Annotated in this window: 215 protein-coding genes, 1 tRNA gene and 2 pseudogenes (2 of these 218 running past the window's edge); 112 read left to right on the top strand and 106 right to left on the bottom strand. The window is 61.7% G+C overall.

Annotated elements, in window-relative coordinates:
- Together uvrB and AC3EMP_RS28685 are read right to left on the bottom strand one after the other, a co-directional pair.
- Positions 1-1638, bottom strand: partial view of an excinuclease ABC subunit UvrB gene (gene uvrB / locus AC3EMP_RS28690; RefSeq protein ID WP_352712028.1) — the 5' portion only. The gene continues 1533 nt to the left of window position 1, outside the view; only the first 1638 of its 3171 coding nucleotides appear in the window; it begins with the start codon at positions 1636-1638; its stop codon lies beyond the left edge, outside the window.
- Between the two features lie 119 nt (positions 1639-1757).
- Positions 1758-3023 (bottom strand): hypothetical protein, encoded by a 1266-nt coding sequence (locus tag AC3EMP_RS28685; protein ID WP_352712030.1) that lies wholly within the window; start codon positions 3021-3023, stop codon positions 1758-1760.
- A 146-nt stretch (positions 3024-3169) separates the two neighbouring features.
- Between AC3EMP_RS28685 and AC3EMP_RS28680 the strand changes: the two genes are divergently transcribed.
- Together AC3EMP_RS28680 and AC3EMP_RS28675 are read left to right on the top strand one after the other, a co-directional pair.
- A complete protein-coding gene (locus AC3EMP_RS28680) occupies positions 3170-4216 on the top strand; it encodes a CapA family protein (protein ID WP_023751231.1) in 1047 nt (348 codons plus the stop codon).
- A 46-nt stretch (positions 4217-4262) separates the two neighbouring features.
- On the top strand, positions 4263-5240 hold the full coding sequence (locus AC3EMP_RS28675) for a DUF3137 domain-containing protein (protein ID WP_023751230.1): 978 nt from the start codon (positions 4263-4265) through the stop codon (positions 5238-5240).
- A gap of 28 nt (positions 5241-5268) precedes the next feature.
- Here AC3EMP_RS28675 and AC3EMP_RS28670 read toward each other — a convergent pair whose 3' ends face one another.
- The 3 genes from AC3EMP_RS28670 to AC3EMP_RS28660 form a co-directional block, all read right to left on the bottom strand.
- Positions 5269-6270, bottom strand: a complete 1002-nt coding sequence (locus AC3EMP_RS28670) for a serine hydrolase domain-containing protein (RefSeq protein WP_023691556.1) — start codon at positions 6268-6270, stop codon at positions 5269-5271.
- An 11-nt stretch (positions 6271-6281) separates the two neighbouring features.
- The gene (locus AC3EMP_RS28665) at positions 6282-6776 is read right to left on the bottom strand and encodes a YegJ family protein (protein ID WP_023683736.1); all 495 of its coding nucleotides are present in this window, start codon (positions 6774-6776) and stop codon (positions 6282-6284) included.
- A gap of 100 nt (positions 6777-6876) precedes the next feature.
- Complete coding sequence (locus AC3EMP_RS28660; protein ID WP_023695777.1) at positions 6877-7392, bottom strand: hypothetical protein; 516 nt, start codon at positions 7390-7392, stop codon at positions 6877-6879.
- 284 nt (positions 7393-7676) lie between these two features.
- Between AC3EMP_RS28660 and AC3EMP_RS28655 the strand changes: the two genes are divergently transcribed.
- Positions 7677-8309, top strand: coding sequence for a hypothetical protein (locus tag AC3EMP_RS28655; RefSeq protein WP_023733334.1), 633 nt, complete (start codon positions 7677-7679; stop codon positions 8307-8309).
- Between the two features lie 118 nt (positions 8310-8427).
- Here AC3EMP_RS28655 and AC3EMP_RS28650 read toward each other — a convergent pair whose 3' ends face one another.
- Complete coding sequence (locus AC3EMP_RS28650) at positions 8428-8664, bottom strand: hypothetical protein (protein WP_023683739.1); 237 nt, start codon at positions 8662-8664, stop codon at positions 8428-8430.
- Between the two features lie 659 nt (positions 8665-9323).
- Between AC3EMP_RS28650 and AC3EMP_RS28645 the strand changes: the two genes are divergently transcribed.
- The gene (locus tag AC3EMP_RS28645; protein WP_023689702.1) at positions 9324-10262 is read left to right on the top strand and encodes a diacylglycerol/lipid kinase family protein; all 939 of its coding nucleotides are present in this window, start codon (positions 9324-9326) and stop codon (positions 10260-10262) included.
- A 92-nt stretch (positions 10263-10354) separates the two neighbouring features.
- Here AC3EMP_RS28645 and AC3EMP_RS28640 read toward each other — a convergent pair whose 3' ends face one another.
- Genes AC3EMP_RS28640 through AC3EMP_RS28630 form a run of 3 tightly spaced genes read right to left on the bottom strand, consistent with a single transcriptional unit; the run spans position 10355 to position 14096 of the window.
- Positions 10355-11272 carry an NAD(P)-dependent oxidoreductase gene (locus AC3EMP_RS28640; RefSeq protein WP_023683741.1) on the bottom strand — a complete coding sequence of 306 codons (918 nt, stop codon included), beginning with the start codon at positions 11270-11272 and terminating at the stop codon, positions 10355-10357.
- Complete coding sequence (locus AC3EMP_RS28635; protein ID WP_352712033.1) at positions 11269-12483, bottom strand: mandelate racemase/muconate lactonizing enzyme family protein; 1215 nt, start codon at positions 12481-12483, stop codon at positions 11269-11271. The genes AC3EMP_RS28640 and AC3EMP_RS28635 overlap by 4 nt, the downstream gene beginning before the upstream one ends.
- A complete protein-coding gene (locus AC3EMP_RS28630; protein ID WP_352712035.1) occupies positions 12480-14096 on the bottom strand; it encodes a GMC family oxidoreductase in 1617 nt (538 codons plus the stop codon). Before AC3EMP_RS28630 ends, AC3EMP_RS28635 begins: the two co-directional genes overlap by 4 nt.
- Before the next feature lie 223 nt (positions 14097-14319).
- Here AC3EMP_RS28630 and AC3EMP_RS28625 point away from each other — a divergent pair, with 223 nt between their 5' ends.
- Positions 14320-14715, top strand: a complete 396-nt coding sequence (locus tag AC3EMP_RS28625) for an acyl-CoA thioesterase (protein WP_023671995.1) — start codon at positions 14320-14322, stop codon at positions 14713-14715.
- Between the two features lie 500 nt (positions 14716-15215).
- Here AC3EMP_RS28625 and AC3EMP_RS28620 read toward each other — a convergent pair whose 3' ends face one another.
- Positions 15216-15584, bottom strand: a complete 369-nt coding sequence (locus AC3EMP_RS28620) for a winged helix-turn-helix transcriptional regulator (protein ID WP_023683744.1) — start codon at positions 15582-15584, stop codon at positions 15216-15218.
- Between the two features lie 89 nt (positions 15585-15673).
- Between AC3EMP_RS28620 and AC3EMP_RS28615 the strand changes: the two genes are divergently transcribed.
- Positions 15674-16279 (top strand): NADPH-dependent FMN reductase, encoded by a 606-nt coding sequence (locus AC3EMP_RS28615; protein ID WP_023671992.1) that lies wholly within the window; start codon positions 15674-15676, stop codon positions 16277-16279.
- A 165-nt stretch (positions 16280-16444) separates the two neighbouring features.
- Here AC3EMP_RS28615 and AC3EMP_RS28610 read toward each other — a convergent pair whose 3' ends face one another.
- Entirely contained in the window at positions 16445-17740 is a 1296-nt protein-coding gene (locus AC3EMP_RS28610) for a glucoamylase family protein (RefSeq protein ID WP_023683745.1), read from the bottom strand.
- A gap of 258 nt (positions 17741-17998) precedes the next feature.
- On the opposite strand from AC3EMP_RS28610, the gene AC3EMP_RS28605 reads away from it, so the two are divergent.
- Entirely contained in the window at positions 17999-18877 is an 879-nt protein-coding gene (locus tag AC3EMP_RS28605) for a DMT family transporter (RefSeq protein WP_050587011.1), read from the top strand.
- A 28-nt stretch (positions 18878-18905) separates the two neighbouring features.
- Here AC3EMP_RS28605 and AC3EMP_RS28600 read toward each other — a convergent pair whose 3' ends face one another.
- On the bottom strand, positions 18906-20216 hold the full coding sequence (locus AC3EMP_RS28600; protein ID WP_023724931.1) for a hemolysin family protein: 1311 nt from the start codon (positions 20214-20216) through the stop codon (positions 18906-18908).
- A 70-nt stretch (positions 20217-20286) separates the two neighbouring features.
- Positions 20287-20994 (bottom strand): LssY C-terminal domain-containing protein, encoded by a 708-nt coding sequence (locus AC3EMP_RS28595; protein WP_023724930.1) that lies wholly within the window; start codon positions 20992-20994, stop codon positions 20287-20289.
- A 112-nt stretch (positions 20995-21106) separates the two neighbouring features.
- Between AC3EMP_RS28595 and AC3EMP_RS28590 the strand changes: the two genes are divergently transcribed.
- The gene (locus tag AC3EMP_RS28590) at positions 21107-21826 is read left to right on the top strand and encodes a gamma-glutamylcyclotransferase (protein WP_023671986.1); all 720 of its coding nucleotides are present in this window, start codon (positions 21107-21109) and stop codon (positions 21824-21826) included.
- A gap of 20 nt (positions 21827-21846) precedes the next feature.
- Here the strand turns inward: AC3EMP_RS28590 and AC3EMP_RS28585 are convergent, their stop codons facing one another.
- The 3 genes from AC3EMP_RS28585 to AC3EMP_RS28575 all read right to left on the bottom strand — a co-directional run bounded on the left by AC3EMP_RS28585 (position 21847) and on the right by AC3EMP_RS28575 (position 24474).
- Positions 21847-22641 carry an extensin-like domain-containing protein gene (locus AC3EMP_RS28585; RefSeq protein WP_352712037.1) on the bottom strand — a complete coding sequence of 265 codons (795 nt, stop codon included), beginning with the start codon at positions 22639-22641 and terminating at the stop codon, positions 21847-21849.
- A gap of 132 nt (positions 22642-22773) precedes the next feature.
- Positions 22774-23850 (bottom strand): extensin-like domain-containing protein, encoded by a 1077-nt coding sequence (locus AC3EMP_RS28580; RefSeq protein ID WP_023748179.1) that lies wholly within the window; start codon positions 23848-23850, stop codon positions 22774-22776.
- Positions 23851-24048: 198 nt separating this feature from the next.
- Positions 24049-24474 (bottom strand): DUF3775 domain-containing protein, encoded by a 426-nt coding sequence (locus AC3EMP_RS28575; RefSeq protein ID WP_023683751.1) that lies wholly within the window; start codon positions 24472-24474, stop codon positions 24049-24051.
- 227 nt (positions 24475-24701) lie between these two features.
- Between AC3EMP_RS28575 and AC3EMP_RS28570 the strand changes: the two genes are divergently transcribed.
- Both AC3EMP_RS28570 and greA read left to right on the top strand, forming a co-directional pair.
- The gene (locus AC3EMP_RS28570; protein ID WP_352843006.1) at positions 24702-25238 is read left to right on the top strand and encodes a tetratricopeptide repeat protein; all 537 of its coding nucleotides are present in this window, start codon (positions 24702-24704) and stop codon (positions 25236-25238) included.
- Between the two features lie 288 nt (positions 25239-25526).
- Entirely contained in the window at positions 25527-26000 is a 474-nt protein-coding gene (gene greA / locus AC3EMP_RS28565) for a transcription elongation factor GreA (RefSeq protein WP_023671981.1), read from the top strand.
- Positions 26001-26024: 24 nt separating this feature from the next.
- Here the strand turns inward: greA and waaC are convergent, their stop codons facing one another.
- Genes waaC through rfaD form a run of 3 tightly spaced genes read right to left on the bottom strand, consistent with a single transcriptional unit; the run spans position 26025 to position 28926 of the window.
- Complete coding sequence (gene waaC, locus AC3EMP_RS28560; RefSeq protein WP_023671980.1) at positions 26025-26999, bottom strand: lipopolysaccharide heptosyltransferase I; 975 nt, start codon at positions 26997-26999, stop codon at positions 26025-26027.
- Entirely contained in the window at positions 26996-28003 is a 1008-nt protein-coding gene (gene waaF, locus AC3EMP_RS28555; RefSeq protein WP_031215287.1) for a lipopolysaccharide heptosyltransferase II, read from the bottom strand. Before waaF ends, waaC begins: the two co-directional genes overlap by 4 nt.
- The gene (gene rfaD / locus AC3EMP_RS28550; RefSeq protein ID WP_023671978.1) at positions 27976-28926 is read right to left on the bottom strand and encodes an ADP-glyceromanno-heptose 6-epimerase; all 951 of its coding nucleotides are present in this window, start codon (positions 28924-28926) and stop codon (positions 27976-27978) included. Before rfaD ends, waaF begins: the two co-directional genes overlap by 28 nt.
- A gap of 133 nt (positions 28927-29059) precedes the next feature.
- Here rfaD and AC3EMP_RS28545 point away from each other — a divergent pair, with 133 nt between their 5' ends.
- The 6 genes from AC3EMP_RS28545 to AC3EMP_RS28520 all read left to right on the top strand — a co-directional run bounded on the left by AC3EMP_RS28545 (position 29060) and on the right by AC3EMP_RS28520 (position 34157).
- Complete coding sequence (locus AC3EMP_RS28545; protein WP_023689716.1) at positions 29060-29692, top strand: LysE family translocator; 633 nt, start codon at positions 29060-29062, stop codon at positions 29690-29692.
- 124 nt (positions 29693-29816) lie between these two features.
- Complete coding sequence (gene rfaE1, locus AC3EMP_RS28540; RefSeq protein ID WP_023671976.1) at positions 29817-31310, top strand: D-glycero-beta-D-manno-heptose-7-phosphate kinase; 1494 nt, start codon at positions 29817-29819, stop codon at positions 31308-31310.
- A gap of 8 nt (positions 31311-31318) precedes the next feature.
- Complete coding sequence (locus tag AC3EMP_RS28535) at positions 31319-31891, top strand: D-sedoheptulose-7-phosphate isomerase (RefSeq protein ID WP_023671975.1); 573 nt, start codon at positions 31319-31321, stop codon at positions 31889-31891.
- Positions 31884-32537: a D-glycero-alpha-D-manno-heptose-1,7-bisphosphate 7-phosphatase gene (locus AC3EMP_RS28530; protein WP_023728202.1), complete on the top strand. Its 654-nt coding sequence runs from the start codon at positions 31884-31886 to the stop codon at positions 32535-32537. Before AC3EMP_RS28535 ends, AC3EMP_RS28530 begins: the two co-directional genes overlap by 8 nt.
- A 205-nt stretch (positions 32538-32742) precedes the next feature.
- Positions 32743-33723 carry a phosphodiester glycosidase family protein gene (locus tag AC3EMP_RS28525; protein WP_352712040.1) on the top strand — a complete coding sequence of 327 codons (981 nt, stop codon included), beginning with the start codon at positions 32743-32745 and terminating at the stop codon, positions 33721-33723.
- A gap of 83 nt (positions 33724-33806) precedes the next feature.
- Entirely contained in the window at positions 33807-34157 is a 351-nt protein-coding gene (locus tag AC3EMP_RS28520) for a hypothetical protein (protein WP_352712042.1), read from the top strand.
- Here AC3EMP_RS28520 and AC3EMP_RS28515 read toward each other — a convergent pair.
- Positions 34147-34623, bottom strand: a complete 477-nt coding sequence (locus AC3EMP_RS28515; protein ID WP_023689719.1) for an Lrp/AsnC family transcriptional regulator — start codon at positions 34621-34623, stop codon at positions 34147-34149. The two genes, AC3EMP_RS28520 and AC3EMP_RS28515, sit on opposite strands and share 11 nt — an antisense overlap.
- 255 nt (positions 34624-34878) lie before the next feature.
- Here AC3EMP_RS28515 and trxB point away from each other — a divergent pair, with 255 nt between their 5' ends.
- Together trxB and AC3EMP_RS28505 are read left to right on the top strand one after the other, a co-directional pair.
- Positions 34879-35853, top strand: a complete 975-nt coding sequence (gene trxB / locus AC3EMP_RS28510; protein WP_352712044.1) for a thioredoxin-disulfide reductase — start codon at positions 34879-34881, stop codon at positions 35851-35853.
- Positions 35854-35933: 80 nt separating this feature from the next.
- A complete protein-coding gene (locus AC3EMP_RS28505; RefSeq protein ID WP_023671970.1) occupies positions 35934-36830 on the top strand; it encodes a LysR family transcriptional regulator in 897 nt (298 codons plus the stop codon).
- Here AC3EMP_RS28505 and AC3EMP_RS28500 read toward each other — a convergent pair.
- From AC3EMP_RS28500 to AC3EMP_RS28490, 3 genes are all read right to left on the bottom strand, one after another.
- Positions 36827-37351 (bottom strand): methyltransferase family protein, encoded by a 525-nt coding sequence (locus tag AC3EMP_RS28500; RefSeq protein ID WP_352712045.1) that lies wholly within the window; start codon positions 37349-37351, stop codon positions 36827-36829. The genes AC3EMP_RS28505 and AC3EMP_RS28500 overlap by 4 nt on opposite strands.
- A gap of 725 nt (positions 37352-38076) precedes the next feature.
- A complete protein-coding gene (locus AC3EMP_RS28495; protein WP_023744324.1) occupies positions 38077-40128 on the bottom strand; it encodes an elongation factor G in 2052 nt (683 codons plus the stop codon).
- Between the two features lie 247 nt (positions 40129-40375).
- The gene (locus AC3EMP_RS28490) at positions 40376-41236 is read right to left on the bottom strand and encodes an alpha/beta fold hydrolase (RefSeq protein WP_023671967.1); all 861 of its coding nucleotides are present in this window, start codon (positions 41234-41236) and stop codon (positions 40376-40378) included.
- A 147-nt stretch (positions 41237-41383) separates the two neighbouring features.
- On the opposite strand from AC3EMP_RS28490, the gene AC3EMP_RS28485 reads away from it, so the two are divergent.
- Positions 41384-41935, top strand: coding sequence for a methyltransferase family protein (locus AC3EMP_RS28485; RefSeq protein WP_023833501.1), 552 nt, complete (start codon positions 41384-41386; stop codon positions 41933-41935).
- A gap of 48 nt (positions 41936-41983) precedes the next feature.
- The gene (locus tag AC3EMP_RS28480) at positions 41984-42379 is read left to right on the top strand and encodes a (R)-mandelonitrile lyase (protein WP_023833500.1); all 396 of its coding nucleotides are present in this window, start codon (positions 41984-41986) and stop codon (positions 42377-42379) included.
- A 60-nt stretch (positions 42380-42439) separates the two neighbouring features.
- Here AC3EMP_RS28480 and AC3EMP_RS28475 read toward each other — a convergent pair whose 3' ends face one another.
- Positions 42440-43642, bottom strand: coding sequence for a pyridoxal phosphate-dependent aminotransferase (locus tag AC3EMP_RS28475; protein ID WP_023671964.1), 1203 nt, complete (start codon positions 43640-43642; stop codon positions 42440-42442).
- 274 nt (positions 43643-43916) lie between these two features.
- Here AC3EMP_RS28475 and AC3EMP_RS28470 point away from each other — a divergent pair, with 274 nt between their 5' ends.
- Together AC3EMP_RS28470 and AC3EMP_RS28465 are read left to right on the top strand one after the other, a co-directional pair.
- Entirely contained in the window at positions 43917-44816 is a 900-nt protein-coding gene (locus AC3EMP_RS28470; RefSeq protein ID WP_352443333.1) for an EAL domain-containing protein, read from the top strand.
- Entirely contained in the window at positions 44813-45673 is an 861-nt protein-coding gene (locus AC3EMP_RS28465) for an EAL domain-containing protein (protein WP_352712048.1), read from the top strand. The genes AC3EMP_RS28470 and AC3EMP_RS28465 overlap by 4 nt, the downstream gene beginning before the upstream one ends.
- Positions 45674-45773: 100 nt before the next feature.
- Here the strand turns inward: AC3EMP_RS28465 and AC3EMP_RS28460 are convergent, their stop codons facing one another.
- The gene (locus AC3EMP_RS28460) at positions 45774-45974 is read right to left on the bottom strand and encodes a hypothetical protein (RefSeq protein ID WP_352712050.1); all 201 of its coding nucleotides are present in this window, start codon (positions 45972-45974) and stop codon (positions 45774-45776) included.
- Between the two features lie 230 nt (positions 45975-46204).
- Complete coding sequence (locus AC3EMP_RS28455) at positions 46205-46417, bottom strand: cold-shock protein (protein WP_015316174.1); 213 nt, start codon at positions 46415-46417, stop codon at positions 46205-46207.
- 298 nt (positions 46418-46715) lie between these two features.
- Between AC3EMP_RS28455 and AC3EMP_RS28450 the strand changes: the two genes are divergently transcribed.
- The gene (locus AC3EMP_RS28450) at positions 46716-47042 is read left to right on the top strand and encodes a hypothetical protein (RefSeq protein WP_352626150.1); all 327 of its coding nucleotides are present in this window, start codon (positions 46716-46718) and stop codon (positions 47040-47042) included.
- A 19-nt stretch (positions 47043-47061) separates the two neighbouring features.
- Here the strand turns inward: AC3EMP_RS28450 and AC3EMP_RS28445 are convergent, their stop codons facing one another.
- Positions 47062-47643, bottom strand: a complete 582-nt coding sequence (locus AC3EMP_RS28445) for a methylated-DNA--[protein]-cysteine S-methyltransferase (RefSeq protein WP_023671959.1) — start codon at positions 47641-47643, stop codon at positions 47062-47064.
- A 177-nt stretch (positions 47644-47820) separates the two neighbouring features.
- Between AC3EMP_RS28445 and AC3EMP_RS28440 the strand changes: the two genes are divergently transcribed.
- Both AC3EMP_RS28440 and AC3EMP_RS28435 read left to right on the top strand, forming a co-directional pair.
- The gene (locus tag AC3EMP_RS28440; RefSeq protein WP_352712052.1) at positions 47821-48750 is read left to right on the top strand and encodes a transglycosylase SLT domain-containing protein; all 930 of its coding nucleotides are present in this window, start codon (positions 47821-47823) and stop codon (positions 48748-48750) included.
- Positions 48751-48755: 5 nt separating this feature from the next.
- Positions 48756-49244 (top strand): GNAT family N-acetyltransferase, encoded by a 489-nt coding sequence (locus AC3EMP_RS28435; RefSeq protein WP_352712053.1) that lies wholly within the window; start codon positions 48756-48758, stop codon positions 49242-49244.
- A 287-nt stretch (positions 49245-49531) separates the two neighbouring features.
- On the opposite strand, the gene AC3EMP_RS28430 is transcribed toward AC3EMP_RS28435, so the two are convergent.
- On the bottom strand, positions 49532-49870 hold the full coding sequence (locus AC3EMP_RS28430) for a hypothetical protein (protein WP_023697061.1): 339 nt from the start codon (positions 49868-49870) through the stop codon (positions 49532-49534).
- Between the two features lie 325 nt (positions 49871-50195).
- On the opposite strand from AC3EMP_RS28430, the gene AC3EMP_RS28425 reads away from it, so the two are divergent.
- The 3 genes from AC3EMP_RS28425 to AC3EMP_RS28415 all read left to right on the top strand — a co-directional run bounded on the left by AC3EMP_RS28425 (position 50196) and on the right by AC3EMP_RS28415 (position 52144).
- Positions 50196-50747: a DUF4142 domain-containing protein gene (locus AC3EMP_RS28425; RefSeq protein ID WP_352712055.1), complete on the top strand. Its 552-nt coding sequence runs from the start codon at positions 50196-50198 to the stop codon at positions 50745-50747.
- A gap of 301 nt (positions 50748-51048) precedes the next feature.
- Complete coding sequence (locus AC3EMP_RS28420; protein ID WP_023823444.1) at positions 51049-51513, top strand: cupin domain-containing protein; 465 nt, start codon at positions 51049-51051, stop codon at positions 51511-51513.
- Positions 51514-51751: 238 nt separating this feature from the next.
- Positions 51752-52144: a Rid family hydrolase gene (locus AC3EMP_RS28415; protein WP_352712057.1), complete on the top strand. Its 393-nt coding sequence runs from the start codon at positions 51752-51754 to the stop codon at positions 52142-52144.
- A 51-nt stretch (positions 52145-52195) separates the two neighbouring features.
- Here AC3EMP_RS28415 and AC3EMP_RS28410 read toward each other — a convergent pair whose 3' ends face one another.
- The 4 genes from AC3EMP_RS28410 to AC3EMP_RS28395 form a co-directional block, all read right to left on the bottom strand.
- Positions 52196-53605 carry a hypothetical protein gene (locus tag AC3EMP_RS28410; RefSeq protein WP_023691530.1) on the bottom strand — a complete coding sequence of 470 codons (1410 nt, stop codon included), beginning with the start codon at positions 53603-53605 and terminating at the stop codon, positions 52196-52198.
- Positions 53606-53805: 200 nt separating this feature from the next.
- Positions 53806-57309, bottom strand: a complete 3504-nt coding sequence (gene carB, locus AC3EMP_RS28405) for a carbamoyl-phosphate synthase large subunit (protein WP_352712059.1) — start codon at positions 57307-57309, stop codon at positions 53806-53808.
- 235 nt (positions 57310-57544) lie between these two features.
- Complete coding sequence (locus tag AC3EMP_RS28400) at positions 57545-58597, bottom strand: SH3 domain-containing protein (protein ID WP_352712060.1); 1053 nt, start codon at positions 58595-58597, stop codon at positions 57545-57547.
- Between the two features lie 248 nt (positions 58598-58845).
- A complete protein-coding gene (locus AC3EMP_RS28395; RefSeq protein WP_352667246.1) occupies positions 58846-59622 on the bottom strand; it encodes a metallophosphoesterase family protein in 777 nt (258 codons plus the stop codon).
- A gap of 179 nt (positions 59623-59801) precedes the next feature.
- On the opposite strand from AC3EMP_RS28395, the gene AC3EMP_RS28390 reads away from it, so the two are divergent.
- Positions 59802-60272: a nucleoside deaminase gene (locus AC3EMP_RS28390; RefSeq protein ID WP_023672423.1), complete on the top strand. Its 471-nt coding sequence runs from the start codon at positions 59802-59804 to the stop codon at positions 60270-60272.
- 20 nt (positions 60273-60292) lie between these two features.
- Here the strand turns inward: AC3EMP_RS28390 and AC3EMP_RS28385 are convergent, their stop codons facing one another.
- The gene (locus AC3EMP_RS28385) at positions 60293-60649 is read right to left on the bottom strand and encodes an ArsR/SmtB family transcription factor (protein WP_023683780.1); all 357 of its coding nucleotides are present in this window, start codon (positions 60647-60649) and stop codon (positions 60293-60295) included.
- A gap of 199 nt (positions 60650-60848) precedes the next feature.
- Between AC3EMP_RS28385 and AC3EMP_RS28380 the strand changes: the two genes are divergently transcribed.
- On the top strand, positions 60849-62027 hold the full coding sequence (locus AC3EMP_RS28380) for an MFS transporter (RefSeq protein WP_023683782.1): 1179 nt from the start codon (positions 60849-60851) through the stop codon (positions 62025-62027).
- Between the two features lie 29 nt (positions 62028-62056).
- Here AC3EMP_RS28380 and AC3EMP_RS28375 read toward each other — a convergent pair whose 3' ends face one another.
- Positions 62057-62521 carry a MarR family winged helix-turn-helix transcriptional regulator gene (locus tag AC3EMP_RS28375; protein ID WP_023689742.1) on the bottom strand — a complete coding sequence of 155 codons (465 nt, stop codon included), beginning with the start codon at positions 62519-62521 and terminating at the stop codon, positions 62057-62059.
- A 181-nt stretch (positions 62522-62702) separates the two neighbouring features.
- Between AC3EMP_RS28375 and AC3EMP_RS28370 the strand changes: the two genes are divergently transcribed.
- A complete protein-coding gene (locus AC3EMP_RS28370) occupies positions 62703-63497 on the top strand; it encodes an SDR family NAD(P)-dependent oxidoreductase (RefSeq protein ID WP_023689743.1) in 795 nt (264 codons plus the stop codon).
- Positions 63498-63659: 162 nt separating this feature from the next.
- On the opposite strand, the gene AC3EMP_RS28365 is transcribed toward AC3EMP_RS28370, so the two are convergent.
- Positions 63660-64259, bottom strand: coding sequence for a LysE family translocator (locus AC3EMP_RS28365; protein ID WP_023689744.1), 600 nt, complete (start codon positions 64257-64259; stop codon positions 63660-63662).
- Positions 64260-64346: 87 nt separating this feature from the next.
- Between AC3EMP_RS28365 and AC3EMP_RS28360 the strand changes: the two genes are divergently transcribed.
- The gene (locus tag AC3EMP_RS28360) at positions 64347-65225 is read left to right on the top strand and encodes a LysR family transcriptional regulator (protein ID WP_444848984.1); all 879 of its coding nucleotides are present in this window, start codon (positions 64347-64349) and stop codon (positions 65223-65225) included.
- Between the two features lie 63 nt (positions 65226-65288).
- Here AC3EMP_RS28360 and AC3EMP_RS28355 read toward each other — a convergent pair whose 3' ends face one another.
- The 3 genes from AC3EMP_RS28355 to AC3EMP_RS28345 form a co-directional block, all read right to left on the bottom strand.
- Positions 65289-65939, bottom strand: a complete 651-nt coding sequence (locus tag AC3EMP_RS28355; RefSeq protein WP_023683787.1) for a dihydrofolate reductase family protein — start codon at positions 65937-65939, stop codon at positions 65289-65291.
- 117 nt (positions 65940-66056) lie between these two features.
- The gene (locus AC3EMP_RS28350) at positions 66057-66914 is read right to left on the bottom strand and encodes a protein-L-isoaspartate O-methyltransferase family protein (protein WP_023683788.1); all 858 of its coding nucleotides are present in this window, start codon (positions 66912-66914) and stop codon (positions 66057-66059) included.
- A gap of 153 nt (positions 66915-67067) precedes the next feature.
- Positions 67068-68426 (bottom strand): Nramp family divalent metal transporter, encoded by a 1359-nt coding sequence (locus AC3EMP_RS28345; protein ID WP_023672432.1) that lies wholly within the window; start codon positions 68424-68426, stop codon positions 67068-67070.
- A 257-nt stretch (positions 68427-68683) separates the two neighbouring features.
- Here AC3EMP_RS28345 and mntR point away from each other — a divergent pair, with 257 nt between their 5' ends.
- On the top strand, positions 68684-69139 hold the full coding sequence (gene mntR / locus AC3EMP_RS28340; protein WP_023683789.1) for a manganese-binding transcriptional regulator MntR: 456 nt from the start codon (positions 68684-68686) through the stop codon (positions 69137-69139).
- A gap of 91 nt (positions 69140-69230) precedes the next feature.
- The gene (locus tag AC3EMP_RS28335) at positions 69231-69419 is read left to right on the top strand and encodes a hypothetical protein (protein ID WP_023672434.1); all 189 of its coding nucleotides are present in this window, start codon (positions 69231-69233) and stop codon (positions 69417-69419) included.
- A gap of 28 nt (positions 69420-69447) precedes the next feature.
- On the opposite strand, the gene AC3EMP_RS28330 is transcribed toward AC3EMP_RS28335, so the two are convergent.
- Positions 69448-71514 (bottom strand): hypothetical protein, encoded by a 2067-nt coding sequence (locus tag AC3EMP_RS28330; RefSeq protein WP_488494702.1) that lies wholly within the window; start codon positions 71512-71514, stop codon positions 69448-69450.
- A 186-nt stretch (positions 71515-71700) separates the two neighbouring features.
- On the opposite strand from AC3EMP_RS28330, the gene ypfJ reads away from it, so the two are divergent.
- The 3 genes from ypfJ to AC3EMP_RS28315 all read left to right on the top strand — a co-directional run bounded on the left by ypfJ (position 71701) and on the right by AC3EMP_RS28315 (position 74995).
- On the top strand, positions 71701-72636 hold the full coding sequence (gene ypfJ, locus AC3EMP_RS28325; RefSeq protein ID WP_023672436.1) for a KPN_02809 family neutral zinc metallopeptidase: 936 nt from the start codon (positions 71701-71703) through the stop codon (positions 72634-72636).
- A gap of 176 nt (positions 72637-72812) precedes the next feature.
- On the top strand, positions 72813-74078 hold the full coding sequence (locus tag AC3EMP_RS28320) for a TCR/Tet family MFS transporter (RefSeq protein WP_352446378.1): 1266 nt from the start codon (positions 72813-72815) through the stop codon (positions 74076-74078).
- On the top strand, positions 74075-74995 hold the full coding sequence (locus AC3EMP_RS28315; protein ID WP_352446380.1) for an aldo/keto reductase: 921 nt from the start codon (positions 74075-74077) through the stop codon (positions 74993-74995). Before AC3EMP_RS28320 ends, AC3EMP_RS28315 begins: the two co-directional genes overlap by 4 nt.
- A 9-nt stretch (positions 74996-75004) precedes the next feature.
- Here AC3EMP_RS28315 and AC3EMP_RS28310 read toward each other — a convergent pair whose 3' ends face one another.
- The 3 genes from AC3EMP_RS28310 to carA form a co-directional block, all read right to left on the bottom strand.
- Positions 75005-75124 carry a helix-turn-helix domain-containing protein gene (locus AC3EMP_RS28310; protein WP_245260145.1) on the bottom strand — a complete coding sequence of 40 codons (120 nt, stop codon included), beginning with the start codon at positions 75122-75124 and terminating at the stop codon, positions 75005-75007.
- 4 nt (positions 75125-75128) lie between these two features.
- Positions 75129-75389: a hypothetical protein gene (locus AC3EMP_RS28305; protein ID WP_245260143.1), complete on the bottom strand. Its 261-nt coding sequence runs from the start codon at positions 75387-75389 to the stop codon at positions 75129-75131.
- A 325-nt stretch (positions 75390-75714) separates the two neighbouring features.
- Positions 75715-76932, bottom strand: coding sequence for a glutamine-hydrolyzing carbamoyl-phosphate synthase small subunit (gene carA / locus AC3EMP_RS28300; protein WP_352446382.1), 1218 nt, complete (start codon positions 76930-76932; stop codon positions 75715-75717).
- A gap of 260 nt (positions 76933-77192) precedes the next feature.
- Between carA and AC3EMP_RS28295 the strand changes: the two genes are divergently transcribed.
- Positions 77193-77642 carry a GatB/YqeY domain-containing protein gene (locus AC3EMP_RS28295; protein WP_031197556.1) on the top strand — a complete coding sequence of 150 codons (450 nt, stop codon included), beginning with the start codon at positions 77193-77195 and terminating at the stop codon, positions 77640-77642.
- A gap of 109 nt (positions 77643-77751) precedes the next feature.
- Positions 77752-78309 (top strand): GNAT family N-acetyltransferase, encoded by a 558-nt coding sequence (locus AC3EMP_RS28290; RefSeq protein WP_023672441.1) that lies wholly within the window; start codon positions 77752-77754, stop codon positions 78307-78309.
- A gap of 7 nt (positions 78310-78316) precedes the next feature.
- Here the strand turns inward: AC3EMP_RS28290 and AC3EMP_RS28285 are convergent, their stop codons facing one another.
- Positions 78317-79498: an MFS transporter gene (locus AC3EMP_RS28285; RefSeq protein ID WP_023751200.1), complete on the bottom strand. Its 1182-nt coding sequence runs from the start codon at positions 79496-79498 to the stop codon at positions 78317-78319.
- 95 nt (positions 79499-79593) lie between these two features.
- A complete protein-coding gene (locus AC3EMP_RS28280; RefSeq protein ID WP_027049950.1) occupies positions 79594-81258 on the bottom strand; it encodes a Na/Pi cotransporter family protein in 1665 nt (554 codons plus the stop codon).
- Positions 81259-81647: 389 nt separating this feature from the next.
- On the opposite strand from AC3EMP_RS28280, the gene AC3EMP_RS28275 reads away from it, so the two are divergent.
- The 5 genes from AC3EMP_RS28275 (at position 81648) to AC3EMP_RS28255 (ending at position 87499) form a co-directional block, all read left to right on the top strand.
- Positions 81648-82016 (top strand): RcnB family protein, encoded by a 369-nt coding sequence (locus AC3EMP_RS28275; protein ID WP_023683794.1) that lies wholly within the window; start codon positions 81648-81650, stop codon positions 82014-82016.
- Between the two features lie 171 nt (positions 82017-82187).
- Positions 82188-84128 carry a DNA primase gene (gene dnaG, locus AC3EMP_RS28270; RefSeq protein WP_352712068.1) on the top strand — a complete coding sequence of 647 codons (1941 nt, stop codon included), beginning with the start codon at positions 82188-82190 and terminating at the stop codon, positions 84126-84128.
- Between the two features lie 412 nt (positions 84129-84540).
- Positions 84541-86565 carry an RNA polymerase sigma factor RpoD gene (gene rpoD / locus AC3EMP_RS28265; RefSeq protein ID WP_023672446.1) on the top strand — a complete coding sequence of 675 codons (2025 nt, stop codon included), beginning with the start codon at positions 84541-84543 and terminating at the stop codon, positions 86563-86565.
- 190 nt (positions 86566-86755) lie between these two features.
- Positions 86756-87049, top strand: coding sequence for a GYD domain-containing protein (locus AC3EMP_RS28260; protein WP_023733294.1), 294 nt, complete (start codon positions 86756-86758; stop codon positions 87047-87049).
- A 69-nt stretch (positions 87050-87118) separates the two neighbouring features.
- Complete coding sequence (locus tag AC3EMP_RS28255; protein WP_023733293.1) at positions 87119-87499, top strand: thiol-disulfide oxidoreductase DCC family protein; 381 nt, start codon at positions 87119-87121, stop codon at positions 87497-87499.
- A gap of 44 nt (positions 87500-87543) precedes the next feature.
- On the opposite strand, the gene AC3EMP_RS28250 is transcribed toward AC3EMP_RS28255, so the two are convergent.
- Positions 87544-87801: a DUF2798 domain-containing protein gene (locus AC3EMP_RS28250; RefSeq protein WP_023683797.1), complete on the bottom strand. Its 258-nt coding sequence runs from the start codon at positions 87799-87801 to the stop codon at positions 87544-87546.
- A gap of 272 nt (positions 87802-88073) precedes the next feature.
- Here AC3EMP_RS28250 and AC3EMP_RS28245 point away from each other — a divergent pair, with 272 nt between their 5' ends.
- Together AC3EMP_RS28245 and AC3EMP_RS28240 are read left to right on the top strand one after the other, a co-directional pair.
- Positions 88074-88751 carry a PadR family transcriptional regulator gene (locus AC3EMP_RS28245; protein ID WP_023734953.1) on the top strand — a complete coding sequence of 226 codons (678 nt, stop codon included), beginning with the start codon at positions 88074-88076 and terminating at the stop codon, positions 88749-88751.
- A 101-nt stretch (positions 88752-88852) separates the two neighbouring features.
- Positions 88853-89146 carry an HlyU family transcriptional regulator gene (locus AC3EMP_RS28240; protein ID WP_023672451.1) on the top strand — a complete coding sequence of 98 codons (294 nt, stop codon included), beginning with the start codon at positions 88853-88855 and terminating at the stop codon, positions 89144-89146.
- A 1-nt stretch (position 89147) separates the two neighbouring features.
- On the opposite strand, the gene AC3EMP_RS28235 is transcribed toward AC3EMP_RS28240, so the two are convergent.
- The 3 genes from AC3EMP_RS28235 to AC3EMP_RS28225 all read right to left on the bottom strand — a co-directional run bounded on the left by AC3EMP_RS28235 (position 89148) and on the right by AC3EMP_RS28225 (position 93900).
- On the bottom strand, positions 89148-91724 hold the full coding sequence (locus tag AC3EMP_RS28235) for a polynucleotide kinase-phosphatase (RefSeq protein ID WP_023825078.1): 2577 nt from the start codon (positions 91722-91724) through the stop codon (positions 89148-89150).
- The gene (locus tag AC3EMP_RS28230) at positions 91721-93154 is read right to left on the bottom strand and encodes a 3' terminal RNA ribose 2'-O-methyltransferase Hen1 (protein ID WP_352712070.1); all 1434 of its coding nucleotides are present in this window, start codon (positions 93152-93154) and stop codon (positions 91721-91723) included. Before AC3EMP_RS28230 ends, AC3EMP_RS28235 begins: the two co-directional genes overlap by 4 nt.
- A 110-nt stretch (positions 93155-93264) precedes the next feature.
- The gene (locus AC3EMP_RS28225; protein WP_023672454.1) at positions 93265-93900 is read right to left on the bottom strand and encodes an FMN-dependent NADH-azoreductase; all 636 of its coding nucleotides are present in this window, start codon (positions 93898-93900) and stop codon (positions 93265-93267) included.
- Between the two features lie 109 nt (positions 93901-94009).
- Here AC3EMP_RS28225 and AC3EMP_RS28220 point away from each other — a divergent pair, with 109 nt between their 5' ends.
- Positions 94010-94966 (top strand): LysR family transcriptional regulator, encoded by a 957-nt coding sequence (locus AC3EMP_RS28220; RefSeq protein WP_023734949.1) that lies wholly within the window; start codon positions 94010-94012, stop codon positions 94964-94966.
- Here AC3EMP_RS28220 and AC3EMP_RS28215 read toward each other — a convergent pair.
- Entirely contained in the window at positions 94899-95525 is a 627-nt protein-coding gene (locus tag AC3EMP_RS28215; RefSeq protein WP_023691512.1) for a TetR/AcrR family transcriptional regulator, read from the bottom strand. The genes AC3EMP_RS28220 and AC3EMP_RS28215 overlap by 68 nt on opposite strands.
- A gap of 66 nt (positions 95526-95591) precedes the next feature.
- Between AC3EMP_RS28215 and AC3EMP_RS28210 the strand changes: the two are divergent.
- Both AC3EMP_RS28210 and AC3EMP_RS28205 read left to right on the top strand, forming a co-directional pair.
- Positions 95592-96016 (top strand): annotated as a pseudogene (locus tag AC3EMP_RS28210) (VOC family protein).
- Between the two features lie 94 nt (positions 96017-96110).
- The gene (locus AC3EMP_RS28205) at positions 96111-97022 is read left to right on the top strand and encodes an arginase family protein (protein WP_023744353.1); all 912 of its coding nucleotides are present in this window, start codon (positions 96111-96113) and stop codon (positions 97020-97022) included.
- 4 nt (positions 97023-97026) lie between these two features.
- On the opposite strand, the gene AC3EMP_RS28200 is transcribed toward AC3EMP_RS28205, so the two are convergent.
- Positions 97027-97977: a S1C family serine protease gene (locus AC3EMP_RS28200; RefSeq protein WP_023744354.1), complete on the bottom strand. Its 951-nt coding sequence runs from the start codon at positions 97975-97977 to the stop codon at positions 97027-97029.
- A gap of 169 nt (positions 97978-98146) precedes the next feature.
- Between AC3EMP_RS28200 and AC3EMP_RS28195 the strand changes: the two genes are divergently transcribed.
- From AC3EMP_RS28195 to AC3EMP_RS28185, 3 genes are all read left to right on the top strand, one after another.
- Complete coding sequence (locus AC3EMP_RS28195; RefSeq protein ID WP_023805955.1) at positions 98147-99019, top strand: S1C family serine protease; 873 nt, start codon at positions 98147-98149, stop codon at positions 99017-99019.
- Positions 99020-99027: 8 nt separating this feature from the next.
- Positions 99028-99738, top strand: a complete 711-nt coding sequence (locus AC3EMP_RS28190; RefSeq protein ID WP_196813812.1) for a helix-turn-helix transcriptional regulator — start codon at positions 99028-99030, stop codon at positions 99736-99738.
- Between the two features lie 118 nt (positions 99739-99856).
- On the top strand, positions 99857-100723 hold the full coding sequence (locus AC3EMP_RS28185) for an SDR family oxidoreductase (RefSeq protein WP_023744356.1): 867 nt from the start codon (positions 99857-99859) through the stop codon (positions 100721-100723).
- Between the two features lie 129 nt (positions 100724-100852).
- Here AC3EMP_RS28185 and AC3EMP_RS28180 read toward each other — a convergent pair whose 3' ends face one another.
- Together AC3EMP_RS28180 and AC3EMP_RS28175 are read right to left on the bottom strand one after the other, a co-directional pair.
- A complete protein-coding gene (locus AC3EMP_RS28180) occupies positions 100853-101368 on the bottom strand; it encodes a TIGR00645 family protein (protein ID WP_023672463.1) in 516 nt (171 codons plus the stop codon).
- Between the two features lie 327 nt (positions 101369-101695).
- On the bottom strand, positions 101696-103876 hold the full coding sequence (locus tag AC3EMP_RS28175) for an OmpA family protein (RefSeq protein ID WP_488494701.1): 2181 nt from the start codon (positions 103874-103876) through the stop codon (positions 101696-101698).
- A 202-nt stretch (positions 103877-104078) separates the two neighbouring features.
- Between AC3EMP_RS28175 and AC3EMP_RS28170 the strand changes: the two genes are divergently transcribed.
- Positions 104079-104525 (top strand): YcgN family cysteine cluster protein, encoded by a 447-nt coding sequence (locus AC3EMP_RS28170; RefSeq protein ID WP_352712074.1) that lies wholly within the window; start codon positions 104079-104081, stop codon positions 104523-104525.
- 220 nt (positions 104526-104745) lie between these two features.
- Positions 104746-105090 carry a hypothetical protein gene (locus AC3EMP_RS28165; RefSeq protein ID WP_023672466.1) on the top strand — a complete coding sequence of 115 codons (345 nt, stop codon included), beginning with the start codon at positions 104746-104748 and terminating at the stop codon, positions 105088-105090.
- A 267-nt stretch (positions 105091-105357) separates the two neighbouring features.
- Here the strand turns inward: AC3EMP_RS28165 and AC3EMP_RS28160 are convergent, their stop codons facing one another.
- Complete coding sequence (locus AC3EMP_RS28160) at positions 105358-106068, bottom strand: SIMPL domain-containing protein (protein ID WP_023672467.1); 711 nt, start codon at positions 106066-106068, stop codon at positions 105358-105360.
- A gap of 134 nt (positions 106069-106202) precedes the next feature.
- On the opposite strand from AC3EMP_RS28160, the gene AC3EMP_RS28155 reads away from it, so the two are divergent.
- A tRNA-Ile gene (locus AC3EMP_RS28155) sits at positions 106203-106278 on the top strand.
- Between the two features lie 214 nt (positions 106279-106492).
- Here AC3EMP_RS28155 and AC3EMP_RS28150 read toward each other — a convergent pair.
- From AC3EMP_RS28150 to AC3EMP_RS28140, 3 genes are read right to left on the bottom strand one after another with little or no spacing between them, the layout of a single operon-like run.
- A complete protein-coding gene (locus tag AC3EMP_RS28150) occupies positions 106493-108181 on the bottom strand; it encodes a recombinase family protein (protein ID WP_352712076.1) in 1689 nt (562 codons plus the stop codon).
- Complete coding sequence (locus tag AC3EMP_RS28145; protein WP_352712170.1) at positions 108178-108684, bottom strand: DUF2924 domain-containing protein; 507 nt, start codon at positions 108682-108684, stop codon at positions 108178-108180. The genes AC3EMP_RS28150 and AC3EMP_RS28145 overlap by 4 nt, the downstream gene beginning before the upstream one ends.
- A gap of 5 nt (positions 108685-108689) precedes the next feature.
- Positions 108690-109064, bottom strand: coding sequence for a DUF3489 domain-containing protein (locus AC3EMP_RS28140; protein ID WP_352712078.1), 375 nt, complete (start codon positions 109062-109064; stop codon positions 108690-108692).
- A gap of 365 nt (positions 109065-109429) precedes the next feature.
- Between AC3EMP_RS28140 and AC3EMP_RS28135 the strand changes: the two genes are divergently transcribed.
- Complete coding sequence (locus tag AC3EMP_RS28135) at positions 109430-110416, top strand: 5'-nucleotidase (RefSeq protein ID WP_081734773.1); 987 nt, start codon at positions 109430-109432, stop codon at positions 110414-110416.
- Between the two features lie 152 nt (positions 110417-110568).
- A pseudogene (locus tag AC3EMP_RS28130) lies at positions 110569-111728 on the top strand (IS30 family transposase).
- 265 nt (positions 111729-111993) lie between these two features.
- Here AC3EMP_RS28130 and AC3EMP_RS28125 read toward each other — a convergent pair.
- The 4 genes from AC3EMP_RS28125 to AC3EMP_RS28110 form a co-directional block, all read right to left on the bottom strand.
- A complete protein-coding gene (locus tag AC3EMP_RS28125) occupies positions 111994-112659 on the bottom strand; it encodes a hypothetical protein (RefSeq protein WP_352712079.1) in 666 nt (221 codons plus the stop codon).
- Positions 112660-112883: 224 nt separating this feature from the next.
- Positions 112884-113150, bottom strand: a complete 267-nt coding sequence (locus AC3EMP_RS28120) for a ubiquitination-like system serine protease family protein (protein WP_488494742.1) — start codon at positions 113148-113150, stop codon at positions 112884-112886.
- Between the two features lie 62 nt (positions 113151-113212).
- On the bottom strand, positions 113213-114610 hold the full coding sequence (locus tag AC3EMP_RS28115) for a ThiF family adenylyltransferase (protein ID WP_352712081.1): 1398 nt from the start codon (positions 114608-114610) through the stop codon (positions 113213-113215).
- Positions 114607-115716, bottom strand: coding sequence for a multiubiquitin domain-containing protein (locus tag AC3EMP_RS28110; RefSeq protein WP_352712083.1), 1110 nt, complete (start codon positions 115714-115716; stop codon positions 114607-114609). The genes AC3EMP_RS28115 and AC3EMP_RS28110 overlap by 4 nt, the downstream gene beginning before the upstream one ends.
- A 199-nt stretch (positions 115717-115915) precedes the next feature.
- On the opposite strand from AC3EMP_RS28110, the gene AC3EMP_RS28105 reads away from it, so the two are divergent.
- The 7 genes from AC3EMP_RS28105 (at position 115916) to AC3EMP_RS28075 (ending at position 125949) form a co-directional block, all read left to right on the top strand.
- Positions 115916-116518: a transposase gene (locus AC3EMP_RS28105; RefSeq protein ID WP_352712084.1), complete on the top strand. Its 603-nt coding sequence runs from the start codon at positions 115916-115918 to the stop codon at positions 116516-116518.
- Positions 116511-116879, top strand: coding sequence for a hypothetical protein (locus tag AC3EMP_RS28100; protein ID WP_352712086.1), 369 nt, complete (start codon positions 116511-116513; stop codon positions 116877-116879). The genes AC3EMP_RS28105 and AC3EMP_RS28100 overlap by 8 nt, the downstream gene beginning before the upstream one ends.
- On the top strand, positions 116866-117657 hold the full coding sequence (locus AC3EMP_RS28095) for an ImmA/IrrE family metallo-endopeptidase (protein WP_352712088.1): 792 nt from the start codon (positions 116866-116868) through the stop codon (positions 117655-117657). Before AC3EMP_RS28100 ends, AC3EMP_RS28095 begins: the two co-directional genes overlap by 14 nt.
- A gap of 786 nt (positions 117658-118443) precedes the next feature.
- Positions 118444-119817 carry a hypothetical protein gene (locus AC3EMP_RS28090; RefSeq protein WP_352712090.1) on the top strand — a complete coding sequence of 458 codons (1374 nt, stop codon included), beginning with the start codon at positions 118444-118446 and terminating at the stop codon, positions 119815-119817.
- Positions 119814-121811, top strand: a complete 1998-nt coding sequence (locus AC3EMP_RS28085) for a phospholipase D-like domain-containing protein (RefSeq protein ID WP_352712092.1) — start codon at positions 119814-119816, stop codon at positions 121809-121811. The genes AC3EMP_RS28090 and AC3EMP_RS28085 overlap by 4 nt, the downstream gene beginning before the upstream one ends.
- A 70-nt stretch (positions 121812-121881) precedes the next feature.
- The gene (locus AC3EMP_RS28080) at positions 121882-124422 is read left to right on the top strand and encodes a helicase-related protein (protein WP_352712093.1); all 2541 of its coding nucleotides are present in this window, start codon (positions 121882-121884) and stop codon (positions 124420-124422) included.
- A gap of 330 nt (positions 124423-124752) precedes the next feature.
- A complete protein-coding gene (locus AC3EMP_RS28075) occupies positions 124753-125949 on the top strand; it encodes a uracil-DNA glycosylase family protein (RefSeq protein WP_352712095.1) in 1197 nt (398 codons plus the stop codon).
- On the opposite strand, the gene terL is transcribed toward AC3EMP_RS28075, so the two are convergent.
- From terL to AC3EMP_RS28060, 3 genes are read right to left on the bottom strand one after another with little or no spacing between them, the layout of a single operon-like run.
- Entirely contained in the window at positions 125931-127385 is a 1455-nt protein-coding gene (gene terL / locus AC3EMP_RS28070) for a phage terminase large subunit (protein ID WP_352712097.1), read from the bottom strand. The genes AC3EMP_RS28075 and terL overlap by 19 nt on opposite strands.
- Positions 127382-127831, bottom strand: a complete 450-nt coding sequence (locus AC3EMP_RS28065; protein ID WP_352712098.1) for a DUF5681 domain-containing protein — start codon at positions 127829-127831, stop codon at positions 127382-127384. Before AC3EMP_RS28065 ends, terL begins: the two co-directional genes overlap by 4 nt.
- Positions 127828-129207 (bottom strand): site-specific DNA-methyltransferase, encoded by a 1380-nt coding sequence (locus AC3EMP_RS28060; protein WP_352712099.1) that lies wholly within the window; start codon positions 129205-129207, stop codon positions 127828-127830. The genes AC3EMP_RS28065 and AC3EMP_RS28060 overlap by 4 nt, the downstream gene beginning before the upstream one ends.
- 448 nt (positions 129208-129655) lie before the next feature.
- Between AC3EMP_RS28060 and AC3EMP_RS28055 the strand changes: the two genes are divergently transcribed.
- Complete coding sequence (locus AC3EMP_RS28055; RefSeq protein ID WP_352712101.1) at positions 129656-129829, top strand: hypothetical protein; 174 nt, start codon at positions 129656-129658, stop codon at positions 129827-129829.
- Here the strand turns inward: AC3EMP_RS28055 and AC3EMP_RS28050 are convergent.
- The 11 genes from AC3EMP_RS28050 to AC3EMP_RS28000 all read right to left on the bottom strand — a co-directional run bounded on the left by AC3EMP_RS28050 (position 129822) and on the right by AC3EMP_RS28000 (position 140472).
- Positions 129822-130199, bottom strand: coding sequence for a hypothetical protein (locus AC3EMP_RS28050; protein WP_352712103.1), 378 nt, complete (start codon positions 130197-130199; stop codon positions 129822-129824). The two genes, AC3EMP_RS28055 and AC3EMP_RS28050, sit on opposite strands and share 8 nt — an antisense overlap.
- Positions 130196-131473, bottom strand: coding sequence for a hypothetical protein (locus AC3EMP_RS28045; protein ID WP_352712105.1), 1278 nt, complete (start codon positions 131471-131473; stop codon positions 130196-130198). The genes AC3EMP_RS28050 and AC3EMP_RS28045 overlap by 4 nt, the downstream gene beginning before the upstream one ends.
- Before the next feature lie 1080 nt (positions 131474-132553).
- Positions 132554-134257, bottom strand: coding sequence for an adenylate/guanylate cyclase domain-containing protein (locus AC3EMP_RS28040; RefSeq protein WP_352712107.1), 1704 nt, complete (start codon positions 134255-134257; stop codon positions 132554-132556).
- A 458-nt stretch (positions 134258-134715) separates the two neighbouring features.
- Complete coding sequence (locus AC3EMP_RS28035) at positions 134716-135219, bottom strand: DoxX family protein (RefSeq protein ID WP_352712109.1); 504 nt, start codon at positions 135217-135219, stop codon at positions 134716-134718.
- Positions 135220-135273: 54 nt separating this feature from the next.
- Positions 135274-135753 carry a tetratricopeptide repeat protein gene (locus tag AC3EMP_RS28030; protein ID WP_352712111.1) on the bottom strand — a complete coding sequence of 160 codons (480 nt, stop codon included), beginning with the start codon at positions 135751-135753 and terminating at the stop codon, positions 135274-135276.
- Between the two features lie 30 nt (positions 135754-135783).
- Positions 135784-136755: an MBL fold metallo-hydrolase gene (locus AC3EMP_RS28025; protein ID WP_352712112.1), complete on the bottom strand. Its 972-nt coding sequence runs from the start codon at positions 136753-136755 to the stop codon at positions 135784-135786.
- 93 nt (positions 136756-136848) lie between these two features.
- A complete protein-coding gene (locus AC3EMP_RS28020; protein WP_352712114.1) occupies positions 136849-137076 on the bottom strand; it encodes a DUF680 domain-containing protein in 228 nt (75 codons plus the stop codon).
- A gap of 59 nt (positions 137077-137135) precedes the next feature.
- Positions 137136-137381: a DUF680 domain-containing protein gene (locus AC3EMP_RS28015; protein WP_352712115.1), complete on the bottom strand. Its 246-nt coding sequence runs from the start codon at positions 137379-137381 to the stop codon at positions 137136-137138.
- A gap of 289 nt (positions 137382-137670) precedes the next feature.
- Complete coding sequence (locus AC3EMP_RS28010) at positions 137671-138501, bottom strand: anti-sigma factor family protein (RefSeq protein WP_352712117.1); 831 nt, start codon at positions 138499-138501, stop codon at positions 137671-137673.
- Positions 138498-139040 (bottom strand): sigma-70 family RNA polymerase sigma factor, encoded by a 543-nt coding sequence (locus AC3EMP_RS28005; protein WP_352537393.1) that lies wholly within the window; start codon positions 139038-139040, stop codon positions 138498-138500. The genes AC3EMP_RS28010 and AC3EMP_RS28005 overlap by 4 nt, the downstream gene beginning before the upstream one ends.
- A gap of 511 nt (positions 139041-139551) precedes the next feature.
- The gene (locus tag AC3EMP_RS28000; RefSeq protein WP_352712119.1) at positions 139552-140472 is read right to left on the bottom strand and encodes a LysR family transcriptional regulator; all 921 of its coding nucleotides are present in this window, start codon (positions 140470-140472) and stop codon (positions 139552-139554) included.
- 108 nt (positions 140473-140580) lie between these two features.
- On the opposite strand from AC3EMP_RS28000, the gene AC3EMP_RS27995 reads away from it, so the two are divergent.
- Together AC3EMP_RS27995 and AC3EMP_RS27990 are read left to right on the top strand one after the other, a co-directional pair.
- Positions 140581-141384, top strand: coding sequence for an alpha/beta fold hydrolase (locus tag AC3EMP_RS27995; RefSeq protein ID WP_352712121.1), 804 nt, complete (start codon positions 140581-140583; stop codon positions 141382-141384).
- A gap of 82 nt (positions 141385-141466) precedes the next feature.
- Positions 141467-142024, top strand: coding sequence for a carboxymuconolactone decarboxylase family protein (locus AC3EMP_RS27990; protein WP_352712122.1), 558 nt, complete (start codon positions 141467-141469; stop codon positions 142022-142024).
- Between the two features lie 397 nt (positions 142025-142421).
- Here the strand turns inward: AC3EMP_RS27990 and AC3EMP_RS27985 are convergent, their stop codons facing one another.
- Entirely contained in the window at positions 142422-143345 is a 924-nt protein-coding gene (locus tag AC3EMP_RS27985) for a LysR family transcriptional regulator (RefSeq protein WP_352446757.1), read from the bottom strand.
- 107 nt (positions 143346-143452) lie between these two features.
- Here AC3EMP_RS27985 and AC3EMP_RS27980 point away from each other — a divergent pair, with 107 nt between their 5' ends.
- Positions 143453-144271 (top strand): alpha/beta fold hydrolase, encoded by an 819-nt coding sequence (locus AC3EMP_RS27980; protein WP_352712172.1) that lies wholly within the window; start codon positions 143453-143455, stop codon positions 144269-144271.
- Positions 144272-144551: 280 nt separating this feature from the next.
- Here the strand turns inward: AC3EMP_RS27980 and AC3EMP_RS27975 are convergent, their stop codons facing one another.
- The gene (locus tag AC3EMP_RS27975; protein WP_352712124.1) at positions 144552-144968 is read right to left on the bottom strand and encodes an NAD(P)/FAD-dependent oxidoreductase; all 417 of its coding nucleotides are present in this window, start codon (positions 144966-144968) and stop codon (positions 144552-144554) included.
- A 374-nt stretch (positions 144969-145342) separates the two neighbouring features.
- Here AC3EMP_RS27975 and AC3EMP_RS27970 point away from each other — a divergent pair, with 374 nt between their 5' ends.
- The 3 genes from AC3EMP_RS27970 to AC3EMP_RS27960 all read left to right on the top strand — a co-directional run bounded on the left by AC3EMP_RS27970 (position 145343) and on the right by AC3EMP_RS27960 (position 146709).
- Positions 145343-145855 (top strand): hypothetical protein, encoded by a 513-nt coding sequence (locus AC3EMP_RS27970; protein ID WP_352712125.1) that lies wholly within the window; start codon positions 145343-145345, stop codon positions 145853-145855.
- A 225-nt stretch (positions 145856-146080) separates the two neighbouring features.
- Positions 146081-146299: a hypothetical protein gene (locus tag AC3EMP_RS27965; protein WP_352446760.1), complete on the top strand. Its 219-nt coding sequence runs from the start codon at positions 146081-146083 to the stop codon at positions 146297-146299.
- Positions 146300-146424: 125 nt separating this feature from the next.
- Entirely contained in the window at positions 146425-146709 is a 285-nt protein-coding gene (locus AC3EMP_RS27960; protein WP_352712127.1) for a hypothetical protein, read from the top strand.
- Between the two features lie 222 nt (positions 146710-146931).
- On the opposite strand, the gene AC3EMP_RS27955 is transcribed toward AC3EMP_RS27960, so the two are convergent.
- Positions 146932-147159 carry a KTSC domain-containing protein gene (locus tag AC3EMP_RS27955; RefSeq protein ID WP_352446762.1) on the bottom strand — a complete coding sequence of 76 codons (228 nt, stop codon included), beginning with the start codon at positions 147157-147159 and terminating at the stop codon, positions 146932-146934.
- A 428-nt stretch (positions 147160-147587) separates the two neighbouring features.
- Entirely contained in the window at positions 147588-147773 is a 186-nt protein-coding gene (locus tag AC3EMP_RS27950) for a DUF3606 domain-containing protein (protein ID WP_352712129.1), read from the bottom strand.
- A 124-nt stretch (positions 147774-147897) separates the two neighbouring features.
- Here AC3EMP_RS27950 and AC3EMP_RS27945 point away from each other — a divergent pair, with 124 nt between their 5' ends.
- Entirely contained in the window at positions 147898-148710 is an 813-nt protein-coding gene (locus tag AC3EMP_RS27945; protein WP_488494700.1) for an ATP-dependent DNA ligase, read from the top strand.
- Positions 148711-149028: 318 nt separating this feature from the next.
- On the opposite strand, the gene AC3EMP_RS27940 is transcribed toward AC3EMP_RS27945, so the two are convergent.
- Positions 149029-149427 carry a response regulator gene (locus AC3EMP_RS27940; protein WP_352712133.1) on the bottom strand — a complete coding sequence of 133 codons (399 nt, stop codon included), beginning with the start codon at positions 149425-149427 and terminating at the stop codon, positions 149029-149031.
- A 475-nt stretch (positions 149428-149902) separates the two neighbouring features.
- Here AC3EMP_RS27940 and AC3EMP_RS27935 point away from each other — a divergent pair, with 475 nt between their 5' ends.
- Positions 149903-150622, top strand: coding sequence for a Crp/Fnr family transcriptional regulator (locus tag AC3EMP_RS27935; RefSeq protein ID WP_352712135.1), 720 nt, complete (start codon positions 149903-149905; stop codon positions 150620-150622).
- Positions 150623-151021: 399 nt separating this feature from the next.
- Here the strand turns inward: AC3EMP_RS27935 and AC3EMP_RS27930 are convergent, their stop codons facing one another.
- From AC3EMP_RS27930 to AC3EMP_RS27915, 4 genes are all read right to left on the bottom strand, one after another.
- The gene (locus AC3EMP_RS27930; RefSeq protein WP_023716427.1) at positions 151022-151306 is read right to left on the bottom strand and encodes a PilZ domain-containing protein; all 285 of its coding nucleotides are present in this window, start codon (positions 151304-151306) and stop codon (positions 151022-151024) included.
- 189 nt (positions 151307-151495) lie between these two features.
- A complete protein-coding gene (locus tag AC3EMP_RS27925) occupies positions 151496-151738 on the bottom strand; it encodes a DUF982 domain-containing protein (RefSeq protein WP_352712136.1) in 243 nt (80 codons plus the stop codon).
- Positions 151738-151968, bottom strand: coding sequence for a hypothetical protein (locus AC3EMP_RS27920; protein ID WP_352712138.1), 231 nt, complete (start codon positions 151966-151968; stop codon positions 151738-151740). Before AC3EMP_RS27920 ends, AC3EMP_RS27925 begins: the two co-directional genes overlap by 1 nt.
- A gap of 200 nt (positions 151969-152168) precedes the next feature.
- A complete protein-coding gene (locus AC3EMP_RS27915; protein WP_352544961.1) occupies positions 152169-153086 on the bottom strand; it encodes an NADP-dependent oxidoreductase in 918 nt (305 codons plus the stop codon).
- Positions 153087-153289: 203 nt separating this feature from the next.
- Here AC3EMP_RS27915 and AC3EMP_RS27910 point away from each other — a divergent pair, with 203 nt between their 5' ends.
- Complete coding sequence (locus AC3EMP_RS27910) at positions 153290-153499, top strand: DUF3072 domain-containing protein (RefSeq protein WP_023712903.1); 210 nt, start codon at positions 153290-153292, stop codon at positions 153497-153499.
- A gap of 16 nt (positions 153500-153515) precedes the next feature.
- Here the strand turns inward: AC3EMP_RS27910 and AC3EMP_RS27905 are convergent, their stop codons facing one another.
- Positions 153516-153821, bottom strand: a complete 306-nt coding sequence (locus AC3EMP_RS27905) for a nuclear transport factor 2 family protein (RefSeq protein WP_352843016.1) — start codon at positions 153819-153821, stop codon at positions 153516-153518.
- A gap of 935 nt (positions 153822-154756) precedes the next feature.
- On the opposite strand from AC3EMP_RS27905, the gene AC3EMP_RS27900 reads away from it, so the two are divergent.
- Positions 154757-155002 carry a hypothetical protein gene (locus AC3EMP_RS27900; protein ID WP_023737208.1) on the top strand — a complete coding sequence of 82 codons (246 nt, stop codon included), beginning with the start codon at positions 154757-154759 and terminating at the stop codon, positions 155000-155002.
- 663 nt (positions 155003-155665) lie between these two features.
- Positions 155666-156040, top strand: a complete 375-nt coding sequence (locus AC3EMP_RS27895; protein WP_352712143.1) for a VanZ family protein — start codon at positions 155666-155668, stop codon at positions 156038-156040.
- A 668-nt stretch (positions 156041-156708) separates the two neighbouring features.
- Here the strand turns inward: AC3EMP_RS27895 and AC3EMP_RS27890 are convergent.
- Positions 156709-156981 (bottom strand): hypothetical protein, encoded by a 273-nt coding sequence (locus AC3EMP_RS27890; protein WP_023708226.1) that lies wholly within the window; start codon positions 156979-156981, stop codon positions 156709-156711.
- Between AC3EMP_RS27890 and AC3EMP_RS27885 the strand changes: the two genes are divergently transcribed.
- Positions 156924-157175, top strand: coding sequence for a glycosyl hydrolase 108 family protein (locus tag AC3EMP_RS27885; protein WP_352842982.1), 252 nt, complete (start codon positions 156924-156926; stop codon positions 157173-157175). The genes AC3EMP_RS27890 and AC3EMP_RS27885 overlap by 58 nt on opposite strands.
- A gap of 764 nt (positions 157176-157939) precedes the next feature.
- Complete coding sequence (locus AC3EMP_RS27880) at positions 157940-158695, top strand: Crp/Fnr family transcriptional regulator (protein ID WP_352712145.1); 756 nt, start codon at positions 157940-157942, stop codon at positions 158693-158695.
- A gap of 1083 nt (positions 158696-159778) precedes the next feature.
- On the opposite strand, the gene AC3EMP_RS27875 is transcribed toward AC3EMP_RS27880, so the two are convergent.
- Positions 159779-160150 carry a hypothetical protein gene (locus AC3EMP_RS27875; RefSeq protein WP_488494699.1) on the bottom strand — a complete coding sequence of 124 codons (372 nt, stop codon included), beginning with the start codon at positions 160148-160150 and terminating at the stop codon, positions 159779-159781.
- Positions 160151-160239: 89 nt separating this feature from the next.
- Here AC3EMP_RS27875 and AC3EMP_RS27870 point away from each other — a divergent pair, with 89 nt between their 5' ends.
- The 4 genes from AC3EMP_RS27870 (at position 160240) to AC3EMP_RS27855 (ending at position 163275) form a co-directional block, all read left to right on the top strand.
- Complete coding sequence (locus AC3EMP_RS27870; RefSeq protein WP_352712146.1) at positions 160240-160449, top strand: hypothetical protein; 210 nt, start codon at positions 160240-160242, stop codon at positions 160447-160449.
- 132 nt (positions 160450-160581) lie between these two features.
- A complete protein-coding gene (locus tag AC3EMP_RS27865) occupies positions 160582-160773 on the top strand; it encodes a hypothetical protein (protein ID WP_352544966.1) in 192 nt (63 codons plus the stop codon).
- A 367-nt stretch (positions 160774-161140) separates the two neighbouring features.
- On the top strand, positions 161141-161362 hold the full coding sequence (locus AC3EMP_RS27860; RefSeq protein WP_352544967.1) for a DUF768 domain-containing protein: 222 nt from the start codon (positions 161141-161143) through the stop codon (positions 161360-161362).
- Between the two features lie 1181 nt (positions 161363-162543).
- The gene (locus tag AC3EMP_RS27855) at positions 162544-163275 is read left to right on the top strand and encodes a hypothetical protein (protein ID WP_352712147.1); all 732 of its coding nucleotides are present in this window, start codon (positions 162544-162546) and stop codon (positions 163273-163275) included.
- Between the two features lie 461 nt (positions 163276-163736).
- Here AC3EMP_RS27855 and AC3EMP_RS27850 read toward each other — a convergent pair whose 3' ends face one another.
- On the bottom strand, positions 163737-164174 hold the full coding sequence (locus AC3EMP_RS27850; protein WP_352712149.1) for a Ros/MucR family transcriptional regulator: 438 nt from the start codon (positions 164172-164174) through the stop codon (positions 163737-163739).
- A gap of 95 nt (positions 164175-164269) precedes the next feature.
- Positions 164270-164530 carry a hypothetical protein gene (locus AC3EMP_RS27845; RefSeq protein ID WP_352712176.1) on the bottom strand — a complete coding sequence of 87 codons (261 nt, stop codon included), beginning with the start codon at positions 164528-164530 and terminating at the stop codon, positions 164270-164272.
- On the opposite strand from AC3EMP_RS27845, the gene AC3EMP_RS27840 reads away from it, so the two are divergent.
- A complete protein-coding gene (locus AC3EMP_RS27840) occupies positions 164447-164830 on the top strand; it encodes a lysozyme inhibitor LprI family protein (RefSeq protein WP_352842978.1) in 384 nt (127 codons plus the stop codon). The genes AC3EMP_RS27845 and AC3EMP_RS27840 overlap by 84 nt on opposite strands.
- 264 nt (positions 164831-165094) lie before the next feature.
- On the top strand, positions 165095-165754 hold the full coding sequence (locus AC3EMP_RS27835; protein ID WP_352712151.1) for an outer membrane protein: 660 nt from the start codon (positions 165095-165097) through the stop codon (positions 165752-165754).
- Here AC3EMP_RS27835 and AC3EMP_RS27830 read toward each other — a convergent pair.
- Both AC3EMP_RS27830 and AC3EMP_RS27825 read right to left on the bottom strand, forming a co-directional pair.
- The gene (locus AC3EMP_RS27830; protein ID WP_352712153.1) at positions 165751-166452 is read right to left on the bottom strand and encodes a GNAT family N-acetyltransferase; all 702 of its coding nucleotides are present in this window, start codon (positions 166450-166452) and stop codon (positions 165751-165753) included. The genes AC3EMP_RS27835 and AC3EMP_RS27830 overlap by 4 nt on opposite strands.
- Positions 166453-167057: 605 nt before the next feature.
- On the bottom strand, positions 167058-167372 hold the full coding sequence (locus tag AC3EMP_RS27825; protein ID WP_031251556.1) for a hypothetical protein: 315 nt from the start codon (positions 167370-167372) through the stop codon (positions 167058-167060).
- A 309-nt stretch (positions 167373-167681) separates the two neighbouring features.
- On the opposite strand from AC3EMP_RS27825, the gene AC3EMP_RS27820 reads away from it, so the two are divergent.
- The 8 genes from AC3EMP_RS27820 to AC3EMP_RS27785 all read left to right on the top strand — a co-directional run bounded on the left by AC3EMP_RS27820 (position 167682) and on the right by AC3EMP_RS27785 (position 176658).
- Positions 167682-169121 (top strand): NAD(P)-binding domain-containing protein, encoded by a 1440-nt coding sequence (locus tag AC3EMP_RS27820; RefSeq protein WP_352497537.1) that lies wholly within the window; start codon positions 167682-167684, stop codon positions 169119-169121.
- 21 nt (positions 169122-169142) lie between these two features.
- On the top strand, positions 169143-170318 hold the full coding sequence (locus AC3EMP_RS27815; protein WP_023670851.1) for an acyl-CoA dehydrogenase family protein: 1176 nt from the start codon (positions 169143-169145) through the stop codon (positions 170316-170318).
- Positions 170319-170331: 13 nt separating this feature from the next.
- Positions 170332-171687, top strand: a complete 1356-nt coding sequence (locus tag AC3EMP_RS27810) for an LLM class flavin-dependent oxidoreductase (RefSeq protein WP_352594870.1) — start codon at positions 170332-170334, stop codon at positions 171685-171687.
- A gap of 10 nt (positions 171688-171697) precedes the next feature.
- Positions 171698-172039 carry a DUF3088 domain-containing protein gene (locus tag AC3EMP_RS27805; RefSeq protein ID WP_023670853.1) on the top strand — a complete coding sequence of 114 codons (342 nt, stop codon included), beginning with the start codon at positions 171698-171700 and terminating at the stop codon, positions 172037-172039.
- 4 nt (positions 172040-172043) lie between these two features.
- Positions 172044-173225 carry an acyl-CoA dehydrogenase family protein gene (locus AC3EMP_RS27800; RefSeq protein ID WP_352712155.1) on the top strand — a complete coding sequence of 394 codons (1182 nt, stop codon included), beginning with the start codon at positions 172044-172046 and terminating at the stop codon, positions 173223-173225.
- Positions 173222-174577 (top strand): LLM class flavin-dependent oxidoreductase, encoded by a 1356-nt coding sequence (locus AC3EMP_RS27795; protein ID WP_023830925.1) that lies wholly within the window; start codon positions 173222-173224, stop codon positions 174575-174577. Before AC3EMP_RS27800 ends, AC3EMP_RS27795 begins: the two co-directional genes overlap by 4 nt.
- A 74-nt stretch (positions 174578-174651) precedes the next feature.
- Positions 174652-175746, top strand: coding sequence for an LLM class flavin-dependent oxidoreductase (locus AC3EMP_RS27790; protein WP_023727407.1), 1095 nt, complete (start codon positions 174652-174654; stop codon positions 175744-175746).
- 51 nt (positions 175747-175797) lie between these two features.
- Entirely contained in the window at positions 175798-176658 is an 861-nt protein-coding gene (locus AC3EMP_RS27785) for an NADPH-dependent oxidoreductase (protein ID WP_023727406.1), read from the top strand.
- 6 nt (positions 176659-176664) lie between these two features.
- Here AC3EMP_RS27785 and gcvA read toward each other — a convergent pair whose 3' ends face one another.
- Positions 176665-177675 carry a transcriptional regulator GcvA gene (gcvA, locus tag AC3EMP_RS27780; RefSeq protein WP_352594876.1) on the bottom strand — a complete coding sequence of 337 codons (1011 nt, stop codon included), beginning with the start codon at positions 177673-177675 and terminating at the stop codon, positions 176665-176667.
- A 336-nt stretch (positions 177676-178011) separates the two neighbouring features.
- Here gcvA and AC3EMP_RS27775 point away from each other — a divergent pair, with 336 nt between their 5' ends.
- On the top strand, positions 178012-179607 hold the full coding sequence (locus AC3EMP_RS27775; protein ID WP_023824720.1) for an ABC transporter substrate-binding protein: 1596 nt from the start codon (positions 178012-178014) through the stop codon (positions 179605-179607).
- 94 nt (positions 179608-179701) lie between these two features.
- A complete protein-coding gene (locus tag AC3EMP_RS27770) occupies positions 179702-181297 on the top strand; it encodes an ABC transporter substrate-binding protein (protein WP_023727404.1) in 1596 nt (531 codons plus the stop codon).
- 80 nt (positions 181298-181377) lie between these two features.
- On the opposite strand, the gene AC3EMP_RS27765 is transcribed toward AC3EMP_RS27770, so the two are convergent.
- Positions 181378-182832, bottom strand: a complete 1455-nt coding sequence (locus tag AC3EMP_RS27765; protein WP_352594878.1) for an FAD/NAD(P)-binding protein — start codon at positions 182830-182832, stop codon at positions 181378-181380.
- A 197-nt stretch (positions 182833-183029) separates the two neighbouring features.
- Between AC3EMP_RS27765 and AC3EMP_RS27760 the strand changes: the two genes are divergently transcribed.
- Positions 183030-184388 carry an LLM class flavin-dependent oxidoreductase gene (locus AC3EMP_RS27760; protein WP_023727402.1) on the top strand — a complete coding sequence of 453 codons (1359 nt, stop codon included), beginning with the start codon at positions 183030-183032 and terminating at the stop codon, positions 184386-184388.
- Positions 184385-185476: a rhodanese-like domain-containing protein gene (locus tag AC3EMP_RS27755; RefSeq protein ID WP_023727401.1), complete on the top strand. Its 1092-nt coding sequence runs from the start codon at positions 184385-184387 to the stop codon at positions 185474-185476. Before AC3EMP_RS27760 ends, AC3EMP_RS27755 begins: the two co-directional genes overlap by 4 nt.
- Positions 185477-185509: 33 nt before the next feature.
- On the opposite strand, the gene AC3EMP_RS27750 is transcribed toward AC3EMP_RS27755, so the two are convergent.
- From AC3EMP_RS27750 to AC3EMP_RS27730, 5 genes are all read right to left on the bottom strand, one after another.
- Positions 185510-186772 carry an FAD-dependent oxidoreductase gene (locus AC3EMP_RS27750; protein ID WP_023727400.1) on the bottom strand — a complete coding sequence of 421 codons (1263 nt, stop codon included), beginning with the start codon at positions 186770-186772 and terminating at the stop codon, positions 185510-185512.
- Between the two features lie 8 nt (positions 186773-186780).
- On the bottom strand, positions 186781-187998 hold the full coding sequence (locus AC3EMP_RS27745; protein WP_023670868.1) for an acyl-CoA dehydrogenase family protein: 1218 nt from the start codon (positions 187996-187998) through the stop codon (positions 186781-186783).
- Positions 187999-188013: 15 nt separating this feature from the next.
- Positions 188014-189051 (bottom strand): ABC transporter substrate-binding protein, encoded by a 1038-nt coding sequence (locus tag AC3EMP_RS27740; RefSeq protein WP_352712158.1) that lies wholly within the window; start codon positions 189049-189051, stop codon positions 188014-188016.
- A 9-nt stretch (positions 189052-189060) separates the two neighbouring features.
- A complete protein-coding gene (locus tag AC3EMP_RS27735) occupies positions 189061-190245 on the bottom strand; it encodes an LLM class flavin-dependent oxidoreductase (RefSeq protein ID WP_023670870.1) in 1185 nt (394 codons plus the stop codon).
- 63 nt (positions 190246-190308) lie between these two features.
- Positions 190309-191919 (bottom strand): ABC transporter substrate-binding protein, encoded by a 1611-nt coding sequence (locus AC3EMP_RS27730; protein WP_352712160.1) that lies wholly within the window; start codon positions 191917-191919, stop codon positions 190309-190311.
- 313 nt (positions 191920-192232) lie between these two features.
- Between AC3EMP_RS27730 and AC3EMP_RS27725 the strand changes: the two genes are divergently transcribed.
- From AC3EMP_RS27725 to AC3EMP_RS27690, 8 genes are all read left to right on the top strand, one after another.
- Positions 192233-193219: an ABC transporter permease gene (locus AC3EMP_RS27725; RefSeq protein ID WP_023670872.1), complete on the top strand. Its 987-nt coding sequence runs from the start codon at positions 192233-192235 to the stop codon at positions 193217-193219.
- Complete coding sequence (locus AC3EMP_RS27720) at positions 193220-194218, top strand: ABC transporter permease (protein ID WP_352712162.1); 999 nt, start codon at positions 193220-193222, stop codon at positions 194216-194218.
- Positions 194219-194220: 2 nt separating this feature from the next.
- Positions 194221-195219, top strand: coding sequence for an ABC transporter ATP-binding protein (locus tag AC3EMP_RS27715; protein ID WP_023670874.1), 999 nt, complete (start codon positions 194221-194223; stop codon positions 195217-195219).
- On the top strand, positions 195197-196144 hold the full coding sequence (locus tag AC3EMP_RS27710; protein ID WP_352712164.1) for an ABC transporter ATP-binding protein: 948 nt from the start codon (positions 195197-195199) through the stop codon (positions 196142-196144). The genes AC3EMP_RS27715 and AC3EMP_RS27710 overlap by 23 nt, the downstream gene beginning before the upstream one ends.
- A 20-nt stretch (positions 196145-196164) precedes the next feature.
- Positions 196165-197220, top strand: a complete 1056-nt coding sequence (locus tag AC3EMP_RS27705; protein ID WP_023670876.1) for an aldo/keto reductase — start codon at positions 196165-196167, stop codon at positions 197218-197220.
- 61 nt (positions 197221-197281) lie between these two features.
- Entirely contained in the window at positions 197282-197920 is a 639-nt protein-coding gene (locus tag AC3EMP_RS27700) for an NAD(P)H-dependent oxidoreductase (protein ID WP_023670877.1), read from the top strand.
- A 407-nt stretch (positions 197921-198327) separates the two neighbouring features.
- Positions 198328-198519 (top strand): hypothetical protein, encoded by a 192-nt coding sequence (locus tag AC3EMP_RS27695; RefSeq protein ID WP_023670878.1) that lies wholly within the window; start codon positions 198328-198330, stop codon positions 198517-198519.
- A 638-nt stretch (positions 198520-199157) separates the two neighbouring features.
- Positions 199158-199343 carry a hypothetical protein gene (locus AC3EMP_RS27690; RefSeq protein ID WP_023681021.1) on the top strand — a complete coding sequence of 62 codons (186 nt, stop codon included), beginning with the start codon at positions 199158-199160 and terminating at the stop codon, positions 199341-199343.
- A gap of 749 nt (positions 199344-200092) precedes the next feature.
- Here AC3EMP_RS27690 and AC3EMP_RS27685 read toward each other — a convergent pair.
- Positions 200093-200530, bottom strand: coding sequence for a response regulator (locus tag AC3EMP_RS27685; RefSeq protein ID WP_352842968.1), 438 nt, complete (start codon positions 200528-200530; stop codon positions 200093-200095).
- 422 nt (positions 200531-200952) lie between these two features.
- On the opposite strand from AC3EMP_RS27685, the gene AC3EMP_RS27680 reads away from it, so the two are divergent.
- Positions 200953-201645 (top strand): N5-glutamine methyltransferase family protein, encoded by a 693-nt coding sequence (locus AC3EMP_RS27680; protein WP_023681023.1) that lies wholly within the window; start codon positions 200953-200955, stop codon positions 201643-201645.
- 54 nt (positions 201646-201699) lie between these two features.
- Here the strand turns inward: AC3EMP_RS27680 and AC3EMP_RS27675 are convergent, their stop codons facing one another.
- Genes AC3EMP_RS27675 through AC3EMP_RS27655 form a run of 5 tightly spaced genes read right to left on the bottom strand, consistent with a single transcriptional unit; the run spans position 201700 to position 209329 of the window.
- Complete coding sequence (locus tag AC3EMP_RS27675; protein ID WP_023670883.1) at positions 201700-201966, bottom strand: acyl carrier protein; 267 nt, start codon at positions 201964-201966, stop codon at positions 201700-201702.
- Between the two features lie 55 nt (positions 201967-202021).
- Positions 202022-203578, bottom strand: coding sequence for a class I adenylate-forming enzyme family protein (locus AC3EMP_RS27670; RefSeq protein WP_023753026.1), 1557 nt, complete (start codon positions 203576-203578; stop codon positions 202022-202024).
- Positions 203568-205595, bottom strand: a complete 2028-nt coding sequence (gene asnB / locus AC3EMP_RS27665; RefSeq protein ID WP_023733262.1) for an asparagine synthase (glutamine-hydrolyzing) — start codon at positions 205593-205595, stop codon at positions 203568-203570. Before asnB (AC3EMP_RS27665) ends, AC3EMP_RS27670 begins: the two co-directional genes overlap by 11 nt.
- Positions 205596-205601: 6 nt before the next feature.
- Positions 205602-206582 (bottom strand): NAD(+) synthase, encoded by a 981-nt coding sequence (nadE, locus tag AC3EMP_RS27660; protein WP_280790677.1) that lies wholly within the window; start codon positions 206580-206582, stop codon positions 205602-205604.
- Positions 206579-209329: an AMP-binding protein gene (locus AC3EMP_RS27655; RefSeq protein WP_031215078.1), complete on the bottom strand. Its 2751-nt coding sequence runs from the start codon at positions 209327-209329 to the stop codon at positions 206579-206581. The genes nadE and AC3EMP_RS27655 overlap by 4 nt, the downstream gene beginning before the upstream one ends.
- A 342-nt stretch (positions 209330-209671) precedes the next feature.
- Between AC3EMP_RS27655 and AC3EMP_RS27650 the strand changes: the two genes are divergently transcribed.
- Positions 209672-210397: an AAA family ATPase gene (locus tag AC3EMP_RS27650; protein WP_023670888.1), complete on the top strand. Its 726-nt coding sequence runs from the start codon at positions 209672-209674 to the stop codon at positions 210395-210397.
- Positions 210398-210476: 79 nt separating this feature from the next.
- Here the strand turns inward: AC3EMP_RS27650 and AC3EMP_RS27645 are convergent, their stop codons facing one another.
- On the bottom strand, positions 210477-210689 hold the full coding sequence (locus AC3EMP_RS27645) for a DUF768 domain-containing protein (RefSeq protein ID WP_023670889.1): 213 nt from the start codon (positions 210687-210689) through the stop codon (positions 210477-210479).
- An 87-nt stretch (positions 210690-210776) separates the two neighbouring features.
- The gene (locus tag AC3EMP_RS27640; RefSeq protein ID WP_023681029.1) at positions 210777-212255 is read right to left on the bottom strand and encodes a M10 family metallopeptidase C-terminal domain-containing protein; all 1479 of its coding nucleotides are present in this window, start codon (positions 212253-212255) and stop codon (positions 210777-210779) included.
- 992 nt (positions 212256-213247) lie between these two features.
- Between AC3EMP_RS27640 and AC3EMP_RS27635 the strand changes: the two genes are divergently transcribed.
- The 6 genes from AC3EMP_RS27635 (at position 213248) to AC3EMP_RS27610 (ending at position 223596) form a co-directional block, all read left to right on the top strand.
- A complete protein-coding gene (locus AC3EMP_RS27635; protein ID WP_023681030.1) occupies positions 213248-214474 on the top strand; it encodes a glycosyltransferase family 4 protein in 1227 nt (408 codons plus the stop codon).
- The gene (locus tag AC3EMP_RS27630) at positions 214471-215730 is read left to right on the top strand and encodes an O-antigen ligase family protein (protein WP_023681031.1); all 1260 of its coding nucleotides are present in this window, start codon (positions 214471-214473) and stop codon (positions 215728-215730) included. The genes AC3EMP_RS27635 and AC3EMP_RS27630 overlap by 4 nt, the downstream gene beginning before the upstream one ends.
- A gap of 1 nt (position 215731) precedes the next feature.
- Positions 215732-217729 carry an asparagine synthase (glutamine-hydrolyzing) gene (gene asnB, locus AC3EMP_RS27625; protein WP_488376971.1) on the top strand — a complete coding sequence of 666 codons (1998 nt, stop codon included), beginning with the start codon at positions 215732-215734 and terminating at the stop codon, positions 217727-217729.
- Between the two features lies 1 nt (position 217730).
- Positions 217731-219932, top strand: coding sequence for a GumC family protein (locus AC3EMP_RS27620; RefSeq protein ID WP_352594895.1), 2202 nt, complete (start codon positions 217731-217733; stop codon positions 219930-219932).
- Between the two features lie 69 nt (positions 219933-220001).
- Entirely contained in the window at positions 220002-222170 is a 2169-nt protein-coding gene (locus AC3EMP_RS27615) for a polysaccharide biosynthesis C-terminal domain-containing protein (protein WP_352500538.1), read from the top strand.
- A gap of 220 nt (positions 222171-222390) precedes the next feature.
- A complete protein-coding gene (locus AC3EMP_RS27610) occupies positions 222391-223596 on the top strand; it encodes an acyltransferase family protein (RefSeq protein WP_352594897.1) in 1206 nt (401 codons plus the stop codon).
- Positions 223597-223645: 49 nt separating this feature from the next.
- Here AC3EMP_RS27610 and AC3EMP_RS27605 read toward each other — a convergent pair whose 3' ends face one another.
- Positions 223646-224265: the 3' portion of an NAD-dependent epimerase/dehydratase family protein gene (locus tag AC3EMP_RS27605; RefSeq protein WP_352594900.1), read on the bottom strand. The gene runs 517 nt beyond the window's last position; 620 of the gene's 1137 nt are visible here — the last part of the coding sequence; its start codon lies off the right edge, out of view; the stop codon is at positions 223646-223648.

The following is a 224265-nucleotide window of genomic DNA, read 5'->3' as shown; positions in this document are numbered from 1 at the left end:
GGAGGGCAGGCGAAAACCATACTCCGCCAGTGTCGCCTTGCGCCGAAAGTCGCCACGATACATGCCGCCGATCTGCGGCACGGTGACGTGGCTTTCGTCGATGAAGACCAGCGCATCGTCAGGGATATATTCGAACAGGGTCGGCGGCGGATCGCCCGGCTGGCGTCCCGTGAGATAGCGCGAATAGTTCTCGATGCCGGCGCAGGAGCCGGTGGCTTCCAGCATCTCCAGATCGAAGCGGCAGCGCTGTTCGAGCCGCTGTGCCTCCAGCAGGCGGCCGGCGCGCTCGAGCTCGACCAGCCGGTGCTTGAGCTCCTCCTTGATCGACTTGATCGCCTGGTTCAGGGTCGGACGCGGCGTCACATAGTGCGAATTGGCGTAGATCTTGACGCTCTTCAGCTCGCCGGTCTTCTGGCCTGTGAGCGGATCGAATTCGGTGATCGCCTCGATCTCGTCGCCGAACATCGAGATGCGCCAGGCGCGGTCTTCAAGGTGAGCCGGGAAGATTTCGATCGTGTCGCCGCGCACGCGGAACGAGCCGCGCACGAAATTGATGTCCTGGCGCTTGTACTGCTGGGCGACGAGATCCGCGAGCAGAGCCCGCTGGTCGAGCCGGTCGCCGATCTGCATCTGGAAGGTCATCGCCGTGTAGGTCTCGACCGAGCCGATACCGTAGATGCAGGACACCGAGGCGACGATGATGACGTCGTCGCGCTCGAGCAGCGAACGCGTGGCCGAATGGCGCATCCGGTCGATCTGCTCGTTGATCGAGGATTCCTTCTCGATGAAGGTGTCGGTGCGCGGAACGTAGGCTTCCGGCTGGTAGTAGTCGTAGTAGGAGACGAAATACTCGACCGCATTGTCGGGGAAGAATTTCTTGAACTCGGAATAGAGCTGCGCGGCCAGCGTTTTGTTGGGCGCCAGGATCAAAGCAGGGCGCTGCGTCTGCTCGATCACCTTGGCCATGGTGAAGGTTTTGCCGGAGCCGGTGACGCCGAGCAGCACCTGAGTGCGATCATTGTTGTCGACGCCCTCGACAAGATCCTTGATGGCGGTCGGCTGGTCGCCGGCCGGCTCGAAATCCGACACCATCTTAATGGCGATGCCGCCTTCGGATTTTTCCGGGCGGGCAGGGCGGTGCGGCGTCCACAGCACGCCGTCCTTGTGCAGCGGGTTGCCGGATTCGATCAGCGCCGACAGCGCCGCGACCGTCGCGGTGACGCTGCCCGAGGCCATCGTCTCGGCGTCTTCCAGCGAGATGTCGAGACCGGCGACCGGGTTGAGGCCGGCGGCGGTGCGCTCGCGGGCCGTGGCCGCGCCGCCCATCGAGGTGCCGCGCGAACTGCGGCCGGGGGAGGTTGAGCGTTCCGGAATCTTCTTCGCCACCTTCGGCGGCTTGGCGCCGCCGGAACTACGCCCTTCCTTCTCGGCCTCCTGCTCTATCTGCTCGGCCCAATCCGCTATCGAGCCGCTCAGCGGCGTGCCGGTGAAGTCGGCCTGCGGCGCCTCTGCGAAGCCACCCTTGTGCAGAGGCTCCGAAGCATCGAGGAAATCGGTCAGCGGGCTGCGTCGCTTGGGCGGCGAAGCGCTGTTGTCACCCACCGTCGAGGGCGTCTTTTTATCAGAGAGTTTGGCCATGCCCTGAATATGGGCAGAGTCCGGCAAAATGGAAAGAGTGCAGTGGCACGGGGCCTGGAGGGAGCCGAAGCTCCTGACACAAGGGTGTCAGGAGCGCTGGCGCGCCGAACCGCTTCTCCTCAGTTAAACCATAGCGCGAAGGTCAAGAACCCACCGCCGCCGAACTGGCGCTGGATCTGGTCGAACTCGCCGCTGGTCACGATCTCACCGCTCTCGAGGTAGGGCGCGATGGCCGGGCCGGTAATCGACAGCACGAGGTCGAAAGGCTTCGGTTCTTCGAAGAAACGCTTCATGTTGATGCCCTGGCCGGTGCTGGCCGTGATGCGGAAATGCGGCAGCAGCTTGCGGCCTTCCAAAAGGTCTTCGGCCATGGTCAGAGTGGCGAGCCAGGCCTCGACCTGCTCCTCGCCGACTTCGAGCCCGGTGAGCGGGTTCTCGCCCTTCTGCTGCGGTCCCGGCAGCCATTCGCGGTCATTGTCGGTCTCGGCGCGGATCGCCTTCCAGTCCTGGCGCGACAGCCGGATCATTTCGAGCAGATGGCGGCGCGCCGCTTGACGTCGCTCGGGCTCGACCACCGGCCAATTGACGAGGTGAACCATGGAGATGAAATCGGCAATGCGCCATTCCGATGAGAAGATGCTGCTGCCCATGTCGCCGGCGGGAGGCACCAGAACGTCCTGCAGCGGCAGTTTGGCGCGCGGGAACAGCATGTGGAACGAGCCGTCGAACATGGTCCTGAAATCATGCGCCAGCCAGAAATCGGCCTGCGCCATCAGGAATTCGGCATAGCCCTGCAGCCAGAAACCGTCGGCCCGGTCGAAGCGGAATGTGAGCGAGGGAGCGGCGGCGTCCGACGAGATGCCGCCGCGCGACAGCGAGGCCATGATCGCGGCCATGCTTTCATCCGGCGCGATGGCACCGTCTTCGTTGAGATCGATGCCAGCATGGGTGAGGTCGACGACCATGCCGATATCGGCATCGGCGGGTACCGAGCCCAGAGTGGCCGCGGATGTCTCCAGCCGGTCGCGGAAGGCGACCAGAATGGCGCGGAACTGCTCATAGGTCAGCGGTTCGGGATCGGGATTGTCCGGAATTGGCAGCCGCATCAGCGGCAGCATGAAGGATTGCGGGCTTTCGAACCCGTGGCGGTGCAGACCGCCGGCGAGGATTTCCAGCGCGGTGAAGAATTCGCCGGCGCCGGCGGCATAGGCTGACGCCGGATCGCCTTTCGCTGCAGACTCAAGCGTTGTGAGCGCACGGTTGCGCTCGGTCACCGTTTTGGCCTCGAACAAAGCGGTTGCCGCTTCGGGCGCGGCGGCGCGGGCCGAAGATAGCGGCAGCAACAGGAGGAAGGCGGACGCCAGCAGGCCTGCAAAACGTGTCATCTCATCCCTCCACTATGCGATGCGCAGACATTACACGCATTTGGCGCCGTGTCTGCCGGCGGCAGTGTTTCAAGGACTGACGGTCGACACTTCCCGAGCAGACCGTCTACACAAGCTAACCGATTGGGCAAACGATTGGGCGTCGCGTGTCGAATTATCCGCTTTCCTACAAACTGTCATGGCTGCCGCGCTTCCTGAAACCGTCTCTCGGCGGCGATGTCAGGGATTTTGCACCGAGGGCGGCGACGACGATCATCGATCCGCCGCCGGGGCGGAAGGTGCGGCTGGCCTTTGTCGGCGATATTTCGGCGGTGGCCAACCGTAGTGCGCCGGAGTGCGATCCGGAAATCGCAAAGCTCTTGGGCTCAGCCGATCTGGTGATCGGCAATTGCGAAAGTCCGGTCGTCGAGCGGCCGAGCGTGGCGTTTGGCACGCGGCTTGGCACGCACCATGCGATGAGCGAGCGGTTTCTTGCCGCGGCGCTTGCCGCCGTAGGCATCGCGCGTGAAAAGCTCGTGCTGTCGCTGGCCAACAACCATGTGCTCGACCAGGGCGTCGCCGGTTTCGACGAGACCGTTGCGGCGTTGAAGCGGCTTGGAATCCGCACCATCGGCACCGCGAAAAAAGGACCGGTCGAGCAGGTCAAGGCCGGGCCGCTGACGATCGGCTTTGCCGCCTTCACACTGTGGCGCAATGGTGACGCCGGGCCATTCACCGAGCTTGTCTCGATGCAAGGCGATCCGGCGGCATGGCCGAGAGGCGCGGCCGACAAGAACATCGATCTCACCTGTGCGGTGCCGCACTGGGACTGGGAGTTCCGGCATTTTCCGCAGCCGCAAACGCAAACGCTGGCGAGGTTGCTGGCCGGTCACGGCGTCGGGCTGATTGCCGGGCACCACGCCCATGTCGTGCAGCCGGTGCAATGGGTCGGCAAGACGCTCGTGGCTTACGGGCTTGGCGACTTCCTCGGCACGGCGCTGGCGCGGCAGCCCTGGCCCGGCCGCATCGCCGGCATTTTCGTCGTCGATGTCAGCGCCGATCTCGGCATGCGCGGTGCGATCGCCGGGTACCGGATGCATCCCTTCATGCGGCTGCGCGCAGGCGGGCATGAGCGGCTGGTTCCGGTCGAGGCGCTGACTGGCCGGGTGAAGGGCAAGGTCCAGGCCAGGCTGAAGGCGATCTTTGGCGACTGACAACTTTCCCGTTATCATAGGTATAATAGGAATTTGCGAGGGGGCGATGGAAGCAGCTGAGTTCATGCCTGATGAAGCGGTGGTCGCCGGCATCAGGAAGAATATCGAGATCTATGAGGCTGGACGGGCTTCGGCCTGCCGCCAGGTGCGCTGGCGGGTGCCGGTGTTTCTGGGGCTGCTGCTGGTTTTTGTCGTGCTGGTGGCCTGGCTGTTCAACAAGGTCGCCGACTTGAACGAGCAATGGTTCTCGACGCCGCATGTGTTCCTCTATGCCGGCGGTTTCTTCGCGGCGCTGCTGCTGTACTTCCTGGCGATCAGGCCGGCGACGCGGCTGCAGCAATCGTTCCGTGACACGCTGCTGCCGATCATCTTCGGCTTCATCAGGGATGTGCGCTATCAGCACAGCGTGACGCCGAATTCCTTCGACCGGCTGCCGCGCGCCGTGGTCGGCGCCTTCAACCGGCAGAGCTTCGACGACATCGTATCAGGCCGCTACGAGGATTTTCCGTTCGAGCTCTACGAGGCGGAGTTGCGCCAAGGGTCGGGCAAAGGCTCGTCGACGGTCTTCAAGGGCGTCATCGTTGCGTTCGAGACGATCGCGCCGTTCCCCGGCATATTGGTCGCGACGCGCCGCAGCAACGCGGTGGTCGGTTTCTTCCGCGGCATCTTCGCCGGCAAGATGCAGGAACTGTCCAGCGGCGATCCGCTGCTCGACGGCGACTACGAATTTCGCACCGACAATGTCGCCGCCGCGCAGCCGCTGGTGAGCGGCCGGTTGGCGCAGGCGCTGAAATGGCTGCACGAGACATGGCGCGATGATCCGGCGCGGGTGGCACTTAAAGGCAGCGATGGTTTCCTGCTCTTGCCGCAGCCGAAGAATTTCTTCGAACTGCCCGCCATTTCCGTGCCACTCGATTACACCAAGCACATCGCCCCGATGATCGCCGATATGGGCGCGATCCTGGCGACCGCGGCGCTGGTGCGCAAGATCGGCGCGACGGATGGCGAGGCGGCCGCAAGCTAGGCAGTTCCCGATTGCAACAAGCCGCCATTCATCCGGGTGCGGCTCTCGCGACAAGGCGGACAATATCGCCGAGCCTGCGCTGCTCCTCGGCGGATCTGGAGCGGCTGACCGCGAGATTGACGACTACCAGTTCGGCTGCCGGCAAGACGCCGATCATCTGACCGAAACCGCCATGGGCGAAATAGCGAACCCTGGGCAAATCCGCATTGCGAAGAACGGTGGCTTCGGACTGGGCTTCGCCATCACGGCCGGTCGTCCACCACATGTAACCATAGCCGCTTCCGTCTGGAGTGATCGAATAAGCCTTTGTGCTGTCTTCGATCCACGCCCGCGGCACGATCTCCGTGCCGCGCCAGCTGCCTTTGCGCAGGTACAGAAGGCCGAATCGGGCAAGATCGCGCGCGGTCATGCGAAAATGATAGGCGGGGTGCTCCGATTCGGGGCCGCGCAAATACGCGCCGTCGTCAGGGTGAAAATCCTGCATGCCGAGCGGGACGGCGATGTCGGCATGGAAGCCGTCAAAAACGGAGCGGCCGGTTGCCCTCTCATAGATGGTGCCAAGGGCGTTGAAGTCCCAATTGTTGTAATACCAGTGGCTGTCCCTGGGGTGGCTGCCGCGGACGGGCCGGTCGGCTTTCATCTGTTCGGATTCGGCGAGCGCCGGGTGGTAAATCCCGGACCGAGCCTTGATGAGATCGCCGACTGTTGCCTGCTTTTCGGCTTCGCTCAACGACGGCGCGACATCATCGATGCCGAGCTCGCCCAGCGTGTTGTCCAGACGAATGCGTCCGCGCTTGACCTCGATGCCGATTAGAGCGCTCAGCAGGCTTTTGCGGACCGAGCGGATGACGACTTTTTTCGAGGCCGAACCGCTGGATGCGACGACAGATCCGCGATGGATGGCCACAGACGCTATCGAACCAAATTGCCGTGCCGCTGCTTTCGCCTCGGCGAGGAGATCGACGTTCCATCCGGCATCGGCCGCCGATACGACGTTCCATTTTTCGCCGGGATATTCAGCCCCTTTCATGTCGCCGCGCCTCAGCAGTCGAAGCCGTAGTTCTGGCGATAATATTCGACGTCTTCTTGCGCCATCGTCTTGAACATCACGCAGACGGTGAAGCTGCCGACCTGGCGACCGTTTCTGGTGTAGCCCCAGTCGGAAATATCGTCCCGGTTAAATTCGAGTTCCTGGCCGGCCACGACATTGTGCACCGCTTGCGGCTCATTGGCCAATGTTCCTGCAAAGCCGGTCGCGGTCTTGTGGAAGGGGATGATCCAGAAATGCTCCGAGGCGTCTCCGTCCCTGACCTCGACTTTCAATTTGTAGCTGGTTGTCCCGGCTGGCGGCGCATCCGACAAGGACAGGAATTCATCGAGGCTGGCGCGCGCCTGCGCAATGGCCGCCGCCATGTCCGGATCGTCCCTGGCGACGCCTACAACCTTGTCGCCGCCCTGGCCGGAATCCTGCGCACCGGCCGGAATCGGCGCCAACGCCAGCACCAGGGACAGCATGGTTCGAACTGCATGCTTCATGAAATGGCGCTCCTGCGTGTCGATGCTGACACCATCATGCATCTATCTGGAGTTTTCCACGGCAGTGCGACAGCGTGGTACGGTCCGACCGGCAGGCCGCTCACAACCCGCTCGGCACCAGGCCTGCCAGCCAGTTCGCGGACCGCTTGGCCATGCCGACCGTTGCCGACGCGACGCGGCCGAGATCTGTCTTCACCACGGCGTAGCCGTTCCTGGTGCGGTAGAGCACGCCTGTTCCGCCATCGACCACTTGCTCGTAGGCGACCGGCCGTGCCGCTGCTGCCTCCATGGCCGTCGTCGGGGAGCCGACGGAAACGCTCGACCGATGGCTCAGTTCCGGCGGCAACGGGGTTTGGACATTCCGGCTGGCCGGCTTCAGTTCCGGGCGGGATGCGGCCGCCGCCAGTTGCGAAGAAGACGCCGACCCCTTGCTGCGGCATATGCCGGAGACCAGCGGATAGTCGAAGTTCTTCTGGTGCAGCATCTGGCTTTTCATCGCCGCTTCGCAGTCGGCGATGGTCGCCCACTTCGCCGGCGTCTCGCCGATATATTCGCAAAGCTTGGCGTCGCAGTCGCAGCCGACAATGGTCATGGCGACAAGGGCGGTCTTGAGCACGGTCTTGTCCTTCGGATTGCCCCCCGGCAGCCAGTCCTTCCATCGCGCGCGAACAAGGCGGGATTTTGGCCGCGATCACGCGATGAGCCGGGGGATGCGTTTTTGGGTACCGCTCACTACAGGTGGATTTCGAGACACCCGGTAGCAATAGGGCGGGGGCGTGATGCATTTGCAGTAAGAAGCCTGAATAAATCTTGTCGGCTATGGCCGCGACAACTGTTTCTTGGCCCGGTTTTCTACTACGATACTCACGGGGCGATACAACAATATAGGAGGGGTTTGTCATGGGAAGAATTGTCCGGTCCGCCGAGCCTGTGCCGAAAAGGGAATCAACGCTCGAGGGTATTCCAGGCGATGCTCCGCTCGGCGTCGACGATGACAAGCAAGAAGATCAAGGATCGAAAGGCGGCGATGGCTATCTCGACCGGGTGGCGAAGTACGTGCCTGCCGAAGTCGTGGCATTTTTCATCTTCGTCAACTCCATCCTGGTCAATGCCACTGAGCAGCCGGTTGCCAAGGCGTTGACCGATGCGGTGGCGGAAGAGACCAAAGGCAATCCGGGGGACATTCCGGGTAAGGTGCAGGCAGCCATCTATAAGATTGAAATGGCCGGTATCAGCGTCTGGACCATTTCATGGATCATGTTGATCGTCGCGCTGGCGATGACGCCGGTGTATCTGAAATCGGTCAGCGATTCAGCCGACAATGCGGAGGCTCCGGGAGCCAACATCGTCATGTCGATGCTCGCCTTCCCATTCTGGGCCTATGCCGTAAACGCGCTGGCCCTCAGGCCATGGCATGACGGTGCGCTGGCCAGCATCATGCTCGCCACCTTCACGCTCATCAGCGGCGCCATACGGCCGGAATATATAAACGCTGGCCTCAATTTGATCCCGGGCATCGGCCCGAAGAAGTAGCTTGGCCCGCCGGGCAGGCCGCGGTGCAGGGCGCGGCTTCAGTTGTAGACGCGCTCCAGCCTCGCGCCTGCTTCGAACAGCGCCGGCAGCACGATGTGCAGCTTGCGCACGGCGACGATCAGCCCGGTGCGACGGGTGGCCGGATCGATCGGAACGGTTGGCTGAACAGCGCCCGGGCGCCTTCGGGCGGAGCGAAGTCTGCCGCCGAAAGCACGGTGAGCATGATCGCGTCGTTGCCACCGATCTCGACGAAGGACACGCCTCTGTCGATCAGGCGCGGGATCATGTCGGTGAATTGCTGACCGCGCCTGGTGATGAAGATGGTGCCGTCAGCGCCGAAATCGCGTTCCAGCAAAGTATCGGCTTCTTACGCGTCGCTTCGCCGACCGGACCCTTGGCCCAAAGACAGTCGGCGCCGGGATTTCTCCCAGCGCCTCCCTGTCAGATCAGGACACGGTCGCGGCAGCAACTTCCGCAAAGTCGTCGCGCCATGCCGGCCTTGATTTTGACGGTCCTGCCAGTCACCGCCCGAGGGCAGTGCCCGTTCCAGACCACGCCGTTCTCCACCCTTGCGAGCTTCGTTCGGCGCGCCATCGAAGGTTTTCGCCGTCCTTCATGGCAGCATCGGTCCGCCGTTGGCGTTCGCACGCTTTCCGCGGCCCCGTAGGTCTCGGCATCCGTCCCTCGAACAGGCAAGCCTGCTCTCGCTTCGGGCCGTACGGGCCTCAGGAAATCCGCCTTTTCGCTTTGCCTTTCGGCGTGGCGATCGGTAGCCGCCTGAGATGGGCTAAACTTACGCCGGGTAAGGGTTTTGGGGAATGGGCGTGAGCCTGTGGATAACGGGATTATCGGGGATCGTTTGCCACAAAGCTCGGAATTTCGACTCCAGCTGCATTAGACAGCCCGCCCGCTTTTTGGCGCCTGATCGGCTGTGCCCCTTGCTCCGCCGGCTGGCGCGGGCTTCAATGCCGGCAAAGCATCGAGCCTATCGGCTCGGTGCGGGGAGGGTACGCATTGAAAGTCGGGGTGGTGCTCAATCCGATTGCCGGCGGCGGCCGGCTGAAACGGCATTGGCCGGAGGTGGCTGCGTCGCTGAAAAAGCATTTCGGCGAATTCGAGCTGCGCGAGACGCAGGCCGAGGGCGACGCCGAAAGGCTGGCGCTCGACCTCGCGGCAAGCGGCTTCGAGCTGGTGATCGCGGCCGGCGGCGACGGCACCGCCAGCGAGGTGGCCGACGGATTGCTGCAGGCATTCGATGAGAGCGGCCGGACAACCGAACTTGGCTTGCTGCCTTGCGGCACCGGCATCGATTTCGCGCGCGGGCTCGGGCTGCCGAAAGAGGTGGATGCGGTGCTGAAGCGGATCGCCGAAGCCAAGGCGCGCAAGGTCGATGCCGGGCGCATCTGCTACATCGACGACCATGGCGCGCTGGCCAGCCGGCACTTCATCAATATCGCCAGCCTCGGCCTGTCCGGCGCCACGGACCGTGCGGTCAATGCCGACAAGCGCAAGGGCAGGATGTCGGCCAAGGCGCTGTTTTTCTGGCGCACCGTGGTCGAGTTCATCCGCTACCGCTTCCAGGATGTCCGGATCACCGTCGACGATGGCACCCCGGTCGAGGCGCGCATGGCGCTGGTGGCGGTCGCCAACGGAAAGTTCTTCGGCGGCGGCATGATGATCGCCCCGGACGCCGAACTCGCCGACGGCCAGTTCGACATCGTCATCCTGCGCGCGGCTGGCAAGCTGAAGCTGATCTGGGATATTCGGCTGCTCTATGGCGGCCGGCACCGCAACCATCCGGCCATCACCATATTGCGTGGCCGGAAAGTGGTGGTCGAACCTATCGGCGATGTCGAGAAGAACGGCGCGCTGGTCGACATAGATGGCGAGTCGCCGGGGCGTATACCCGCGACGTTTGAGATCCTGCCCGGAGCGCTGACGCTGAGATATTGAATCAAGGCGTTGAGGGATTGATTCAGGTGGTTTGAGCGGCGATTCCGGCGAACCGGCCAAGAGCCTGAAATCGCAGGACATATTTACCCGGCTTAGCTTTCCAGCTTGGCTGGGAAACCGGGCGCGCGCAGATCCATGTCGACGGCATCCTCGAGCAGTTTGACGATCTGGGTCGACCAGGCGCCGCCGCCATATTCCTGTTTGCCCATCAGGAAAATCTCACTCACAAGCGGCGCCAGTTGGAGTGGCAGTCTGAACTCCCTGCCCATCGCAAGCGCAAAGCCGAGGTCCTTCAGTGCCAGGTCCATGGTGAAGCCAATGTCGTAGGAGCCGTTGAGGATGAGCTGGCTTTCGGTCTCATGGACGAAGCTGTTGCCGGAGGAGGCGACGATGGCGTGGTAGGATTGCGCGAGGTCGAGGCCGCCTTGCTTGGCCAACATCAGCGCCTCGCCGGCGGCGACGAGATGGATGAAGGCCAGCATGTTGGTGATCACCTTGATCACCGCCGCGGAGCCGACCGGACCCATCAGGAACGACTTTGCGCACATCGCTTCGATGGCCGGACGATGGCGCTCGTAAAGCGCAGCATCGCCGCCGACAAGCGCGGTGATCTTTCCGACCGCGGCCAGATGCACGCCGCCGGTGACCGGGCACTCCAGCGTCTCGATGCCTTTGGCCGCGGCGAGGGCGGCGAGGCGCAGGATCTCGTCGCGGCCGTTGGTCGACATCTCGATCCAGGAGCCGCCCCTGGGCAGACCCTCGAGCAGGCCGCCGGCATTCGCCAGCACCGCTTCGCTGACCTTGGGCGAGGGCAGGCAAGTAATGGCATTGCCGGCCTGTGCCGCCGCTTCGGCCGGGCTGGTCGCGGCCGTGGCGCCGAGCGCCACGAGGCGCTCGACGGCGGCGGGGTCGCGGTCGAAGACGATGACGACAAAACCGTTGCGCAACAGGCTGGCGGCAAGGTTGCCGCCGAGATGGCCAAGGCCGATGAAGGCGTAGCGTTCGCTCACGGCATCAGCGGCGTTTGCATCATCTGCAAATGCAGGTCCTTGCCGGTGTAGGGATGCGCCTCGCAGACCGCTTCGTCCAGCTCGACGCCGAGGCCCGGCTCCTTCGATGGAATGACATTGCCGTCCTGCCATTCGATCTTCTTCTTGAGCAGTGTCGCGTGGAAGCCGTCCCACTGCTTCAGCGATTCCAGGATGAGGAAATTGGGCAGCGTCACCGCCAGCTGGATGTTGGCGGCGCCAACGATCGGCCCACAATAGCAGTGCGGCGCGATTTGGATGTGGTATGCCTCGGCCATGGCGGCGATCTTCTTGGTTTCGAGAATGCCGCCGGAACGGCCAAGGTCCGGTTGCAGGATGGTGGCGGCGCGGTTCTCGATGATTCGGGCGAATTCGAACTTGGTCGTCAACCGCTCGCCGGTGGCGATCGGGATCGACGTGCCTCGCGCCACCTGAGCCATCACTTCGGGCATGTCCGGCGGCACCGGCTCTTCGAACCACAAGGGATCGTAGGGCTCGATGGCGCGTGCCATGCGCAGCGCACCCGACGCGGTGAACTGGCCATGCGTGCCGAACAGAATATCGGCGCGGGTGCCGACGGCTTCGCGGATCGCCTTGACCATGCGGGTGGAGACATCGATGTCGATCAGGCGCGGCTGGTGGCCGTCGAAGGCGGTGTAGGGGCCTGCCGGGTCGAGCTTGACGGCGTTGAACCCCTGCTCGACATATTCGAGCGCGCAGGCGGCCGCCAATTCGGGGTCATTGTAGACGTTCCGGCCGTCCGGCGCGTCCTCCGAATGGACGCTGCCGGTGTGCGGATAGAGATAGGTGTAGGAGCGCAGCGTCTCGTGCACCTGGCCGCCGAGCAGTTTGTAGACCGGCTTGTCGGCTTCCTTGCCGACAATGTCCCAGCAGGCCATTTCCAGCGCCGAGAAACAGCCCATGCCGGTAACGTCGGGGCGCTGGGTAAATCCTGAGGAATAGGCGCGGCGGAAGAAGGTCTCGATGTCATGCGGATCGTGGCCGATCAGGTAACGCTCGGCCATGTCCTCGACCAGCTTCGCTGTTATGTGAGCCGAGAAGGTGGCGTTGTAGGCCTCGCCGTAACCGACGACGCCGCCATCGGTGGTCAGCTTGACGAAGATGAAATACTTGCCGCCGATGCCCGGCGGCGGATTGCCGACTACCCAGGTCTTGACGTCGGTGATCTTCATTTTTGGTCCTCCAGAACCAGTTCGGCGCCCTTCCATCCGGTCATGACCGAGGCGGCGTTGGTGTTGCCGGTGATGTTGGCGGGAAATATCGAGGCGTCTATGACGCGCAGACCTTCGAGCCCGTGCACTTTCAGGCGCGGGTCGACGACGGCGGCCCCGGCGTCCGGCCCCATGCGGCAGGTCGAGACCGGGTGATAGACGGTGCCTGAGCGCTTCCTGAAATCCTGGATCAGGTCAGCATCCGACTGGATCGATGGGCCCGGCAAAACCTCCTCAGTGATGATCTCGGCCATGGCGGGCATCGAGGCTATCTTGCGCACGAACTTCACCGCCGCCAGCATCTCGTCGACATCGGCGTTGGTGGAATAGGCGTTGGCGAAGATCCTGGGATAATCACGCGGATTGCTGGAGCGGATCATGATCTCGCCGCGGCTGGACGGGCGGCAGTTGGAGAGGCCGATGGAAAAGCCCGGCCACGGATCTGGCGTCAGGATCGGGCGCTCGCCGCTCTTCGGGATGACGGTCGAGAAAGCCTGGAAATAAAGCTGCATGTTGGGGCGCGAAAACGCCGGGTCGGTGCGGAAGAAACCGCCGCCATGGTTCATCGACAGCGACAGCGGGCCGGAACGGGTCAGGATATACTGCATGCCGACCAGCAGCTTGCCCCACCAGGGCCGCAGGATTTGGTTGAGCGTCGGCACGTTTCCCTTGAAGGCATAGTTGATGCCGACATGGTCCTGCAGATGCGCGCCGACATTTTCGTTGGCGTGGACGACCGGGATGCCAAGCCCCTTGAGCAGTGACGAGGGGCCGACGCCGGACAGTTGCAAGAGCTGCGGCGAGTTGATCGAGCCGGCGGACAGGATGACTTCGCGGCCGGCCCGCGCCGTCTTGGTCTCGCCGTTCTGCAGATATTCGATGCCGACAGCTCGCTTGCCCTCGAACAGGATTCTGCTCGCCAGCGCATTGGCTTCGACGCGCACATTCGCGCGCTTCATCGCCGGGCGCAGGAAGGCGCGCGCGGCCGACATGCGGCGGCCATTCCTGGTCGAGATCTGGTAGACGCCGACGCCTTCCTGGGCGGCGCCGTTGAAGTCAGGGTTGAGCGGCAGCCCAGCCTGCTGGCCGGCTGCGAGGTAGCGCCTGGTCAGCGGATGGACGGCGTTCGTCGTGTCGGTGATATGCAGCGGCCCGCCGGTGCCGCGCCATCTGTCGGCGCCGGCCTCATTGTCCTCAAGCGCCTTGAAGCCCGGCAACAGATCGTCATAGCCCCAACCGGGATTTCCGGCATCGCGCCAGTCGTCAAAGTCCTCGCGCGCGCCACGGATCCAGACCATGGCGTTGATCGAGCTGGAGCCGCCAAGCAGCTTGCCGCGCGGCCAATGGTCGACATTGCCGGCAAGGCCGGGGTCCGGCTCGGGCTTGTAGTTCCAGTTGACCGCGGGGTCGAAGAAAGTCTTGCCGTAGCCAAGCGGCATCTGGACATAGAAGCGGCGGTCGCTGCCGCCGGCTTCCAGCACCAGCACGGAGTAACGGCCGGAAGCCGACAGCCTGTCGGCGAGAACCGAGCCGGCTGAGCCGGAGCCGACGATGATGAAGTCATAAGTCTGCATGATTGGTGTTGGCGGCTCCGCAAAACTGAGCGCAGCCTATCCGCGACGGCTTGGCCGCGCCCCTGCGGCTTCCGGCATGGCTTGTGAAAAAAGCGACCGTGAGACGCCTGGTCGGAAAAGCCACCATGGAACCGACATTGCGCCGGGAGCCTCGCCCGTCGCGTTGACCTCTTGGGTCCATGACGCTACGGGATCAAGGGCTATCGCTTCAGGGGAATCTCGGATGGTGCATTACGCGGACGGACGGCCGATCGGCGATCTGACCTTGCGTACGCTCGCCATGCCGGCCGATGCAAATGCGGCCGGCGACATCTTTGGCGGCTGGGTGATGGCGCAGATGGATCTTGCCTGCGGCATCCGTGCGGCCGAGCGGGCCAAGGGTCGCGTGGTGACGGCGGCTGTCAAGGAAATGTCCTTCGCCAAGGCGATGAAGATCGGCGACACGCTGTGCATCTACACCCATGTCGAGCGCGTCGGCCGCACCTCCATGACGCTCAAGGTCGAGGCCTGGGCGCAACGCTACCTCTCCGACCTGATGGAGAAGGTCACCCACGCCGATTTCGTCATGGTGGCGCTGGATAGCGACGGCAAGCCGAAGCCGATTCCAACCGAAAGTTGACATCGTCGATTCTGCCAAGCTTGCGCTTATGTAACATCCCCCGCGCGGGCGATGCGCTGCGCGACATCCAATGGTTGCCTTCACATCCGATTCTGCGGGCGGCGGAGGGAAGACAATGCGTCAACACATGCTGAACGGCTGGCTCGTGGCGGCCCTCGTCGCGGTGATCTGCCTGCTTGGCACGACCGCTTATACCGAGATCAGGAAAGAGCTTCCAAGCGTTGCCTGCACGCACGACCGGACCGTTGGCAACGAGCGGACCGCCCAGCGGTCTGCAAGGGTAGAGACGTGCGGCGCAGTGTGTTGCAGCAACCCTGCGTCAAAGGCCTGAGGGCCCGTCAGCGGAAGACCTCGTCAGCCTCAAAATGATGATGCGCCGGCGAACGAAACGCTGCAGCTATGTCGCGATGGCGTGACCAACGATGCAAGGGCGGATCCAGTTAAACCCGGGTACGCGTCGTCGACGGCAAAATCCGTAAACTATTGCTGGGCAACGGTTTTCAGGCGTGCACGCCATCGAATCTTTCACGCGCCGCCTGGACCCGCGAGGTGTTCTTCCGCGCCCATTCGCCGAGCGCGCCGACCGGCACCAGCAGCTCATGGCCGAGCTCCGTCAGCTCATAGTCGACGCGTGGCGGGATGGTCGGGAACACGGTTCGGGTGACGAAGCCGTCGCGCTCAAGACCGCGCAAGGTGGTGGTCAGCATCTTCTGCGAAATGCCGCCGACAGCGGCGCGCAACTCATTGAAACGCAGCGGTCCGCCGCCCAGCTTGCCGACGACCAGAACGGTCCATTTGTCGCCGACGCGCTGCAGGATTTCCGAGACGGCGCGGCAGTCTTCGGTGTTGTGCGGGTGCCTCAGTAACATAACGGTGCCTCCTTGCGCTGCCATTTGTCAGTATCTCATATAGCGCCGGTATCCAAACGATACCAGCTTTTGCATATATGGAGAGCCCCATGTCCAAGCCCAAAATCGCCATCGTCGTCGGTTCGACACGCGCCGCGCGTTTCGCCGATGTGCCCGCCCAGTGGATCGCCAAGATCGCGAAATCTCATGCCGACATCGACGTCGAGACCGTCGACCTGCGCGACTGGCCGCTGCCCTTCTTCGACGAGGTCGCCTCGTCCGCCTGGGCGCCGTCGCAGAACGAAGTTGCCCAGCGCTGGCAAAAGAAGGTCGCCGAGTTCGACGGCTTCATCTTCACCGCCGCCGAATACAATCATGGCCCGACGGCCGTGCTGAAGAACGCCATCGATTACGCCGCCAATGAATGGAACAAGAAGCCGGCCGGTTTCGTCGGCTATGGCAGCGTCGGCGGCTCGCGCGCTGTCGAACATTTGCGTCTTGCCGCGGTCGAATTGCAGATGGCGCCGGTCAAATCCGCCGTTCACATTGCCTGGAGCGATTTCCTGGCGGTGCGCCAGGGCGAGAAGAAGCTCGAGGAGATCGAGCATCTGAACCAGGCTGCCACGGCGCTGGTCAACGACGTTGCCTGGTGGGCCCGCGTGCTCAAGGCAGCGCGTCAGGCCGACGCGATTGCCGGCGAAGCCCAGGCGGCCTGAGCCTTATCCTCCCAAGGATCGATGATTTTTCCAAAGGGCGGCGTTTGCGCCGCCCTTTTTCATTCACGTGAAGAGGCGCTCTCGGCTCCCTTGGCCGGATGGTGGAGTCGGACCGGCAAGGTCGCGCTGATGCCTTGACGATCCCGCGCGAAGGATCGCCGCCTGTCACAGCCACCCGCTGGAAAACCCGGCCCGGCGCAGTCCTGTGGTGATGGCCGGCACGCGGCGCATCAATCGCCACAGGAAGTCGGACCGGTAGTTCTCGATCATCAGGGCGATCGGCCCCTGGTTGATGCCGACATGGTCCGGCGATACCCAACCGCAGGCGCGGCCGTCGTCGGCAGCGATCGTCGGGTTGAAGCTCGCGGTGAAGCCGTAAGGGTTGCCGTCGCGCAGGTCCATCTCGTGGAAATGGCGCAGCGCCGGCAGCACGATTTCCGGCGCAAAAGGCAAGGAGGCGATTGCCGCCCATGGCGACAGCGTGCCGTCATCGGGGCCAAACGGTGCGCCGCGGGCGAGATAACCGAAGAAGCGGCGTCCATCGGCTCGCCGCGCGATCGGACCTGGGCCGTCGCTGGCGGTGACGCCCCAGCAATTCTCGCCATAGCCCGCGAACCCCCTCGGATTGCGGATTGCGTAATCGCGCTGCAGATACGTCGCCTGGCGGCTGTTTTCGAAATAGTCGCTGTCGTGACCCTGCATGAAAGCATCGCGGATGTCGCGAAAATCGATCCAGATATGCGAGAACTGGTGGATGAAAAGCGGGCCGGCATAGACCATCTCGCGGCCGTAGATTGTCTTCCACTTATAGGTGGACAGCCAGGCCGCGTAGCTCTCGGGCGGCAGCGAGTGGGTCGGCGAACCGAGACCCAGAACGTACAGGATCAGCGCCTCGTCAAATCCTTCCCAGCGGTAGCGCAGAAAGCCTTTTCCAGGCCGCCAGCCATGGGTGACGGTGGCGCCGCCGTTCTGCGCCCAGCGCCAGTCGGCACGGCGGTAGAGCGCATCGGCAAGCTTGCGGATTTCCAGTTCGAGCTCATCGTCCTCGTCGAAATAAGCGCCGGCAGCCAGAACACCGGCAAGCAGAAGTGCGGTATCGATCGTGGACAGTTCGCAATTCCAGACGCGGCGGCCGGTCTTCATGTCGAGGAAATGATAGTAGAAACCCTTGTAGCCGGTGGCATCGGGCTCCGGCCCGTGCGGGGCGTTCCAGAAGAAGCGAAGCGTGGCGAGCGTCCGCTCGATTGCGGCATCGCGCGTCATGAAACCGCGCTCGACACCGACGGGATAGGACGACAAAGCGAGCCCGACAGCGGCTATGCTGGCAGGCGACGTTGGCGTGTTGCGGTCGGCGACCAGGCCGTTGGCAGGGTTGGCCTCGTTGAGAAAATACTCGAAGGACAGGCGCTGGATATCTTGGAGAAGCTCGTCGTTTAGCGCGTGTTCGTTCGATGCATCCATGACAATCGATATAGAGGCTTTGGCTGCTTTTGCCATTCTTCCAGCGGATCAATCATGGGTGAGGGCAGGCTGGGGCCGATAGCGAAAGGCGCTGCCAACGCACCGAATTCAAATCGAGGGGCTGCGAAGATCGGTTGGACCGCCATATGCACGGCCCTGCCATCTGGCCTGTCCGTCCTCCCCTGATATATCCGGCTGCGATCCATCACATGAGCATGCCCCGTGAAGTCACCCAGCCTGTCAGGCGTCGTTTCCCCCATGACCCCGGTGCTGGTCTGTGCACTTGCGATCTTCCTTCTGTCCGCCATGGATGCGGCGATGAAAATCCTGGTCATCGCCGTCGGTGTCTACAACACGGTGCTGTGGCGAAGCATGCTTGCGAGCGTGGTCGCGGGCACGGCCTGGGCGGCGGGGCCGCGTTCCCTTCCCACGCCTTCCGTGCTGCGGCTACACGCGCTGCGCGCCGTGATCGTGGGCATCGTTCTGCTGTCGTTCTTCTGGGGCCTTGCCAGATTGCCGCTAGCGGATGGGATCGGGCTTAGTTTCGTCGCGCCGCTGTTCGCTCTCCTGCTGGCGGCGCTGCTTTTGGGCGAACGCATACAGCGCCAGGCGATCTGGGCGTCGCTGGCGGGCATCGCCGGCGTCGTCATCATCATGGCCGGACAGTTCGGGCAAGGGAACTATACCGGGGATGCCCTGCTTGGCACGGTGGCGGTGCTCGCATCGACGGTGTTCTACGCCTACAATCTGATCCTCTCGCGGCGGCAGGCGCTGGTGGCCAAACCAGTCGAGATCATGCTGTTCCAGAACCTGTGCGTTGCCGCCGTCCTTCTCCCCGCCGCTCCCTGGCTCGCGGTTGCCCTGCCGGGCAATCTCTTGCTTCCACTGGCCGGGGTGACGGCGCTGTCGCTCTCCGGCCAGTTCCTGATGAGCTGGTCCTACGCGCGGGCCGAAGCGCAATATCTAATCCCGACGGAGTATTCCGCCTTCATCTGGGCGATCGTGTTTGGCTGGCTGTTCTTCGACGAGGCGGCGACCTGGACCACGCTGGCTGGAGCGGCCCTGATCGTGGCCAGTTGCCTGATCGCCTCGCGCTCCAATCCGAAGCTTGCCGAACCGATCGAAGCCGCGGTCTGAGGGCGCTATTCGCTTTGACGGCAGAGCGTCAACGCACCACTTCGCGATGGCCGCTGGGCAGCCGGGTGGCGATCAGCTTGTCGATGCGGCGGCCGTCGAGGTCGACGACCTCGAAACGCCAGCCTTGCGCGTCGACGCATTCGCCGGTCGCCGGCAGATGGTGCATGTGCGACAGCACATAACCGGCGACGGTCTCGTAATCGCGATTTTCCGGCAGGTCGATACCGAGAACGTCAGCCATCTCGTCGGCTTGCATGTATCCCGCGAGCAGCCATGAGCCGTCCTCGCGCTTGACGGCGTTTTCCTCGTCGCCGGCGTCGGTATCGGCCCGGAAGACGCCGGTGATGGCCTCGAGAATGTCGGCAGGCGTGACGATCCCTTCGAAATGGCCGTATTCGTCATGCACCAGCGCCATCGGCACGTCGGATTCCTTCAGCTTCTGCAGCACATCCAGCGCGTCGGCCTGATCGTAGACGATGGGGGCGGCGCGCACATGCTTGCGCGGATCGAGTGCGCGGCCGGCAAGCAGGGCGGCCAGCACGTCGCGCGTCTGAACAACGCCAACCATGACGTCGACGCCGCCATCGCCGGCCGGCAGGCGCGAATGCTGGGTCTCCATCAAGAGCTTGCGGATGGCACCCTCATCGGACTGCAAATTGATCCAGTCGACCTCGGTGCGCGGCGTCATCACGGCGCGCACGGCGCGATCGCCGAGCCGCATGACGCCGGCGATCATGCGCCGCTCGTCAGATTCGATGGTGCCGTGGTGCTCGGCCTCGGCGACCAGCATCTTGATCTCTTCGTCGGTGACCTTCTCCTCGCTCTCGCCGCGCTGGCCAAGCAGCCACAATATGGCGCGGCCGGAAATGTCGAGCAGGAACACCAGCGGCGCGGAGACGGTGGCTAGGATGGTCATCGCAGGCGCCGCGCGGGCGGCAACACGCTCGGGATCGCGCAGCGCGATCTGCTTGGGCACCAGCTCGCCGACGATCAGCGAGAAATAGGTGATGATGGCGACGACGATCCCGACGCCGAGCGGGTCGGCGATGTTTTCGCGCATGCCGGTCGTGGCCAGGTACACCGAAAGCCTGTCGCCCAGCGTGGCGCCGGAGAAGGCGCCCGACAGCACGCCGACCAGAGTGATGCCGATCTGCACCGACGACAGGAATTTGCCGGGATTGGAGCCGAGCGTCAGCGCACGCCCGGCGCCATTGACGCCGCGGTCGATCATCGCCTTGAGCCGCGCCGGGCGCGACGACACGATGGCGAGCTCGGACATCGACAGAAGGCCGTTCACACAGATGAGGACGACCACGGTGGCGATTTCGACGTATAGCATCAGGGCTCAATAGCATTGCGGCGGGCCGCAGGAAAATAGTCCGCGATGATTTTTGGAAAATGACAGTGGTTCAGGGGAATTGCCTGAGCACCCCGACAACAGCCTTGCCGTCGGTGAAATAGGGATCGCCGCCGCCGTTGCGTCCGGTCCTGGTGGCGCCGATGCCCGGGATGTCGCTCACCGAGATCACCATGCCGGCCGCCGACAGGTCGTGGATCACGAGATCGCGCTCGGCGTCGATGTCAGGGGCGATATGGTGGGTGATGGCGCCGGTATCGTGGCTGAGACCAACGCCGCGGTCGAAGCTGGCCGAGCCCATCCAGAGCGTTCGGCCGTCGTCGCCGGTCGCATCGCTGCGCCAGAAGCGGACATGATGGCGCCGGTCGGCGCTGCCGCCGACCGGCTTTTCGAAGGCGAGATCCTGGGCGCGGCCTTCGAACAGCAGCCGGCTGACCGGGGCGTCAGGATAGGGATGATCGAACAGCACGCTCTCACCGATTTCGATCGCGGTCTTTAGCGTCACGCCATCGGCCGTATCCCATCCGGCCATGGCGAAGGCATGGATCATCTCTTTTTCGGTACCGACAAGGCCGATATTGATCGGGTCGCCCGGAATGCCTTGCGGCGTGTGTGTCACCATCTCGAAAGTCTGCGTGCGAAAGCCGCGGTCGCGAACCGTCCAGAATTCCGGCGCAGCGACATAGGCGAGGGCCAGCCAGACCGCCAGAAGAGCGGCGAGCCAGGTCAATGCGCGTCGTTGCAGGCTTCGTCGGCTCATGAAAGCGGCTCGATCCGTGCGGTATCTGTGCCTGACGGACCCCGGAAATCAATGGCCAGCGGCGAGCAGCCGTTCTATCGTCGGCCATCGTTTTTGCGGGGGGTGAGCAGGAATGGATAAGAAGCCGGTGGGTCGCAGCTCGATGGCATTGACCGCGGACCTTGTCGCAAGGGTCGAGCGTGTCGAACCGGATGCGGGTCCCGAGCCCGGAACAACCGAGCATACAGACGCGGAGTTCGATAGTCTTGTCGAGCAACTTCTGTCGGAGCATCGGCCTGAAGCGCTATGGGTCTTTGCCTACGGGTCGCTGATCTGGAACCCCGAATTTGCCCATGTCGAGCAGCGCCCGGCCACGGCGCCAGGATGGCACCGCTCGTTCTGCCTGACGCTGACCCGTTGGCGCGGAACCCGTGATTTGCCGGCGCTGATGCTGGCGCTCGATCGAGGCGGCAGCTGCAACGGCATCGTCTATCGGCTGCCCGCGGAAGACCATTTCGGGCAACTTGGCCAGTTGATGCGCCGCGAGATCGATGCCAACCCGCCGACTAACGTGCCATGCTGGATCAAGGTCAAGACCAAGGATGGGCCGTTGCGGGCCTTGGCTTTCGTCGCCGCGCCAGACGGCAGGGCCTATGCCGGCCGGCTGCCATTGGAGCAGGTTGCCGACACGCTGGCGCGGGCTGCCGGGCATTGGGGCTCGTCGGCTCAATACCTGTTCCGAACCGTCAGCAAGTTGGAAGAGAGCGGTATCCGCGACAGGAACCTTTGGCGCATCCAGGATCTGGTGGCCCAGCAAATCATCGCTTCCACCAGGAACGCCAATCCCGACTGATTTCTGAACGGTGAAACGCTTTAGCGGCAGGCGCGGTAGCCGCTTTTGCGGTTCTTGATGTCGAAATGGAAATGGTTGCGGTGATCGTAATTGTAGCCGGGACCGAGCACGGTGGCGAAATACTGGCAGCCGTCGGCACGCACATTGTTGAGGAAGCCGCGGGTGCGGAAGGCAAACAGGCCGGGCTTGCGCACGTCGATGTCGTCGCCGTTGTTGAGCTCGATGCTCATGACGTCGAGGGCGTTGCCCTTGCCGTGCTCGGACAGGACACCTTCGCCGGCGATGTTGCGGCAGGAATAGCTCGAGCCCTGGTGGATGGTCTTGACGCCCGAGAAATAGCGCCAGCGGGCGGAGGGAACCAGTTCGTTGCTGGTCCAGGCGGCGAAACTTGCGGCCATGTCGCAGGTCAATGTTGCGGCGGGCTTCATCTGGATGCCGCCGATGGCGGAGACCTTGACCGGCCAGTCTATGCCGCACTGTCCCTCGTGGATCGGCTGGACATCGGTGTAGACGACGCGAAGGCGCTTCAGCTCGCCACGGCAATCGGTTTCGCTGGCCGGCATCTGCTGCGGCTCCGACTCCGACATCGGCTCGTCGATGCGCGGATAGGCGGCAGTCATATAGGGATTGGACGGGACGAGCTTCTGCATGCCTTCATATTGCGGCACGGCCGCGGTCTGCGAGCCAACATCGACGGCCGGCTGCAGCGACAGCACGCTGCCCGTGTTGCAAGCTGAAACGGCGGCCAGCGCAAGACCGGCGGCCAGTATCGCTGTGCTTTTTGCCTTCGCGGCGGCGCGAAATATTGCGGCCATGGGCGGAATCCTGTCCTTGATCGGTGGGATTTTAACGATCAAGGGTAAAGGAAAACTCAGCGTCCGCGTTCATGCCTGCGGCCGAAATGCGGCAGCCAGACCATCACCGGCATGACGATCACTGGAGGGCCATCACTGGCAGAAAGTGCCACCATTCCGGCGCGGTTCGAGATCGAGATGGAAATGCAGGGAATGGTCCGGGTCCGCGCCCGGTCCAAGCACGGTCTTGAACGGTCCGCAGGCGGCCTTGCGCACCGCATTGAGGAATTTGCCGTCCTTCTCGGGCGGCGTTGGACCGACTTCGACCTTTCTGCCATCCGACAACGTGAAGCTGGCAATATCGAGCGCGTTGCCGAAGGCATGTTCCGACAGATGGCGCGTGCCGTTGCGCGGCCGGCAGACAAAGGCCGATGCCTGGTTGATCGATTTCAGGTCGGCGCCGAATTCGGCTTTCGCCGCAGGCTGGATGATTTCGGCGGCAAAGCGGGCTGCCGCCTCGGCCATCGGGCAGTTGAGTTCGGTCGCGGGGCCGATGGCGATGGATTTTCCGAGCGACTTCAGCACCAGGGGATAGGGGATCGAGCAGCCGATGTCGGGATTGCTTTCCGCCTTATGCTCCTCGAATTCGACACCAAGGGCCGTCAGCCGCTCGCGACAGGCGACTTCCGCCGCCGGCATTTTTGCATCGGGCACATCGGCCGAGCGCGCATCGGGCAGCATCTTCTTGTCGCCGGCATCGGGTTTTTCAGGTGGTTGCGGAGCAACGGCCAGCGGCTGAGCTTCAGGTTCCGAAGTGTCTGGCTTTTGTGTCGGAATCGGCACCGCGGCCGGCGGCTCGGGCTCGCTTTGCTTATCGGTCGACGGCTTCGGGGCTGACGGTCCGGGCCGCGCCTGCTTTTTAAAACGGGACTTTTCTTCGTTGAATCGATCGTCATTGGACCGGTTGGGCGCGCCAAGGGGGTTCGGACCTTCGGCCTTTTGCTTTTCGATCGGTGCCGCGCCGGTCTTCGGCGCCTCTGAAGGACGCGCCTCGGGCAGCGGGACAACGCGCGAGGGCTGCACCGGAACATCGGCGGGCGAGGGCTCTTTATCCGGGGTCTTTTGTTCCACCTGCTTTGGCGTGATGTGCCGCTGTGGCCTGGGCTTCTGGCGGTGTTTGCTGCGCGGCTTAGGATGCGAGTCGACCCGCGGTGAAAACAACTGCTCCAACCGCTGTGACAGCGGCGTGTAATGCTTCTTGCGCTGTTTGGCGTCGGCTTGCGTCAGCAGGGGCGTCAGCAGCAGAGCCGTGACGACCATGACTAGTGCAACCCTGCATGTTCGGGAAAGTACAACAGACCCCATCGTCCTCAACGGCGCGAACGCCCGGAGGTTGCCTGCGGCCCATCACGAACGGTAACGACGTCGTTACGCGCCAATCGCTTCCAGCCCTTCTTCCAGCCAGTCGGCCAAAAGCGGCATGCCGAGCAGGTATTTCGCCGTGCGCTTGTTGGCGCGGTCGCGCGCGGCGGCAACCGCATCGGACCATTCCGCTGCGTCATAGTCGCCGCGGCCGACCCAGGCCAGCGCGATCAACTCGGCCGCTTCGTCGACGTTGAGGTCGTTGATCAGCTCGCGCAGCTCTTCCTCGGTGAGGTCTTCCGCGCTTTCCTCCGCCAGACCGTCATGGTGGTGATTGGCATGTGATTCACCATCGAGCTCGACCTCATGCTCGGCACCGTCGGCATAGTCTTCGTTGACGGCAGCACTCAGTCCCTTTGCCTTGAGAATGAACAGGCGCACGGTGTCCGGGCCGATAGATAGCTCCCATTCCCGCTCACGGCGCTGTTGCACTCTCGGGGTACCCCCGCTGATCTTCCCGAATGATAGCTGATTTGCAGCGCGCGTCACGTCATGTTCTGATCCCTGGCTCCCGCCTTGACGGAATTCAGGTTAGGCACGGCCGCACAAATAGTTTCGGCGGCTGCGGGTTTCCGGGATGAAAAGTCTGCATCCCGGCGTTAGCTTTTCATTATCGTCATTTTCCCTCAAGATCGTCATTATCCCTCAAGGAGGCTTCGATGCATAAAAGAGTGTTGATCCAGGCGGCTGCGGCGGTTGTCGCGCTGCAGTTCTTTGCGGTTCCGGTGTTTGCGGCCGGCGGCGGTGGCGGTGGTACCGAGACCACCACCCAGTGCAAGAAGGGGCAGGTCTGGGACAAGAAAAAGCAGAAATGCGTCGCGCCGAAGTACGGCATGCTGGACGACGACAACATCTATGATGCTGGTCACGACATGGCCATGGCCGGGCGTTATGATGAGGCAATCGCCGTGCTCAGCCTTGCCGCCAACAAGCAGGATCCGCGCATCCTCAACTATCTCGGCTATTCGCATCGCCATTCCGGCCGTGTCACCGTCGGCCTCGGCTATTACGAGGAAGCGCTGCGCATCAACCCGGATTACACGCTGGTGCGCGAATATCTCGGCGAGGCCCATCTGCAGATCGGCGACCTGGCCGGCGCCCAGGAGCAGCTGGCCGAGATCGAGAAGCGGACCGGCAAAGGTTCCCGCGAATACGGCATGCTGGCCGAACAGATCTACCATTTCATGAGAAGCTGACCCCACCCCAACGGCTTCTCTGGGCCGGCTGCGAGCAATCGCAGCCGGTTTTTGTTGTCGCAACTGCAACACGCTGCACATGCCGTGACGGCAATTGCGCAAGTCGGCTCATGATTTTTCAAAGAGCCTGCTTTTTCAGCGTGAAAAACGCGCGAGGATCGCTATATTGGGGAAAATTGCGGTGAAACGGTTCCGTTAGCCCGAGGCTGCCGGACCCGTTTTCTTTTTATACCCATCGACAAGGCTTTCCCCGAAATGCGGGGGTGGCGGCAGGAAAGGTCAGGCATCATGAACAAGGTCCCGATGACAGGCGAGGGGTTCGCGTCATTGAAGGAAGAGCTGCGTTGGCGCCAGCAGGAGGAGCGGCCACGCATCATCGAGGCGATCTCCGAAGCGCGCTCGCATGGCGACCTGTCCGAAAATGCCGAATATCATGCCGCCAAAGAGGCGCAGAGCCTCAATGAGGGCCGTGTCAACGAACTGGAAGACTATATTGCTCGGGCCGAGGTGATCGACGTCACCAAGCTTAGCGGCGACAAGGTCAAGTTCGGCGCCACGGTGGTGCTGGTCGACGAGGACACCGAGGAAAAGAAGACCTACCAGATTGTCGGCGACCAGGAAGCGGACGTGAAATCGGGCCGTATCTCGATCTCATCGCCGATCGCGCGCGCGCTGATCGGCAAGGAAGTCGGCGACGCCATCGAGGTCAACGCGCCTGGCGGCGCCAGGGGTTATGAGATCGTCCAGGTGCAATTTATCTAGCACCTCAGATACTTCTGAAAGGCTCTAGGCTGGTGCTCGTGATTTGAGCGCCAGTTGCTTCTTAGCTTCCGCCACCACCTTCGCCGGCGTTAGGCGCTCCCCCGATGCGGCCAGCAACGTTGAGGCATATTGCCCGCGCGGGCCGGTCAAACCCGGCTCGGTCGCCAGGAACACCGCGACCGTCGGCAGGCCGAAGGCGCTGGCGAGGTGGGTCAGACCGGTGTCGGCGCCGATAACCAGCGTCGAGCGGCCAAGGATCGCGGCAATGTCTGCCAGCGGCGATCTCGGCACCACGATCGTTGACGGCACGGCTTTCGAGATCGCCTTGGCCACCGCCTTCTCACGCTCGTTCGACCAGGTGGTGACCGGCGTCATTCCGCTACCAACCAGCAGGCGAGCCGTTTCGATCCAGTCTTCGGCGGGCCATTTCTTGTCCTCGCGGCTGGTGCCGTGCAGCAGGAAGGCCGTCTTGCCGTCGATGCCGGCCAGGCCGCCGGGAGGCGGCACAATCCCGGATGCGAGCGCCGAAAGATCGGGCTCGTAGCCGAGCGCCAGCCCGAACAGCCGGCGCGTGCGTTCGATGGCGTGCAGGTTGCGCGGCACGGCGTATTTGCGCTGGTAAAACAACGTTGCCGAGGGCTCCCGCGCGCTTGCGCGGTCGAAACCTGCGATTGGTGCCGCTGCCTGTTTCGCAACCAGGGCCGATTTCAGCAGCCCCTGCGCATCGATGACGAGGTCGTACTCGCCTGCTTGCAGAGCGCGGCGCAAGCTTGTCGCCTCCCGCCATGTGCCGGCGTTGAACAGATGCTTGCGCCAGCGCCGGATGGCGACGGTATGGATCTTTGCTATCGCCGGATGCAGCGCGACGATGCCGGCAAAGGCCTCTTCGACGCACCAGTCGAAGGCGATATCGGGGCGCTTGCGGCGTGCATCTTCGACGGCGGGGAAGGTGTGGATGACGTCGCCCATCGAGGAGGTCTTGACGATCAACACCTTCATGCGGCGGCCGGGAGTTCCAGCAACCTGTCCGCCGCCGCTGCCACTCGGGCAACGTCCAGCGTCTTCAGGCAGTTGAGGTGGCCGAGCGGACAGACCTTCCGGTGGCAGGGCGAACAGGACAGATGCAACCAGATCAGTTCGCGCTGTTCAGCCAACGGCGGCGTGTTTTCCGGCGAGGTCGAACCGTAGACGGCAACGACCGGCGTGCCGACGGCGGCCGCGACATGCATCAGCCCGCTGTCGTTGGACACCGCCAGCCTGGCCGCGGCGATCAGGTCGATGGCGTCCTCCAGCCGTGTCTTTCCTGCCAGATCGACGACACCGGGCGCGAGTGCTGCGATCTCGGCGGTGACGTCGCGATCGTTCTTCGAGCCGAACAACGCGACCTTGAATCCTTTCGCCATCATCTCTCCGGCGAGGCCGGCATAGCTTTCGCTAGGCCAGCGTTTGGCCGGACCGAATTCGGCGCCGGGCATCATGGCGACGAATTTTCCCGGCTGCACTGTGAAGCGAGCGAGCAGTTCTTTCTGATTGCCGGCGTCGACGGTGAGCCGCGGCGGCCGGAAATGTCCGCCTTGGGCGAGGCCAAAATAGGCCTGCGCGGTGCGCCGTTTGACGGCATCGGGCAGCGGCACGATGTCGGTCAGCAGGCCGTAGCGCATTTCCCGGAGATTGCCGAAGCGGCGGGGGATGCGGGCAAAGAACGGGATCAGCGCCGATTTCCAGCTGCCCGGCAGGACGTAGGCCATGTCGTAGCGGCCGCGCAGCAGGCGGCCGAAGCGGCGGCGAATGGTGAATTCGAGCGCGCCCGGTTGCAGCGGGAAATCGATCTGCTGGCGAATCTCGGGCATGCGCTTGACCAGCGGGGCCGCCCAGGCCGGGGCCAGCACGTCGATGGCGGCGTTGGGATGGACGTCCTTCAGCGCTGAAAACAGGCACTGCGCCATGACCATATCGCCCACCCAGCGTGGGCCGATCACGAGGATCGTTGGGCTTTCAGCCATTCGACATAGTCTCTGACGCCGGTTTCCACTGTGCGGAATTGCCCATTATAGCCGGCTGCACGCAAACGGGACATATCAGCCTGGGTAAAACTCTGGTAGCTGCCCTTGAGGTGATCGGGGAATTCAATGAACTCGATCTCGCCCTTGCCCAGCGTATCGATCACGGTCTCGGCAATGGCGCGGAACGGCTGGGCGCGGCCGGTGCCGCAGTTGAAGATGCCGCTCGAGCCGCGCTTCCACAGCCACAGATTGACGTCGGCGACATCGCCGACGTGAATGAAGTCGCGGCTTTGTTCGCCGGGGCCGAAGCCGTCATGGGCGCCGAACAGCTTTGGGTTTTCGCCGCGCCCGACCTGATTGAACAGATGGAAGGCGACCGAGGCCATGGCGCCCTTGTGCGCCTCGCGCGGGCCATAGACGTTGAAGTAGCGCAGGCCGGCGACCTGCGAATGATCGGTGTCGAACACAGTGCGCCTGACATAGTCGTCGAATAGTTTCTTCGAATAGGCGTAGACGTTGAGCGGCCGCTCAAGTGCGGGGTCCTCGCGAAACTCCGAACCGCCGCCGTAGACGGAAGCCGAGGAGGCATAGAGGAACGGTATGCGCAGCGAAAGACAGCCATGCAGCAAGCGCTTTGAGAAGGCGTAGTTCACGTCCATCATGAACTTGCCGTTCCATTCCGTGGTGGTCGAGCAGGCGCCCTGGTGGAAGACGGCCTCGACGCGGCCTAGGTCGCCGGCTTCCAAGGTGGCCAAGAATTCGTCCTTGTCGAGATAGTCGGCTATCTGCAAATCGGCCAGGTTGGCGATCTTGTGGCCGTCGGTGAGGTCGTCGACGACGAGGATGTCATCATGGCCTTCGGCATTGAGTGCGGCGACGATGTTGGAGCCGATCATGCCGGCCCCGCCCGTGACGATGATCATGAAGGCCTCTGGTTGCTTGCGATTCCGGTCCTTATAAGGGAGGGCAGCCGGGCTGTCGATGAAGCACCACGACGCCATAGTGAGACCGCGAAGCGCCCGCTTTATTCGAGGCCCGCAAGCTAGGGGACAAAAAATGCCGTCGACCGAACTGCTCATTGCGTTTTTCGCCACCACGGCGATCTTTGCCTATATTCCAGGACCGGCCATGCTCTATGCCGCCGCGCAGACCATGGCGCGCGGGCGCTGGTCGGGGCTGACGGCGGCACTTGGCATCCATCTTGGCGGTTATTTCCATGTCTTTGCGGCTGCCGCCGGGCTGTCGGTGCTCTTCCATGCGGTGCCGCCGCTCTACATGGCGGTCAAGCTCATCGGCGCGCTCTATCTGATCTGGCTTGGCGTGTCCTTGTTCCGCAAGCGCGGGGACGGTGACAGGGCGCTGCCGGCGATCGAGCGCAAATCGGCGCGCCGCGCATTTTTCGAGAGCATCACCGTCGAAGTGCTCAATCCGAAGACGGCGATCTTCTTCATGGCGTTCCTGCCACAGTTCATCGATGCCTCGGCGGGGTTCCCGGTGTGGCTGCAATTCGTCGTGCTGGGCACCATCGTCAATTTAATGTTCTCTTCGGCAGATATTGTCTGCGTGTTGCTGGCAGGCATGGTGATCGCCCGGCTGAAGCGCTCCAGCCGTGCGCAGCGGATCATGCAGCGGGCGGGCGGGGCGGTGCTGGTCGGACTGGGCGTCCACGTCGCGCTGCAGAAGAGCTGACGGCCGCCCTGACGTTGCGCTGCGCGGATTTGCGGTATATCGGCTTCGCCATGAACGATCCGGCCCGTAAATTGACAATTTTCAGCGTGATTGAGGTCGGCCTTTCCCTCGCATTGCCAGTGACATGATCAAGCACAATCCGCCTTCGCCCGAACCTTTGCACCGCGCCATTGCCCGCTTTGGCGACGTTGCCGTGCTGGTGGTCGGCGACTTCATCCTCGACCGTTTCGTCAACGGCGTCATCGAGCGCATCTCGCCGGAAGCGCCGATCCCGGTGCTGCACGGGCGCGGCGAGACCTCGACGATGGGCGGCGCAGGCAACGTTGTCGCCAACATCGTCTCGCTGGGTGCCAGCGCTATTCCCATATCGGTGATCGGCACCGATGTGGCCGGCGACAATCTGGTGCGCATGCTGCGCGAACTCGGCGCCGATACGGCTGATATGGCGCAGGAGCGCGGTCGCATGACGTCGTCGAAGAGCCGCTTCAGCGCGCTCAATCAGCAGGTGCTGCGCTTCGATGAGGAAGAGATCAAGCCGCTCGACGACAAGGAACGGGCGGACCTGGTCCGGCATTTTCGCGCCGCACTCACGCGCGCCGACATCGTCATTCTGTCCGACTATGGCAAGGGCATCTTGCTCGACGGCGTCGCCGCCGACCTGATCGCCATCTGCCGCGAGGCGGGAAAACCGGTGCTGGTCGATCCCAAGGGCCGCGACTATGCGCGCTATGCCGGCGCGACCGCCATCACGCCCAACCGCAAGGAGCTTGGCGAAGCTGTCGGTCGCCCGGTTTTCGCCGACGACGAGATCGTCGCGGCGGCACGCCAGCTGATTTCGGCACATGGCTTCGACTTCGTCGTCGCCACCCGCAGCGAAAAGGGCATGAGCGTCGTCGGCGCGGATGAGGCGCGCCACATCGCCACCCAGGCGCGCGAAGTGTTCGACGTTTCGGGCGCCGGCGATACGGTCATCGCGAGCTTCGCGCTGGCTCTGGCCGCGGGCGCCGATCGCGTCATGGCCGCCTCCATCGCCAATGCCGCTGGCGGTGTGGTGGTGGGCAAACGCGGCACCGCGCGGCTGACCGTGGAGGAACTAACCGGCGCGCTGTTCCGCTCGCACGGCCCCACCGCCCACAAGGACGCCATCCTAGATGCCGCATCGGCCGCGCGCATGGTGGCGGCGTGGAAGGACGAGGGCCTGAGCGTCGGCTTCACCAATGGCTGCTTCGACATATTGCATGCCGGCCATGTCAGTCTTCTCCACGCGGCGCGCAGCCAGTGCGACCGGCTGGTGCTCGGCCTCAACAGCGATGCCTCGGTGCGTCGGCTGAAAGGCGCCGGGCGCCCGGTCAACGATCAGCATGATCGTGCCTGCGTGCTCGCCGCCCTGGCCTCGGTCGATGCGGTCGTGGTGTTCGAAGAGGATACGCCGCTGGCGCTGATCGAGGCGCTTCTGCCCGACATTCTGGTCAAGGGCGCCGACTACACGGTCGAAACCGTTGTCGGCGCCGATGTGGTGCAGAAGGCGGGCGGGCGCGTCGTCCTGGTCGACCTTGTCGCCGGCAAGAGCACCACCGGCACGATCGGCAAATTGCGCGCCGGCGGCGGTACCAACTGAGGGATTTCATGTCCGGACTGAATGACTATCTGGTCCGCTCGGCGGCCGCGATCACCGCGACAGTCGAGCGTGACCTGACCGCCGAGATGGAACGTGCTGTGAGTGCGGTCGTCGCCGCGCTTTCCTCGGGCAAGGCGCTGCTGGTCTGCGGCAATGGCGGCTCGGCCAGCGACGCCATCCACATTGCCACCGAACTGGTCGGCCGCTTCCTTAAGGAGCGCAAGGCCTACAATGTGATTGCGCTGCCGGCCAACGCGGGCATGCTGACCGCCTGGGGCAATGACTATGGCTTCGACACCGTGTTTTCGCGCCAGGTCGAGGCGCATGGCGCGCCCGGCGGCGTGCTGCTTGCCATCTCGACCAGCGGCAATTCGCCGAGCATTCTGGCTGCCGCCGAACAGGCTCGGATGATGGGCATGACGGTGGTCAGCCTCACCGGCGACAGCGGTGGCAAACTCAAGCCGCTCACCGACATACTGCTCAACGTGCCCTCGACCTCGACGCCGATCATCCAGCAGGGACATCTCTGCCTCTACCACTATCTCTGCGAGGTGGTGGAAGACCGTCTGTCGAATGGCTGACACCGGGGCCTACGGTCCATACCCGCTGGCTGAGCCCGGCCTGTGGGTTGAGCGGGTGGGTTCGCGGGTGTTTCCAGCCAACGCGCCGGCGCTGTTCCTCGACCGCGACGGCACCATCAATGTCGACACCGGCTATCCCGACGATCCAGCCAAAATGGCGCTGCGCGACAGCATCGTGCCGGTCATCGCCGCCGCCAACCGGGGCAACATCCCGGTGGTCATCGTCACCAACCAGTCAGGCGTCGCGCGCGGCTATTTCGGCTGGAAGGAATTTGCCGCGGTCAACGGCCGGGTTCTCAAGCTGCTTGCCGCCGGCGATGCCTTCGTCGACATGGTTCTGGCCTGCGCGTACCACGAGGCGGGCAGCGGTCCGCTGGCGGTCGCCGACCATCCGATGCGCAAGCCCAATCCGGGCATGCTGCTACAGTCCCGGCAGCGCCTCGGCCTCGATCTCAAACGCTCGCTGATCGTCGGCGACAATCCCGCGGATATGCAGGCCGGACAACGTGCCGGCCTGCCGCGCGGCTGGCTGGTGGATGGCGAGGGAAGTAATGAGCCGGGCTTCGAGGTTCTGCCGCTGCGCAACCCCGATGATCTGGAAGGGCTTTTGAGGGCTGTCGAGTCGCTCGGATCGAGACTGATTTAGCTTTCCGGATCTGTTGCGACGCAATCTCAATGGGTTAGCTTGAGCGTTTCACCGTTTCGCAGAAACGGCGAGCCGATCCATTTCTTTGCTTTGGCGCTATTCCCCAGGAAAGCACCACGCTGTTTTGCGGAAAAACTGCAGAGATCAGACATCATTCAAGCAAGAAATTTGCAGATGTCATTCCATCGAAGACGAGGGGAATTCATTGAAGAAAGCAATCTCTGTTGCCGTTGTCTTGTTGATATTGGCTGTGCTTTCAGCCGTGGGGTATGTCTGGCAAAAACACGGCGTGTATGGGCTCAATGCACTTCTTCGCCGCGGCGGAAGCTACTGGATCGCCGTTGCACCCGACTATGCGCGTCTCTCGCCTGCCATGCAGCTTGCGTTGAAATCGGAAATTCCTGATGTGACCGCTGGAGCCAGCTCATGGAATGAAACCGAGCCTGGATTCCAGGTCAGAGAAATCCCCGTCATGGCGGGCGACCGTGAAATTGACCGGCTCTATCTCAACCGTTTCGATCCAGCCAAATTCCGTTTCGTTGCCCGTAACGAGCCCAGTGGTGCCAAGGACATCGACCAGTGGGAAGCGGCACTCAATCCACAAGGCACAGGCGGCACCGTTCTGATCGTCAATGGCAGTTATTTCGGACTGAAGGGCGAAGCCGATACGCCCTTTGTCAGCATGGGTACGAGACTCGGGCCGGATGAATACGATGCCAAGGCCGGCGCCTGGGTCGTGAATGCCTCCGGCACGCATGTGGTCGATCTCAATTCACGTGACTGGCGCGCAATCACGGAGAATGCCGAAAACGCTATGGTTTCCTATCCATTGCTTGTCGGTGAGGACGGCCGCAACAATGTACGCGCCAAGAGCAACTGGTTGGCCAACCGCACCTTTATCGCGGAAGATCGTCAGGGCTGGATCATCGTCGGTTCGACCAAGGACGCTTTCTTCTCGCTGGACCGGCTAGCAAACTTCCTGTTGCAGACCGACCTCGATCTCAAGACGGCGCTAAACCTCGATGGCGGGCCTGTTGCCTGCCTCAGCGTCCGCTCCGGGAACTACCGGTTGAAACACTATGCCAAGTGGGAAGCCCAGGTCGCGGATGGCGACGTCTCACTGCTTCAAGCACCGCTAGATGTGCCCTGGGGATTGCCTGTTGTTCTCACGGTGGAGCGCAGGTAGCAGATCCTGCCCTTGGCAGGGTGGGTCAAAGTACTCCCGATTCCGTAGCTGAAACCGGATGGCATATTCAACCTTGGCCGCTCATGTTCACGCAATCTGACCCGGAATACCCTACGATTTCGGCGCCAGAATTCGCTTTCTGGCTCATATTCGTCGTCAACATAATTGTGATCGGCGCGGCGTTTCTCGCGTCAAAAAACATTTTCCGTCTCAAATGGTTGCCGCATATCATCACATTCGTCTGGCTTGCTTGCTCACCTATTTTGCTAGCCTTTTTTGCTTTGCCGGAGATGTCCCCTTGTGAGAGCCCCGGCCATGGCGACGGCTTCATTCTTTTGCCAGTTGTCGGAGAGGTAGCAGTGTGTCTGTTGGGGTATGTCTTGGTCGGCGTCGCACATGCTTTTTCGAAGTTAATCTCGCTTATCAGGCGCTGAACGCCACCAGCCCTTCGTCCTTGACGCGGCGGATGGTCAGCGCGGTGCGCACCGTGTCGACATTGGGGGCCGAGGCCAGTTCTTCAATGACGAAGGTCTGGAATGTGCCGAGATCGCTCGCCACGCAATGCAGCAGGAAGTCGGATTCGCCCGAGACCATCCAGGCGTCGCGCACGATCGGCCAGCCGCGAGTGCGCTCGGCGAAAGCTTTGAGCTCCGCGTCGGCTTGGTGATGCAGGCCGATCAGGCAGAAGGCGACGACATCCATGCCGAGCGCCGGCGCGTTGAGCAAGGCGCGATAGCCTCTGATGATGCCGGTTTCCTCCAGCCGCCGGACACGGCGCAGGCAGGGCGGGGCGGAAATGCCGACACGGCTCGACAGTTCGACATTGGTCATGCGCCCGTCGGCCTGAAGCTCGCGCAGAATCTTCCAGTCGATGGCGTCGAGGTCGGCTTTCAGGGGCATGGCGGTCTCGGCTTAGCGCAAGAATCTTTCGCGCTCTCGTCCTTAAACGACTTTTGTGTCGATGCCAGCCCTTTGGTCGGGCGATTTCGCAACCGTAACGAAAGCGGCCATTGCGCGAATAAGGCTGTAGGCCGAAGCTTTCCGGGGACGACGGCCTGATCGTCTTGCTGGTGTGGTTGGCAACCCTTACATTGCCAGCAACATTTCACGTCGTTTCCAAGGCACACTCGATTGTCTGCCCCGCAGAGGCTTTAGATGACCACCAAGCACGCGCCTGTCCTTATCATCGGTTCCGGCCCGGCCGGCTATACCGCCGCAGTCTACGCCGCGCGCGCCATGCTCAAGCCGATGCTCGTAGCAGGCTTGCAGCAGGGCGGGCAGCTGATGATCACCACCGATGTCGAAAACTATCCGGGCTTCGCCGATCCGATCCAGGGCCCGTGGCTGATGGAGCAGATGCTGAAGCAGGCCGAGCATGTCGGCACCGATATCATCAACGACATCATCACCGAGGTTGAGCTCAATGTGCGGCCGTTCCGCGCCACGGGCGATTCCGGCACCACCTACACGGCCGACGCGCTGATCATTGCCACCGGCGCGCAGGCGAAATGGCTGGGCATCCCCACCGAACAGACCTTCATGGGCTTCGGCGTGTCGGCCTGCGCCACCTGCGATGGTTTTTTCTATCGCGGCAAGGATGTCGCTGTCATCGGCGGCGGCAATTCGGCGGTGGAGGAGGCGCTCTATCTTTCCAATCTGGCGAAGAGCGTGACCGTCATCCACCGGCGCAACGATTTCCGCGCCGAGCGCATCCTGCGTGAGCGGCTGTTGAAAAAGGACAATGTCCGAGTCATCTGGGACACGATCGTCGACGAGATCACCGGCCGGCCCGGCAAGACGCCGCTGCCGCCTTCGGTCGAAGGGCTGAAGCTCAGAAATGCGGTGACCGGCGAGGTCAGCCATCTCCAGGTGGACGGCGTGTTCGTGGCGATCGGCCATGCGCCGGCGGTGGAATTGTTTGTCGGCAAGCTGAAGCAGAAGCCGAACGGCTATCTGTGGACGGCGCCGAATTCGACCCGCACGGACGTTCCCGGCGTGTTCGCCGCCGGTGACGTGACCGACGATATCTACCGTCAGGCGGTGACCGCCGCCGGGCTCGGCTGCATGGCCGCGCTCGAGGCGGAAAAATACCTGGCCGGCATCGAGGTGCACCGCGAAGCGGCGGAATAAAATCTATCAAGACGGCGTCGCAAGCCGTTCAAAAGCCTGATTTTTCATTCAGACGCCAAAAACAGAACGAGGGGAACTCAATGGCGTTGGACTGGGACAAGCTTCGCGTGTTTCACGCAGCGGCGGAGGCTGGGTCGTTTACCCATGCCGCCGAGACTTTGCACCTGTCGCAATCGGCGATTTCACGCCAGGTCAGCGCGCTCGAACATGATGTCGGGGTGCCGCTGTTCAATCGCCATGCCCGCGGCCTGGTGCTGACCGAGCAGGGCGAAATGCTGTTCCGCACGGCGCATGACGTGCTGATGAAGCTCGAGACCATCAAGTCGAAGCTGACCGAGGCCAAGGACCGTCCCTCAGGCGTGCTGAGGGTAACGACCACGGTCGGGCTCGGCGCCGGCTGGCTGACCGAGCGGGTGCAGGAATTCATCGAGCTCTATCCGGAAATCAGCCTGCAGCTGATCCTGGCCAATGAGGAACTCGACCTCACCATGCGCCAGGCCGACTGCGCGATACGGCTGCGCCAGCCGCAGCAGCCCGACCTTATCCAGCGCCGCCTGTTCACCGTGCATTTCCACCTCTATGCCTCGCCGTCCTATGTCGGCAAGCACGGCAAGCCGACCTCGGTCGCCGATCTGAAGAACCATCGCATCGTCACTTTCGGTGTGCCGGTGCCGTCGCATCTGTCGGAGCTGAACTGGCTGGAAACGATCGGCGATTTCGACGGTGGGCAAAGGGTGCCGACGCTGCAGATCAACGACATCTTGTCGATCAAGCGCGCCGTGCAGGGCGGCGCCGGCATCGCCATGCTGCCCGACTACGTGATCTCCAAGGAATCGGATCTGGTGCAGCTTTTGCCGGAGACCGAGGTGCCGTCCTTCGACACCTATTTCGCCTATCCCGATGCAATGAAGAACCAGGCCAAGCTGCACGTCTTCCGCGACTTCATCATCGCCAAAGCGCGCAGCTGGTCATTTTAAACATGGCCTTGGGAGGTGCTGGTCACCCCCCGCCACGGCGTCAGCCGTGGCAGCCAGCCGGGAACATTGCGGCGGTAGGTCTCGTATTCGCCACCGTAGCGGCGGGCGAGAGTCGGCTCCTCATAGAACCTGACGAAAGAGCCCATGACGATCGCGCCGATGGCGGCATAGGCAGCGACGCTCCAGCTTGAAAACAGCAACGCCTGGCCCAGGATGATCGACAGTACTGCGACATACATCGGGTTGCGGACATGGCGGTACACGCCGCCGATCACCAGTCTCTCGGTGGGCGCGACAGGCGCCGGCGTGCCGAGGCCTTCGAGCGCGAAGCGGGCAAAGGAATGGACGAGCAGGGCGATGGCCGCGACAATCAGGATGGAGCCGGCCGGCACGAAGCCGGGCACCGTCGACAGCGGCAGACGGTAGCGGTCCGTGAGCAGCCAGGGCACCAGCCCGGCGACGACACAAGGTGCGGCGATGAAGAAGACCGCGCTGCCGGCGATCGCCTGGGGTGTCCGCATGTCAGGTCTCCCTTCTTCCGGCCGACCCTTCCCATCCCGCTGCCGCAAAAATAAACGCCTGTTGCCCGATTCAACGTCATTCGGCTTTTTGCCCGCGAGCGCGAGAATCAGCCCGACTTGCGGTTCTGCGAAGGCAACAGCACGGTCGCGCCATTCATTTGGCAACTTTTCGTGGTCTTATGGCCCCTAGACATGGGTTAGTCCACAGCCTGTACCTTTTTGCATGCGTGTGTTGCAAAATAGATGCTTGTTTCTTGGGCATGAACAGCACATATATAGATCATCTCCTGGGCGCGTTCTCCTCCCATTAGCGCCCTCGAGTGTTCCCCTCTGGAGGTTAGCCTTAACAGGCACTTCCAATCAAACTCAGCCGGATCTTCATTGATCCGGCTTTTTTGTTTCCGGGCCTGCCGTAGCCAGCGAAAAATCGAGCAAAATCGCCGCGTAACAGTGACATGTAACCTCAGGTAACATGCCGCAGGCGCGATTCATCGTTTAAGCAGATCATAGGACGCGGTGTGGTTCGACCGGGAGATGGGGGCATCACTCGGAAGATCCGGGCTCAGGCAGCTACCGCGTCCGAACCTATTCGTCTGTCAGTGCCGTATGGCGCGGCGGATACGTGCGGCGGACCTGCCGTTTTCCTCCCAAGAAGACGGTCCGCAATAAGAGCGGCGTCCGGGTCATCCGGGCGCCGTTTTTTGTGCGGATCATCCTTCGGCCTGTCAGGCAGCCTTGCCGTTGGCGTTCATCGCCTCGTCGGCCAACCGTCCGGTCAGCTCGGCCATGTGATCGAAGGCGCAACGATAGCTGGCGACGCCGGAGGTCGCCGAGCGCAGTTCGATGATCAGGTCGCCGATCTCGGCCTGCGGCATGGTCGCCTCCACGACATCCCATCCCGGCCAGTCAGGCCGCGCGTCGTAGCCAAGGATCTGCCCGCGCCGTTGCGGGATCAGCGCGATGATCTTCGAAGTGGCTTCGGACGGCGTGACGATCTCGACTTTCATGACCGGCTCGAGCAGCACCGGCGAGCAGGCCGCCATGCCTTCCTTCATGGCCAGCTTGGCCGCCATCTGGAAAGCCATGTCGGAGGAATCGACGGCGTGGTAGGAGCCGTCGGAGAGGTTGACGGCGACATCGACGACAGGGAAGCCGAGCGGGCCGGATTTCAGATAATCGCGCACGCCGGTTTCGACCGACTGGATGTAGGTCTTGGGCACGACGCCACCGGTGATGGTGTCCGAGAACTGAAAGCCGGAGCCGCGCGGCAGCGGCTTGATCTCGATCACCACATCGCCGAACTGGCCATGGCCGCCGGACTGCTTCTTGTGGCGGCCGCGCTGCTGCACCGTCTTTCGGATCGTCTCGCGATAGGGGACGGCAGGCGCATGGCCTTCGACCGGAATCTGATTCTTGCCTTCCAGCCGCTCGCGCACGACCCGCAGATGCATCTCGCCATGGCCGGACAGCACGGTCTCGGCCGAGTCCTGGTTGTGGCGCAAGGTGAGCGAGGGATCTTCCTCGGCCAGGCGCTGGATGGCCGCCGACATCTTGACCTCGTCCTTGCGCTCCTTCGGCCGCAGCGCAAAGGCAAAGACCGGCTGCGGCGGCGTCAGCGTGACCAGCGGCTTGATACCGCCCTTCCTGGAGCTCAACGTCTGGCCGGTCTTGACCTCGTCCAGCTTGCCCAACGCCACCGTGTCGCCGCCCTTGGCAGCGGTGAGCTTGGACTGGTCCTTTCCGAGCATCTTGTAGATGCCGGAGACCTTCGCCGTCTCGCCATTCGACAAATAGAGTTCGGCTGCATCGGCGATCTGGCCAGAGAGTACGCGCGACACGGACAGCTTGCCGCCATGCGCGGTGTGGATGGTCTTCATCACCTGGACCACGGTGTGATTGCCGTCGGGGACGCCGAGCCGTTTGCGCGTCGCCTCGACATCCGGTGCATCATGGCGGATCGCCTTCAAAAGGCGCAGCACGCCGTTGCCTTTTTCGGCGGTGCCGATCAGCACCGGCGTTATGGCGCCGGCGCGCAGGTCGGCGGACAGATCGTCGAAGACCGCGTCTTTCGGCGGCTCGATCTCCTCCAGTAACTGCTCCATCAACTGGTCGTCATGGTCGGCAAGCGTCTCCAGCATGGAGAAGCGAGCCTCCAGTTCGCGCGCCTTGTCGTCAGTTGGAATTTCGGCAACCTGGCTTTCGGCATATTCGCGGTAGATGTAGGCGCGCTCCAGCGCCAAGTCGATCGAACCGATCACCACATTGTCCTTGCGCAGCGGGATCTGGCGCAGCAACAGCGGCGCCGCGCTCGTCGGCTGCAGCATCTTCAGCGTATCGCGTACGCCGGCAATTGCCTTGTCGACCTTGTTGAGGAACAGGATGCGCGGCACGCCGAGATCGTCGAGCTTGCGCATGATGAGCTGCAAGGCTGGGATCTTCTTCTCGTCGGCCTCGGCGACGACCACCGCGAGATCGCAGGCTGCCAGCACCGGCTCGGCCTCGAAGGAGAATTCGATCGATCCGGGACAGTCGACGAAGGTGATCTGCTCGCCCATGAATTCGGTGGTGGCAAAGGTCGCCTCGACGCTCATGGCGTGCGCCCGCGCCTCGGGCGAATGATCGGAAACGGTGCTTCCCGATGAAACGGGATTTTGGCGGGGGATGGCGCCCGTACGGGCGAGGATGGCTTCGAGAAGTGTCGTCTTACCGCTTGCAAAGGGACCGACTATGGCAATGCATTTCGGTCCCGTGCGTCGTCCTCCGGCGCGAGTACCCATGGCTGACCTCCACTCAGGCTTGGCCCTTGGAGTGCGATCAGCAAAAGTGGAAACGGTTTTGCGCCGATCGCACCCTGTCGTGAGCGGCGGCCGGCCTGTTCGACCGTCGCGGGGCGGGGTTGTTTCTCTTAGCCACCTGCCCAAGCCCATCGTCCCACGGGTTAGCCGGCAGGGCAAGGAAAATAGGAATCCGGTGCGCCGTCAGGCGGCCGAGGCAAGACCCCGGGATCAGAACCGTCCGGCGATTTCAGCTTGCCTGGGTGCGGCGCGTGGGCGTGGCGGCTGCACTCTGCTTCACCACCATCTCGGCGTAGCGCGACAGCAACGGGTTGAACAGGTCTGGGCGTTCCCAGAACGGTGCATGGCCGGCGCCTGATATGACATGGCATTGTTCCCACAGCAAGCCATAGGCCACCGTCTCGAAGTAACTCAGCCGCACCAGCGGATCATGCTCTCCATTGATCACCGCAACCGGGAACGGGGCGTGCTCGACCACCTGTTTCTGGTCGGCGCCCTTGCCGGCAAACATGCTGCGCGCCACGCCGGCGCGAAGCCTGCCGTCGGTGCGCCTTATGGCTTCGCGGAAAGACGGACTGGCGGTATCGCCGAAGCAAAGCGCCTCGAAGCGCTCGATGTCGCGTTCGGAGTAGACCTTCTTGGAGGCCAGCAGCATGTCCCAGTTGGCGTGAAAGCCGCGCAGCATGCCAAGCGGCCCCCGCGACACCGGCGGCGCTCCGGTCAGCACCAGGCCGCTGACCGCATGGTGAAAGCTGGCCAGTTCGACCGCCACATGGCCGCCGAGCGACCAGCCGAAGATGATGGCGTGGCCGATGCCCAAAGCGTCGAGAAGCCGGGCTGTGGTCTGGGCAAGGCCGGTAATCGTATAGGCGGTCGCCGGGTCGCGGGCATCGGAGGACTCGCCGTGGCCGGGAAGGTCGAAGGCGATCAGCCGATGGCCGTCGGCAAGCGGGCTATCGAACTGACGGGCAAACACGGCGCGCGAACTGCCCGACCCATGGATCATGACGATGGGCATGCCGGACCCAGACGACTGGCTGAGGCGCAAGTCGGCCTGCGGCGTGCGGATGGTGCGGTGAGTGATGCTCATGCTGGATTAGACCTTGAGATTTGCCTGACCGCCAACATCGCATCGCTGGCTCTATATGTTCTTTAAACATGTGGTTAAGAAAGGATTTCTAAAGAGATAGCCGGCACGATCGCTGGCTCCATGGCAATCACGCGCGGAATCCCGACAATGGAACCAGTCCTTGATCTTCTTGTCTCGATCTGCAGCATCGCGACGCTTGGCCAATATGTCTGGTCGATGCGGGCGCATTTCCAATCGCAGGCGATGTCTCCAGGCGCCATGGTGATTTCGGCGGCGGTCATCGCCACGGCGCTGTTCCTTCTCGCCATCCTTTGGATCCAATCGCAGCCGGGTTCGGCAAAGCTCACCGGACTTGCCGTCGAACTGGCGAGCTCTGCCCTGTTCTGGTGGGCGATTGTCACGTCGCGCAAGGCGCGATTGCGCTTCGCCTTCGCACCCGACGATCCACACAGCCTGCTGACCGACGGCCCCTACGGCCATGTCCGCCACCCCTTCTATACGTCCTACATCGTCTTCTGGATCGGGTGGGGGATCGCGACCTGGTCGATCTGGGCGGTGGTGCCGATCGCCGGAATCGCTATCCTCTATGTGTTTGCGGCGCTGGACGAAGAGAAGAAATTTTCGCGCACGCCGCTGGCCGGAGCCTACGCGGACTATCGCGTACGTGCCGGCCTGTTCTGGCCCCGGCTGGGGTGGTAGCCGGCACCGGGGCAGGGTAGGTTCTGCCAAACTTAGGGATCACCAGAGATGAAGATCATTGCCTGCGGCAGCGTGCCGACCATCATCGCGCCGGACCAGTATTTCACCGGCCGCGTGCTGCAGACGCCCATCATCGAGAAGGAAGCGCCGGCCCGGCTCAGAGCCACGCTGGTCAGCTTCGAGCCCGGTGCGCGTACCCACTGGCACACGCATCCGCTCGGCCAGACGCTTTATGTCACTGCGGGGGCCGGCCTTGCGCAGACATGGGGCGGGCCGATCCAGCAGATCAAGGCGGGCGACGTGATCTCGTTCGAGCCCGGCGAGAAGCACTGGCACGGCGCGGGTCCAAAGACGACAATGACCCACGTCGCCATGCAGGAAGCGCTGGACGGCGTCCATGCCGATTGGATGGAAGCGGTCACCAGCGAGCAGTGTGGCGGCTGAGGTCTGCTCCTGACAAAAAACCCGGCTCGAAGCCGGGTTTCACGTCTCGGTGCCGCCAGTTCAGGTCAGCGATGCCGTGAACCGCTGGATGCGGGCGCAGGCTTCCTCCAGCAGCGTCTCCGACGTGGCGTAGGAGATGCGGAAGTTGGGGCCGAGGCCGAAGGCCGAGCCGAACACCACTGCGACACCCTCGCCTTCGAGCAATTCGGAGCAGAAAGTCTCGTCGGTGTCGATTATCTTGCCGGCTTTGGTCTTCTTGCCAATCAGCTGGGCGCAGGACGGGTAGACATAGAAGGCGCCTTCCGGCGACGGGCAGGTTATGCCGCGCGCCTGGTTGAGCATCGACACGACGAGGTCGCGACGGCCCTGAAAGATCGCCTTGTTCCTGGCGACGAAATCCTGCGGGCCGTTGAGCGCCTCGACCGAGGCCCATTGCGCGATGGTGCAGGCGCCCGAGGTCTGCTGGCCCTGGATCATGTCCATCGCCTTGATCAGCTGGACGGGACCCGCGGCATAGCCGATGCGCCAGCCGGTCATGGCGTAGGCTTTCGAGACGCCGTTCATGGTCAGCGTGCGCTCGTAGAGTTTCGGCTCGACCTCGGCGATCGTCCTGAAGACGAAGTCGCCATAGGTCAGGTGTTCGTACATGTCGTCGGTCAGTGTCCAGACATGCGGATGCTTCAAGAGCACGTCGGCCAGCGCGCGCAGCTCGGCTTCCGTGTATGCGGCGCCGGACGGGTTCGACGGCGAGTTCATCAGCAGCCATTTTGTCTTCGGCGTGATCGCCTTTTCCAGCGCGGCGGGAGTGAGCTTGAAACCATTGTCGATCGAGGTGTCGGCGAACACCGAGGTGCCGCCGCAGATCGCCACCATTTCGGGATAGCTCACCCAATAGGGGCGGGGGATGATGACCTCATCGCCTGGGTTCAGCGTCGCCATGAAGGCGTTGAACAGGATCTGCTTGCCGCCGGTGCCGACAATGGTCTGCTCGGGCTTGTAGTCGAGATTGTTCTCGCGCTTGAATTTTTTCGCGATCGCCTCGCGCAGCGGCGCGATGCCCGAAACCGGCGGGTATTTGGTCTCGCCGCGGCGGATCGCCTCGATCGCCGCATTCTTGATGTTGTCGGGCGTGTCGAAATCCGGTTCGCCAGCGCCGAGGCCGATAATGTCGCGGCCGGCATTTTTCAGCTCGCGGGCTTTCTGCGTCACCGCGATGGTGGCGGAAGGCTTTACGCGGGCAAGGGCGTCGGCAAGAAAGGCCATGACCAGATATCTCCAGAGGGGTCGGCGCAACCGCAAACAGCTGCGGCGCTTCTCATGTCGCATCGACCCGGCAAGTGCAAGCATTGTCGGATGAGCCAGGGCTCAAGGACCTGTGAAGATGCCTTTTTGGAGCGCGTGCATGACGGTTTCACTCTGCGTTGCGGGCTCTGCAATCGACGCCTATCCCCAGCAAGACTAAATTCATCAACGGCCGCTAAAACCTTTGACGGCAGGATCGCCAGCCATTTCGCCTGTCTCGCGGAGCGAGGGACCCTTGTCGCGCAGCACCGGGCTTGCCCACATCATCCGTCACGATGACGGCACCGTTTCAGGTGTCTGGGGTCCCTACACGCTGCAGAGCGCCTTTCAGCCGATCTTCGCCTTCAAGGAGAGCAAGCTCTCGATCGCAGCGTTCGAGGGGCTGATCCGGCCGTTTCGTGACGGCGAGCCGCAATCGCCAATGAACTTCTTCCGCACCTGTCCGGCCGGCGACCGCCTGCACATCGAGGCGCTGACGCGCACGCTGCATTTGCTCAACGCCGGCGCCTGCCTGCCGCAAGAAGCTTCGATCTTCGTCAATTTCGATCCGTCGGTGTTTACCGAGCGCTCCATCGCCGATAACGCGCTGCGCGACATGCGGCTGGTGCTGCACGAAGCCGGGATCGATCCGCGCCGCATCGTGTGCGAGGTGACCGAGCAGAAGTCGGCGTCGCAGGAAACGCTCTACAGCTTTGTCGAGGCGCTGCGGGCCAATGGCTTTCGCATTGCCGTCGACGATTACGGCGCCGATGAATCCGACATCAACCGCATCAAGGAGCTCAAGCCCGACATCGTCAAATTCGATGCGCACTGGATCACGCAGCTCATGGAATCCGGCGCCGGCTTTGCCCTGCTGACTGCCATGGTGACGAACTTCGAACTACAGGGCATCCGCACCGTGTTCGAAGGCATCGAGGAAGGCTGGCAGCTTGAATTGGCCGAGAAATCCGGCGCATCGATGGTGCAGGGCTTCGTGCTGGCGAAGCCGGAACTGGCGCCGACCAGCTTTCGCGCTTTCGGCAGGGATGGGCAGCCGTCTGTCGCGGCGGCCGAGCCTGGCAAGACGCCTGCCGGCCCGACTGCAGCGCCTCCGGCGCGGCCGGGCAGGGTGTTCGGGCGCAGGACCGGGCCATGACCGGGCAGCGCGAGAGGCGTCGCGATATCGGCGAAGCGATCTTTGCCGACGAGGTCGGCATCGAATACGGCGTCTACGGCACGTTCCGGCTGAAGAGCGCCTACCAGCCGATCTTTGCGCCACGCGGCGGCGCGTTGGCCGCGGTTGCAGTCGAGGCGCTGATCGAACCGCAGCGCGCTTCCATGCCGGTTGCACCCGCCATGTTCTTCGACAGTGTTGCGCCGGGCGACCGCCTGTTTGTCGAGACGATGTGCCGGATGCTGCATCTGAAAAACTTCCGCAACATCGGCGTCGACGGGCTCGGCCTGTTCTTCAATTACAACCCGATGATCAACGATCATCTCGGGCGGGCGCTGGCCGAGATCCGGCTGATGACGCGGCATCTCGGCGATCTCGACCTGCATGCCGCCATGCTGGTCTGCGAGATCACCGAACAGGCGGCCGACGATAATGTGCTGGCCCCGCTGGCGCGCGAGATGCGGCGCCACGGCATCCGCATCGCCATCGACGATTTCGGCACCGGCCACTCGACCGCGGAGCGGATGAACCTGCTCCAGCCGGATATCGTGAAGATCGACGGCGGCTGGTTCGCCGAATTCTGCCGCCACGCTGCCGCCGAGCGCTTCTTCCGGCCGCTCGTCTCGTCGCTACACGATCGCGGCGCCAAGGTGCTGGTCGAAGGCATCGAGCAATCCGTGCATCTGCGCGTCGCGCTGGATGGCGGCGTCGACCTGCTACAGGGGTTCCATCTCGGCCGCCCGGCGCTGGCCGGCACGATCTTCAACCGGGAGCCGCTGTCGATCGAGGCGCTGCTTGGCGCCGACAACAAGGTGGTGCCGCTGCATCTGCGGCGCTGATTTGTGCTCGCGCTTGCCGCCGCTTCGCGGCTCGTTCCGGACCGGACGCCAACGGGCGCGATGCCCGGTTGGGCTTGCGGCCTTCGGCCGTAGCGCGCATTCAAAGAGGGCGAACTCGGCCCGCGTGAAGTTCAGCCAAAGCCTGCTCGGCAAACTTATCCAGCCGGCCAGCCTTGGCGTCCGCCTCGATCTGCACATCCCACACCTCTGCCTGATACGCTGCGAACCATTTGGTAAAGGCCTTTAGTTCTTTGGTCTTCAGGGCTGCGATGGATCTTTCAATCTGTTCGAGCTTGGTCATGGGGCGAAACTAGCATGGCCATCGTCCAATTCCAGACAAACAAAAAGGCGGGATAAATCCCGCCTTCCCATTTTCGGTAGCCTGATCGGAGCTTTAAGTCCGGGCCGGCAGCTATCTGCTGATCCAGCTTGTCGGGTCTTTCCGCTCCAGCGCGCTTCTCGCGCGACCGTCAGTACATCCGTGACTTGCCGCGCGCCCCGAACTCTCGTCCGGCGCGCGCTATCGCAAAATCAGGCTGCCTTGCTCAGAGAACCAGCGGACGACTTGCCTGTGCGGCGGTCCTGCTCGATCTCGAAGTTGATTTTCTGGCCTTCGACCAGGGTCGACAGTCCAGCGCGCTCGACAGCGGAGATGTGAACGAAAACGTCCGCACCGCCCGAATCAGGCTGAATGAAGCCGAAGCCCTTGGTGGCATTGAACCACTTGACCGTACCAGTTGCCATATGAATAGTCCTCGCATTTGCTTTGGTTTGACCGAACCGAGGTTCAGCCGGTTTGTATCGAGATTTTGGAGATAGACGTCAGCAAACGCGAAGATCGCGAGGCCCGGATCGATCGGCCGAAATATCAATGGAGCTGATATAGGCGGGTTTCGCACCAAAAACAAGATGGCTCGAAAAATGGCGTTGCGGTGGCGCCGCCCAAAGGCCGCCCCAATCGCATGAAAGCGTCGAGCAATCGGGAAGATCGGGACGCCCGACGGCGTTAGTCCGGTTTTGGGAGACTGTCATGAAAACGGTTGTGAAAACCATTCTGCTTGCCGCCTGCCTGACGCTGGCGGCCGCCGAGGCGCAGGCGATCTCGCGCTACGACCCCACTCGTATGAGCTGCGACAGGGTGCAAGGCACGATCGCCCGCCAGGGCGCGGTCATCCTGCGCTATCAGTCCAGGCGCGTGCCGGGGCTGCCGCTCTTCGACCGCTATGTGCAGAGCCAGCAATTCTGCAATGTCGGCGAGGTCAGGAAGCGCGCCTATGTACCGAGCGCCGATACCGAATCCTGCCCGGTCTATCTCTGCAAGCGGATCGAGAACGACCATTTTCACCGCCGCTTCCTGCGCCGTCGCTAGCCGCGCCGGTTTCTGATCTTCAGAACCCGAACGAGACCTGCGCCGCCGGCGGCGGGCCGACGCGCACGCCTTCCATGGCCAGCATCTTTTCCTTGGTGGCCGAGCCGCCGGGCGCCGAGAAGCCGCCGATCTTGCCGCCCGCGGCTAGTATCCGATGGCAGGGGATGACCAGCGGCACCGGGTTGGCGCCCAGCGCTGCCCCGGTTTCGCGCGGCAGGCCGGCTTGGCCGGCGCGCTTGGCCAGTTCGCCATAGGTGGTGGTTTCGCCGTAATGCAGTTTTCGCGCCGCGTCGTAGATGGCGAGACGGAAGTCGTCGACGCCGTCGAGATCGACCGGCACACCGGAGAAATCGACGTCCTCGCCTGAGGCATAGGCCTTGATCGAGGCGATGAGCTCGACCACCCATTGCGGCTGCCCAATGTTCGCAGTCGTATTGGCGGCAACACCGGCATGCCGCATCAGCCGGCGTTCCACCGCTTCGCGGCTCCTTTCGGGCAGGCAGAGCCGGATCAGGCCCTTTTCGCTCCAGGCGATGCCCATGAAGCCGATCACTGTTTCTAACACTGCGTGGCCGGCTGTGATCGAAGATGCCGTTTCCATGATGCGCTCCTTTCCGCAAAGTGGCGAAAACCGGGATGCCGACCGGTACATATGCAGAACAATATGGCATCTGAGCCCGGCTCTCGCCACCCGAAAACCACCAGATGGTCCCGATTGCCCACCAGGAATCGCTGGTGTAAGGACTTCTTAACAACCGACAAATCGGACCCGCGCGGCTTGCCAGCAAAATTCAACCTTTTCGCGATCTCTGTGATCGTCGGCGCAGCTGCCCTCAGCGGCTGCCAATCGACCTCGCAGATGAAGGCTACGCCTGCGCTGACCGAAACCGCGACCGCTGCCGGCAGCGATGCCGGCTTCACCGTGCCGCTGCCCGATACGGTTTCGGTGCTGCCGCAATCCTCGGGCATAACACCCGTCCAGGCGGCCGAAGCAACTCCCGCCACACCAGCACTTGCCGCCGCCCCGCAGCCGGCTGCCGCGACCGCGGCCTTTGCCGGCGCGACGCCCACGGCCCCGGCCCTGCCTGCGGTGATGGCCGCCAACGCTTGGCAGGCGCCTGCGCCTGCCAAGGCCGGACAGCCGGTCGCGGCGCAATATACGACCGCCAGCCTTGTCATGCCGGCGACCGCCAAGGGCGGCCAGAACGCCATGCCCGGCGTGCAGCAGGTAGCCTATGTCGTGCCGCAGAACCCTGCTTCCCTGGGCCAGTTCCCCGCCGCGCCCCTCGGTCTCCCGGAAGAAGAGCATGCGACCGGCATGCGCGGCGACGTCGACCGGCTGATCCAGAAATACGCTGCTCTCTACGAGGTGCCGGTCGATCTGGTGCGCCACGTCGTCAACCGCGAAAGCACCTACAATCCCAAGGCTTACAATAACGGCCATTGGGGGCTGATGCAGATCAAGCACGCGACGGCGCGCGGCATGGGCTATGACGGGCCGGCCAAGGGCCTGTTCGACGCCGAGACCAATCTGAAATACGCGGTCAAATATCTGCGTGGCGCCTGGCTGGTGGCGGGTGGCAACGCCAAGAAGGCCGATTGGCTCTACCAGACCGGCTATTATTTCGACGCCAAGCGCAAAGGCCTGCTCGAGGCCACCGGCCTCGGTGTCGACCGCAAGCGCCGCCGGCTGCAGCCCGACGCCTGAGCGCGATGCCTGAACCGCGCCCGCCGGCTCCAAACGACATCCGGCTGCGCAAGATCCTCGACGAGACGCTCGTTGCACCGCACTGGCCGGCCGGCTTTGCCATGCGCTGCTTCGAACATGGTGACGCGCAGCCCTTGCATGCGCTTTTGACCGAGGTGTTCGACGACGGCACCGACGGCCCGTTCGACGAATGGTGGCCGCGCATATCCAGCGATGCCGAATTCGACCCGGCGCTGTGTTTCCTGGTCATCGACGCCAAGGGACGGCTGGCGGCGGCAGCGCTGTGCTGGACGAGGGCCTTCGTCAAGGACCTCGCGGTCCATCCCGAAGCGCGCGGCAAAGGAATTGGCGAAGCGCTAATGTGGCAGGCTTTCAACGCCTTTCGCGATCGGGGCGCGGCCCATGTCGACCTCAAGACCAACACGGTCGAGAACGCCGCCGCGCTCAGGCTCTACGAGCGGTTGGGAATGATGCCTGTCGCCTGGGAAGGGTAAGGGCTTTTTTCTTGCCGCAATTCCCTGGGGAAAACGCTACCCGCTTTTCCCGGGAAAACCGGTTCCCACCTTTCCTGGAATTGCTCGAGCGCTGTTGAAAACCTCCGGATTGTGAACTGCTTCACATTGGCCGCCGCAACCGGATGCTACCTCACCATCCATGCCTTTCGACCGATGGCGGATCGACGACTGGCAGATGTGGAGGGGCTGCACCGGCATGTGTTCAGCCGCTCCTTGGCGGGTCCCAGGCGGGGGTTTGGGGCCCGCCAGTCGTTTTACGGCAGCCCTCAGATATCGGGCGCATTGCCGATCTTCTTTTTGAGCTCAAGCGCCCAGGCGCGGCCCTCGTCGCCGCCCCACAACAGCCAGGCGATATGGCCGGCCGATGGATTGTCTTCATTGCCGTAATTCTTGCCGCGCTTGTCGACCTCGTGGCGGGCGAAGTAGCTGACCATGCGGCGGATAGTGGATGGCGCCAGCTTTTCGCGGTTCTTGAGTTCCGTCGCCCGCGCCACGCCGATCTCGGTGCCGCCCCGGCCGAATTCTCTTCGCAGCCTCAACCCCTTGGCGGCATTGTCGGCCACCACTTGCGGGCAGCGCAGATCGATCTCTTCATCCTCTTGCATGTGTCTCCCCAGCTCCGGAAATCTAACCTGCAGACGCAATACAGGGAAGTGCAACCGGCTCCCAATGCAGCGCCGTCCATTAGGATCAGCGCGCCATCGGCATCTGCGAGATCCTGTGGAACCTTATGGATTTCACGCCTGAGGGTCGACCGAACTGGAACGAACAGCTGCAATATGGCGAGGCGTGCTGTCCTGAGGTTTGTCCGCCAGGGGCTCGGGACGGCTCTTCGGCAGATGGTCGCTGACGAATAGTTCTCCGGACGCAACCCTGCCGCCAATGCCGCGTTTGATTAGCCGAGGGAAATTTTCAAATCGGAGACCTCAGATGAAAACGCTTCTCACCATTGCCGCCGTCGCCTTGTTCGCCGGTGCCCCTGCCGCCTTTGCGGCCAACTCGACTGCGGTCGCGCCTGCCTTGGCCGCCAGCAAGGTCGATACCCCAACCTTCGTCAAGACCGTGCCTAGCTCCAACGAATTCGAAATCCAGTCGAGCAAGCTCGCGGAGGAGAAATCCAAGGCGGCTGACGTGAAGAAATTCGCCAAGCAGATGGTCAAGGACCACACCAAAGCCGGCAAGGAGTTCAAGGCGGCGCTGAGCCAGGGCCAGACCACCGGTTCGACCAAAGCCGCGGGACCGGCCCTGCAGCCGAAGGAGCAGGCAATGCTCGACGAGTTGAAGAGCGCAAGCGGCAAGGATTTTGACGCCAAGTACATCCAGATGCAGACGGACGCGCACAAGGAGGCCGTTGCCCTGTTCAGCACCTATGCCAACTCGGGCGACGACCCGGCGATGAAGGAATTCGCCAAGAAGACGCTGCCGACGCTGCAGATGCACGAGAAGCACGTGAAGGAACTCGCGGCCGCGCATCAGGGTTGAGGGTTGGTGACTGGCCAGCAATAGCATTCTACGGCGCCCCCTCTGTCCTGCCGGACATCTCCCCCACGAGTGGGGAGATCAGCAGCGTCGGCGCCGTGCTTTTCTACCGACGGTGAAAATTGGCGAAGGCTGAGGCGACAGCCAATCTCCCTGCTTGTGGGGGAAATGTCCGGCAGGACAGAGGGGGGCGCCGTAGAGTGCGACGGCCGATGCCTGCCGTTGGCAAGGCATTGCGGCAAAGTGGCTCTGTGGGTGCGCCGGCAGTGACATACACTGCCGCCACCAATTCAATGGAGCTCCCATGCCCAAGATCGACCTGTCCACCGTGCCTGTCCGCAAGGGCTCCGGCTACCCCGCACCCTTCGACGCCCCTTGCGCCGAGCGCACGCGCCGCCGCCTCGGCGATGCCGGCGGGCTCAGCGATTTCGGCGTCAATCTGATGACCCTCCCGCCCGGTGGCTGGTCGAGCCAGCGCCACTGGCACAGCCATGAGGATGAGCTCGTCTATGTGCTGGAAGGCGAACTGGTGCTGGTCGAGGATGGCGGCGAGACGGTGCTCAAAGCCGGCGACTGCGCGACGTTCGCCAAGAACAGCGGCAACGGCCATCACATGATCAACCGCTCGTCGGCAACGGCGCGCTATCTCGAAGTCGGCTCGCGCAATCCCGACGATGTCATCACCTGCTCCGACATCGATATGATGAGCCCGAGTTCAGATGGCCGGTTCCTGCACAAGGATGGGACGCTGTATCCGGGGCAGGGGTGAGGGCTGGACCATGCTTCGGCGCTGGTGTTCGCTGGGTGGGGGGATAAGTTCCTCACGATTAAAGGTGGCGCCGGCCCCCTCATCCGACCGCTTCGCGGCCACCTTCTCCCCGCTGGGGAGAAGAGGGAAGCGCTGGCGCTGACCGGCTCCTCTCCCCTCGGGGAGAGGTCAGCCGAGCGAAGCGGAGGCTGGGTGAGGGGGCCTTGGCGCCAGCTTGGCAAACAAAGGGAGCATCACCGTGAAAAAAGAAGTCATCGAAGTGCCCGTGATGTCGGCCAAGGTGCGGGCGCTCGGGCTGCCCTGCTCGACGGCGGTGAGGGCCAACGGCTTCGTGTTCATCTCGGCGACGCCGCCGGTGGACATGGTGACCGGCGAGATGGTGCGCGGCGACATCGAGGTGCAGACCGAGGCGTCGCTGAAGGCGCTGAAACACTGCCTGGAAGCGGCCGGCACCTCGCTGGAAAACGTGGTGATGGTGCGCATCTACGCCGTCAATTCCGGCTTCTACAACGCCATCAACCGGGTCTATGCCAGGTATTTCAGCGTCAACCCGCCGGCGCGCAGTTTTGTGCCGGTGGCATCATGGCCGATGGAGTTCGATATCGAGATCGAGTGCGTGGCGGTGGCGTGAGGAGCGGTGGCAGCCGCCGTCTCTGGCGTTCCAATCCGGCCGTGCTATTTTCTATGCGGCCGCCTTATCAGTCTCATCGTTGTCCGCCTTGCTACCCCGCCTAGCTAGCATCGATAGAAGTGTACTCGCGTAGCTTTTGCTTGGAGCATATAAATAATCCTCGCTCATATGATGCTTAAGATGCTCCTTTAACATCTCGATCTTAGTCTGTGTTCGGAGTTCATATCGCTCATCATTGGTTAATTCCATTTCGTCTTGGGAAGCGTAAGAGACGTCAGTGGCAATGATGCTTATTTTGTAGAGGTCCTGTCTCTTGCGGTTGATATTTATAATTTCCGATATTAGACGATATAGAATTGAATAGCACACAGCTAGGACTGATGCCGATATGATCACATACGGTGCTCGTGAGATCAGGAACTCGATGATTCCCATTTGATTATTCTGAAGGAAGAAATCCAATAGTCGCTCAGAGTTTAAAAATAATCTAGCTGTTACTAGTCCAATTATTAAAATTGGCACAGCGCAAATTCCAGTATATAGCTTAATGTTGTTTGTTCCTTGTTTGACATAACCGGCAATTTCGGTTGGAAATAAATTTATGTTATTCTTTAACTCCCTAAGTATCGCCTCTTTGCTGGATATTTCGGAGCTAAGTGCTTTCCTGTCGGCATTTAGCTTGTCAATGTTTAGTTCTATCGCCGTCACGCGCTCGTTGCGCTCGTTCTCAACCGAAACACCAATCGCAATTCGTCTTTCAACCTCGTCAGCTGTGTCGGCTAATTCCTGCACCTTCGCGTTGAGGTCTTTGATTTCGGATTCTCCTGCCTCAATCGCGTCATTTTGGTTGGAGATTTCTAAGCTGTTTTCTTCAATTTTGTTAAACGAGACTTTGGCTTCTTCAAGATAGGCCCTAAGAGAGTTTTCGATTTTTTCCCGCTCGCCTGCAATATCGTCAAAAAGTTTTACGATCGCGGAAAAGTATTTCTGCTCAACTCCCTTAATTTCGATTCTTGTTATGCTTGCCGATTTCCAGAATCGTTCACTCGGCCTAATTCCGAAGCCGTTTACAAATCTATTCGGCTCAAAATTAAAAGATGATCCGTCATATCGTTTCGACTCTTCGGTTCTGCCACCGTTCGACCCGTCTACGAAGCTAATCTCCATTTCATGGTGTTCTTCATAACCGGTCGCAAAAACTTTTATCGAAGTTATATATACGGTATCGACAAGGTCGAAACTGAGCCACTCTCTCTTTGCTTTGAGGAGATTTACTGTATTCTTGTTACCAACCAGCTGAGTGGATTTTCGCGATCGATGCGAAAAGAATGAAATGTCAATTTCCTTTGTAGGAGGAATAGTTGACGCGCTAGCTAGCTCTTGGATTCCAGATAAATCGAGCTGGGTCGGTGGCGCTGGGAGGTCCACTGCAGGCGTTATAGGGGCTTTGTCCGTGGCCATAGAATATCACTTTCGGAAAATCCAAAGTACCATTCTACATAAAGTTGAGTTTCTGAGAAGTTATTTCGCGACCCATTCACAGCAATTGCCGGAGCTATCATTTTGTGTTTTTCTGGTCAATTTCGGTTGTCCAAAATCCTTATAGAGAAAATGGAAACTGCTTGCCATCTCCGAAAGATGTGGTGAGAGCGCCAATTGCGTCAAGCAAAATACTCCTGCAGCGGCCGAACCTCCAGGCTCCCCGCCTTCAGCGCCGCAATCGCCTCGGCCACCGCCGCGGCGCCCGACAGCGTCGTGTAATACGGCACCTTCTGCATCAGCGTTGCGCGGCGCAGCGACTTGGAGTCCGACACCGCCTTCTGGCCGTCCGTCGTGTTGAAGACGATCTGGACCTGGCGGTTGCGGATGGCGTCTTCGATGTGGGGGCGGCCCTCCAGCACCTTGTTGATCTTCTGGGCGTCGACGCCGTTTTCGGCGAGGAAGCGGGCCGTGCCGGATGTCGCCAACACCTTGAAGCCCTGGCCGGCGAGGCGCTTGACCGCCGGCAGGATGCCGGCCTTGTCCTCGTCGCGCACCGAGACGAACAGCGTACCGGAGCGGGGGAGATCAACGCCGGCGCCGAGCTGGCTCTTGGCGAAGGCGAGCGCGAAGTCGCGGTCGAGGCCCATGACTTCGCCGGTCGAGCGCATTTCCGGGCCAAGCAATATGTCGACGCCGGGGAAGCGGGCGAAGGGGAAGACGGCTTCCTTGACCGCTATGTGGCCGGGGTTCCTGGGGTCGGGCATGGCGCCGTAATGGGCGAAGGCATCTTCAAGTGTCTCGCCGGCCATGATGCGGGCGGCGATCTTGGCGATGGGACGGCCGATGGTCTTGGCGACGAAGGGCACGGTGCGCGATGCCCGCGGATTGACCTCCAGCACATAGACCGTGCCGTCCTTGATCGCATACTGCACGTTCATCAGGCCGCCGACATTGAGCGCGCGGGCAAGGGCCGCCGTCTGGCGCTCCAGCTCGTCGACCAGCTCGGAAGGCAGCGAGTGAACGGGGAGCGAGCAGGCGCTGTCGCCGGAGTGGATGCCGGCCTCCTCGATGTGTTCCAGAATGCCTGAGACGAATGTCGACTTGCCGTCGCAGAGGCAGTCGACATCGACCTCGATGGCGCCGGAGAGATAGGTGTCGAACAGAAGCGGGTTCTTGCCCAGCAGCGTGTTGATCTGGCCTGTCTTGTCGTTGGGGTATTTCTGCTTGATGTCCTCCGGCACCAGGCCGGGCACGGTGTCGAGCAGGTAGCTCTGCAGCATGCCTTCGTCATGGATGATCTGCATGGCGCGGCCGCCGAGCACATAGGAGGGGCGCACCACCAGCGGGAAGCCGAGCTCGCCGGCGACTAGGCGCGCCTGCTCGACCGAATAGGCGATGCCGTTCTTCGGCTGGGTCAGGTTGAGCTTATGAAGCAGCTTCTGGAAGCGGTCGCGGTCTTCGGCGAGATCGATCATGTCGGGCGACGTACCGAGGATCGGGATGCCGGCCTTCTCCAGCGCATCGGCCAACTTCAGCGGCGTCTGGCCGCCGAACTGGACGATAACGCCGACCAGTTCGCCCGAGGCCTGTTCGGCGCGCAGGATCTCCAGCACGTCCTCCGCCGTCAGCGGTTCGAAGTAGAGCCGGTCGGAGGTGTCGTAGTCGGTCGAGACGGTCTCGGGGTTGCAGTTGATCATGATCGCTTCATAGCCGGCGTCGCGCAGCGCGAAGGCGGCATGGCAGCAGCAATAGTCGAACTCGATGCCCTGGCCGATGCGGTTCGGACCGCCGCCAAGGATGACGACTTTTTTCCGCGCTGACACTTGCGCTTCATTGGCCAGCGCGCCGGCGAAGGGCACTTCGTAGGTCGAGTACATGTAGGCGGTGGGCGAGGCGAACTCGGCCGCGCAAGTGTCGATGCGCTTATAAACCGGATGAACGTCGAGCTTTTCACGAATCTTCGCAATCACTTCGGCGTCGGTCTTCGTCAGCGAGGCGAGGCGGGCATCGGAGAAGCCCATCGCCTTCAGCATGCGCAGATTGACGGCGTCTTGCGGAATGCCGTGCTCGCGGATGCGGGCTTCCATGGAAACGATGCCGGCGATCTGTTCGAGGAACCACGGGTCGATCTTGCACATGGCGTGCACGTCTTCCAGCGAGGTGCCCATGCGGATCGCCTGCGCCACCATGCGCAGCCGGTCGGGCGTCGGCGTGCCGAGCGCGGCGCGGATGGCGTTGCGGTCGTCGGCGTGGTTGGCAGCCACGGCACCGTGGCCGAGGCCGGGGATCTCGATCTCGTCTAGGCCGGTGAGGCCGGTTTCCAATCCACGCAAAGCCTTCTGCAGGGACTCCTGGAAGGTGCGGCCGATGGCCATGACTTCGCCGACCGACTTCATGGCGGTGGTCAGCACCGGCTCGGCGCCGGGGAATTTCTCGAAGGCAAAGCGCGGGATTTTGGTGACGACGTAATCGATGCTCGGCTCGAAGGAGGCGGGCGTGGCGCCGCCGGTGATGTCGTTCTCCAGCTCGTCCAGCGTGTAGCCGACGGCGAGTTTTGCCGCGATCTTGGCGATGGGGAAGCCGGTCGCCTTCGAAGCCAAGGCGGAACTGCGCGAGACGCGCGGGTTCATCTCGATGACGACGAGGCGGCCATCGGCCGGGTTGACGGCGAACTGCACGTTGGAGCCGCCGGTCTCGACGCCGATCTCGCGCAGCACCGCGATCGAGGCGTTGCGCATCATCTGGTATTCCTTGTCGGTCAAGGTCAGCGCGGGCGCGACGGTGATCGAGTCACCGGTGTGTACGCCCATCGGGTCGATATTCTCGATCGAGCAGACGATGATGCAATTGTCCGCCTTGTCGCGGACGACCTCCATCTCATATTCCTTCCAGCCGAGCACGCTTTCCTCGATCAGCACTTCGGTGGTCGGCGAGGCGTCGAGGCCGGACTGGACAATGTCGTAGAATTCGGCGCGGTTGTAGGCGATGCCGCCGCCGGTGCCGCCCATGGTGAAAGACGGGCGGATGATGGCGGGCAGGCCGACATGGTCGAGCGCCTGGGCGGCAATCGCCATGCCATGGCTGATGTAGCGCTGCTTGCGGTCGCCTTCGCCGAGGTTCCAGCGGGTTTCCAGCGCGTCGAGCGCGGCATCGAGGTCGGCAGGCGCCTCGGCCTTTACGGCGGCGCGCTCGGCCTCGTGCGTCTTGCGGTCGGCGTTCTTGACATCGGTGGCATTGGCAAGCATCGACTTCGGCGTTTCCAGGCCGATCTTCTTCATCGCCTCGCGAAACAGCGCCCGGTCCTCGGCCTTGTCGATCGCCGTGGCGTCGGCGCCGATCATCTCGACATTGTAGCGTTCGAGCACGCCCATGCGGCGCAGCGACAGAGCAGTATTGAGCGCGGTCTGGCCGCCCATGGTCGGCAGCAGCGCGTCGGGCCGCTCCTTGGCGATGATCTTGGCGACGACTTCAGGCGTGATCGGCTCGATATAGGTGGCGTCGGCCAGTTCCGGGTCGGTCATTATGGTGGCCGGGTTGGAATTGACCAGGATGACGCGAAAGCCCTCTTCCTTCAGCGCCTTGCAGGCCTGTGTGCCGGAATAATCGAACTCACAGGCCTGGCCGATGACGATGGGGCCGGCCCCGATGATCAGGATCGACTTGATGTCGGTGCGTCTTGGCATCGTTGTGAGTTCCGTTCGGCGAGCGGCTTGCACGAAAAACCGGGACGGGAAGACCCGGCCGGTTGTGCTTGCGATTCTGGTATCAGGCTAGGAGGGCCTTATAGGGAAGAGTTTTGGGAGATGTAACCCCGAAAATGAGGCTAGGCAGTAGGGATTAGGCAGTAGGGATCAGGCAGTGGGGATTAGGCAGGAGCGAGGTTAAGGCGCCTATTGCCCATTCCCTACTGCCTGACACCTAATCCCCCAGCGCGAGCTGATCCGTAATCTCAAACCGCTCTGATACCCCGACGCGGATCATGTTGAGGCTGCCTTCCCTTGTGAAGCGGAAGTCGCTGGGCGAATCCGAGTTGGCCGGCATGCCGGCATAGAAGGAGATGACGCGGGTGCCGCCGTCGGGCCAGGTCACGGTGATGTCTGCCTTGTCGGCGCCATTGTGGACGATGTTGACGGCGCAGCGGGTCATCGGTTGGCCGACATAGCGGGCGCAGGGGATCTCGGCGGTGGCGCCGAGGGCGGGCGGGGGTTCCAGCCGTGCAACGGTTTGCGTAGCGGTCGCAGCTTTGGCCTGGTCTGGCCGTGGCGTCGGGGATGGTACCCCCGGCGCGGACGCCGTATCCGGCGCTGCTCCCGCAGACGCGGCGGAATCCTGTACCGGCGTCCCCGTGGCCTCCGTCGCCGGAGCCTCCGTGGCGGGGATCTCGCCCGTCCTCGGGCTTTCATTGGCTGCGAAGGCGAGGCCATAAGCATCCTGCATGGCGGTCCTGCCGATCTCGGCGGCGGACTTCGGCGCGCCCGGATCCGTGCTGCCAAGGCGCTCCGTCAGGTCGAGTGGAGCCGGCGCGGGTGCAGCCGGGGTGGGTGGAGCCTGAGTGGGTACAGGCGGAGCGGCAGAGGCGGCAGGTGCAGTTGCTGGGGGTGTTGCGGCCACGTTGGCCGGCTGCGTCGGCATGTCGGGCGCGAGCGCCGGGCCGCCGGCTTCAGCACTGGCGGTCACCTGGGGCGGCACGGCGTCAACTTCGACCACGGTCGGATTGTCGGGGATAAGATAGCGCGCGGGCGCCCAGCCTTTGACCAGTGGATTGTCGATCTCCTCGACCTTGCACCAGCGGTGGCCGTCCACTTCGTTGCAGCCGAAATTCCTGACGCTCGAGCCGATCGGCAGACGCGCCTGGGTTCTGCCGACCGGCGACGGCGTGGCGCGGATGTTGAGGAGATCGCCTGGGCCGAGCTCGGTCACTATGGAAACGATGTCGGCAGGCGCGTCCTCGGCATTGGCCGGCAAGCTCACCAACAACGGGCCCACCACCAACGGACCCGCCAACAACCGGGCTGCCCGCAGGAGCGGAGCGCCAGTCAGTCGATGCAAAATGGTTCGGATTGTGCGCCTCATCATTTGGCCGTGCGCCGATTACCCTTGCGGCAGCAGTCCTGCCGTATGCCGAGGCGGTTTTATAAGGGACGATACGCGGCCATGTAAGTCTGAAAATGCGTCCGATGTTTGGTGCCGCGAGGCGGAAGCAGGGCGCAGCCGTGCGGTCAAGCGGAGCCTTGCCAAGAGGGTTTGGGCATGAAGCCGGTCCTCAGCGCATGCGCCCATTCCGGTCGGCCCGCCTGTGCGGCCTGTCTCGCCGCCGCTTCGTGGTCGTAGTCGACGGCGATGGTCTCGAAACGGTCGGGTCCTTCGCCATCCAAGGTGAGGATGCCGTAGCGCGCATGCGGGCTGCCTTGCTCCGAAACATGCGCCGGGGGCGTGTCATCTTCATAGGCGGAGGCGCCGACGCTGCCGGGATTGAAGAGCAAGGGGCCGCCGGGGATACGGACCAGTTCCGCGCGGTGGCTGTGGCCGCACAGCACGATGCGGCAGGCCGGGTCCAGCGCCTGCAACCGCCGCTGAATAGCGGCAAGCGGCGCGCGCACCAGTTGGCCATCGACGATCGCGTCGAGCAGGTATTTCTCGTCATGGTCGGGCCGCGCATGGAAAGCGACCACGCCGGGAACAATCTCCAGCGTGAAGGGCAGGGCGAGCAGGGCTTCGCGCTGCGCTGATGTCAGCCGTTCCTGCGCATAGCGGTCTGAAGCCCACATCACATCGTCGGCCGGATCGACCGCGACCCGGCGGTCATGGTTGCCGCGCACCGTCGGCAGGTCGAGCGCTTCGAGCCGCTCGAACGTCTCGCGCGGCCAGAGCGGGCCGGAGACACAGTCGCCAAGGTTGACGGTGAGATCGGCGCCGCCGCGCCGCGCCAGATCGGCGAGCACGGCATCCAGCGCCAGCACATTGCCATGGATGTCGGCGAGAACGGCAATGCGCATGCGGCGGGCTCCTTGGTGCAGCCCGTTGAGGCTTGCGGCCGGTCTTCGTTATCAAGCCCCTGCCTTCATTATCAAGCCCTTGAGATCGTTCGAGACAGCCGGGAGCCCCGCCTATCGCGGAAGCACTCCATCTGCTAGCGTCCACGCCGCTCCAGAGTTCATCCGGGGGAGGACAGGCGATGACCCGCGACCAGATGGTTGCCCACCTTCGCGCCGCCAATGACGTCGCGCGCGAGACTGCCGCGCACGGGCACCATCCTTTCGGCTGCGTGCTCGTCGGCCCCGACGATCGCATCCTGATGCGGCAAGGCAACATCAACACCGTGCGCCACGCCGAAACCGAGCTCTCCCGGCGTGCCGCCGACACCTATCCGCCGGATTTCCTCTGGTCCTGCACGCTGGTCACAACCGGCGAGCCCTGTGCGATGTGCACGGGAACGCTGTACTGGGCGAATATCGGCCGGCTGGTCTACGGCTTCGAGGAAACCAAGCTTCTCGCGCTGACCGGCAATCACGCAGAGAACCCGACGATGAACCTCTCGTCGCGCACAGTCCTCGGCTCCGGGCAGAAGCCGGTCGAGGTCCACGGCCCTTTCCCCGAGATGGACGAGGAACTCCTCGCCCCGCATATCGGTTTTTGGCAGCGCTAGGACCTTGACTTCTAAACCGGTTAGGCCGGCATTTCGATGTCGTGGCCACCGACGATGGGCAGAGCCGGATCATCTCCGGCCGCCGCAATCACGCTGTCGAGCAGGCCGGGGAAGCGGGCGTCGAGGTCGGCGCGGCGCAGCGTGATCATCCGGTTGGTGCCAGCCACTTCGGCGCGGGTGACGCCGGCCTCGCGCAGTTTGGCCAGGTGATAGCTGAGATTGGTCTTGGAGCCGAGGTCGAGGAACCGGCTGCAGTTCAGCGGCACGCCTTCCTTGCTGGCGAGATAGCGCACGATGGCGAGCCGGGTCGGGTCGCCAAGCACGCCGAGCACAACCGGCAGGCTGATCTGGTCTGTATTGGGGTGCGGCAAAGTCATGGCCCGAAACTAAGCACAGTCGGTGTCGATTTCAACGCGTCGATCTTTCGCGGGCATGCACAGTCCGTTTCGCGATTGGCCCAACGGCTGTCCTGACACAGGGATGTCAGCAGGCTTCAGCTATTTTCACCTGGCTTCATTGACATCATGTCCTGTTATGTCCAATTGTTCAATAAGTTTTGAACTAAGGACACGCCCTATGGACAAGCGCCTCTTTTGGCTTGCGCTCGGATCGTTCACGATCTCGACCGAAGGCTTCGTCATCTCCAGCCTGCTGCCTGACATCGCCACCGACGCCCGCATTTCCATTCCGCTCGCCGGCACGCTGATCACCGCCTTCGCGCTGGCTTACGCCATCGGCACGCCGATCCTGGCAACGCTGACCGGCGAATGGGACCGGCGCCGCGTCATCTTGTGGACGCTGGCGTTCTTCGTCATCGGCAATGTGGTGGCGGCGCTGAGCTCGTCCTTCGAGCTGCTGCTCATTGCCCGCATCATCATGGCGCTGTCGTCAGGCCTGTTTGCCGCTACCGCTCAAGGCACGGCGGTGGCGCTGGTCGATGACCACCACCGGGCGCGGGCCATTGCAGTCGTCGTCGGCGGAACCACGGTGGCGGTTGCGCTGGGTGCACCGCTCGGCGCGCTGGTTGCCACGATAGCCGGCTGGCGCGGGACCTTCTTTGCCATTGCCGGGCTCGGCGCGCTGGTCGGCGCCATCCTGTGGTACCGGCTGCCGCGCGGAATTGTCGGCACCAAGCTGCCGCTCAGGCGGCGCCTGGCTGCGGCGCTGCGCCCCGGCGTCATGCCGATCCTGCTGACCACCGCTCTTGCCCTGATCGGCGCCTTCTCGGTGTTTTCCTATATCGCGCCGCTGGCCATCCAGAGCGGCGGCCTCAGCCCGATTGCGCTGCCCGGCATGCTGCTCGCCTTCGGTGTCGGCGCCGTCATCGGCAACATAGCCGGCGGCCAGGCGGCCGACCGTTTTGGTGCGACGCGCACCGTCGGCTGGTCTCTGGCGCTGAGCGCCGTCATGCTGGTGATGCTCTCGGTCATCCCGACCTTCCTGCCGCAGCATCTCGCCGGGCCGGCATTGATGGCCATGATGGTGCCGTGGGGCATGGTCGGCTGGGCATTTCCGCCGGCGCAGGCCAGCCGCATCATCAAGCTGGCGCCCGACGCCGCCCCGATCGTGCTGTCGCTCAACGCTTCGGCCCTCTATCTCGGCGTGGCGCTGGGTGCTGTGGTCGGCGGCGCCGTGCTGCGCTACGGCGTGCCGGCCGATCTCGGCCTGGTCGCCGCCATCTTCCCGCTGATCGGGCTTGGCGTGGTGCTGGCCGGCCGCTGGGCGGCCCGGCCGGTCGCCATGCCGGCCGAATAGATCTTTGCAAAGGACCGGCGGCCGCTCTTTCAGCTTGAAGGGGCGGCCGCCGGCACGTCGTACTCCAGCGCCGCGACTTCATCCAGCATAGCGCGCAGATCTGCCGCTCGCTGCTGGCCGACCAGCGCCTCGAAGCGCTGCTGGGCAATGGTCCACAATTTCGTCGTCTCCTCGAGCTTGGCCTGGCCTTGCGGCGTCAGCCGCACCCGCTTGACGCGGCGGTCGTCCTTGTCGGCGAAGGTGTCGACATAGCCGTCGCGGATCAGCGGCTTCAGCGTATGGCCGAGCGCCGACAGGTCCATGACCATCGCTTCGGCTATCGTGCCCATCGCCGGCTCGTTGCTGACATGGATCTGGTAGAGCAGGCCGTACTGTGTGCCCTTCAGACCCGAAGGCGAGATTACATCGTCATAAAAGCGGCCGAGCTTGCGCGCGGCGCGCCGCAGCGTGGCGTTGTTGCAAAGGCTGAATCCCGGCAGCGCGGTCTTGCTCATCACGACTCCTTGCCGGCAAAACCGCTGCCGGCCTGTCGCAGAAATAGTTTCTGCCGCCTCCGTTGACAAGATGGTGGTATATGCCTACTTCCCGGAAAGTGGTATATGCCACTAATTGGAGATCAGGGCGGGACAAGGGTTCATCGACCTGTCTCGCCGGGCAGAAAAAAGGAACAGGACAATGAGTGGACAGGACAACAAGGGTACCGCAGTCGTCACCGGCGCATCGGCCGGCATCGGCGCGGTCTATGCCGACCGGCTGGCCGGGCAAGGCTACGATCTGGTGCTGGTAGCGCGGCGCGCCGACCGGCTGGAGGAACTGGCTGAAAAGCTGCGATATGCTTACAAGCGCAAGGTCAGCGTGATATCAGCCGATCTTGCCGACGACAATGATGTGCGCCGCGTCGAGCAGGCGATCGCAGCCGACGACAGCGTCACGCTGCTGGTCAACAATGCCGGCATTGGTGGCCAGGCCGTGGTGGCAACGGCCGACGCCGACGAGGCCGAGCGCATGATCAAGGTCAACGTCATCGCCTTGACCCGCCTGACCCGCGCCGTTCTGCCGGGGCTTCTTGCGCGCAACCGCGGCGCCATCGTCAACATCGCCTCTGTGCTCGCCTATGATACCTCGTTCGGCGGCATCTACAGCGGCACCAAGGCCTATGTCGTCAACTTCACCGAGGCCCTGCACCGCGAAGTCGCCGGCACCAATGTGAAGGTCCAGGCGGTGCTGCCGGGCGCGACCCGCACCGATTTCTGGGAGCTCGCCGGTGGCGATATCGACAATCTGCCGAAGGAGATCATCATGTCCGCCGACGATATGGTCGATGCCGCGCTTGTGGGCCTATCCAGGGGCGAAGCCGTCACCGTGCCGGCACTTGCCGATGCGACCAAGCTCGACGCCTTCCTCGGCGCAAGGCAAGTCTTCTACGGCAGCCTGCACGCCGACAAGCCTGCTGCCCGCTACGCGGTCTGAGGAGAGAGCTGGTTCGCTTCGCGAACCAGGACCCCCACCCCGCTCACTTCGTTCGCGGCCCTCCCCACAAGGGGGAGGGTAAAGTGCGCGCTCCCCTACCTCCCCTTTGTGGGGAGGTCGGACCGCAGGTCCGGGTGGGGGTACTGGCGCCGACCTCTGCGTTTACGCTCCCCGCCACATAGGTATGATCGATGCAGCCAGCACCAGCGCCAGCACGATGTTGAGCGCGCGCCATTGCCATTCGGTCTCGAGCAGCCGTGCCAGCACCATGCCCGCCACGCACCAGATCGACAGCGAGACGGCTGCAGTGAGGCCGAAGGTCGAGCCGAGCAGCAGCGCGAGTTGTCCCGGCCCGTCGGCAAGGGCCGCGAACGAGGCCGCCGCCCCCAGTCCCATCGCCCAGCCCTTCGGGTTCATCCATTGAATGCCGGCGCCGCCGAAGAAGCTGTTGGGTTTTGCCATCGCCACATCGAGATTGGGCGGCCCGGCGCGGCCGATCTTGATTGCCAGCCAGATGAGATAGAGCGAGCCGATGATTTTCATCGCCAGTTGCAGCGAAGGCATGGCCAGCAGCAGACCGGCGAGCCCGGCGGCGGCAGCAGCGGTCACGGTGGCGAGACCGGCGGCGCTGCCGACCAATAGGGGAACGGAACGGCGAAAACCGAACTGTGCACCTGAGGCAGTCGACAGGGTGGTGGCGATGCCGGGCGTGACGGTGGCCACGAAGGCAAACAGGATGAGCGGAAAGATGGGCTGCAACATGAGGCGTCCTTCATCAAAAGCCCAATGGTAGACTTCCGCATACTTCAGTAAATGCAATGTTTGCGATGGTTGGCATTAGCAGATATAATGCCATCCATGATCCGCAACCTCGACACAGCGCTGATCCGCACCTTCGTCACTGTCGCCGACAAGGCCAGCATGACGGCGGCGGCGAACGCGCTGCATCTGACGCAAGGCGCCGTAAGCCAGCAGATCAAGCGGCTGGAAGAAGCGCTCGGCTGCAGCCTGTTCGAGCGCGACCGGCGTGGCTTGCGGCTGACGCGGCCCGGCGAGCGGCTGTTCGGCAAGGGCAAACGGTTGCTTGGCCTCAATGACGAGATCTGGGCCGAGATGGCGGGCACCGAGGTCGCCGGCCAGGTGCGGCTCGGTGTTCCCTATGACCTTGTCGGCACTTTGCTGGCGCCGGTGCTGAAGGCCTATGCCGAGACCTATCCGCAGGTCGAGATTTCACTGCTCTGTGCGGCTTCGCCGGACCTTGCCGCGGCCCTCGCGGCCGGCACCATCGACCTTGCCGTCATCGAGGAACGGGTCGGCCCGTCGGCCGGTGAGTGCCTGGCCATTGACCGGCTGGTCTGGGTGGGGGCCAAGGGCGGCGTCGCCCGCGCCAAGCGGCCGCTGCCGGTGTCGATCGTCGCCGACACCTGCGCCTTCCGCCCGGTGGTGCTGTCGGCGCTGAACGAGCACGGGCTGGAATGGCGCACCGTGTTCGAGAACGGCAACATCGACGCGACGACCGCGACAGTGCGCTCCGACCTTGCCGTCACCGCCTGGCTGGCCTCCACCGTGCCTGCCGATCTTGACATCCTGGCTTTTGATGCCGGGCTGCCGCCGCTGCCGAATTTTTCCATCAATCTGCATTTGCCGAAGTACGGCACGGCGCCGGCAGCGCAGGAGTTCGCGCGGTATATCCGGGGTGGGTTGGCACGGCGGGCTGTGGCGGCTTGACAGAACTTGCATTTCCTCTCCCCCGTCGATCGGGGGAGAGGAAAGGTGCCAAGCCTGTCCCTGTTACTTCCAGTTCTTACGCCGCTCGAGCTCGGCCTCTGACGGCTTCTGCGTAGCGAACGACCCGACCTTGACCTCACCCCCGCGTTCGTAGGTCGCCATGATGACGCCTGTGGTAGTGGCCTGCGACTTGACCAGCTTGAAAGCGGCGGGCATCGCACCACCATCGAACAGCCGCTTGCCCTTGCCCAGCAGCAGCGGGAAGATCATCAACCGGATCTCGTCGATCAGCCCGTTGGCGAGCAAATTCTGGATCAGCTCGCTCGAACCCTGGATGAGCAGGTCAGGCCCATCTTCCTTCTTGAGGCGGCGCAACGCCGCGACGATATCTTCTCCAAGCCATTGCGTATTTTCCCAGGTGAGCGAATCCGGCCGATGCGTCGCCACATATTTAGTCGCAGGGTTGAAGGCATCTCCGATGGCATCTTTCTGATACGGCCAGTAAGCGGCGAAGATGTCGTAGGTTCTGCGGCCGAGCAGCAGGGCGAAGGGCTTAGAGAACAATTCCTCCATGGCCACGCCCGCCACCTCGTCGAAGTAGTGGAACGTCCAGCCGCCGAACTCGAAGCCGCCAACCGGGTCTTCTTCCGGGCCGCCCGGCGCCTGCATGACGCCGTCGAGGCTGACGAAGGTAGCGGCGATGATCTTTCGCATTGGATTTTCCTTTTCCAGGATCCGCGCCGTCAGGGCCGGATTTCGATCTAAGGACGGACAGGCCGGCGGCCGCCCGACAGGCGTTGGCAAAAAAACGCTGCCGGCCGACAAGGGTACCTACCGCCGTCGCCCGCCGCCAAGCGCCTGCGACGAAAACCAGAGGTCGCCGATGATGGCGGTGGCGGTCCGGTCCGGCGCCCTGTCTGATGTCAGCCAGATCGAAAGGCTGCGCGCCGCCTTCTGGAGGTCGGGGATTTTGGCCGCCGAACCGGCCGCCGAGGCGCCGACGCAGGGGATGAACCACGAGCGCATGAAGGGGTCGCAGGCAAAGCCCTTGTCGTTGCGGGTTACCATCACGGCCAGGCCGACGCCCTGGGACGGACGCCAGGGAAAGATCATGCGGCCGCCCGCTTTCAGCGCCCGAAGCCAAGGAGCCGGCGGTGCGACGACACCGGCATTGACATAGATGATGTCGGACGGCGGCAGATCGCCGGTGACGGCATCGCCGTGGACGACGCTTACATTGCCGTAGGTTTCGAGATTCTTTGTTGCTCTGGCAGCAAGATCTGCCTCTATTTCGAAGGCGGTCACCGGGCCGGGCGCAACCAGCCGCGCCAGCAAGGCGGTGTAGTAGCCTGTGCCGGCGCCGATATGGGTGACGGCCTCGTCCGGTCTGGGGGCGATCCTGCCGATCCACATCGCGTGCAAGGAGGGTTCTCCATTGTTGATGCCCTTGTCGGCATCGAGCGCCACCAGCACGTCCTGATAGATGTGAACAGGATCGGCGCTCGGCGTCATGATCTTGCCGTTGCCGGTGGTGAGCGCCCTGCCGGCGACTACCGCCCAGGGTCCGGGACCGAGAAAGGCCTCGCGCGGAACGGTGGCGAACGCCTCTTCGAGGCGCGGATCGGCCGAGCCGGCATTGGCCGCCATCAGCTGCGCGTAAAATTTCCTGGCGTCTTCGACACTTGTCATGATGGCCGGTAAGATAGCGCAAGCCGCCGGTTTGTCGCCGTCTTGAGCAATTCCAGGAAAGGTGTGAGGCGGCTTTCCGCCCGGAATTGCGTCAAAACAAGACATAGAGCAGTTCGCCGTTTCGGCGAAACGGCGAACTGCTCAAGATGAAACTCAGCCGACGCCGAAGACGGTGTCGTAGAGCAGCTTGAAGTTGAGCACCAGGATGACCGCCGCGACGACCCAGGCGAGGACCGCCACGCCGCGGGGAATGGCAAGGTTGCCCATCTTCTTCTTGTCGGAGACGAACTGCACCAGCGGGATAACTGCGAAGGGCAGCTGCATCGACAGTACCACCTGGCTGAAGACCAGCAACTGGCCGGTGCCCTTTTCGCCATAGAGCGCGGTGACGACCACCACCGGGACGATGGCGATGCCGCGCGTCAGCAGCCGGCGCGCCCATTGCGGAATGCGCAGGCGCAAAAAGCCTTCCATGACGATCTGGCCGGCAAGCGTTGCCGTAACCGTCGAGTTGAGGCCGGAGGCCAGCAGCGCCACCGCAAACAGGATGGAGGCGATGCCGAGGCCGAGCAGTGGCGACAAGAGCTCGAAGGCTTGGCCGATCTCGGCGACATCCTGATGGCCGGTGCCATGGAAGGCCACCGCCGAGACGATCAGGATCGAGGCGTTGACGAACAGCGCCAGGACGAGCGCGATGGTCGAGTCCGTCGTCGCCCATTTAATGGCGTCGCGCTTGCCTTTTTCGGTCCGTTCATAGGCGCGTGTCTGTACGATCGAGGAGTGCAGGTAGAGATTGTGCGGCATCACCGTGGCGCCGATGATGCCGATGGCGATGTATAGCATCGCCGGATTGGTGACGATCTCCGTCGACGGCACGAACATCGAATGCAGGATCGAGCCGACCGGAGGGGCAGCGGCAAAGATCTGGATGGCGAAACAGCCGAAGATGATGATCAGAAGCGCGATGACGAAGGCTTCGAGATAGCGGAAACCCTTGTTCATCAAGAGCAGCACGATGAAGGCGTCGAGCGCCGTCAGCAACGCGCCGCCGATCAGCGGAATGCCGAACAGAAGCTGCAGCGCGATCGCCGTGCCGATCACCTCGGCGAGGTCGCAGGCGATGATGGCGAGTTCGCAGGCGATCCACAGCACGAAACTGACGGGACGCGGATAATAGGCGCGGCAGGCCTGGGCGAGGTCGCGGCCGGTGGCGATGCCAAGCCGGGCGGCAAGCGCCTGCAGCAGGATCGCCATCAGGTTGGACAGCATGATGATGAACAATAGCGTGTAGCCGAACTGGGCGCCGCCGGCGAGGTCGGTGGCCCAGTTGCCCGGATCCATATAGCCGACCGAGACCATGTAGCCCGGTCCCATGAAGGCGAACAGGCGACGGAACCAGACGCCGGACTGTGGCACCGCGATCGTGGAGTTCACCTCGCGCAGGCTGGGAGGATTGTCCTCCGGCCTGTCAAATCGCCAGGATGATCCCAAGGTAGCGTCAGCTTCGGACATGGAGGGCTTTCCACTGGGTGGATCGGTTGACGTCATCCTATCTATGCCAGGGCTCAACATTATGCAATAGGCTATATTTCATTGTATGTGCTTCCTGTTGCGCCGACCGGCAGGCCGGCAGGGGATCGCAAACGCCGGTTGCGCCTGCCATGGAATGGAAATAAACGGCTGGAATAGTTAAGCCCGTGCTATGAATGGCAAAGGGCGATTGCTTTGCCCAAAGCCGATTCTTGTCAAAAGATAGGAAGGAGCGCGTGTTGGCGCTGAAGCACAGACGGGTTGGACGCGAGGAGCCGCTGCCGGACGCCGAGATTCATTCGAAAGGGTTCCGGCAGCAGCGCGAAGCGCGCCGCGGCGCGCTGGTCGAGGATTATGTCGAGCTGATCGCCGACCTGATCGAGGACGGCAATGAGGCGCGTCAGGTCGATATTGCTGCGCGGCTGGGTGTCGCCCAGCCGACGGTGGCCAAGATGCTGACCAGGCTGTGCGCCGACGGGCTCGTTTCCAGAAAACCCTATCGCGGTGTGTTCCTGACCGACGCCGGGCGCAAGGTGGCGGAAGAGAGCCGCATCCGCCACCAGACGGTAGAAGCGTTTTTGCGTTCGCTCGGTGTCAGCGCCGAGACGGCGCGCATCGATGCCGAGGGCATCGAGCATCATGTCAGCGCCGAGACGCTGGAAGCCTTTCGCAAGGCGATGATCGCGCCGCGCTGAGGGGTGCCGGTGCCGCACCACTGGAACCTCCGCACGTCAGGCTCGTTGCTCCTGACGTTGCGCGTGATTGTTGCGCGCCAAGGAGGAAAACATGGGCGTCGAACAGGCACCGACCGCGAAGGGCAAGCAGGCGGCCGAGGGTTTGAGGCAGGCAGCGGCAAAGGACGAACGCAAGACCGAGGTCGAAACCGGCCATGCGCTGAAAAAGGGCGCCGCGCGTTTCGAGGAACGCTCCAAAAGCTCGGACGGCAAAAGCGCCGGCACCAAGCAGAAGATCTGAGTTCTGTTCGCAAGCGGCAACCTGCCGCTCATTCCTCGGTGTCCTGCACCCAACTGCGCGGATGGCCGTCGACGCGGAACTGGAATATGAAATAGGGCGGAATGCAGGAGCCCTTCCCAGGCTTGGCTGCGGCCAGATCGTCGTAGCCGGCGGTGCAGATATAGTCCTCGCGGCAGGGATGCGCCTTGTCGCAGGCGCGCAGGCCGGCGGTCTTGGTGAATTCCTTGGTGCAGAATTTGTGGTCCTTGCCCGACGCGATGCAGTCGTTGAAACCGGTCTTGGCCAGGCGGCCGCAAGTCGCCTCGTCGGGAAGCTTGTCGCAGCTTGCCTTGCGCAGCATGCCCCCGGGAAAGCCACCGGTCTTCTGCTCGGGGTTGTCATAGCGTTGGCGCGCCGCGCCATAGCCGGCGAGCTTGATTACCGGTTTCTTGTCGCGCGCCGGATCGATGGCGCAGGCTTTTGCGGTGGCCGGCGACAGGCGGCAATATTTGTCGCTGCCCCAGCTCGACATCTTGATCTCGCCGAACTCGACGGGGTCGCCGACTGCGGTGGCCGCCTCGCTGACGCAGGTGCCGAAGCCCGGATGGATGTCGCTTTCATGGACGCCGGCGCAGCGCAGGCTTTCGCCGCAGTTCCAGTCCTTGAAGCTCGTATCCTCGCCACTGTAGCAGATCGACCCCCAGCCATTGTAGAGATCGGTGCCTTTCAGCGCTTCGGCGAGTTTGGCGACCGGACGGGCGGCGAAGCCGCGTGAGAAATCCGGATGGCCGCCGGCGGCGAAGTCCTCGACGATGGCGCGGCGGCGCGGCAGGTCGGCGAAGAACACCGCCGAGCCGGGGACGAAGACGGCGTTGCGGCGCGGCTCGCTGGCCGGATCGGCGCCGGTGTAATGGAAGCCGGCAATGCCGTGCGTCTGGTGGCAGCCGGTGCAGGTCATTTCGTTGAGACGCAGATTGAAGCCGGCCACCGATTTCACGCTGCGCAGCTCGTTGCCCTTGGCGACATAGTCCTGCAGTGCCTTGTCGATGTCGGCATCGTCGAGCAGCCCATAGGCGATATTGTTTTGCGACCTGGCCATGCCGCCGGGTGCGACCGAGACGGCGCTGGTCGCCAGGAATTTGTCGTCGATGACCAGCCGGCCGCGATCGAGGTCGTAGAGGTTGCGGTCGGTCAGCAGCCATTTGGCGAAGGCCGGCCGGTCGGCCAGAACCACTTTCCGGTCGATCTGGTTCTCCATCTTCAATTCCTGGAAGGTGGACGTCGTTGGGTCCCATTTGAAAATCTTGAGGAGATATTCGGCGTGGCCACCGAAGTCGCGGCGGCTCGAGGCCGACAGCCGGAGAACCTGCATGTTCAGCTCAAGCCGCATGATCTGCGACGAATTCAGCATGGCGTTGGAGAGCGGCCCTTCGTCGGAGCGCAGCCAGGCTGCCAGTTGCTCGGGCGCAAGGTTCTTCTGGCCGGCGGCGAGCCAGCGCTTGGCGATTTCGGCACAGGAAACGGCGGTGGCGCTTGGACGGTCTCTCGAAGCGCGGGCGTGAGCCTCACCGGGCCTGGCGTTGAAGACCAGGCTCATGGTCAGCGGCAGCCGCGACGAGATTCGTTGCGCTGTCTTTCCCTTCGTGGGCTTCTCCGCCACCGAATAATGGAAGCGGTAGATCAGCCTGATCTCGCCGCATTCGGTGTGGCCGAGATAGCCGCGGTCCATGCGGTTGACGACGCCGGTCAGGTCGAGCGTCGAGCCGTCATCGTCGATGTATTTCGGGTTGAATTTCTGGCTGGTGTCCTTCGACTTGGCCATGGCCGCGACGTAAGGATCGGGGCTATTGGCAGGCTCGTCGGCGATCTCCTGCTTTACGGCGTTGCGGATAGGGGTCAGCGCGCGCACCGAAAACAGGCCCCGATTGTCGACCTCGCGCGTGAGACCCAGCGCCGGGCCGAGCAGGCGGCTGATCGAGAGGCCGCCACGCTCAAGCGCCTGCAATGTCTCGGGATCGGTTACGGCGACGCTGGAATCGAGCGTCACGGCGCGCGCCGGCGACGGGCCGAGGCATAGCACCACCGCCAGCAGCAGAAATCGACCGATTGTCCGCAAGTCCCCGACACCCCCGTTCGAACCGGATGCTACAGCGCGCATGCCGCCTCGACCAGAGTGCGAACGCGATGCCGCTGCCACGAAAAATACTGTGACTTGGCGCAACCATTGCGATAATTGTCTGTTGGGTCGGAGTGGGCCACGACATCGGCCAAGCCAGCCGAAATTTGCATACGGGGAGTTGCCATGCTCTGGAAGGGCCGCCGTCAGAGTGACAATGTCGAGGACGAGCGCAGCGACAGCGGCGGCGGTGGTGGTTTCGGCGGCGGCAGCCCTGGCCAGTTCCGCATCCCGATCGGCGGCCGCACCGGCGGCGGCGGCAGCATATTGCTGGTCGTCCTCGTGGTGCTGGCCGGATGGTATTTCGGCTTCGACCCGTCGCAGATCCTGGGCAGCGGCGACGGCGGCGGCGTGCTGCCGGGTGGCGGTGGCCAGATTACCGACAACAGCGGCGGCCAGGACGACGGCGCCGGCACGCCTGCTTCCGACGAGATGAAGCAGTTCGTGGCGACCGTGCTGGCCGAGACCGAAGAGACCTGGACCGGCATCTTCCAGTCGCAGGGCCTGAAATACGAGGACCCGAAGCTTGTGCTGTTCAGCGGCCAGATCCGCTCGGCCTGCGGCTCCGCCTCGACGGCAGCCGGACCGTTCTATTGTCCCGGCGACCACAAGGTCTACCTCGACACCACCTTCTTCCAGCAGCTCGACCAGCAGTTCGGCGCCTCGGGGGATTTCGCCCAAGCCTATGTGATCGCTCATGAAGTCGGTCACCATGTGCAGAACCTCACCGGCATCCTGCCCAAGTTCAACCAGATGCGGCAGTCGATGGGTGAGGCGGAAGCCAACCAGATGTCGGTGCGCATCGAGCTGCAGGCCGACTGCTTCGCCGGCGTTTGGGCGCATTTCACCGCGCAGAAGGGCATTCTGGAACAGGGCGACATCGAAGAGGCGCTCAACGCCGCCAAGCAGATCGGCGACGATACGCTGCAGAAGAAGATGCAGGGCTATGTCGTGCCGGAAAGCTTCAACCACGGGACGTCGCAGCAGCGGCAGACCTGGCTGGCGCGCGGCTACAAGAGCGGCAAGCTGTCGGATTGCAACACGCTGACCGGTCCGGTTTGAGGCGCTCGCAAGTTCCAGCCGACCGCGGTCCAAAGCGCATCCGTCGGCGGGCCAATTCACCACCGGCAACAGATGTCAGGAGGAGAACGCCTGAGGCGTTCTCCTATTGTTCCAAAGTGGCGCCTCGCCTATAACGGGCGCCCGCCCAAGGGCGGTCTCAGGGAGCAGACGCCATCATGATCGACCCCAAAACCGCCAGGCGGGGCCTTGCGCTCGTCTTCACCACGCTGCTGCTCGACATTATCGGCTTCGGCATGATCATGCCGGTGTTGCCGGCCTTTCTCAGGGAGCTTTCCGGCGTCGGCATCAGCGAAGCGGCGATCGAAGGCGGCTGGCTGTTCTTCGTCTATGCGGCGATGCAGTTCTTCTTCGCGCCAATCATGGGTGGATTGAGCGACCGCTTCGGGCGGCGGCCGATCCTGCTTGCCTCGGTGCTTACATTCTCGATCGACAATCTGATCTGCGCCATCGCCTGGTCCTATCCGATGCTGTTCATCGGCCGCGTGCTGGCCGGCATTTCGGGCGCCAGCTATTCGACGACGTCGGCCTTCATTGCCGACATCTCGAACGATGACAACCGGGCGAAGAATTTCGGTCTGCTCGGCATCGCCTTCGGCGTCGGCTTCGTCATTGGGCCGGTGCTGGGCGGGCTGCTCGGCACGTTCGGGCCGCGAGTGCCGTTTTACTTTGCCGCCGGGCTTGCCTTCGTGAACTTCCTCATCGCCATGTTCTTCCTGCCTGAAACGCTCGATGAAAAGCACCGCCGCCGCTTCGAGTGGAAACGCGCCAACCCGGTCGGCACGCTGCTGCAGATGCGCCAATATCAGGGCATCGGCTGGATCGGGCTCGCCTTCTTCCTAATGACGCTCGGCCACATGATGTATCCGGCGGTGTGGTCGTTCGTGTCCAATTATCGTTATGGCTGGAGCGAGCAGCAGATCGGCTTCTCGCTCGGCGCCTTCGGCCTGTGTGGGGCGATCGTCATGGCGACGGTGCTGCCGCGCGTGATCCCCAAACTTGGCGAATGGAGGACGGCGGTCATCGGCCTGACATTCACGGCGGCCAGCGCCTTCGGCTACGCCTTCGCCTCGCAAGGCTGGATGATTTATGCGGTGATCGTCGTCGGCTGCCTGGAAGCACTGGCCGATCCGCCGCTGAGAAGCCTTGCCGCCGCCAAGGTGCCGCCGTCGGCGCAAGGCGAATTGCAGGGCGCGATGACGTCGATCTTCTCGATCACCTCGATCATCACGCCGCTGCTCTACACCGCGATCTTTTCCTGGTTCACCGGACCGAATGCGCCCGTGGTGTTCGGCGGCGCGCCCTATCTGGTTGGGGCATGCTTCCTGACACTTGCAGTCATCGTCTTCGTGACGAAAGTGGCGCGGCCGGCGGCGGTGAGAAGCGCCGCCACCGGCGTCGCTGAAGATGGAGCACAGCTATGAGCCATGACAGCCGCATAAAGCTGACCAAGGACGGCTTGTCGCTTTCGCGGCTGGTGTTCGGCGCCTGGCGCCTGCTCGACAGCGCCGCGCGCCCGGATGCCGATCAGGTCGCGCGGTTGATCGGCAGCGCGGTCGACCTTGGCCTGACCAGTTTCGACCATGCCGATATCTATGGCAATTACGAGGTCGAAGCGGCGTTCGGCGCTGGCTTGTCGCGCTGGAAGGGCAAGCGCGAGAGCATCGAATTGATCTCGAAATGCGACATCATGCTGGCATCGGCAACCCGGCCGCTGAACCGGCTGAAGCACTACGACACCAGTGCCGCCCATATCGTCGCCTCGGTCGACCGTTCGCTCGCCAATCTCGGCACCGACTATCTCGACCTGTTGTTGCTGCACCGGCCGGATCCGCTGATGGATGCCGACGAGACGGCGGCCGCCCTTGCCGGCCTGGTCAAATCAGGAAAGGTGCGGGCAGTCGGCGTTTCGAATTTCACGCCCTCGCAGTTCGACCTTCTGGCTTCGCGGCTGCCATTTGCCTTGGCCACCAATCAGATCGAGATGTCGGTGCTGAAAACCAATGCGCTGGTGGATGGCAGCCTCGATCACGCGCAACGCCTCGGCTATGCGCCGATGATCTGGTCGCCGCTCGGCGGCGGCTTGCTGTTCACCGGCAAGGAAGGGCGCGAGGCGCGGGTCAGGGCGGCAATCGCGGCGGTGGCTGCCGAGATCGGCGCCGGCGATCTCGCCGCCGTCGCCATCGCCTGGCTGCTGCGTCATCCGGCGCGGCTGGCGCCGGTGCTGGGCACGATGAAGCCCGAGCGGCTGGCAGCCATGGTCAAGGCGCTGGAGATCGACCTCGACCGCCAGCAATGGTTTGCCATACTGGAGGCCAGCGAAGGCCGGCCCGTGGCGTAAGGTTAGATACTAGGCTTCGATCCATTCGCTGGGCACGTCCAATGCCTTCGACAGCATGGTGCTGGTTTGCGCCGATGGCTTGCGGCGATTGGATTCAAGGTCCGACAGGAAGCCCTGGCTGACACCGATGGCATCAGCGAACTCGCCCTGCGTCAGCTTGCGCCAGTTGCGCAGCGCCTTGAGCCCGGCTGGAACCTCGCAAAATATCCATGGTCACCTCGGCGGGCAGAGGCTTTTCCGTTTTGAACTCGGCCTTCCGCTCATCGTAGATCGCCACATCCGCAGCGTCTTCTCTGGCTTCTTCGGCGGCATGCAGCAATGCCTCGTAGTCAGCCTTCGGGATGACGACCAGTTCTTCCCCGGTTGAAGTCCTTATGATTTGCGGAGCGTTCATGATGTGCTGTCCTATGGCCGGCTGTAGGTCGTCGTTTCGCGCTTGCCGATGTAGATCGCGAGGATTGTCGTGCGATCTTCATCAATATAACGCGGTAGCAACCGATCCGAAGTCTGTAACCGTCTCGGCCGGCAAGACGTTCTACATCCCCACGCCCGCTGATGGCATAAGTGTTCAAACCCTCAGAGACCTGCTCGCGGACATCGGCCGGCAGGTTGTCGAGATCGCGAGCTGCCGACACCGAGAGGATGATCGTCTTCACTCGCGCAATATCGCAGATTTATCGCTCGAGGCTAAGCGATATTATCGCTGCTACACAGAGGGCTCAGGCCCGTTCGGCCAGCAGTTCCTCGCCGCGCTTTTCGCGGATCAGGTTGACGAAGCGGCGGAACAGATAGTGCGAGTCCTGCGGGCCGGGCGAGGCCTCGGGGTGGTGCTGGACCGAGAACACCGGACGTCCGGTCAGCGCGATGCCGCAGTTCGAGCCATCGAACAGCGAGACATGGGTTTCCTCGACGCCCTCGGGCAAGGAGTCGGCATCGACGGCAAAGCCGTGGTTCATCGAGACGATCTCGACCTTGCCGGTGGTATGATCCTTGACGGGGTGGTTGGCGCCGTGATGGCCCTGGTGCATCTTGGCGGTCTTGCCGCCCAGCGCCAGGGCCAGCATCTGGTGGCCGAGGCAGATGCCGAACACCGGAATATCGGTCTTGAGCAGGTCCTGGATGACCGGCACCGCGTATTCGCCGGTGGCTTCCGGGTCGCCGGGGCCGTTGGAGAGGAAGATGCCGTCGGGCTGCATGGCCAGGATTTCTTCCGAACCGGTACCGGCCGGAACCACGGTGACCTTGGCGCCGAGGCCGGAAAGCAGGCGAAGGATGTTACGCTTGACGCCGTAGTCGATGGCGACGACGTGCATCGACGGCTCGGCCTGTTCGCCAAAGCCTTCGTTCCACACCCAGGGCGTTCCACGCCAGACCGAGGACTGGCCGGAGGTGACTTCCTTGGCGAGGTCAAGCCCGATCAGGCCCGACCAGGCGGCGGCCCGCCGCTTCAAATCGTCGAGGTCGAAGATGCCGTCGGGCGCGTGCGCAATGACGGCATTGGGCATGCCCTTTTCGCGGATCAGCGCGGTCAGCGCCCGGGTGTCGATGCCCGACAGCGCGACGATGCCGCGCTTCTTCAGCCACTGGTCCAGCCCGGTGCCGGCGCGGTAGTTGGACGGGTTGGTGACATCGGCCTTGAACACCGCGCCAACGGCGCCGGCACGGGCGACCGGGTTCAAGTCCTCGATGTCCTCGTCATTGGTGCCGATGTTGCCGATATGCGGGAAGGTGAAGGTGACGATCTGGCCGGCATAGGATGGGTCGGTGAGAATTTCCTGGTAGCCGGTGAGCGCGGTGTTGAAGCAGACTTCGGCAACGGCGGAACCGGTGGCGCCGAGGCCGCGACCCTCGATGACGGTGCCGTCGGCCAGCACCAGGACGGCGGTCGGCTTTTCGGTTGCCCAAGGCGGGGTCAGTTCGGGGGTCATCTCGGCCATGGCGACGCTCCTGTCACGCTGCGCGCTTCGATGGCGGGCCATCTGCGCAGCAAACGGCGCGGCCGATCTCTCGAGCCTGCGCGCATCAATTCTTTGTCTTGTGCAAGGCCGAGTACATAGGGGAAGGCGCCAGAGCGGTCAATGATGCCCGTGCCAAAAACGGCGAGCATTTGTTTCGCCGAACGATATCAGGGCTTTGGCGCGTTTGCTTTGCGGATGGGCCGCGGTTATTGTCCGCGCCGTTCGAAGGAGAAAGCATCATGCGCGCAAAAATCGCCGAATCCCTGAAGAGCGCGATGAAGGCGCAGGACAAGCACCGGCTGCCGACACTGCGGCTCATCCAGGCCGCCATTCACGACCGCGACATAGCCAATCGCGGCTCGGCCAAGGACCCCGCCAGCGACGAGGAGATCCTGCAGATCCTGGCCAAAATGGTGAAGCAGCGCGAGGAATCGGCCAAGGCGTTCGAGGACGGCAAGCGCCCGGAACTGGCGGCGCAGGAGCGTGGCGAGATGGAGATCATCCGCGGCTTCCTGCCGACGCAGTTGGACGAGGCGGCGGTGACTGCAGCGGCGCGCGAAGCGATCACTGCTACCGGTGCGACCAGCCAGAAGGACATGGGCAAGGTGATCGCTGTGCTGAAGCAGAAATATGCCGGCCAGATGGATTTCGGCAAGGCTAGCGGCATCGTCAAAGGCCTGCTGCAGTAGGAGCCGACACCACTTCAATGGCGAAGGAGAGCAGGGGCATTACCTCTGGGCAAGAAACGGTCCGCACCGGCTTAAGCGAGCAAGCCTTGACCTGCCGGAGAGACCCACCATGATCGAAATCGTCAAACCCACGCTCGAACATCTGCCCTCCTACAAGGCGGCGCTCGAGCGTGGCTGGTCGCCGGACAATGTCCGGCTGATGGAAGCGACGCGCGAGCAACTTGCGGCGATCGACGAGGATCCCGCGGCGTTCCTTGCCAGCCTCGACGATCCCGAGGCCAAAGGAGGCCCGATTACCTTGCCGGACGGCACGACCGTGCCGCGGCTGCCGGGCTTCCGGCGCTGGATCTGGGACGGCGAGGCCGCCGGCTCGATCGGCTTTCGCTGGCAGCCGGGTACGGCCGCACTGCCGTCGCATGTGCTCGGCCATATCGGCTATGCCGTGGTGCCGTGGAAGCGCGGACGAGGCTATGCGACCGAGGCGCTGCGGCTGATGCTGGACGAGGCGAGGGCTGTTGGTTTGCCATATGTCGAGCTCACCACCGACCTCGACAATCCGGCCTCGCAGAAGGTGGTGCTGGCCAATGGCGGCCGTGTGGTCGGTCCGTTCATCAAGGACGCCGCGTATGGCGGCGCCGAGAGTTTGTTGTTCCGGATCGATTTGTAGTCCGATGCTATTCGGCCGCTGCTGGCAGCGGCGGCGCTGCCCGGCTGCGCCCCTCCCAGATGTAGGAGGCAAGTGCCACCACCACCGCCACCAGCATGGCGGCAGCGCCCACAACCGGCAGGCTGCGATAGCCGTAGCCGGCGTTGAGCATGGCAGCGCCCAGCGACGCGGCGAGCGCGATGCCGACATTGAAGCCGGAGGGGATGAGCGAGGAGGCGAGGTTGGAGGCGTCCGCCGTCCAGGCCAGGATGCGGGTCTGGATCGGCGTGCCTATGGCGAAGTTGAGGCCACCCCAGATAACGATGGCGATGACCATCGGCACGGGGTAGGGGCTGACGGCATAGATCACGCCCAACATCACCGCTTGCAGCGCAAGCATTGTGATCAGCGACGGCATCAGCTTCCAGTCGGAAAGCTTGCCGCCGAGAAAGACGCCGACGGTGGCGCCGACGCCGTTGAGCAGCAGCACCCAGGGGATCAGGCCCTCGTCGAGATGGGTCACCTCAAGCAGGGTCGGGGTGATGTAGGTGAACAGGCCGAACTGGCCGATCATCAACATCAGCATCAGGATCAGCGAGGTCCAGACTTGCTGGCGCGCCAGCACGCGAACCTCGCTGCCAAGACTGGCGGATGGCCTTGATGCGCCTGTCGTGCGCGGCAAAAGCGCAGCCATGGCGGCAAAGGCTACGACGCCAAGCGCGCACATCACCCAGAAGGTGGCGCGCCAGCCCCAGAGATTGCCGATTGCGGTGCCGGCCGGGACGCCGATGACATTGGATACGGTGAGGCCGGAGAGGATCACAGCCACGGCCATGCCGCGCTTGTCCTCGGGCACGAGGCCGACAGCCACCACCATGGCGACGCCGAAATAGGCGCCGTGTGCGACGGCGACCGCAATGCGCAAGAGCAGCATCGAGGTAAAATCGGGCGCCAGCGCGCAAGCGGCCTGGCCGATGGTGAAGGCGACGGTCAGGCAAAGCAGCAGCGTCTTGCGGGGAATGCCCTTGGTGGCGAGCGCCAGCAATGGCCCGCCAACCGCGATGCCGCCGGCATAGCCTGAGACGAGATAGCCGGAGGTCGGGATCGAAACGCCAAGGCCGTCGGCCACTTGCGGCAGCACGCCAGCAATGACGAATTCGGTGGTGCCGAAAGCGAAGGCGGCGATGAACAGGGCAATGAGCGGAAGCATGGCGCGGAAGCGATCCTTGAACGAGTTGGCCTCAAATCATGGATGGCGCTTGCCGGCAATGCAGAAATTTTTGCGGCCGGTTTAGGTTTTCTTGATCAGCTCGCCTTCAACCTGGAGCCGCCGAGCAGGCCGCGCTCTTCCAGCACCGGGTAGGCCATCGACGCCAGCAGCGAGTTGATCTGCTTCAGGTCGCGGATGGTGTCGAGGTGGATGGAACTTGTCTCGACGCTCTTGGCGGTGCCGTCGCGCAGCCGCACGAAATGGCTGGCGCTGGTTTCCTTTTCGCGGTCGCGCAGCCGGTCCTTTTCCAGCACCAACTGGCGGGCAGTCTCAGGGTCGCGCGACACCAGCACGTTGAAAGCAAGCCTGGCATTGGCCAGCACCGAGGTGTGAAAGGCGAGCAGCTCGCTCCAGCCCTCGGGCGTGAACTCCAGCCCGCGCTCGAACTTCTTCTTCACATGCACCAGCATGTTGCGCACGATGATGTCGCCGACCTGCTCGAGCTTGACGCAGGCGCCTATCAGCTCCTGGCAGCGCAGCGCCTCGTCCTCTGTGAGCGAGTTCCTGGTCAATTTGGCCAGATAGAGCTTGATCGCCGCGTGCTTCCTGTCGACGCGGTCGTCAAGGGCGGCCAGCGCCTTGATCTTGTCGCCGTCGGCGCTTTCATACAGCTCGATGATGCGCTTGAGCATGATCTCGACCGTCTCGCAGACGCGCACCACCTCGCGGGTGGCGTTGGCCAGCGCCTGGCTCGGAACGTCGAGCGCGCCGTCGTTGAGGGCGGAGAGTTCGACCACATCGAGCTCTGTAGCCGGCGCTGGCTTGGTGCCCATTGCCACGATCTTCTCAGAGGCACGATAGATCAAGCTGGCAAGCGGCAGGCCGGCGAGCAGGATCAGCACATTGAACAGGATGTGGGCGTTGACGATCTGGTCGGGCACGGTGGCGCCGAGGAAGGCGACCGGCGGCTTCAGCGTCATGAGCAGGATAAGCATCACCAGCGAGCCCATGCCGCGCATCAACAGATTGCCGATCGGCACGACGCGCACGCCAGGTTCGGCACTTCGGGTGAGCAGCGGCGCGATGATCGACGAGCCGAGATTGACGCCGAGCACCAGCACGATGCCGAGTTCGGGCGGGATGAAGCCGCGGCCGGCCAGCGTGACCATCAAAAGCACGGCGGCGATCGAGGAGTGGAACAGCCAGGTGACGAGCGCGGCGAGCAGATAGGCGGTGACGTAGTCGCTGGAGAAATATTCGATGATGAGCGGCATCAGCGTGCTCTGGCGCAGCGGCTCCGAGGCTTGGCCGATCATCTCCAGCGACAGTACCAGAAGGCCGATGCCGACCAGGATGCGGCCGAACTGGCGCCAGTCGCGCCGCTCGGTGGCCATGAACATGACCGTGCCGGCGACGAGGCAGATCGGCACCAGCAGCGTCAGATCGAAGGTCAAGAGCTTGACCACCAGCGCCGAGCCGATCTCGGCGCCGCGCACAGCCAATTGGCCCGACATGCCCGAGACGATGCCGGCGCCGGCGAAGGAGCCGACGAGAAGCGTGACGGCGGTCGAGCTCTGCAGCGCGATGGACAGGCCGCAGCCGGCCAAAACCGCCATGATCGGATTGCGCATGGTGGAGCGCAGCCGGTGACGCAGCACGTCGCCATAGGCGCGCTCGACGCCTGTCTTGACCATGCGGGTGGCAAACAACATCAGCGCCACCGCGCCCGCCAGATGCAGCAGGACGACGGAGCCGCTCATTTCGAAACCCGCACGCAGACAGGGACCGCGACGCGGAGGGCGCGCAGTGCAGGGAGGAAAACGGGGCTGCGAATCATGGTCATGACAGTCTTGAACAATATCCCGGAATATTTTAGCCGGGTAATAAAATCTTGTCGATTTCAAGAGCCGTCGCGGCGCGACAGGGCGTGTCGGAAAATGGACGGATGCGAAAATGGTTGCATGGCGGATCCCTGGTGATGGCAGCGGATCGTCCCGGTTTGCCGGACTCCCGGCAATCGCCTTTGCGATGATGTTCAAATATCCAGGATAAGCACCGGATTTCATTACGCAAATGTAATGCTAGTGTTCAGTTTCGGTTCATCCTTCGGGCGCTATTCCCTAGGCATCGACAACCAAGGAGCCCCGCTATGAAACGTATTGTTCTTTCCGCCCTCGCTTTCTCGATGCTGGCCGCCACTTCGCTTACCGGCCAGGCCGCACCGGTGAACGCACCGGTCGCACCGCAGTCGAATTACACGCAGGTCGACTGGCAGAGGCCCGGCAAGCATGTCGATGTCAGGAAGCGCGTCGTGAAGAAGACGGTGGTCGTCAAGCGCAGCCATTGGCGCAATGGCCGGAAATATTCCAGCTGGAAGCGGCACCAGCCGATCCGCGATTATGGCCGCTATGGCCTGCATCGCCCCGGCCGCGGCCAGGAATGGATCCGCGTCGGCAACGACTATGTGCTGGTCAGCGTCCTGTCCGGCATCATCTTCGGCGCCATTGCCGCGCATTAAGCCCGGCCTCGCCGGCGCAATGCAGAGACTTGAAAGGAGGCGGCCCGAAACGGCCGCCTTTCTTTTGGCTGTAGAAACCGGGCTTTTTGGCTGTGGAAACCGGGTATGGTCCGCAATAAGGGTCGTCGGATTCCGCGCGCATGATTATATGAGGGACAAACGAGTTCCCCAATGCGCTTTCCGCCCGCCTTTCTCGATGAGATACGCGACCGTGTGCCGATTTCATCTGTCATCGGCCAGCGCGTCGCATGGGACAGGAAGAAGACCAACGCCTCGCGCGGCGACTATTGGGCCTGTTGTCCGTTCCATAGCGAAAAGAGCCCCTCCTTCCACTGCGAGGACAAGAAGGGCCGCTATCACTGTTTCGGCTGTTCGGTGTCGGGCGATCATTTCAAGTTCCTGACCGAACTCGACGGATTAAGCTTTCCCGAAGCGGTCGAGAAGATCGCCGACATGGCCGGCGTGCCGATGCCGGTGCGCGACGAGCGGGAGGAACAGCGTGAGAAGGAACGCGCCAGCCTGACCGATGTCATGGAGATGGCGACTGCCTTCTTCCAGGAGCGGCTGCAAGGACCGGAGGGTGCAAAAGCCCGCGCCTATCTCAGGGATCGCGGGCTGACGCCGGCGACGCAGCAATCGTTCCGGCTGGGCTTTGCGCCCGACAGCCGCAATGCGCTGAAGGAATATCTTGCCGCCAAGGGCGTGCCCAAGGCCGACATCGAGGCCTGCGGGCTGGTGCGTCATGGCGACGAAATCCCGGTCTCCTATGACTGGTTCCGCGATCGCATCATGTTCCCGATCCCGGATTCGCGCGGCAAGATCATCGCCTTTGGCGGCCGCGCACTGGCGCCCGATGCGCTGGCCAAATACATGAATTCGCCCGACACGGAGCTCTTCCACAAGGGCAACGTGCTCTACAATTTCGCCCGCGCCCGCAAAGCGCTGGCGAAAGGCGGCACGGTGATTGCCGTCGAAGGCTATATGGACGTGATTGCGCTGGCGCAGGCCGGCTTCGAGAATGCCGTGGCGCCGCTCGGCACCGCGCTCACCGAAAACCAGCTCGAACTTCTGTGGCGCATGGCGCCTGAGCCGATGCTGTGCTTCGACGGCGACCAGGCCGGGCTGAAGGCGGCGTGGCGGGCCGCGGATCTCGCGCTGCCGTCGGTGCAGGCCGGGCGGTCGGTGCGCTTTGCACTGTTGCCGGAGGGCAAGGATCCCGACGATCTGGTCAAGGCAGAAGGGCCGGACGCGTTTCGTGCCGTGCTGGCGGAAGCGCGGCCTCTCGCTGATTTGTTGTGGATGCGTGAGACATCCGGTGGCGTCTTCGACACGCCGGAGCGGCGGGCGGGGCTGACAAAGACGCTGCGCGAACTGACCAGCCGCATCCGCGATGAGAGCCAGCGCTACCACTACCAGCAGTGGATGCGCGAGCGGGAGCTGACCTTCTTCAGCGCCCAGCGCGAAGTGCGGCAAGGTCGCCAGGACTGGAAACCAGGGCAGGGCAAAACGCCCGCACCCGGCGGACAGTTCGCCAAAGGCAGCGGGGCAGGCGCGCGCGCCGCGATCACCGAAAGCCTCGGCCGCTCCGCCATGGTCAAACGCGGTGGCGAGATGATGTCGGTGCGCGAGGCGACGATCATCGTAGCCCTCGTCAACCATCCGGCGCTGATCGACGAGAACTTCGCCCATGTCGAGTTCCTCGATCTCGCCAACACCGATCTGCAGCGGCTGCACGCCGCCATCCTCGATGCGATGGCGCACGACATGGCCAATGACCGTAGCGCGGTGATCGCCACCATCGAACGTGCCGGCTGCAGCGATATCTGGGGGCGCGCCGTGGCGCTGATCCAACGGGCCAGGCAATGGCCCGCGCTGGAAACCGCAGCGCTTGACGATGCCCGCGACGCCTTCAACCAGGCGCTGCACTTGCAGCGCAGCGCGCGCACCTTACATAAGGAGCTGAAACAGGCGGAAGCAGCGCTCGCCAGCGATCCCACTGACGAAAACTACCGGCACCTCATCGAGATCCAGGCGCAATTCCGTGATGTACAAGCAACGGAAGCGCTGATCGAAGGCTTCGGTGTGTCCTCGGGCAGGGGTGGGCGCGTGTAGGTCGAAACCTGCGCAAGAATGGATGATGTACGTGCTGCGCGTCGAATCGACGCCTCTAAGTGGGGTAATTGATTCGCTTTTTTGATGCGAATCATGCGAGAGGCGCTTGACCTTCTGGCAGAATGACGGAATCAGGACGATTCGAAACCTTAACCCGTGCCGGCGTCGATGGAAATGCACTGACGCGAGGTGCTGATCACTGGACAGGCTGTCAGCCTGCCACAGATATCAGGGTTAATCTGGACTTAATGCATATCGCCCAAAAGTGAAAACCGGTTTTGGGGGCACGATATGAACAAACAAAAGAGTTGATTCGGTTACCGGCCCGGTTAAGCGCCACCAGCGCATGTAGTTTGACCGGTGCGGCAGCTACGCGGCTTCGATGCTCGGCCGCTAGGAGAAGATAAAGACTATGGCGACAAAGGAAAAGGAAGAGGTCGAGACCGAACGTGAAGGCGCCACCGATGGGCCTCTGCTCGACCTTTCCGATGATGCTGTCAAGAAGATGATCAAGGCCGCCAAGAAGCGCGGCTATGTGACTCTCGACGAACTGAACGCGGTGCTGCCGTCGGAAGAGACCGATCCGGATCGCATCGAAGACATCAATGCGATGCTGTCCGACATGGGCATCAACGTGGTCGAGGACGACGATCAGAGCGAGGAGCCCGAGGCCGCCGACAGCAATGCCGACGCCGAGGAAGACGCCAACGAACTGGCCGAGCAGACCGGCACCGCCGTCGCCGCCACGACCACCAAGAAAGAGCCGACCGACCGCACCGATGACCCGGTGCGCATGTATCTGCGCGAGATGGGCTCGGTCGAGCTCCTGTCGCGCGAGGGCGAAATCGCGATCGCCAAGCGCATCGAGGCCGGCCGCGAGACGATGATCGCGGGCCTCTGCGAAAGCCCGCTGACCTTCCAGGCCATCATCATCTGGCGTGACGAGCTCAACGAATCCAAGATCCTGCTGCGCGAGATCATCGACCTCGAAGCCACCTATGCGGGCCCCGAAGCCAAGCAGGCGCCGGTGGTCGAGCGCATCGAGGAGGCGCCCAAGGCCGAGGACAAGCCGAGGCGTGGACGCGACGAGGAAGACGACATCACCAATGTCGGCGCCGACACGCGCGGCCTAGTCGATGACGACGAGGAAGACGAGGACGAGGCGAGCCTGTCGCTGGCGGCGATGGAAGCGGAACTGCGCCCGCAGGTGATGGAGACGCTCGACGTCATCGCCGACACCTACAAGAAGCTGCGCAAGCTGCAGGACCAGCAGGTCGAGAACCGTCTGGCCGCGACCGGCACGCTGTCGCCAAGCCAGGACCGCCGCCTGAAGGAGCTGAAGGACCAGCTGATCAAGGCGGTGAAGTCGCTGTCGCTCAACACGGCGCGCATCGAGGCGCTGGTCGAGCAGCTTTACGACATCAACAAGAGGCTGGTGCAGAACGAAGGCAAGCTGCTGCGCCTGGCCGAAAGCTATGGCGTGCGCCGCGAGGAGTTCCTCAAGGAATATCAGGGTTCCGAGCTCGACCCGAACTGGACGCGCTCGATCGGCAACCTGACCTCGCGCGGCTGGAAGGAATTCACCAAGAACGAGAAGGACGCGATCAAGGATCTGCGTTCGGAAATCCAGAACCTCGCCACCGAGACGGCGATCTCGATCCTGGAATTCCGCAAGATCGTCAACCAGGTGCAGAAGGGCGAGCGCGAAGCCGCTATCGCCAAGAAGGAAATGGTCGAGGCCAATCTGCGCCTCGTCATCTCCATCGCCAAGAAATATACCAATCGCGGCCTGCAGTTCCTCGACCTGATCCAGGAAGGCAATATCGGCTTGATGAAGGCGGTCGACAAATTCGAATACCGCCGCGGCTACAAGTTCTCGACCTATGCGACATGGTGGATCCGGCAGGCGATCACGCGTTCGATTGCCGACCAGGCGCGCACCATCCGCATCCCGGTGCACATGATCGAAACGATCAACAAGATCGTGCGCACGTCGCGCCAGATGCTGCATGAAATCGGCCGCGAGCCGACGCCGGAGGAACTGGCAGAAAAGCTCGCAATGCCGCTCGAAAAAGTGCGCAAGGTGTTGAAGATCGCCAAGGAGCCGATCTCGCTCGAAACCCCTGTGGGTGACGAAGAGGATTCGCATCTGGGCGATTTCATCGAGGACAAGATGGCGATCCTGCCGATCGATGCGGCGATCCAGGCCAATCTGCGCGAGACCACCACGCGGGTGCTCGCCTCGCTGACGCCGCGCGAGGAGCGGGTGCTGCGCATGCGCTTCGGCATCGGCATGAACACCGACCACACGCTGGAAGAAGTCGGCCAGCAGTTCTCGGTGACGCGCGAGCGTATCCGCCAGATCGAAGCCAAGGCGCTGCGCAAGCTCAAGCACCCGAGCCGGAGCCGCAAGCTGAGGAGCTTCCTCGACAGCTGATACCGGCAACAGACCAGAATTCGAAAAGGGCGCCGATGGCGCCCTTTTTGTTGCCGGGTGAAGGCTCTTGTCGCCCATCTCCGTCGGGAGGATACTTGCCTGGTCGGATGCATGTTCTGGGCGAAAAACCGGATGTCCGCCCCGGCTGATGTCCTCAGCCGTGCTCCGTGGCCCCGGAGGGAGGTGTGTGATGACAACCTACATCCTGCTGATGAACTGGACGGAACAGGGCGCCAGAAATATCCGAGAGTCGCCGAAGCGGCTCGATGCCGCCAAGAAGCAACTGGCCGACATGGGCGGCTCGTTCAAGGCGTTTTACCTGACTATGGGCGAATATGACATGGTGGCGATTATCGAGGCGCCCGACGATGCTGTGCTTGCTCGTTTCGCCCTGATGCTGGCAACGGGTGGCAGCGTCAAGACGCGAACGCTCAAGGCTTTCCCGGAATTTGCCTATCGCGAGATCGTCGCCTCGCTTGGATAGCGCTGGGCGCGGGTCCGTGCGGCTCGGCGTCATATTGCGGGGCCGTGCCGTCAGGGTGATAGTCGCGCCATGTCCAAGCCTGCGCTGACCGTCTGGTACAACACACGCTGCCCGGTTTGCGATGGCGGCATCACCCGGCAGAAACGGCGGCTGATCGAGGCGATCAAGGCCGGGCGGATCGAATTCCGCGACATCAACCTCGAACCGGCGGCGCTCTCTGGCTACAGCGCCTCGCTGGAGGACATACGCCGCCGGCTGCATGCCACCGATGCCGAAGGCAGGCTGCTGGTCGGCGCCGATGTCGCGGTTGCCGTCTGGCGGGCGACGCCGGGCGACGGCTGGCTGGCGACGCTCTTCGGCAATCCGGTCGCGCTGCCGCTGACGCGCTTGGCCTATGATCGTTTCGCCGATCTTCTCTATGCCTGGAACCGGCGCAAGGGCCGCTGGTAGCGAGGCAAGGCCCGAAGAATCTGCGGGCCTTACCGTCATGGGCGTTACCGGGACGCCGGCTCGCAAAGCCAGCCGACAATGCGGCGCACCGCCGGCAGCACCATGAGCAACGTTGGGAACGCTACCAGCCAGGACAGGCCCCAGGCAGTGAGCCAGACAGCCGGCAAATCAGGTTGCAGTCCAAGGCTTTTCAGCGTCGATATGAACGAGACGATGAAGGTCATCAGCAGCGACAGCACCAGCGGGCTGACGATCGCGGCATAGCGCGCCGGCAGCTTGCCGCGCTTACGGTTCGTGGTCATTTTTGGATTTTCCTGAAACATCCGGTCCGTCGCATTTGGCATCCATTGCGCCGGGTTTCCGGCGGAACTGCCCGGAAAGACCGGGGTGGATGCGTTGCTTGACGTCAGACGCTTACGGAGAGGTTTTGGCCCTCACGCGCTTTCTAGCTGCCGGCGGCGGCGAAATCAACCTTCTGGCGCCGCCTTTAGATACATCGTAAGATATATCTTGACTCGTCGGCGGGGCAAGCCTAATTAAGATGTATCGTAAGATATAACTCAAGGAGCAATTCATGCATAGACATCATCCCTTTGGCGAGCGCGCCGAGCGCGCATTCCTGCACATGGCAGGCAAATTTGGTGGAAGAGGGGGCGGCGGCTTTGGTCCGTTCGGCCACGGCGGACGTGGCGGTGGACGCGGCGGCCCGGGCGACATGTTTCGCGCCGGGCGCATGCTGGCCGACGGCGATCTCAAGCTGATCACGCTGTCGCTGCTGGCCGAGGCGCCTCGCCACGGCTACGACATCATCAAGGCGCTGGAAGAGCGCACCAGCGGCATCTACAGCCCGAGCCCGGGCGTCGTCTATCCGACGCTGACCTTCCTGGAAGAGGCCGGCTATGCGGCTTCAGCCGCCGACGGCAACAAGAAGGTGTTTTCGATCACCGAGGCGGGCCAGGCGCATCTCGCCGAGAACCGCGAGATGATCGACGGCGTGCTGGAGCATCTCGAGCGCTTCGGCCGCAAGATGGCGAAAGCGCGGGACTGGTTCGGCTGGAACGACGACGGCGAGGAAGGCGGACGGCGTGGTGGACGGGGTCGCTCGGAAGCCCGCGAGGAGTTCCGCGCCGTGCGTCACCGGCTGCGTGCCGCGCTCGGCGATCTCGTCGACGCGTCGGCTGAAAAGCAGGCCGAGGCGATTGCAGTCCTGGAAGCCGCCGCTGAAGCCCTGGAAGCGCTATCGCGCGGTTGACCCCTGGCGAGAACGCTTGCCCGTTCGACTGAGGAACGGTACTGAAAATCATCCTGCACCGCGAGACGTGGTGCAGGATGATTGCCGTTGGAGGAAGCCCCATGTCTTTTCTGAAGCGTCTTTTCGGTGGTGGCGGTGAGGGGGGCGAGCCCAAGAGTGCAGCACCGGCAAAGCAGGTTGAGCACAAGGGATTTTTGATCAGCGCCACGCCCTACAAGGCGGAGGGGGGCCAATACCAGACCTGCGGCGTGGTTTCGAAGGAAGTCGACGGCGTGATGAAGGAACACAAATTCATCCGCGCCGATCGCTTTGCCGGACTGGACGACGCCGTCGACATCTCGATCAAGAAGGGCATGCAACTGGTCGACGAGCAAGGCGAGAGGATGTTCGGGTAGCCTACAGCCTCGGATCGATTGGCTCGCTCTCCAGCGCCAGCACGCCGAAAACACACTCGTGAACACGTCGCAGCGGTTCCTTGGCGACAAACCGCTTCAGTGCCTCGTGACCGAGCGCGAACTCTCTGAGCGCCAGGCTGCGCTTGCCACCCAAGCCTCGTTCGCGCAGGCGCACGAGATTGTCCCGTGCATCGTATTCGGGGCCATAGATGATGCGCAGATACTCCTGGCCGCGCACTTTCAGCGCCGGTTGCATGAGCCCCTTCTTGTTTCGGCTGACGAAGTCGTGCGGCTTCACTACCATCCCTTCGCCGCCTGAGTCGGTCAGCGTCTCCCACCAGGCGACGGCCTCCGCACAAGAACCGGCATCGGCCAGGTCAACCATCCGCCATTGCGTTCGCGTTACCACGCCGCCCCCGGCAGCCAGACGGTCCGCAAGCGTCATGTGCCAAACGTGGTTCTGGTCGAACCAGACGCATCCCTCACTTGCCAGCAGGTGGAACGGCGCGACTTTCAGGTCGTCGACGCCCGAGACCGGCCACACGTAAGGCGCCCAGGCAGTGGCGTATCTGGCGGCACGCGCGGCGCGGTCCTCAATACGAGCCTTGAGCGCAGCCGTATCCACGCCGCGTGCCATCGCACGGGCCAGCGCTTCGCGGCTGGCCTGGAGCCCAGCGGCCGCAGACGTTGCCACTGGGGCGTACTGGCTTTCAATCAGGCTGCTTGCCTTGGCCGACCATGGCATGATCTCGGTGTCCAGCAGCAACCAGTCGCTGTTCAATTCCTGCCATAGATCCGCAGCGTCGACGCTGGCGCGCAGGCGATTGAGCAGGCGCTCCGTCATGCCGCTGTCGCTGAAAAAGGAGCGTCCGGTCCGGGTCCAGATCGCGCCTGTCTCGTCGCCAGATACCCCGAACCGGTCGCGCGCCGTCTGCGCGTTTCGGCACAGAGCGATGACTGCCCGCGAACCCATGTGCTTCTCTTCGCACAGGATTTGGGTGACGCCACGCTCGCGGAAATGACTGAAGGCTTCCTCGGGGCGTTCCAGCCAGCCGGCTTGGCTGCTGGTCTTGGATGGCGACATTGTCGGCGGCAGATATACCAGCCACTGCGGCGACAGCGCGAAGCGGCTCATCACCTCAAGTGCCGCCGACGCGTTCTCCTCGGCCACGACAACCCTGCCTTTCAGTTCGGTCTCGATCCAGCGTCGCCCAGAGACATCCTGATAGTCGAGCACGCCGTCGGCATCGGCCTGTGCCGATTTGCCAAGGCCCGGTCCACCGAGGGGACGCACGGGTTCGGACCAGGTCTCGATTGCCGGCACGTCGACCAGTTCGCGTTCCGGCCAGCGCAAGGCAGTCAGCTTGCCGCCGAACACGCAGCCGGTGTCTATGCAAAGCGTGTTGTTGACCCACTCCGCCGACAGCACCGGCGTGTGCCCGTATACTACGCTGGTTTTGCCCCGATAGGCGGCTGCCCAGTCGGCACGGACGGGCAGGCCAAATTCGTCGATTTCGCCAGTGGTTTCGCCATAGAGGGCGAACTCGCGCACCGCGCCGGAACCGCGCCCGATCATCTCTTCCTTGAGTCCGGCATGTGCCACGGCGAGGCGTCCGCCGTCCAGCCAGACGTGGCTGCGCAGGCTGTCGAGGAAGGCCGGCAAAGCCTCTCGCAGGCCGCGATCCTGAGCGTCCAACTGGTCGATGGTTTGCTGCAGGCCGTGGGCGATCGTGACCTTGCGGCCTTCCAGCCAGCGGCTGAGTTTGCGTTCGTGATTGCCCTGGACACAGTAGGCGGTTCCCGCCGCGACCATGCTCATGGCGATGCGCAAGACGTCGGGCACGTTGGGACCACGATCGACGAGGTCGCCGACAAAGACGATCTTGCGGCCTTCTGGCGGCGTCACAGTGACGGTCCGATCGCCATGGCCATCGGACCAGGCGATGCTGTAACCGAGCTGACGGAACAAGGTCTGAAGTTCGTCGGCGCAACCATGGACATCACCTATGACGTCGAAAGGACCGCAATCGTCGCGCTTGTCGGTCCATAAAGGCTGACGCGAGACCTTGGCCGCGTCGATACTGGCCTCGCCGGTGAGCTTCCAGACCTGACGGAAACCTTCGCGTTGCAGGCCGCCGAGGCCCTTGCGAATTTCGGTCGTCATGCGCTGGGCAACGCCGGGGCCGAAGGGACGATCGGCTCGTAGGGCGTTGCGGGCGATGCAAACATCAACACCCGGATCGATGAACACGGCGACCGGCAAAGCGTGCCATTTGCGCGCCAGCTCGACCCACGCCTTGCGATCAGCGGGTCGCACATTGGTCGCGTCGATGACGGCCAGCTTTCGATGCTTGAGCCGTTTGCCGGCGATTTCGCGCACCAAATCAAAAGCGTCGGCCGAGACATCCTGATCAGTCTCGTTGTCGCTGACGAACGCGCGGCAGCGATCCGACGAGATGATTTCGGTCGGCAGGAAGTGCCTGGCGGCGAAGGTCGACTTGCCCGATCCCGTCGAGCCGATCAGCACGACGAGGGCGAAGTCAGGGATGGTGAGGTCGGTCTTGTCTGGCTCTCTCATCGGGTGAACACCGCCATCTGCGTCGGCGCGCCGAGCACGGGGTCCACGGCTCCGATGCCACTTAAGGCGGCGCTATAGCCATAGATCTCGCCGATCCTGGCCGCCCAGGCTTCAAACCGAACCCGGCCCCATTCGAAACGGTGATCCGGATGGCGAAAAGCGCCGGCGGCCAGACTGGGGAACAAGGGGTTGTAGTCAGCGTTCGGCGTAGTCACGATCACGAATTTTGGCGCTGTCTCGCCGAAGATAATACGCTCGATCATTGGCAGCCGGTCTTCGTCGAGATGTTCGATGACCTCGACCAGCACCGCGACGTCGGCTTCCGCCCATCGGCTGTCGCGATATGTCAGCGATCCGTGCAGCAGCGTGACCCGGTCTTCAGGCGGTCCCCCGAACTCGTTCAGTTTGAGACGCTTGGCCGCCCATTCCAGTTCACGAATAGCGGGGTCGAGCCCGAACAGCTTGTGGACCCATTTTTCGCGCACGAGCCGATAGAGCAGCTTGCCTTCGCCACACCCCAAATCTGCAACACTGGTCCCTCCGGTCGTCCGAATGGCTTGCACCACGGCGTCCATGCGCAGGTCGTTCAGCCGGATGGGCGCCTCCAGCGCTTGCTCAGGTGCAGCCCGGGCTTCGGGGGGTAGGACCTCATTGGCCGTCTCCGGAGCCAGCCGCTCCAGGGCGATGCGGGCCAACGCACCTCGGTTGCGCAGATAACGGCGCACGATCAGGTCTTTGGCTGGGTGGTTTTCCAGCCAGCCCTCGCCCTTGGACAGCAGCTTGTCAATCTCGGCCTCGCCAACCCAGTAGTGCTTGGTCTCGTCCATCACCGGGATCAGGACATAAAGGTGGTTGAGCAGGCTGCTTAGGCGGCCGGTGCCAGTCAGCCTCAGATGACCGTATCGTGGTCCACCCGCGCCAGATCCGACAGTTTCGACCGGCGCCAGGTTGACGGTCCATCCCAGCGGTTCGAATAGATCTCGAACCAGGGCCTCGCCGCCACGCATCGGCAGCGGGGTCACCACAGCTTCGAGCGGGAGGTCGCTATCGGCCAGTTGCTGGCGCTCCTTCGAGATGCCGGTCATCGCTGTCCGCAGTACCTTGTTCAAAGCCACAGACAGAAAAGACGATGCCGTATAAGGTCGGTCGTTTACATATTGATCCAGCAAGCCCTCTGCCTGGCCTTTGCCCCGAACGAGCCCTATCGGATCGACATCGAGCAGAAGCACAGCCTCACAACGCTCATCGGTCGCCTCCGGATAGAACAGCCAGGCCTTGCCGAAGGATAGGTCAGTCTCGTGCAGACGTTCGGGATGCTTGTGCAGCAAGAAGCCGAGATCTGTGGCTGGATGATGGGTTGTCGCGACGGAAAGGAACATCAGCGACCGATAACGCAGACAGGCCGAATAACCAATGGCGTTGCGCGGCAATCTAGTAACGCGATAGATCCGTTTTCGACACGCAACCTATCGCGCCGCCTGACAAGGAAAAAGGCAGGCACCGAAGCGCCTGCCTTTTCAATGCGAATGACGGGGTGTGCTTACGCGGCGATTTGCGCGCTCGCGGTCTTGGCCACCACGGCATCGACCTTGGCGGTCGCATTGGCGAGCGCGGCGGTCACGGCGTCGGGACCCATGCCGACGCCTTCGATCCGGATGACGTCGACGTCGGTCATGCCGAGAAAGCCGAGCACGCCGCGCAGATAGGGGATGGCGTGATCGAACTGCACGGCCGCACCTTCGGAATAGATGCCGCCCGAGGCGAGTACGATATAGACCTTCTTGCCGGTGACGAGGCCCTTGGGACCACCCTCGCCATAAGAGAAGCTCTTGCCGGAGCGGGAGATGTGATCGACCCAGGACTTCAGGGTCGAGGAGATGTTGAAGTTGATGAAGCCGGTGGCCAGGATCACGGTGTCGGCTGCGAACAGTTCGTCAAGCACGATGTCGGAGACGCCGACGACTTCGGCCTGGCGCGGCGTGCGGGCTTCAACGGGGGTGTAGATGCCGGTCGCATAATCGGTGTCGATATGCGGCAGCGGGTTGGCCACGAGGTCGCGTACGACGAGCGTATTCGACGGGTCGGCGGCGACGAGCTTTTCAGCGAATTCGGTAGCGATACGGGTCGAGTGCGAGGCAGCGCCGCGCGGGCTCGAGGTTACAAGCAGGATAGACATAGCGGTTCTCTCCAGTGGGAATTGATTTCTCCCGCCTGATATCGGCCTACCGACCCATTCAAAAAACTGGTATATTTTCTATACGATCCATCCATAAAGTAGGTATGCCGTGCAACCCAATCCGACGCTCGACCAATTGCAGATCCTGGTTGCGGTCGCCGACACCGGCAGCTTCTCAGCCGCCGGCCGCAAGCTTAACCGCGCGCAGTCCGTCATCAGCTACGGCATCGCCAATCTTGAAGCGCAGCTTGGCCTGAAACTGTTCGAGCGCGAGGGCACGCGCGAGCCGCAGCTGACCGAAATCGGCCGGGCGATGCTGGAGGACGCCCGGCGCATGGTCGGCGTGCTGCAGCGCATCCGTTCGCGTGCCGACGGTCACCATCAGGGGCTGGAGGCTGAAGTTGCGCTATCGGTTGACGCGGCGCTGCCCTCGCCGGTGCTGGTGCGGGTGCTGAAGGCGTTCGAGGCGCAGTTCCCGACCGTGATGATGCGACTGCATATCGGCACGCTCGGTCTGATCCCCGACCATGTCGTCAGCGGACAGTCGGATCTTGGCATCGGTGGCTTGCTGGGCGAGGTCGACGTGCATCTCGTGCGCATCGGCTTCATGTCGATCGTGCTGGCTGCCGCCCCCACCCACCCTCTGGCACTGCTGCCGAAACCGGTGGCGCTCGAGGATGCGCGAGAGCACACCCAGCTGGTTGTCAGCGACCAGTCGGAACGCACCAAGGGACGCGACTTCGGCGTCTTTGCCTATCGTACATGGCGGCTGACAGATGTGCGTATCAAGCATACGTTGATGCGCGAGGGGCTGGGCTGGGGCGGGTTGCCGCGCTGGCTGATCGCGGACGATTTGGCCAGCGGCAGGCTGGTGGAACTCGACCTTGAACCATTTAGCGAGGTGCGCTCATCGCTCTACGCCATGCACCGCGCCGACCGCAGCCCGAAACCGGCGGCGGCCTGGCTGATCGACCAGTTCAAACGCCAGCTCGGCTGCTTCAACGAGTTCGAACCGGACGACCTGCCTGAGGGCGAGCCGGAGACAGCCCATCGATCAGAGCCATGAGCACGGCGCGATAGTCTTCGGCCGAGGCGCCGGCCTCGACGGCAAGTGCTGCGCGGTCGAAGGCAGCGGCGAGCAAAGCGGTCAGCGCATCGGCCGGCAGTCTGGTCATCGACTGTTCGCGCATTGCCGCAACCAGGCCTTCGCGCAGCGACCGGTTGCCGTGGCGATTGTCGATCGCATCCATGGCGGCGCGGCCAAGCACGGCCGGCCCGTCGAGCAGCAAAAGCCGCGTGCGGCCGGGCGCGCGCATGGCGGCGAGATAGGCGTCCGAGCCGGCAATCAGCGCATTGCGGGCAAACAAAGAAGGCGGCGAGGCGCGCTCGATCTCTTGCGCCACCGCCGCCGCCTCCTGCTCGACCACGGCGGCAAACAGCGCCTGCTTGTCGGCAAAGTGGTGATAGAGCGCGCCGCGGGTGACGCCGGCGGCCGCAACGATCTCCGGCGTGCCGGTCTCGGCATAGGACTTTTCGATGAACAGTTTGCGCGCCGCAGCGATCAGGTCGGCGCGCGTCGCTTCGGTGCGGTCGCGGTTGGAGCGGCGCGGGGTTTCTCGTTGCATACATGCAGCCTGTATGTTATTTCGAATTACATGCAAACTGTATGTTGGCTGACGGGAGAAAGAAAGATGAAGACGACGAGCTATTATCCGGTGCTGATGACGGGCGACGTAGCCGGCACAAAAGCCTTCTATATCAATCACTTCCGCTTCAAGCCGCTGTTTGCGAGCGACTGGTATGTGCATCTGCAGTCTGCCGAGGATCGCCGGGTCAATCTCGGTATCGTCCAGGGCGACCACGAGACGATCCCCGAGGGGGGCGCGGCCGCACATCGGGGCTGCTGATCAATTTCGAGGTGAGGGATCCTGATGCTGTCTATGAACGGATCGTTGCGGCCGGCCTGCCGATCCTGTGCCCGCTGCGCGACGAACCCTTCGGCCAGCGCCATTTCATCACCAGGGATCCCAATGGCGTGCTGATCGACGTCATCAAGCCGATCCCGCTCAGCCCGGAATTTCAGGCGCAATTCGCGGCGGGCGCGGCGGGCGCCTGAACGATGGCAGCAAATGTCGGCAGCGGCTCCGGCCGCTGTGGCCGGACCCGCACCATGCGGTCTATGTTGGTGATGTTGAAGCTGGGCCTGCCGCATGCGTGACATCTGCCTTGTTCGTGCGCCATCCAATCTCGGCCTTCGGCCCTTGGAGCCGGGCCATGTGCCCGGCACCTGGCGTGCGCCGCAGGCGCTGAGCGAAGCTGGTTTGATCGAGTCGCTGGCGCCGGGGCGGGTGGTCGATCTCGACAGACCCGCCTACAGTACCGAACCGCAACCGGGCACTAGGCTGCGTAATGGTCCGGCGATCCGCCGCTTCAACCTCGATCTTGCCGAGATCGTCACCCGTGCGCTTGGGCAAGGCGAGTTCCCGCTGATCATCGGCGGCGACTGCTCGATCCTGCTTGGCGCACTGGTCGCCGCGCGGCGCTCGGGCGCAGTCGCCCTGATCCATTTCGATGGCCACAGCGATTTCCGCCATCCCGGCAACTACGATGTCAATGCCTCACTCGGCTCGGTTGCCGGCATGGATCTGGCACTTGCCACCGGACGCGGCGAGGCTTTGCTGGCGCAATGGCCAGGTGTTGTCGGTCCGCTCGTCGCCGACGATGCGGTGGTTCAGATCGGCGAACGCGAGAGCCGCGATGCCGATTTTGCCTGGCCCGACATCAATGCGACCGCCGTGACGCGCATCGACGTCTTTGCCGCGCAGGAACTCGGCGCGGCTGGAGTGTTGCAAAAGACAAGAGCGACGCTGGCGCGCGCCGGCTGTCCCTACTGGCTGCATCTTGATGTCGATGTGCTCGACCAGACGGTGATGCCGGCGGTGGATTCGCCCGGCAGCCCCGGCATCGACCCCGATGAACTCGTTGCCATTCTGTCGGCGCTGGCAGCGGACCAGCGCTGCACCGGCTTGGACATGACGATCTACGATCCCGACCTCGACCCGACCGGTGACCTTGCGCGACTGCTGGTGTCGCTGCTCGGGCGGGTGCTCAAGCCTCGATAAAGGCTCAGCTCGCCCTTGCTACCGGCGTCACCGTCACCTGGCTGACGCCGGTGCGGCGCACCACTGTGCATAGCGTCTCGCGGCCGATGCGTTCGGCGTCGAGCATGCGCACGAGGTCGTCGACGCCGGTGACCGGGCGACCGTCTATCGCCGCGATGATGTCGCCTTCCCTGAGGCCGGCCTTCGCCGCGGGTCCGTCTTTCTCGACGCTGCGCAGCCGCACCGCAGTACTGGTGGTCACCTGCGACAGGAGCGCTGCGCGGCGCGGCAAACTGGTGGTGTCGGCCGAGATGCCGATGAAGGCGCGCCGCACGCGGCCGAAGCGGATGATCTCCGAAATGACGAAGTTGGCGGTGTTGGAAGCGACCGCGAAGGCGATGCCTTGCGCGCCGTGGATCATGGCGGTGTTGACGCCGATGACTTCGCCTGCCGACGACACCAGCGGTCCGCCGGAATTGCCGGGATTGAGCGCGGCATCGGTCTGGACGACATCGTCGATCAGCCGCCCGGTCGAGGCGCGCATCGAACGGCCAAGTGCGGAGACCACGCCTGACGTTACGGTCCATTCGAAGCCGAGCGGATTGCCGATGGCAATGGCGATCTGGCCGCGCCGCAGCCGCTTGGAATCGCCGAGCGGCGCGACTTCGGTGAAGCTGCCATCGGCGCGCACCAGCGCGATGTCGGTGTCGGGGTCGCGGCCTAGCACACGGCCTTCGCTGGAGGCGCCGTCGGGCATAGAGACGCGCACCGTTTTGGCATCGCCAACGACATGGAAATTGGTGACGACCAGCCCGTCCGGGGTGATGACGAAGCCGGAGCCATGGCCACCTTGGCCACCGACGCGCTCGATGCGGCAGACGGCTGGGCCGATGCGGTCGACGGCGTCGGCGACTGTCGTCGAATAGGCGTCGAGCAGTGTGTCGTCGGTTTCGAACTCGTGGGCGGCGAGGGCCATTGGCGGGGCTCCGTGTTTTCAGGCGCGATGATGACTATATGTGCGGAGCGGCTCGAACTGCCGCGACCTGACCAGATGGCCAGTCAAACCAGTAACTAGCCGTCAGACGAGTACCTCCGGGCGCACTGCCGAGCGATATCTGGGGCATGAGAAAACCCAGGAGATCATCATGAGTGACTTCAACCTTAATGCATTTTCCGAGGCCATCGCCGATCTCGCCGCCAAGGCTGCGCCGGCAACGGCAAGTTTCACCACCCATCACCATCGCACCGCCAGCGCCTTCCACTGGCGTGACGGCTATTTCGTCACCGCCGAGGAAGCTGTCGAGGCCGGTGAGGAGATCGAATTGACATTGGCTTCGGGCGAAGCGGTGAAGGCCGAACTGGTCGGTCGCGATCCGTCGACCGGCGTAGCGCTTCTGAAGCCGGCCGGCGCGGCCGCGGCGCCTGCGCTCGCCAAGGCTGATGGGGTGCGGCCGGGCAACGTCGCCATCGCTGTCGGCAGCAGTCAGGGCTCGGCGCTGGCCGTCTCGGGCTCGGTCGGCGAGGTCGGCCCCGCCTGGCGCTCGATGCGCGGCGGCAGCATCGATCGGCGCATCAATCTCGCCGTCAATGCCGGCGGCCGTTTCGAGGGCGGGCCGGTGCTTGACGCCAAGGGCGCGCTGATCGGCATGCTGCTGTTTGGGCCACGTGGTCGTGCGCTGGTCATGCCTTATGAGACGATCGAGCGGGCCGTGGCGACGCTGCGTGAAAAGGGCCATGTCGCGCGCGGCTATCTCGGCGCCGGCCTGCACCCGATCCGTGACGGCGCGGCGCGCGGCGCCATGGTCATGAGCCTCGACGACAATGGTCCGGCCAAAGCCGCCGGCCTTGCGCTGGGCGACATCATCGTGGCGTGGAATGGCGAGGCCGTGCACGGCCCGCGCGAACTGATCCGAAAGCTTGGGCCGGATAGCGCGGGCGCTGCGGTGACGCTCGGCGTGGTGCGCGGCGGCGAGCAGCGCGACGTCGCGCTGACCGTCGGTGAAAAACCGCTGAGCTGAGAGGGCCGATGGAAAGCGACACGCTGACAAGGCCGGAGGCGGGTGGGCCGGAGGTGGGTGGGCCGGAGGTGGCGGGCGGCGGACGCCAGCTCGTGGTGCTGATCGCGCTGCACGATGCCGCGCGTGCCGAGCGCCTGTCAGCTTCGCTTGCCATGGCGGACGATCTGCTTCCGGTCGTAGCCGGCAGCGGGATTGCCGACGTCGCTGTCTTCGATGACGCTGTTGCGAACAGTGCGGCCTGGCTCGATCGAGCCGATGGTGGCAACAGCGCAATCCCACGGGTGCTGCTATCCGCGAGCGCTGGCCGGCCGGAAAACCGGGTGCTTGCCGTGCTGCCTTTGGCGTCGGATGCGAATCTGGTCGCGGCTGCCGTCAGACTGGCGGCGGCCGGCTACCGGGTGTCCAGGGATGGGCGTTCGACGCCGGATCGTCATGGCGGTTTCGATCACATAGCGAGCGGAACTGAAACCGATAGCGGGCTGTTTGGCGAGGAATCTTTTGACGACGGCGCCGCCCTCCGACCAGCGCTGTCACCGCGCGAGACGGAAGTGCTGGCGCTGCTCGCCGAAGGCGCACCCAACAAGGTGATCGCCCGGCGGCTGAACATCTCCGTGCACACGGCGAAATTCCATGTCGCCGCGATCCTGATCAAGCTGGGTGCTGCCAACCGCACGGATGCCATCGCGATCGCAATGCGGCAGGGCCTGGTGCTGGTCTAACCCCCTTTTCCGTTTGAGCCTACGTTGCGTAACCCGTTGCAGGCTGCCGAGGCCTTGCGCAGTGCATTGCCGCCGCGCAATGGTTCGCGTCAGTGATGTAGCAGGGAGGTGCCAAGACATGTCGCTCAAGGGAAAGACGCTGTTCATCTCCGGCGGGTCGCGCGGCATCGGTCTTTCGATCGCGCTGCGCGCTGCGCGCGACGGCGCCAATGTGACGATCGCGGCCAAGACCGCCGAGCCGCATCCGAAGCTGCCGGGCACGATCTATTCGGCGGCTGAGGAGATCGAGCAGGCCGGCGGCAAGGCGCTGCCTGTTTTGTGCGACATCCGCGAGGAGGCGCAGGTGGCCGAGGCGGTTGCCAAGACCGTCGAAAAGTTCGGCGGCATCGATATCTGCGTCAACAATGCCAGCGCCATCCAGCTCACCGGCACGCTGGAGACCGACATGAAGCGCTACGATCTGATGCACCAGATCAACACGCGCGGCACCTTCCTGGTGTCGAAAATGTGCGTTCCGCACCTGAAGTTGGCTGAGAATCCTCACATTCTGAATCTGGCACCGCCGCTCGACATGAAGGCCAAATGGTTCAAGAACCATGTCGCCTACACCATGGCCAAGTTCGGCATGTCGATGTGCACGCTGGGGATGAGCGCCGAGTTTGCCAAGGACGGCATCGCGGTCAATTCGCTGTGGCCGATCTCGACCATCGACACGGCGGCGGTGCGCAATCTGCTCGGCGGCGCGACGGTCGCGGCGATGAGCCGCTTGCCCGACATCATGGCCGATGCCGCACACGCCATCTTCCTGCGGCCATCGCGCGAGACATCAGGCAATTTCTACATTGATGAAGAGGTGCTGCGGGCCGAGGGCGTGACCGATTTCGCGGTCTATGCGCCGGGCGCGACCGGGCCGCTGGCCGGCGACTTTTTCGTGCCGGACGCGGTATTTGCCAATTCGCCGACGAACGTCAAAAGCATCTACTGACGGAAATCACGGGCCGCCGGCGCTGCCCCCCATCCGCCTGCCGGCGTTTTTCGAAAAACCAAGCAATTGGCTTTTCGCCCGCTGTGCGGACCAGCCTCACCTCCCCATGAACGGGGAGAAAGGGGCTCATCACTCCTCGCCCTTCTTGCCTTTGCTCAGTCCCATCAGCCGGTCGATATAGGCCAGCATCAGCGCCGAGACGACGAAGGCGAGATGGATGATGGTCAGCCACATCAGCTGGTCGATCGTATAGGAAGACGAATTCAGGAACACCTGCAGCAGGTGGATCGAGGAAATGGCGACGATGGTCGAGGCGACCTTGACCTTCAGCGAGCCGACATCGATGGTACCCAGCCAGTGCACACCGCCATCCTGGTCGTCGAAACGGCTGACGAAATTCTCGTAGCCGGAGATGATCACCATCACCACCAGCGAGGCGACAAGTGCGGCGTCGATAAGGCCGAGCATCTTCAGGATGGTGTCGGTGTCGTCGAGTGTGAAGGCGACCATGACGAACTCGTAGAGTTTCTTGCCGAAGGACAGCGCATAGACGGCGAGCGCCAGGGCCAGCCCGATGTAGAAAACCACCAGCAGCCAGCGTGAGGCGAGGATGATCGATTCGATGGCGAGTTCGAGACGTTTCATGCAGCGGTTCCGGTGAGCTTTCTGAGGTCGACTGGGGTATTTCGGTCAGCTTGCCGCGGTTTGCAAGGCAAATTGCGGCGCAAAAAAACCCCGCCGGGAGGGCCGGCGGGGGTTCAATGCATCCCGCTGGAGTCGGGACGGGGCAGGGAACGCCCAGCCTTGAATCTGGGGAGGGCGGCCGCTCTATTCAATGAGCCGGTTCTAATACCAGTACAATTCTTGCTGAACCGGAATTGCTGTCCGCAGCTCGACCCATCCCGATCTGCCGGGATGGGTCCTTGTTGTCGATCTGATTCCAGAAAGCTGCTCAAGCCATTGGAAAGCAGATCAATTGTTACTCGCCACCGGTGCCACCAGCGAGGTGATGCGACGGATGCCGACACGGCGGTTCTCGCGGTTGGGCGCCGTGGTGTTGACCTTCAGGTATTCCTCGCCATAGCCCTGAGTGGTCAGGTTTTCCGGCGGGATCCCGAAGGCATTGGTCAGCGCTTCGGCGACAAACTCAGCGCGCCGGTCGGACAGAGCAAGGTTTGCTTCCGGCGTGCCAACCGCATCGGTGTGGCCTTCGATCAGGAAGGTTTCGGCCGGGTTCTTCTTCAACAGTTTCTCCATGGCCGTGGCGACGCCTTCCAGTTTCTGCACTTCGGTGTCGGATATCGAGGCCGAGCCGAACTCGAAGTTCAATGTATCGAGGTCGACGCGACGGGCAATGTCGCGCACGCGCGCCGAACGCTTCACTTCGTCGATGGAATAGAGGCGCTGGACCTTCTCCACCGGCGGTTGTTCGAGGAACTCGTAATAATCGTCCGGGCTTTCGACATCTTCCGAATCGAGGATGTACTCGCGGCGCGGGATGGTGAGCCGCATCGGCGGCAGGTCGTCACCGGGATCGCGCCAGTCATTGTCGTCGTCATAGCTGCGCTCGTCGACATAGCTCAGCACATATTCGTGCCCATCCGGCGTGATGCGCGATCGCCTGATGACGTCGCCATTGCGGTTGCGGATGGTGACGATCTGGATGCCATTGTCGCGCTCGACGATTTCCCGAGAGCGATCGCCCGACAGTTCCTCATAGTAAACATTCCTGGCGCCGCGGTGCATGCGCGGAGCGTCATTGCTTTCCACGATCGTCTGGTTGTTGAACTGCAGGATGACGCGGTCGCCGAGTTCCTTGACGACGTCGACGCCTTTCGGACGCCGGCGGTCGCGGACGTTCTCATCGGGTGCACGCTCGACGCGTTTGCCTTTTTCCTCCGTCACCGGGGCGATCTTTTCTGGCTGAATTGCCTGCTGAGCTGACTTGTCGTCGGTGGGCGGCGGTCCCTGGTCGACCGGAGCCGGCTTCGGGGCTTGCGCCTCGGTGCCGCCCTGCGCGGGCTGCTCGCCCGTCTGGCCGCCAGCATTCTGGCCGTTCCCATTTTGGCTGTTGCCGCCCTGGTCCTTGCGGTGCTTGCGCCTGGCATCCTTCTGGCTGTCCAGGATGGGTGCTTCGTCGGGGTTGGCCGTGGCTTCGCCTTGCGCCGGCGTCTCACCTTGCGCGGGCTGCTCGGCATTGGCCGGTTGCTCCGCAGGCTGTGGTTCACCGGTCGCAGGCTGCTGTTCGCCCGTCACCGGCTGTTCGCCGACAGTTTTTTTGCCGTGCTTTTTCGCCTGATCCTTCGGCTGTTCACCTTCGGCGGGAGCCGCTTGCTGATCGGCCGGGGGCTGAATCGGCTCGGCCTGCGGCGCGGGCTCTCCGGCAGGCGCAACTTTGACGTCTGGCGCTTTGTCGGCAGGCGCGGCCTCAATCTGCTGATCCTGCTTGCGCTTTTTCTTGCCCGACTTGTTGTCGTTTGCCGGCGCCACCTGTTCGGTGGGCGCTGCTTGCTCGGCAGGCTGCTGGGCCGGCTGTTCAGCGGGCGCCGCTTCGATCTGCTGTTGGTCGCGCTTCTTCTTGCGTGGCTTTAGCGGCTGTTCTTCATTTGCCGGAGCTACCTGTTCGGCCGGTTGTTCAGCCGGTGCTGCCTCGATCTGCTGCTGGTCACGCTTCTTCTTGCGTGGCTTGAGCGGCTGCTCATCGGTCGCCGGCGCTGCCTGGGCGCCGCCCTCGTCCGCAGGCGCCGCCTCGATCTGCTGCTGTTGATTGCGCTTCTTTTTGCGCGGCTGCTGTTCCTCGGCGGCAGGTGCGGCCTGTTCGGCCGGGGCCTGCTCGGTCTGCTGCTGATCCCGCTTCTTCCTGCGCGGCTGTTGTTCCTCGGCGGCAGGGGCGGGTTGCTCTGCAGCCGGTGCAGGCTGCTCGGCGGCCGGCGCTGCCTGTTCGGCCTGCTGGCGTTTCTTTTTGCGCGGCAGTTCCTGGTCGGTCTGCTGACCATCTGCAGCAGGGTCGTCCTGGACCAGGATCAGTGGCGCGGCCGTGTGCTGCAAGGGGCCGAAAACGGCGTTGCCCTGCAACGGGGATGCGCCCAACGGCGCGGATGCCATAAGCAGGCCAAGTGCCGTACCTGCCAGTACCCGTGGTTGGCGTTTCATCTTAAATTCTCCTTGTGGGGTCCCATCCCTGCCCAAACTGTCCTTGACCGGATTGGTTCCGGTTTGCAGGCATTACCCGCACCCAAGGACGATTGACCGGCGTTTTGAAGGCAACTTCATGTTTTTCCTATGGTGCGGCCGGAACTTGAAGTCACACAACAGCTTGACCTTGCCGCATGCGGAGGCCACATCTCGACCCATAATGGAAACGCCGTTCTGGAAGACCAAGACGCTGGAAGCGATGACGCCCACCGAGTGGGAATCGCTGTGCGACGGCTGCGGAAAATGCTGCCTGTCTAAACTCGAGGACGAGGATACCGGCGAGATCTACTGGACATCAGTCGGCTGCCGGCTGTTCGATGGGCAAAGCTGCCGCTGTTCGGACTATGCCAACCGGCTGGCGCGCGTGCCGGACTGTGTCGGGCTGACGCCGCAGAATGTGCGCACCATCACGTGGCTGCCGAAAACCTGTGCCTACCGGCTGGTTGCCGAGGGGCACGACCTCTATTGGTGGCACAGGCTGGTGTCGGGAAGTGCCGAGACTGTTCATGATTCCGGCATCTCCATGCGCGGCCGCGTCCGCGCCAGTGAGACCGATCTGGCCGAGCCGGACGATTATTTCGACTATATGCTCGACGACGAGCCCTGAGCATTCTGGAACGGACGTTGCCATAGGGCGTTCCGCGCCATTGGACGTTTTTGACGGTCAGGATCGTTTGCAGCGGTGGAAGGGGCGGTTGCTTTTGACCTGTCGGGCAGATTAACCGAAAATGAACGGCCGGTTCGCGAAGAGTTCAGATTGCAAGGAGCATTCTCCCCCCATCGGTTCGACCAAGACGGGCGCAAGCCCTCAACAAGGAGAGAAGACAATGTTCAACTCATTCAAGACGGCAGCCCTTTCGGGTCTCGTAGCTCTCGGCACCCTTGCCGCAGTGCCCGCCCAGGCGGACTCGATCTATCTCGGCTTCGGCAACAACCATGACCGCCGCGTCGGCGTCTACACCGGCGACGATGAGGACGGCTTTCGCCGTGACCGCAATTGGCGCCGCTGCTCGCCGGACCGCGCCCTCGACAAGGCCGAGCGCATGGGCCTGCACCGCGTCCGCATCGTCGATGTCAATCGCCGCGTGGTGAAGGTCGCCGGCCGCCAGTATGGCGATCGCGTAGTGGTCGTGTTCGCCAATGAGCGCGGCTGCCCGGTTATCTATCGCTAAGAGAACCAGACTGATCTTCTGCGAAGATCAGTCTGGGATACGACCTTCTGCGAAGGTCGATCCGGAGGCATGTTCCTCTGCCAGGATCAGCCTGGAGTACCTGGAGTAGCGGCATGACCCTTCTAGGGTCAGCCAGGAGCCCCTTTCCCTCCGCGGAAAGGTGCGGCTCGAAAAACCCCGGAGGCCAGTCCTCCGGGGTTTTTCATGTCGGAAATCTGCGGTTCCGGCCGACGGGTTCAGCAGAACCGCGCCCAGCCCGGCGGCCTGCTACTTAAGCTCGAATGTCACTGTTACCTGCACGGCGTAGGCATTCTCGCCGGCCTGCACGGGAACCGCGGCGCCTGCCGCATCGAAGGCCTTTGCATTGATCGGCATCGGCGCCGGCGCAACGTTCTGGTCGGTGATTTCCAGCACCCGGCCTATGCTGACGCCGGCGGCTTCGGCCAGCGTCTTGGCCTTGGCCATGGCATCGGCGACCGCCTTCTTGCGGGCTTCGGTGACGGCAGCTTTCGGATCCTCGTTGGAGAACGAAATGCCTCCGCCCTGATTGACGCCGAGCGACACAGCCTTGTCGAGAATCTCACCTGTTTTGTCGATGTCGCGGATGCGCACCGAGAGTGTGTTGGTCACCTGGTAGGCGACAAGCTCGGCTTCCTGGCTGCCGTCCGGTTTGTTGGTGTAGTTGTAACGCGGGTTGATCTGGATGCCGGCGGTCTGCAGGTCGCGGTCCTTGATCCCTGCCGACTTCATTGCCGCGATCACGGCGGCCATGGCGTCGTTGTTGGCGTCGAGTGCCGCGCGTGCGGTCTTGGCCTCGCGCATGACGCTGAGCGTCAGCAGCGCCAGGTCAGGCGCCACGGTCGACTGGCCTTCACCCGACACGATGATGCGGGGCGGGGGCAGCGAATCGGCAGCGCTTGCCATCGCCGGAAAAGCGATCGCGGCGGCAAGTGCGAGCGGCAAAATATGTCTGGTCATGAAAATCTCCTCGGTGTGCGATCCAGTCGCGCCTGTCGACTAGGGCGCGAATATGGGCTGATTTGGGCGATCTCGGCCAGCCCGTCCGGAAAGCCTTGTGCCGCGCAAGGAAAAACACTAATCCAGCGCGCGTGGGGCCTGTAGCTCAATGGTTAGAGCCGGCGGCTCATAACCGCTTGGTTGGGGGTTCGAGTCCCTCCGGGCCCACCATCCAGTCCCCTGGTTTTTCGGGGTTTTCGACCGTCTCAGAATAGCTCCGACATTTCCGTGGGTTAGCGCCGAGTAGTGGGCAACACTTGGCTGAGACGCCGCAGTGAGCGCCGAAAACACCTGACTTTTGGTCGTCCGTCTCTGTCGGGCGAATTCCTAGCCAAGTGTTTGCCAAAGCGATGGTGGACTGATCAGCGAGATGCTCGCCGGATGGCTAGAAGCCGAGGAGTGCAGCCTGGTCAGTCCAAGCTAGGGGGAGGTCCGACAATCGGGACAGCCGGTGCGCCGTTAGTTCAACAGGTTGATCACCTGCAACGATGTTGGCCGCAATTTTCGGAGCAAGGAAAGCAAAGGGCAGGAGGCGGCTGACCTCGGATGCATCGGTGCCGTTGAGCATGGCAACGTCGGTGAGGCTTCGGTAGGCTCCGTCTGTAAGTTGGCCGAGATATTGGTGGGCGCGGCGCAGAAGGTCGATCAAAGCGGCATCGGGTGACCGGTTGACGTTGGATCCGTCGGTAAGCACGATCCGCGTTTCGACGCCGCGCCGCTTCATGCCGATTGGACATTCGATGGATATCATTTGCGCCCCATCGCTGAGTGGCAGACTCCGGTCGAGAAGCAACTCCGATAGGCAGCGGCGATCCAGTTCGATGGTCAATGACACGGGCTTGAGGGTGATCCTGCGAACGATCTTTTGAAGCAGAGATCGCTTCGCATCCGCGGTGCCTGATGCCCAACACGACCGCATCTCGTCAACTCGCCGCATCGCTGCCTGGATTTCGCCAGAGTCTGCCCATTGCCGAATCCAATCAGACAGTTGGGCTTGATCACTGAGAATCCGATTCAGGCGATGCTCAACAACTAATTCAAGTGCGGGCGCCGGAAGACGCCAGCCCTTGGAACCTTTCCTGCGCTCATCGACGAACTGCTTTGAGACATAGTATCGGAAGCGAACACCTTGCTTGTTGGCATGAACCGATCGCAATTTCTCGCCCGCTTCATCAAAGAGCAGGCCGGAGAGCAGATGCGGTTGCGTGACATTGAAATCGCTTCGCCGCCGCGGCGCCTGCGAGGCGAGAAGTGCCTGGGCCTCCTCGAACGTGGCTGACGTGACAATCGGCTTGTGCTCTCCATCGTAGACCTGATCCTTGTGCCTGATCTTGCCGACGTAGACCGGGTTCGAAAGCAGGTGGTAGAGGTTGCCGCGACCAAACGGCATGGTGACTGCAACTGATCCGTCTTTGAGGCGTCGCGATCGTGTGGAAAACCCGTCGCTCGCAGCCTCATCAACAAGGTCGCGCACTGACCTCAGGGTGAGATAGCGGGCGAACAGGTGTCTGACTGTTTGTGCCTCGGTTTCGTCAATCGCCAGCTTGCGGTACTCGACGCGATAGCCGAGGGGCACCACGCCACCCATCCACATGCCTTTCTTCTTCGAGGCCGCGATCTTGTCGCGGATACGCTCTGCTGTAACCTCTCGCTCGAACTGGGCGAAGGACAAGAGCACGTTGAGCGTGAGCCTGCCCATTGAGGTTGTGGTATTGAACTGCTGCGTGACCGAGACAAACGAGACGGAGCTGGCATCGAAGATCTCGACGATCTTGGAAAAATCCATCAGCGAACGGGTGAGGCGGTCGATCTTGTAGACAACCACCACATCGACTTTTTTGTCCCGGATGTCTTGCAGCAGACGCTGCAGGGCGGGGCGCTCCATCGTGCCGCCCGAAATCCCGCCGTCATCGTAGTGGTTTGGCATAAGCTTCCAGCCAAGACCGACCTGCGATGCGATGAAGGCGGCGCACGCTTCGCGCTGGGCATCGAGAGAATTGAATTCCTGCTCCAATCCCTCTTCGGTCGATTTGCGAGTGTAGATCGCGCAGTTGAGGCGAGGGATTGCTGTCATAGGCCAAAGAACCTCGGGCCAGACCAATGGGCGCCGGTAATGCGGCGGGCGACAGCCGACAGCGATCCGTACGTCTTGCCATCGAGCACGAAGCCGTCATAGACCACTTCGACAACGTGCATCCGGCCATTCCATTCCCGCACCAGACGGGAGCCGACTTTTGGCGGAAGGGATCGTGGCGGCGACGTTAGTGCCTTATCCGATGACGCTGCTCGGACCGATGGAACACCGTCCTCGCGATCCGGTCCAGTATTGCTCGGTTGGACAGCCTTCACGTTGGACCGGCGCGCGTTGCCTGCTCCCAGTGTTTTCTTGACGTTCGAAGGCAAACCACCCAGTCGCTTGGCGTGGAGATGCCAGGCGGCCGACCGTTCAAGCAACCCACGTTTGACCCCTTTGGGCGGCGGGCAGCCATAGGCCTTTGTCCATGCTGCCGTGAGTTCATCACGAGTGAGATCGCCGATCCCGGCGATCTCACTATCCAGATCCTGTCTTTTGCGCATCAAGGTCAACCGGCGGTCTTCGCCTCGGCAATGCGGTACCGCCTTCGTCCGTCCTTGCCGGTTTCGCTGAGCAGTTCGTGGCCAAGCTTCTTCTTGACGGTACCGGAGAGGAAACCCCGCACCGAATGCGCCTGCCATCCCGTCGCATCCATCAGGGTTTGGATTGTAGCGCCTTTGGCCGACTTCAGCTTCTTGAGGACGATGTCGGTTTTGGTAGGCGCTGCGGGCGCTTCGTTCTTTGCCTTCTTGACCGTCACCGAGACAGTCACCACGGACTTCTCGCGCGGCTTCCGGGTTGGGGTGCTGTTGTCGACGCTGAGTGCCGTATCGGCGGCTTCCGCATTGTCGGCCTTCATAGCGGTGTTGTTGAAGATAGACATTTCAAATCTCCGTCAGTTAGAAGCCCGGACCATTCCGGCGCTTGTACTGACCGAAGCCCGCTGTCTCGGCGGGGTGGAGATTCTGCTCGTTCTTAATCCATTGTTCTTCTGCTGCGCTGGCAACACCAATGCTTCGTTTCCGTATGAAGTCCAGTCGAATATTGCTGCCTCGAGGGCCTAGACCACACCAGTGAACCTTGCCACGACGTGTCGATGCTCCCAAGTCCATCTGGCATTTGAAAAGTTAGGAAACCGCGATGAAATGACAGCGATCTGCAATGAACCGCAGATCTTCAATTCTTCCGAAATAGGTCAAATATAGAAAGGGCATTGCCTACGCAGGTTTAATATCGGAGGAAGGGCAAATGGAAATCGCGGAAGCCTCTCTTACAGCCGAAGATGACAAGGGGAATGGCGATCCAGGGTCTACGCTAAGGGCCAGCCCTCTCCGCATCGGAATCTCTACGCGCGCTCTTTTTGATCTGGAGGAGGAACATCGCGTATTCGAGAACTACGGCGTCAAGTCGTATGCGGCCATGCAGCTCGAACGCGAGGACGTGATCCTCCGCAGGGGTGCTGGCTTTGAGGTAGTCGAGCGGTTACTCGCGCTGAACGATCCTGAGGCTGCTCCGTATGTTGAAGTGATCCTTCTGTCCCAGAACTCGCCCGACCTTTCTCTCCGAGCGTTCAAGTCGATCGATCATTATGGGCTTGTCGTCAAGACAGGCAGTTTTACTAGTGGGCGGTCACTTGCTCCTTTTGTTCCTGCTTGGGGCATCGACCTATTTCTCTCAAACGCGGACACGGATGTAAAAGGAGCGGTGGACGGCGGAGCAGCCGCTGCGCGGCTTGGCTTGGCACCCAAGGATCGTGCCGAAACACCCCAGGGCGAGGTCCGGGTCGCATTCGACGGCGATGCTGTAGTGTTTGGCCCCGAGTCCGACGCAATCTACAAGGAAAAGGGCCTGGAGGCTTTCCTTGCGCATGAGACCGCGAACGCGAGCAATCCGATGGCGCGCGGCCCGTTTGGCAATTTTCTCCACAAGTTATCGGCATTGCGCCGAGTTTTCCTTAATGAGGGCAACGTGAGTAAGGTCCGCATCGCACTTGTCACTGCCCGGAACGCCCCTGCGCATGAGCGCGTAATTCGGACGCTGAGAGCGTGGGGAACACCGGCTGACGAGGCGCACTTCGTAGGCAGCCGTGAGAAAGCACCCATCCTGAAGGCGCTCGGGGCCCACATTTTCTTTGATGATCAAGAGAAGCACGTTTTAGGTGCGGCGGCAGTGGTTCCTGCCGGCCATGTTCCCGGGCCTCACGATCCGGCTGCGCCGGTAATCCCGGCCGGCTGATTCTTCAGGATTAGATCTCGTTCGCTTTGACTGAGCGTCCGAACGTGACGGCATGCGATCTGGGCATAGTGGAAGCCGAATGGCGGCTTTGCGCCGGTGGGTTCAACCGGTCGCCGCAACACCTTTAATCTGAGAGGATTGGGAGGTGTCGCATGGTGACGTCACGGATCTGGTTTACCCCGGAGCAGAAGGCCGAGCTTTGGGAGCGGTGGAAGCAGGGTCAGAGCATTTCATCGATCTCGCGGGCACTAGACCGCCGGACCAAGGGCGGCGTTCAGCGGATCGTATCCTTACACGGCGGCATTGCTCCGTCAGCAAGGCGTAGAGCGGCCTCGGCGCTCGAGCTGGGGGAGCGCGAAGAGATCTCTCGCGGGATTGCGGCAGGTCTTGCCATCCGCGCTATTGCACGAAGTCTGGGGCGATCCCCATCAACGATCAGTCGCGAGATCTCGCGCAATGGCGGTGCCCAAGCGTATCGAGCAACCCGAGCCGACAAGCAGGCTTGGCAGCGCGCGCTTCGCCCGAAGCAATGTCGCCTGGCATGCTCTGGACGGCTAAAGTGGCGGGTGGCGCAAAAGCTGGCACTGCAATGGTCGCCGGAGCAGATTGCGGGTTGGCTGAAGCGAGCGTACCCAGGCGATCCAAGCATGCGGATATCTCATGAAGCGATCTATCGCAGCCTGTTCATCCAGTCGCGAGGGGTGCTCAAGAAAGGAGCTGACAGCCCATCTGCGCACCAAACGACAGATGCGCCTCGGCAAAGGTGCACAGAGCAACCGAACGGGGCAAGGTCAAATCCTCGATATGGTCTCCATCCGCGAGCGTCCCGCCGAGGCAGAGGATCGTGCCATCCCAGGTCATTGGGAGGGTGATCTGCTCACCGGAGCAAACGACACGAACATCGTCACCCTGGTCGAGCGACACAGCCGGTTCACGATGCTTGTGAAGTTGGCCAGAAGGGACTCAGCGACTGTCGTGGCGGCCCTCGCCGAGAAAATCGGCACATTGCCCCAAGAGCTGCGGCGCTCGTTGACATGGGACCAAGGCAAGGAGATGGCTCGTCATAAGAGCTTCACCGTCGCAACCGATCTCCAGGTCTACTTCTGCGACCCGCGCAGTCCCTGGCAACGAGGCAGCAACGAAATACCAACGGCCTGCTCAGGCAGTACTTCCCCAGAACAACCAACTTCTCGCAGGTCCCGCAGGCCCAACTCGACAGCGTCGCCCTGCGGCTCAATCAGCGCCCCCGAAAAACCCTGGACTTCGAAACACCCGCCGATAGGCTACACAAGGTGTTGCAGTGACCGGTTGAACCCACCGCCTCATGTCCGCCATTCCGCTGTCTAGTCGACAAATCTAAGAGCTGCCATTGGGTTTAAGCGACGAAACAGGACTTGGTAGCAAATGGACCGCTGGCTCTCTTATCAAGACTGACTATCGCGAACTTTGACTATAGCATTGTAAATGGGGACTAGCGAGAACACCGTTCGGCGGTCATCCAACGTGAAGGCACTGCGTGCCGAGTACGTATCAAGCTCTCGTGGTCTCCTTCCGTGGAAGGAAGCCGTCGCTACCGCTCATTCATGCTTGAAACGCTCCCACTCGCCGATCAGCGACTTGTACTTCTCACGGAGAACCGCCTCTTCGTTGCCTTGTAGCGGCGTCGTTTGGGGGGAGAAGAATGTCCGTCGAAGGGCGTCGATAATACGCATATCACCTGGATCAAGTTCTGTCAGGGCTTGTTGCATAACCCATAAGCCCAACCTTCCGCCCTCCTCGGGCAGCGCTGGTTCTTCGCTGAAGTAGGGGTATACCACGCGAGTATATTCTCCCCTGACGCGCGCGTGAAGCGCATCCCGTATGCGAATTGTGCCACCTAGGCCCTCAATTCGCAGGTTCCCGTGCACGCTTTGAGGGATGATCTCGACAGGTTCGTTTGACCAACGCAACTTCGCACTTAGCAATTCGAGGACGCCGTCTTTCAGCAGCGGGTATAGTCGTTTGAAATTCCTGTTCGACTTTATACGGTCATCAGTCAGTGGCGTTAGATCAGCGTCGCCCGATATGTGCCTTTTGACATCCGACCAGAAAGGCAAATAGAAATCGCCACCTCGGCTTCTAGTGCCGCCGGCCTCTTTTTTTCGGTCGAGCCGGATATCCTCCCTCAGAATTGATCGCCGCAACGACTGTGGTGCGTAGAACAATTGCAGCGCCTTTCGGAGAGGAATATCCAGAACAGACATACATACCTCGCTACTGTAGATTCAAGTACAAGTATCGCTTCATTTTTTCTTCCGACACAAGGGGTAAACTTGTTTCTTCACTCGAAGATTGGGCTGGCAGGCGCACAGAAATGAAAAACCCTGTTTCCAATATCTTACTCTCCAATGCTCGCTTGCGTTGTTTCGCGACCCTTTCAGTTCGCTCAAACCTACCTCATCCTAGCCACTTGAACGCGGCGGCTTCATCAACACCAATGGATACGTCCCCTTCGAACCCAGAAGTGAGATTTGCACCCTGTGTTTCGCCAGACTGAGGGGCGCAACGTCGGACGCCTCGCAGCGTCCAGGTCAAAGTCCCACCGAGGTTTTGCTCCAGGAATAATAAGCATCTCGATAGTCGCGCCGCATTGACACGGGCACAACATTCCGACGCTCCATGGTTCACCATCGTCCAGAGTCAACACCAAGTCGCGCTCGGGCATATTGGATGGAAGCTCGTCCTCCTGGGTCACCTGAAGTCGCCTGGCAGGTCCGAACCGGTCCCAGAACTGATGAACCCACCGCGGCAGCGAGATCACTTGTGCACCCTGGGTTTGCCAAGGGCGGGTATACCCAGAAGCGGCTCTTCGTCGCCCCGCGCGGTGTCGTTCGCCGCATCGCGGGCGAACTCGTCTTCTCCGAGGTACTCCTCCTCGGACGCGGCCAAGCTGAACATCGTCCTGGCGAAGCGGCGGTTCGGGTCATGCCGGAACGGAAACGTCCGCGCGATGTACTCCATCACCACGCTCGAGCTCGCACGCATGTTGAGCGAGATCACGGAAGGCGCCTGTTCGACCAGGCCCTTGATGTACCCGGCTTCCTGTTCTTCCTTGAAAGCGTCAGGATCCGCCCGCCGCAGCCATTCTGCACGAAGCCCCTCGGGGGTGAACACTAGGCGGTCGGCGAGAGTGGCACCACCAGGCTGCACGTAGTCGATGCGACCGCAGACGTCTGCGATGGCGACCCCATCGTCACCAACCTTCCGCGTGGGGATGACGACACCGACGTCAAACAACGGGATGAGGAATGCCGAGGCGATGAGGTCGGCAATCTGGCGGGCTTCCTGGGTGTCGACGCAGCTGAAGATGACGTCGCACTGGCTGACGGCCAGCACCGCTTCGCGGGATGCGATCGTCCCGGCGATCGGCGAAGCAGCTCCAGGCCCACGATACGACTCTACCGCCGCGGCGAACATATCCACCTTCGGGCGGTTTGCTTCGGCATCAGCTAGCGTGGCGTTGATGATCCTGTTCAGGTTCTTGTGCTCGACACGGTCGAAGTCGACCAGCGTGACTTTCGCTCCCATTCGCGCCAGTTGCTCCGCCGTCAGCGAGCCGGTGCCGGATACACCGATAACTGCGATGGACAGGCGTCCGAGCTGATCGCGCATGCCGCCGGTGAAGGGCAGGGGCCAAGGTGCGAGCTCGGCGTCTGTGACCGCGTCGTTCCACCAGTAACGAATATCGTCGCCGGCGACCGTGACCAGATCCACCGGCTTGCTCCCCTTGTGCGGGCCGTACAAGCGGGCCCGGATTGCACCGTCAGGTGTCATGATAGCCGAACCGTGTTGCTCGCCGAACGCGGCGAACAACGCCGACATGGTGGCGCGGTCGCTCTCATCGTCGACTTCGGAGAACTCGAGCCTACCACCTGGGTGCGAGTGGATGAGGATGACGAGGAGGCCGTCCTGCTCGGCCTGGTCGATCGCCTCCTCGATGTAATCCCCTGGCCACACGATTCGGACCGGCGTCCGTACCGGGCAAGCGTCGTGGGGTACGAGGATCATCTTGCGCACCAACAGCCGACGGCGGTCACCGGAAGTGGTCTTGCAGAGTAAAATGGCGGCGGCCTCGTTGCCGTCGCCACAGATCAGATGCCCCTTCAGGGCCTGGTGGTCATCGCCCGTCAGTACGAGCGTATCCTGCCCGCTCACTGCCCGACCTCCTTGGCGATCGCGGACTCCACCAGCGCGAGATGCGTCACGACGTTATCGCTACGGGGGTTCCAGGCGGATTCCTGACCACGGTGACGCGACCACGTCTGGAAAGGGACGCCACCGATGACCTGCTGCATGACGTTCGGTATCGCTCCGCCGTCGATCTTGGTCAGCGCCGGGGACACGTGGAACATGTCTATCTGAGCCTGCGGGTAGGTGAGCGGCACCAGAAGCGCGAGCTTCACCTTGCTGACCTGATACCCGTCGGCGACCGGATATTCGGAGATGACCAGCCAGCGGTGTTCACCTTCGACGACCGTCTCCCAGGCGAGCCCTAGGTTGTCCAAGTATGCGTGATCCACCGGCAGGAGGTCGAAGTTAAGGCGGGGCGCGGGATGCGCCTCGCCGTTGTCCACCTGCTTGGGGGTTAGGCGGACCTTTTCGATTCCCGGAGTACGCAGGTCGATGACGTCGGTCGGGATGATCTGGCGCTTCGGCTGACCTTCGACCTTGAGGGTGATGATCCATGCGCTGGCGTCCTCAAAACCGGCCCGGTGCAGTGCGTCCGCGGCGCGGAGTTCCGGCACGTTGGACTGAATCTTGACGCCCTGGACAATGAGTTCCCAAAGCGCCTTGCGGCTCTTGAACTCTTCCACGCCATTGCGCTTGATCGGGATGACGTCGGTGTCGAGGACCTGTCGGTCGGCCTCGTCTTCGCGCTCGAGGAAGATCAGCTTGTCGCCGGGCATCTTACCCAGCTTGCGGACGACCGCCCCCGAGATAACGTCCGCCGGCCAGTCGTACTCGTCGTTGTCGATCGTGATGCGGTTGCTGCCGCTGGATTCGGCGACGATGAAGCGCAGGCCCTTGCTCAGGTCGGCTTCCTCGTGTGTGCGGATGTCCTCCAGATCGCCATCCTCACGCCACTGCAGGACATAGGAGTGTTGGTCGCCGGTGAAGCCGCTGGCCTTGGCGATCTTGCCGCCGGTGGGGGTATCCGTGTCCAGCGGAACCTCGCGGAACACCAGGTCGGTGCCGGCAACTTTGATGGTGGTCGAGTTGTTGCCGCGAGCCTGCGCGACACTGTTGTCATTGGTGGTCATCTAAAGCCTCATAAGCTCGTGTTCATGACGGCGAGCCGTCCCTATGAAGCGGGGCGGACGAGGCGGCGGATTCCGACACGAAGGATTTTTTGTCGGAATCGTCGAGGTCGCGCGCCATGGCTTTATCTGGGTAGGACAGAGTGGAAAAATGTGGCGATGACAGGCATGGTATAAGACTGCCAAATCCTCGGAGATATCGGTGGATCAAGCTGACGTTGTTGATGTCGAGCATCACTCTGTAGATGAGGCTCTGGGCGCGTTTCGGTCACTCGGAGATTCCGACACCCGAAACTTGGGCAGGGTCGCGGACTTTTTCGCCGGCAGGGGCAATCTTGCCTCGGCACAGGAGCTCATTTCCGAAGCCTACGTCCGCATCGCAGATGGAGCGAGACAATGGCCCGTGAACGACACGTTTGCGGTATTCTTGGCCGGCGTTATCAGGAGCCTCGCATCCGACAAGATGTTCTTGAGCGATACCCGCAGGGTGCCGCGGATCAAGGGCGGGTACACAGTCGTCGAGCAGGACAATTTATCTCAGGTCGAAGACGCAACCGACGCGAGCTCCGTCAAAGACAAGATTCTTGTCGAGGAAATGTACACCCAGTTGGAGCATCATTTTGCCGAAGACGACGAGATGATGCTGCTCGTAATGGGTATTCAGGAAGGCCTGCGCGGCAAGAGTCTGGAGATTGCCGTTGGCGTGGACACCAAGCGCCTCGCGGCACTGCGCACTCGCTTTCTCAGGGAGCTGAAAAGCTTCATTGCCGTGCGTAGCGCGGAGGAAGGACAGTCACATGGCTGACCGGAAAAAGGACAAACTGGATCATCTGATAGAATTCATCCTGGACGACGACTCTCCGGTGGAAGCGGAAGACAAAAACTACGCTGACCTGTTCGACGGCGCATTGGCTTCCGGGGAGCAGCGATTGGCGCGCGCTCGTTTAGATCGCGCGAAGGCAGGTGTTCAGGCAAGCAAGCAGGAGGGGGGCAAAGTGCTGGATCTCGCTGGCGCTCGTCGGCTTCTCGAACGCGCGCGGGCCGGTGATGCGTCTGCCCAGGTAACGCTCGCTGCTCGCTTCGGCGACGGATCATTGGACGGAGATTTCGACATCATCTTGGAAGGGATCGCTGAGTTGGAGGCGGATCAACGTGAAGAGGATTGATCCCCTGCCTCGCAACCTCGCCCCAGACGCACTTCTGAAATCGCTGGGCATCGTCGACCCCGCCGATTTGGACATTGAGGCAATCGCCTACCACGTAGGTTTGAAAGTCAAGCACAAGCCGCTGAAGTGCTGTGAGGCAATGATCACCGGTATGGGCGATCGAGGCATCGTCTTCGTTCAGGAAGGCACCATGGCCGCCCGTGGCAGGTTCTCGATCGCCCACGAACTGGGCCATTGGGCCAGAGACCGAGGTCAGACCGTGGCTTGCCGGTCTACCGATATCGGCAGGTTCTCCAAGACCAACGAGGTGGAGAGGGCTGCGGATCAGTATGCAGCCGATCTGCTCATGCCTTGGTCCATGTTCAAAGCGATGTGCAAGGAAAACCCGAAGCTAGACCTGAAGACCCTCAAGGCGGTAGCTGGCCTGTTTCAATGCAGCTACACGGCGACCTTGATCCGGATGATCGACAGCGATCTCTATCCGAACGTGATGATGGTCGTTCACAAAGCCGGCGCGGGCCGGAAGTGGTTCAGGGCATCCAGGGAGGTTCCAAGCTACTGGTTTCCGCGCGAGGACCTTGACTCGGAAAGCTTCGCCTTCGAATTACTTCATAACCCCCTGGCGCGTGACGAGGGTTTTCCACGAAAGATCGGTGCTGACGCGTGGTTCGATCGGTCTGGTGTCGATCAATACGAAATCACGGAGCAGTCTTTCCGTGTGCCTGAAGAGGGCGTTGTGACGATCCTCCGGCTGCAGGAACGGATGATTGGTTTCTAGCTGCAGGGCTCAATCCGCGCAGGCGGTATCTAGCTCCATAGCTGTCTGCAAGAAAGACCACCGGCAAAGTTGAATCAAGCTCACGAGCTGTGGGCTTTGCCGGTGTGGTAGCGTTGCCAGAAAACGCGCAACTGCTTTGCCCAAGGCGCAGTTCTTTGGACGTTTGGCCGGCAGCAGGCCAGAGCTCATGATGTGCGGAGCTTCGGGTGATGGCGGACTCGACCGGTGTCCCTTACGGCGATGGCTATGGCGGCGCTAAAGCACTTGATACAGCCGTTCTGCCTCGGGTTGCCGGGCGCGATTTGTCATTCGACGCGATGCTGATCTGCCAAGGCGAGTTTGGCGTTCGTGCTGCGCAGTCACAGCTTCCCCCAGCACGCTCGAGAGAATGGTATCGCGCTTCAGCGCCTTGAGGTGGCGTGCCCCCGAGAGGGCCATCCCGCAGAAGTGAGACATCCAAATTATAGGTCGAGACGTCGTACTTGCGGCACAGATAGGCGGCAGACAACACCGCTTCGAGAAGCGGCTTCGATTTATGCCTTGCTCTTCTCCATGGGCAAGAAAGGCCTTAATGCGGATTAGAGCGCGACGGCATCCTCGCTACCTCTAGCGATCGCGAGCCAGTTGTGTAAGAGCTAAAAGTCCGTCGATGCCACCAACAGCAGGATCGGCGGTCCAACGGTTTTCCAAAAGAGCGGACACCTGTGTAAGATATGATGATCGCTTGGAGACGCGCTCCGGAACGCAGTTTGATCTGTCAAAGTTTAAAATTGAAGCGCTTGAGCAATGTCCAATAAGGCCTTGGCTACAGGTCCATCGCCCTATGCAGATCCCCAACCGGAAGATTTCTCCACGATGACAGTATATTGGGGCATGCTGGCACCAGCAGACATCAAGCCGGCGCGCAGAAGACTGACGCTCGAGTTGGGGCGGGCCGTCTTGCTCTATAACGACGCGGCGGCGCCCGGCATCGGCGGTATGTGGTTCATCCGCCAGGCAGCACTTGCCTTGTTGGGCATTCGGGTAGCAATGGAGTTCTCCCCTGCCGGCAGCAAGATCGAGGTCACAAACGCAATCGAGGCCTTGGCCTGTTGGTTCGGATATAGGAAACGCAACTGGACCCGTGGCGACTGGCGGCTGCGAGGTCCGCGCAAGCTGCAAAGACTGGAGTACAGCAACAGGACCTGGAGTTTCGAGACACTTAAGGATCGGGCGTCCTATGTTACCCAGCCAATGCGCATGGGTTGCGTGGAAGCACTAATGGGGTTGGGTCTGGTCGATGCCAGCGGGACTCGTTTCAACGGATTTTCCATTAATGCACGTGGCCAGCAACTTATTGATGCGGTTTTCGATGGGCGCAAATCCTTGCCAGACTGCCTCGTCAGCTGGGTCCGTGGTCAGGAGGTCGAGTTCACGTCTTCGCTACGCGTCCAACTCGATCCGACCACTGAAATCAGAGAGGCGGCGCGCAAGGTGATGCGCGAGGCTCTGTCCTTTCCGATCGATGCCGACCGGCGACTGAATGCCATGGCCTGGCTGCGCAGGATTGATGCGGGGGAGGGATTCGGCGCTCAGCCGCATATCGCATGGGAGGTTAGGCCGACCGAGATCGCGGAGGATCACTGGAAGGACATGCGTGCTGGGGCGACGCTCATGCAGACCCGCGATGCCGCCATCAATGTCGTCGCTGAGATCGAGCAGTATCTGGTCGCTCACAAGCGCATCGATCTGTCCCAACCGGTCCCTGAGAGGCTCTCCGATGCGTTGAAGCAATGGCGCGAACAGGCGCACCGTTTTCGCGCTTTGGATGGCCATGGACCAGACGGGGCAGCGACCGACGCATTGAAATTTTGCAACGAGGCGCTGCAACCGGATGAGCACGCGATCACTATGTTGGTGAAGCGCGAGAACCACATGCTGCGCGTGGCAGGCCGTGTAGTGGAGCCAACGTCCGCATGGCGAAAAGAGGCCGCGCTTTCCATTCAGGACGCAAGCGTCAGTGAGGTCGATCCAGCGGATGTCGAGGGCAGCGCGCCCCTGCGCGCGGAGCGCGACGTGCTGCCGCCGGACATCTCGGTTCGCATGATTTATTTACGTCGCCTGACGCTTGATCTCGAGGGGCGGTTGGGCGCATTCATCGCGGCGCAGGGGCAGCGATGATGACCGATCCGCACCGTTCCCATTCCCTTATCGAACATGCCGCTCCACCCCAAGGTATGAAGGGCCATGCCGGCTGGGTATGCGGCTTCTCTGCAGATGCCGGCTGCATGGAAGCCTTTGTCGAAAGCTTCACCAGTCAGGGCAAGCGAGAACGCGCCGATGGCGGCCGGACTTACGTCTGTTTGTGCCTTGATCGTTCGCAGCCCCAGATTGTGCCGGGGGCCGTGCCGGGAATGCTACACCTGCCATCCCGCAAAGATGCGCCGCCCTACCGGCTGATGCACGCCAAGGTCGCCTTGCTGGCGTTTCGGAACGAAGCTGATCCGAAAAGATGGGCTTTGCGCGTGCTGCTGACCACCGGCAACTGGACGAGGCAGACTACCGAGGACAGTATCGATCTGATCTGGCGGTTGGACGTTACCGCCGATGATCTTGCTGGACCGAGCGCAGATGGCAAGCTGGCTCAGAACGTGACCGACATGGCTGCGGCGCGAGATTTCTGGCGCTGGCTGCGGCTATACTATCAATGTGGCCTTTTCGACAAAGCCGCGAAAGCGAACACCCAGAGAGCGCCATTCGATGAATTGGAGCGCTGGTTGGACAAGTTGAAGCCAGCGGCCGATACGACTCCGCGCTTCCTCGACACTAGGCGACAGGCCCTGATCACGCAACTGGTCGCGCGCGTTGCTACCCTGGCAGGGCCGAAGCGGCGCAACACCCTTGCTTTGGGGTCCGGCTTCTGGGAGGGCGGGCTGGGCACCGGGCTTCCTGTCGTGCCATCGCGCATCGTCCAGAAGCTTAAAGAAGCTGAGCTGCTTACGCGAAACCCGGAGATCACCATGATTTTCGAAAACGAAAATTGCGCCGCCCTTGCAGATCAGCGTGTCTTTAAGAGTATGAGCGACGCAGGCTGGATGCTGCGGCCACCGCTTAAGGAGAAGGATAACAGACGCCTTCACGCCAAGTTTCTGTTTTCCGCGAACTGGCAACAGGGCAGCAACCGGTGCAGTTCGGCTTGGGCTTATCTGGGTTCGGGCAACATGACCCCTGCCGGCTTTCTTCTCGATCCACGCAATGGCGGAAATCTCGAAACTGGGATCATCACGCCGGCTGATGGTCTACACTGGTACGAAGACAAGAGATCCGGTGTGACACATGTCGGCAAAGTCTTGCCCATCGACTGGCATACCCAGATCACGGACGCCTCTACGCTCTCTGCGGGAGAAGGGCCGCCCGAGCGCGAAGCGCTCTTTCTCGCTGCTCCGGTATCGCATTTGCTTTGGACCGAAGACGTGACGGGTAATGTTCTGGCCGTGCCTGCGGGCGAGGACAGGACTGACCTCATCGTGATGGGGCTCGACGGTGAGGCTTTGCCGCGCGACGCGGAGGGACACTTCCCCTGGGCGGACGAACAGCCTGCGCATGTGGGCGTGGGCCAGAGCAAGGTTAGTCCGACGATACAAGTGCCGGTGCTGGACAAGCATTCGCGGCTTGCCGCCCGTGAATTGGAGCCGATCGATCTCGAACAGGCCATTGAGCTTCTGGCGCACTTCCCTTCGATGCCCGAAGTCGGCTCCGACGATGACGGGGATGCGGACACTATTGCGTCAATTCCAACCCTGCACGGCGGAGCGCGTTCGGAGGCGCGATATGCCATTCGCCGGACCATGGAACTGATCGAGGCGGTTGCGACGCGCCAGACTATGGTACCCGATGTGGACTGGATGCGCTGGACGCAAAGACTTCACTGCGTGCTAATCCAACTCGGGAGCCTACCTGGGATCGGCAACGATAATGCAGCCCGCAGCCGCAAGAGTGCTCTAGTTGAGGCCCTGCTGGCGCTGGAGGTCAATCCACTGACATGCCTGCGCGAGCCGCCATTCTTGCCCGACTACGTTGAGCCCAGCAGCCAGGCATTTGCGGCCCTTGACGCTGCCCTTGAAGCCGCCGAGGCCAATTGGGGCGTAGCAGAGTTCGTAGGATTTGAGGGGTAGGTTTACCATGCCGGGTAGGAGAAACACATTTGTAGGGTGGGATGCCACTGCTGCCTCTATCGACGCTGCATTGCCGGTTCCGCTGGCCTATCTCGATGAGGGCCAGTTCGCGAGCCTAAAGGTTCTGGCCGCATCCATGAAAAAACATGGCGCAGTGCTCGCCGACGAGGTGGGCATGGGCAAGACCCGCATCGCAGTCGCACTGGCACTAGCCGTCAAGCGATGCGGTGGTCGGGTGGCCATTGTCGTGCCGCCAGTGGTTGCGCCGCAATGGCGTGAGGAATTCGGCAGGGCCGGTGAGGCCAGTAGGGATATGCTGCGCAGCTTCGACGGCTTGATAGGCGAATACGAGGCCAAGCACGTGCCGCGCATGGACGACCCCATTGTCATTCTGTCTCACCGATTCGGGGATCTGCGTGCAAAATCGGAAGGGACGCGGTGGCGTGCTGATCTACTCAAGCTGGTGGTCCACAGAGCGACCCCTGGTCTGCGGAAGGGGGTTGCGCAGGCGCCATGGCCCCACATGGATGCCAGTGCGGCAGCCGAAGCGATCGGCAAGGCCACGCAGAATTGTGTCGCGACCCGCTACGCCGTTGATGAGATTGCGATGAAATTTCGCAATATTGCTGATCGCGCGGCGCTCGATGATCCTCGGTCGGATCGGTTTGGCAACCATACCTCCGAGCTACGCTTGCTCGAGTCCTGTCTTGGCCTCGCGCTCGGGGCCTTCGATCTTGTCATCATTGATGAGGCGCACAAGACGCGGAGCGAATGGGGCAAGCTTGAGGCCCTGCTCGGCCGGGTAATCCTGCGGCGTCGCGGGCACGCTCGGGTGCTTGGGATGACGGCAACTCCCGTGGAACTCGAAGTCGGTCAGTGGAAGAGCACGCTCCGGCGCGTCGGCATGGATGCGGAAGTCTGGAAGACGATTGAGCCGGCCGTTTTAGAATTCCGCGAAGCCGCTGCGGCGGTGCGGCAGCGCTGGCGTACCGATGCAGAGGCGCGGGACCGCTACATTGCAGCGTCCGAAGCCTTCCAGCAGCGACTTGCTCCATGGGTAGTACGCCGGGACAAGCGACGCGACGAGATCGTCAAGAAGTTCGCTGCGCATGCGTCGAAGGGGATGGACTACCGTCGTAGGCGACTGATCGAGGTCGAACCCGAAAGCTTATCCAAGCACTGGCGCCGGATCGTCTTCGCCGCCGAAGCGCTCTCAATCATCGGACAGGGAGCTGCCGAAACCTCTGCGGCGCGGGCTAGGCTGACCATAAGCAATGGCCACGGAGTAGCGGGAATCATCGATATGCTGGCTAGTCAGCAGGTCAAGGCAGGTCGGCACCAGGCGGAGGAGGCCGAGTCGGATCGCCTTCAATCCGCCGAGGACGACCAAGAAGAAAATGGAGCGATGGATTGCGAACAACATGACACGAGCAAGCGCAAGCAACGCGCGGATTTTTGGAAGCGAACCTTAAAGGCATCCTTTGCCGATGGCGATGCAAGCCTTTATGATCATCCGGTCATGGCCCGGGTTATTCAGGACATTGAAGCCGTAACCCAACACGGCGAGAAGGTACTGGTTTTCGGCCGCTTTACGAGACCAATGCGCATCCTGACCGAGCTCCTCAATGCTAGGGCGGTACTTCGAGCGGTCAGGGGCGGAACGCCTTGGCCGCATGAAAGCACACTAGACAGCGAGCAGAACGCCTTGGTGGTTTCGGCCAGGCAACTTGAAATGGAATATGACCGTCAGTCCCTCGACTCACAGCTGAAACGTGCCTATCGCGAATTCACCAAGTACCGGCAGGAGTTGCGCGACCATCTCGAGGCGCTCGTAGCCAATTGCAACGAATTTGCGGCAACGAGGCAGTCCGCCCTGCTGCACGCCATCGGAAACAGCGAGCGCCGATCCCAGTCTATCGTCCTTTTGGCTCGTGCTATCGAACCACTAGTGCCGATAGATACCGCAGTCACCCGCAGCGATGTGCTCGAAGCTTTCAGGCAGGTGACGAACGCGCTGCTGGAAAACAGAGAAGGTGAAGTCGATCGAATAGCTGCCACTGCCATCTGGCCGGGTCTGCATGACGGGTTGCACGCCGAATACAACAGCCCGCGGGCCTCCTTCGCCCGTATGCTTTACGGCGCAACTCCCCCCGCTACGCGGCGGTTGGTGCAATTGGCTTTCAACCGTGCCGCCAGCGAGCCGCATGTTCTGGTTGCGCAATCCATGGTGGGGCGTGAGGGCCTAAACCTGCACGAGAGCTGCCGGATCGTTGTCCTTTTGCATTTGGAATGGAATCCCGGTGTTGTCGAGCAACAGATCGGTCGCGTCGATCGCAAGAACAGCCACTGGTCGCGCCTGCTTGAGAGAGCGTTGGCGGCCGGCGAAGCAGGGTTGCCGCAGATCGAGATCCGGCCTGTCGTATTTCGTGGGACCTATGACGAGCATCACTGGTCGATCCTGTCTAGCCGTTGGGATGAACAACGCGCCCAGCTACATGGAGAGGTCGTATCAAGTATCGATCGTATGAGCCTAACCGACGAGGACATGAAAGTCCTGCGGATGTTGGAGGAGAAAAGTCCGGATTTCTGGCCTTATCCTCGAACGGATTAAAATCAGCGCTCGACAGAGGTACGGCCCGACGCTGATATTGGTACAACCTATGAAATATTGCGGTCCGACACCTACTAGAACCTCACGGTCCTGGATCATATCGGCGGCTATGAGCAAAAGGGACCAAGCGCTTGAATGTCTGACAATCGGTAGCACTTAGCAGATTTTGACTACTAGTCAGCCAACGAACAAACTTCGGTTGTAGCGCGAGGTTGGCGTCTATGAAGGCTTTTGCAGCATCATCGCTGGCCTCTGAAAAAACCGCCAAAATCCTGTTGCGGCTTCTCCGCAATGCACTATCCCAAATTTTAGTAACTGGTGGGGGACCGCATGTACCGCATAAAGGCTGATACTGGAGAGATTCTCGTCCCGCACAGGTTCGCGGATACCACATACGGGGCGGCCGATCCGGCGCTTGGCCGGGAACGGCATCACATCGCGAATAGGGTGAAGGCAACGACGCTCGACGAACTGCGAACCTACTTGCGGCGAGGCTGGCCGATCTGGATGGAAATCAGGGGCACGCGGGATCGCCGACTAATTTCTGCCGACATCGTGGACGCCGAGCCACCTGCGCTCGGGGATGCTGTGCCTGCGGAGCCAGTGAGCCGACAGGTTTCAATCGAGCATGTTGTCAAACCTGCCCCCGCGCAAAAAGTACCGTCGCAGAGCGCGCCGATTGCAAGCCATACAGAGAGGACCCTGGCATCATCGGGCAACGACAAAGACTACCTCAAGCTCGTTCGGGAGATCTCGCTTGCCGAGCTTGCAGGCGAAATCGAGAATCCGCGCACGCTTCTGATGGGGTCGCACATCTACAAATCGAAGCGGCTCGACATCGCATACGCACCGTTCGACTACGTCAATGCTGGAGCGGACATCGTGATTGTCGGCATCACACCTGGCCGCCAGCAAATGCGGGAGGCTCTTCTCGGGGCCAAACGGGCGATGGCGAGCGGAGCATCGCGCGAAGATATCCTTGCACGAGCGAAGGTGCATGCCAGCTTTGCTGGGGACATGAGAAAGAATCTCGTGAGGCTGATGGATGCCGTTGGCCTCAACGATTGGCTGGGAATTACGTCGACCGCAACCCTGTGGACCGTCGATAGTCAGCGTGCTCACTTCACATCGGCGATCCGCTATCCGGCCTTCGTCGATGGCGAGAACTACAGCCGCTCGCCTGACATGAACAAGGTCCCGTTCTTGTTCGACAAAGCCCGAGAGTGGCTCACCGAAGAACTCTCAGCTTTCCCCAACGCCGTGTTTGTGCCCATGGGAGATATGGTCTCGGAGGTGTTGGCCAGAATTGGCGGCGAAGCCGGAGTTCCAGAGCGGAGAATTCTGACTGGGATGCCGCACGCCAGCGGAGCCAACAACGGCCCCATCGCCTGGTTCTTGGGCGCACAGGGGGAAGAGAACGGTTGGCGTAGGCGCTATGTCGATATCCGGAATAAGGTGACCACGCTTGATCGGCGCCGAGGATACCCTCCCGATTTAGGAGTAGCGCTTCAGAATTTGCCGACATAGAACCTCCCCGTCGGCTTGTCGTCCTTCATCCAGATCAGCGCTTGGGTCATGGAATCGACCTGGTCGTCGTGCTTGCCGTGCGGAAATGCGAGCACCTCAAGCAGGAAGTCATTTCTCCAATGCGCGTCTTTCGGAAGATTGACGTTGCCGTTTTCGATCATCGCGGCAACGCGTGACAGCCGACTTTCCTTGTCGGTTCTCGCTTTTACCGGCGTCGTGCTGATGTCTTGGCTTTCCAAGTCGGCGATGAGGCTTGAGCCAGAGCCGGCATCTTCAATGAGGATGATGTCAGGGTCGTGCTCCAAAAGGGAGTTTTTGACGGCCTTGATGAGGTCTGGATAAGCTGCCCTGACGCGCACGAGATCAAGGAGATAATAGTTGTTGTCGTCCTTGGCCCATGTCGTTCCGACGGAGTAATCGCTGGAGGGGTCGCCCTTAAGGGCGGTGTCCCAGCTTTGAACGATGGTCATCGACCGACGGTCGAACTGATGCGGATCGTAGTCGCGAAACCACACCCTCTTGACCATGTTGCCGTCCGGCGGGGCAGGGGATTGTTGGTATTGCGCGGAGAAGGTGAGCGATCCCAAATCTCGCTTCAGTCTTTCCAGTTCGACGTGTCCGAGCCGGGCGGGGTGCAGCAAGTCGCCAAACTTGCGATCGTACCAGCGATCTTCGCCGGTCTGCACGCGCTCGTCCTGCTCGGCAATCGCCGACAGGTTTAAATGCTCCCAGCCGCCAGTCTCCAGAAGCACGCCTGCCAGGTCGTCGACATGCAATCTTTGCATGACAAGGACGACGGCACCGGCAGCGGGATTGTCGAAGCGCGACATCAACGTCGTGCGAACCCATTCGGCGCATTTATTGCGAGCCGATTCCGAATGCGCGTCATCTGCCTTCAAGGGGTCATCGATAATGATGATGTCGCCACCGCGGCCGGTTAGCTGACCACCGGTCGAGGTCGCCAGGCGCCCACCGCCGAGCGTGGTCTGCAGTTCATTTTCAGTGTTCTTCCGCGGGCTAACCTTGAAGTTCGGAAACATCGATCGGTACCAATCGGTGTTGACGACCGTTCGAAAGTCGTTGGCGTGCTTGACCGCAAGTGGTTGAGCATAGGAGACGCAAATCATTTTCTTCGACGGATCGCGGCCAAGAATCCATGCCGGGAACGCGACCGAGCTGGTGACCGACTTCAGCGATCGCGGCGGCATCGTAATGATCAGGCGCTTGCACTTGCCCGCGGACACGCGCTCGAGCTGATGCGCAATGGCGCGGATGTGCCAGTTGGGCAAATACTTGGCGCCTGGGTCGACAGCGGAGAAAGCCAGCGCCACGAAGGTCGCCAGGTCATCACGGGCCGCGCCCAACAGCAGCTGAAGGGCAGTCGGTGCAACGGGCGAGGATGATGGTCGGCCCGGTAGGGGGAGTGAGACGTTCATTGCTCGTCTCCCTCGTCGCCGGTCTTGGAACGGGTCTCGGTATTGTTCTCTGGCGAGTCCTTGTGGTCGAGATAATCTCGCATCATCTCGACCATTGTTTTCGGATCGAACGGATCGACCTCCGCTTCGGGTTGCCGGCTTTCCTCAAGGTCGGCAGAACGGGATGCGAGCTGGAGGGCGTGGGCAGCCGACCGGAAGTCCCCTGAAAGCGCATTGTTGCGCATTTTGAGGAGGATGGCCTCCAGCGCCGTCACCGTCGTCGTCCTGCCATTCTGCTGGATTTGGATCGGCCCAAAGAGCGTCTCGCGTACAATAGTGTTCATGTTCTTTTTGCCTTTCGGTCGCCCTTTCGGATTGCCTGACATTCCTTTCTGAAACCGGGTTTCAGTCGGAGGCTTGCCGTAGCCTATCGAGTAGTCGGCAGGTTTCCTTCTCCGGGCGGTCACAGTACGCCTCCAAGGATTCCAGGAGCCGGTTGCGCGGATGCTGCTTTGGCGAGTGAGCTGGAAGCTTCGACGCTTCCACGCTGCTCACACAATTCCTCGAAAGTCTCGCCCGTGGTGGCGAGCGTTGCCTGCTTGCCCGTATGCCTTTCGAAGCGGCGGATGATCAGATCGCAATAGACGGGATCGATCTCGATAAGGCGTGCGTGGCGCCCGGTCTTGTGCGATGCGAGTAGCGTGCTGCCCGAGCCGCCAAAAGGGTCCAGCACGACGTCGCCGCGGCGGCTGACGTCGAGCAGAGCGTCGGCAACCAGAGCGACAGGTTTGACGGTGGGATGCGCTTCGAGCTCTTCCATTCGCGAGGTGCCAAAGCTGTTGGCGCCGCGATAGGTCCAGACATTGCTGCGGTGACGTCCATGTTTGCCGAGTTCAACGTTATTGCGATGCGGCTCCTTGCCATTCCTGAACACCAGCACCAGTTCGTGCTGAGAGCGGTAGAGGCTGCCCATGCCGGCATTAGTCTTGTTCCAGACGCACAGATTGAGCAGATCGCCGAACGTCTGTTTACCCGCCAATGTGGTCTCTGCGATATGACGCCAATCCATGCACACGAAGGCGATAGCGCCCGGCTTGCTCGACCCAGCAATCAGTGAGAACGACTGTTCCAGGAACCCTGCGAACTCGTCGTCGGACATCTCGCCGGATGCCATTGCAAATTCCCGGTGGCTCGTCTTGCCAAGCCCGCTGACGTGTCCGCCGATCGGAACGTTGTAGGGCGGGTCTGTGAAACAGACGGACGCCTTCTCCCCCTGCATCAGCGTCTCGAAATTCTCTTTCGAAAGCGCGTTGCCGCAAAGCAATCGATGTTCGCCGAGCAGAAACAGATCGCCGGGCCGCGTTATTGCTGGTCCTGCTGATTGCTCCGGAAGGCCCGTTTCATCCTCTTCCGATTCATCATCCTGATTGTTCGGCGAGAACTCGCTGATGATCAGATCGACCTCTGGGATGTCGAAGCCGGTGAGGCTCACATCGAAGTCGAGGTCGACCAGCGCCTGCAACTCGATGGCCAGGATCTGCTTGTCCCAGCCGGCCTTCTCGGCGATGCGATTGTCGGCAACTATGTAGGCGCGCTTCTGCGCCTCATTGAGATGGGTGATTGAGAGGGTTGGAACTTCCTTCCAACCCAGCAGGCGCGCTGCTGAGAGCCGGCCATGGCCGGCAAGGACGTTGTTCTTCTCGTCGACCAAAACCGGATTGGTGAAACCGAATTTTTCGATGGAGTGGGCAATTTGTCGGATTTGTTTCTTGGAGTGGGTGCGAGCATTGTTTCGGTAAGGGGTGAGGGCGTCGATCGAAACCGTGGTGATTTTGGTGGCCATTTGATCCTCTGAAATTCGTGCGCGCCGCATAGTAACGCGCCTTGTCCAAGAGGTCGCAGAATCGACGATTCGAAAAAATCATCTAAAATAGGCCATACCCGGAATTCACAGAGCGTCTTCGGCAGCGTTCCATCTGGGATTCACAAATCACCGATTTTGTGTAAGTCTGGGGCAACAAAAAATTTTGTCGGCTCCTTGCGATACAGCGGTTGCCGGCAAACTGTTTTGCTCCGACCTTTCGGAACTAGCTATCAATCTATTTCGATATGCGAACAACTGCGAAAAGCGGCCTTGATGGCGCTCTGCTTGAGGCGCGAGGCGATTTGCCCTGGTCTTGTCTGGGGCACACGCAAAAAATAGCGGTTCTCGATCTATACAACTATATAGCGTAGGAGACTTTTCTGACGCCGTCGCGACAGGTTGACGCCGCACGGATAGAGGCAGCCGAATGTTCAAAGGCTTCGTTGATCCGCCGTCGCCCTGGGCACCGCTCAGCGAGTGGATTGAATTTCGCGACAGCCTAGAGATGATCGAGGCGAGAACAGCGGACGTGCAAGAGTTCATCGATTGGGCAAGTGCCGAGATCGAGCGCCGCAATGGCGAACACACATTCCCTAAATAGCGTCCCGCTTAAGGTGCCCAGCCAACGCGTTGGCCTCCTCTGGGGGCAGCCGACAGAGCCTCGTGCGTAGCGTCTCACATAGGGCATCGAGCATCGGGTCTCTGTCGTCTGATCCCATGTGGCGCTGCGCGCGATGCTGGAAGAATAAGCAGAGCCAAAGGTCGATTGCACTGCCTTCCCACTTGCCGGTCTCGCGGGCCTTTGATGCCATCCCGTTGGCAAGTTCGGCAAGAGGGTCCATTCCTCCGGCGGCGTCGTACCCATTCAGGAAATGGGAGAAGCGGACGGACTGATCCCACGCGAACGGTTTGGGCATCGCCGAGAAGTCGCCCTTCAGCGCCAGTAGCTCCCATTTGAGAAGCCTTGTCATTCGGCGGCTTCCGCCAGCACGCTGAGCCGAGGACGGATTGGCGAGACGAACCGATTGGCCGTGTCACATAGCAACTCGAGTTGCTGTTCCTCGTCAGCAAAGCTCGACCGCGATCTGAATATGCCGAGTTCGGCGTAGAACGGTGTGGCGGATTTCAACCTTGCTGCCAAATCGAGGCCGCTTTCGCTGCGCAGCTCTGCAATGTGGGCGTCGAACTCATCGAAAAGAACTTGCCCATCCTCGTCCCTGAAGGTCAGAAACAAACCCACTTCAGCCTTTGCGCCAGTGGAGCGAAAACCTGTAATCCAGCCTAGGGGCTTTGAGAGCGGTATCCTGACCCAGTTGTCGCCACCGTGACGCGCTGGCAACTGGTCGGAATGATCGAATTGAACGTGGTCTATGAACCGTTGCCAGAACGCACGATTGACGCTTCGCCGACTGCCGCTTTCCGGATCAACAACGCTCTCCATCGTTTCGCTGGCTTCTGAGGCGCCGATTTCCTGCGTCTCCAGCTGGAGCGGCACGCCGCCGCCGTCGACCAAAACTCTTTGCTGGAAGACTTTAGTCCGCAAGGGCACTATTGGTAACACGACAATGGTACCCGAAGCCGCCTGCCACAATTGGATCTCAAGCAGTGTCAGCTGAGCTAGGCCCGCACCTTGCGAATTAAGATGTTCGGCAATCGCGTGCGTGTCCGAGCGAATGCCATCTCCGGCAATGATGAGCTGAAAGTCACCCAGCTTTAGCGACCGCGTTACCGCATCCACGAATGAAGCCTCTTCAAGATCTGGCCACCGGAGCTTCGCCGCGGCAAAGATTGGGTTCGGCTCATGGGATGGCAGCTTGCGTTTAATCCGTGCGGTCAGATCACCGAAGCTCCAGCGTCGCAGCAGCGCGGCATATTCCAGGATTTGCGCCAACACCTCCCGTCGCGCTTGTGGGTTGCGCCAAAGCTTGCACTCAATAATGACCAGTCGGCCGGTCCTTGCGACGCCCAGAATATCCGCGAACACTGTCCCGCCCGCTCGAGGAATGGCGAGTTCCCGGCATAAAGGCACGACATCGCCAAAGCTGCCTTCAAGGCGGTCGGCCACGATCAACTCGGGATGCCGAAACAGCAAATCTTGTAGCCAATGCTCGTCATAAGCATGCTGCGAAAAAGCATTCGAAACTGGCACTCGCCCTCGGGCAGGCGTTTGGTTTGGCATCAGCGAGCGACGGCCCAGGGGCTCGGGAACTGTTGAACTGAAGCCAGAAAATAACAAGGCACTCATTCGAAGGTCACCTTCTCCAATATGACACCTAGAAATCGTCGTCGAAGATATTTCGATTATATTGGCAGACGTTCACCAGACTTGTGAGGTGGACTTGCGCTCGATCTGGAACGGCAGTCAACTCGAATTGTCGAGTCCATTTGCTCTAGGTGAGCGAATTGGGCCACGGCGCCAAATGTCTCATGATATGCAGTCGGGAACATAGCCGGGTGGCGGCGCAAATCGCGTATTCCGAACAATAGAAATCCGGACAGAGTTTCCGGACACAGCACCTGCGAAACAACCCGCTGTGCTACGTGCGGCCACAAGCGTGTCCGAAAACGGTCGATTGCCGGACACTACGATGTCGCATTTTTGCCTAGGTTGCTAATGCCCGACGGTGAGACTTCGCTGTCAGCATCGCGCCTCATATCGGTCGTCGAAGCCCATCTAAGTTCTCCAAAAGCGGACCTTGCAAGCGCTGGCGGTTTGATCGGGGCTACGCCGACAGCAGCTATTGGCAAGGCCTTGAAATGAATGGCGGCAATAGCGACCGCCAGCTTCGTGTGACGCCGCTGAACTCCGAACGTGAAAACTTGTCTCAAACCTTTAGCACCAGCGCGCCGGTCGTTCGTCGAGACTCCAGATCGCGATGGGCCTCGGACGCTGCTGCAAGATCGTAGGGCCTTGGAGGCTCGACCTTTGATAACGCCCAGTCGGAGCGCGGCAAAGAACCGGTTCAATTGCAGAGCAAGCTTTTGCGGTGCATCCGTATAGTGGGCGTAGTTAGGCCGGGAAATCGTGACGGACTTCGAAGAGAACCGACCGATGTCCCAGTTGCCGACTGGGCCTGACGCCTGGCCAAAACTAACGAGATGGCTTCGGCCCCCGAGCGCTGCCAGTGACCCGCCGAAGGTGTCGTTGCCGACAGCATCATAGGCGACATCCGCTCAGGCGCCGCCAGTCAGTCGCGTGACCGCCTCGGCGAAATTCTCTCGCGAATAGACGAGGACTAGCAGATGACGCTCGATCCGGTTCGCGCCGACTGACCTCCGGCATCGTAGGGAGTGTGCGAGGCCGGCATTTCGAGCCCGCCTTATCTCAATTTTGCTGGCAGGCGATCGGCACCGCCGCGCCGCGCGGCACGACCAGCACGCCGAGCGGGCGCGCACGGCCGCGGATGTCGATCTCGCGCGCCTCCGCGCCGGGTAGTTCCATGCCCGAAAGCCGCACCGTCGCTTCGGAGACGACGATCTCCGCCTCGAATTCCTTCGCCGCGGCCTCCAGCCGGCTGCCGACGTTGATAGTGTCGCCGATCGCGGTCACGTTCGTGACCGCGCCGTAGCCCATCGAGCCGACGATCGCCTGGCCGACATGGATGCCGATCGCGACCTTGATGGTGGCGCGCAGTTCCTCGGCAAAGTCGTCGCTGAGGGCGCGAACCCCTTCGACGATGGCGCTGGCGGCAGAAAGTGCGTTGCGGCATGCCTCGCCGGGCGTGGTCTCCAGCCCGAACAGCGCCATGGCGCCATCGCCGACGAACTTGTCGACGCGGCCGCCTGAGCTCTCGACTGCGCGGCCGATTACGCCGAAATAGCGGTTGAGCAGGAAGACCACGTCGAATGGCAGGCGCTGGTCGGCCATCGCCGTGAAGCCGCGCATGTCGCAGAACATCACCACCACTACCTTCTCGTGGCCGGGATCGCTGGCGGTTGCGCCGAGCGGGCCCCCCGCCGTGACCGGCGGCGACAGCAGCGGCGCGACGCGAAGATCGCCGCGCGGCCTGAGCTGGCAGGCGAGCCGCACGTCGCCGTCGGCCGCGATGCGGCGCAGGGTCGCCGCTTCGATCGGACTGGGCTCCGGCTGCTCGGCCAGGCCGTCGACCACGCGGATGCGGCAGGTCGAGCAGCGTCCGCGCCCGCCGCACACGGCATAATGCGCGATGCCGCCCAGCCGGCTGGCGTCGAGCACGCTGTAGCCGCGGGGAATGCGTACCTTGCGCCCGCCGGCATAGCGCACCTTGATCAGGTTGCGCCGCTCGATGCGGTCGCGAACGATGCGCGCCGCCAGCACCAGGACGATTAGTCCCGCAAAGCCGGCATAGATGCTGCTGTCCATGCGCTCCTTGGTCGCCAACGCCCGGTCGAAAAGGGCTGGCTCGATGGGCTGCGACTGAGGCGGTCCCATCGCCGAGACCTCCTTTCCGGCGCTAGCGAAACCGAGCAGCGCCAGGACTGGAACCAGCACCGCCAGGACCAGCAGAGCCGACGCGACGCGCGGATACCACCGACGATAGCGCAGCCAGAAGTAGAGGCCGAGGCAGCCATGTGCCCAGATGACGACCACCGCGATCGCCTGCCGCACCCCGACCTGCGGTGTCAGGATCCATAGCGAGCGCACCACAAACTCGTAAGTGTCGTTGGCCTCATAGAGGGCGTGCATGGCACGCGTGCCGACCACGTGCTCGGCAATCAGAAGCGGGATGGAGAGGCCGAGCAGTATCTGTGCCCACTCTCGCGCCGGCATGGCCAGCGTGCGGCGTTGGTAGAGCGCCAGCAGCGACAGAACGAGATGCGTGGCGACCGCGCCGTAGAGGAGCAGCGTCCCGGCCGGGTTGCGCCAGATCAGCAGGAACACCGCGCGCCCCTTATCCGCTGCTTCAAGCGAGATCAGGAGCAACGCATGGTTCAGGAAATGCAGCGTCACGAACGCCATCAGCACAAGGCCGGACACCAGCCGTGCGTTGCGGAGCCACGCGTCCGGCAGCCATCCGGGCGGTGGTGCTGGGACCTGCGATTGGCTCATTTCCAGTGCCTTGAACGATTCGCTGACCAAAACACGCCGGCAATAGCGCCTTCCGGTCAAGATTTGCCGGCGGGGACAATCAGTCAATCAAGCCTTGCCGCCTGCCATTCCACGACGTGGTGGCAGTTCGATAGGGCCAAATCGCCTGGGGTTCCTGGATGCTTTTGCGGGGCTTATGGACAAAGTGGGACAAAGATTCGGTTTTTGGATAGCTTTGAAGGCAGCGACTTCTGGCACATGCGCCAGATAGCGCGTCGGCACGAACTTCCAAGCGTGCTACCTTTTGAACGGCAGCTTTGCGCCTCATATCGGCCGATAGGGCGTTCCTATCCGTGCCGATAAGCGGACGTCGATAAACAACCCGCCATGAACGGCTTTCGTCATCAGGGGGCGCCCGAGGCGTTTGTAGCGTTCGGATCGGGCGGGCGGGTTGATATGAGACCCGGCGTCTTGGCGATTTAGAATGGAAGCTTAATTTCGCCGACCGAGAGAGGCCTACCGGCCGCTATGAGCGCGGCAACCGTCTCTCTGTCCTGTTGCCGGCGCTTCACGAGGCCGTTCAGCACCCTGTCGAGAGATATCGCCCCGGCGCCGGCTATGGCCAGGACGAACATGCCGCCCGCTATGGCGAGATCCTTTTCGAAATGCAGCAATTCGTTCTGGTTGGCGAAATTGGTGTGGAACAAAGCTGCCGTTGCCAAACAGAACAGTCCGAGCGCCACCGCGCCCAGACGCGTCAGCAGACCAAGGCCGACCGAAAAGCCAGCTCCCAACTGCAGCGCTATGGTGGCTATTAAAAGCGGCAGGCTGACGCCGAGCGCCGTCATCGCCTTGGCTGCACCGGCGAAATGCGTCGCCAGCTCCAGGCCTTCATGCACGAAGAGCAATGAGAGCAGCAGGCGACCCGTCAGCAGGGTCAAGTCGGTGAGATGAAGTTTCGAGGCGGTTTGTGTCGTGGTCACGATTGGCTCCGGGCAATGAGAAAGGAGCAGGCGCCTTGCAGCGCCTGCCTGGTTTTACTTGGTCATCTTGGTGTTGATGGCCTTGTGGAGGTCTTCGAGTTCTTCACAGCCGGCGGGACACAGCTTCTGCAGCGACGCCAGCTGCTCGTTGGCCTTGGCCATGTCGCCGGTCTCTACATAGAGTTCGCCCAGATATTCGCGGGCGGCCTTGTGGTCCGGCTTCAGCTCCAGCGCCTTGTTGTAGTAAGTCAGCGCGGTGGCGAAATCGCCCGTCTTGCGCAGCGTGAAGCCGAGAAGGTTGTAGACGTCGGCCTGCTGGTTGTCCTGCGCGAGATCACGCAGATCGGCCAGTGCGCCCTTGTAGTCCTTTATGGCGATCTTGGCTTGGACGGCGGTGAGGTCGGGCGCATCGGCGCCTTCGATGTCGTCGACCGCATAGGCCGGCAGGATAGTGGCCACGGGAACGATGGTCAGCACGGCAATGGCGCCAAGCAGGCCAAACAGGGCGTGCCTGTTGAAGAGGGAACGTTTCATTTCAATCTCGCTTTGTGGGGGTTGCCGCGCTTACACTTGCACGGGGGTGAAGCCATAGGCATTGCCGTCTTTCACGAAGACGCCGGTGCCGGGGAACGGGAAGTGCGATCCCGAGATCCGGATGTTGTCGGCGATCACGCGATCGATCAGCTTGTGCCGCGTGGCGATCGCCGTCGGCCCATCCTGATCGTAGCTGCCCTGCCACTCCGGATGCGGCGCCAGAAGGGCGGGCACATACATGGTGTCGGCCGAGATCATCAGATGTTCCTTGCCGGAGTGGGCGAGGTAGACCGAATGTCCCGGCGTGTGGCCGGGCGCAGCGATGATCTGGATGCCGGGTGCGACTTCGGCGCCGTCATTGACCAGCTTCCAGTTCTTCCACTTCGGAAAATTTTCGGCGATGCGCTTGCCCGCCGGCTTGCGGCCTTCCGGCAGCTTGGCCAGCCGGCTGGGGTCGGTCCACCACTTGTATTCCGTGGCGTTGACGATCAGCTCGGCATTGGGGAACACCGGTGCATTGGTGCCCTTTTCCATCAGGCCCCAGACATGGTCGGGGTGGAAATGCGAGATCATGATGGTGTCGATCGTCTTATAGTCGATGCCGGCGGCGGCCATGTTGGCCGGCAGATGGGTGGCATTGGTCTGCCATTGGCCGACGCCCGATCCGGCATCCATCATAATTAGCTTGCCGTTCATCTTAAGGACGACGACGGTGAGCGGGATGGGCATGAAATCCGTCGTCAGGCCGGCCTTGGCAAGGGCGGCCTTGGTGTCGTCGACGGAGACATCCTTGATGAAGGAAGGGTCGTGCGGCTTGCGCCAGATGCCGTCATAGATGGCGGTGACCTCGATATCACCGACCTTGTATTTGTAGAAGCCAACGGCCGGCTCAACCGACGTTTCGGCGAAGGCGGGACGGGTGAATTCAAGCTTGCTGGCGAGACCGAAGGCGGTCGCGGCGAGCGTGGTTCCAAGCAACGTGCGGCGTGTCATGTCGAACATGGTGATCTCCTGTGTGAAGCGTTGAGGGTGGGTGCTAGGGCCGATCGTGGCCCTCCGTCCGGATGCGGTCTTGCTGGTCTGACCCGAGTAAACTCAGTTGCCCCAGATGCCCCGGCCGTACTGAGCCGGGACGCTGGCATTGCCGTCATCCTGCAATTCTTTTTTGGCCTTTCGGATCGAACCGGTGTGCGCGGTGTCGATCTTTGAAACCGGATGGCTGGCGAAAGGCTGGCTGGAGGCATCCGAGTAGTGGTCGCTGCCGGCGAAGGCTGTGCCAGTGGCAACGAGGATGGCGGCGGCGGAAAGGACTGTCTTTTTCATTTCAACAGTTTCTGATTTTGAGGGTTGAGAGAAGTTGTTGCTTGAAGGGCGAGGCGCGTTCAGCGGCCCCAGATGCCGTCGTTGTTGTGCCTGGTGATGATGTCCTGAACCGACCCCTGGCGCGGCCCCGTCGTGACCTTGGTGTCGACGCCGGCTTGGCGCGGGGAGGGGGAAATGGAAGCAGTGGCATTGGTGTCAACGGTAGCGACCGGCTGGTTGGAATTGTTGCCGCCATGGTCGCTGCCGGCAAAGGCAGCGCTTGAGGCAAGGAGCAGGGCAGCCACGCTGAGAGCGAGCTTGGTCATTTCGGTAGATCCTTCTTTCGTTTCTTGGGTGCGTGCCGAGAAACTGGCCCCGCTAACCACAAGACCGGTGAGGACATCCCTTTATTCCCCTGGTGGCGCGAAATTCTTTTGGAGGTCCCGAAATCAGGAGCGGCGCCCACCCGGAACTGCGCCGGCCGACGCTGCATGCGCACGTCCAAGGTCGGCGCCATGCTGCTACCGTGGTCTCAGCCCGTGTAAGGAGCTGAGCCAACGGTGACGTCGCATTTGATGTCGGCTCAAGAGGCTTCGACAGACGGTTATCAGCCCGTCACGATGCGGCGCGGAAGCGCGCCACGAAGTCGTCGAGCTCCGGCCGCTCCATGTCGGAAATCGCCCAGTATGAGAAGGCGCCGTCGCTCCAATGCACAAGCGAAAAACCGCCCTCCGAGAGATCGACAGGGTCGCTCACGGCTCCGGCATTTTGAGGCTCGGCGACAAGGGTGATCAGATGTTCGCGGTGGCGATAGACCAGCGCCGGCACTGCCCGGCCGCCGATGACCTCGACCCTGCCACCGATGAGTGCAAATCCGTCCTTGGCCATGTCCGGCGCCGGCGGCGAAAGACCGAGCCTTGCATCGAGCCATGGCTTTACGGTGTGCCGGTCCGACGAGACGACATCCACCGGGCTCGTCGCCAGCAGGCTGCGCTGGTGGCCGCTGGCTACCCCTGCGGCAAAGCTGTCGGCTACGCTTGGCTGCATCGCCCATTGCGTCGCGCCGCTGGCCAGAACTGCGCTGATCATGATCGAGGCCGCCATGGCGCGCCAATCGAATGATCCGAAGTTGCGCGCCAACCACCACGTTCGAGCGGACTTCGCCTGTGTCGGCGCTCTGGGCCGCAGCACCTCGACGCGGCTGGACGCGGCCATGGCTGCAATGCGCGCGCTGAACTCGTCGCTCACTTGGGGCTTCGTCAGCCTGGCCACAGCCCCTTGCAAGACCATGATGCGGGCATGTTCGGCCGCCAGCTTGGGATCGGCGGCGATGCGCCGCTCGACAGCCATGGCCGCGGCGGCGTCAAGCTCGCCATCTATCAGCGCGTGCAGCATCAGGTTCATGCCGGCGGCGTCCTCGGGCAATCCATCGTTGTGCGCACTCATTGCGCCCTCCCAAGGTCAGAGATCAGCAGGCCACGCGCCCGCGCCAGCCGCGACATCACCGTGCCCATCGGCACGCCCAGCATGGCTGCGATATCGCGGTAGGCGAGGCCATTGACGTCGCGCAGCACGAGCGTTTCTCGAAAGGGTTGCGGCAGGGCGGCGATCGCCGCCTCCAGGGCCGCCACGTCTGTCTTGGCGATCAGGCTCGCCTCCGGGCTTTCGCTCTCACTCAGATCGACTGCGTGAGCGGCGCTCACCTCGTCGAGATCACCGAGGTCGCCCACCGAGACGATGCTGCGCGGGCGATTGCGCGCCAGCCATGTGTAACACGAGTTGCGAACGATGGTGAGCAGCCAGGCACGTGCATTGCCGCCGGCATAGCTTGCGATGTTGGCGTGTGCCTTCATGCAGGCGTCCTGCACGACATCCTCGGCGTCGGTGGCATTGCCGGTCAGCCAGCGGGCCAGCGAAAGCGCGTCGGCGAGATGGGGCATTACCACTTCGCCGAAGCGGTCGGCTCGCGCATTGCTGCTTAGCATCGGTACACCGTCACATGCGCCTCGCCTTGAGTGCTCATGGGGCGAGAATGGTTCTGCGTTGCGATCGAACCCAGAGGAAACATCCCGAGTCGCCAACTGCGTTGAATGTGAGGGCAAACGTCGCATTGATGTCAATCACGCACTGGACCGCAAACATGCATCCAGATGGATGCTTCTCGAGCACAAGCATTGCCGAATTCACGACCCATTTCGCATGCGCGGCACCTGAGCTTTCCCGATCCCGACCGCGGCAGCACCTTCGGCAGACAGGTGAGCCAGCCGGCCGCAGGCGGCCGACCTATCGCCTTCCAGAGGTCCTGGAACGCGTCGACCGATACCGTCGTGCTCGGCAATGTGTGGGTTTGCAGTGCGGCGTCCCTTCAAGGTCAATCAGCAGCTCATGCATGGAGGACCAGGGCAAGCGGCTTTTTATTCCCGGACAGCGAAAAAAGATGACTGGAGGCCATGCGACAGGCGCCACCAGCGGCGCACAGACATTGTCCATCTGGCGTCAGCCGAGAGGATCAAGAGTTCGAACCTCCGACAATATCTGCTCTTTGAAGAAATCAATAAATTTCCGCGTCTTCAGGGGCAGGTAGGCGCGCGAAGGATAAGCTACCCACACGGCACTCTCCTGCGCCCCGACGCTGATCTTCCAACCCGGGAGGAGCTGGACGAGCCTTCCGCTCTTGATGTCCTCATCCACCGACCACTCCGGCAGCAGCGAGATCCCGACGCCGTCGCGTACCAACTGGCGAAGCGCCAGTGTGTTGCTGGTCCTGATCTTCGCCGGCACGGTCAATTCGATATTTTCGAGATCCCGCCTGAACAGCCACAGCGGCGTTTGAGGTGAATTCGTGGTCGGCAAACAGACATGCGCACCAATGTCTTCTGGCCGATCAACCGGAGGCACTGAAGACAGATATTCTTTCGACGCCACCAAACGACGCTCGATTGTCTTTAACTTGGAGACGATGAGGTCCCCGGTCGGACGCGGCCCGAGACGCAAGGCGACGTCGACCTGCTGGGCAACGAGGTCCACCAAAGCGTCCGAGAGCAGCAGATCGATCTCAATGCGCGGGTACTGCGCGCAGAATCCGGCCAGCAGTGGCGCGACGACCGCTTCGCCGTAGGCGTTTGAGGCTGTAATGCGCAACATGCCGCTTGGCTGTTCGACGGTGGCAAGTGCTGCTTCGCGGGCCGCCGCAACCTCGTCCACAATAGGCAGGATGCGAGACAGGAAAATCGCTCCGGCCTCCGTCAGCGACAGTTTCCGGGTCGTTCGCTGGAACAGTCGTGTCCCAAGCTGTGCTTCCAGTCCAGCTATCCTGCGAGACACTGTCGATGCCTCGCTGGCTTCGGCCCGCGCCGCAGCCGCAATGCTGCCTAGTTGAGCGACGCGGCAGAATGTCTTGATGTCGTCAACGTCCATTCATGCAAAATTGGCATGAATATCATGCCAAATACAAGCATTATCTCTCAGTCATCATCGTTTATATCGATACAACGACAGATAGCCGAGCCTTCCAAGGAGAGATCTATGAAGTGTGAAATCAAACGTGTCCTGTTCGGCTGGCGGCTGGCGGTGACGGCAGTGGCTGCGTTTTTGCTCGCCCCTGGGGCGACCGAAGCCGCGTCCAGCAAGCCCACCATTGTTCTGGTTCACGGTGCGATGGCAGACAGTTCGTCTTGGAATTCAGTGATCCCGATTCTCTCTCGCGATGGCTACACGGTCGTGGCAGTAGCGGACCCGCTTCGAAGCGTCTCTGGCGATGCCGCAGCCGTTGCCAGCGTGGTGGAGAGCATCGACGGGCCTGTGGTGCTGGTTGGCCATTCCTATGGCGGGTCCGTCATTACAAACGCCGCGCTTAACAGCAAGAATGTCAGGGCGCTGGTTTATGTCGCCGCATTCGCGCCTGACAAGGGCGAGAGCACCTTCGCTTTGATCAGCAAGTTTCCGGGAAGCGAGCTTGGCGCGGCTCTGGCCAAGCCAATTGCGCTGCCAGATGGCAGCCTTCAGTTGAGCGTCGATCCGGCAAAATTTGCCGGACCCTTTGCCGCCGACCTGCCTATGGAGCAGGTGGCACTGATGGCTATCACGCAGAGACCTGTTACCGAGACCGCGCTGAAGGAAGCTTCAGGCGCGGCCGCCTGGAAAACCCTTCCGTCGTACTTCGTCTACGGCGCGGCCGACAAAAGCATCCCTCCGGCTCTGCACGACTTCATGGCGAAGCGTGCGCACGCGCGCGAAGTCGTGGTCGTGCAGGGTGCATCGCATGTTGTCATGCTTTCTCATCCGGCAAATGTTGCTGAAGTGATCGAGGAGGCGGCGCAGGCCCATTGAGCGATCACCGTCACCTGAGAATTCAGGTCTCTACCCCATTTGCGGCGCCAAACTGCGCCCAATTGCCATCAAGGACAGACACATGACGAACTTTCCCATTCACTCCATCGAAACGGCGCCCGGAGCTTCCAGGCCGGCACTTGAGGCACTGAATTCAGCCTTCGGCTTCATTCCAAATATCGCCGGCACGATGGCAACCTCGCCTGTGCTTATCGGTAGCTTGACCGACCTCTTCGCGCGGGTACATGGCGGGAGCTTCAGCGAAGCGGAGATCCAGATCCTGCTTTTGACAAATGCAGTCACCAACAAGGCAGAGTGGGCTGTGGCCTTTCACTCCTATCTGGCGATTGCCGAGGGGGTCGGCGCTGAATCTGTCACCAGCATCAGAGATGGCGCTCTACCTGTGGACGCCAGGCATGCGGCTCTGGCGAAACTCACGCGTACGCTTATCGAGAGCCGCGGTGGGCTCAGCGAGGTGGAAAAGCGCGAATTCCTCGATGCGGGCTTTGATGAGAGCCGGTTGCTGGAGGTGGTCGCCGTTCTTGCGGCGTCTACGATCACCAACTACACGTCCAACATCACCCAACCGCCGCTGGAGACCCCATTTCAGCCGCATGTCTGGCAGACAGGTAGGGGCTGATCCGGACAGTATGCGGTCGTGCCGGGCGCGTTCGACGCATTGGGCGCGGAGGCAAAGACCATGTAACGCCAGGACCGAGTAAAATTTGCCACGCGGCCGTCATCGAGCTTTCCATGTTGCGTGATCTAATCTCAGCTATGCCCAGGTGGCGTTCATCAATCAGCTGATGGTCGGTTTCAGACGTTCGTCTGCCGACCCTTTCGTCTGCTATCATTCTTCGGCGGCCAAAAGCCGAGCTTCCGCTTCCGGCCCCAAATTAGACGTCGGTAAAATGAGGGCAGGGGGCAGTTCATGGCGCAGACGAGATAGAGTCTCTGAGCAATTATCCGTTGTGCGCGACAAGCAGCCCGCCACGATCTTACCCTCGCGGCCCTCGAACTCCCAGTTCGCGTCTCTATTACTGTGTGTCCGCGTACCGAATGATGCTCTGATTTTGCACGCTATCTATCAACTCATCGACCCGAGACAGGAGCCGTTGCAGCAATGGTGAAGAATTCGCGTCGTTGTATCCCAGGTTCAGACCAATTTTAGGAGGTGTACCGTCAAGTGCCCTCGCGACGACGTTTGGGCTCAACATATTCTGCGCATACAGTGGCACGAGTGTAACTCCGCCAGTGGAGACGACAAGCGACATTGCCGACGATATGTTCTCGCCCTCGTATCTCGCCTTGAGCGCGATCCCGGCTTTCGATGCGTAATCGAGGATTACCTCCTGCAGGACCGGGGAGGTCCGCGCCGAGCTGACATAGATTTCGGACGCAAGATCCTGCGGCGAGATTTTCTTGCGAGAAGCCAAGCGATGACCTGCCGGCAGAACCGCAATCAATGGTTCTTCAGCAAGCAATTTGAACGAGAGGCCCAGACTTTGTTTCTCGGTGCGAAGAAATGCGATGTCCAGTTTCCCGCGCATCAACGCAAGGGCGAGCTCAGGGGAGGACAGGCTGCACAGGGTGACCTCTATGTCCGCTGCTTCCTCTCGGAGTATGCGCAACAGATGCGGAAGCCACGTAACCTCCAATCCTACCAGGAATCCTATGGAAAGAGATGGCCTTTTCGGCTCAGCCGCTCGTCGCGCGCTATCAACAGCTGCTTCGACCTGCAGTAGGGCCAGGCGCGCGTGATCGAGGAAAATGCGACCCGCAGGTGTAAGCGAGACGCCTCGCGCTTGTCGTTCCAGCAGTTGCACACCCACTTCAGCTTCCAAGTCCCGGATTTGCCGGCTCAATGAGGGTTGCGACGTATTCAGCCGCCGCTGCGCTGCCATCAACAAACTACCTTCTTCAACCACTGCAACGAAGTAACGCAAATGCCGGAGTTCCATCGTATCCCTCGACCTATACCTTTCAGGCATAGGTCGAGCATACAAGGTCTTTGTTGCGGGAGGAAGGAGAATCTATGTTCCGCGATATCCAAAAAAGGAGCGGATCGATGCCTACTTTTACAACGACGGACGGCGTAAGTATTTTTTACAAGGACTGGGGCTCGGGCCAACCGATCGTTTTCAGCCACGGCTGGCCGTTGTCGGCGGACGACTGGGATGCCCAGATGACATTCTTCCTTCATCACGGGTATCGGGTGATCGCCCACGACCGGCGCGGCCACGGCCGGTCCGACCAGCCCAGCAGCGGAAACGACATCGACCACTGGGTTGCAGATCTCGCGGGCCTGACTGAACACCTCAACCTGCGCGAGGCAATACATGTCGGGCACTCGACAGGTGGCGGTGAGGTGGCTCGCTATGTCGCACGCCACCCGGAGCGCGTCGCGAAGGCGGTGCTGGTCGCTTCCTTGACTCCTAACATGTACCGGAGCGAAGACAACCCGTCCGGTCAACCGCCGGAGTGGTTCGAAGCGATCCGGGCAGGCGTGCTGGGCAACCGGTCGGAATTTTTCCGTTACGTCCCTGAGCATCCGTTCTACGGGTACACCCTCGATGGAGCCAAGCCTTCGGAGGCAATCATTGCGAACTGGTGGCGCCAAGGCATGGCCGGCGGTGCCCTCGCTCACTACGCGACCGTAGACTCTTGGCTCGAGGATTACACTGAGGACCTCAAGAAGATCGCCGTGCCGGTGCTGGTGATGCATGGCGAGGCTGACCAAGTCGTCCCGTTCGCAAGTTCCGTGCCGCGCGCGGTCGAATTGCTCAAGATCGGGTTGCTGAAGACTTATCCCGGCTTCCCTCACGGCATGCTAACCACACATGCTGATGTCCTCAATCCCGACCTGCTTTCGTTCATAAGGTCTTGACGACATCTCTCATCCATCATCGTCTAGAGAATGCTGACGGCGGTCTCTTCGCATTTGTCTTCAAGCCCATGCAATTACCTGACATAATTTCCGTACAGGATTCTATGTCAGCTTTCCGGTCGATTGCGGTACACGATATTGGCTAGCTTATCGGTCAAGCCGCGCAGGCGCTTCACATCAAAGCAGTTGATCCACCTGTCGCATTCATCCGCCAAAAGCCGATATCGCAATCGCCCTTCCGCATCTTGCTGCATCCCACTTCGCCACACAGGGGATCGCGCTACCCACCTGCGGTGACGCGTGCGACGATGTGGTCGGCGAGGCGAGAAGCCAGTTCTTCGATCGCCAGTATTATTCCCGATTTTCGGGTCGAGCCAAAGTCTACTCCGGCGAAAAATATGCCCGGCAGAACCGTGGCGCCGTCGTCCTGCAATGGTTGTCCATCCGCGTCGAGCACCCCGGGCAGACGCACCCAGCCGAAGTCTCCTCGAAACCCGACACACCAAATGACCGTCATGATTCCGATCGCAGCTGGATCGAGCGTCTGTATTTGTGGGCTTGGAAGGCGTTGTGCCACGATCTCCGCTGGGTCGGGCTCAACCGGAGGAGCATCTAGTCCGGCCGAAGCAATGTACTCATCAATTTGTCGTTTGACGTTCGCGGACGCGGCGTCCGCGAAGCCCAGATGATCCTCCACATCGTGGGCAAAGGTGAAGCTGCGGTTGGGTCCGTGGAAAGCGGCAGAACATGAACGAACGGGAAGGTGGCTGATCCCGGCTAGAATTACTGGCCCGCTGCCTCACAGTGGCGGGCTTTTTTGTGTTTTGGCCGGAGCCCCGGTGCCGTCAAACCCACCCTGCTTGAAGTTAACTGCCGAACCGCTTCGTTCGTGCAATAAGTGCGTGGTAGGTTTTTACAGTTAAATTCTAATTGCATCTAAGTTCGGTTGATATTGAAAGGCATGATCGGGGAAGTTTCCTAAAGTTAGGCAACCGCGTTCTGTTCTATGCGTAGATGCTGTCAACAGCCAAACTATTTCGGCTGCAGAATTCGACAGCCAAGGAGAGTTTCATGGTAAAGATTCTAGCGCACTTCGCCCGTGTTTTGGCCGGCGGTGCAGTGTTAATAGCCCTTGCGATGCCTGCCGGTGCCGGCGGCGGCATTGGCGTTGGTGCCGGAGCATCTGTCGGCGGCGCTGGCGGTGTTAACGCTGGCGCTGGCGCGTCTATAGGCGGCTCCGGCGGTGTCAAAGCCGGCGCTGGCGCCACAGTAGGGGGCAGCAATGGGATTGCGGCTGGTGCCGGGGCAAATATCGGCGGTGCGGGCGGCGTGACAGCCGGTCTCGGTGCGACCGTCGGGGGCACGACTGGTGTCGGCGTTGGCGTGGGTGTCGGCATTGGCGGTGTGCCTGGAACGCCTGGGACGCCAGGGACCCCGGGGACTCCAAACCTGCCGGGTGTTGTTGCCGACATGTCCAAGAGTCAGATTGCACGCATGAAGAAGCGCTGTGTCGATGTGCTGAGCGGTTCTGGCTCTTATGACAAGGACCTCCGGGAGCTCTGCCTGCTGATCTCGCGGCGTTAAGAGAACCGTCGCAGCTTTGCGATGTGGTCGGAGTTGCGTAGAAGCCCGCTGGCTCACGCCGGCGGGTTTTTTGCATTGTGGGTAGGAACGTCTTTCTACCGAGATTGTTCTGACTCACCCGGTCCGTGCTCCCTCAGCGCGCGCTGGTGACCAAGATGTCCCCCATCATGGTCAGGCCCGCGCCGCCTTGACCGAAAGCGCGGGCCATTTCCCAAGGCTTCCTCGATGAAACAGCGTGCTGAAAAATTTCTGGATGAATGGATCGAGAAGTACGACTTGATTGAAGTTTGTTCCGGCCACGACCAGACAAAGGTTGAACGGCTGGCAAGGCGCCTCATCGCCGACGCTGAGGCGGAGGGTATCAGTGAAACCGATCTGACCGAAGCGTTCAACCACGATACGCGCTTCTCGGCTTTGGCCGATTTACTTATTCCGAAGGCTTAAAGCCCGTTGAAGGCGGACGATCGGTGGCAAGTTCTGCAATTTCAGGTTTTGTTGGAAACTTTTTCTGCTGACCCGCATTGCATTAGCACGGCTGCACTCAAGCAGTTGCATTCGGAGGAATTTTGATGAATTCGAAAATGCTCATTCTCGGCGCGACATTTGCCCTTATGACCGGATCGGCGTTTGCCGGCAGTTCCACCGGCACCTCTGCGCTCGACGATCCTGCGAAGATGTCTCCTTTCTTCACCGACGCCGGCATGAAGACCATGAAGTCTGAGGCCGAAGCGAAAGCCGCCTGGTCGGCTATGTCTCAGGAGGACAAGGACGCGGTGATGAAGGACTGCGCTGACGCAGACATTGCGAAGGCCCATGAAGATTTCTGCAAAGCTGCGATGATGATGGGAAAATAGGCCCAACACCAGATAGCACGTCCGCGGCTCGTGCTGGCGGGCGTTTTTGTGCGGCCCAAGGAACATCCTCGCTCTGAGGCTGTTCGGTCACACCCGGCTCGTTATTCAGCGGTCCGTTCCGGTGACCAAGATGTCCTCTCCACTCATCATGGTCGGCCCGCGCTCGGAAGCAAGCGCGGGCCATCCCATCGCGTCGCTCACTGGCTTTAGAACTGGGCTACTTCAATCGCCCGACGAGCCTGCTGCCCTCCCTGGCGCGAGCCGGAATGCATAACGATTGCGGATGTGGCTGTTAAAATAGACGCCCTTGGCAAAGGCAGCTTTGAACGCGGCAACGGCCTCAGCGGGTACGTCCAAAAACTGGTAATGTTTCCCGCTCGCTACAAACCAAACCGAGAGAACCCTGGTGTTCGGGTCATAGTCGAACTTGCGTATCGAAGTCGACGGCATGGTATGCCATCCAAATCAACTAGCCGGTTGGATCGCCAGCTACAGGCTGAAACTGTATTCGAAGATGTGGCCGCGCTTCTCGTCGGCAACCCTGATCCAAATGGGTTCGCTGGTGCGCAGGGTGACGTCGCGCTCTGTCGCTTCCCGCGCCGCCCTGATCGGCGTTAGTCGCGTGGACGATGTGGGTAGCCGTCACGGCATCGCCGTCCATTTCCTCAACGTGGTATTTCGGCACTTTTGGTCCTAAGCGTCTAGCTCGATAGGCTGATCGTGATCCGGATCGGAATGATACGCGACTTGGCGAAAATCGCGCATGTCGATCTGTTGGCCGCAAACAGGGCAAGGGATGAAATGATCGAGCTCGCTCGCGGGCGGGCCGTCATGTCGGTGACCGATTATTGGTCTGCCGAGATCCGAAAGCCTGGTCATTATTTCCGCAGCGCCTTCGCTTCCCGCTCCAGTGTCTCGCGTTGGTTGCCGTGCTTCGCGATCAGTTCCCTGACCTGCTGCGGGGTGATGCCGGTTTTGGTGGCGAAATACTCGACCTCATAATCCTCATCGGCTGAAACACGGTCCCGATCACGAAAATCCCGTTTGCTCTTGTCGTCGGCCATTCTCGATTCCTCCTGTGAATTTCGAGCAACGTTCAGTTAGCGTGTTTGTTGCACCAAAAGCCGGTTTCCGGTTTCGGAACCATTTCAGCACAAGCTAATTGGATCGCCGGGTGTGGGTGAGTTCATGCGTATAAAGTTCGTCGAGCCTTTGCTGCCGACCGTGGTCGAGAAGCCTCCCGAAGGCGACGAATGGATTCACGAGTTCAAGTTCGACGGCTACCGCAGCCAAATCATCATCGATCATGACGTGCGCATCTTCACGCGCACCGGCCACAATTGGACGGCAAAATACAGGCACCTGGCCGGCGCCGCAAAACGCCTTGGCGTTGAGAATGCCATCGTTGACGGCGAAATAGTCGTTCTCAACGAAGCCGGGCTTTCGGACTATCAGGCGCTGCGCAAGGCCATCACGCGCCGGCAGCACGACCTCTACTTCGTCGCCTTCGATCTCCTCTATTTGAACGGTCACGATCTGCGGGAAATGGACCTCGAAGACCGTCGCGAAATCCTGGAAGGCCTCATCTTCCCTGATGACCGCATCCAGTTCAGCCAAGCGCTGCCCGGAGATGCTAAAGCCATATTCCACCTGATCGACGAGGCGGGCATAGAAGGCATGGTGTCGAAGCGACGTGACAGCAAATACCGCAGCGGCCGGTCGACAGCCTGGCTGAAGATCAAAAGCTACATGGTGGAGGAATATGATTTGCTAGGCGTCGAGCGGGAACCCGGCAAGCCGGCCTTTGCGTTGATGGCCGATCGGAAAACCGGGCAGTATGTCGGCTCAGCGTTCATCAACTCCAGCCAGGCAATCCGCGAACGGCTATGGAAGCGCGTCCAGGAGCACGCTGGGCCGGCGCCGAAGGGCATGAAGCGGCCGGCGACACAGTGGGTTAAGCCGGGCGAGCCTCTTCCGGTCGTTGCCGGGTTCTCTAATTAGCTCGCGACCTGTTCTGGCGTGATACGATGCTGTTTCGCGAACTACCGAACCTCATAATCTTCATCGGCTGATACGCGGTTTCGATCTCGAACATCACGCTTGCTCTTGTCGTCTGCCATATCTTTCCTCCTGATCGGAGAGAACAACGACCGACGTTGTATGTTCCCGGCACCTCACTTCGATCAAGTAGACTGCCGGGAGCGCAGACCCTTTGTTGGTCCGTTAAGCCAAGCTTCTGGAGACTTGCCCGCAAATGATGGCGGATAGCAGAGGCGTCCCTGATTTCCCTATAGAGAACATGGCAGCTACCAACCGCAACTATTCTGAGGCTGGGAGTTGGTCCACTCCCTGTTGATTGAGGAGAGTTGCCAGCCCGGTAATGATCTGCGGCATAACAAACGGTTTGGTGATCATGAGGCTGTTGGGCACTCCAAGCGAGGGCCAGTCGTCCGCGCCATCGCCACTCATGTATATCACTGGCATGGTGGGATTGGCGCCTCGCAGGTGCCGGGCCACATCCCACCCGGTAGGGCCGTCTCCCAGTCTGATATCTGTAAGCAGAGCCGCAACTCGCTCCGGCTCACGATCAAAAGTCGCAATGGCTTCAAGGCCCTTTAAAACGGCGATGACCTCGAACCCCGCCTCGCGCAGGGAGTTCTCGACATCTAAGAGGATCATGCTCTCATCCTCCACGATCAGGACGGAACCCGACGGCATTGAAAGCCTGCCCCCCGTGAGTAATTCCTCGGCAATTTAACCGCCGCAGGCCTCGAATGTTCCTTGCATAATAACATATGTTAATCGGGCGGATAGCAGGCTGTGATCCGGAGTGCGGGGCTTCGAACGCTATGGCCCCTCAAAAAAACAGCCACTTAGGTGGGAACTTATATCAAATGTTACAGTTAGGAAGGGGTCTCTGAGCGGTTGGGAAGGATCCTAGCAGCATGATGTCTGAAGCCGAGCGTCGCCTTGTCCAAAGGCTTATCGAGGAGACCGACATCACGGAGCCGCAAGCCTTGGAGTTGATAGCGCTGCTAGGGGCGAATTGGTCCTCCCTGATGCGGGAAGCCAAAGGCATCAAGCACAATCTAACGTCGCCAGCCCTACCGCCATCGAGAACGTAAGCGCCCACAGCAAATTGGTTGGCTACCCGAACGGGGTCTTGATGGCACACGCTCCTACTTCAAACATCTTGATCCGCAAGCTCCAGGCCATCTCGGAACTCGCACAATCAGATATTGGCATTCTGGGGAACATCTCGATTCAGGAGAAGAAATATAAGGCCAATGAAGACATTTTGCGCGAGGGCGAAAAGCCGACCCTTTCCTTCGTCGTTCTTGACGGCTTGATAGGGTCGACCAAACTAACCGGGAAGGGCAAGCGTCAGATCTCCTCCTTTTTTGTTCCGGGCGACATTCCCGACCTGCATGGTTTGCATTTGTCGGTCATGGATTGCACTTTCACCCCTCTGATGCCCTCTCGAGTGGGCTTCATGCGGCACGACGATCTTCGCGCCATTTGCGAACAGCACTCTTCGATAACGAGAGTGTTTTGGCGCTCCACTGTGATCGACGCGGCGATCTATCGAGAGTGGGTCACCAACGTCGGAAGGCGCGACGCCTACTCTCGTATGGCTCACATTCTTTGCGAACTTATTGTCCGCCTTCGCTCGGTAGGTCGCATTGAAGATCACGTGGCCTATCTCCCCATAACGCAGGCTGCACTTGGCGACGCAGTTGGCCTCTCCACCGTGCACGTGAACCGAGTGCTCCAGGACCTTCGACGCGACGGTCTGATATCTACCCTTGGCTCGCGTTTTCATGCGACCGACTGGGCAGGGCTCGTTCGCGCCGCAGATTTTGACTCTACCTATCTGCATCATAGGGCTGCGCAGACGGGTGCCGGTTTCTGAGAATGCTGGGTCGCTCATGATGCATTGAGCCAACCCCTCGCGATCCTTGAAACCGAATCTGCTGTAGAACCCTCACTCCAACAGGAATGTCGATCACTGCTTGAGAACTGGACCGCAGACTTACCTAGCGACGGCATGGCTCCCCAAAGCTACGACCTGAGGAAGGAACCCGCCGAAAGCTGGACGGTGTTTGACGTCTTCACTGGGTACCCCCGCAGCGCGTGGGCGTCTGGCTAACTATCTGGACGAGGAATATTCCCGTGATCTTCAGGCTTCTGACCGTGTCGACCTGAAGCGAAGGTTCCCCGGGGGTAACCTCTAAAGTACGACTGCCATGGAACACGTGCGGAGCGCCGGAGAGTGTCCAAACTCCCGAATCAGTGCATCCCGGGCACAAGCTTAGCCATAGTGGAGACGCGGCTTTGGCAACGTTCCTATAAATTGAACCCCAATTCGGTCGTTCCTGCGCCACCGCAGGACTGCTTGGTAGGCAACGCCGTCCGTCGGCACGTAAAGCACGAACCGCTCAGGGACACGCGATTCCACCGGGACTTTGAGCTCAGCTCCGCCACTGTTTTGGTTCCGAATGGTGCAACTGATCTCGGAGTTTGTGATTCCGCTGATGATTGAGGCGCCTTTCAGCACCCGCTGCCTTCGTTCGCGGCGATGCTCTTCATCAACCATGTGACCTCCATCGGTCACCCCCCACCCTATGCTACGCCCACGGGCGAACAGCTGTCCATCTAGGTCGTCGCTCGGTTGTGTCTCACTTTGGAAATTTGACGGAGACGGACGGCACAGATGCCCGTCGCGCTGGTGAATTTGCCCACCGCCAACGCGAACAGACCCGAATGGTCTCGTCGTATAGCGTTGTTAATCCGGCAGTAGCATCTCCTCTTCATCGGCCGCGGCTTCGAACAGCAGCCGGAAGTCGTTACCCGGCATTTTGCCATCCATCGCAGATAGGCAAGCCTCGGCCGCCAGCCGCCACTTGGGGCCACGATTGGACCATTTTAGGAGCTCCTCGGCGGCGGCATCAACCCGGTTCACACCAAGGCGAAGCCCCGGGCCCTCGGTCTTCACATAAACTGGAGGGTTGAACCAACGGTGGGGCATCACGCCTCTCGAACGTCAAAGGCGATGAACAGTCCCCAAACGGAGGCTGATTTGACGATCATTTCGACTAACTGGCAGTCAGTTTCGAGAACATCGCGGCCGCGCTCACGGACCGCTACAATGGTCGCTTTAACGGAAATAATGTCGCCGGGTTGAGAGCCCAACAGGACCTCGCGGACCAGCTCCTTGGCCGTTTGCTGCGTAGGCCGAACAGGTGCTTGAATGTCCATCCCATCCTCCCAGAGAGATAGAACCTCATCAGCTATTCTGTGGGTCACTTTCCGAAAAAGGCAAGAGTCGGAAGCGTACAAAGCAGGTTCCCGCAAACACCGCCCTACGATGGCTAAATCCCTCGAAGGCGCTGATTTGCACCTCACCGTGTCAGCTGCCGACGCGGCCATAAGGAGAGAGGACCCGCCTCCCCAAATTCTCACGGACGAACGCGGATAACCGTCTTTCCTGCACGTCGGTCCGTTGAGTTGAAGGTGCCGATGGCATCATCCAAGCTCGAAACCTTGCCAATGTTCGTCCGCAGTCGTCCATCGCGGATCCGCTGCACTATCTCAGAAAGCTGGGGGCGATCAGCCTCGACGACGAAGTCAACGGTCAGGCCATCGGCAGGTCGAATGTCCGTTGGTCCAACGACTGTGACAAGGATACCTCCGGCCCGGACGAGCGTTGCGGATCGCTTCTGGAAATCGCCGCCGATGACATCGAACACCAGATCGACGCCGCCTACATCTTCAAGCGTGTCTTTTGCGAGGTCGAGGAATTCATTTGCACCGAAGTCGAGCGCTTTCTGGCGGTCGGCGGCCCGCCCGGTGCCGATCACATAGGCTCCAGCCTCCCTGGCAAGCTGCGCCACCATCGAACCGACGGCACCGGCAGCGCCATGCGCGAGAACGCTCTGCCCGGCCTTGATGCGGCCATGCTGAAACAGCCCCTGCCAAGCGGTTAGGCCGGAGATCGGCAGGCTAGCGCCCACCGTAAAGTCGACATCGCCGGGCAGCGGCGCGAGGTTACGGGCCTCCATGGCAACATACTCGGCGAGGGTGCCGTCGCGATGCCAGTCCGCGAGGCCGAACACCCGCTGACCGATAGAAAGCCCTGTGGTGCCGTAGCCGAGCGCAGTGACCACACCAGCCAGTTCGTGGCCGAGGATCGAAGAGGTCCGGTCACGGAAGGCTCGGTCGGCCCACGTCGAGGGCCACTCCAGTTCGGTGTTGACGAATCCTGCCGCATGAACCTGTACGACCACGTCGTTAATTGCCGCCCGAGGCTCGGGCAGCTCCACCAGCTTCATCCCGGCCGTTCCTGCAGTCTGGTCCGTCGCTACGATTGCTTTCATGGGGATTGTCTCCTCACCGTTGGGGTAAATTGCGGCCGCGGAGGATCTTTCGATGTCTCGCGCAGAGTTGGCGTCGGTTCATCGTTGGCGACCGCGAGCGGAAGTTAAGCAATCTCGTCGGATTCTTCCAGCACGGGTAAACTTGCAGTCGTGAACACCTATGCCCTCGCAATTTCACACACTTCAAGCATGTGGAACACGTCATGCAAACTTCACCCCGAGCCAAAAGCGCAACTATCAGCAAGGATCCTGACGAATGGACGACTGGTGACGAGCCAATGACTCCGTCGCAAGCTTCCTACTTGAAAACATTATGTGAGCAGGCGGGCGACGACAGAAGCTACGCCGAAGATCTAAGCAAAGCCGAGGCCTCGAAGCGAATCGACGCGCTAAGGAGTGAGCTCAAGCTCTAAAGGCGCTGGGAGAGACCTACGACAGGTTGAAGGTCGCCAGTTTCGCGGTATTTGGCCTGTGATCTGGACGGTCCAAATGGTGAAGGTGGTAGAGTTCGCTAACGATCTTCCACTCTCCTGCGATCTTGAGCAGGGAAAGATAGTCGGTGAACCTTGTGGTTCCAAATTCGTCCTCAACCTTCACAGTGGCTGCATCGCCCGTAATGTCGAGCGATGCGACTGTCCAGTTGGGGCTGGTGTTCGGCGGCAAGCCCGCACCCATCACCTCGCCGACATAGGCATCGACACTCAGCCATTCGACCGCGCCCTGGAAGTTACCGATGATTCATGCGCGTGGGTGGAAGGCTGCCCGCAGCCCTTCTTCGGCACCGGTGGACATGGCCAAAACGTAGCCTTCAATGGTAGCGGTAATAAGACTTTCATCGGTCTGTGACATCGAGGCCTCTCCACGCCAGTGTTTGCAGCGGTCAGAGCATGGAAGGACCGATCCTTGCTGACAACAGGCAAACGGTTATTCGGACCAGTTGGGTCCGTTTCCTTTGTTGCTTTCGCGGTTACTTCTGACGACGCCTCGCGCCAAAGGCCGCCAGAAAATCAAGTCGAGTTGAGGGTGTGTCGCAAGCTCCCTACTTCCGAAACGAGTCGGCGCCCTGTGGTTTTGAAGCGAGTTCGCTGTTTCAACCGCCTCGTTCTGTTCAACAACGAGGGCCTTGCGTTGCGGCTGCTTTGATCGAATGCAAGCGTCCGGAGTACGAGTAACCAACTCTCTTGCCGGTCGAGTACAACTTTACCGGCACCGTGGCCTAGCTATGCGCGCAAGCCTTCATGTGGGGGAGAGGCCAGCAGTGCTGCAGTGATGCCTTCCCTTCTGCAGCGAAAGCCCCAGCAGGCAAATCAAAGTAGCCAGCTCGAAGCGCTGTCCGGCCAGAAGAGGCAGTTTCACTACAACGCCCCGCTTCGACGTTCGCGAGCAGCAGAAGTGTCTCGGTCGTTGCTGACAGCCGGAATAGCGGTCGTATCGGTATCCATTCTGGAGCAGATAATAGCAGGCTACACTTATCAGCAAGTGCTTATGAGCAGGCTTTCCGCGTGTAGACAACGAGGCAGCTAGATTGTCTTTATCCACCGTGCCGCACGGTTGGGAAGGCGACCAGAGCCGATGTGAAGGGGACTAGGCAAGCTAATATTCGCTTGCGGTAATTTAAAAGTGCCGTGACGTCATGCTCAGCCTTTTGGGGAGGCGCAACGGTGGGGAGTATGATGAGAGTAGCTGTGTTTTGCGCGGCGATCGTGATCGCTGGGACTGGTGTCGCTGTTGCCAAGGAGAAGAAGGTGGTGGTGAGTGACGCCACGGACCTTTGCTCTACGAAGCACTCGGCCAAGAAGCAGGTGCTCGAGCTAGACTGCAGGCCGACCGGAACCGCCAAATTGCCGGCCGGTGGAACGCCGGAAAAGCCGCGCCTTGGATACGACACCGATCCGTGGCTGGTTAAAGGCCTTTAGACACTAGGCGACGGCAACACAGCGCGGCTAAGGGGATTGTGCGCTGGCGGTGAAGCCTTCATTGTTCTCTCATCGGCGGAACATTGTCGCCTGGAAACGCTTCGGACGGTGCACTGCCCCATCAGTGCAACGTTCCCTTCCTTGTTTGCACTGGCCGGCTGCCGAAAGGTGGCCGGCTTTTTTGTATATAACCGCGACCTGATGTTTGGGGCTTGTTGATTGGACAGCAGCGAGTGGCCGCTGCTGGCTTAGCGTCCAGGATTGGAATCTGTAAAGGCGAGATCACCAAGGCAGGGATGACCAGACTAAATAACGGTGTCGGCCCGGCTGCACAGCTGGGCCAAGGCTGGAAAGAGTTCCGCTCCCGCCCAGCCGTGCCCAGCACCATACGCATCGCACCTGGGCGCAAGCCGTACCAATGGCTCGCCCGCCGCGCCTTTTCGGCAGGAATCCCTCGGCCTCATCACAATGGAGGGCGACATTCGCAGCGCCCTATGGAACCCCCCAGAGTGACATAGGCTGTTTCATGGAACTTGCTGATGACATCAGGAGACCTGTTAAGCATGCCAGTTGTTCGCGCTCTTAGCTCAGATGCAGGTTTGACTCTGCCCAGTGCGTCGGTCGGGGAAGCGAGAACTAGGAACCGGGAGTGCTACGAATAGATTGCCGCAGTCGACCTTTTATCAGAGCATGGCAAGGGCTGCCTTTCTCCCCACGTTGGCAGTCGTCCTGTTGCTCGCCCTATTGCCAGACCACCTGCTGCACGCCCTCGGATTGGCCTTTACGTCTCATCACGACAAGCTCAACCACGCCGCCGCGTTCGCCACCTTGTCGGCTTTGGGTAGCCTCGGCTGGCCCCAACAGGTGGTCCGGCTGGCGGTTCTACTTGCTTTAACGGGCGCAGCGATCGAAATCCTTCAATGCGTCACAGGGCGTGACATGAGTGTCTTCGACTGGTTTGCCGACTGCGCCGGCATGGCATACGGGCTGAGAACTATGAGCTGGGTAAAGGAGATTCTAGGCGAACCGGTTATTTGATCGCCACAGGCTCCGCCTTACCGCCGCCGTCTTGGCCCCACTTGCCAGCCTCACGCCGGGGCGCCTTTCGAACCCTCGCTTTTGCCATTCAATTCCGACGCAAAGGTCAATAGCAAGGCGAATAGGTTTCAGGGCCGCTCACCATTTTAGACTTAGGTCCGATTCTTTCGCGCAAATGGCCGTAGCCGGAAACATTTCTCCTTCTACTTTGTTGCAGTGGCCGTGCCGCTGAGGAGAACATGCACAGTGCCTCTATCAAATGAACTGCGCGACGTACCTTTAGAATTCCAATGCCCCTCCTGTTCACGCCCTATGGTGAGAAGGGGATCCTGGCTGAAAACGATTGCCGGTTTCAAATGCGATAGCTGCAGGTCCAGAGTGCGGCTCGGCTACGAAGAGAAGCTGGCCATATTCGACCGGCACCTTAAGCGAGGCGCGCCGGATCTGGGCCGACGACCAATGGAGTGCGATCCCGGTAACGGTTCCTGAGAGTGTGTCGGCAATTCAAGCTCCAACTGCTTGCTTGCGGTCTGCCGCAAGTCCAAGCTTTCATCTGGTCGCAGGGTCAGGCGGCTCTTTCGTCCGTACGGAACCGATGATGGCGAGAGGTTTCGATGCGCTCGGAGCACTGAGCAGGTCGACACGTTTCTGGTAGCGACCACCAATCTCTAGCTGACCGCTTCGACGCTCTGACGAGGCGCGAGCAACTTGATCTTCAATAGTCTTTTTCGAGCCAGCATGCTCGCCGCCTCTGCGATACGGTCTCCGTAAGCATCGGCGACGAATGATAGCGTCGACAGGTCGATAATGAGGTCGTCGATCGCGCCCGCCAAGACACTGGACCCGCGCCCAAATTGATGCACCAGCGCCCGCACTTCCTTAAGTGCCGTCGAGGCTTCACCCGCATCCAGCAGCGCCTCGATGTCATCGAAAACCTGCATCCCGACCCTCCCGCTTTAAAACGGTGGCAATTTCGCGCGAAAAGAAAGCGCCTGCCAAGGTTCTCACGCGCGAAGGCGGCTATTCAGACAACAAGAAAGACCCTGGTGGCCCAACGATGAAGGGGCGTCCATGGAGGGCGTTCAGCGAGACGCAACCGAGATCCGGCGCGACATTAAACGACAGCGATGCTTGAGCCGCGCTCTCTTACGAGCAATCCACGCAGCGCCCAGCCGCCAGCCGATCGAAGATGTACGCCAAGACCGACAAGCTGGTGCAGCGTTTTGCCAAGGCTGAAGACGCGGTGAAATCCCTCAGCGACGACATGACCGGGGTGAGGCGGCCACTGCCGAGGTGACCCGGTGGAACTTGATGGGCCTCGGCGCATGGCGCCCACTGCATCGCAGCGGCGGCGCTCGCGTCGCTAGTTACGCCCTATTCGTCTATCTGGCGCGAGCTGCGTGGCAGATCACGAGTTCTATCCGTGCTGCTGAGTCAGCAGAATTCCACACCACCTCCGGATAGGCCGTCTAGATCCGGTAGCCGCACATTCTTGAGCACATTGTACGATTGTTACGCAAAGCAGCGGCCGCATCGACTCTCATCATCTTGGAACTACATTGCCACGATGGCTCAGCTCTTTGAATCCGACCCAGTGAACGCTTCATATCAGCTGATCGTGGACCACTATGAGACAGCGGTTTCACTCCAGGAGCGCATTGTCACTCGCGTTCGACAACGCGGTTTGTCAACGAAAAGTGATGACGAATTCCTGGAGCATCTGAACGCCGTCTTAGCGCGGGCGCGCCAAAGGTTGGCTCGGGCCGATCAATGCAATTAAATTAAGAATGGGACATCCGCGGTCCGCAGGCATAGAATGTGCCATCGACGGCAACTCCAAGGGCGTCCGTCGGCTGTGAGCGATCAACATGCTTCCGCCCCCAATAGGGAGAGGGAGCTATGACAGCCTCCAGTTCACAAACTCACACTGCCGCGCAACGCGACACCGGCCAAAATTCGATCTATCGCAATTCGCTGCTGCTTCGAATGTGCTCGGCAGACTTGGCATTGCTGCAACCTCATTTCGAAAGCGTCTCCCTTGGGCTGAAGACGCATCTCGAAGTGGCGGGGTCACCAATCAGCACCGTGTACTTCTTCGAGAGCGGTCTCGGGTCAGTGGTGGGCGAGCTGCGGCCTGGTATCGAAGCTGAGATCGGAATCATTGGTTGTGAGGGCATGACCGGCTCAGCGCTCGTCATGGGCGATGACCGATCAACGCACGATTGTTACGTCCAATTAGAGGCCCGAGCCTTTGTTATCGACGCGGGCCTCTTCACCAAGGCGCTTTTGACAAGCCCCACCCTGCGAAGTTTTCTGCTCCGCTACGTTCACTACTTTCACCTCCAGGCAAGCTTCACCGCGCTCAGCAATGCCCGGATGAACATCGTCGACAGGCTCTCAAGATGGCTGGTGATGTGCGATGATCGCGTCGACGGGAACAGCTTTGCGATTACGCACGAGTTCTTGTCAGTTATGCTCGGTGTCAGGCGGCCCGGCGTCACCATAGCGCTGCAAACCTTGGAGGGCCAAGGTCTGATACGCTCAACGCGAGGAGAGGTAGTCATTCTTGATCGCGCGCGACTAATTGCGCTGGCTGATGGGTCATATGGCAGGGCTGAAGCCGAATACGCTCGGCTAGTCGGCAAACTGCATTGACGGAAGACGCCGCGCCCGTGCACAGTGCCCCTGCAAAAGAGCCCGCCGGCTGAGCCACGGGTGTTTTTGCGTCAGGCGGGAACATTCTCGCTCTGAGGCTGTTTGGCCACAATCGGCTCGTTCTTCAGTGGTCCGTGCCGGTGACCAAGATGCGCCCCTCACTTGTCATGGTCGGCCCGCGCAGCCTCGGAAGCAGGCGCGGGCCATCCCATCAAGCCCTAGCCCCACGGCAGGGGCTTTTTGCTGTTCGGATCTGATGCGTTCCTGGCGGGAGTAAATACTGTCACTCCGTACCGAGGTGAGTTCCTCCCGGAAATGATGCATGAGCGCTCGCTCTTCCGCCAGACATGATCGGAGCGACCGTGCCATTTCGATACAAAGGCATGATTCTATTGCGTAATCTTTGCTCATCGTCGCATTCAAACTCGCGCTGAGTCTGTTTGTTCCATGGGCAAGAGCGCCTAGCTATTGAAAACCGAGCGACTTCTTTCGTTTGCCGCTTTAGGTATTGCGCAAGAGCAACACCTAAATGTGAGTTACCGCGACCTCGGCGCCTCTGTTTGACAATCGTGGCGGCCTCACTGCATTTTTCGCGTTGAGGGACAAACGTGGGGATCCTGCATGAAGAAGCCTTATCAGAAGCCTGAATTGAAGAAGCGCGCGAAGCTCTCGGCCGTAACGGCTGTGTGCACGCCATCAACCTGCACCGATGAGTGAGGAACCTTTAGGCCCAAGGCGTTTTGCCGAATTCACACTAGAGAGGGAATGCAGTGAAGAAAGAATACAGGAAGCCGGTACTGACCAAACGTGGGCGTCTCAGCGCGGTGACGGCGGGAGGGTTACCTAGTGTTATTGTCTTGCCGCCTGAGCCCCTATAACCCAACGAGTGCCCTGCAACACAAGCCCGCTGGCCTCGGTCGGCGGGCTTTTCCTTTGTTTTAGGAACAACGAGTAAATGGAAAAGTTGGTCCACCGCAGTGCTCGGTGAGGATGCCTTACCGCTGCCGGCCGGCGGCAAAGGGTCCGGCCCGCGCTTTCCTTCCTAGTGTGTCGTGGCCCTGAAGCTGCCAAGTTGTTCCTGCCTCACTGATCCAGTTCAAGCGGATCGTGATCTGGTTGCTCGTGCCACATCACTTGGCGGAAATCGCGTTTGTCGACCTGCTGACCGCAGATCGGGCATGCGTGAAATCGATCGCCCCGGTCCTGCGGTTGGTGTGGCTTGCCGGGGATAGGCGGTCCAAGGTCGGCTATTCTAGTCATGCTCGACCGAACACGATGCTGCGCAAAAGTTCCGTCAGTTTGGTCTCTCAGTTGGTGAAAGAAATCGCACCAAAAGCGGTAGTCATCTGGTCGACCGTCGAAATGAGCCTCCAAAGCGCAGTGCGCTCCGGCGTTCGCCGCTTCCATCCCATAGAGTTCGATCTCAGATTGATCTCTGTCGACGAAGATCGGCAATCTTCAAAGCGGCAAAATCACCGCTCTGCGTCCCGAGCCTCCGTGGACCGAATATTCCCACCTCTAACGGCGACCTATATGATCCCCTCATGGCAACTCTGCGGTACGAGGTAAGGCGGGAACCGGATGGGACGTGGACAGTGTTCGACGTGTTCACCGGCCAGCCGGCTATTGTAGCGGGCCACCCATCTGTCGACCTTCCCGACATGGATTATGCCGAAGAGCTGGCCGCCATCCTGAATGCCAACGACCTGAAGCAGAGGCTATCTCACGGGAGGTTCCCCGGAGGGTTTGCCTGACCGAAGTGGCATTAGCCCCCGTCGTGTTGCCCATCCAGGATGGTTCGTCCGATCCGAACAAGCAATTGTTATTGATCTACCGGCTACGACGGTCGTAAGTCGACTTGCCATTGCTTTTCGTAGGAGGACGTGATGGGCAACGTGGTGCCAATCTGGAAGGTCGCGCCTTGCGTGCAAGTGGTCGGAGCGAGTGGCGAATGGGTCGTCCGCATCATTGAAACTGACCAGGAGATTACACGCTCATTCGCCCTGGAATCGTTCGCGCTGTCCTTCGCGGAAGGCCAGCGCATACGCCTCCATCTCGACAGGGTTGTGCGGCTTTAGGGCACTCCTGCGGCTGGGTACCCTCAGGGCCGCGACGGTGATGGCCGATGGATGTGCTTGAACCAGAGATTGCCGATCTCCTGCATTGCCGACATATGCTGGTAATCCGCTAAAACCAAAGAAGGAGGCGATCTAACCCGATCGCGCCAACCAAGGCCAACACATAGGCGATTGCAATTCCTATAATCGCTGGGAGAACGAAAATGGCCGACGCCATGGTTGGGGAACCCGGGTGGGTAGGCGCCGGCCACAAGCGGAACAGGCCCGCCGCGGACACACATGCTGATTTGTCATGAGGTGGTTATGGTGTGATCGCGTAAGAGCTTAGATGACCGGAACCTAATAAACGCCGCGCGCTTATCTGCTCATGAGCACGCGCGGCGCAAACTTTCTGCAGAAGTGGATTTCGAACAAGGTCCCCAATACCGTCGGTGCCGGTATAATCTCCATTGCCGAGCTGACCCAAGAGCTTTTCGCCGATGCTAAAGCGCTCGGCATCAAATCCACGGAGATCGAGGAAGACGTCGGCAGCGCCTACGAAGCGATCCTCAACGCGATTGTCCGTCGCAACGACCACCTGGCAAACTGATCATGTCGCGCTGCTAAGGGCGAGATACAGCGATAGAACAGGTCTTCCTTTGTTTGGCAGCCCTGTAGTCAGCTTCCCACGGCAATGCGTCGAAGTCGGGCTTGTGCCCCGCTTCACGGTAGGCGGCCTGAGTGAGGAAACTTGCTTTGTCCCGCTCCACGACGCAGACAAACGGCGGATTCCCCGGGCACCTGTAAACGCCTACAGCTTTGTCCATGCGACAGGTGTGCTACGGGTGCTCGAAGATGTCGTCCTTCATTGCGATGACAGAACATGAGCGAGGATAGCAGCGGCCCGGCATCACTGAAGGTGCGGGTTGGTTGGTAGCAAAGCCCGTAGATATCGCTCGAGCGGCCACTACGGCCACCTTGCTGATGCGCCAGAAGTCCTGGCGGAACCCGCCACATTTCGCCGGGACATGGATCAATCGCGCAGGGCCATCCGAGCCTCACGCGAACTGCTGAAGCGCCTTCGTAAACGTATCGCAACGACATGGCGCAAGGTTGGGACGATGCCGATCCGGCTACTGTTGCCGTCTCCGCGCTCCAAGGCCGACGTTCTCCATTCAAGGCCTAGTAAGCGAAACGGGTCCGCCTGGGTCTCGATTGCGCGATTTAGCCGAGGCCCTGGTGCACGACTTCACTGGGTGCGAGCGGATCGAGGCTGGCTTGGTGGACTGGATCATCGCAAGTAGCGCGGTCCATGAGCGGCCCAGCAGCTGGTTGCGGGGGGACTTTGCAGCGGGTGGCTGCTGGGCCTGACCGGGTGGGGGGTGGGGCGTCCACGCCGGCTCGCGAACATATGCGCACTCCCGCCGGTGCCAGCGAAACATACAAACCAACGAAGGAAGCGATCTAACCAGCGATCGCCATTTCCGAGCCAACGCCTGAGCCTTTTATGAGACCTAAGCGCAGCTTGCCGCATGGTCCCAATTTGGGACGATAGTTTGGCACCCATATTGCACCCACATCTTTCGCCGGCTGATCCCCGGTCCTGATCGCGTACTCTGATCAGGGGTAAGGCTCGCCGGGCTCGAGGTAGTTGGGGTCTTCGCCCGGCGAGTTGTCTAGCAATGCTCAGTTATGTGATGCCATACACCGAAATGCCGCAAGCATTCCGCTGTTGTGCATCGTCCGACCAAGGTCCGATCGGCGAGGTGACTATTCGCCTGAGGAGGTACCATGACGTCCCGAAAAACGCTGTTGGCAGCGCTTGCCGCGCTTGCACTAGTGACCGCTCCTGCTTTCGCTGGCGCGGGCGGAAACGGTGGTGGTCACGGCAATGGCGGTGGTCACGGCAATGGCGGTGGTCACGGCAATGGCGGTGGTCACGGCAATAGCGGCAAGTCCGGCAACAGCGGCGGGAAGTCCGGCAACAGCGCTTCGCACGGCAAGTCGGCATCGGCTCACGCCGGAAAGAAGGCCTCGACCGACGACCAGGTCGCCGTCGACGACATTGAGGTCGCCGCGACGCCCAAGGACAAGAACATCCACGCCAAGCTTGGCCGGCTGAACTCGCTGCAGCGCAACATCAACGCTTATATGAACTCCAAGAGCAAGAAATTCGCGGGCGTTCAGGCTTATGTGACAGCGTCGGCGGCCGCAAAGAGCGCCCAAGCCGCGGTAGATGCCGCCCAAGCCGAAGTCGACGCGTTGAACGCCAAATTGAACGACCCGAATACTCCGGCCGACCAAGTCCCGACTCAGGAGCAGATCGATGCAGCGCAGGCGGCGCTCGATGCCGCCAATATAGCGGCGGCCGATGCTGTTGCCGCCGTCCCATCGCTGGATGACGCGCTCGCCGAGATGGCCAACAAGCCGGTCGACGCCGAGGTCACCGAATGGGCCAACGGCGTGCTTGCCGAGAAGATCGACGAGATGGCTGCCAAACAGGCTCCTGAGCCAACACTTTAAGACCCGTCACAGCTGAAGCGATGCTAGCCGAACGTTCAAGCCGCCGGGTTACACCCCCGGCGGCTTTTGGTGGCTCGACGGAACCACTCAGGGAAATGCGTTACGCAGCGATGAGCCATGCTCCGTTCACCGGCTTTTTGTACATTAGCGGAACCTGAAATTTGGGGGCTTGTTGATAGAACGGCAGCGAGTGGGTGATCGCTGCTGGTCGAGGTCCCGCAAGACTCGGCCGGGCTCGCACCACCTCGCCGGTCGGTGCGAGCCCACCGTCGCGCGACCTAGCGAGCTTCCCTTTCTCCGCCCCTATTTAATACTAGGGGACGGTGGTTTCACCATCACGCGCAATCGCATCTGGTCGATCGTTGCGACGATGGCAGCCGCCAGCGCTTCCGCCTCAAAATCAGGTCCGCCGCAACTCAATCGATAGCTGATTCTTGACGTTGCGTCAGGTGGGGTTCAGACTACGCCTTCTTCGCCCGTTCCGCCGGCGCCTTAACCTCGGCCTTCCGACCTAGACCAGACGCCTTCGCAAGGGCCGATCGCTTCGCGGCGTAGTTCGGCGCGACCATCGGGTAGTCGTGAGACAAGCCCCACTTCTCCCGGTATTCGTCGGGAGTCATGCCAAGTAGGCCAAGGTGGCGTTTCATAGACTTGAATTTCCGGCCGTCTTCCAGGCTGATTATGTGATCCGGGAACACAGACTTTTTCGGACTTACGGCAGGCACAAGCTCTTTCGCAGCCGGTGCGATCTGGCTACTCAAACCTGACAATGAAGCGTGCACAGATGCAATCAGGTCGGGCAAGTTGGCGACCGGTAGTGGGTTATTGGCCACGTATGCGGAAACGACGTCCGCTGTAAGTTCCGCCAGTTCGACAGCATGGTTGTCTTCGTCGGTCATGTGTTGGATCCCTTGTCTATGGGACCTCGCTAACGGAACCAACTCTAGGTGCGCAAGCTCACATGTGCCTGCGGTGAAGTGGCCAAATTCCACGCTTAGTCACCGTATGAAATAGCGATATTGACGTGCTTATAGGTATCGCTCGCCTTCGCCGCGGTGCTCCATGCAGAACCAGTGCGACGCCAGACGTCATTGATCGGGCCGTCAGGCACGCAGTTGATGAAGGCAACCGTGTTGCCGGCCAAGAAAATTGGATAGGCTTGTGGACGCCTATGCTCGATGAGGTGAAATCGACGATAAGGAGCCGAGGCGCTCTCCTCGTCTGCCTGCAAACCATCTCGTTCATGGCAGATCATCGACAGCCGACCGGTGTTGGGAGTCCGAGTTTCGACTGCTCGAAGGCAACCACTTTGACGGAGAAGGCCGTGTGCTCCGAAGACCACCTGTGGGCGAAGGATCGCGCGATGAACGCGATCTATTTGTACATTCGGGGCTTCAACAACATGAAGGGGCGTAAGGCCTTGCTGGCCGACCAACGCAAATGGCTCCAGCACCGAAACTCATGTGGTGGAGATAGTTCCTGTATCAATCAGTCATATGACGGCCGCTTTCAGCTAATGAAGGGCATCGACATATCAGTGCCGGTCAACGATTGATAAAGTAATGCGTTCGTCGCAGATCGAGCGCCGCAAGACTCCGGGCTGGGAATGGTCCGTTGGCCCGAAGTAACAACCCTTGCGCGCGTACCCACTTCGAGGTCGTCACCGATGAAGCTGGTCCATGATAGTCAGGCCGCCGGTGGCCAGGCGCCAACCTCCCGTGCGAAACTCCGGCAACCCAGTTTTTTTGATGCGTGACTATTTTGCTACAGCCTTTCAAAGGGATGCGCTCTACTCTTGAGATGGATGGGGCAGAAATTCATGATCAAGATTCTCTACGCATCGGTTGCTCTCGCTGGTTTGGCCGCGCCGGCGTATGCCGAGGACACCAATTGGACAGGCTTCTACGCTGGGGCGGAAATCGGGGCCGGGTTTTCGACACCTGGGTTCGAAGGCGATGCGCTCGCAACCGGATCGCAGTTCAACGACGACGCTTTTGTTGGCGGGATCTACGTAGGCCACGACTGGCAGCATGGGCAGTTCGTCTATGGCGCGGTCGCAAACTTAGATTTCCTGGGATTCAACAATCAGTCGGTCACACACGCCGATCCGGTTTTTGGCGGCAAAACCGATTCCTACGGTTATGATTTGGACTGGGTCGCTTCGGCTCGCGCCAGAGCGGGCTATCTGGCTTCCGATCAAATCCTGCTCTACGGAACCGCCGGTGTGGCAGTGACGCGGGTTGAAGCCTCATCGGCATTCAACGGATTTCTCGGTGGCACGGATACCATTCGCAAGACCCGTGTTGGCGGGGCCTTCGGTGCCGGCGTGGAATATGCCTTCGCACCCAACTGGTCTTTCAAGACAGAGTATAGTCAATATCTGTTCGGGAAGGTCGATGTCGGCGGAGACGGAGGTCCGCCAGTGGCTTTCAAACCATCATTTGGAACGTTGAATTTCGGCATCGCCTATCGCTTCTAGCGATTTCGCGGACGGCCGACGGAAGCAGCTGTGTCGCGCACGAAATTGCGCGGCAATCCCGGTCCCTGAAAAACCGGCAGCTTGGAGACAGCCTTCAGTCTCTGTTTGAATTCGGCCAGCGTCACAGCAAAGATCAGCTGGTCGAGCCTCTGACCGCTTTTGGCATCGAGCCTGTGCGAGAGCAGCTCTGCCTCCTGCCTCAGCATGCCAAATCGGCAACCTGCCACCGCGGCGCGATTGCGGGCGAGTGGCTCAAAAGTCAGCTTCTCCAGCTTGCGTTCCATGAACAGATGCCAAACAGCGAGGGTGATGGCCTCGATGGAAATTTGCAGCCGGCGTTCTTCCTTCTCTCCAATGATCAAGTGCAGCGATCCAAGCCGGTGCCGCATATCGATGTCAACCATGACAAGACCGATGGCTTCGTTGTCCAATGTGCGAACTGCCATCAGATTTCGGCTGAAGTTGTCGAAGCTTGCGACATAGGACCGAAAGGCATCAATCCCGATCGAAGCCGGCATGTTCAAACCGGCGGCGACGGCCGGGTCGAGGAGCCATTTCGCAGAGCGTTCGTCGACTTCGCTTGGTCTGAAGGTGCGCAGGCGACACATCTCGCCAGCTCGATCAACCAGGATCGGCTTTGGACCGAAGGGTGATATCGGCGCACCCAACCGAGGTCCTGCCTGACGCATTTTAGGCATTATCAACTTCTCGCGAAATCTGGATCTAAGTGTCGTCTACTCCAGAAAACCAAGATAAGCGATGCATCTGTCTTCTCATCCTCGCGGGTTCGGGCAAGACACAACGGATCAAGCCCGCAGATCCCACTGACTGGCTAAGTGGTGGGCTTCGGGGAGGCACGGTGTTCGAATAAATTCGTGCGGCCTGGGCCACAGCGACCAGAGAGTTCCGTGCTAGCCTCAACGATTTCCCTGTTAGTTCGGTTAGGGAAATTTCACTTAACGCATTGAAACTGCGCTGGGATTTCCGTGCATATTGGCCCAAGATTTCAAAAACACCTGAAATTCGCTGTTTTTCAGCGCCTAACAGGGAAATCGACCAGAGACTGGTTCGCACGTGACTGCCACCACCACCAGTTTATTATATATCAATACCTTACGCCTAATTATTTGAGTTTGAGTTGAGCGTTATCGGGTAAATCTATGGCTTCTGGGCAAAATGGTTTTGGGGCCCGTTCGTCAATTTTCTCCGTCTCGTTGATGGCACTGTCACACCTAGCCCAAGCCCCCTGGGTTCGAAATACCCTGCAAGGATGCCTGCGGCAATCGGCGGCAACGACGTGCAATTAGGCGGGTTCTGAACTCGGCCGCAGTCTCAAAATGCGCTTGCCAGTTCGGTTGATCTGTGCGGATCTGGCAGCCAATTCCGACAGAATTCTCTTACCCAGCCCGGACAGGTAAAGGCTGAGGAAATCATGAGAATGGTAATCGGTAATGTCCCCAACCGCATCGTTTTCCATCGGTCGTGCTTTGAAATAGATCTCAATCGCGACCGCGACGGCGCCGTGTACTTGACGCCGGTGCAGCTCAAGGCGTGGTGAGAGCCGCCACCAATCGAAGTCCTCGAGGTCTCCTTTCGGGTGCATGACGCGTTTTTCCACACGTGGGCTCGACCCCTACTTGGTGAAGTGTCGGAAACGCAGCGTACTCCTTTCAACGGGCAAGAATTGCAGCGGAATCCGACGCGGGCAACCGAGCGTTCAGATTATGTCAGCCCTGCGCGCCAATTGTTCGCTTGTCATCACGGATTGCAGGTGGTGCCGAATATCCGGCAGCAGCCCGGTGACGCTCCGATTGTGCCGTTGGATGCAAGTGAAAAAAACTACCGGGCAATCAAAGCAGACATTTCTGGACTGTTTGCCGACCGGGGCGGAGTTTGGTGTAACGCTTGAACTTCAGCCAGGACCGAAATGGCCTTACCGTCCGATCCAGATCACGACGCCCGCGAAACACTTCGACTGATCGGTCCCGATCCGCAAAATTGGGTGCCGGATCGGGAGGGCATCGACCACAATGTCTTTGTCGTTGGCGGCGGGCAGACGGGCGCGACCTTCGCCTTCGCGTTGAGGCGGGCCGGCATCGGCAAGGTCACGGTCATCGATGCGGCGCCGGATGAGGGCAAGGCCGGCATCTGGCTCACGCATGCGCGGATGAACCGGCTGCGAACACCAAAGGGCCTGCCGGGACCGGAACTCGGCCTGCCGGGCCTGAGCTTTCAGTCCTGGTACGAAGCGCGCCATGGTGCCGAAGCCTATGCCGGCTTCGACCGCATCGCGCGGACGGATTGGGCGAACTACCTGAAATGGTATCGCGACTTTCTCGGCATTGGCATTCGCTACGGCACGCGTCTCCTTCGCATCGAGCCGGCTGACGGGTATCTTCGCCTCCACCTCGATGCCGGCGGCACGCCATTGATCGAAACGGCGCGGAAGATCATTCTGGCCAATGGCTTTGGGGGCAGCGGCGGTCCAATGATACCGGCGGTGCTCGCTGCTCTGCCCCAGGGCTTTGTCGCACACAGTTCTGCGGCAATCGATTTTGCCTCGCTCAAGGGCAAAGCGGTCGCTGTCGTCGGGTCGGCGGCTTCGGCATTCGATGCGGCGGGGACAGCCCTTGAGGCCGGCGCGCAATCGGTGCGCCTGTTCGCGCGGCGCACCAGTATCGCCAGCGTGCCGATCAACCGCGTGCGGGGTTATCCCGGCGCCTATGACAACTATCCGCGCTTGCCCGATCCGGTGCGCTGGCGCCAGGCACTGCGCTTCCGCGAGGCCGGTTCGACGCCACCGCCCGATGCCGTGGAGCGGGTAGTGCGGCACAAGAATTTCCACCTGCATCTCGGTGCCCCCTGGACGAATGCGGATATCGACGGCGGCAAGGTCGTCACCGACATCGGCGCCGAGACGTTCGCTTTCGACTTCGTCATCGCCGGCACCGGCTATTTCGCCGACCCGACGCGCAAGCCGGAATTTAGCGATTTCGCCGCCTCGATCCGGCTGTGGCGTGACCAATACGCGCCGGCGGAAGGCGAACTGGATGAATTTTTCGGCGCCCATCCCTATCTCGGCCTCGGCCATGAATTCCTCGAGAAAGCGCTGGGGGAGGCGCCGTTCCTGAGGAACATCCACGTCTTCAATCCAGGCGGCTTCGTCAGTTTCGGCCTGCCGATAGGCGATGTTCCGTCGATCAGGCGCGACGTGCCGGCTGTCGTCGCCCGCATCAGCCGCGATCTCTTCCTTGCCGATCTCGACAGCCATGAGAGCCGCATCACCGGCAGCCATCCGGCCGAGTTCGGGGAGGAGGCCTACGCCTCTGCCGTCTGGCGGCCGGCACAGACCATTGCGGCGGAATAGACGCATTCCATGGACAAACGCATGACCTTCAGCCCTGACCTTTCCGACCCGTTCGTCGCCACGGCGGTCGAGCTGCGCACCATCTTCGATCGCGATGCGGTGGCGCGCGACAAGGCCGGTGGACGACCGGTCGAGCAGATCCGCCTGCTCAAGGAAAGTGGACTGCCGTCGGCGCAGATTCCCAAAAACTATGGCGGCAAGGGCGCGCCCTGGCTGTCGGTGCTGCGCGTCGTGCGCGAATTTGCCCGCACCGATGGTTCGCTAGCCCATCTCTACGGCTACCATCATCTGCCGCTCAACGGCGTGTTGTTTCGCGGTACGGACGCGCAGAAGGACCAACTGCTGACACGCTCGGCCCGCGAGAACTGGGTCTGGGGCAATTCCGGCAACGCCATGTCGAAGACCTCTACGGCCAGGCGCAACGGCTCGGGCTGGATCCTGAACGGCTTCCGGCCGTTCTCTTCCGGCTCGCACATCGCCGACTATATCCAGGTGGCATGGGAAGACGGCCAGGACCGCCTGGCAGCTGCGATCCCGGCCGATCGTGAAGGTATCGTCATCGAGGATGACTGGGATGGCGTCGGCCAGCGGCAGACGGGTTCCGGTAAAGTCACGTTCAAGGATGTGCATATCGGTGATGACGAACTGATCGGCTCGCCCGCCGTGCCGCTGACGCCGTTCCAGACGCTGATTTCACTCTTCCAGCAGGCGGTCCTGCTCAACCTCTTCGTCGGCAGCGCGCAAGGAGCGCTGAGCGAAGGCCGCGACTATACGGTCTCGCAATCGCGACCCTGGGTCTATTCCGGCTATGAGAACCACACCGACGATCCGTTCGTTCAGCGCAAATATGGCGATCTCTATATCCGCACGCTGGCTGCCGCCGAACTCGCCGATGTGGCGGCGCGCAGCCTCGATGCCGCCTATGGCAAGGGCGAGGCCTTGACCCTGGAGCAGCGCGGACAGACGGCGATCGACCTTGCCACCGCCAATGTCTATGCCGGGCAAATCGGTCTCGACGCATCGAGCGAGGTTTTCGAGGTGATGGGCGCCCGCTCGGCCACCAAGGCCAATGGCTATGACAGGTTCTGGCGCAATGTGCGCACGCACACGCTGCACAACCCGGCCGAATACAAGAAGCGCACCATCGGCACCTGGTTGCTGACCGGGGAATTCCCGGTCGGCGGGTTGTATCGCTGAGGAGGCGCGGAAAATGGCCAGGCGCAAGGACAAGCTCAAGCTTGGAGCGTTTCTTCTCTTCACCGGCCACCATGTGGCGGCATGGCGCCATCCACAGGCGGCCGAGGGGACCAGCCTCGGCGACTATGTCGAACTGGCCAGGCTCGCGGAAGCGGCCAAATTCGATGCGATCTTCTTTGCCGATGGCGTCGCGGCGCGGCTGAGCAATCTCGAGGCTGCCAGCCGCAAGGCGCATAGCGGCGTCTATCCGTTCGAGCCCATCACGCTGCTGTCGGCGCTGTCGGCGGTGACCACCAACATCGGCCTGATCGCCACGGCTTCGACCAGCTATTCCGATCCCTACAATCTGGCCCGCCAGTTCGCGTCGCTCGACCATCTGAGCGGCGGGCGCGCCGGCTGGAACCTCGTCACCTCGTCCGATCCGGATGCGGCATTCAATTTCGGCCACAATACGCATATCCAGCACGGCGACCGCTACGATCGCGCCGAGGAATTCGCCGATGTCGTGCTTGGGCTGTGGGACAGCTGGGAGGATGATGCCTTCCCGCGCGACAAAGTGAGCGGGCGCTATTTCGACAAGGAGAAGCTGCATGTGCTGAACCACAAGGGCCAGCACTTCGAGGTGCGCGGTCCGCTGAACACGCCGCGCACGCCGCAAGGCCATCCGGTCGTCGTCCAGGCGGGTGCGTCCGGCCCCGGCAAGGAGCTGGCGGCGCGCACCGCGGAAGCGATTTTCGCCGCGCAGATCACGCTCGATGAAGCCACCGCCTTCTATGCCGACGTCAAGGGCAGGCTCGGTAAGTACGGCCGTTCAGAGGATGATCTGAAAATCCTGCCAGGCATCTTTCCGGTCGTCGGCCGCAGCGAAGCCGAGGCGCAGGAAAAGTTCGAACAGCTGCAGGATCTCATCCAGCCGGAAGTGGGCCTCGGTCTGGTCTCGGCGCTGGCCGGCGGCTTCGATCTGACCGCCTATCCGCTCGACGGGCCGGTGCCGGAACTGCCGGAGACCAATGCCGGCAAGAGCCGGCAGGCGCTGGTCATCGATCTGGCGCGGCGCGAGAAGCTGACGATCCGGCAGCTCTATTTGCGCATCGCCGGCGCTCGCGGCCACTGGCAGGTGGTCGGCACGCCACAACAGATCGCCGACACGATGGAAGAGCGCTTTGAGAATTACGGCGCCGACGGCTTCAACATCATGGCACCGATCATGCCCGGCGGCTTGAAGGATTTCATCGAGTTGGTGGTGCCGGAACTGCGCCACCGTGGCCTGTTCCGTCGGGAGTATGAGGGCAGCACCTTGCGCGACAATCTCGGCCTGAAGCGGCCGGCAAACCGTTTTTCGCGGCATGCCGCGGCGGCGGCGGAATAGGAATGAGCCGATGGCGCGCGACACGCTCTTTCTCATCCAGCCGGGTTTCGCCGACCCAAAGCATCCGGGCCAGACCTTCGTCTGCCCCTATTCCAACAAGGTCGAAGGGCTGCTCGCAGCCTTTCCCGATCTTGCTGCCAGGCTGGACGTCGAGCGCGTGCCGTTCGCAAGGCCGAGGGGTAAGGTGATCGATGCGCTCGGCGAACGCCACCAGTCGCTGCCGGTGCTGGTCGTCGGCAGTGATCCGCCAGCCGACCTACCGACCGCCAAGGGCAAGGTCTTTGCCGACGACACAAGGCGCATTCTTGCGCTGCTTGCCGAGCGCCACGGCTTCCCGCATCTGCATGAGTGACCTGATGAGCTTCGATCCCGATACCTCCAATCCATGGATCGCCAAGGCGGTCGAGCTGCGCGACATCTTTGCCCGCGACGCGGTCGAGCGCGACCAGCTTGGCGGCAGGCCCGTCGAACAGATCCGCCTGCTCAAGGAGAGCGGCCTGCTCAGTATCGTCATTCCCAAGGAATTCGGCGGCGCCGGCGAACCCTATTCGACGGCGCTGAAGATCGGCCGCGAGTTCGCCAAGGTCGACGGCTCGATCGGCCACATCTACGGCTACCATTTCAGCGCGCTGATCGCCGCAAGGCTCAATTCGGACGAACCGCGCTCAGCCGATCTGCTGCGGCGTTCGGCTGCGGGCGACTGGTTCTGGGGCAACACCGGCAACAGCTTTTCCAAGACGCTGTTCGGCCGCAAGGATGGCGAGTGGACGATCGTCAGCGGCTTCAAGCCCTTCGCCTCCGGCTCGCATGTCGCCGACTATCTTTCGACCTCCTGGGAAGACGAGGTCAGCGGCGAGCGGAAGTTCGCGGCCATCCCGGCGGATCGTGAGGGCATCACCATTCTCGACGACTGGGACGGCATCGGCCAGACGCAAACCGGCAGTGGCAAGGTCTCCTACAAGGATGTTAGGATCCATGACAACGAACTGGTGCGCGGCTGGGTAGACGCGTCGCTGCCGATCCGCACCATCGGCCCGCTGCAGCAGCAAAGCGTGCTGCTCAATGTCTTCATCGGTACCGCCCAGGGCGCACTGCTAGCGGCACGCGACTACACGCTCAACAGCTCGCGACCGTGGATGTATTCCGGCGTCGAGCGCCACATCGACGATCCATGGATCAAGCGGCAATATGGCGAGCTCTGGGTCAAGACGCGGGCGGCAACGGTGCTGGCTGATCGCGCTGCGGCGGCGATCGATCATGCGATCGCGCGCGGCAAGGCGTTGACCGAGCAAGAGCGCGGGGAAGCGGCGGTTGCAGTTGCCGCGGCCAACGTGCTGGCCGGCAATGTCGCGCTCGAAGTCACCGCCGAGATCTTCGAGGTGATGGGCGCGCGCTCGGCGGTGCGCAAATACGGCTTCGACCGTTTCTGGCGCAATGCGCGCATCCACACCTTGCACAACCCCGCCGAATACAAGGCCCGCACCGTCGGCACCTGGTATCTGACTGGCGCCTATCCCGAGCCCGGCGTCTTTCGATGAGCGGCCGACAGCTCCACCTCAATGTCAACATCCTGCACGCCGGCTTCTCGCCGGCGGCATGGCGGATGGACGGGGTCGACCCCTATGCCGCCTTCACCGTCGACCACTATGTGCAGGTGGCGAAGATCGCCGAGCGCGCCAAGCTCGACGCTATATTCCTTGCCGATCAGGCGGCAATTTCGGATCGCATCGACTATCGGCCGATTACATCGCTGGAACCGACCATCGTGCTGGCGACGATAGCCGCCGCGACCGAGCGCATCGGCCTGATTGCGACGGCATCGACCAGCTTCAACGAGCCCTACAACATCGCCCGTCGTTTCGCGACGCTCGACCATGTCAGCGGCGGGCGCATCGGCTGGAACATCGTGACCACGGCCGATCCCGCCTCGGCCCGCAATTTCGGCCTGACCGGCGCGATAGATCATGGCCGGCGCTACGAGCGGGCCGCCGAATTCACCGAAATAGTCAAGGCGCTGTGGGACAGCTGGGAGGACGATGCCTTCATCGGCGACGTCGCCAGTGGGCGCTTCGTCGATGCCGCCAAGGTTCACGCCATCGAGCACGAGGGCGCGCATTTTTCGGTGCATGGGCCGCACAATGTGCCGCGCTCGCCGCAAGGGCATCCGGTGGTCATCCAGGCCGGCGGTTCCGATGACGGCAAGGAGCTCGCCGCGCGCCACGCCGAAGCGGTGTTTTCCGCGTCGCAATCGTTCGAGGAGGCGCTCGCCTACGCAAAGGAGCTGAAGGCCCGGGCTGTCGCCTATGGCAGAAGCGGCGGCGTGCCGCTCAACCTCGCCGGTCTGGCCACCATCATCGGCAGCACCGAGGCGGAAGCGGAGCGGCGGCAGGAAGAACTGTGGGACCGCATCCCGCTCGACTACAGCCTGACGCGGCTGTCGGGCGTGCTCGGCATCGACCGCGAGCGGCTGAGGCTCGACGAGAAGCTGCCTGACGTCATCCCGCTGCCGCCCAACGGCGGCCACACCTTCTTCAAGGCCACGCTGGCACTTGCCCGCAACAACGATTTCACCGTTCGCCAACTGATCCGGGCGCTCAACGGCAGTACCGGCCACCGCACCGTTGTCGGCACGCCGGAGCAGATCGCCGACGATATCGAAAGATGGTTTGTCGCCGGCGCCGCCGATGGCTTCAACCTGATGCCTGACGTGCTGCCGACCGGGCTGGAAGTCTTTGTCGATACGGTCGTGCCGATCCTGCGCCGGCGCGGCCTGTTTCGCAGCGACTATGAAGGGCGCACGCTGCGCGACCATCTCGGCCTTATCAGGCCTGAAAGCCGTTTCGCGCCGCAGCCACACAAGGCGTCAGGGTTGCTCGGGGCCACCCATTGAACGATCATCAAACGATAACGGCGCGGAAGGTACCGCCATTGACCTCCACGCCCGACAAAAATACAGGCCCGACAATGAGCGCTGATCCCGAATTTCTCTGGTACATCCCGAATCAGGTCGATCCCGGTCACCGCGGCGAGCCGGCCGTCGAGGACCACAACAGCCTTGAGACGCTGACCAGCCACGCAAAGGCGCTTGAGGAACACGGCTGGAAGGGCGCGCTGATCGGTACCGGCTGGGGTCGGCCCGACACGTTTACCGTCGCCGCCGCGCTCGCCGCGCGGACCACCTCCTTCGAGCCGCTCATCGCGATCCGCCCGGGTTACTGGCGGCCAGCGCACTTCGCATCCGCGGTCGCCACGCTCGACCAGCTGACCCGCGGTCGCGTGCGTATCAACATAGTGTCGGGCAAGGACAACCTCGCTGCCTATGGCGACAGCGAAGGCGAGCAGAACCATCGCTATGCCCGCACCAGAGAGTTCATGCGGCTGGTTCGCAGACTTTGGACCGAAGAGAACGTCACCTTTGCCGGCGAGCACTTCAAGGTCACCGGGTCTACCGTCATGCCCCGCATCCCTGTCCGTGGAAACCGTCGCCATCCCAGGCTCTATTTCGGCGGCGCGTCGGAGGCGGCCGAGCGCGTCTCGGCCAGCGAGGCCGATGTCCAGCTGTTCTGGGGCGAGCCGCTCGACGGCGTCCGGGAGCGGATCGAGCGGCTCAAGGCCTTGAGCCGGGAACTTGACCGGGACCTCCCGCCTCTACAATTCGGGTTGCGGGTCACCACGCTGGTCCGCGACACCACCGGGCAGGCCTGGGCGGACGCCGAGGCGAAGGTCGCCGAAATGGCAAAGGGCCAGGGCGCCGGCTGGAATGATCATGGTCGGGCGGTAGCGGTAGGCCAGCAGCGTCTGCTCGATCTGCACACGCGCGGCGAGGTGCTGGACGACAATCTCTACACTGCGCCGGGCAAATATGGCGGCGGCGGCGCCGGCACCACCTGGCTGGTCGGCTCGGCCGCCGACGTGGCCAGTTCGCTCGGCAAGTACCGGGATCTGGGCATCACGCATTTCGTGCTCTCGGACACGCCGTATCTTTCCGAGATCAAGCGGCAAGGCGACCAGTTGCTCCCGCTATTGCGCAATAGGGTCCAAGCCGCGTTTGTTGAATGACGTGGGGTTGTCAGAACACCGAACGAGCCAGATCGCCAAATAGGGACGACAATGCCACAGCCAGCCGCTTTCAGCATCCGCCCTTCCGACGCCGACCTGCGCGGTGAAGCAGCACTAAGGCGGCGTTACCGGGCGCCGCAAGAGGCGAACACTGCAAACTGGAACGAAGCCCTCGAGGCGATCCTTTCACATCGCTCGGTCCGCAACTATCTCGCCAGGCCTCTGCCCGAAGGGACGCTCGAACTGATCATCGCTGCCGCCCAGTCGGCGCCGACCTCGTCCAATCTGCAGGCGTGGAGCGTCATCGCCGTCGAGGATCCGGCGCGCAAGGCGCGGCTTGCCGGACTGGCGGCGGTCAATCGCCATATCGAGCAGGCGCCGTTGCTGCTGGTTTGGCTGGCCGACCTGTCACGGCTGCGCGCCATTGCCGAGGCAAACAGCCGGGCGGGCGAGGGGCTCGATTATCATGAGAGTTTTCTGCTGGCCGTGATCGACGCAGCACTTGCCGCGCAGAATGCCGTGGTGGCAATCGATGCGCTCGGGCTCGGCTCCTGCTACATCGGCGCCATGCGCAATCATCCTGAGGCCGTGGCGCAAGAGCTCGGCCTGCCGCCGGAAACCGTGGCGGTGTTCGGCCTGACCGTTGGCTGTCCCGATCTCCTGGCTGCGACCGACATCAAGCCCAGACTGCCGCAGCGTGTTGTGCTGCATCGCGAGCGCTATCAGTCAGGCTTCGATCAGGACGATCTCGCAGCGTACAACCTGACGCTTCGCACCTTTCAGCAAGAGCAGTCGATGCCCGTTGTCGACTGGACCGAACTGATGTCGAACCGCATCGGCAGCACTGCGGCGCTGAAAGGCCGTGATCGCCTGGGTGATGCGCTCAAGGCGCTGGGCTTCAAGCTTAAATAGCCAAGGCTATTCGGCGGCAACGATGGCGATGCGCGCCGGCAGTGCTGCCGGCGGTGTGAAGTCGAGTGCGCCAACCCTTCGCGCCTCAGCCTTCAGCCAGCCATGGAAGCGCTCGACGGTCGCGAGCTTCGCCTTGTGTGGCGTCGTCGCGAAGTAATAGGAAAACTCGACCGGCTGCGGCGAGCCGAAAGGGCTGACCAGCCGCCCTGCCGCAAGGTCAGGCTCGGCCAGTCGGAATTTGCCGAGACCGATGCCCTTGCCGGCAACCGCGGCGTCGAGTACCAGCGAGGACTGGCTAAGCCGTATGCCGCCGTCGACAAGGCGGCCGGACAGGCCGTTGGATCGCAGCCAGCCCTTCCAGTCGGGGCAACTTGGATCGCGCTCCGGCCCGTCCTCATGCAGGATCGGCGCGTTACGCAGCCCTTCCGGTCCACGGAAGAGGCCGTGCGTGCGGGCAAATTCGGGGCTGCAGACAGGCAGCACCGCTTCCGAGAACAGCCGTTCCGTGATGAGGCCGCTATAGGCGCCCGAGCCGTAGCGGATGACACAGTCGATATCTTCGCTGGCAAAGTCGGCAAGCCTTGTCGATGCATCGACCAGTACTTCGAGTCCGGGCACCGCCTCACGCAGCGCGTCGAGGCGCGGGATCAGCCATTTGCTGGCGAAGGAGGGCGCGACCGACACCTTGATCGGCGCATCCTCCTCGTCGCCGGAAATACGCGCGACCGATTCGACAACGACGTCGAAAGCCTCGGTGAGCCCGGGCATCAGCGCCTGACCGGCCGAGGTCAGCAAAAGCTCGCCCCGGTTGCGCTGGAACAGCGGTTGCCCCAGGTGATCCTCCAGCTGGCGGATCTGCTGGCCGATGGCGGCGGGCGTGACATGGAGTTCTTCCGCCGCTCGCGTAAAGCTCAGATGGCGGGCGGTTGCGACAAAGGCGCGAAGCGAGGTCAGCGGCGGAAGTCTCGCCAGCGTCGGTCGTAGCTTCCTCGGTTTGGCGCGAATGACATCAACCATGAGGCGCATTCAACACGTTCGGACCCGGCGCGACGAGGGCGGGCTTTGCGCCAAAGCGCGCGGCGGAAAATTTCGTTTGCCGCAGCGTCGCGCCAGCGGGAACGGAAATCTAAAAAATCGCAATGTCTACTATTCTTGTAGAAATAAGACGGGCAGCACCGATTTGGGTGTCGGTCGGCTTCGCAGGCCTGGAATGAACCAGTCGTGCAAAGCGGCGCTTTCGGCCGACGATAGAAAATCATTCTTCCGGTTTTGCGCGACGGCAGGGATCATTGCGTCGAGGCGCCGGAGTGCGTTCGGCCGCCGGATGCAATCCGTTTTCCGGAGCCCAAGACCATGTCTGTCAATCGTCGTCATTTCAACCAGCTCTTGCTGCTTGGGGGTGCGAGTTTCGCATTGCCCGGCCTTTCCTTTGCAGCCGAAGGCACGCCCGTTCAGGGCGGCACGCTCAACTGGGCCTACTATCCCGATCCGACGTCGCTGATCGCCATCAACACCTCGTCGGGCACCGGCCAGGCGATCGGCCCCAAGGTGAATGAAGGCCTGCTTGATTTCGCCTACGACCTCACCCCGAAACCGCTGCTGGCCACGGAGTGGTCGATCAGCGATGACGGCCTGCGCTACACCTTCAAGCTGCGCCAGGGTGTCAAGTGGCATGACAGCAAGGACTTCACCTCGGAAGATGTTGCCTTCACCATCTTCCGGCTGAAGGAGGCGCATCCGCGCGGCCGCATCACCTACCAGAACGTGACAGCGGTCGAGACGCCCGATCCGCACACCGCCATTGTCGTGCTTTCGAAGCCGGCGCCCTATCTGATCACGGCGCTGAGCAGTTCGGAATCACCGATCGTGCCGAAGCATGTCTACGAAACGTTCAAGCCGGCAGAACAGCCCAAGCTGGAACAGACGATCGGCACCGGCCCCTTCGTTCTCAAGGAATGGGTGCCCGGCAGCCATCTGATCTTCGATCGCAATCCGAACTATTGGGATGCGCCAAGGCCTTACCTCGACCGCGTCGTGCTGCATGTCATTCTCGACCCGGCGGCACGCTCGGCGGCTCTTGAAACCGGCGAGATCGATATCGGCGCCAATCCCGTGCCGCTGGCCGATATCGAGCGGCTGAAGGCCAACCCCGCTTTGGTCGTCGACACCAACACCTATGCCTATTCCGGCCCGCAGCAGCAATTGTTCTTCAACTACGAGAACGAAATCCTGACCAAGCGCGACGTGCGTCTGGCCATCGCCCACGCGATCGACCTGCAGAAGCTGGTCGACATTGCGCTCTATGGCTATGCGCAGGTATCGCCAAGTCCCATCAGCACGGCACTGCCCAAATGGTATGACCCCAGCATCAAGGCGCGCGAACCCGACCCCAAACTGGCGGAGAAACTGCTCGACGATGCCGGCCATCCGCGCGGCGCCGACGGCACGCGCTTTAAGCTCCGGCTCGCCTACAACGCGTTCCTGCCGGCGTCCTATGCCGATTTCATCAGGCAGTCGCTGGCAGTGGTCGGCATCGACGCCGAGATCCTGAAGCTCGATCTGTCGACGTTCCTGAAGACCGTCTACACCGACCGCGCCTGGGACCTGGTGGTTGAGTCGCTGTCGAACACCTTTGATCCGACGCTCGGCGTCCAGCGCGCCTACTGGTCGAAGAATTTCAAGATCGGCCTCGTCTTCTCCAACGCCAGCCACTATGCGAACCCCGAGGTCGACCAGATCCTCGAAGCCGCCGCAATCGAGCCCGACGAAACGAAACGGCGCGAGCTCTGGTACAAGTTCCAGCACATCATCCATGACGACGTGGTGTCGGTCGACCTCGTTGCGGCCGGTGCCCAGATTGTTGCCAACAAGAAGGTCAGGGATTTCGCACCCGGAGCGCAAGGCATCAACAACAGCTTCGCGCAGATCTGGCTCGCGCCAAACGCATAGGCGCTCGGATTGCCTTGCCTTGGATCGGTGCGTGAAACCACCGATCCCGACTTTTCCCCATAAAGACAAATCGCGCAAACGCGGAGTACCGACCATGACCATCAACCGACGCTTGTTCAATCAGTTCCTGCTGCTGGCCGGCGCGAGTACCGCCCTACCTGCCGGGGCCTTTGCCGAAGACGCCAAGCCGGTGGCGGGCGGCACGCTCAATTTCGTCTACTATCCCGAGCCCAACCAGATCGTTTCCATCAACACCAGCGCCGGTGGACCGGCCACCATCGGGCCGAAGATTTTCGACGGCCTGCTCGCCTACGACTACGACCTCAATCCAAGGCCGCAACTGGCCACCGAATGGTCGATCAGCGATGACGGGCTCGAATATGTCTTCAAGCTGCGGCCGGGGGTGAAATTCAGCGACGGCCATGATTTGACATCGCAAGACGTGGCCTTTTCGATCTCGCGGCTGCGTGAAGCGCATCCGCGTGGACGCATCACCTTCCAGAATGTCACCGACGTCGACACGTCGGATCCGCATGTGGTGAAAATCAAACTGTCTAAACCGTCCGCCGCGCTGATCTCGGGGCTGGCCGCGACGGAATCGCCCGTCGTGCCCAAGCACATCTACGAGAAGCTGAAGCCGGCGGACGATCCGTCCTTCGAGCAGATCATCGGCAGTGGACCGTTCGTGCTCAAGGAATGGGTCAAGGGCAGCCACATCATCGTCGAGAAGAACCCGACCTATTGGGATGCGCCAAAACCCTATCTCGACCGGATCATCTTCCGCTTCATCACCGATTCCGGCGCGCGCGCCGCGGCACTCGAGACGGGTGAAGTCGACATCGGCCCGAACCCGGTGGCGTTTGCCGATCTGGAGCGGTTCAAGGCGTTGCCGCAGTTCGTCGTCGATAGCACCGTCTTTGCCTATAGCGGCCCGCTGCACCAGCTGATCATCAACCTGGAAAACCCGATCCTGAAGGAGAAGAAGGTCCGTCAGGCAATCGCGCATGCCATCGATCTCGATGCGATCAATGCCATCGTGTTCTACGGCTATGGCCAGGTGTCGCCGACACCGATCAGCGTCGTCAACAAGAAGTATTTCGATCCCGATGTGAAGGCGGCGACCGTCGATACGGCGCTGTCGGAAAAACTGCTCGACGAGGCTGGCTTCAAGCGCGGAGCGGACGGCATCCGCTTCAAGCTCAGGCTCACCAACAATCCCTACAATCCGTGGGGCTATGCCGACTTCCTCAAACAGGCACTGGCCAAGATCGGCATCGACGCCGAGATCCAGAAATTCGACTTCGGCACCTATGTCAAAACCATCTACACGGATCGCACCTGGGACCTGTCGACGGAATCCTGCGGCAACATCTTCGACCCGAGCGCCGGTGCGCAACGGCTCTACTGGTCGCAGAACATCAAGATCGGACTGCCATTCTCCAACGGCGCGCACTACGAGAACCCTGAGGTCGACCGGCTGCTGGAGGCCGCATCGGTGGAGCTTGACGAGGCCAAGCGCAAGCAGCTGTTCTTCAGGTTCCAGGAGATCATCGCCGACGAGTTGCCGATCATCAATCTGATCGCACCGCCGACCATCATCATTGCCCGCAAGACCGTCAAGAATTACGCGCCGGGTGCTGAAGGCCTGTCGGCCAGTTTCGCAGACGCATATATCGATCCGAACGCCTGAACCCGGCGGACATCAGCAAGAAAAGGGGCCGCGTCTCGACGCGGCCCTTTTCGATTCTATTGTCTTGAGGTGCAGAACGGTCAGGCCAGAGCACGCAGCCTTGGGCTGGAGCCGACCAGAAGGCCGGCAAGGGCGATGGCTTGCGCTAGCTGTTCGCCGATGGAACTCGATTCCCAGGCGACGCCGCGCAGCGGATGGCCGATGGCAAACAGATTGCCGTGGGTCCTGCCGTCGCCGGAAATCACCTGGCCGTCATGCGTGGCGTCGATGCCGAACCCGGTCGCATGCGGCCTGACGATGCCGTTCTCCAGCAGGCTCTGGACAAACGGATCGGCGATCCGCCGCCAGTCATGCTCCTGATGGCCCCGGCAGTTGACGACACCGTCGAAACGCAGCCGTTCGACCGCGCCGCTATCGCGCCAGCGGATCTCGGCGACAATGCCGCCGGCTCGCGGATGCAGTGCCAGCACCCGTCCGGCGCCGCCCGCCCAACGGCCTTGGCTTTGCGCCAGTGCGACGCGCTCAAAGCTCGGCGGCGCCGCTCGATGCGCGGTGACGTCCCAGAAAGCGCGCAGATGGCGTGCGAACTTCAGGCGCTCCTTGTCGGTAGCGCCTTGCCACAGAGCCAGGATCCACGGCCGGATCGTCAAAGGCAGCCCTTGCCAGTCCAGCCCGGCGGCCTCGATGGCCCGGCGTTCGGCCTTTACCAAGGCAAGAAGCGCCCTCGTGGTTTTCGGCAGCGGCCGCCCGGTAAGAAAATCGCGCCACGCTTCGGTATTGCGCCGAGGCTCGACGATCTGTCCGCGCCGCGACACGACGCGATAGCTGCCCTTGAAGCCGCGCGCCTCCATGCTGGCGACGACGTCGACCATGCTGAGACTCGAGCCGATCAGCAGCAATTGCCTGCTGCCGGCAAGCCGGTCGAGCGCCGCCGGATTCCAGGGGTTGGCGACATAGCGGGGATCGCCGACGATGGCTGCTTCCGTGGCGGACGGCTCGCTCTGGAACACGCCGGTCGCCAGGACGACCTCATCGGCCAGCAATTGCTGGCCATCGCTGGTGCCGACGCAGACACCACATGGACCGGTCAGCATGTCTATTGCCGAGGCGTTGATGTGGCGCAATGAGGAACGCCCGTCCGCGTCTTTGGTCGCTCTCGTCAGTTCGGACTGGACATAGCTGCCGAACAGCCAACGCGGCGGACTGGAGTCCGGGACATCTGCGGGCGGCGCCCAGCCATGCTCCGGCCCATTCGCCATGAGCCAGCGAACGAGATGATCGGGGTCATCAGGATGCAGCGAGAAGATGCGCGCCGCGCCATTGACCAAATGTTGCGGGTCGATGGTGCTGTAGGCGACGCCGCGGCCGAGCTCGGCCCGGCGCTCGATGATGGTGATTGCCAGCGGCTCGGTCGAACGGTCGAGCAGCTTGATCGCGGTAACCGCGCCGGCAAAGCCGCCGCCAATGATGATGATTGAACGAGGGATCGAGCGCGAAGTGCTGATTGAAGGCTGGGAGGACGGGGTATGAAGCATCAAGGACCTTTGTGACGCCGACGGTGCGTGGCTCTAGCCGATCACTGCGGCGGCGACCATCGTGCTGTGCCCCAACCCGATGTCAAAAAACAATAATTGCCAGTCGGCGAAAGGCATTCTTTCGCGCAGTGGGGTTGGCAGGCGCTAGAGATGAAAACCATAGCGCGACCAGCCTGAGAACGCCACGAGAGCCGACCATGACTGAAGATCGAAAGATGAGGCTTGGCGCCTTTGTCCGAGGGCCTGGCCATCATGTCGCCGCTTGGCGCCATCCCGATGTGCCGGCCAACCCTGGCCTGAGCTTCCAGCACTATGCAGACGCCGCGCGCTCCGCCGAGCGCGGCCTGTTCGACATGGTGTTTCTTGCCGACAGCCTCAGCGCGCGCAATGGCGAGCAGCCGATCGAGACTTTCGAACGCACCGGCCATGTCGTGCATTTCGAGCCGCTGACGCTGTTGTCGGCGCTCTCGACCATCACGCGGAGGATTGGGCTGGTGGCAACCGCCTCGACCACCTATTGGGAGCCGTTCCACCTGGCGCGGCTGTTTGCCTCGATCGACCATCTGAGCGGCGGCAGGACAGGCTGGAACGTCGTCACCTCGGCCGACGCTCCGGCGGCGGCGAATTTCAGCCGCGACCAGCATCCCGTTCATGCCGACCGCTACGACCGCGCCGAGGAGTTCGTCGCCGTGGCGCAGAAGCTGTGGGACAGCTGGGACGACGATGCCTTCGTCGCCGACAAGGTTTCGGGGATCGCCATCGACCGGCATGGCATCCATGCGCCTGACCATGTCGGCCGGCATTTCCGCGTCAAAGGCCCGCTCAACGTCGCCCGCCCGCCGCAGGGCCACCCCGTCATCGTCCAGGCCGGTTCGTCCGATGCTGGCCAGCATTTTGCGGCGCGCACGGCGGAGGTGGTCTTCACCGCTCATCCGACCATCGACTCGGCGCGGGGTTTCTACAGCGAGCTGAAGGGCCGGCTGGGGTCGTTCGGCCGCTCCGCCGACAGCTTGAAGATCATGCCCGGCGTCTTCCCGGTCGTTGCGCCGACGCGCGCGGAAGCCGAAGACAAGTTCGACGCCATCCAACGGCTGGTCGATCCGGTGGTCGGCGTGGCGCTGGTTTCCGGACTGCTCGGTGGCGTCGATCTTTCCGGCCATCCGCTCGACGGGCCGTTGCCGGAACTCGGCAGTTCCGATGCGGTGAAGAGCCGCCTGAAAGTCGTTTCCGAATTGGCCGCGAGCCGGAACCTGACGATCCGGCAATTATATCTCGCCGTTGCCGGCGCGCGCGGCCATTTCCAGATCGTCGGCACGCCAAAAGATGTCGCCGACATGATGGAAGAGTGGTTCACCGGCGGTGCGGCGGACGGCTTCAACGTCATGCCGCCGATCCTGCCAACGGGCCTCACCGATTTCGTCGATCTCGTCATCCCGGAGCTGCAGCGGCGCGGCCTGTTCCGCACCGCTTACGAAGGCAGCACGCTGCGCGAGAATCTCGGCCTTGCGCGTCCGGTCCGTGGCGTTGCCGAACATCAGCAGAGGAAGGCCTCATGAGCGCGAGCACGATCGATTGGAAAATTTTTCGCCAATGGCTGGCCGATGGCGAGGAACTGGCGGTGCTGGATATCCGGGACAGAGCGGCAGTCGGATACGCGTCGCCGCTGTTTGCCACCAATCTGCCGGCGGATCACGTTGAAGCGGAGATCGACCGCTTCATCCCGCGCAAATCGGTGCGCACCGTGCTGGCCGATGACGGCAGCTGCGTTGCCGAGCAACTTGTCGAACGGTTGTCCGGGCATGGTCGCAGCCAGCTTTTCGCACTGGCCGGTGGAATTCCTGAATGGACGAAAGGCGGCGTGGACGGCTTGCCGACCTTCGACACGCCGGGCGTCGATTTTTCGCTGGCGATCCGCGACGAGAAGGGAACGCCGGTCATCACCGTAGACGAACTTGAAGCGCTCAAAGGCCAGGGCGCCGACGTGGTGATCCTCGACAGTCGAACGGTGGCGGAGTTCGACAAGGACCATGTGCCGGGCGCCATCAGCGTGCCGGGCGCCGAACTGGTGCTGCGCTTCGCCGACCTGGTGCCGTCGCCGGAGACGCAGGTGGTCGTCTCCTGCGCCGGCCTGCCGCGCGCCATCATCGGCGCGCAGACGCTGATCGACGCCGGCGTGCCCAACAAGGTCGCCTATCTGCACGACGGCACCAAGGCGTGGCGCGAGGCCGGCCTCGAGCTGGAAACCGGCAGGACCGCTGCCTATGGTCCGGCCAGCGAGGACGCCAAGCGTTTCGCCGGGGAGCACATCGCAAAGCTTGCCGAGGGCGACGGTTTTCCGCGCATCGATGCGGCGACGGCCGCAGCCTGGGCGAGGGACGACAAGCGGACAACCTACCTGCTTGACGTGCGTACGCCGGAAGAGTTCGCCGAAGCGCATATTCCGGGGTCGATCACGTCGGAGGGTGGGCAGTTGCTCGGGGTCGCCTATCGCACCATCGCCGTGCGCGGCGCCCGCATCGTGCTGATCGACGATCTGCTTGGCGTCCGCGCGGCGACGACGGCGCACTGGCTGCAGCGGCGCGGCTTCGAGATCGCCATCCTCTTGCACGACTTCCAGTCGGCGAGCCTGGTGGAAGCGGCGTAAGGTAGGAGCACTGTCAGGCGATTTTTCGGGCTGCTATTCGGCGGCTTCCTGTTGACGGCGGCGGCCTGAGAGCACGTTCTTCTGCATCGCCGTCAGCGAAGAACGCACGGCTTTGGCGCCGTGCTCCAGCAATCTGGCCTCGTAGTGCGACAGTGCCTGGAGAAGCGGCTTGTCGCCGCGTTTGGCGGCCACGAGTTCGGGCACCAGCAAGCCGGCGTCGTAGATCGCGGTGTTGCCGCCGAGCGCGCGGAAATAGGTCATGGCGTGGATGGCGTCGCCAAGCAGCGTGACCCGTTTCGTCGGCCATGGATCGACAGGCTCGGAGCTGTGGACATGCAGCAGCGCCACTGTCGACGGATCGGTGTGGCGGATGAGGTTGAGGATCTCCGGATGCCAGTGGCCGATCTTCGAAACCAGCAGGTCGAGCAGGTCGGCACCGGAGAGCTTTGCCAGCATTTCATCCGTGGCCAGCTCGCCCTTTTCGTATGCGGTGTTCCACCAGACATAGCTGGTGGTGTTGTTGAAATGGAAACCGGCAATGTCCTTGTGGGTGTCGTCGTCCAGCCCGATCAGCCCATATCTACGATAGGCCTCGACATTGACGCGATGGCTGGTGACCATCAGCCCGTGACCTTCCGACGGCCGGATGCCGGCATTGTAGTCGAGCAGCAGCGGCGAGATCTGGTGAAGGGCTGCGGCATGCAGCGTCATCTTGCCGGCCAAGCGCCTGACGCCGGTGTCGAAGCTTCGCGCATGCGGCACCAACTGCTGGCGCACGCGCGAGCGGGCGCCGTCGGCGCCGACCAGCACATCGGCATGGATTGTCGAGCCGTCCTCGAAATGCGCTGTTACCGAACCGTCCGGCTGCTCCTCGTAGCGTGAAAAGACCTTGCCATGGCGCACGACACCGTCGAGGCCGGACAGCAGCACCTGGCGCAGCGTGATGCGGCTCACCGACTTTTCGATATGCGTGTCGTCAACCTCGCCCTGCGCATTGCCGCCACCCCAGGCATCCTCGCCCAAGGTTTCGAAATTCTCGTCGAGCAGGATGTTGCGGTCCGGCGCCTGGCCGAGCGTGGCGACAAAGGCTTCGTAGAGTTCCGGCGGCAGATTGGCGATCAGCGAATCGATGCCGCGCTGGCGGATGCGCAGGCGGAAACCCTGGACATAGTCGGTGCGGGCGCGATCCTTCTCGAAGACGGCGACGCCGATGCCGTTCTTCTTCAGGCCCTGCGCCAGTGTCAGGCCGCCAGGGCCTCCACCGACGATGGCGACTTCGACATGTTCGGATGCCATGACGCCGCTCACCCGACCGCCTTGAGCCTGGGTTTGACAGCAACAGCCGGCGGCTCGGCTACCTGAGGGGCAGCGTGGCGGCTGAGCGCCGCTTTGGCGGCGATCGTGCGGATCATGTGGTTCTGTGGTGCATGCGAGCGCGCGGTCAGCGTATCGCGATGGTGGCGCTCGAGCTGGAAGTCTCTGTTGAGGCCGGGATTGCCGGCAAGCTCCAGCGCCAGCGAGGTGACGGCAACGGCATTGTCGATGACGACATGCCTGACCGTCATGCCGTCGGTGCCGACCGGTCGGCCGGCATCGACATCTTCGGCGAGCGAACGCAGCAGCCGCGTGCTGGTCGCAAGCCGAACCTCGATGTCGCCCAGCCCCGCCTGGATGTGCGGCACCGTCGATAGCGGCGCGCCGAGGCTCGCCGGCGCGTGCGTGGTGACGAAGGAGGCCAGCCGGTCACGGGCCGCGCGGGCCGCACCATGGTAGACAGCGCCGATCAGCGAAAAGAAGAACGCTGTCGGCCCTTCTTCACGCCTCAGCGGTTCAGACGCCGGCTGTGCCTCGGTAATGTCTTCGGCAGGCACCACGACATTGTCGAGGATGACATCGTCGCTGGCGGTGGCCCGCATGCCGGCGGCATTCCATGTCTTTTCGACGCGCAATCCCGGCGCATTGGTCGGCACCAGGAACGAGGCGAGGCGCGGTTGCGGCTCGTCGGTCAGCGCCAGCAAGTTCACCCATTTCAGAATGGGAATGCCGGTGACGTAATTCTTGTGGCCGGATATCCGCCAGACATTGCCGTCGCGCCGGGCAATGGTTTCGGGCGGCTTGCCATGAGCGGGCGAGCCGATCCCCGGCTCGGCCTGCGCGGCGTTGATCAAAGCAGGGCCGAGGCGGCCGGCCTCGACAATCCGCTGCACCAGATGGCGCGGCCATTTGCCGGATTTCCGCAGCGCGTACTGGCTGTTGTAATGCATGGCCAGCACCAGCGCCGTCGACGGCTCGCCACGGCCGATCTCGGCGATCACTGCCTGGGCTTCCACCAGCCCGCCACCGAGGCCCCCATGCTCGCGCGCCGTCACCAGGCCAAGCAGCCCGGCCTGGTGAAGCCGGTCGAAATTGGCGAACGGAAAATCCCCGGTCGCGTCGTGATGCGCGGCGGTCATCGCGAAGTCGTTGGCAAGGCCGGCTGCCGTGTCGAGGAGTTGTGGAAACTCGGGAATGGTCGAGGTCATGAAGCTGGCTTCCTCTCAGGCGGCGGCGCGAATGGTCACCAGATCGAGCGGCCGGCGATCGACCCATTTCTCGACGTCGAAATCGCTGGCGAGAAAACCCCAGTCGCACAGGAAATCCTTGTAGTGGGAAACCGCCGCGATGAGCTCGGGCTGCAGCCCGAGGCCGAGATGTTTGTGGACATCCGGACCGTTGGCCGCCAGCACCTGCTCTTCGGTGGCGCCGGATTCGCGGGCAACGAAGCGCCGCGTCTCGTCGGGATGCGCCTCGGCCCAGGCGCTGGCGCGCAGGATCGTCTCGATCAGCCGAGCGATCAGTTCGGGGCGTTCTTTTGCCAGCAAATCGTCGACGGTCAGCACGCGCGGCGAACCGGAATTGATGCGGATATTGGGCTCCGGGTGGAAGCCGAATTCGGCGACCTGGATGGCGCCGATCAGATTGGCGACATTGATGCCGGCCGTGCCCTTGACATAGATGGCGTCGACGTCGCCACGGATCAGGGCTGCTGCCTCCTCGCCATAGGCCTGCTTGCGCTTGAGGCCGAACAACGATGGCCCTTCCTGGCTGTCGAGCACACTGTCGGTCAGCGCGATGTCGACGATCTCGACGTCGGCATGGCTGAGGCCCTCGAGCGACAGCGCCGATACCAGGCCCTTCAGCGCCGTCGCCCGCATGAAGTCGACGATGCCTTCGGGACGCCGGGCGATGCCGAAGCGGCGGCCTTTTAGGTCTCTGGTCGTTTTGATGCCGGAGCCGGGCAAGGCGATGATGGCCTGGAACTCGTCGGTCCAGGTGATGCCGACGAGACGCGTCTTGCGCCCTTCGGAACGGGCACGGATCGGCGGCACGTTGCCGCCGTGGCGGAACGACCAGTCGAGCGTGTGGTTGAAATGGCTTTGGCGGATATCGCGGTTGGGCGAGTCGATGATCGACTTCAATTCGATCCCTTCCTTGCGGAAGGTTTCCTCGAGAAGCCCGAGTTGTGCCGCAAGTCCGACAGGCGTCGGCACCGGGCAGCGTGTGTACCAGATTTCGGAGATCGCAGTCGTGGTCATGATTGCTCCTCAGACGTTGCGCAGGCCGGCCTGCTTCATCAGCGGCAGGATGTTCTCGCCGAAGAATTCGAGATCCGGCTTGAAGTCGAAGAAGGACAGTTGCAGTCCGTCGATGCCGGCGTCCTTGAGCTTGACGAACTGGTCGACGATCTGCTCGGGCGTGCCGATGAGATAGATGTTGCCGCCGACCTTGGCGTAGGGATCGTCACGGCCTTCTCGACCTTTCCAGGCCTGGGCGTCGCTGTTGAAGGTCTGGAAGCCTTTCGGCGTGCGGCTGTCGGCATGGGCGACGATCTGGTCGGCGACCGCCCAGGCTTCCTTCTCGGTCGGTCGGCTGATGACCAGCGGGTTGAGCAGCGTGCGCACGGTGCGGCCGACACCGAGGGCCGCGTCCTTTACCTTCTTGGTATGCGCCGGCAGCGCCTCCAGCGCGCTGGCTATGTCTGAGCCGGCCGGGCTGGTGACGAAGACGATGTCGGAGTAACGGCCGGCAAAGGAAATGCCGGCGTCGGAGCCGGTGGCGTTGACCAGGATCGGCCGGCCGTAATTCGGCTTCGGCGTGACAAAGCCGCCGTTGAGCTTCCAGCTCGATTCTCCGGAGAAGGAGAAATTCTCGTCGTCCTGCCACAGCCGCTGCAGCACTTCGACAAACTCGGCGGCGAGTTCGTAGCGGCGGTCATGCTCGATGCGGTTCCAGCCGAACATCTCGTGTTCGACGGCGCGATGGCCGGTGACCACATTGATGCCCCAGCGGCCGCCGGAGATGTGGTCGAGAGTAGCGCCGAATTTCGCCAGATGCAGCGGATGCCACGGGCCGTAGAGAACATGCATGGTCGAGATCAGCATGATCCTCTTGGTGATCGCGGCCATGGCTGCGATGGACACGAAACTGTCAAGCGCCTGGCCGTTGAAGACACCGCCATAACCACCCTTGGGCAGCCATTGGCTGAGGGCAAAGACAAGGTCGAAGCCAAGCTCTTCCGCCCTGAGCGTCAGGTCGCGATTGTAGTCGAAGCGCCAGTCGGTCGAACGCTCCAGGGTCGAGTTGGTCCAACCACCGGCCTGGATCGGCAGGAACAGCCCGAGCAGCACCGGCTGCTGAAGCGCTTTCGACAGCGGGCTGTCGGGATAATCGGTGGGCGCCCTGAAGAAGGGCGTGCCGACGATGGAACCAGGCTTATGGGCGAGCGTCATGGCGAACTTTCTCGGATGGAGGCAGGGAACCCGTGCGTGAAGACCGCGCACGGGTTTGGCGGATCAGGCGACGATGTGGGCTGTTGCGAGGGAGCCGGCATTGCCCTCGGCGCCCACCGTGTGGTCGGCGATGCGCTTGTTGTAGAGGGTGATTTCCGGCTGGCTGACGATGCCGATGTCGGGCAGGTCCTCGACCAGGATCTGCTGGATCGCGGCCCATTGCTCGAAGCGCTTTTCGTGGTCGACCTCGACAGCGGCCGCTTCAAGGAGTTCATCGACCTTGGGGTTGCTGTATTTCGAGCCATTCGAGAACGGCACGCCCGGCTTGAAATTCTTCGACCAGTAGAGGCGCTGCACGCCGACCGTCGGGTCGAACAGATTGCTCATGCCGTTGAAGGTGAAGTCGAAATCGCGGTCGGTGTAGATGCGCTTGGTGTAGGTGGCGAAATCCTGGCTGCGCACGGTGACCGCGATCCCGACCGCGGACAGCGCCTGCTTGATGTATTCAGCGCCGCGCTTGTAGGTCTCACCGCTCGGAACATAATCGTGGACAAGCTTGAGCCGGATGCCGTCGGCACCGCGTTGCAAGCCTGCTTCGTCGAGCAGTTTCTCGGCGGCAGCAATGTCGACCGGATAGGTCTTCAGGTCGGCGACGAACCACTTCTTCAGATTGGGATTGATCGGGCCCGGAATGGTCGCGCCATAGCCGTAGTTGATGGTGTCGCGGATGATGTCGCGGTCGATGACATGGGCGAAGGCGCGGCGGACGCGAACATCCTGGAAATAGGGTTTCTCCAGGTTGAACTCGACCCGGCTGATGCCGTTGGAATACTGGTAACCCTGCTTCTCGAAGCCGATATGCGGCAGCGTTTCGAAGCGCTGCAAATCGCTGTACGGGATCGGCGTTGCCGGCGCCAGGTCGATCTCGCCGGTCTCGAGCGCCAGTGCGCGTCCCGAGGCGTCCGGAATGAAACGCACGATCAGCCGGTCGAGATAGGGGCGCGGTGCATCCCAATAGCCGGGGTTGCGTTCGTAGACGATGTGGCTGCCGCGGACCCATTCCTTGAAGACGAATGGGCCGGTGCCGATCGGAGCCGTGTTGACCGGATTCTCGGCGGCCTTGCTGCCGTCATAAAGATGCTTCGGCACGATCGGCGTTTCGGCCGCGGCCAGCGCCGTGATCAGGTAAGGTGCCGGCTTCGACAGAACCAGCGTCACGGTCAGCGGATCCGGCGTCTGGATATCGACAAGGTTGAGGAAGGTGTTGCGGCCGCGCGGATGAACCTCCTTAATCGTGGCGATCGAATAGGCGACGTCGGCAGCGGTGAATGGCTGGCCGTCATGCCACTTCACGCCTTCGCGCAGCTTGAATGTGTATTGCAGGCCATCGTCGCTGACCGACCACTGCCTGGCCAGCGATGGCCGCGGCGTGAGATCGAAATCATAGGTCAGCAGGCCCTCGGTGGTCTTTGCCGAGACGTAGACCGAATTGAATGCGGTGTGGGCGATCGTCGTCAGCACCGGCGGCTCGGCCGAGAGCAGCAGCGTCGCCGTCCCACCCTGTTTCGGCTCGGCTGCGTAGGCACTGCGCGATGCGGGCAACAGGGTGGCTCCGAGCACTGTCGCCGAAAGGCCGAGGAACCTGCGGCGGTTCGGAGTGAGGAAATGAGACATGGTGCCCTGGTCCTTTTTTGCTGCCGGCATCAATCGGCCGGTCGTCGGCAGCCGGGTGAAAAATCCATCGTTCCAAGAGCCGGCCCGTTTGTGAAAAGATTTGGCCGCCGCGCTCCCGCACTTAAGATTTCATACTTCAAATGGCTTTTTTTGTAGCATGAAACAAAATTCTATTCTGCAGTTTCGCCATTTGCAGAACAAAATTTCTTAGATCAGGTTTGACAACGTCTATAAATCTTGTCAACTAAAAAGCACGGAACTTCCGGGAAACAGTAAACCCGCATCGTCAGCCACAGCCGGGATAGCGAAAACGATGTCGACCCTGACGCGCATTGGCAGAACCTTCCGGCGCACGGCCATCCAGGCGGTGCCAACCGTTCTGGGCATCGTCATCCTGAACTTCTTCCTGCTGCAGCTTGCGCCGGGCGATGCTGCCGACGTCATGGCCGGCGAGGCCGGTTCGGCCACGGTGGAAACCATGGCTGCGCTGCGCGAGCGCTTCGGGCTCGACAATCCGCTGCTCGTCCAGCTGTTCAACTATCTCTACAACCTGGCGCATTTCAGTCTCGGCTTTTCGCCGCGCTACGGCATGCCGGTCGCCGACCTGATCGGCCAGCGGCTGCCGGGCACACTGTTGCTGATGGCGGTGGCGCTGAGTATCGCCATCGCACTCGGTCTCGTCCTCGGATCGTTGATGGCGGTGTTTTCGGGACGCCTGCCGGATCGTCTGCTTTCGGTCGTTTCGCTGCTGTTCTATTCGATCCCGGGCTTCTGGATCGGCTTGATGCTGATCGTGCTGTTCTCGGTCAAGCTCGGCTGGCTGCCGAGCGGCGGTTCGGGAACCATCGGCAGCAATCTGACCGGTCTCGCCGGCCTGTGGGACAAGGTGCGCTACATGATCCTGCCGGCGCTGTCGCTGGCACTGTTCTACGTGGCGATCTATGCGCGGCTGACGCGTGCGGCGATGCTGGAAGTCCAATCGCAGGACTATGTGCGCACCGCCGCCGCCAAGGGCTTGTCGCCAACCATCATCACCATCCGCCATGTCCTGCGCAACGCGCTGATCCCCATCACCACCATGGCCGGCATGCATGTCGGCGGCATGCTTGGCGGCGCCGTGGTTGTCGAGACCGTCTATTCCTGGCCCGGCCTCGGGCGCCTCGCCTTCGAGGCGGTCATGGGCCGCGATTTCACGGTGCTGCTCGGCATCCTGCTGCTGTCGTCGCTGCTGGTCATCGTCGCCAATGCGACGGTCGATCTGCTGCACGCCTGGCTCGATCCCCGCATCGGAGTGCGCTGAATGGCTTCAACCGATTTCGTCGCGGGCGACGCCCGCTCCCGCCGCGCCTATGCCGAGGCTCGCGAGCCTGCGGCACCGGCTGAACCCGAGGCGAAGAGCTGGAGCAATCTTCACGCGCCCGACGCGCGCTCCGCCTCTGCGGCGTCGGTACCGATTGCAGCCGGCGGCCGGGCGCTGAGGATTTTCCTCCGCAATCCCAACGCCATGTTCGGCGTGGTGTTCCTGTCGCTGGTCGTGCTCGCAGCATTGCTGGCGCCCGTCGTTTATCCGGCCGATCCGCTGTCGATGGTGGCGCGGCCCTTCCTTTGGCCGGGGCAGAATCCTGGCTTTCCGCTGGGCACCGATTCCATGGGCCGCGACGTGCTTTCCGGCATTCTGCACGGTGCGCGGATTTCGCTGTTCGTCGGCCTGGTGGCGACAGCACTTGGCCTGAGCTTCGGCATCCTTATCGGCGCCACCGCCGGCTATTTCGGCGGCTGGATCGATTACGTGCTGGTGCGCCTGATCGAGATCTTTCAGACCATACCGAGCTTCGTGCTTCTGGTCGTCATGGTGGCGATCGCGCAACCGACGGCGCTTGTCGTGACGGTGGCGATCGCCGTCATCACCTGGCCGACGGTGGCGCGGCTGACCCGCGCCGAATTCCGCGCCATTCGCGAAAAGGATTTCGTCATGGCCGCGCGCAGCCTCGGCTATGGCCATGCCCGCATCATCTTTCGGGAGATATTGCCAAACGCGCTGCCGCCTTTGATCGTGACCTCGTCGGTGATGGTGGCAACCGCAATCCTGATGGAATCGGCGCTGTCCTTCATGGGCCTCGGCGATCCCAATGTCGTCAGTTGGGGTTCGATGATAGGAGCGGGCAGGGAGTTGATCCGCACCGCCTGGTATCTGACAGCACTGCCGGGGCTTGCGATCGTCTTCACCGTGCTGGCGCTGAACTTGATCGGCGACGGCGTCAACGACGCGCTCAACCCGCGCTTCTTGCAGGAGCGCTAGAGATGGCCGCTGCTTTGCTCAAGGTCGACAATCTGACGGTTCGCTTCCCGAGCACCGAGCCGGTCAGCCGGCTGAGTTTCGAGGTCGGCGAAGGCGAGACGCTGGCGATCGTCGGCGAATCGGGCTCCGGCAAATCGCTGACAGCACTTGCCCTGATGCAGCTTCTGCCGCGCTCGGCGAAGATCCCCAATGGAAGGATCGAGTTCGCCGGCAGGGATCTGCTCGGTCTCGACCAGAAGGCGATGCGGAACCTGCGCGGGCGCGAGATCGCCATGATCTTCCAGGAGCCGATGACGTCGCTCAACCCGGTGCTGACCATCGGCCGGCAGATCACCGAGGTACTGACGCTGCACGAAGGCATACGCGGCAAGGCAGCGCGGAACCGTGCCATCGAGCTTCTCAATCTGGTGCGTATTCCCGATCCGCAGCGGCGCATCGACGACTATCCCCACCAGCTTTCCGGTGGCATGCGCCAGCGAGTCATGATTGCCATTGCCGTTGCCTGCCGTCCGCGCCTGCTGATTGCCGACGAACCTACGACGGCGCTGGATGTGACCATCCAGGCGCAGGTGCTCGACCTGCTCGATACGCTGCGCCGCGAACTGTCGATGGCTGTCGTGCTCATCACCCACGATCTCGGCGTCGTCGCGCAGTGGGCCGACAAGGTCGTCGTCATGTATGCAGGACGCAAGGTTGAACAGGCGCTGCCCGGCGCGCTGTTCAGAACCCCGCTCCATCCCTATACGCGCGGCCTGCTGGCCGCTTCGCCAAGGCTGAAGACCAATCTGCACTACCGCGACGCCAGGCTGACGGAGATACCCGGCAGCATCGTCTCGGCCGCTGGCGAGAAAGGCTGCCCGTTCCGGCCGCGCTGCGCGGTGGCGCGCGATAGCTGCGCCCATTTCGTGCCCGACCTCGTCGAGGTGAGCGAGGATCGCCTCGTCGCCTGCCCCTACAGCTTCATTCCGGAGGTTGCGCATGGCGCTGCTCTCGGTCTCTGACCTCTCCACGCATTTCCATGCTCAGGGTGGTGCGTTGCGCGCCGTCGACGGCGTCTCGCTCGAGGTCGGACGCGGCGAAACGGTTGGCCTCGTCGGCGAAAGCGGCTGCGGAAAATCGAGCCTCGGCAAGACGATCATGCGGCTGGTCGATCCGACCAGCGGCAAGATCGAGTTCAACGGCACCGACATCACCGTTCTCGACGCCCGCCGGCTGAAGGCGGCGCGCCGCAACATCCAGATGATTTTCCAGGATCCGTTCGCGTCGCTCAACCCGCGCCACACGATTGGCGACATCCTGACCGCGCCGCTGAAAGTCCATAGCATCGGCAACAAGGCCGAGCGGCGCAAGATTGTAGAGGATATAATCGAGCGCGTCGGTCTGCCCAAGGATTCGCTTGGCCGCTACCCGCATGAATTTTCCGGTGGTCAGCGCCAGCGCATCGGCATCGCCCGGGCACTGATCCTCAATCCGGAACTGGTCGTCTGCGACGAGCCGGTGTCGGCACTCGACCTTTCGATCCGGGCCCAGATCCTCAACCTGCTGGTCGACATGAAACGGCAGCTCGGCCTGTCCTACCTGTTCATCTCGCATGATCTGTCGGTGGTCCGCTATTTCGCTGACCGGGTGCTGGTCATGTATCTCGGACGCATCGTCGAAAGCGCCGACAATGCGACGCTGTGGACCTCGCCAAAACATCCCTACACGCGCGCACTGATGGACGCCGTGCCGGACCCGGTGCGCCGGCGTCAGGCAGCGCCGATCCATGGCGATCTGCCGAGCCCGCAGAACATCCCCAGCGGTTGCCGTTTCCACACGCGCTGCCCGCTGGCGACGGATCTCTGCCGTTCGCAGGAGCCTGCATTCCGGGCGATCGCGGCGGGGCATCACGTCGCTTGCCACTACGCCGAACCAACCCTCAACTGAAAGTTCAACGGAGCAAAACAATGTCCGATTACCGCTATCTCGGCCGCAGCGCCCTGAAGGTTTCCCCGCTCAGCCTTGGCACCATGATGTTCGGCGGGCCGACCGAGGAGACGGTCGCGCACCGCATCATCGACAAGGCGCGCGAGCAAGGCGTCAATTTCATTGACACCGCCGACGTCTACCACAATGGCAAGTCCGAGGAAGTTGTTGGCCGCGGCATCAAGGCGACGCGCGATCATTGGGTGGTGGCGACCAAATTCGTCAACTCGCATGACAAGGGTCCCAATCTCGGCGGCCATTCACGCAAATGGGTGATCCAGACCGTCGAGAACAGTCTGAGGCGCCTGGGAACAGACTACATCGACCTGTTCTATTTCCACCGCGCCGTCTTCGATGCGCCGCTGGAGGAGCCGGTGCGGGCCATCGCCGACCTGATCCGCCAGGGCAAGCTGCGCTATTTCGGCGTGTCGAACTTCCGTGGCTGGCGCATCGCCGAAGTCGCGCATCTCGCCGATGAACTCGGCATCGACCGGCCGGTGGCCAGCCAGCCGCTCTACAACATCGTCAACCGCACCGCCGAGGCCGAGCAACTGCCGGCGGCAGCCTATTTTGGTCTTGGTGTCGTCTCCTACAGCCCGCTGGCGCGCGGCGTGCTGACCGGCAAATACGAGCCCAACCAGGCGCCAGCCGCCGACACTAGGGCCGGGCGTGGCGACAAGCGTATCGCCGAGACCGAGTGGCGCCCGGAATCGATCGAGATCGCCAGGCAGATCGCGGCGCACGCAAAGTCGCGCGGTGTCTCGGCCGCCGATTTCGCGCTGGCCTGGGTGCTCAACAACCGGCTGATCACGGCGGCGATCGCCGGTCCGCGCACTGAGGAACAGTGGGACAGCTACGCCAAGGCGCTGGACTTCAGGCTGACCGCCGAGGACGAGGCCTTTGTCGACCGCCTCGTCACCGCCGGCCATGCCTCGACGCATGGGTTCAACGATCCGAGCCATCCGGTCGAAGGCCGTGTGCCGCGTTCCGAGCCGGCCGCACCGATCCCGCTGACGCGGCCTCTGCGCGCCGCCTGACGGTCAGCTGTGGACTGGCGGGGCCGGCGGCCCCGTCAGAGTCTCCAATCATTTCGCACAGATGAGAGAGACCACGAATTTCCATGTCGAACGGCTGCGCCAGAACATCGTCGTGTTGTCAGGCAACACCCATAGGCCGTCGAAATCACGGAGGCTGGCGCATCATCTGGGTGAGGCACTGCGCGAAAAACTGTCGGTCACAGTGAATTTCCTCGATCTCGTCGATGCCGGCCGCGGTCTGGGTGCTGCGTTCACGCGTAAGGAATCGACGCCGGAGGCGCTGGATGTGGTGGCCGCGGTCGAACAAGCCGACGCGCTGATCGTGACGACGCCGGTCTATAATGGTTCCTATGCTGGCCTGTTCGACCTCATCGATCCGCTGGCACTCGTCGATCGCCCAGTCCTGATCGGCGCGACGGGAGGCGGCCAGCGCCACGCGCTGGTGGTCGAACACCAGCTTCGCCCGCCGTTCGGCTTCTATTCGGCGCTGAGGGTGCCGAGCGTCGTCTATGGCAGCGACAGCGATTTTGCCGACGGCAAGCTTTTGGATCCAACGGGCCTGGGCTGGCCGCACAGGCCGTGGACCAGTTCGCGACGTTGCTTTCAGCGCGGCAGCCGAAGAGCCAACCGGTCAGGCTGGCTTCAGGCTGACGGGTATCGGGCTCGGCCAGGTGCCGGCTGCCTCGGCAAACGGAACTAAGGGGTTCGGGAAGGTCGTGAACATCTTTTAGTGTAGTAGGGTGATGGCTGCCTGGAAGTTTCGCTATTCGTGCTCCATCTGAAGGCCAAACACCGAGCGTTCGGTGCTTTGGCCGTCCTCGGAACCATACGGAACGATGCGGGAAGATTTCTGATTTTTGCCCGCGAAAAACCCAACAAAATCGACGATTTTCGTTCGCCCTCCGGGCCTACCAGTCGCCTTGATGAACAAGGCTTTGCGTCGAGGGTAGACAACCTGGTTAGACAGTCGGTCAGACAAACCGCTTCAGAAGCTTCGCCATGCCCTCCACGGCGAGCCGCTCCTGCTCCGTATCGACTTTTTTATTGAAATCCCGAATTCGGTGGCCTTACAAGACCGATGTTGCCATTGCTCGTAGGTCGGCTGTGATGGATAACGTGGTTCCATTCCGCAAGGCCGTGCCTTGCGTCGAAGTGACAGAAACCTGCGGCGAATGGTTCGTCCGCGTGGTTGAGAAAGATCAGGAAATTGCCAGGTCATTCAATCAGGAATCGTTCGCGTTGTCCTTTGCAGAAGGCCAGCGGATACGCCTAGGGCTAGCGAAGGTCGTGCGCCTGTAGGGCGCTGTGGGGCGGCATTGTAGGCATTCAAGCATGAGCGGAACCTAATTTGCAGCCGCAAATTAATGTCCAGTGAATGAACTCCCAAACCGGAAAAAACTCGTGCCTGACCCTCAACCTCGGCGCGGCTCCAACAAAGGTGTGTTGCTAGCGGCTGCAGCGCTGCTGTTTGCCTTTCTCGCTCTTATTCTGTTTGGGTTTTTTCAGTAAGTGCGCGCGGCGCCGGCTTCCTAGAGAGGGCAGAGCACCTGCCGACGTGATCTTCGATCGCTCGCGTCCTTGCGGCGGGGCGACTATCCAAGCCGGCTCGGTTCGTCGCTCCTGACGGGTTCGGCGGTCCCACCACAGCAGGATGATCATTCGGCAATTTTTGGCAGCGCCGGTATTCAACTCACGCCCAAAGCGCTTGAACTGAAGCTGGCCGTCGATGTCGTGACTGACGCAGCATGAGCCGAACAGGCGAGGCAAGCGCAAGCCTTGGGGCCCAACCTCAGACAGACGAAGCACGCTCGTGCAGTCTGGAGACAGCGCAACGAGTTATTCATTCGGGCGCCTTCGCATCACCAGCGGAACGAAAGAGTTAACTGGCGGTTTACTAGGGAAGGATTGCAGGACGAAAAACATTGAGGATTTCTGCCATGACAATGTTGTTCGAACCACTCGACTCTGAAGGTTACAAGCGCAGCGTGGTCTACCATGCGGCACGCTTGTCCATGCTCCACAATCGAATGCTGAAGCGTTTCGACAAGGTCGATAAAGCGGCTGAAAAGGTTGAAGCCGAGGTGGAGTTGTTTGATGAAGCTGTTCGCACTCTCTACGAATGAGCGGCATGTTGACCGCCGACGTTCCTGCTAGCGCGTATACGGGCGCGGGGTTCACCGTTGCGTCACCAGGCGATGTCGCGCCGCGTATTTGGGCTTGATAAGCACGATCTAATGTATACGATTCACCCAGCCGGCCTGGCTCCCCCGCCATCGGGCCGGTCAGGCCCGACGGTTCAACGCACCACCCCAAACGACTGTCGGGCCGCTAGGACTTCTCACTGCGCAGCCGGGTTCATGCTTTGCCTTTTTTTCTCGAAAAGCGCGAGCTTGGTCATATAACCAATTCTGATTTTTGCATGGCATTGGGTGCAGTTGAAGTTGGATATCACCTTCAACCACGATCCCTTTTTTATGATGACATGAGAACAGTTTGGACATTCCAGTTCCAGGTACTCGTCCCCCATATCGTTTGAAATCGGCACTACGACACTCCCCAACAGTTGCCCGTGAAACTTGCGCTTCGAGATCGGCCGGCACCTCCGTGCTCAAACCCCGAACGTGGGTCCTTGGCAGATGTTCCGCAATCCGACCTCTGGCGACCGGGATCGGACCTAAGTCCAAATCGCCGCCAACAGGCCGAGAAGTGGAACCCCGGCGGATGCTTTTTGAACGCTGAATTTCCGTCCTCGCCGGTCGTAGTCCGCCGTCCTCATGGCCAAAGCGCCAATGTTGCCCTTTGTGAGACTGACCTCGTCCGGCCTACCAGGTCGCCAGGGCGCAACTCCGGTAATAATGCGGCGGAGCGAATGTCAGCGCGAAGCTGTGCGCAGGGACGCCAACTCGCTGACAGCAGCAAGGATGACAGCATCGGTTGCCGGCTTCGGCAGGAATCTGCAGTCGCGGAAAGCCGCGGGAACGTCGGCGGGGCCAAATCCCGACAAGAAGGCAAAGGGGATGCCTCGCGCCTGCAATATCCTCGCCACCGGCAGACCCGTTTCACCGTTCAGCTGGATGTCTAGCAACGCCACGTCAATCTTGTCCGATTCGACAAGACGCAGAGCGGCGGATACCGACGGCACAGGTCCGACCACCTGATAACCGGCGCGACGCAGCCGCGCGGCAGTGTCCTGCGCGACTAGCCATTGATCCTCAACAATCAGAACACTCACGCTTTCGCTCACGGCCCCTCTCTGCGATTGACCGAAATGAGATGTCGATCCGAGACCTTCGGACAGTTGTTTCGACATGTCCGCAAACCTATAGGTAACCTCTCCATGCAGCAAGGTGAGGCTGATGCTGGAGCGGAGGCGCTTCCACCGACCACTTGCTGAATTACCGGAGCCGAAGATTAGCGCGTCAATGGAGCTGCGGTCCGCGCCTCCGCTCCATCAGAGTTGGATAGGCGCTTACCCCTCTCCACCATCCGCAAAATCTAAAAGCCTCCGTACCACGCCATTGGCTCTTCAAGCATGATTAGCACCTCTCTCTCTCTCCATCTTGGGCAACCTGAGATTGCGGTCGGTCAATGAGCGTCAGAAGTGCGATGCACCGAGTTTGTGCCTGCAGTTTTTCGAAGGAAAGGCTTGAGAATTCATGATTTCGGAGCAGGTTTGGCTGGCGCATGAGCGCCGCAGATCTATACTGGGGAGATCAAGCGATGGGGTCGGCCATGAGCAAAGAGTTCAGTGTAGCTGATGCCTATGGCGCCGGCCGCGCCATCTTCATGGGACTTGAACTGCTGGTTTCGCCCGGTGCGCTCGTCCCCAGACCTGAGACCGAGTTGCTCGGCAAGACCGCGCTTGGTGTGTTGCATCAGATGAACCTGCCGGCTCCGCGCATAGTTGATATGTGCTGCGGCACTGGGAATCTGGCGTGCGCGATCGCCTACCATGTGCCCAGCGCCCTTGTCTGGGCAAGCGATCTCACCGATGAATGCGTCGAAACGGCACGCCGCAACACCTCACATCACGGCATGGCTGAGCGTCTTTCGGTGCTTCAGGGCGACTTGTTCGACTCTCTCATCGGCCTTGGGTTAGACGGAACTATCGACGTAATCGTCTGCAATCCGCCTTACATTTCTGAAAAGCGGCTCGAGGGCGACCGCGCCCATCTGATCGAGCTTGAGCCGCGCGAGGCGTTCGCAGCCGGCCCTTACGGCCTGAGCATTCATATGCGCGTACTGAAAGACGCACCGCGATACCTGCGGCGTGGCGGCATCCTGCTCTTCGAGGTCGGGCTTGGCCAAGACCGACAGGTAGCGGGTCTGCTGGAACGCAGCAAGGCATTCGAGAACATCCGTTCGGTCTCGAACGAAGCAGGCGAGGGCCGGGTGGTTCTGGGGCAAGTCAAGACGCAGGCATGAATCCTGCGACAGTCAGACCAAATACGGGGCTGCTCTGGGCGTTACGCTCACCCATCAGTTCATTTTGCGGATGATGTATTGCTCGATCCCCTGGATGGAATCGAGGTTTTCAGGCAGAAGTTCGCTGTCCTCGACGGTAATGCCAAAGGTCTCCTCGATGAAGCCGATAATCTCAAGCACACCCGTCGAGTCGACAATGCCTTGATCGAGCAAGGATGCGTCATCCAGCAATGCCTTGACGTCGCTGACGTAGAAATTCGAAACCAAGAAACTACGAATTTGCTCGCTGTAGATTCCGGTGCGTTCCTTGATGGTCAACATGAATTCGTCCTCCGTGGCGTCACCATTAAATCAGCGACTTGGTTCTGGCCCCGTATCATGACAGCGCCGTTTTCTTGAGTTTTCCCGTGTCCGTCATCGGCAGGTTCGCCACAACGACGATGGATTTCGGGACCATGAAGTTTTCCAGACGCTTCTGGCACTCCTTCTGCAGTTCCCTTTCGCCAATGGCTCTTCCATGCTCCATCACCACAAAAGCTTTCACCGCTTGCCCGAGGAGCTCGTCGGGAACACCTATGACAGCCGCTTCTCGGACTCCTGGAATGTCCATCAGTACATTTTCCACTTCCCTTGGCGCCACCTTCTCGCCTCGCGACTTTATGATCTCATCCCCACGGCCAACGAAGTAGAGGTAACCCTCCGTATCCATCCGGCAGTAGTCGCCGGTGTATAGGACCTGCTCGCCGGGCAGCGGGCCGGGTTTGAGTTTCCTGGCCGTTGCCTCGGGCTTGCCCCAATACCCGTTCATCACCGTTGCGCCGCGAATGACGAGTTGGCCGACAACGCCTGGGCCTATCCGCCTGTCATGCTCGTCAACGATCCACATCTCCGTATTCGGGATTGCGATCCCTACGCTCAATGGCTTTCGCTCGAGGTCCTCTGGCGGCAAATAGGTGCAACGTTTGCATTCGGTGAGACCGTACATCGAATAGATGCGTGCACTCGAAAACAGCTCGCGAAGCATGAAAATATGCTTGAGGGGTAGGGCTGCCGCAGTGTTTGTGACGTAGCGGATGCTCGAGAAATCCTGGTCTTTGAGGGACCTGAGTTCGGAGAGTGCGGCAAAGATTGTGGGCACGCCGGGAAAGCCCGTAACTCCCTCCTGCCTGATCAACCCGAGGATCTGTGCCGGGAAAGCGAACGAGCGTTCGAGCACCAGCCGGGCGCCGGTACGAAAAGCCATGATCATCTGGTACAGTCCATAATCGAAGGCGAGGGGTAGGACATTGAGGATCACCTCGTCCTCGGCAATCGCCAGGTAGGAAGCGACAGACGCGCACGCGGCCATCATGTTTCTGTGCGTCAGCATCACGCCCTTGGGTTCGCCCGTCGACCCGGACGTGTAGATGATGGCTGCCAGATCAACATCGATGCACTGCCGTGCCGGCGGCGTATCCGCGCCATTGGCGAGGGCGGCGTCCCAGCGCACGGCAAACGGCAGCTGGGCGAGTTCGACGTCGTCGATCGGTCCCGATACGATCACCCGCAGAAGTGACGGGCAGCCGCGCGCCGGCTCGCGGAAGATCGCTTGCAGATGGCCGTCCGTGATGAGCGCCGTCGGCCGGCAGTCGTTGAGCAGATAATCGAGCTTGTCGCTCTTGGTGAGCGGGTTGACGATGCACACCACCGCATTCGCCTTTAGCACCGCCCAGAAGCTAACCACCGTCTCGACGGTGTTGTCGGCGAAGATCATCACGCGATCACCGCGAACGACTCCGGATGCGGACAGGTCCCAGGCGATCGCGTTGGCTCGCGTTTCGAGTTCGAGGTAGGTGACACGCTGCCTGTTGCACACCAGCGCCACCTTACTTCCGTGTCGGACGGCGGAATGGGCGAGGTAGTCATGCAGCAATGGTACGGCATCATGCAACATACAGGCGCTCTTCCCGATGTTCGCAGTCGACGTCGACGCTGAGCGTGCATTCGAGCGTTGCACTGGGACAACCCGCGACGAACTGCTGATGAAGAAGTTGGGTCGACAACACGCCGACCAGCGCCATGTTGTCGGCATTGGACAGGTCGCCATCGCCAGTTCTGGCCTGGCATTTGGCAAGCAGGTGCGTGACCCCCTTTGGATCGAAGACATTCGCCTCGCGCAGGGCCTTCTGCGAAACCGCCTCGCGAGCGTAATCCGGAGCGTCTGCGCCGACGAAGCAAAGCGCGTTGGGCGCGCGGAAGGGCTGCTTCTTGCGGGCTACGATCTCGGAGGGCAGGATGGGTGCCGCCATGCGCTTCAGCACGTGCTTTTCGTCGAGGCCGCGGAGTTTGAAGGAGGGCGGCAGCGAATTCGCGAGCCTCACAAGTTCATCGTCCAGGAACGGGAAGCGCCCCTCGACGGAGTGAGCCATCAGCATCCTGTCGCCTTGCGAGGAGAGCAGATAGCCCGACATCAGTGTTTGCACCTCGAGATACTGGTCCTGCGCAAGGGGACTCCAACGGGCAAACTGCGCGGGCAGACGGGCGAGCAACTCGGACACGGCGTCGCGGCCCTGCGTTCGAGCCCGCATATCGGCCGTAAACAAGCGCTTGATGGCCCTGGTGGTTTGCCAGCGGGTTTCATGAGCAAAGCCCGGCGCGTCGTAAGCCTGAATATTTCGCCCGAAGAACTGACGCGCCATCGCCTGCTGTTGCACCGGCGAGCGGGTGAGATAGGGGTAAAGGCGTTCCAGGAGCCGAGAGCGTCGTGTCGAAGTCGGGTGGCGCCCCCAGAAGCGGCGGACCTTGCCTTCGCGGAACAGGTCGTAGCCGGCGAACATTTCGTCAGCGCCTTCGCCGGTCAGCACGACCTTGATTCCACGCTCGCGCACTAGGCGCGAGAGCAGGAAGAGTGGCGCCGGGGCAGTCCTCAGTATCGGGCGTTCGGTGTGTCGGATTACCTCCGGAAAGATTCCGGCTATATCTCTGCGCGAAACGACCACTTCATGGTGCTCACTGCCGGTCGCCTCGGCAACCATTCGCTGGAAGCGGGTCTCGTCATATTCGGCGTCGGCAAAACGCAAGGAGAAGGTTTGGAAGCGATCGCCCGCGAAGCGCCTCGCGAGCGCGGCCACAAGCGAACTGTCCAGCCCTCCGGAGAGGTAGCACCCGACAGGCACGTCGGCGCGCACCATTCTGAGCGCCGTCGCGGCCTCAAGAGCGCTAGACACGCGGTCCACCGCGTCGTTGGAGGACCCGGGGAACTCGCCCTGCCGCGATCCGAAATTGTCGGGATAGGAAGGCTGCCAAAAAATCCGCTCACGAACGGTGCCATCCTGATAGATGCGGACACGACCCGGCTCGAGTTCGTTGATTCCGTGGAAAACTCCTTGCGGCGGAACGACCGTCCAGAGCGTGAACGTCTGATCGATGCCGGCTGGATCAAGGGCGCGAGGTATGGTTCGATCGGCCGCGAAAATGGCTTTCACTTCGCTGGCGAAATAAAGCCGGTGCGCATGCTCGCTGAAATACAGCGGGCAAATGCCGAAGCGGTCGCGCGACAATATAAGACGATTGGCCACTGAATCCCAGATCGCAATTGCCCATTGGCCGTTCATCCGCTCGAAGGCCGTTGCTCCCCACTCACGATAGGCGTGTAGCGCGACCTCCGTGTCGCTGCGGGTTCGGAAGCGGTGGCCGAGCGCCGTGAGTTTTTCACGCAATTCGACGTAGTTGAATATCTCGCCGTTGAACACGATCCACGTCGTATCGCCTGTGTCCGCCATCGGTTGCTGGCCACTGGAAAGATCGACGATGGACAGGCGCACATGCGCCAGCCCCGCGCGTCTGTCCCGGTAGAGACCGCGCCCGTCGGGGCCGCGATGCGCCAGCGCGCCCATCATCTGCATCAGCGCCTGCCGCGAAGGAGAAGCCGCTGTGGCATTCAGCGCCACGATTCCAGCGATGCCGCACATGCTCGGTCAATCTCCGCCTTCCGCGGACAGCAAAGGCCGCGCGTGAAGATAGTGGGCCGCCCTTCGTTTCGCTTCGATGTCCTTGAACACTTTCTGAAGCTGGGGCTCGGTGAGGCCAGCAACCGCCGCGAGCTCATTGCTGGCGACCCCGTGGTTCAGGCCGTAGAGGCATAGATCCATCAGGTGATAGGGCAGCGCGAAATAGAATTCTTCCTGGCTTTGGGTCATGGAAAAGGTGTCGGTGGTCGGTGGCCGCTGCCGGATTTCATCATCCACCTCGAGATATTCCGCGAGTTGATAAACCTGGGTTTTGTAAAGGTGAACGATCGGCATCACGTCGGCGGCTCCGTCGCCCTGCTTGACGAAAAAGCCCTGGTCGTACTCGAGGCGATTTGGAGTGCCGACAACCGCGTATTTGAGGCGGTCGGCGTGATAGTATTCCGTCATCTTGCGCAGGCGCTGCTTGTAGTTTGTCGCAGCAACGATCTGCAGATAGGCAGCTGGCGGCAGACGCACGGTATCTACTTTACCCTGCGGATCCTGGACCGTGAGGCGGGTTATATTGAGCCCGCTGCTCTCCAGAACCGACGCGATCACCAGCTTGCATTTCCACCCTTCCCCATAGTCGGGAACGACGGTCTGGATCGCATCGATCTGCCGGCGGTAGGCCCCAATGGCCTCCAGTGCCGGTGCTATGTCCTCAAGGACGCTTTCAATGCCAAGCTGTGCCGCGACGCGGCGGCCAAGTCTCAGGGAGTCGCCGGAAGAATCCCGCTCCGGCATGAACAGTCCCAGGACCTTGTCTTTCCCGAACGCGCGCATGCACAAGGTCGCGACGACGGAGCTGTCGATACCGCCGGAAAGACCGACAACCACGCCGCGACGATGCAGGGTGCCGAGAACCTGAGTGCGCAAGGTGTCAACGATGCGATCGACCTCCGCGCGGGCATCGAGCGTCAGCATGTCCTTGCTGAATTCCGGAATTATGTCGATGACAAGTCCTCCCTTTTGCGAGATTCGGCGGGGGAATAGGTCTGCACGATGGCCGTCTCGATAAGCGGACGGTTGGTGGCAAGGTTTGGTTCGACGACAAGGTCGATGTGGCTGCCCGTGATCGAAATGACGTCCAGGTGTGCCAAGACGCTGTCCCAGCCCAAGGCCCGCGGCATTCCCTCCCTGCGACATCGGAACAAGGTACCGGAGAGGGGCAGAGCCGGTTTCGGTGCCTCAAGCCATTGGAAGAATGACTTCGCCCTTAAAACCTCCTGCAGTTCCAGTTTGGTCCTGAAGATCGTCGGGTTGAACTCTCCATTGGCAAATCTGTCCAGAATCCTGGCCAGACGCGCTTCGCCGCCCACGGCGACGGTGATCTTCGCAAGGGCTCTGCAAGCCATCCGATGCGCGGATATGCGGTTGGTGCGAATACGATAGAACGTACGGGTAAGTGTCTCCCAACGGTTGCTCGGCTCGTCCAGAAGGCTCGTGTCGAGGATGCCCAGGAACCGCACCGTTCGCCCGGCCTTCATGAGCCGTGCGGCAACCTCGAATGCAACCGCGCCACCCAGAGAATGGCCGAGAAGTCGCACGGGGCCCGCAGGTTGGATGCGGCTTATCTGCTCGAGTGCGGCGCCAGCCATGGCGCTGAGGGTGTTGTGTCCGTCCAGTATCGCCGCAAGGCTCGGATATCGGATCGGGTTTACACGGGCGACTTTCCCTATGGCGGCTGCGAACGCAGCCAGGCTCGGACCATAGCCAACGGACCCTGGAAACAGGAAAAGAACCGGGGGGTGGTGCTTCTTTTCGCGCCCTTCGCCCGACCGTGCAGAGACGACCGCCTCAACCATCTCGTCCAAGCTCATGCCGACGGTGAATGCTTCGAGGCCCAGCTCTTGCCCGATGGCGTTTTCGATCGCCATCACGCAGTGCAGCAGCTGCAGCGAATCTCCTCCAGCATCATCCCAGTTTCCCGTGGCAGTGCCTGTGTTGAGAACCTGCGTCCACGCGTGCTGCACTATTTGACGTGTGTCCTTTGCTCCTCCGGCGGGCGGAGCATCGAGAGTGGACGACCGGGCGACTCGCGCCCTCCTTCCGTGCGAACGATCTATCTCGGCCAGTGTTGCCAAATCGACCTTACCTCCCGACAGGCGTGGGATTGCGTCAACGGGGTGCAATCGCAAGGGACGCAATGGTGCCGGCAAGGTCATTCTGAGGAGCTGGCGAAGGTCGTCTGCAAAAGCGCCGCCTGCGAAGCGCTGGGGAACCGCGAAGGCGATGAGTTCCTGCGCGGCCGTTACCATCACCACGGCATCCGCCACCGAAGGCGCGCAACGCAAGACCCGTTCGAGTTCGGCGGGCTCGATGCGTCGACCATTGATCTTGATCTGGCGCCCTTTGCGGCCGACGATCCTCAAGATGCCATCATCGTCGAGCCGAACGAGGTCCCCGGTCGAAAAAAGCCGAGCCTCGGGATCGTCGGGGTCCGGCTGCGCGGGAACGACCACACCGTTCTCCCAATGACCAAGCAGGACATAGCGGCTTTTGATCAGAAGCTCTCCACTTTCGCCTGGCCCTACATTGCGCTCCGCTTCGTCGACGATAGCGAATGTCATACCAGGGAGCAGCCTGCCGACGGGAACCGACGCGTCTTGCTCGGGCCAGTCAGGCGGCAAGAACCATTGCGAACCGATGGTTTCAGTCGATGAGTAGCCGATCTGGATCAGACACTGGTCCGAAACGGCTTTGCGCAGCAAAGCGATGTCCATCCATGACACTTTCTCCCCACCGATCCGGGCCACTCTGAGCGGCCAGGAAGCGTCGGCGGGCGCCTCAGCCAGGAGGGCTCGAAGCAGTGCCGGCACAAGATAGGCGATCGTCACACCTTCGGACTGCAATCGAGCGCGCGTAGCGCGCAGGCCGACAGCCTCCACCTCGAGAAGATGCAACGTGGCGCCCGTCAGCAGCGCCGCAAAGATCTCCCGGCAACCGGCGATCGTGGCTGGCCCGGTCAGCGGCAGGAAAACGTCATCCGCGCTGATATGGCACGCATCGACATATTGCCGGACCCGCCATAGCAGGCTGCGTTGGCTGTTGACGATTCCCTTGGGGCGCCCGGTGCTGCCCGAAGTGTAAAGCACCAATGCGGGCGCATCGACCGAAACCATAGGGGGCTTATGCTGCTGTTCTGGGTGTTGATCGTTGGACGCCACGGCGGCCGCAATTTCGATCCAGACGATCTCTTGGGCCAATTCGACCGGGCGAACATTTTCGGCGCCTATAATCGCGCCGAGCCCCGCGGCACTGACTATATCGAAAATGCGAGAGGCGGGATCTCTTGTGTTGAGCGGGACCGAAGGCCGTCCCGCCGCCATGGTCGCCAACATCGCCACAGGATACCAAGCGGAGTTTGCTTGCAGGATGCCGATGGCCTGCCCTTCGGGGACGACGGCAGCGATATGAGTTGCCAGCGTCTCGACCGCCCGGAAAAGCTCAGAAAAAGTCAGGCGGTTCGCGCCGTCGCTGATTGCGAGCTTGTCAGGATACCGCCTGGCGACATCTCCAAGGTGGTCGAAGATTGGAGTGTCCGCAAATTTGGCACCCATCTGTCGGTAACGGCGCCAGACTGGCCCCCCTTGGTCAAGATCATATTCGGGAACGACTGACCACTTTCGGGTGGGTCGCAGATCCACCTGTAGGTTTTGATTTGCCACTTCCGAATGCAAACACACTGAGGACATTCAGGGCCCCGCCAAGCTGACGGTCGAACATCGCTCGCCGCGGAGATCTTTTCATCAATCATTCGGATGATGCCTCGATCTTGCCTAGCCAGCGCTTCCCGAGCGTCCTGTCAGAAGTTTTGCCATCTGTGTCCAGCACCGGTCGTTTTTCCTTGCAAGCTCCGTCGAGCGCAAGACGGCTTGCCCAGGCGAACGGAGCGATCGGCATCTCCGCTAGAATCCGGGCTCGGTGCCCAGATTCACTGACTGGAACAATCATTCAAATGAACGTTGGTGTGATCTGAAATCCGGCTAAGCTTGATCCGTAGGGGAATGACTGCTCGTTCGGAGACGCTTGAGCATATGATCATCGAGTTGTTTGGGCCGCCTGGCGCGGGTAAAACCACGCTGCTTCGCGGCCTCTGCCAAGGGCTGGCGAGACACGGCATCAATGTGAAGACAGTAAATGGGTATCGCCTGATTGAACCTGGATCGGCTCAGGATGACGCTCCGGAAATCCGCCATGGCATAGGAAGAATTGGCAAAAAGATTGCCACATCCGGTCCTATCTTGCTGTCGACCTTGCCAAAGGACAGTGTCGCGGCCCGGCTTCTGGCATCGATCCCTCTTCGAAGCCGCGTGTGGTCATGGCGAATGAAGGTCGACATCGCCCAACTGTGCCAGTCCTGGCGCCAAGCGCGGGAGTCGCCCGGTTGCTTCATCTTCGAAGAGGGCATGATTCAGGCTTTGTGTGCGCTGGGTGTGCTGGCTAGAACTCCAAGCCTCGACGCGGTCCGCGAGTGCCTGGCGTTCCTGCCGCGGCCGGATCTCGTTGTGCAACTCGACGCGCCCCAGGAAACGTTACGCCGCCGTCTTGTGGATAGGCATGCGCAGCAACCGCTCCTCGAGGTTATGCTGTTCGAACTTGGCGTGGACAAAGGATTAAGGCAGGCCGAAATCTCAAGAGAGGTCGGCGAGTGCCTGCGCCAGGACCGATGGCCGTTGATACAAGTCAATGGTGCTGAACCTCACGACGTGGACGGGGTCGTCGCGCGCGTTCTGGGAGAGCATGTTGGTCATGCTGCCTAGGCTGGCCCATGACCTATGATCCATGACACATTTATGCATTTGGCGCCAAGCCGGGCAGCATCTGCCGCCAAGCGCGCAATCATGTCGAATCGTGCTGATCGAGCACTTCGAGCATGGTCGTCAACATGCTTCCGACTTCCTCAGAGATTTCCTCGGGGCGGATTCCCGCTCTGATGGCATCCGCCGTTGCTTGGTCCGCAAGTTTCGCCGCAAGAGCCGGATCGGCCTTGGTGTAGAGTGGGATCTTATCCTCTACCCATTTCTGCAGGAATTCGATGCCGCGCGCGCTCATACCAAGTACAAGCTCGGCGGGGCTTCTTGGTTCCGTCAGCCATATTCAAGAACGTCAGACCATCTTGCTCAGGCTGACGTCCCACGGTCACGTCACGATGAACGAGGACGCCGTCAGAGCCAGATGTGGCGATAGAGTGGCAAATTGGATCTGATGTGCGCCGCCCGAGCCGTCGCTGTCAAAGGAAAGCGCGCCGGTCGTGCTGTTATAGACGATGTGATCGCCGCTGTCGTGCGCGGCCCTGCCGGCGTAAAACGCCGAAGAGGGAAGGGCGCCTGTATGCAGGCCGGCAAACACGGTGTGGTCGAGTTGGATCTTGTCGTGGCCCACTTTGAAATCGGTGACCTTGTCGATATTGCCGACCTTGAGAGCCGAATCGAAGACAAAGACGTCGTTGCCGCCATGTCCGGTCAGAACGTCTCTCCCGCCACCGCCGTTGATAGTGTTGCTCCCGGAATTGCCATCGATGGTTTGGGCGAATTCGTTTCCCGTGAGCTTGATGGCGGCAGTTCCCAATTTGCTGGTGGTCGCAAGATGCTCGACCTGCGAGCCGGCCGACAGCGCGTAGCTCACCGATGCCAGCACGCTGTCGTTGCCGCTGTGCCGCAGTTCCACCACCTTGTCGCCGGCGTTGTTGACATAGTAGGTGTCGTTGTAGCCGCGGCCCATCATCGTGTCCGCGCCAGCGGTGCCGCGAAGCACATCCGCGCTACCCGTGCCGTAGAAAATGTGATCGCCGGTGCTGGTCGGAGGGACACTTGTGGGCGGAGGCGCTGTGCTGGTAGGCGGCGGCGTCGGTTCGCTGGCCGAAGGACCGCTTGCGGTGCTCTGGTTGTGTTGAAGGAACAGAGCCTGCAGCGTCGGCGAGCTCTCAAGCGCCGTGTCGCCCTGTTGAGAACCCCAAGCATAGGCATAGTCGAAGGCCGGCGAAGGCGCTACCTTGGCCCAGTGGTCCAACATGGTCTTTTCCTGAGCAACGCTGGGCAGGACATAGCGACCGCCCGTGTCGGTCGTCCAGTCGCCGCCGCCGAAGGTCTGATACACGGGAACGACCTGACTGAGCGGGATGCCCGAGGCGACGGCCGCCGCCACAGTCCTGTCGATCATGTTGTAATCAATCGTGCTTGTTCCGGTCCGTACCGGGTAGGGATCCAAGCCGTAATAGTCGATATGCGTGTTGGCAGGATTGAAGGTGTTTGAAAAGTCGGGGTTAGCGGAAGACCCCATGTTCATCATTGTTATGAAGGTCTTGGCGCCGGGCAGGTGGCTGTGGATCCAGTCTGACTCCGCCTTCAGATCAGCGGCGGTGGCATAAGTTCCCCATTTGCCGGTCGGGTCCGGCTCATCGACGAGGAAGAAGCCAAACACTTTCGGATTGCCGATGAAGGGCGTGACCTTCTGGATAAAGGAGGAGGTTGCACCATCGGCTTCATTGAGCCACACCAGGCCTTTCTGGCCGGCCGGCAAGGCGTTGAGCTGGTCCAAGGAAGATACATCAACAAGATTGAATCCGGCTTTCGCGACCTCGGAGGCCGACCCGCCCGAGGCGTAATGGAGTGTTGTCATTGACATACCCTTCGTCCGATTCGGTAGGCGCCCCACACCTGCCTAGGGAAAGGATCCATTAGCGACAAATCAAATACCGGCGTCCCTTGATAGAATCTTTGATCATCGTCCGGAAAACACAACAGCCTCGATGCTACGCTTGCGTCAGAGGTTTGTAGATGATCCAAGTATGTCGGGCGCTCAAGCCTGCAACGAAAGCGTTGCAGCGAAGTCTGCCGGAGCGCCTGCGCATTTGCAGTGGCGGCAATCGGCCAATGCGCGCTTCGGTTGCGCGAGCCACCGCCCAAATGCGCGCTTCCGCAGGATTTATTCGAGCTCAGACCGCAAAAGAATCGCGTCCTGGCGAAGCCCTCCCATTGCAGCCGCTCAATGCTCCTCGTGAGCAAAGCCTCGGCGCCAAATGTCCGCAAGGTCATGCGAGGCGCTCGCCGCTGGCAATTGCGGAGAGGCACTGAACTGGATCCCGCCGGGTTCAACCGAAAGGCGGGCGTGCGGGTCCGAATGACGGGGAGCATGGCAACGCGGTCGCCCATCCGCAGGAAGAGGCGGCTGGTGGTCCGACCGTATCCAAAGACCGGGTGAAAGCCTGTTCCAGACGAAGCGGTCGGGAGAACTGCCGGTGCGAGTCATCACACCATCTGGGTGCGATGTTGATCCGGCGTGAGAAGGCGGGCAGAGAACGCGAGCGCGCGGACCCCGTCGAACACAGCCCTCTTTTTCTAAATATCCGGCCCGCCGTGTCGTACGCGAACGTGTCGTCGTTGCACCGTCAGACCGGATGATCCAACGCACTGACCGAGGCGACAGCGATTGTGGCTGCATTGCCGCATCGTTGATCAGCTTGCTTCATGCAAACAGACGAGGACAGCACGAAAGCCTGCTCCTAGCGTGGGACTGGCTGTTGTGTGTTCAGGGGCGATGAAACCGGCCATGGAAACCGCGGATAGGGTCAGCTGTTTTACGAGATTGGGATCGCATCCAGGAGCGACAGGATGAGTCCGCATCTGGTTTGCGTTGGCGGCGAGGATCATAGACTAAGAATCCCGTTTCTTTTGGCGCTTCGCGAAAGGGGTTTTCAAGTCACTGCCGTTTCGAGTGATCTCGGAGCCGCCTTTTCACCCCATGGCATTGCCCATCGCCGATTCGGGTTCGACCGCTTTGGCAGCGGCGGTGCAGAATGGGGTGCTGTCGGCGCGATCCGTGAACTGATGTCCGAACTGCGTCCGGACATCATTCAAAGTTTCGACACCAAGCCCAATCTCCTAACTCCACTGGCGGTGCGCGGGCACGTTCCCGTCGTTCGCACCATCAACGGGCTTGGTTGGACATTCTCGTCGCGGGAGCCGCGGGCCCTGGCATTGCGTCCTTTCTTTTGCGGCCTTCAGGGGGTGGCGTCTCGTTGGACAGCCATGACCGTCTTCCAGAATAGTGATGATCAGGCCTTCTTCGAGCGCTATCGGCTGGTGGCTCGCGGCAAAGGGCGACTGATCCGGAGTTCTGGCATCGACCCCGATGCATTCTCGATGGCAAGGTATCGTGGTCCTTCGGCTGCCACGATGCGCGAGGAACTTGGCCTACAATCGGCCCAGGTCATAATATTTGTCGGTCGGCTCACGCGGCAGAAGGGGATTCCAACCCTCATCGAGGCGGTTCCTCGCGTTATCCGCGAGAGGCCCAACGCGCGTTTCGTACTTGTCGGCCCGCAAGACTCCGAAGGTCCGTTTGCCGTCAGCAGAGCCGATATCGAGCGCCATGTTCCCCACGTTGTCGCATTGGGGCCAAGGCGCGACATTCCAGCCCTCCTTGGCATGGCGGATATCTTTGCGTTTCCGACGCAATATCGCGAGGGAATTCCGCGTGTCCTGCTGGAGGCGGGATTGTCCGGATTGCCGATCGTCGCCTCGAATATGCCGGGCTGCAACGATGTGGTTGAGGATGGCTGGAACGGCTATCTCGTGGCGCCGCGCGATGCGGATGGCTTGGCCTCCCGGATAGTCGATCTTCTTTCCGACCCCGCCCGTGGCAAGACGATGGGCAGCCGTTCCGTCGGATTCGTGCGGGAGCGGTTCTCGCTGTCGTGGGTGATCGACCAGTATTGCGACCTGTATAAGACAATACTGGGTGGCAGATATCGCAGCAGGCTTGTTCAAGCTGCGCAGGCGAATCCGAGGGAAGAGGCGGTGCCAAGCCCCCATCGACTGGGTGAGGCGCGGCAATGATGCGTGATGCGCTTCTGGCCTTCGGCGTCGCGATGTCCTACGCGGCGCAACTCAGCATCCCAGGGCTGCCCTTCGGCTACAGCGAACTGTGCCTCACGCTCTGGATAATGCTGTCGATGACGCGAATCCTTGCTGGCGGCCAACTGGAGGTTACGCCGGCCCTGGCCAAGCTTGGGCTTTTCTGGCTGATCCTGGCGCTTGCCATGGGCGTGGGTTACATCATCGGTTTTCTGACAACCACGTTGTTCCTGGATCCGTTGTTGCACGACACGCTGGCCTATGTGCTGTTGGCGTGCGTCACCTGTCTGGCCGCTGCGGAGCCCAACGCGTCTTTCCGTTTGCGTCGTATCGCCTGGTGGATGGTTGCTATCGCGAATGCGGGCTTCATCATTCAGGTAGGGCTTGGCTTCGGCTGGCTCCATCAGGCTGGGGTCGAGCCCTGGTACTGGGACCGCTTCTGCGGATGGTCCGACAATCCGAACCAGCTTGCGCTCTACTGCGCCCTGCTCGGTCCACTGGCCTTGCATCTTGCCACAACCACCAGCAATAAATGGGGAAGATGCCTTGCCCTATGCAGCCTCATATTCACCGTTTACGTCGGAAGGCTGACAAAAAGCGATACCTACCTTTATACCACGGTCCTGGCTTGTCTGATCCTTCTCGGGCTGCGGGTCCGGGCCTGGCTGACGAGCGACGGCAATAAGGCGAGCCTTTCAAGGCAGCTTGCCGTCTTGATGGCCGTTGGCTTCCTGCCGCTGGCCCTGTCTATAGCGCCCTATGCCCTCAGCGAGGCCTCCAGCGCCGAAGACTTCGCCAAGAGCCTGACCAAAGACAAGGGCGGGGAAGCGACTGCCCAAACCGCGGCGCTTCGCCTCTACCTCTGGAATGCAGCCTTGGAGAAGGGGGCACGATCGGGATCGCTTGGACTGGGTCCGGGCCCGCACCTAGATAGTCCGCCCGTGGTCAATCAACAGTTTTTGCCGCGGCCCTTCGAGGCGCACAGCACCATCCTGGATCTCTACACTCAGGGCGGCCTGATTTCGGTTCTAGCCCTGATGTGGATCTTCGGCTCGGCTGCGTTGTCCGCCTGGCGGGCGAAGCTGGACGCTCTGGTGGCGCTCGTGGCATCGATCGCCGTTTTCAGTGCTCCGCATTTGGTCATCCGCCATCCGATCGTGTGGTTCTGTCTGACCCTCTGCCTTGCCGCTGGGACGCCGGAAGCGATCCCTGCGATTGTTCGCCAGAGGAGATGCTAGAATGTGTGGGATCGCCGGAATTTTGTTGGCGCCCGATGCAGCCAACGCAAGTGCGCTCAGGGCCATCGGACCGATGGCGACGGCGCTTCGTCATCGCGGACCTGACGGTGAGGCCTTCTGGGTGAGCCGTGAAGGGGGGGTAGCCTTCGGCCACCGGCGACTGGCCATCGTCGACCTGTCCGAAGCGGGTCGCCAGCCAATGCTCTCCGCGAGCGGTCGGTATGTCATCACCTTCAATGGCGAGATATACAATTTTCGCGATCTGCGCCGTGAACTGGAAGGGGCGGGCCATCATTTCCGCGGCGCCAGCGACACGGAGGTCATGCTGTGCGCGATCGAAAGCTGGGGCCTTGATGCAGCCCTCGCGCGCTTCGCTGGCATGTTTGCTTTTGGGCTGTGGGACCTGAAGAACCGAACGCTTCAGCTTGCCCGCGACCGAATGGGGAAGAAGCCACTCTATGTCGCCCTGACACGTGATGCGCTCGTCTTCGCCTCGGAGTTGAAGGCGATCACTCGCTTCCCAGGATTCACCCCGGAACTCGATGTCGATGCGGCGACGACAATGGTTTCCAAAGGCTGGGTGCCGGATGACCGTTGCATTTGGCAAGGCGTGTTCAAGCTGCCACCTGGATCAGTCCTGTCGGTCACTGCGGCGCAATTCGCCAACGCCCGAGGCACCGGTTCGCTCGCGCATCGCATTCACCCTTGGTGGTCGCTGGCCGATGTCGCCTGCAAGGGACAGCGCGATCCGATAGCTGCCAGCGACGAGGACCTCGCAACCGAGCTCGACAGCCTGCTCCGCCTGGCCGTCAAGGAACGAATGATTGCAGATGTGCCGCTGGGCGCCTTTCTGTCGGGCGGGATCGACAGCTCGACTGTCGTCGCCCTGATGCAGGCACAGTCCCGAAACCCCGTTCGGACGTTCACCATAGCGTTCGGGGAAGGTGGGTTTGATGAAGCTCCCCATGCGGCCGCGGTTGCTCGGCATTTGGGCACCGATCATACGGAACTTCATCTCTCGCCGGCTGCCGCGCTTGAGGTCATTCCGGAGCTGCCCCGGATTTGGGACGAGCCGTTTGCCGATGAATTGCAGATACCGACGCTGCTGGTGTCGCGCCTCGCGCGGCAACACGTAACCGTGGCGCTTTCAGGCGATGGCGGCGACGAGTGCTTCGCAGGCTATTCTCGACACTTCCTGGCAACCCGCCTCACAAAGCAGCATGAGCTGCCATTGTCATTTCGCCGGCTGTTGGCATCGGGGGCTGGGTTGCTGGCCCAAGCCTCTCAGAAAGATATCTTCGGCAATCTGCCGCTTTCGGCGAATATGCGGCATGGCTTGCGCGGTGACCGCCTGGCTCGCCTTGCCCGCCTGCTCGCGGCGCGAGATGAGGACGAACTCTTTCTGCAACTGACAAAATCTTCAGCCAACGACCTTGTTCATCGCAAGCCGTCGACAGCACCTACCGACACCACAAAGCTCGACGGCCTGCTCTCGCGTCTCCTATTCGCCGACATGACAGGCTATCTACCGGGCGACATTTTGGTGAAGCTCGATCGAGCCACCATGGCCAACAGCCTTGAGGGGCGATGCCCGATCCTGGACCATCGCGTCGTTGAATTCGCCTGGCGGTTGCCAGCCCGTGCCAAAGTCCGAAACGGGAAGGGCAAATGGTTGCTTCGACGACTGCTTGATCGTTATGTACCACGCCGACTGGTCGACCGGCCCAAGCAAGGTTTCGACGTTCCGGTCGGGACTTGGTTGAAAGGGCCCTTGCGCGGCTGGGCAACCGATATCATTGCCACGATCGGCCGCTCCGGGGACGGGGTCATCGACCGTGAGAAGGTTGACGCATGCTGGCGCAATCATCTGCATGGAAGCCAAGATAATTTCCGCGACCTGTGGCCGGTGCTCATGTTTCAGGCGTGGCGCAACGAAGCCATGCGGCCATCGACGGTCGCCACGCACCCTTCTTACCATATCGAACTGACAGGGGATTGAGATGGAAGGTTCCATAGCCAACCGCGCCCGGCGTCCGCGCGCCAAGCAGATGGAAGTTGGGACACTTGAAACCAATCTGCGCTTGATGCGGCCGCCACGCGAGCCAACGCAATCGTCACCCTTCCACCAGCTCGTCATCATCCTGACGACGCGAAAATGGTTCTTGCTTGCCGTGGCCCTTCTGGGCGGCATCCTGGCCGGACTGGCAGGCTTCACCCGCCCGGTGCTGTTCGAGGCAACGACCCAGGTCATTATCGACGCCCCGAGCAGCAGTGCTTCGGGCGGCGTGGCATCCGCCCAGGACTCGCTGGAATCGAACATCGATGATCATCTGACGATGCTCTCCTCGCAAGGCCACCTGCGTCGGGTCCTGGCAGCACTGCGCAAAGCCCAACCAGTCGACGGTAACGGAAAGACCGTCGTCAATGCCGTCCCGCCCGCGGCTGGCTCGTTCCTCATCGATCTCCTGAGCAGGGCCTGGAGACAGGATAACACGGTGGCGGAAAATCCGGACGCAGCGGACGCGCCCGAACTGAAGGCGCTACGCAACGGAATGAGGGTCGGACAAGAGCTGCGATCACGCGTCATCACCATCGGCTTCACCGATCCAAGTCCGGCGCGTGCGGCACTTGTCGCGAACACGTTTGCCCAGGTCTACATTCAAGATCTGGTACAAAAAAGCCGGGCATCGGATCAGGTTAATCTGGATTCGATAGTCGCCAGCCTTCCGCAAGTACAAAGGGATCTTGTCGAAGCGACAGATCGGCTGGAGACATACCGGCTCACGCATGGCGCCGTCGATCAGACTGCGGCCAACAACGCAGCCAGTGAGACAGCGGAACTCGGCCGGCAGATATTCCTATCGAAAGCCAGTCTTTCCGCGTCGGAAGCGCGCCTTCGCCGTATTGAGGACCTGCGCAAGGCGGGCGCCCCGGTCACGGCCATCGCTGAAGAAATCGGGTCGCCCGTGTTGACGGACCTGGTGACACGCCAGTCGGGTGCCGCCGCCGACGGCGATCTGCGCAACGCGATCGCCCGCGAAATGGAGCAAAGCGTTGCCCGAATCGCTGCCGAGGCAAATGTCTACCGGTCTCAGGCTACGGCTCTTGAAAGTCGCAAGGCGATGCTCGACGCGGCCGTGGCCGACACGGCGAGCCAACTTTCGGGGCTGCGTTCCCTTGAGCCTAGGGTAGCCATCGTGACGCAGCATTACAACGAACTCCTGAGCCGGCAGCAGGATCTGATACGTCGCATCGCCGCTCCTTCGCCAGGCGTAGCGGTCCTTTCGACCGCCTGGCCGCCGTCGACCCCCGTGACATTGTCGCCGATTTTCCTGATTCCCCCCGGCATGGTCGTCTTTGGTCTCATGGGGGCGGTCATTGTCCTGGTCCGCAACGGTTTCAACCAAACCTTGCGCAGTGAAGCCGAAGCCGAGGCCGAGCTTGGGGTCCCGTGCGTAGGACTGCTTCCCAGGGTTGCGGGACTTAATGCCAGAAAGCTGCGGCATCTGGTTCTGAGCCAGCAGAACTTGCCGTTCAGCCGCGCCGTGACTTCGCTGCTCGTCACTGCGGCGCCAACTCAGGGGAAGGGGCAGCCGCCGCATATCATTCTCGTGACGTCCAGCATCCAGGACGATGCCAAGACCGAGTTGGCATGGAGCCTGGCGCTGGCGGCAACGCGGCTGGGAGGAAGAGTGCTTTTCCTCGATCTCGATCGCAAGGATGTACGGCTCACGAACGGGTTTCGTGGTGAATTCAGCACCGACAAGGCCCGGAACTCCTTCGGCGACTATGTGAATGAACGTTGCGTGCTGAAGGATGCAATTACGAGGATGCCGGAAATCGGTATCGACCTCATGGCCGCTCCAGCACCTTCCGATGATCTCCTGACGCTTCTGTCCACCGTCGACAAATGCCAGTTCACCGAGGAGCTGCGTTCGGCCTACGACGTGGTCATCATGAACGGTCCCCTGGGCCTCGGGGGGCCTGAAACCAGGCTGCTTAAGCGCTGGGCCGATTCGGTGCTTTTTGCCGTTCGCTGGGCAAGGACGAGGCGCAGCATTGCCCGTGGTGCTCTGGATGCAATAGGGGCCGGCGGGTCCGCCACCGTTCCAGTAGGGAGTGTGCTCACCCGGGTGAACCTGAAGAGGCTAGCCGGCTCCAGGCTCGGAGACAACGCCGATCTTCTGTTGGAGAGGGTTTGAAGATGCGTGTGCGATCTTCAACAGAAGCTCCAGGGAGCGATCGCGCCCCTAAATCGAGCCAGCTACACGATGATCATTGAATTTTTCGGACCTCCAGGATCCGGCAAAACAACCTTCGCACATGCGCTTGCGCAGCAGCTGCGCGGGAAAGGCTATCACGCCAAGGTCGCTCTCAGCTACAAGCCAAGCACCAGGGCCGCCAAATATGACCTCGGAATCTTGCTATTCATATCACGGATCGTATCGGCGATATTTTCAACCTCCAGAATACTGCTTTTTTCGGCAGGGCGAGCCGATGATATTTCCAATTCCTTTGCAATGGTGAGGATGATACCGCCAAGAAACCGAATTTGGCGCGCGCGAATCTGGCGATACATCCTGCACCTTTCGCGTTGCTGGAAGTCTGCTGAGCAATCGCCCGAAATTATAATTTTCGATCAAGGATATGTTCAAGCGATTGGTTCGCTTGCGATGTTTAATGGGAGCACCAACCCCAGAGCGCTGGAAAAGGCGCTCAGCCTCGCACCGGCGGCCGATCTCACCGTCAGGCTCTTGGTGCCAGCTGCGGTCGTGGAAAGTCGCCTTCGTCGGCGGATGGAGCTTGAGCCGCCGGCGGAACGGATTTTCGAGGCCGACCTGAACGTGAACATGCGCTCGTTCGCCGTTTTTGAAGCGATGCATGACCTCCTGACAACATCTGGCCGGGAAATCATCTCCGTCGAAAACACCGATGGTCCATCGACCTTTAAAAGTATTTGTCGGATTGAGAGACAAATACTTTCTGCATTGTCGCGCTTCGATAGGGCGGTCGGCGAAAAGCAAATTGAGTTGCCAGCTCATCGCGCAGATGTAACTGGTTCAGCAACCGCACCGCCGCGCAACAAGGACATGGGCTCGCGGCTCGCTTGGGCAAGCATATTCGCCTTGCTGATCTATATTGGTGGCGCTGGTTTGACCAGTCTTGCCCAGTTGGCAATTGCACGCCTTATCGGACCTCACAACTACGGCATCTATTCCTACGTTCAGGCTTGGACGTCAGTGCTCGCCTATCTGGCAACGCTTGGTTTTAATGTATCATTGTTGCGTTTCCTCCCGGCCTATAGGGCCAGTGGCAGGCTTGATCTGGCCCGCGGCGTGATAAGATTTGCGCTGCAGAGATCGCTGATAGCGGCAACCTTGTTCGGGATGATCGGCGCTGCGTCCGTCCTGTTCCTTTCAGATCCAACGGAAAGAGGGCTTGAGACAAGCATCGTGCTCGGCATGATGGCTGTGCCCTTGGTTACGGCCTATGCTCTCGGAGCCACGCTTGTGCGTGCTTTCGGCGGCGTTGTCTCGGCGTTGTTGCCGGAGCGCATCATGCGAGACGGGCTCCTGCTCGTGTTGGTAGCGCTCCTGGCATTGTCGGGATTTCGAACAGTGGATGCGCCCTCGGTGACGCTGGCGGTGCTTGTGAGTTCCGCTTTCACAGCGGCGCTGGTGTTCATCATCGCTAGGAGGTTTGAACCACCCGGCCTGGGACACGCCAAGCCAAGTTATGCCTCGAGGGAATGGTGGCTTGCCGTCCCCCCGCTCATGCTCATCACTGGGCTCGATGTTTTCGTCAGTCGGGCAGGAGTCCTGGTTTTGGGCTGGACAAGCCATATTGCTGAAGCGGGTATTTTCGCGCTGGCCTTGAATGTCGCGATGCTCGTGGGCCTGTCCCGTATCGCCGTGGCAACCATGTTTTCGCCAACAGCAGCCGATCTCTACGTCAGAGGCGATCGCAGAGGCCTACAACAGCTGTTCGCGCGCGCAACCCTGCTTTCTGCTGGCGGTGCCATCCTGGTGGCCGTCCCAATGATGGTGATAGTCGAGCCGTTCTTGAGCTATTTCGGTGAGGGTTATAGCGCGGGAGCGCCGATCGCACGGGTTCTGATTTTGGGATATGTCTTTGTCGCGCTGTGCGGGCCCCAACAGAATCTCCTGACCATGACTGGAAATGAATGGGCTGCGGCAACGACGATGGTAGCGGGTGCTGTGGCCAATATAATTGCCTGTGCAGCCGGAGTTGCGGTGTACGGCCTGCTTGGCGCTGCGGTGGGTGTGGCACTTGCACTGAGCATCTGGAGCATTGCCATGGCCGTTTATATCCGCAAGCGACTGAAAATCATGCCAGGCTTGGTTTTTGCCTTGCTGTCGATGAGGCCGAGCGCGGTCGATGCCCGTCAATGGCATTGGTTCTTGAGGGCGAGCAAATGAGACCACTGTTTTCGCTACGGTGATCGCCGTCGTTCGGGCAGGAAGTCACGAAGCCCGGATCGCACAAAGGCCATAGGGCTGCGCAGACGCTTCGGCGTATACCTGTTCCGGACACCCGCTCCCCGCGGGCAGCTGATACTTTGCGAGCGGTGTCCGTCATTTGAAGGATGCATCAGTTTCGGAGGTGCACCACGGTGTGCTCACAATCTGCGGAGCATCCATGGAACAAGCCCGAATGGCGAGCGCCTCGGCGCCTGCAGTGCGCCGTCGCTCGGAGAGATCGACGCCTGTCGAGCGCAGCCAACGCGAAACCCTCACCCAGGTCCAGGTCCTGCGCGCCCTCGCGGCTAGTTCGGTCGCGCTGCGACACGCCCAGCATGATGCGGCCACCCTGGAATTACAGGCCGGCCGCACCTTTCAGAGCTGGAATCCGATACCATGGAGCGCTGGAGTCGATATTTTCTTCGTGATTTCCGGCCTTATCATGGTGCATACGTCGCGACAGCTGTTCGCAAAGCCCGGGGGCGCGCGTCTCTTCATTTCCCGCCGGATCGCGCGAATTGTCCCGCTATATTGGGCGCTCACCTCGCTCTACATTGCGGTAGCGGTGGCCGCCCCAAATCTTCTCAACCAGAGCTACGTCGATTTCAGGTTTGTAGTCGAATCCTACTTATTCGTTCCGGCCAGTCGCCCTGACGGCGTCGTTCAGCCGGTCTACGAGTTGGGTTGGACGCTCAATTATGAGATGCTCTTTTACGTGTTGTTCACGGCGACGATCGTGCTGCCCATGCGGTGGGCAGTTACGGTCCTGCTCACGATCCTGGTTGGGATGGTGCTCTCGGGCGCTCTTGCGGCTCCTTTGCCTGAGCCCTGGGGTTTCTGGACCAATCCGATCATCCTCGAATTCGCTTTCGGCGCGATGATCGGGGTCATGTGCGCCTCGGGCCTGCGGCCTTCCGGCCCAATCAGGGCCTGTGTCGCCGCAACGGGACTGGGTGCCCTGATGCTTGCGGCGGCGTTTCCTGATATCTCGGCCGGCTTTGGTCGCTCTGTCGTGTATGGCATTCCGGCGTCTCTAATTGTCTGGAGTGCTGCCTTGGCACCGCCGGGTAAACTGAGGCATGACAGCCTGGCGGCGAGGTGGGCCGCTGGCGTTGGCGATGCGTCATACGCTCTTTACCTCATGCATCCATTCGTGATCCGCGCCATGCGCATATTGTTCTGGCGTACAGGCTTGATCTTTGTGCTCGGCCCGTGGGCCTTCATCGGTTCCGCCTTGGCGATAACCCTGGGCGTGGCATTTATCACCCACCGTCTGTTCGAGAAGCCGCTCACCCGCTATGCGCGGCGCCTTTTGGGGGTCGGGCACGGCACAGGACGGCAGCTTGGGTCCCTTCCAGTGCCGGCCTATCCCAAGACAGATTGAAGGCGAGCCGCGACCCTGCCACACCAAGGAAACGGCGGCGTTGCGCTCACTATGCCGTGGCCGGAAGGCCAGCTGGTCGCACCTGTCCGACAGGGCGTGCATGGAATTCCCGATACCATTCCACGAAACGTTGCACGCCGTCCTCCAGTGTTGTCGCCGGTGCGAAGCCAACGGCGCGGCGGAGGTCCCTGACATCGGCGCGGGTTTCCAGGACGTCACCTGGTGGTAAGGGTACGTTGACCCGAAGGGCGCGGCGACCAAGGGCCGTCTCGATGAGCGCGATCAGATGGTTGATTTCTTCCGGCCGATCATTGCCGATATTGTACAGCCTATATGGCGCCGAACTGGTGGCAGGATCGGCAGCGCGGCCGTCCCAACCGGGATCCTGACACGGTGGTTTGGCGAGCACGCGAACAACCCCCTCTACGATGTCGTCGATATAGGTGAAATCCCGCCATACGCGCCCGGCATTGGCGACTTCGATCGTTCGGCCCTCGGCGATGGCATGGGTGAAAGTATAGACTGCCATGTCGGGCCTGCCCCAGGGACCATAGACGGTGAAGAAGCGCAGTCCGGTCACGGGCAAGCCGAACAGATGGCTGTAGGAATGCGCCATGCACTCGTTGGCGGCCTTGGTGGCGGCGTAGAAGCTCACCGGATGATTGGCAC

The sequence above is a fragment of the Mesorhizobium sp. P160219 genome (assembly GCF_057786095.1).
This window is presented reverse-complemented; position numbering and strand designations above follow the sequence as displayed.

Coding starts and splice junctions, on each gene's coding strand:
- AC3EMP_RS28685 (WP_352712030.1), bottom strand. CDS start 3,023: ATGACACGTTTTGCAGGCCTGCTGGCGTCCGCCTTCCTCCTGTTGCTG.
- AC3EMP_RS28675 (WP_023751230.1), top strand. CDS start 4,263: ATGGAAGCAGCTGAGTTCATGCCTGATGAAGCGGTGGTCGCCGGCATC.
- AC3EMP_RS28670 (WP_023691556.1), bottom strand. CDS start 6,270: ATGAAAGGGGCTGAATATCCCGGCGAAAAATGGAACGTCGTATCGGCG.
- AC3EMP_RS28665 (WP_023683736.1), bottom strand. CDS start 6,776: ATGAAGCATGCAGTTCGAACCATGCTGTCCCTGGTGCTGGCGTTGGCG.
- AC3EMP_RS28655 (WP_023733334.1), top strand. CDS start 7,677: ATGGGAAGAATTGTCCGGTCCGCCGAGCCTGTGCCGAAAAGGGAATCA.
- AC3EMP_RS28635 (WP_352712033.1), bottom strand. CDS start 12,483: ATGAAGATCACCGACGTCAAGACCTGGGTAGTCGGCAATCCGCCGCCG.
- AC3EMP_RS28630 (WP_352712035.1), bottom strand. CDS start 14,096: ATGCAGACTTATGACTTCATCATCGTCGGCTCCGGCTCAGCCGGCTCG.
- AC3EMP_RS28625 (WP_023671995.1), top strand. CDS start 14,320: ATGGTGCATTACGCGGACGGACGGCCGATCGGCGATCTGACCTTGCGT.
- AC3EMP_RS28620 (WP_023683744.1), bottom strand. CDS start 15,584: ATGTTACTGAGGCACCCGCACAACACCGAAGACTGCCGCGCCGTCTCG.
- AC3EMP_RS28615 (WP_023671992.1), top strand. CDS start 15,674: ATGTCCAAGCCCAAAATCGCCATCGTCGTCGGTTCGACACGCGCCGCG.
- AC3EMP_RS28610 (WP_023683745.1), bottom strand. CDS start 17,740: ATGGATGCATCGAACGAACACGCGCTAAACGACGAGCTTCTCCAAGAT.
- AC3EMP_RS28605 (WP_050587011.1), top strand. CDS start 17,999: ATGACCCCGGTGCTGGTCTGTGCACTTGCGATCTTCCTTCTGTCCGCC.
- AC3EMP_RS28600 (WP_023724931.1), bottom strand. CDS start 20,216: ATGCTATACGTCGAAATCGCCACCGTGGTCGTCCTCATCTGTGTGAAC.
- AC3EMP_RS28595 (WP_023724930.1), bottom strand. CDS start 20,994: ATGAGCCGACGAAGCCTGCAACGACGCGCATTGACCTGGCTCGCCGCT.
- AC3EMP_RS28590 (WP_023671986.1), top strand. CDS start 21,107: ATGGATAAGAAGCCGGTGGGTCGCAGCTCGATGGCATTGACCGCGGAC.
- AC3EMP_RS28585 (WP_352712037.1), bottom strand. CDS start 22,641: ATGGCCGCAATATTTCGCGCCGCCGCGAAGGCAAAAAGCACAGCGATA.
- AC3EMP_RS28570 (WP_352843006.1), top strand. CDS start 24,702: ATGCATAAAAGAGTGTTGATCCAGGCGGCTGCGGCGGTTGTCGCGCTG.
- greA (WP_023671981.1), top strand. CDS start 25,527: ATGAACAAGGTCCCGATGACAGGCGAGGGGTTCGCGTCATTGAAGGAA.
- waaC (WP_023671980.1), bottom strand. CDS start 26,999: ATGAAGGTGTTGATCGTCAAGACCTCCTCGATGGGCGACGTCATCCAC.
- waaF (WP_031215287.1), bottom strand. CDS start 28,003: ATGGCTGAAAGCCCAACGATCCTCGTGATCGGCCCACGCTGGGTGGGC.
- rfaD (WP_023671978.1), bottom strand. CDS start 28,926: ATGATCATCGTCACGGGCGGGGCCGGCATGATCGGCTCCAACATCGTC.
- AC3EMP_RS28545 (WP_023689716.1), top strand. CDS start 29,060: ATGCCGTCGACCGAACTGCTCATTGCGTTTTTCGCCACCACGGCGATC.
- rfaE1 (WP_023671976.1), top strand. CDS start 29,817: ATGATCAAGCACAATCCGCCTTCGCCCGAACCTTTGCACCGCGCCATT.
- AC3EMP_RS28535 (WP_023671975.1), top strand. CDS start 31,319: ATGTCCGGACTGAATGACTATCTGGTCCGCTCGGCGGCCGCGATCACC.
- AC3EMP_RS28530 (WP_023728202.1), top strand. CDS start 31,884: ATGGCTGACACCGGGGCCTACGGTCCATACCCGCTGGCTGAGCCCGGC.
- AC3EMP_RS28520 (WP_352712042.1), top strand. CDS start 33,807: ATGTTCACGCAATCTGACCCGGAATACCCTACGATTTCGGCGCCAGAA.
- AC3EMP_RS28515 (WP_023689719.1), bottom strand. CDS start 34,623: ATGCCCCTGAAAGCCGACCTCGACGCCATCGACTGGAAGATTCTGCGC.
- trxB (WP_352712044.1), top strand. CDS start 34,879: ATGACCACCAAGCACGCGCCTGTCCTTATCATCGGTTCCGGCCCGGCC.
- AC3EMP_RS28505 (WP_023671970.1), top strand. CDS start 35,934: ATGGCGTTGGACTGGGACAAGCTTCGCGTGTTTCACGCAGCGGCGGAG.
- AC3EMP_RS28500 (WP_352712045.1), bottom strand. CDS start 37,351: ATGCGGACACCCCAGGCGATCGCCGGCAGCGCGGTCTTCTTCATCGCC.
- AC3EMP_RS28495 (WP_023744324.1), bottom strand. CDS start 40,128: ATGGGTACTCGCGCCGGAGGACGACGCACGGGACCGAAATGCATTGCC.
- AC3EMP_RS28490 (WP_023671967.1), bottom strand. CDS start 41,236: ATGAGCATCACTCACCGCACCATCCGCACGCCGCAGGCCGACTTGCGC.
- AC3EMP_RS28485 (WP_023833501.1), top strand. CDS start 41,384: ATGGAACCAGTCCTTGATCTTCTTGTCTCGATCTGCAGCATCGCGACG.
- AC3EMP_RS28480 (WP_023833500.1), top strand. CDS start 41,984: ATGAAGATCATTGCCTGCGGCAGCGTGCCGACCATCATCGCGCCGGAC.
- AC3EMP_RS28475 (WP_023671964.1), bottom strand. CDS start 43,642: ATGGCCTTTCTTGCCGACGCCCTTGCCCGCGTAAAGCCTTCCGCCACC.
- AC3EMP_RS28465 (WP_352712048.1), top strand. CDS start 44,813: ATGACCGGGCAGCGCGAGAGGCGTCGCGATATCGGCGAAGCGATCTTT.
- AC3EMP_RS28460 (WP_352712050.1), bottom strand. CDS start 45,974: ATGACCAAGCTCGAACAGATTGAAAGATCCATCGCAGCCCTGAAGACC.
- AC3EMP_RS28455 (WP_015316174.1), bottom strand. CDS start 46,417: ATGGCAACTGGTACGGTCAAGTGGTTCAATGCCACCAAGGGCTTCGGC.
- AC3EMP_RS28445 (WP_023671959.1), bottom strand. CDS start 47,643: ATGGAAACGGCATCTTCGATCACAGCCGGCCACGCAGTGTTAGAAACA.
- AC3EMP_RS28435 (WP_352712053.1), top strand. CDS start 48,756: ATGCCTGAACCGCGCCCGCCGGCTCCAAACGACATCCGGCTGCGCAAG.
- AC3EMP_RS28430 (WP_023697061.1), bottom strand. CDS start 49,870: ATGCAAGAGGATGAAGAGATCGATCTGCGCTGCCCGCAAGTGGTGGCC.
- AC3EMP_RS28425 (WP_352712055.1), top strand. CDS start 50,196: ATGAAAACGCTTCTCACCATTGCCGCCGTCGCCTTGTTCGCCGGTGCC.
- AC3EMP_RS28420 (WP_023823444.1), top strand. CDS start 51,049: ATGCCCAAGATCGACCTGTCCACCGTGCCTGTCCGCAAGGGCTCCGGC.
- AC3EMP_RS28410 (WP_023691530.1), bottom strand. CDS start 53,605: ATGGCCACGGACAAAGCCCCTATAACGCCTGCAGTGGACCTCCCAGCG.
- carB (WP_352712059.1), bottom strand. CDS start 57,309: ATGCCAAGACGCACCGACATCAAGTCGATCCTGATCATCGGGGCCGGC.
- AC3EMP_RS28395 (WP_352667246.1), bottom strand. CDS start 59,622: ATGCGCATTGCCGTTCTCGCCGACATCCATGGCAATGTGCTGGCGCTG.
- AC3EMP_RS28390 (WP_023672423.1), top strand. CDS start 59,802: ATGACCCGCGACCAGATGGTTGCCCACCTTCGCGCCGCCAATGACGTC.
- AC3EMP_RS28385 (WP_023683780.1), bottom strand. CDS start 60,649: ATGACTTTGCCGCACCCCAATACAGACCAGATCAGCCTGCCGGTTGTG.
- AC3EMP_RS28380 (WP_023683782.1), top strand. CDS start 60,849: ATGGACAAGCGCCTCTTTTGGCTTGCGCTCGGATCGTTCACGATCTCG.
- AC3EMP_RS28375 (WP_023689742.1), bottom strand. CDS start 62,521: ATGAGCAAGACCGCGCTGCCGGGATTCAGCCTTTGCAACAACGCCACG.
- AC3EMP_RS28370 (WP_023689743.1), top strand. CDS start 62,703: ATGAGTGGACAGGACAACAAGGGTACCGCAGTCGTCACCGGCGCATCG.
- AC3EMP_RS28365 (WP_023689744.1), bottom strand. CDS start 64,259: ATGTTGCAGCCCATCTTTCCGCTCATCCTGTTTGCCTTCGTGGCCACC.
- AC3EMP_RS28360 (WP_444848984.1), top strand. CDS start 64,347: ATGCCATCCATGATCCGCAACCTCGACACAGCGCTGATCCGCACCTTC.
- AC3EMP_RS28355 (WP_023683787.1), bottom strand. CDS start 65,939: ATGCGAAAGATCATCGCCGCTACCTTCGTCAGCCTCGACGGCGTCATG.
- AC3EMP_RS28350 (WP_023683788.1), bottom strand. CDS start 66,914: ATGACAAGTGTCGAAGACGCCAGGAAATTTTACGCGCAGCTGATGGCG.
- AC3EMP_RS28345 (WP_023672432.1), bottom strand. CDS start 68,426: ATGTCCGAAGCTGACGCTACCTTGGGATCATCCTGGCGATTTGACAGG.
- AC3EMP_RS28335 (WP_023672434.1), top strand. CDS start 69,231: ATGGGCGTCGAACAGGCACCGACCGCGAAGGGCAAGCAGGCGGCCGAG.
- ypfJ (WP_023672436.1), top strand. CDS start 71,701: ATGCTCTGGAAGGGCCGCCGTCAGAGTGACAATGTCGAGGACGAGCGC.
- AC3EMP_RS28320 (WP_352446378.1), top strand. CDS start 72,813: ATGATCGACCCCAAAACCGCCAGGCGGGGCCTTGCGCTCGTCTTCACC.
- AC3EMP_RS28315 (WP_352446380.1), top strand. CDS start 74,075: ATGAGCCATGACAGCCGCATAAAGCTGACCAAGGACGGCTTGTCGCTT.
- AC3EMP_RS28305 (WP_245260143.1), bottom strand. CDS start 75,389: ATGAACGCTCCGCAAATCATAAGGACTTCAACCGGGGAAGAACTGGTC.
- carA (WP_352446382.1), bottom strand. CDS start 76,932: ATGGCCGAGATGACCCCCGAACTGACCCCGCCTTGGGCAACCGAAAAG.
- AC3EMP_RS28295 (WP_031197556.1), top strand. CDS start 77,193: ATGCGCGCAAAAATCGCCGAATCCCTGAAGAGCGCGATGAAGGCGCAG.
- AC3EMP_RS28290 (WP_023672441.1), top strand. CDS start 77,752: ATGATCGAAATCGTCAAACCCACGCTCGAACATCTGCCCTCCTACAAG.
- AC3EMP_RS28285 (WP_023751200.1), bottom strand. CDS start 79,498: ATGCTTCCGCTCATTGCCCTGTTCATCGCCGCCTTCGCTTTCGGCACC.
- AC3EMP_RS28280 (WP_027049950.1), bottom strand. CDS start 81,258: ATGAGCGGCTCCGTCGTCCTGCTGCATCTGGCGGGCGCGGTGGCGCTG.
- AC3EMP_RS28275 (WP_023683794.1), top strand. CDS start 81,648: ATGAAACGTATTGTTCTTTCCGCCCTCGCTTTCTCGATGCTGGCCGCC.
- dnaG (WP_352712068.1), top strand. CDS start 82,188: ATGCGCTTTCCGCCCGCCTTTCTCGATGAGATACGCGACCGTGTGCCG.
- rpoD (WP_023672446.1), top strand. CDS start 84,541: ATGGCGACAAAGGAAAAGGAAGAGGTCGAGACCGAACGTGAAGGCGCC.
- AC3EMP_RS28260 (WP_023733294.1), top strand. CDS start 86,756: ATGACAACCTACATCCTGCTGATGAACTGGACGGAACAGGGCGCCAGA.
- AC3EMP_RS28255 (WP_023733293.1), top strand. CDS start 87,119: ATGTCCAAGCCTGCGCTGACCGTCTGGTACAACACACGCTGCCCGGTT.
- AC3EMP_RS28250 (WP_023683797.1), bottom strand. CDS start 87,801: ATGACCACGAACCGTAAGCGCGGCAAGCTGCCGGCGCGCTATGCCGCG.
- AC3EMP_RS28245 (WP_023734953.1), top strand. CDS start 88,074: ATGCATAGACATCATCCCTTTGGCGAGCGCGCCGAGCGCGCATTCCTG.
- AC3EMP_RS28240 (WP_023672451.1), top strand. CDS start 88,853: ATGTCTTTTCTGAAGCGTCTTTTCGGTGGTGGCGGTGAGGGGGGCGAG.
- AC3EMP_RS28235 (WP_023825078.1), bottom strand. CDS start 91,724: ATGAGAGAGCCAGACAAGACCGACCTCACCATCCCTGACTTCGCCCTC.
- AC3EMP_RS28225 (WP_023672454.1), bottom strand. CDS start 93,900: ATGTCTATCCTGCTTGTAACCTCGAGCCCGCGCGGCGCTGCCTCGCAC.
- AC3EMP_RS28215 (WP_023691512.1), bottom strand. CDS start 95,525: ATGCAACGAGAAACCCCGCGCCGCTCCAACCGCGACCGCACCGAAGCG.
- AC3EMP_RS28205 (WP_023744353.1), top strand. CDS start 96,111: ATGCGTGACATCTGCCTTGTTCGTGCGCCATCCAATCTCGGCCTTCGG.
- AC3EMP_RS28200 (WP_023744354.1), bottom strand. CDS start 97,977: ATGGCCCTCGCCGCCCACGAGTTCGAAACCGACGACACACTGCTCGAC.
- AC3EMP_RS28195 (WP_023805955.1), top strand. CDS start 98,147: ATGAGTGACTTCAACCTTAATGCATTTTCCGAGGCCATCGCCGATCTC.
- AC3EMP_RS28190 (WP_196813812.1), top strand. CDS start 99,028: ATGGAAAGCGACACGCTGACAAGGCCGGAGGCGGGTGGGCCGGAGGTG.
- AC3EMP_RS28185 (WP_023744356.1), top strand. CDS start 99,857: ATGTCGCTCAAGGGAAAGACGCTGTTCATCTCCGGCGGGTCGCGCGGC.
- AC3EMP_RS28180 (WP_023672463.1), bottom strand. CDS start 101,368: ATGAAACGTCTCGAACTCGCCATCGAATCGATCATCCTCGCCTCACGC.
- AC3EMP_RS28175 (WP_488494701.1), bottom strand. CDS start 103,876: ATGAAACGCCAACCACGGGTACTGGCAGGTACGGCACTTGGCCTGCTT.
- AC3EMP_RS28170 (WP_352712074.1), top strand. CDS start 104,079: ATGGAAACGCCGTTCTGGAAGACCAAGACGCTGGAAGCGATGACGCCC.
- AC3EMP_RS28165 (WP_023672466.1), top strand. CDS start 104,746: ATGTTCAACTCATTCAAGACGGCAGCCCTTTCGGGTCTCGTAGCTCTC.
- AC3EMP_RS28160 (WP_023672467.1), bottom strand. CDS start 106,068: ATGACCAGACATATTTTGCCGCTCGCACTTGCCGCCGCGATCGCTTTT.
- AC3EMP_RS28150 (WP_352712076.1), bottom strand. CDS start 108,181: ATGACAGCAATCCCTCGCCTCAACTGCGCGATCTACACTCGCAAATCG.
- AC3EMP_RS28145 (WP_352712170.1), bottom strand. CDS start 108,684: ATGCGCAAAAGACAGGATCTGGATAGTGAGATCGCCGGGATCGGCGAT.
- AC3EMP_RS28140 (WP_352712078.1), bottom strand. CDS start 109,064: ATGTCTATCTTCAACAACACCGCTATGAAGGCCGACAATGCGGAAGCC.
- AC3EMP_RS28135 (WP_081734773.1), top strand. CDS start 109,430: ATGGAAATCGCGGAAGCCTCTCTTACAGCCGAAGATGACAAGGGGAAT.
- AC3EMP_RS28125 (WP_352712079.1), bottom strand. CDS start 112,659: ATGTCTGTTCTGGATATTCCTCTCCGAAAGGCGCTGCAATTGTTCTAC.
- AC3EMP_RS28110 (WP_352712083.1), bottom strand. CDS start 115,716: ATGACCACCAATGACAACAGTGTCGCGCAGGCTCGCGGCAACAACTCG.
- AC3EMP_RS28100 (WP_352712086.1), top strand. CDS start 116,511: ATGGCTGACCGGAAAAAGGACAAACTGGATCATCTGATAGAATTCATC.
- AC3EMP_RS28090 (WP_352712090.1), top strand. CDS start 118,444: ATGTCCAATAAGGCCTTGGCTACAGGTCCATCGCCCTATGCAGATCCC.
- AC3EMP_RS28085 (WP_352712092.1), top strand. CDS start 119,814: ATGATGACCGATCCGCACCGTTCCCATTCCCTTATCGAACATGCCGCT.
- AC3EMP_RS28075 (WP_352712095.1), top strand. CDS start 124,753: ATGTACCGCATAAAGGCTGATACTGGAGAGATTCTCGTCCCGCACAGG.
- terL (WP_352712097.1), bottom strand. CDS start 127,385: ATGAACGTCTCACTCCCCCTACCGGGCCGACCATCATCCTCGCCCGTT.
- AC3EMP_RS28060 (WP_352712099.1), bottom strand. CDS start 129,207: ATGGCCACCAAAATCACCACGGTTTCGATCGACGCCCTCACCCCTTAC.
- AC3EMP_RS28055 (WP_352712101.1), top strand. CDS start 129,656: ATGTTCAAAGGCTTCGTTGATCCGCCGTCGCCCTGGGCACCGCTCAGC.
- AC3EMP_RS28050 (WP_352712103.1), bottom strand. CDS start 130,199: ATGACAAGGCTTCTCAAATGGGAGCTACTGGCGCTGAAGGGCGACTTC.
- AC3EMP_RS28045 (WP_352712105.1), bottom strand. CDS start 131,473: ATGAGTGCCTTGTTATTTTCTGGCTTCAGTTCAACAGTTCCCGAGCCC.
- AC3EMP_RS28040 (WP_352712107.1), bottom strand. CDS start 134,257: ATGAGCCAATCGCAGGTCCCAGCACCACCGCCCGGATGGCTGCCGGAC.
- AC3EMP_RS28030 (WP_352712111.1), bottom strand. CDS start 135,753: ATGAAACGTTCCCTCTTCAACAGGCACGCCCTGTTTGGCCTGCTTGGC.
- AC3EMP_RS28025 (WP_352712112.1), bottom strand. CDS start 136,755: ATGTTCGACATGACACGCCGCACGTTGCTTGGAACCACGCTCGCCGCG.
- AC3EMP_RS28020 (WP_352712114.1), bottom strand. CDS start 137,076: ATGAAAAAGACAGTCCTTTCCGCCGCCGCCATCCTCGTTGCCACTGGC.
- AC3EMP_RS28015 (WP_352712115.1), bottom strand. CDS start 137,381: ATGACCAAGCTCGCTCTCAGCGTGGCTGCCCTGCTCCTTGCCTCAAGC.
- AC3EMP_RS28010 (WP_352712117.1), bottom strand. CDS start 138,501: ATGAGTGCGCACAACGATGGATTGCCCGAGGACGCCGCCGGCATGAAC.
- AC3EMP_RS28005 (WP_352537393.1), bottom strand. CDS start 139,040: ATGCTAAGCAGCAATGCGCGAGCCGACCGCTTCGGCGAAGTGGTAATG.
- AC3EMP_RS28000 (WP_352712119.1), bottom strand. CDS start 140,472: ATGGACGTTGACGACATCAAGACATTCTGCCGCGTCGCTCAACTAGGC.
- AC3EMP_RS27995 (WP_352712121.1), top strand. CDS start 140,581: ATGAAGTGTGAAATCAAACGTGTCCTGTTCGGCTGGCGGCTGGCGGTG.
- AC3EMP_RS27990 (WP_352712122.1), top strand. CDS start 141,467: ATGACGAACTTTCCCATTCACTCCATCGAAACGGCGCCCGGAGCTTCC.
- AC3EMP_RS27985 (WP_352446757.1), bottom strand. CDS start 143,345: ATGGAACTCCGGCATTTGCGTTACTTCGTTGCAGTGGTTGAAGAAGGT.
- AC3EMP_RS27980 (WP_352712172.1), top strand. CDS start 143,453: ATGCCTACTTTTACAACGACGGACGGCGTAAGTATTTTTTACAAGGAC.
- AC3EMP_RS27970 (WP_352712125.1), top strand. CDS start 145,343: ATGGTAAAGATTCTAGCGCACTTCGCCCGTGTTTTGGCCGGCGGTGCA.
- AC3EMP_RS27965 (WP_352446760.1), top strand. CDS start 146,081: ATGAAACAGCGTGCTGAAAAATTTCTGGATGAATGGATCGAGAAGTAC.
- AC3EMP_RS27960 (WP_352712127.1), top strand. CDS start 146,425: ATGAATTCGAAAATGCTCATTCTCGGCGCGACATTTGCCCTTATGACC.
- AC3EMP_RS27955 (WP_352446762.1), bottom strand. CDS start 147,159: ATGCCGTCGACTTCGATACGCAAGTTCGACTATGACCCGAACACCAGG.
- AC3EMP_RS27950 (WP_352712129.1), bottom strand. CDS start 147,773: ATGGCCGACGACAAGAGCAAACGGGATTTTCGTGATCGGGACCGTGTT.
- AC3EMP_RS27945 (WP_488494700.1), top strand. CDS start 147,898: ATGCGTATAAAGTTCGTCGAGCCTTTGCTGCCGACCGTGGTCGAGAAG.
- AC3EMP_RS27940 (WP_352712133.1), bottom strand. CDS start 149,427: ATGCCGTCGGGTTCCGTCCTGATCGTGGAGGATGAGAGCATGATCCTC.
- AC3EMP_RS27930 (WP_023716427.1), bottom strand. CDS start 151,306: ATGGTTGATGAAGAGCATCGCCGCGAACGAAGGCAGCGGGTGCTGAAA.
- AC3EMP_RS27925 (WP_352712136.1), bottom strand. CDS start 151,738: ATGCCCCACCGTTGGTTCAACCCTCCAGTTTATGTGAAGACCGAGGGC.
- AC3EMP_RS27920 (WP_352712138.1), bottom strand. CDS start 151,968: ATGGACATTCAAGCACCTGTTCGGCCTACGCAGCAAACGGCCAAGGAG.
- AC3EMP_RS27915 (WP_352544961.1), bottom strand. CDS start 153,086: ATGAAAGCAATCGTAGCGACGGACCAGACTGCAGGAACGGCCGGGATG.
- AC3EMP_RS27910 (WP_023712903.1), top strand. CDS start 153,290: ATGCAAACTTCACCCCGAGCCAAAAGCGCAACTATCAGCAAGGATCCT.
- AC3EMP_RS27900 (WP_023737208.1), top strand. CDS start 154,757: ATGATGAGAGTAGCTGTGTTTTGCGCGGCGATCGTGATCGCTGGGACT.
- AC3EMP_RS27890 (WP_023708226.1), bottom strand. CDS start 156,981: ATGCAGGTTTTCGATGACATCGAGGCGCTGCTGGATGCGGGTGAAGCC.
- AC3EMP_RS27880 (WP_352712145.1), top strand. CDS start 157,940: ATGACAGCCTCCAGTTCACAAACTCACACTGCCGCGCAACGCGACACC.
- AC3EMP_RS27870 (WP_352712146.1), top strand. CDS start 160,240: ATGGCAACTCTGCGGTACGAGGTAAGGCGGGAACCGGATGGGACGTGG.
- AC3EMP_RS27865 (WP_352544966.1), top strand. CDS start 160,582: ATGGGCAACGTGGTGCCAATCTGGAAGGTCGCGCCTTGCGTGCAAGTG.
- AC3EMP_RS27860 (WP_352544967.1), top strand. CDS start 161,141: ATGAGCACGCGCGGCGCAAACTTTCTGCAGAAGTGGATTTCGAACAAG.
- AC3EMP_RS27855 (WP_352712147.1), top strand. CDS start 162,544: ATGACGTCCCGAAAAACGCTGTTGGCAGCGCTTGCCGCGCTTGCACTA.
- AC3EMP_RS27850 (WP_352712149.1), bottom strand. CDS start 164,174: ATGACCGACGAAGACAACCATGCTGTCGAACTGGCGGAACTTACAGCG.
- AC3EMP_RS27840 (WP_352842978.1), top strand. CDS start 164,447: ATGCTCGATGAGGTGAAATCGACGATAAGGAGCCGAGGCGCTCTCCTC.
- AC3EMP_RS27845 (WP_352712176.1), bottom strand. CDS start 164,530: ATGATCTGCCATGAACGAGATGGTTTGCAGGCAGACGAGGAGAGCGCC.
- AC3EMP_RS27835 (WP_352712151.1), top strand. CDS start 165,095: ATGATCAAGATTCTCTACGCATCGGTTGCTCTCGCTGGTTTGGCCGCG.
- AC3EMP_RS27830 (WP_352712153.1), bottom strand. CDS start 166,452: ATGCCTAAAATGCGTCAGGCAGGACCTCGGTTGGGTGCGCCGATATCA.
- AC3EMP_RS27820 (WP_352497537.1), top strand. CDS start 167,682: ATGGCCTTACCGTCCGATCCAGATCACGACGCCCGCGAAACACTTCGA.
- AC3EMP_RS27815 (WP_023670851.1), top strand. CDS start 169,143: ATGACCTTCAGCCCTGACCTTTCCGACCCGTTCGTCGCCACGGCGGTC.
- AC3EMP_RS27810 (WP_352594870.1), top strand. CDS start 170,332: ATGGCCAGGCGCAAGGACAAGCTCAAGCTTGGAGCGTTTCTTCTCTTC.
- AC3EMP_RS27805 (WP_023670853.1), top strand. CDS start 171,698: ATGGCGCGCGACACGCTCTTTCTCATCCAGCCGGGTTTCGCCGACCCA.
- AC3EMP_RS27800 (WP_352712155.1), top strand. CDS start 172,044: ATGAGCTTCGATCCCGATACCTCCAATCCATGGATCGCCAAGGCGGTC.
- AC3EMP_RS27795 (WP_023830925.1), top strand. CDS start 173,222: ATGAGCGGCCGACAGCTCCACCTCAATGTCAACATCCTGCACGCCGGC.
- AC3EMP_RS27790 (WP_023727407.1), top strand. CDS start 174,652: ATGAGCGCTGATCCCGAATTTCTCTGGTACATCCCGAATCAGGTCGAT.
- AC3EMP_RS27785 (WP_023727406.1), top strand. CDS start 175,798: ATGCCACAGCCAGCCGCTTTCAGCATCCGCCCTTCCGACGCCGACCTG.
- gcvA (WP_352594876.1), bottom strand. CDS start 177,675: ATGGTTGATGTCATTCGCGCCAAACCGAGGAAGCTACGACCGACGCTG.
- AC3EMP_RS27775 (WP_023824720.1), top strand. CDS start 178,012: ATGTCTGTCAATCGTCGTCATTTCAACCAGCTCTTGCTGCTTGGGGGT.
- AC3EMP_RS27770 (WP_023727404.1), top strand. CDS start 179,702: ATGACCATCAACCGACGCTTGTTCAATCAGTTCCTGCTGCTGGCCGGC.
- AC3EMP_RS27765 (WP_352594878.1), bottom strand. CDS start 182,832: ATGCTTCATACCCCGTCCTCCCAGCCTTCAATCAGCACTTCGCGCTCG.
- AC3EMP_RS27760 (WP_023727402.1), top strand. CDS start 183,030: ATGACTGAAGATCGAAAGATGAGGCTTGGCGCCTTTGTCCGAGGGCCT.
- AC3EMP_RS27755 (WP_023727401.1), top strand. CDS start 184,385: ATGAGCGCGAGCACGATCGATTGGAAAATTTTTCGCCAATGGCTGGCC.
- AC3EMP_RS27750 (WP_023727400.1), bottom strand. CDS start 186,772: ATGGCATCCGAACATGTCGAAGTCGCCATCGTCGGTGGAGGCCCTGGC.
- AC3EMP_RS27745 (WP_023670868.1), bottom strand. CDS start 187,998: ATGACCTCGACCATTCCCGAGTTTCCACAACTCCTCGACACGGCAGCC.
- AC3EMP_RS27740 (WP_352712158.1), bottom strand. CDS start 189,051: ATGACCACGACTGCGATCTCCGAAATCTGGTACACACGCTGCCCGGTG.
- AC3EMP_RS27735 (WP_023670870.1), bottom strand. CDS start 190,245: ATGACGCTCGCCCATAAGCCTGGTTCCATCGTCGGCACGCCCTTCTTC.
- AC3EMP_RS27730 (WP_352712160.1), bottom strand. CDS start 191,919: ATGTCTCATTTCCTCACTCCGAACCGCCGCAGGTTCCTCGGCCTTTCG.
- AC3EMP_RS27725 (WP_023670872.1), top strand. CDS start 192,233: ATGTCGACCCTGACGCGCATTGGCAGAACCTTCCGGCGCACGGCCATC.
- AC3EMP_RS27720 (WP_352712162.1), top strand. CDS start 193,220: ATGGCTTCAACCGATTTCGTCGCGGGCGACGCCCGCTCCCGCCGCGCC.
- AC3EMP_RS27715 (WP_023670874.1), top strand. CDS start 194,221: ATGGCCGCTGCTTTGCTCAAGGTCGACAATCTGACGGTTCGCTTCCCG.
- AC3EMP_RS27710 (WP_352712164.1), top strand. CDS start 195,197: ATGGCGCTGCTCTCGGTCTCTGACCTCTCCACGCATTTCCATGCTCAG.
- AC3EMP_RS27705 (WP_023670876.1), top strand. CDS start 196,165: ATGTCCGATTACCGCTATCTCGGCCGCAGCGCCCTGAAGGTTTCCCCG.
- AC3EMP_RS27700 (WP_023670877.1), top strand. CDS start 197,282: ATGAGAGAGACCACGAATTTCCATGTCGAACGGCTGCGCCAGAACATC.
- AC3EMP_RS27695 (WP_023670878.1), top strand. CDS start 198,328: ATGGATAACGTGGTTCCATTCCGCAAGGCCGTGCCTTGCGTCGAAGTG.
- AC3EMP_RS27690 (WP_023681021.1), top strand. CDS start 199,158: ATGACAATGTTGTTCGAACCACTCGACTCTGAAGGTTACAAGCGCAGC.
- AC3EMP_RS27685 (WP_352842968.1), bottom strand. CDS start 200,530: ATGTCGAAACAACTGTCCGAAGGTCTCGGATCGACATCTCATTTCGGT.
- AC3EMP_RS27680 (WP_023681023.1), top strand. CDS start 200,953: ATGAGCAAAGAGTTCAGTGTAGCTGATGCCTATGGCGCCGGCCGCGCC.
- AC3EMP_RS27675 (WP_023670883.1), bottom strand. CDS start 201,966: ATGTTGACCATCAAGGAACGCACCGGAATCTACAGCGAGCAAATTCGT.
- AC3EMP_RS27670 (WP_023753026.1), bottom strand. CDS start 203,578: ATGTTGCATGATGCCGTACCATTGCTGCATGACTACCTCGCCCATTCC.
- asnB (WP_023733262.1), bottom strand. CDS start 205,595: ATGTGCGGCATCGCTGGAATCGTGGCGCTGAATGCCACAGCGGCTTCT.
- AC3EMP_RS27655 (WP_031215078.1), bottom strand. CDS start 209,329: ATGTCCTCAGTGTGTTTGCATTCGGAAGTGGCAAATCAAAACCTACAG.
- AC3EMP_RS27650 (WP_023670888.1), top strand. CDS start 209,672: ATGATCATCGAGTTGTTTGGGCCGCCTGGCGCGGGTAAAACCACGCTG.
- AC3EMP_RS27645 (WP_023670889.1), bottom strand. CDS start 210,689: ATGAGCGCGCGCGGCATCGAATTCCTGCAGAAATGGGTAGAGGATAAG.
- AC3EMP_RS27640 (WP_023681029.1), bottom strand. CDS start 212,255: ATGACAACACTCCATTACGCCTCGGGCGGGTCGGCCTCCGAGGTCGCG.
- AC3EMP_RS27635 (WP_023681030.1), top strand. CDS start 213,248: ATGAGTCCGCATCTGGTTTGCGTTGGCGGCGAGGATCATAGACTAAGA.
- AC3EMP_RS27630 (WP_023681031.1), top strand. CDS start 214,471: ATGATGCGTGATGCGCTTCTGGCCTTCGGCGTCGCGATGTCCTACGCG.
- asnB (WP_488376971.1), top strand. CDS start 215,732: ATGTGTGGGATCGCCGGAATTTTGTTGGCGCCCGATGCAGCCAACGCA.
- AC3EMP_RS27620 (WP_352594895.1), top strand. CDS start 217,731: ATGGAAGGTTCCATAGCCAACCGCGCCCGGCGTCCGCGCGCCAAGCAG.
- AC3EMP_RS27615 (WP_352500538.1), top strand. CDS start 220,002: ATGATCATTGAATTTTTCGGACCTCCAGGATCCGGCAAAACAACCTTC.
- AC3EMP_RS27610 (WP_352594897.1), top strand. CDS start 222,391: ATGGAACAAGCCCGAATGGCGAGCGCCTCGGCGCCTGCAGTGCGCCGT.